Annotated in this window: 213 protein-coding genes, 3 tRNA genes and 2 pseudogenes; 101 read left to right on the top strand and 117 right to left on the bottom strand. The window is 67.0% G+C overall.

Annotation, left to right across the window (positions count from 1 at the left end; all coding sequences use genetic code 11):
* The first annotated feature begins 504 nt into the window (after positions 1-504).
* The 4 genes from CFB35_RS11545 to CFB35_RS11560 all read left to right on the top strand — a co-directional run bounded on the left by CFB35_RS11545 (position 505) and on the right by CFB35_RS11560 (position 4,316).
* Complete coding sequence (locus tag CFB35_RS11545) at positions 505-1,722, top strand: DUF2863 family protein (RefSeq protein ID WP_060010291.1); 1,218 nt, start codon at positions 505-507, stop codon at positions 1,720-1,722.
* A gap of 210 nt (positions 1,723-1,932) precedes the next feature.
* On the top strand, positions 1,933-2,769 hold the full coding sequence (locus tag CFB35_RS11550) for a response regulator transcription factor (protein WP_059583567.1): 837 nt from the start codon (positions 1,933-1,935) through the stop codon (positions 2,767-2,769).
* Positions 2,770-2,845: 76 nt separating this feature from the next.
* Positions 2,846-3,520 (top strand): energy-coupling factor ABC transporter permease, encoded by a 675-nt coding sequence (locus CFB35_RS11555; protein WP_059583569.1) that lies wholly within the window; start codon positions 2,846-2,848, stop codon positions 3,518-3,520.
* A 139-nt stretch (positions 3,521-3,659) separates the two neighbouring features.
* Positions 3,660-4,316 carry a BspC domain-containing protein gene (locus tag CFB35_RS11560; protein WP_089465007.1) on the top strand — a complete coding sequence of 219 codons (657 nt, stop codon included), beginning with the start codon at positions 3,660-3,662 and terminating at the stop codon, positions 4,314-4,316.
* Positions 4,317-4,398: 82 nt separating this feature from the next.
* Here CFB35_RS11560 and CFB35_RS11565 read toward each other — a convergent pair whose 3' ends face one another.
* Both CFB35_RS11565 and yaaA read right to left on the bottom strand, forming a co-directional pair.
* Entirely contained in the window at positions 4,399-5,553 is a 1,155-nt protein-coding gene (locus CFB35_RS11565; protein ID WP_059583573.1) for a M14-type cytosolic carboxypeptidase, read from the bottom strand.
* 139 nt (positions 5,554-5,692) lie between these two features.
* Positions 5,693-6,475 (bottom strand): peroxide stress protein YaaA, encoded by a 783-nt coding sequence (yaaA, locus tag CFB35_RS11570; RefSeq protein WP_059646637.1) that lies wholly within the window; start codon positions 6,473-6,475, stop codon positions 5,693-5,695.
* 57 nt (positions 6,476-6,532) lie between these two features.
* Here yaaA and CFB35_RS11575 point away from each other — a divergent pair, with 57 nt between their 5' ends.
* Both CFB35_RS11575 and CFB35_RS11580 read left to right on the top strand, forming a co-directional pair.
* The gene (locus CFB35_RS11575) at positions 6,533-7,030 is read left to right on the top strand and encodes a putative toxin-antitoxin system toxin component, PIN family (protein ID WP_059583577.1); all 498 of its coding nucleotides are present in this window, start codon (positions 6,533-6,535) and stop codon (positions 7,028-7,030) included.
* Positions 7,031-7,058: 28 nt separating this feature from the next.
* Positions 7,059-8,231: a pyridoxal phosphate-dependent aminotransferase gene (locus tag CFB35_RS11580; RefSeq protein WP_059646632.1), complete on the top strand. Its 1,173-nt coding sequence runs from the start codon at positions 7,059-7,061 to the stop codon at positions 8,229-8,231.
* A gap of 43 nt (positions 8,232-8,274) precedes the next feature.
* Here CFB35_RS11580 and CFB35_RS11585 read toward each other — a convergent pair whose 3' ends face one another.
* Positions 8,275-8,931 (bottom strand): glutathione S-transferase, encoded by a 657-nt coding sequence (locus CFB35_RS11585; protein ID WP_059583581.1) that lies wholly within the window; start codon positions 8,929-8,931, stop codon positions 8,275-8,277.
* Between the two features lie 199 nt (positions 8,932-9,130).
* Between CFB35_RS11585 and CFB35_RS11590 the strand changes: the two genes are divergently transcribed.
* Together CFB35_RS11590 and CFB35_RS11595 are read left to right on the top strand one after the other, a co-directional pair.
* Positions 9,131-9,922 carry an oxepin-CoA hydrolase, alternative type gene (locus tag CFB35_RS11590; RefSeq protein WP_089465008.1) on the top strand — a complete coding sequence of 264 codons (792 nt, stop codon included), beginning with the start codon at positions 9,131-9,133 and terminating at the stop codon, positions 9,920-9,922.
* Positions 9,923-10,138: 216 nt separating this feature from the next.
* Positions 10,139-10,831, top strand: a complete 693-nt coding sequence (locus CFB35_RS11595) for a glutathione binding-like protein (RefSeq protein ID WP_059583763.1) — start codon at positions 10,139-10,141, stop codon at positions 10,829-10,831.
* A gap of 45 nt (positions 10,832-10,876) precedes the next feature.
* On the opposite strand, the gene CFB35_RS11600 is transcribed toward CFB35_RS11595, so the two are convergent.
* The 28 genes from CFB35_RS11600 to CFB35_RS11740 all read right to left on the bottom strand — a co-directional run bounded on the left by CFB35_RS11600 (position 10,877) and on the right by CFB35_RS11740 (position 37,633).
* The gene (locus CFB35_RS11600) at positions 10,877-11,353 is read right to left on the bottom strand and encodes a MaoC family dehydratase (RefSeq protein WP_059583586.1); all 477 of its coding nucleotides are present in this window, start codon (positions 11,351-11,353) and stop codon (positions 10,877-10,879) included.
* Complete coding sequence (locus tag CFB35_RS11605; RefSeq protein WP_059583588.1) at positions 11,350-11,811, bottom strand: MaoC family dehydratase; 462 nt, start codon at positions 11,809-11,811, stop codon at positions 11,350-11,352. Before CFB35_RS11605 ends, CFB35_RS11600 begins: the two co-directional genes overlap by 4 nt.
* A 38-nt stretch (positions 11,812-11,849) precedes the next feature.
* Positions 11,850-12,983 carry an acyl-CoA dehydrogenase family protein gene (locus CFB35_RS11610; RefSeq protein ID WP_059583590.1) on the bottom strand — a complete coding sequence of 378 codons (1,134 nt, stop codon included), beginning with the start codon at positions 12,981-12,983 and terminating at the stop codon, positions 11,850-11,852.
* A 19-nt stretch (positions 12,984-13,002) separates the two neighbouring features.
* Positions 13,003-14,199 carry an acyl-CoA dehydrogenase family protein gene (locus CFB35_RS11615; RefSeq protein ID WP_059583591.1) on the bottom strand — a complete coding sequence of 399 codons (1,197 nt, stop codon included), beginning with the start codon at positions 14,197-14,199 and terminating at the stop codon, positions 13,003-13,005.
* Positions 14,200-14,300: 101 nt separating this feature from the next.
* Positions 14,301-14,723 (bottom strand): DUF1178 family protein, encoded by a 423-nt coding sequence (locus CFB35_RS11620; RefSeq protein WP_059583593.1) that lies wholly within the window; start codon positions 14,721-14,723, stop codon positions 14,301-14,303.
* Positions 14,724-14,859: 136 nt separating this feature from the next.
* Positions 14,860-15,450, bottom strand: a complete 591-nt coding sequence (locus tag CFB35_RS11625; protein WP_059583595.1) for an NUDIX domain-containing protein — start codon at positions 15,448-15,450, stop codon at positions 14,860-14,862.
* 39 nt (positions 15,451-15,489) lie between these two features.
* Positions 15,490-15,786 carry a DUF2818 family protein gene (locus CFB35_RS11630; RefSeq protein WP_059583597.1) on the bottom strand — a complete coding sequence of 99 codons (297 nt, stop codon included), beginning with the start codon at positions 15,784-15,786 and terminating at the stop codon, positions 15,490-15,492.
* Positions 15,786-17,240, bottom strand: a complete 1,455-nt coding sequence (gene nuoN / locus CFB35_RS11635) for an NADH-quinone oxidoreductase subunit NuoN (RefSeq protein ID WP_059583598.1) — start codon at positions 17,238-17,240, stop codon at positions 15,786-15,788. The genes CFB35_RS11630 and nuoN overlap by 1 nt, the downstream gene beginning before the upstream one ends.
* 39 nt (positions 17,241-17,279) lie before the next feature.
* Positions 17,280-18,770: an NADH-quinone oxidoreductase subunit M gene (locus tag CFB35_RS11640; protein WP_059583600.1), complete on the bottom strand. Its 1,491-nt coding sequence runs from the start codon at positions 18,768-18,770 to the stop codon at positions 17,280-17,282.
* Positions 18,771-18,788: 18 nt separating this feature from the next.
* Positions 18,789-20,843 (bottom strand): NADH-quinone oxidoreductase subunit L, encoded by a 2,055-nt coding sequence (nuoL, locus tag CFB35_RS11645; protein ID WP_059583601.1) that lies wholly within the window; start codon positions 20,841-20,843, stop codon positions 18,789-18,791.
* A 17-nt stretch (positions 20,844-20,860) separates the two neighbouring features.
* On the bottom strand, positions 20,861-21,166 hold the full coding sequence (gene nuoK, locus CFB35_RS11650; RefSeq protein WP_006478272.1) for an NADH-quinone oxidoreductase subunit NuoK: 306 nt from the start codon (positions 21,164-21,166) through the stop codon (positions 20,861-20,863).
* A gap of 18 nt (positions 21,167-21,184) precedes the next feature.
* Complete coding sequence (locus CFB35_RS11655) at positions 21,185-21,835, bottom strand: NADH-quinone oxidoreductase subunit J (protein WP_011545812.1); 651 nt, start codon at positions 21,833-21,835, stop codon at positions 21,185-21,187.
* A 112-nt stretch (positions 21,836-21,947) separates the two neighbouring features.
* Positions 21,948-22,436, bottom strand: a complete 489-nt coding sequence (gene nuoI, locus CFB35_RS11660; protein ID WP_006478270.1) for an NADH-quinone oxidoreductase subunit NuoI — start codon at positions 22,434-22,436, stop codon at positions 21,948-21,950.
* Between the two features lie 15 nt (positions 22,437-22,451).
* Positions 22,452-23,519, bottom strand: coding sequence for an NADH-quinone oxidoreductase subunit NuoH (gene nuoH, locus CFB35_RS11665; RefSeq protein ID WP_034207963.1), 1,068 nt, complete (start codon positions 23,517-23,519; stop codon positions 22,452-22,454).
* Entirely contained in the window at positions 23,520-25,850 is a 2,331-nt protein-coding gene (gene nuoG / locus CFB35_RS11670) for an NADH-quinone oxidoreductase subunit NuoG (protein ID WP_059583603.1), read from the bottom strand.
* An 81-nt stretch (positions 25,851-25,931) separates the two neighbouring features.
* Entirely contained in the window at positions 25,932-27,242 is a 1,311-nt protein-coding gene (gene nuoF / locus CFB35_RS11675; protein ID WP_006478267.1) for an NADH-quinone oxidoreductase subunit NuoF, read from the bottom strand.
* Positions 27,239-27,724: an NADH-quinone oxidoreductase subunit NuoE gene (gene nuoE / locus CFB35_RS11680; protein ID WP_006478266.1), complete on the bottom strand. Its 486-nt coding sequence runs from the start codon at positions 27,722-27,724 to the stop codon at positions 27,239-27,241. Before nuoE ends, nuoF begins: the two co-directional genes overlap by 4 nt.
* 184 nt (positions 27,725-27,908) lie before the next feature.
* Complete coding sequence (locus CFB35_RS11685; RefSeq protein WP_059583605.1) at positions 27,909-29,162, bottom strand: NADH-quinone oxidoreductase subunit D; 1,254 nt, start codon at positions 29,160-29,162, stop codon at positions 27,909-27,911.
* Between the two features lie 9 nt (positions 29,163-29,171).
* Positions 29,172-29,774, bottom strand: a complete 603-nt coding sequence (locus tag CFB35_RS11690) for an NADH-quinone oxidoreductase subunit C (protein ID WP_059583606.1) — start codon at positions 29,772-29,774, stop codon at positions 29,172-29,174.
* Positions 29,775-29,795: 21 nt separating this feature from the next.
* Positions 29,796-30,275 carry an NADH-quinone oxidoreductase subunit B family protein gene (locus CFB35_RS11695; protein ID WP_006398799.1) on the bottom strand — a complete coding sequence of 160 codons (480 nt, stop codon included), beginning with the start codon at positions 30,273-30,275 and terminating at the stop codon, positions 29,796-29,798.
* A gap of 62 nt (positions 30,276-30,337) precedes the next feature.
* On the bottom strand, positions 30,338-30,697 hold the full coding sequence (locus tag CFB35_RS11700) for an NADH-quinone oxidoreductase subunit A (protein ID WP_006398798.1): 360 nt from the start codon (positions 30,695-30,697) through the stop codon (positions 30,338-30,340).
* A gap of 153 nt (positions 30,698-30,850) precedes the next feature.
* A tRNA-Leu gene (locus CFB35_RS11705) sits at positions 30,851-30,935 on the bottom strand.
* 110 nt (positions 30,936-31,045) lie between these two features.
* Positions 31,046-31,423: a preprotein translocase subunit SecG gene (secG, locus tag CFB35_RS11710; RefSeq protein ID WP_059533209.1), complete on the bottom strand. Its 378-nt coding sequence runs from the start codon at positions 31,421-31,423 to the stop codon at positions 31,046-31,048.
* 72 nt (positions 31,424-31,495) lie between these two features.
* Positions 31,496-32,251, bottom strand: coding sequence for a triose-phosphate isomerase (tpiA, locus tag CFB35_RS11715; protein WP_059583608.1), 756 nt, complete (start codon positions 32,249-32,251; stop codon positions 31,496-31,498).
* 140 nt (positions 32,252-32,391) lie between these two features.
* Entirely contained in the window at positions 32,392-33,411 is a 1,020-nt protein-coding gene (locus CFB35_RS11720) for an NAD(P)H-quinone oxidoreductase (RefSeq protein ID WP_059583610.1), read from the bottom strand.
* Positions 33,412-33,557: 146 nt separating this feature from the next.
* Entirely contained in the window at positions 33,558-35,705 is a 2,148-nt protein-coding gene (gene pnp / locus CFB35_RS11725) for a polyribonucleotide nucleotidyltransferase (protein ID WP_059583611.1), read from the bottom strand.
* 291 nt (positions 35,706-35,996) lie between these two features.
* Positions 35,997-36,266 (bottom strand): 30S ribosomal protein S15, encoded by a 270-nt coding sequence (gene rpsO, locus CFB35_RS11735; protein ID WP_006398792.1) that lies wholly within the window; start codon positions 36,264-36,266, stop codon positions 35,997-35,999.
* 107 nt (positions 36,267-36,373) lie between these two features.
* Entirely contained in the window at positions 36,374-37,633 is a 1,260-nt protein-coding gene (locus CFB35_RS11740) for a branched-chain amino acid ABC transporter substrate-binding protein (RefSeq protein ID WP_059583613.1), read from the bottom strand.
* A gap of 164 nt (positions 37,634-37,797) precedes the next feature.
* On the opposite strand from CFB35_RS11740, the gene CFB35_RS11745 reads away from it, so the two are divergent.
* The 3 genes from CFB35_RS11745 to CFB35_RS11755 all read left to right on the top strand — a co-directional run bounded on the left by CFB35_RS11745 (position 37,798) and on the right by CFB35_RS11755 (position 40,937).
* Positions 37,798-38,310, top strand: a complete 513-nt coding sequence (locus CFB35_RS11745) for a hypothetical protein (RefSeq protein ID WP_059583614.1) — start codon at positions 37,798-37,800, stop codon at positions 38,308-38,310.
* A 382-nt stretch (positions 38,311-38,692) separates the two neighbouring features.
* Positions 38,693-39,346, top strand: a complete 654-nt coding sequence (locus tag CFB35_RS11750; RefSeq protein ID WP_089465011.1) for a carbonic anhydrase — start codon at positions 38,693-38,695, stop codon at positions 39,344-39,346.
* 40 nt (positions 39,347-39,386) lie between these two features.
* Positions 39,387-40,937, top strand: coding sequence for a SulP family inorganic anion transporter (locus tag CFB35_RS11755; RefSeq protein ID WP_059583618.1), 1,551 nt, complete (start codon positions 39,387-39,389; stop codon positions 40,935-40,937).
* A 74-nt stretch (positions 40,938-41,011) separates the two neighbouring features.
* Here the strand turns inward: CFB35_RS11755 and CFB35_RS11760 are convergent, their stop codons facing one another.
* The 6 genes from CFB35_RS11760 to CFB35_RS11790 all read right to left on the bottom strand — a co-directional run bounded on the left by CFB35_RS11760 (position 41,012) and on the right by CFB35_RS11790 (position 48,014).
* The gene (locus CFB35_RS11760) at positions 41,012-42,556 is read right to left on the bottom strand and encodes a 2-isopropylmalate synthase (RefSeq protein ID WP_059583619.1); all 1,545 of its coding nucleotides are present in this window, start codon (positions 42,554-42,556) and stop codon (positions 41,012-41,014) included.
* Between the two features lie 326 nt (positions 42,557-42,882).
* Positions 42,883-43,755, bottom strand: a complete 873-nt coding sequence (gene pssA, locus CFB35_RS11770; protein WP_059583621.1) for a CDP-diacylglycerol--serine O-phosphatidyltransferase — start codon at positions 43,753-43,755, stop codon at positions 42,883-42,885.
* 15 nt (positions 43,756-43,770) lie between these two features.
* On the bottom strand, positions 43,771-44,415 hold the full coding sequence (locus CFB35_RS11775) for a phosphatidylserine decarboxylase (protein WP_006491035.1): 645 nt from the start codon (positions 44,413-44,415) through the stop codon (positions 43,771-43,773).
* Positions 44,416-44,542: 127 nt separating this feature from the next.
* A complete protein-coding gene (gene ilvC, locus CFB35_RS11780; protein ID WP_089465012.1) occupies positions 44,543-45,559 on the bottom strand; it encodes a ketol-acid reductoisomerase in 1,017 nt (338 codons plus the stop codon).
* Positions 45,560-45,647: 88 nt separating this feature from the next.
* Positions 45,648-46,139, bottom strand: a complete 492-nt coding sequence (ilvN, locus tag CFB35_RS11785; protein ID WP_006398781.1) for an acetolactate synthase small subunit — start codon at positions 46,137-46,139, stop codon at positions 45,648-45,650.
* A gap of 111 nt (positions 46,140-46,250) precedes the next feature.
* Complete coding sequence (locus CFB35_RS11790) at positions 46,251-48,014, bottom strand: acetolactate synthase 3 catalytic subunit (RefSeq protein WP_059583623.1); 1,764 nt, start codon at positions 48,012-48,014, stop codon at positions 46,251-46,253.
* A 355-nt stretch (positions 48,015-48,369) separates the two neighbouring features.
* On the opposite strand from CFB35_RS11790, the gene CFB35_RS11795 reads away from it, so the two are divergent.
* From CFB35_RS11795 to CFB35_RS11845, 11 genes are all read left to right on the top strand, one after another.
* A complete protein-coding gene (locus tag CFB35_RS11795; RefSeq protein WP_059646583.1) occupies positions 48,370-48,933 on the top strand; it encodes an RNA polymerase sigma factor in 564 nt (187 codons plus the stop codon).
* Positions 48,930-49,364: a DUF3619 family protein gene (locus CFB35_RS11800; RefSeq protein WP_059583627.1), complete on the top strand. Its 435-nt coding sequence runs from the start codon at positions 48,930-48,932 to the stop codon at positions 49,362-49,364. Before CFB35_RS11795 ends, CFB35_RS11800 begins: the two co-directional genes overlap by 4 nt.
* A 26-nt stretch (positions 49,365-49,390) precedes the next feature.
* On the top strand, positions 49,391-50,152 hold the full coding sequence (locus CFB35_RS11805) for a DUF3106 domain-containing protein (protein WP_059646580.1): 762 nt from the start codon (positions 49,391-49,393) through the stop codon (positions 50,150-50,152).
* A gap of 6 nt (positions 50,153-50,158) precedes the next feature.
* The gene (locus CFB35_RS11810; RefSeq protein ID WP_059583631.1) at positions 50,159-50,665 is read left to right on the top strand and encodes an RDD family protein; all 507 of its coding nucleotides are present in this window, start codon (positions 50,159-50,161) and stop codon (positions 50,663-50,665) included.
* Positions 50,666-50,891: 226 nt separating this feature from the next.
* The gene (locus CFB35_RS11815; protein ID WP_060312086.1) at positions 50,892-51,830 is read left to right on the top strand and encodes a UDP-2,3-diacylglucosamine diphosphatase; all 939 of its coding nucleotides are present in this window, start codon (positions 50,892-50,894) and stop codon (positions 51,828-51,830) included.
* Positions 51,831-51,858: 28 nt separating this feature from the next.
* The gene (locus CFB35_RS11820; protein ID WP_059583634.1) at positions 51,859-52,893 is read left to right on the top strand and encodes a glycosyltransferase family 1 protein; all 1,035 of its coding nucleotides are present in this window, start codon (positions 51,859-51,861) and stop codon (positions 52,891-52,893) included.
* Positions 52,890-53,426 carry a diacylglycerol kinase gene (locus tag CFB35_RS11825; RefSeq protein ID WP_059583636.1) on the top strand — a complete coding sequence of 179 codons (537 nt, stop codon included), beginning with the start codon at positions 52,890-52,892 and terminating at the stop codon, positions 53,424-53,426. Before CFB35_RS11820 ends, CFB35_RS11825 begins: the two co-directional genes overlap by 4 nt.
* Before the next feature lie 486 nt (positions 53,427-53,912).
* A complete protein-coding gene (locus CFB35_RS11830; RefSeq protein ID WP_059583638.1) occupies positions 53,913-54,671 on the top strand; it encodes a TetR/AcrR family transcriptional regulator in 759 nt (252 codons plus the stop codon).
* Positions 54,668-55,249: a TIGR00730 family Rossman fold protein gene (locus CFB35_RS11835; protein WP_059583640.1), complete on the top strand. Its 582-nt coding sequence runs from the start codon at positions 54,668-54,670 to the stop codon at positions 55,247-55,249. Before CFB35_RS11830 ends, CFB35_RS11835 begins: the two co-directional genes overlap by 4 nt.
* Positions 55,250-55,271: 22 nt before the next feature.
* Entirely contained in the window at positions 55,272-56,033 is a 762-nt protein-coding gene (locus CFB35_RS11840) for an SDR family oxidoreductase (protein ID WP_059583641.1), read from the top strand.
* 227 nt (positions 56,034-56,260) lie between these two features.
* The gene (locus CFB35_RS11845; RefSeq protein ID WP_059583643.1) at positions 56,261-58,153 is read left to right on the top strand and encodes a glycosyltransferase family 39 protein; all 1,893 of its coding nucleotides are present in this window, start codon (positions 56,261-56,263) and stop codon (positions 58,151-58,153) included.
* Between the two features lie 171 nt (positions 58,154-58,324).
* Here CFB35_RS11845 and CFB35_RS11850 read toward each other — a convergent pair whose 3' ends face one another.
* The 14 genes from CFB35_RS11850 to CFB35_RS11915 form a co-directional block, all read right to left on the bottom strand.
* Positions 58,325-58,942, bottom strand: a complete 618-nt coding sequence (locus tag CFB35_RS11850) for a DUF924 family protein (RefSeq protein WP_059583645.1) — start codon at positions 58,940-58,942, stop codon at positions 58,325-58,327.
* Positions 58,939-59,670 (bottom strand): alanyl-tRNA editing protein, encoded by a 732-nt coding sequence (locus tag CFB35_RS11855; protein ID WP_059583647.1) that lies wholly within the window; start codon positions 59,668-59,670, stop codon positions 58,939-58,941. The genes CFB35_RS11850 and CFB35_RS11855 overlap by 4 nt, the downstream gene beginning before the upstream one ends.
* Positions 59,671-59,774: 104 nt before the next feature.
* Complete coding sequence (locus CFB35_RS11860) at positions 59,775-60,185, bottom strand: group II truncated hemoglobin (RefSeq protein ID WP_059583648.1); 411 nt, start codon at positions 60,183-60,185, stop codon at positions 59,775-59,777.
* 43 nt (positions 60,186-60,228) lie between these two features.
* Positions 60,229-62,844 carry an ABC transporter permease gene (locus CFB35_RS11865; protein ID WP_179231735.1) on the bottom strand — a complete coding sequence of 872 codons (2,616 nt, stop codon included), beginning with the start codon at positions 62,842-62,844 and terminating at the stop codon, positions 60,229-60,231.
* Positions 62,841-63,458 carry a DUF4126 domain-containing protein gene (locus tag CFB35_RS11870; RefSeq protein WP_059583651.1) on the bottom strand — a complete coding sequence of 206 codons (618 nt, stop codon included), beginning with the start codon at positions 63,456-63,458 and terminating at the stop codon, positions 62,841-62,843. The genes CFB35_RS11865 and CFB35_RS11870 overlap by 4 nt, the downstream gene beginning before the upstream one ends.
* Positions 63,459-63,675: 217 nt before the next feature.
* Positions 63,676-63,996 carry a quaternary ammonium compound efflux SMR transporter SugE gene (gene sugE, locus CFB35_RS11875; protein ID WP_034190777.1) on the bottom strand — a complete coding sequence of 107 codons (321 nt, stop codon included), beginning with the start codon at positions 63,994-63,996 and terminating at the stop codon, positions 63,676-63,678.
* A 136-nt stretch (positions 63,997-64,132) separates the two neighbouring features.
* The gene (locus CFB35_RS11880) at positions 64,133-64,414 is read right to left on the bottom strand and encodes a DUF333 domain-containing protein (RefSeq protein WP_059583653.1); all 282 of its coding nucleotides are present in this window, start codon (positions 64,412-64,414) and stop codon (positions 64,133-64,135) included.
* A 132-nt stretch (positions 64,415-64,546) separates the two neighbouring features.
* Complete coding sequence (kdpE, locus tag CFB35_RS11885) at positions 64,547-65,245, bottom strand: two-component system response regulator KdpE (protein WP_059583654.1); 699 nt, start codon at positions 65,243-65,245, stop codon at positions 64,547-64,549.
* Complete coding sequence (locus tag CFB35_RS11890; RefSeq protein WP_089465013.1) at positions 65,238-68,081, bottom strand: DUF4118 domain-containing protein; 2,844 nt, start codon at positions 68,079-68,081, stop codon at positions 65,238-65,240. Before CFB35_RS11890 ends, kdpE begins: the two co-directional genes overlap by 8 nt.
* Before the next feature lie 152 nt (positions 68,082-68,233).
* A complete protein-coding gene (gene kdpC, locus CFB35_RS11895; RefSeq protein WP_089465014.1) occupies positions 68,234-68,815 on the bottom strand; it encodes a potassium-transporting ATPase subunit KdpC in 582 nt (193 codons plus the stop codon).
* 25 nt (positions 68,816-68,840) lie between these two features.
* Entirely contained in the window at positions 68,841-70,925 is a 2,085-nt protein-coding gene (gene kdpB, locus CFB35_RS11900; RefSeq protein WP_059583659.1) for a potassium-transporting ATPase subunit KdpB, read from the bottom strand.
* Positions 70,926-70,986: 61 nt separating this feature from the next.
* Entirely contained in the window at positions 70,987-72,792 is a 1,806-nt protein-coding gene (gene kdpA, locus CFB35_RS11905) for a potassium-transporting ATPase subunit KdpA (RefSeq protein WP_059646545.1), read from the bottom strand.
* Positions 72,789-72,881: a K(+)-transporting ATPase subunit F gene (gene kdpF, locus CFB35_RS11910; RefSeq protein WP_006752209.1), complete on the bottom strand. Its 93-nt coding sequence runs from the start codon at positions 72,879-72,881 to the stop codon at positions 72,789-72,791. Before kdpF ends, kdpA begins: the two co-directional genes overlap by 4 nt.
* A 306-nt stretch (positions 72,882-73,187) precedes the next feature.
* Positions 73,188-74,162 carry a quinone oxidoreductase gene (locus CFB35_RS11915; RefSeq protein ID WP_089465015.1) on the bottom strand — a complete coding sequence of 325 codons (975 nt, stop codon included), beginning with the start codon at positions 74,160-74,162 and terminating at the stop codon, positions 73,188-73,190.
* 502 nt (positions 74,163-74,664) lie between these two features.
* On the opposite strand from CFB35_RS11915, the gene CFB35_RS11920 reads away from it, so the two are divergent.
* Positions 74,665-75,018, top strand: coding sequence for a Rap1a/Tai family immunity protein (locus tag CFB35_RS11920; protein WP_059583664.1), 354 nt, complete (start codon positions 74,665-74,667; stop codon positions 75,016-75,018).
* Between the two features lie 105 nt (positions 75,019-75,123).
* Positions 75,124-75,555 (top strand): hypothetical protein, encoded by a 432-nt coding sequence (locus tag CFB35_RS34275; protein ID WP_124658753.1) that lies wholly within the window; start codon positions 75,124-75,126, stop codon positions 75,553-75,555.
* A 287-nt stretch (positions 75,556-75,842) separates the two neighbouring features.
* On the opposite strand, the gene CFB35_RS11925 is transcribed toward CFB35_RS34275, so the two are convergent.
* Both CFB35_RS11925 and CFB35_RS11930 read right to left on the bottom strand, forming a co-directional pair.
* Positions 75,843-76,235, bottom strand: coding sequence for a methylglyoxal synthase (locus CFB35_RS11925; RefSeq protein WP_060312056.1), 393 nt, complete (start codon positions 76,233-76,235; stop codon positions 75,843-75,845).
* Between the two features lie 52 nt (positions 76,236-76,287).
* Positions 76,288-77,067, bottom strand: a complete 780-nt coding sequence (locus CFB35_RS11930) for an SDR family oxidoreductase (protein WP_060312052.1) — start codon at positions 77,065-77,067, stop codon at positions 76,288-76,290.
* 217 nt (positions 77,068-77,284) lie between these two features.
* On the opposite strand from CFB35_RS11930, the gene upp reads away from it, so the two are divergent.
* The 13 genes from upp to CFB35_RS12000 all read left to right on the top strand — a co-directional run bounded on the left by upp (position 77,285) and on the right by CFB35_RS12000 (position 88,850).
* The gene (gene upp / locus CFB35_RS11935) at positions 77,285-77,935 is read left to right on the top strand and encodes a uracil phosphoribosyltransferase (protein ID WP_006481871.1); all 651 of its coding nucleotides are present in this window, start codon (positions 77,285-77,287) and stop codon (positions 77,933-77,935) included.
* Positions 77,936-78,163: 228 nt separating this feature from the next.
* Positions 78,164-78,892, top strand: a complete 729-nt coding sequence (locus CFB35_RS11940; RefSeq protein ID WP_059583669.1) for a YebC/PmpR family DNA-binding transcriptional regulator — start codon at positions 78,164-78,166, stop codon at positions 78,890-78,892.
* Between the two features lie 104 nt (positions 78,893-78,996).
* Positions 78,997-80,277, top strand: a complete 1,281-nt coding sequence (gene purD, locus CFB35_RS11945) for a phosphoribosylamine--glycine ligase (protein ID WP_059646530.1) — start codon at positions 78,997-78,999, stop codon at positions 80,275-80,277.
* Between the two features lie 118 nt (positions 80,278-80,395).
* Positions 80,396-81,319: an oxygen-dependent coproporphyrinogen oxidase gene (hemF, locus tag CFB35_RS11950; RefSeq protein ID WP_060312048.1), complete on the top strand. Its 924-nt coding sequence runs from the start codon at positions 80,396-80,398 to the stop codon at positions 81,317-81,319.
* A complete protein-coding gene (locus CFB35_RS11955; protein WP_373453012.1) occupies positions 81,285-82,061 on the top strand; it encodes a nicotinate-nucleotide adenylyltransferase in 777 nt (258 codons plus the stop codon). The genes hemF and CFB35_RS11955 overlap by 35 nt, the downstream gene beginning before the upstream one ends.
* Before the next feature lie 4 nt (positions 82,062-82,065).
* The gene (rsfS, locus tag CFB35_RS11960; protein WP_089465016.1) at positions 82,066-82,509 is read left to right on the top strand and encodes a ribosome silencing factor; all 444 of its coding nucleotides are present in this window, start codon (positions 82,066-82,068) and stop codon (positions 82,507-82,509) included.
* Between the two features lie 19 nt (positions 82,510-82,528).
* Positions 82,529-82,999: a 23S rRNA (pseudouridine(1915)-N(3))-methyltransferase RlmH gene (gene rlmH, locus CFB35_RS11965; RefSeq protein ID WP_048249282.1), complete on the top strand. Its 471-nt coding sequence runs from the start codon at positions 82,529-82,531 to the stop codon at positions 82,997-82,999.
* 51 nt (positions 83,000-83,050) lie between these two features.
* Complete coding sequence (locus CFB35_RS11970) at positions 83,051-83,698, top strand: nucleoside triphosphate pyrophosphatase (protein ID WP_089465017.1); 648 nt, start codon at positions 83,051-83,053, stop codon at positions 83,696-83,698.
* 8 nt (positions 83,699-83,706) lie between these two features.
* Positions 83,707-85,176 carry a ribonuclease G gene (gene rng, locus CFB35_RS11975; RefSeq protein WP_059583675.1) on the top strand — a complete coding sequence of 490 codons (1,470 nt, stop codon included), beginning with the start codon at positions 83,707-83,709 and terminating at the stop codon, positions 85,174-85,176.
* A gap of 125 nt (positions 85,177-85,301) precedes the next feature.
* Complete coding sequence (locus tag CFB35_RS11980; RefSeq protein WP_059583676.1) at positions 85,302-85,637, top strand: YggL family protein; 336 nt, start codon at positions 85,302-85,304, stop codon at positions 85,635-85,637.
* A gap of 383 nt (positions 85,638-86,020) precedes the next feature.
* Positions 86,021-86,986, top strand: coding sequence for a PRC-barrel domain-containing protein (locus CFB35_RS11990; protein WP_059583680.1), 966 nt, complete (start codon positions 86,021-86,023; stop codon positions 86,984-86,986).
* Positions 86,983-88,242 (top strand): MFS transporter, encoded by a 1,260-nt coding sequence (locus CFB35_RS11995; protein ID WP_059583682.1) that lies wholly within the window; start codon positions 86,983-86,985, stop codon positions 88,240-88,242. The genes CFB35_RS11990 and CFB35_RS11995 overlap by 4 nt, the downstream gene beginning before the upstream one ends.
* Before the next feature lie 41 nt (positions 88,243-88,283).
* Positions 88,284-88,850, top strand: a complete 567-nt coding sequence (locus tag CFB35_RS12000; protein WP_059583684.1) for an aromatic acid exporter family protein — start codon at positions 88,284-88,286, stop codon at positions 88,848-88,850.
* 80 nt (positions 88,851-88,930) lie between these two features.
* On the opposite strand, the gene CFB35_RS12005 is transcribed toward CFB35_RS12000, so the two are convergent.
* Both CFB35_RS12005 and msbA read right to left on the bottom strand, forming a co-directional pair.
* On the bottom strand, positions 88,931-89,329 hold the full coding sequence (locus CFB35_RS12005; protein ID WP_089465018.1) for an RcnB family protein: 399 nt from the start codon (positions 89,327-89,329) through the stop codon (positions 88,931-88,933).
* Positions 89,330-89,423: 94 nt separating this feature from the next.
* Entirely contained in the window at positions 89,424-91,175 is a 1,752-nt protein-coding gene (gene msbA, locus CFB35_RS12010) for a lipid A export permease/ATP-binding protein MsbA (protein WP_059583687.1), read from the bottom strand.
* A gap of 223 nt (positions 91,176-91,398) precedes the next feature.
* Between msbA and CFB35_RS12015 the strand changes: the two genes are divergently transcribed.
* The 3 genes from CFB35_RS12015 to CFB35_RS12025 all read left to right on the top strand — a co-directional run bounded on the left by CFB35_RS12015 (position 91,399) and on the right by CFB35_RS12025 (position 94,528).
* Positions 91,399-92,151, top strand: a complete 753-nt coding sequence (locus CFB35_RS12015) for a glycosyltransferase family 2 protein (RefSeq protein WP_059583689.1) — start codon at positions 91,399-91,401, stop codon at positions 92,149-92,151.
* A gap of 120 nt (positions 92,152-92,271) precedes the next feature.
* Positions 92,272-93,114, top strand: coding sequence for a glycosyltransferase family 2 protein (locus CFB35_RS12020; RefSeq protein ID WP_089465020.1), 843 nt, complete (start codon positions 92,272-92,274; stop codon positions 93,112-93,114).
* A gap of 133 nt (positions 93,115-93,247) precedes the next feature.
* Positions 93,248-94,528, top strand: a complete 1,281-nt coding sequence (locus tag CFB35_RS12025) for an O-antigen ligase (RefSeq protein WP_089465021.1) — start codon at positions 93,248-93,250, stop codon at positions 94,526-94,528.
* A 127-nt stretch (positions 94,529-94,655) separates the two neighbouring features.
* On the opposite strand, the gene CFB35_RS12030 is transcribed toward CFB35_RS12025, so the two are convergent.
* The 3 genes from CFB35_RS12030 to dnaE all read right to left on the bottom strand — a co-directional run bounded on the left by CFB35_RS12030 (position 94,656) and on the right by dnaE (position 100,914).
* A complete protein-coding gene (locus CFB35_RS12030) occupies positions 94,656-95,834 on the bottom strand; it encodes a glycosyltransferase family 9 protein (RefSeq protein ID WP_059583693.1) in 1,179 nt (392 codons plus the stop codon).
* Positions 95,835-95,985: 151 nt separating this feature from the next.
* Positions 95,986-97,071 carry a glycosyltransferase family 9 protein gene (locus CFB35_RS12035; protein WP_089465022.1) on the bottom strand — a complete coding sequence of 362 codons (1,086 nt, stop codon included), beginning with the start codon at positions 97,069-97,071 and terminating at the stop codon, positions 95,986-95,988.
* 309 nt (positions 97,072-97,380) lie between these two features.
* Complete coding sequence (gene dnaE / locus CFB35_RS12040; RefSeq protein ID WP_059583697.1) at positions 97,381-100,914, bottom strand: DNA polymerase III subunit alpha; 3,534 nt, start codon at positions 100,912-100,914, stop codon at positions 97,381-97,383.
* Positions 100,915-101,129: 215 nt separating this feature from the next.
* On the opposite strand from dnaE, the gene CFB35_RS12045 reads away from it, so the two are divergent.
* Entirely contained in the window at positions 101,130-101,984 is an 855-nt protein-coding gene (locus tag CFB35_RS12045; protein ID WP_089465023.1) for a sulfurtransferase, read from the top strand.
* A 40-nt stretch (positions 101,985-102,024) separates the two neighbouring features.
* Positions 102,025-102,921 (top strand): tRNA glutamyl-Q(34) synthetase GluQRS, encoded by an 897-nt coding sequence (gluQRS, locus tag CFB35_RS12050; protein WP_059646495.1) that lies wholly within the window; start codon positions 102,025-102,027, stop codon positions 102,919-102,921.
* Between the two features lie 267 nt (positions 102,922-103,188).
* Here the strand turns inward: gluQRS and CFB35_RS12055 are convergent, their stop codons facing one another.
* The 4 genes from CFB35_RS12055 to purT all read right to left on the bottom strand — a co-directional run bounded on the left by CFB35_RS12055 (position 103,189) and on the right by purT (position 107,035).
* Positions 103,189-104,748 carry a DEAD/DEAH box helicase gene (locus CFB35_RS12055; protein WP_089465024.1) on the bottom strand — a complete coding sequence of 520 codons (1,560 nt, stop codon included), beginning with the start codon at positions 104,746-104,748 and terminating at the stop codon, positions 103,189-103,191.
* 394 nt (positions 104,749-105,142) lie between these two features.
* On the bottom strand, positions 105,143-105,523 hold the full coding sequence (locus CFB35_RS12065; protein WP_060010282.1) for an MliC family protein: 381 nt from the start codon (positions 105,521-105,523) through the stop codon (positions 105,143-105,145).
* 93 nt (positions 105,524-105,616) lie between these two features.
* Entirely contained in the window at positions 105,617-105,802 is a 186-nt protein-coding gene (locus CFB35_RS12070; RefSeq protein ID WP_006497052.1) for a DUF6726 family protein, read from the bottom strand.
* Between the two features lie 18 nt (positions 105,803-105,820).
* Positions 105,821-107,035 (bottom strand): formate-dependent phosphoribosylglycinamide formyltransferase, encoded by a 1,215-nt coding sequence (gene purT, locus CFB35_RS12075; protein ID WP_089465025.1) that lies wholly within the window; start codon positions 107,033-107,035, stop codon positions 105,821-105,823.
* Positions 107,036-107,251: 216 nt separating this feature from the next.
* Between purT and CFB35_RS12080 the strand changes: the two genes are divergently transcribed.
* Positions 107,252-107,797, top strand: coding sequence for an META domain-containing protein (locus tag CFB35_RS12080; protein ID WP_060311997.1), 546 nt, complete (start codon positions 107,252-107,254; stop codon positions 107,795-107,797).
* Between the two features lie 177 nt (positions 107,798-107,974).
* Positions 107,975-111,928 carry a DNA translocase FtsK gene (locus CFB35_RS12085; protein WP_089465026.1) on the top strand — a complete coding sequence of 1,318 codons (3,954 nt, stop codon included), beginning with the start codon at positions 107,975-107,977 and terminating at the stop codon, positions 111,926-111,928.
* A gap of 121 nt (positions 111,929-112,049) precedes the next feature.
* Here the strand turns inward: CFB35_RS12085 and CFB35_RS12090 are convergent, their stop codons facing one another.
* Entirely contained in the window at positions 112,050-113,297 is a 1,248-nt protein-coding gene (locus CFB35_RS12090; RefSeq protein WP_089465027.1) for a lactonase family protein, read from the bottom strand.
* Positions 113,298-113,463: 166 nt separating this feature from the next.
* On the opposite strand from CFB35_RS12090, the gene CFB35_RS12100 reads away from it, so the two are divergent.
* Both CFB35_RS12100 and CFB35_RS12110 read left to right on the top strand, forming a co-directional pair.
* Entirely contained in the window at positions 113,464-115,293 is a 1,830-nt protein-coding gene (locus CFB35_RS12100; protein WP_089465028.1) for a glycoside hydrolase family 15 protein, read from the top strand.
* Positions 115,294-115,505: 212 nt separating this feature from the next.
* Positions 115,506-116,999, top strand: a complete 1,494-nt coding sequence (locus CFB35_RS12110) for a polyhydroxyalkanoate depolymerase (protein ID WP_089465030.1) — start codon at positions 115,506-115,508, stop codon at positions 116,997-116,999.
* Between the two features lie 108 nt (positions 117,000-117,107).
* Here CFB35_RS12110 and CFB35_RS12115 read toward each other — a convergent pair whose 3' ends face one another.
* Complete coding sequence (locus CFB35_RS12115; protein WP_089465031.1) at positions 117,108-117,740, bottom strand: TetR family transcriptional regulator; 633 nt, start codon at positions 117,738-117,740, stop codon at positions 117,108-117,110.
* 263 nt (positions 117,741-118,003) lie between these two features.
* Here CFB35_RS12115 and rsxB point away from each other — a divergent pair, with 263 nt between their 5' ends.
* A complete protein-coding gene (gene rsxB / locus CFB35_RS12120; protein ID WP_089465032.1) occupies positions 118,004-118,906 on the top strand; it encodes an electron transport complex subunit RsxB in 903 nt (300 codons plus the stop codon).
* Positions 118,903-119,547 (top strand): endonuclease III, encoded by a 645-nt coding sequence (gene nth / locus CFB35_RS12125; RefSeq protein WP_006478196.1) that lies wholly within the window; start codon positions 118,903-118,905, stop codon positions 119,545-119,547. The genes rsxB and nth overlap by 4 nt, the downstream gene beginning before the upstream one ends.
* A gap of 103 nt (positions 119,548-119,650) precedes the next feature.
* Here nth and CFB35_RS12130 read toward each other — a convergent pair whose 3' ends face one another.
* The gene (locus CFB35_RS12130; protein WP_059583718.1) at positions 119,651-120,580 is read right to left on the bottom strand and encodes a DMT family transporter; all 930 of its coding nucleotides are present in this window, start codon (positions 120,578-120,580) and stop codon (positions 119,651-119,653) included.
* Positions 120,581-120,773: 193 nt separating this feature from the next.
* Between CFB35_RS12130 and CFB35_RS12135 the strand changes: the two genes are divergently transcribed.
* Entirely contained in the window at positions 120,774-121,241 is a 468-nt protein-coding gene (locus CFB35_RS12135) for a DUF1841 family protein (RefSeq protein ID WP_371090871.1), read from the top strand.
* A gap of 110 nt (positions 121,242-121,351) precedes the next feature.
* Here the strand turns inward: CFB35_RS12135 and CFB35_RS12140 are convergent, their stop codons facing one another.
* Positions 121,352-121,711: a cytochrome c gene (locus tag CFB35_RS12140; RefSeq protein WP_089465033.1), complete on the bottom strand. Its 360-nt coding sequence runs from the start codon at positions 121,709-121,711 to the stop codon at positions 121,352-121,354.
* 40 nt (positions 121,712-121,751) lie between these two features.
* Positions 121,752-122,111, bottom strand: coding sequence for a cytochrome c (locus CFB35_RS12145; RefSeq protein ID WP_006478192.1), 360 nt, complete (start codon positions 122,109-122,111; stop codon positions 121,752-121,754).
* 245 nt (positions 122,112-122,356) lie between these two features.
* Here CFB35_RS12145 and CFB35_RS12150 point away from each other — a divergent pair, with 245 nt between their 5' ends.
* The 5 genes from CFB35_RS12150 to CFB35_RS12170 all read left to right on the top strand — a co-directional run bounded on the left by CFB35_RS12150 (position 122,357) and on the right by CFB35_RS12170 (position 127,486).
* Positions 122,357-123,199 (top strand): MoxR family ATPase, encoded by an 843-nt coding sequence (locus CFB35_RS12150; protein ID WP_059583765.1) that lies wholly within the window; start codon positions 122,357-122,359, stop codon positions 123,197-123,199.
* Positions 123,200-123,220: 21 nt separating this feature from the next.
* Complete coding sequence (locus CFB35_RS12155; RefSeq protein ID WP_089465034.1) at positions 123,221-124,396, top strand: VWA domain-containing protein; 1,176 nt, start codon at positions 123,221-123,223, stop codon at positions 124,394-124,396.
* 55 nt (positions 124,397-124,451) lie between these two features.
* Positions 124,452-125,663 carry a benzoate/H(+) symporter BenE family transporter gene (locus CFB35_RS12160; RefSeq protein ID WP_089465035.1) on the top strand — a complete coding sequence of 404 codons (1,212 nt, stop codon included), beginning with the start codon at positions 124,452-124,454 and terminating at the stop codon, positions 125,661-125,663.
* A gap of 168 nt (positions 125,664-125,831) precedes the next feature.
* The gene (gene tal / locus CFB35_RS12165) at positions 125,832-126,785 is read left to right on the top strand and encodes a transaldolase (RefSeq protein ID WP_059583766.1); all 954 of its coding nucleotides are present in this window, start codon (positions 125,832-125,834) and stop codon (positions 126,783-126,785) included.
* A gap of 245 nt (positions 126,786-127,030) precedes the next feature.
* A complete protein-coding gene (locus CFB35_RS12170; RefSeq protein WP_059583723.1) occupies positions 127,031-127,486 on the top strand; it encodes a VOC family protein in 456 nt (151 codons plus the stop codon).
* An 89-nt stretch (positions 127,487-127,575) separates the two neighbouring features.
* On the opposite strand, the gene mctP is transcribed toward CFB35_RS12170, so the two are convergent.
* From mctP to CFB35_RS12185, 3 genes are all read right to left on the bottom strand, one after another.
* On the bottom strand, positions 127,576-129,126 hold the full coding sequence (gene mctP, locus CFB35_RS12175) for a monocarboxylate uptake permease MctP (RefSeq protein WP_059583724.1): 1,551 nt from the start codon (positions 129,124-129,126) through the stop codon (positions 127,576-127,578).
* The gene (locus tag CFB35_RS12180; RefSeq protein ID WP_006490660.1) at positions 129,123-129,365 is read right to left on the bottom strand and encodes a DUF3311 domain-containing protein; all 243 of its coding nucleotides are present in this window, start codon (positions 129,363-129,365) and stop codon (positions 129,123-129,125) included. Before CFB35_RS12180 ends, mctP begins: the two co-directional genes overlap by 4 nt.
* 198 nt (positions 129,366-129,563) lie before the next feature.
* Positions 129,564-130,481: a hypothetical protein gene (locus CFB35_RS12185; RefSeq protein ID WP_059583726.1), complete on the bottom strand. Its 918-nt coding sequence runs from the start codon at positions 130,479-130,481 to the stop codon at positions 129,564-129,566.
* Positions 130,482-130,602: 121 nt separating this feature from the next.
* Between CFB35_RS12185 and CFB35_RS12190 the strand changes: the two genes are divergently transcribed.
* The 3 genes and pseudogenes from CFB35_RS12190 (at position 130,603) to CFB35_RS12200 (ending at position 131,811) form a co-directional block, all read left to right on the top strand.
* Entirely contained in the window at positions 130,603-130,815 is a 213-nt protein-coding gene (locus CFB35_RS12190; protein ID WP_089465036.1) for a hypothetical protein, read from the top strand.
* Positions 130,816-131,130: 315 nt separating this feature from the next.
* Positions 131,131-131,491 (top strand): annotated as a pseudogene (locus CFB35_RS12195) (type II toxin-antitoxin system RelE/ParE family toxin).
* The gene (locus CFB35_RS12200) at positions 131,488-131,811 is read left to right on the top strand and encodes a helix-turn-helix domain-containing protein (protein WP_059583733.1); all 324 of its coding nucleotides are present in this window, start codon (positions 131,488-131,490) and stop codon (positions 131,809-131,811) included. The pseudogene CFB35_RS12195 and the gene CFB35_RS12200 overlap by 4 nt, the downstream one beginning before the upstream one ends.
* A 63-nt stretch (positions 131,812-131,874) precedes the next feature.
* On the opposite strand, the pseudogene CFB35_RS12205 reads toward CFB35_RS12200, so the two are convergent.
* Positions 131,875-132,240 (bottom strand): annotated as a pseudogene (locus tag CFB35_RS12205) (DNA-deoxyinosine glycosylase); the annotation flags it as partial.
* A 165-nt stretch (positions 132,241-132,405) separates the two neighbouring features.
* Between CFB35_RS12205 and CFB35_RS12210 the strand changes: the two are divergent.
* Positions 132,406-132,999 carry a nucleotidyltransferase domain-containing protein gene (locus tag CFB35_RS12210; protein WP_059583734.1) on the top strand — a complete coding sequence of 198 codons (594 nt, stop codon included), beginning with the start codon at positions 132,406-132,408 and terminating at the stop codon, positions 132,997-132,999.
* Entirely contained in the window at positions 132,983-133,411 is a 429-nt protein-coding gene (locus CFB35_RS12215; RefSeq protein WP_034174483.1) for a hypothetical protein, read from the top strand. The genes CFB35_RS12210 and CFB35_RS12215 overlap by 17 nt, the downstream gene beginning before the upstream one ends.
* A 35-nt stretch (positions 133,412-133,446) precedes the next feature.
* Here CFB35_RS12215 and CFB35_RS12220 read toward each other — a convergent pair whose 3' ends face one another.
* Genes CFB35_RS12220 through htpG form a run of 3 tightly spaced genes read right to left on the bottom strand, consistent with a single transcriptional unit; the run spans position 133,447 to position 136,428 of the window.
* Positions 133,447-133,923 (bottom strand): DNA-deoxyinosine glycosylase, encoded by a 477-nt coding sequence (locus CFB35_RS12220; protein WP_089465037.1) that lies wholly within the window; start codon positions 133,921-133,923, stop codon positions 133,447-133,449.
* 1 nt (position 133,924) lies between these two features.
* Positions 133,925-134,521 (bottom strand): chorismate lyase, encoded by a 597-nt coding sequence (locus CFB35_RS12225; RefSeq protein WP_060312136.1) that lies wholly within the window; start codon positions 134,519-134,521, stop codon positions 133,925-133,927.
* 8 nt (positions 134,522-134,529) lie between these two features.
* Positions 134,530-136,428, bottom strand: coding sequence for a molecular chaperone HtpG (gene htpG / locus CFB35_RS12230; protein ID WP_089465038.1), 1,899 nt, complete (start codon positions 136,426-136,428; stop codon positions 134,530-134,532).
* 413 nt (positions 136,429-136,841) lie between these two features.
* Between htpG and CFB35_RS12235 the strand changes: the two genes are divergently transcribed.
* Together CFB35_RS12235 and CFB35_RS12240 are read left to right on the top strand one after the other, a co-directional pair.
* A complete protein-coding gene (locus CFB35_RS12235; RefSeq protein WP_059583739.1) occupies positions 136,842-137,582 on the top strand; it encodes a LysM domain-containing protein in 741 nt (246 codons plus the stop codon).
* Positions 137,570-137,968, top strand: a complete 399-nt coding sequence (locus CFB35_RS12240) for a hypothetical protein (RefSeq protein WP_059583741.1) — start codon at positions 137,570-137,572, stop codon at positions 137,966-137,968. The genes CFB35_RS12235 and CFB35_RS12240 overlap by 13 nt, the downstream gene beginning before the upstream one ends.
* A gap of 132 nt (positions 137,969-138,100) precedes the next feature.
* On the opposite strand, the gene CFB35_RS12245 is transcribed toward CFB35_RS12240, so the two are convergent.
* A complete protein-coding gene (locus CFB35_RS12245; protein ID WP_059583742.1) occupies positions 138,101-139,561 on the bottom strand; it encodes a PLP-dependent aminotransferase family protein in 1,461 nt (486 codons plus the stop codon).
* Between the two features lie 239 nt (positions 139,562-139,800).
* Here CFB35_RS12245 and CFB35_RS12250 point away from each other — a divergent pair, with 239 nt between their 5' ends.
* From CFB35_RS12250 to CFB35_RS12285, 7 genes are all read left to right on the top strand, one after another.
* Entirely contained in the window at positions 139,801-140,493 is a 693-nt protein-coding gene (locus tag CFB35_RS12250) for a VOC family protein (RefSeq protein ID WP_059583745.1), read from the top strand.
* A 54-nt stretch (positions 140,494-140,547) separates the two neighbouring features.
* The gene (locus tag CFB35_RS12255) at positions 140,548-141,456 is read left to right on the top strand and encodes a DMT family transporter (RefSeq protein ID WP_059646429.1); all 909 of its coding nucleotides are present in this window, start codon (positions 140,548-140,550) and stop codon (positions 141,454-141,456) included.
* A 152-nt stretch (positions 141,457-141,608) separates the two neighbouring features.
* Entirely contained in the window at positions 141,609-142,790 is a 1,182-nt protein-coding gene (locus tag CFB35_RS12260) for a PLP-dependent aminotransferase family protein (protein ID WP_060010261.1), read from the top strand.
* Positions 142,791-142,834: 44 nt separating this feature from the next.
* Positions 142,835-143,293, top strand: coding sequence for a RidA family protein (locus CFB35_RS12265; RefSeq protein ID WP_006478174.1), 459 nt, complete (start codon positions 142,835-142,837; stop codon positions 143,291-143,293).
* Positions 143,294-143,306: 13 nt separating this feature from the next.
* Positions 143,307-144,191, top strand: coding sequence for a PhzF family phenazine biosynthesis protein (locus tag CFB35_RS12270; protein ID WP_059583750.1), 885 nt, complete (start codon positions 143,307-143,309; stop codon positions 144,189-144,191).
* A 216-nt stretch (positions 144,192-144,407) separates the two neighbouring features.
* Positions 144,408-146,747 (top strand): EAL domain-containing protein, encoded by a 2,340-nt coding sequence (locus CFB35_RS12280; RefSeq protein ID WP_059583751.1) that lies wholly within the window; start codon positions 144,408-144,410, stop codon positions 146,745-146,747.
* Between the two features lie 203 nt (positions 146,748-146,950).
* Positions 146,951-148,156, top strand: coding sequence for a chromate transporter (locus tag CFB35_RS12285; RefSeq protein ID WP_059583752.1), 1,206 nt, complete (start codon positions 146,951-146,953; stop codon positions 148,154-148,156).
* A gap of 45 nt (positions 148,157-148,201) precedes the next feature.
* On the opposite strand, the gene CFB35_RS12290 is transcribed toward CFB35_RS12285, so the two are convergent.
* Positions 148,202-148,648, bottom strand: coding sequence for a multidrug/biocide efflux PACE transporter (locus CFB35_RS12290; RefSeq protein WP_059583771.1), 447 nt, complete (start codon positions 148,646-148,648; stop codon positions 148,202-148,204).
* 113 nt (positions 148,649-148,761) lie between these two features.
* Between CFB35_RS12290 and CFB35_RS12295 the strand changes: the two genes are divergently transcribed.
* On the top strand, positions 148,762-149,646 hold the full coding sequence (locus CFB35_RS12295) for a LysR family transcriptional regulator (RefSeq protein WP_059583754.1): 885 nt from the start codon (positions 148,762-148,764) through the stop codon (positions 149,644-149,646).
* Between the two features lie 51 nt (positions 149,647-149,697).
* On the opposite strand, the gene CFB35_RS12300 is transcribed toward CFB35_RS12295, so the two are convergent.
* The 5 genes from CFB35_RS12300 to CFB35_RS12320 form a co-directional block, all read right to left on the bottom strand.
* Positions 149,698-150,156: a CopD family protein gene (locus CFB35_RS12300; RefSeq protein ID WP_059583755.1), complete on the bottom strand. Its 459-nt coding sequence runs from the start codon at positions 150,154-150,156 to the stop codon at positions 149,698-149,700.
* Positions 150,157-150,418: 262 nt separating this feature from the next.
* Positions 150,419-152,740, bottom strand: a complete 2,322-nt coding sequence (parC, locus tag CFB35_RS12305) for a DNA topoisomerase IV subunit A (protein WP_059583757.1) — start codon at positions 152,738-152,740, stop codon at positions 150,419-150,421.
* A gap of 224 nt (positions 152,741-152,964) precedes the next feature.
* On the bottom strand, positions 152,965-154,947 hold the full coding sequence (gene parE / locus CFB35_RS12310; protein ID WP_059583758.1) for a DNA topoisomerase IV subunit B: 1,983 nt from the start codon (positions 154,945-154,947) through the stop codon (positions 152,965-152,967).
* A gap of 220 nt (positions 154,948-155,167) precedes the next feature.
* The gene (locus CFB35_RS12315) at positions 155,168-157,153 is read right to left on the bottom strand and encodes an ATP-binding cassette domain-containing protein (RefSeq protein WP_179231736.1); all 1,986 of its coding nucleotides are present in this window, start codon (positions 157,151-157,153) and stop codon (positions 155,168-155,170) included.
* A 230-nt stretch (positions 157,154-157,383) separates the two neighbouring features.
* A complete protein-coding gene (locus CFB35_RS12320) occupies positions 157,384-157,788 on the bottom strand; it encodes a DUF4399 domain-containing protein (RefSeq protein ID WP_059583762.1) in 405 nt (134 codons plus the stop codon).
* 198 nt (positions 157,789-157,986) lie between these two features.
* On the opposite strand from CFB35_RS12320, the gene CFB35_RS12325 reads away from it, so the two are divergent.
* The 4 genes from CFB35_RS12325 to CFB35_RS12340 all read left to right on the top strand — a co-directional run bounded on the left by CFB35_RS12325 (position 157,987) and on the right by CFB35_RS12340 (position 160,737).
* On the top strand, positions 157,987-158,169 hold the full coding sequence (locus CFB35_RS12325) for a rubredoxin (protein WP_034190709.1): 183 nt from the start codon (positions 157,987-157,989) through the stop codon (positions 158,167-158,169).
* Between the two features lie 147 nt (positions 158,170-158,316).
* Positions 158,317-158,391: transfer RNA gene (locus CFB35_RS12330), tRNA-Arg, on the top strand.
* A 167-nt stretch (positions 158,392-158,558) separates the two neighbouring features.
* Complete coding sequence (locus tag CFB35_RS12335) at positions 158,559-159,788, top strand: integrase arm-type DNA-binding domain-containing protein (RefSeq protein ID WP_060010257.1); 1,230 nt, start codon at positions 158,559-158,561, stop codon at positions 159,786-159,788.
* 499 nt (positions 159,789-160,287) lie between these two features.
* Positions 160,288-160,737 carry a hypothetical protein gene (locus tag CFB35_RS12340; protein WP_006751403.1) on the top strand — a complete coding sequence of 150 codons (450 nt, stop codon included), beginning with the start codon at positions 160,288-160,290 and terminating at the stop codon, positions 160,735-160,737.
* On the opposite strand, the gene CFB35_RS12345 is transcribed toward CFB35_RS12340, so the two are convergent.
* The 10 genes from CFB35_RS12345 to CFB35_RS12385 all read right to left on the bottom strand — a co-directional run bounded on the left by CFB35_RS12345 (position 160,734) and on the right by CFB35_RS12385 (position 167,745).
* Positions 160,734-161,405 carry a hypothetical protein gene (locus CFB35_RS12345; protein ID WP_060010249.1) on the bottom strand — a complete coding sequence of 224 codons (672 nt, stop codon included), beginning with the start codon at positions 161,403-161,405 and terminating at the stop codon, positions 160,734-160,736. The two genes, CFB35_RS12340 and CFB35_RS12345, sit on opposite strands and share 4 nt — an antisense overlap.
* Before the next feature lie 63 nt (positions 161,406-161,468).
* Positions 161,469-162,203: an HNH endonuclease signature motif containing protein gene (locus tag CFB35_RS12350; protein ID WP_060010246.1), complete on the bottom strand. Its 735-nt coding sequence runs from the start codon at positions 162,201-162,203 to the stop codon at positions 161,469-161,471.
* A gap of 448 nt (positions 162,204-162,651) precedes the next feature.
* Positions 162,652-163,131: a hypothetical protein gene (locus CFB35_RS34285; protein ID WP_143328715.1), complete on the bottom strand. Its 480-nt coding sequence runs from the start codon at positions 163,129-163,131 to the stop codon at positions 162,652-162,654.
* A 59-nt stretch (positions 163,132-163,190) separates the two neighbouring features.
* Complete coding sequence (locus tag CFB35_RS12360; protein ID WP_060010244.1) at positions 163,191-163,925, bottom strand: hypothetical protein; 735 nt, start codon at positions 163,923-163,925, stop codon at positions 163,191-163,193.
* 307 nt (positions 163,926-164,232) lie between these two features.
* Positions 164,233-165,084 carry a hypothetical protein gene (locus tag CFB35_RS34290; RefSeq protein WP_143328716.1) on the bottom strand — a complete coding sequence of 284 codons (852 nt, stop codon included), beginning with the start codon at positions 165,082-165,084 and terminating at the stop codon, positions 164,233-164,235.
* Positions 165,035-165,226 (bottom strand): hypothetical protein, encoded by a 192-nt coding sequence (locus CFB35_RS34295; protein WP_143328717.1) that lies wholly within the window; start codon positions 165,224-165,226, stop codon positions 165,035-165,037. The genes CFB35_RS34290 and CFB35_RS34295 overlap by 50 nt, the downstream gene beginning before the upstream one ends.
* Before the next feature lie 493 nt (positions 165,227-165,719).
* A complete protein-coding gene (locus CFB35_RS12370; RefSeq protein WP_373453010.1) occupies positions 165,720-166,442 on the bottom strand; it encodes an O-methyltransferase in 723 nt (240 codons plus the stop codon).
* A 101-nt stretch (positions 166,443-166,543) separates the two neighbouring features.
* The gene (locus CFB35_RS12375) at positions 166,544-166,840 is read right to left on the bottom strand and encodes a 4Fe-4S dicluster domain-containing protein (protein ID WP_081066492.1); all 297 of its coding nucleotides are present in this window, start codon (positions 166,838-166,840) and stop codon (positions 166,544-166,546) included.
* Positions 166,841-166,842: 2 nt separating this feature from the next.
* Complete coding sequence (locus CFB35_RS12380) at positions 166,843-167,151, bottom strand: hypothetical protein (RefSeq protein ID WP_059576549.1); 309 nt, start codon at positions 167,149-167,151, stop codon at positions 166,843-166,845.
* Positions 167,152-167,163: 12 nt separating this feature from the next.
* On the bottom strand, positions 167,164-167,745 hold the full coding sequence (locus tag CFB35_RS12385; protein ID WP_081066493.1) for an RNA polymerase sigma factor: 582 nt from the start codon (positions 167,743-167,745) through the stop codon (positions 167,164-167,166).
* A gap of 173 nt (positions 167,746-167,918) precedes the next feature.
* Between CFB35_RS12385 and CFB35_RS12390 the strand changes: the two genes are divergently transcribed.
* A tRNA-Met gene (locus CFB35_RS12390) sits at positions 167,919-167,995 on the top strand.
* 210 nt (positions 167,996-168,205) lie between these two features.
* On the top strand, positions 168,206-168,538 hold the full coding sequence (locus CFB35_RS12395; RefSeq protein ID WP_059576556.1) for a hypothetical protein: 333 nt from the start codon (positions 168,206-168,208) through the stop codon (positions 168,536-168,538).
* Between the two features lie 54 nt (positions 168,539-168,592).
* Here CFB35_RS12395 and CFB35_RS12400 read toward each other — a convergent pair whose 3' ends face one another.
* Positions 168,593-169,333 carry an SDR family NAD(P)-dependent oxidoreductase gene (locus tag CFB35_RS12400; RefSeq protein ID WP_059576558.1) on the bottom strand — a complete coding sequence of 247 codons (741 nt, stop codon included), beginning with the start codon at positions 169,331-169,333 and terminating at the stop codon, positions 168,593-168,595.
* Positions 169,334-169,448: 115 nt separating this feature from the next.
* On the opposite strand from CFB35_RS12400, the gene CFB35_RS12405 reads away from it, so the two are divergent.
* Positions 169,449-170,072: a TetR/AcrR family transcriptional regulator gene (locus CFB35_RS12405; RefSeq protein ID WP_089465039.1), complete on the top strand. Its 624-nt coding sequence runs from the start codon at positions 169,449-169,451 to the stop codon at positions 170,070-170,072.
* A gap of 31 nt (positions 170,073-170,103) precedes the next feature.
* Here the strand turns inward: CFB35_RS12405 and eco are convergent, their stop codons facing one another.
* Positions 170,104-170,604: a serine protease inhibitor ecotin gene (gene eco / locus CFB35_RS12410; protein ID WP_089465040.1), complete on the bottom strand. Its 501-nt coding sequence runs from the start codon at positions 170,602-170,604 to the stop codon at positions 170,104-170,106.
* 142 nt (positions 170,605-170,746) lie between these two features.
* On the opposite strand from eco, the gene CFB35_RS12415 reads away from it, so the two are divergent.
* Positions 170,747-171,073, top strand: coding sequence for a hypothetical protein (locus CFB35_RS12415; RefSeq protein WP_059576567.1), 327 nt, complete (start codon positions 170,747-170,749; stop codon positions 171,071-171,073).
* A gap of 195 nt (positions 171,074-171,268) precedes the next feature.
* On the opposite strand, the gene CFB35_RS12420 is transcribed toward CFB35_RS12415, so the two are convergent.
* On the bottom strand, positions 171,269-171,670 hold the full coding sequence (locus CFB35_RS12420) for a hypothetical protein (RefSeq protein ID WP_060311945.1): 402 nt from the start codon (positions 171,668-171,670) through the stop codon (positions 171,269-171,271).
* 117 nt (positions 171,671-171,787) lie between these two features.
* Here CFB35_RS12420 and CFB35_RS12425 point away from each other — a divergent pair, with 117 nt between their 5' ends.
* Positions 171,788-172,168 (top strand): DUF5594 family protein, encoded by a 381-nt coding sequence (locus tag CFB35_RS12425; RefSeq protein ID WP_059576572.1) that lies wholly within the window; start codon positions 171,788-171,790, stop codon positions 172,166-172,168.
* Between the two features lie 182 nt (positions 172,169-172,350).
* Positions 172,351-173,718 carry an MFS transporter gene (locus tag CFB35_RS12430; RefSeq protein WP_089465041.1) on the top strand — a complete coding sequence of 456 codons (1,368 nt, stop codon included), beginning with the start codon at positions 172,351-172,353 and terminating at the stop codon, positions 173,716-173,718.
* Positions 173,719-173,748: 30 nt separating this feature from the next.
* Here CFB35_RS12430 and CFB35_RS12435 read toward each other — a convergent pair whose 3' ends face one another.
* From CFB35_RS12435 to CFB35_RS12445, 3 genes are all read right to left on the bottom strand, one after another.
* Entirely contained in the window at positions 173,749-174,342 is a 594-nt protein-coding gene (locus CFB35_RS12435) for an AAA family ATPase (RefSeq protein ID WP_089465279.1), read from the bottom strand.
* Positions 174,335-175,756, bottom strand: a complete 1,422-nt coding sequence (gene otsA / locus CFB35_RS12440) for an alpha,alpha-trehalose-phosphate synthase (UDP-forming) (protein ID WP_089465042.1) — start codon at positions 175,754-175,756, stop codon at positions 174,335-174,337. The genes CFB35_RS12435 and otsA overlap by 8 nt, the downstream gene beginning before the upstream one ends.
* A 138-nt stretch (positions 175,757-175,894) precedes the next feature.
* Positions 175,895-176,104, bottom strand: coding sequence for a hypothetical protein (locus tag CFB35_RS12445; protein ID WP_081083214.1), 210 nt, complete (start codon positions 176,102-176,104; stop codon positions 175,895-175,897).
* A 289-nt stretch (positions 176,105-176,393) separates the two neighbouring features.
* Between CFB35_RS12445 and CFB35_RS12450 the strand changes: the two genes are divergently transcribed.
* Both CFB35_RS12450 and CFB35_RS12455 read left to right on the top strand, forming a co-directional pair.
* Complete coding sequence (locus CFB35_RS12450; RefSeq protein WP_059576580.1) at positions 176,394-176,945, top strand: hypothetical protein; 552 nt, start codon at positions 176,394-176,396, stop codon at positions 176,943-176,945.
* A complete protein-coding gene (locus CFB35_RS12455; RefSeq protein WP_059576585.1) occupies positions 176,942-177,436 on the top strand; it encodes a hypothetical protein in 495 nt (164 codons plus the stop codon). The genes CFB35_RS12450 and CFB35_RS12455 overlap by 4 nt, the downstream gene beginning before the upstream one ends.
* A 66-nt stretch (positions 177,437-177,502) precedes the next feature.
* Here CFB35_RS12455 and CFB35_RS12460 read toward each other — a convergent pair whose 3' ends face one another.
* The 6 genes from CFB35_RS12460 to tssI form a co-directional block, all read right to left on the bottom strand.
* Positions 177,503-178,000, bottom strand: a complete 498-nt coding sequence (locus CFB35_RS12460; protein WP_124659348.1) for a tetratricopeptide repeat protein — start codon at positions 177,998-178,000, stop codon at positions 177,503-177,505.
* A gap of 49 nt (positions 178,001-178,049) precedes the next feature.
* Entirely contained in the window at positions 178,050-178,520 is a 471-nt protein-coding gene (locus CFB35_RS12465) for a hypothetical protein (RefSeq protein ID WP_089465043.1), read from the bottom strand.
* An 11-nt stretch (positions 178,521-178,531) separates the two neighbouring features.
* Entirely contained in the window at positions 178,532-179,872 is a 1,341-nt protein-coding gene (locus tag CFB35_RS12470; protein ID WP_196485245.1) for a PAAR domain-containing protein, read from the bottom strand.
* A 12-nt stretch (positions 179,873-179,884) separates the two neighbouring features.
* Positions 179,885-180,706, bottom strand: coding sequence for a DcrB-related protein (locus tag CFB35_RS12475; RefSeq protein ID WP_059576595.1), 822 nt, complete (start codon positions 180,704-180,706; stop codon positions 179,885-179,887).
* Between the two features lie 97 nt (positions 180,707-180,803).
* Positions 180,804-181,490 carry an ankyrin repeat domain-containing protein gene (locus CFB35_RS12480; protein WP_226094006.1) on the bottom strand — a complete coding sequence of 229 codons (687 nt, stop codon included), beginning with the start codon at positions 181,488-181,490 and terminating at the stop codon, positions 180,804-180,806.
* A 95-nt stretch (positions 181,491-181,585) separates the two neighbouring features.
* Positions 181,586-184,585: a type VI secretion system Vgr family protein gene (gene tssI, locus CFB35_RS12485; protein ID WP_059576899.1), complete on the bottom strand. Its 3,000-nt coding sequence runs from the start codon at positions 184,583-184,585 to the stop codon at positions 181,586-181,588.
* A 191-nt stretch (positions 184,586-184,776) separates the two neighbouring features.
* Between tssI and CFB35_RS12490 the strand changes: the two genes are divergently transcribed.
* Positions 184,777-184,974, top strand: coding sequence for a hypothetical protein (locus tag CFB35_RS12490; RefSeq protein ID WP_124659349.1), 198 nt, complete (start codon positions 184,777-184,779; stop codon positions 184,972-184,974).
* 112 nt (positions 184,975-185,086) lie between these two features.
* Here CFB35_RS12490 and CFB35_RS12495 read toward each other — a convergent pair whose 3' ends face one another.
* A complete protein-coding gene (locus CFB35_RS12495; RefSeq protein ID WP_059576606.1) occupies positions 185,087-186,424 on the bottom strand; it encodes an AAA-associated domain-containing protein in 1,338 nt (445 codons plus the stop codon).
* A gap of 22 nt (positions 186,425-186,446) precedes the next feature.
* Positions 186,447-188,204 carry an ABC transporter permease subunit gene (locus CFB35_RS12500; RefSeq protein ID WP_059576609.1) on the bottom strand — a complete coding sequence of 586 codons (1,758 nt, stop codon included), beginning with the start codon at positions 188,202-188,204 and terminating at the stop codon, positions 186,447-186,449.
* 500 nt (positions 188,205-188,704) lie between these two features.
* On the opposite strand from CFB35_RS12500, the gene CFB35_RS12505 reads away from it, so the two are divergent.
* On the top strand, positions 188,705-188,971 hold the full coding sequence (locus CFB35_RS12505) for a hypothetical protein (protein ID WP_011545926.1): 267 nt from the start codon (positions 188,705-188,707) through the stop codon (positions 188,969-188,971).
* A gap of 42 nt (positions 188,972-189,013) precedes the next feature.
* Here CFB35_RS12505 and CFB35_RS12510 read toward each other — a convergent pair whose 3' ends face one another.
* Both CFB35_RS12510 and CFB35_RS12515 read right to left on the bottom strand, forming a co-directional pair.
* A complete protein-coding gene (locus tag CFB35_RS12510) occupies positions 189,014-190,330 on the bottom strand; it encodes an ATP-binding protein (RefSeq protein WP_059576612.1) in 1,317 nt (438 codons plus the stop codon).
* Positions 190,314-191,039, bottom strand: a complete 726-nt coding sequence (locus CFB35_RS12515) for a response regulator (protein WP_006493394.1) — start codon at positions 191,037-191,039, stop codon at positions 190,314-190,316. The genes CFB35_RS12510 and CFB35_RS12515 overlap by 17 nt, the downstream gene beginning before the upstream one ends.
* 224 nt (positions 191,040-191,263) lie before the next feature.
* Between CFB35_RS12515 and CFB35_RS12520 the strand changes: the two genes are divergently transcribed.
* Positions 191,264-191,818, top strand: coding sequence for a periplasmic heavy metal sensor (locus CFB35_RS12520; RefSeq protein WP_059576616.1), 555 nt, complete (start codon positions 191,264-191,266; stop codon positions 191,816-191,818).
* Positions 191,819-191,887: 69 nt separating this feature from the next.
* On the opposite strand, the gene CFB35_RS12525 is transcribed toward CFB35_RS12520, so the two are convergent.
* The gene (locus CFB35_RS12525; protein ID WP_059576618.1) at positions 191,888-192,598 is read right to left on the bottom strand and encodes a pirin family protein; all 711 of its coding nucleotides are present in this window, start codon (positions 192,596-192,598) and stop codon (positions 191,888-191,890) included.
* A gap of 366 nt (positions 192,599-192,964) precedes the next feature.
* Between CFB35_RS12525 and CFB35_RS12530 the strand changes: the two genes are divergently transcribed.
* From CFB35_RS12530 to CFB35_RS12545, 4 genes are all read left to right on the top strand, one after another.
* Entirely contained in the window at positions 192,965-193,747 is a 783-nt protein-coding gene (locus tag CFB35_RS12530) for an ABC transporter substrate-binding protein (protein WP_059576902.1), read from the top strand.
* Positions 193,748-193,976: 229 nt separating this feature from the next.
* On the top strand, positions 193,977-194,666 hold the full coding sequence (locus tag CFB35_RS12535) for an ABC transporter permease (RefSeq protein ID WP_006489645.1): 690 nt from the start codon (positions 193,977-193,979) through the stop codon (positions 194,664-194,666).
* Positions 194,663-195,376, top strand: coding sequence for an ABC transporter permease (locus tag CFB35_RS12540; RefSeq protein ID WP_059576621.1), 714 nt, complete (start codon positions 194,663-194,665; stop codon positions 195,374-195,376). The genes CFB35_RS12535 and CFB35_RS12540 overlap by 4 nt, the downstream gene beginning before the upstream one ends.
* 18 nt (positions 195,377-195,394) lie before the next feature.
* Complete coding sequence (locus CFB35_RS12545; RefSeq protein ID WP_059576624.1) at positions 195,395-196,174, top strand: ABC transporter ATP-binding protein; 780 nt, start codon at positions 195,395-195,397, stop codon at positions 196,172-196,174.
* 71 nt (positions 196,175-196,245) lie between these two features.
* Here the strand turns inward: CFB35_RS12545 and CFB35_RS12550 are convergent, their stop codons facing one another.
* Positions 196,246-196,743, bottom strand: coding sequence for a GNAT family N-acetyltransferase (locus tag CFB35_RS12550; RefSeq protein WP_059576627.1), 498 nt, complete (start codon positions 196,741-196,743; stop codon positions 196,246-196,248).
* A 134-nt stretch (positions 196,744-196,877) separates the two neighbouring features.
* Here CFB35_RS12550 and CFB35_RS12555 point away from each other — a divergent pair, with 134 nt between their 5' ends.
* Positions 196,878-197,804, top strand: a complete 927-nt coding sequence (locus CFB35_RS12555; protein ID WP_179231737.1) for a LysR family transcriptional regulator — start codon at positions 196,878-196,880, stop codon at positions 197,802-197,804.
* 542 nt (positions 197,805-198,346) lie between these two features.
* On the top strand, positions 198,347-199,432 hold the full coding sequence (locus tag CFB35_RS12560) for a porin (protein WP_059576905.1): 1,086 nt from the start codon (positions 198,347-198,349) through the stop codon (positions 199,430-199,432).
* A gap of 177 nt (positions 199,433-199,609) precedes the next feature.
* Here the strand turns inward: CFB35_RS12560 and CFB35_RS12565 are convergent, their stop codons facing one another.
* Together CFB35_RS12565 and CFB35_RS12570 are read right to left on the bottom strand one after the other, a co-directional pair.
* Complete coding sequence (locus CFB35_RS12565; RefSeq protein WP_006398637.1) at positions 199,610-199,948, bottom strand: P-II family nitrogen regulator; 339 nt, start codon at positions 199,946-199,948, stop codon at positions 199,610-199,612.
* A gap of 83 nt (positions 199,949-200,031) precedes the next feature.
* On the bottom strand, positions 200,032-201,765 hold the full coding sequence (locus tag CFB35_RS12570; protein ID WP_059576632.1) for an NAD+ synthase: 1,734 nt from the start codon (positions 201,763-201,765) through the stop codon (positions 200,032-200,034).
* A 109-nt stretch (positions 201,766-201,874) separates the two neighbouring features.
* Here CFB35_RS12570 and CFB35_RS12575 point away from each other — a divergent pair, with 109 nt between their 5' ends.
* Together CFB35_RS12575 and CFB35_RS12580 are read left to right on the top strand one after the other, a co-directional pair.
* Positions 201,875-203,050, top strand: coding sequence for a GNAT family N-acetyltransferase (locus CFB35_RS12575; RefSeq protein WP_059576635.1), 1,176 nt, complete (start codon positions 201,875-201,877; stop codon positions 203,048-203,050).
* An 89-nt stretch (positions 203,051-203,139) separates the two neighbouring features.
* Entirely contained in the window at positions 203,140-203,967 is an 828-nt protein-coding gene (locus CFB35_RS12580) for a GIY-YIG nuclease family protein (RefSeq protein ID WP_089465045.1), read from the top strand.
* A gap of 62 nt (positions 203,968-204,029) precedes the next feature.
* Here the strand turns inward: CFB35_RS12580 and ppa are convergent, their stop codons facing one another.
* Positions 204,030-204,557, bottom strand: a complete 528-nt coding sequence (gene ppa / locus CFB35_RS12585) for an inorganic diphosphatase (protein WP_006489643.1) — start codon at positions 204,555-204,557, stop codon at positions 204,030-204,032.
* Between the two features lie 325 nt (positions 204,558-204,882).
* On the opposite strand from ppa, the gene CFB35_RS12590 reads away from it, so the two are divergent.
* From CFB35_RS12590 to CFB35_RS12600, 3 genes are all read left to right on the top strand, one after another.
* Entirely contained in the window at positions 204,883-206,322 is a 1,440-nt protein-coding gene (locus CFB35_RS12590) for an aldehyde dehydrogenase family protein (RefSeq protein WP_059576639.1), read from the top strand.
* A 92-nt stretch (positions 206,323-206,414) separates the two neighbouring features.
* On the top strand, positions 206,415-207,173 hold the full coding sequence (locus tag CFB35_RS12595; protein ID WP_034208109.1) for an SDR family oxidoreductase: 759 nt from the start codon (positions 206,415-206,417) through the stop codon (positions 207,171-207,173).
* 195 nt (positions 207,174-207,368) lie between these two features.
* Positions 207,369-208,673 (top strand): MFS transporter, encoded by a 1,305-nt coding sequence (locus CFB35_RS12600; protein ID WP_059576642.1) that lies wholly within the window; start codon positions 207,369-207,371, stop codon positions 208,671-208,673.
* Between the two features lie 232 nt (positions 208,674-208,905).
* On the opposite strand, the gene CFB35_RS12605 is transcribed toward CFB35_RS12600, so the two are convergent.
* Genes CFB35_RS12605 through hemC form a run of 3 tightly spaced genes read right to left on the bottom strand, consistent with a single transcriptional unit; the run spans position 208,906 to position 213,070 of the window.
* Positions 208,906-210,093, bottom strand: a complete 1,188-nt coding sequence (locus tag CFB35_RS12605; RefSeq protein ID WP_059576645.1) for a heme biosynthesis protein HemY — start codon at positions 210,091-210,093, stop codon at positions 208,906-208,908.
* A gap of 2 nt (positions 210,094-210,095) precedes the next feature.
* Entirely contained in the window at positions 210,096-212,066 is a 1,971-nt protein-coding gene (hemDX, locus tag CFB35_RS12610) for a fused uroporphyrinogen-III synthase HemD/membrane protein HemX (protein WP_059576648.1), read from the bottom strand.
* Positions 212,066-213,070, bottom strand: a complete 1,005-nt coding sequence (hemC, locus tag CFB35_RS12615; RefSeq protein WP_089465046.1) for a hydroxymethylbilane synthase — start codon at positions 213,068-213,070, stop codon at positions 212,066-212,068. Before hemC ends, hemDX begins: the two co-directional genes overlap by 1 nt.
* Before the next feature lie 208 nt (positions 213,071-213,278).
* Here hemC and ppc point away from each other — a divergent pair, with 208 nt between their 5' ends.
* Positions 213,279-216,308 (top strand): phosphoenolpyruvate carboxylase, encoded by a 3,030-nt coding sequence (gene ppc / locus CFB35_RS12620; RefSeq protein ID WP_089465047.1) that lies wholly within the window; start codon positions 213,279-213,281, stop codon positions 216,306-216,308.
* A 120-nt stretch (positions 216,309-216,428) separates the two neighbouring features.
* Here ppc and CFB35_RS12625 read toward each other — a convergent pair whose 3' ends face one another.
* Positions 216,429-217,181: a class I SAM-dependent methyltransferase gene (locus CFB35_RS12625; protein WP_059576656.1), complete on the bottom strand. Its 753-nt coding sequence runs from the start codon at positions 217,179-217,181 to the stop codon at positions 216,429-216,431.
* Positions 217,182-217,407: 226 nt separating this feature from the next.
* Here CFB35_RS12625 and CFB35_RS12630 point away from each other — a divergent pair, with 226 nt between their 5' ends.
* On the top strand, positions 217,408-218,217 hold the full coding sequence (locus tag CFB35_RS12630) for a helix-turn-helix transcriptional regulator (protein ID WP_059576659.1): 810 nt from the start codon (positions 217,408-217,410) through the stop codon (positions 218,215-218,217).
* A 7-nt stretch (positions 218,218-218,224) separates the two neighbouring features.
* On the opposite strand, the gene CFB35_RS12635 is transcribed toward CFB35_RS12630, so the two are convergent.
* Entirely contained in the window at positions 218,225-219,220 is a 996-nt protein-coding gene (locus tag CFB35_RS12635; RefSeq protein ID WP_059576663.1) for a spore coat protein U domain-containing protein, read from the bottom strand.
* A gap of 296 nt (positions 219,221-219,516) precedes the next feature.
* Here CFB35_RS12635 and CFB35_RS12640 point away from each other — a divergent pair, with 296 nt between their 5' ends.
* The 4 genes from CFB35_RS12640 to argH all read left to right on the top strand — a co-directional run bounded on the left by CFB35_RS12640 (position 219,517) and on the right by argH (position 224,682).
* Positions 219,517-220,053 carry a spore coat U domain-containing protein gene (locus CFB35_RS12640; RefSeq protein WP_059576666.1) on the top strand — a complete coding sequence of 179 codons (537 nt, stop codon included), beginning with the start codon at positions 219,517-219,519 and terminating at the stop codon, positions 220,051-220,053.
* A gap of 6 nt (positions 220,054-220,059) precedes the next feature.
* Positions 220,060-220,770 (top strand): molecular chaperone, encoded by a 711-nt coding sequence (locus tag CFB35_RS12645; RefSeq protein ID WP_059576669.1) that lies wholly within the window; start codon positions 220,060-220,062, stop codon positions 220,768-220,770.
* A gap of 169 nt (positions 220,771-220,939) precedes the next feature.
* Entirely contained in the window at positions 220,940-223,183 is a 2,244-nt protein-coding gene (locus tag CFB35_RS12650) for a fimbria/pilus outer membrane usher protein (protein ID WP_373453013.1), read from the top strand.
* An 89-nt stretch (positions 223,184-223,272) separates the two neighbouring features.
* Entirely contained in the window at positions 223,273-224,682 is a 1,410-nt protein-coding gene (gene argH / locus CFB35_RS12655) for an argininosuccinate lyase (protein WP_059576672.1), read from the top strand.
* The last annotated feature ends 12 nt before the right edge of the window (positions 224,683-224,694 follow it).

Genomic DNA, 224,694 nt, shown 5'->3' on the forward strand with positions numbered 1-224,694 from the left:
AATATGAATCACTTCATAAACCTGACTTACTTTAGTGTGAGACTCTTGATACTTTCGCTATCTGATCCGAGGATCAGCTCGCTTTCATCAAGCGCCCACACTTATCGGCTGTTAATTTTTAAAGAGCGTTTCTGCGAGGAATCTGAGACCCCTCGGCAGCGCTGCGTTTTCAGCAGCAGAGAAGCGAGATTATGAACCGTGTTTCGCAGCTCGTCAACAACTTTCTGAACGACTTCGTTGCGACTGCGGGGCCCATCTTCCTGCGCCGCCGCGGCTCGTTACCACCGAACCCCAACAGCACCGCTTCCCTTCCTCCCGCGCCGCGTTTCCGTTAGCGCGAAAGAGGCGTGATTCTAAGCAGCTCGCGGCATTCGCGCAAGGGGCTTGCAGCAACTTTTTTACGCAATTCGGCCGTCCGGCCATGCGTCGGCACCAGACCGCTTATGGTGCAAAGAACGGACTAGAATGTGAGGTTCTTCGCCTCTTTCTATATACGTCTTTAATATGCGCCAGCGAATCGCCAAACGCCTTCCCCCCGATGCCGACAAACTGGTCGGTCTGTCACTTGCGCTCTTCGCGTCGGGCAGCCGCATCGAGGATCGCTTCTGGGAAGCGAAGCTCGATGCGCTGCTCGCCAAGATTGTCCGCAACGGCAATCAGACGACGCTCGATGCCGCGCTCGACCATCTTCAACAGAATCATCCCGACGCCTACGGCGCGCTCGCCGACATGGCCGAGACGCACAGCGAGTCGATGGTGATCGAACACGACGGCCAACCGTACGATGCGCTGCTGGTCGCCGTCCCGGTTCTCGCCTGGACGCGCTACATGATTCCGTCCGGTCCGCTCAAGGGCGACGTTGCCGACGCGTTGCGAACGCACCTGCAGGCGCACGTGCTGGCGAACGGCACGCTCGTCGGGCTCGCCCCATTCCTCTACAGCATCGACCAGTTGCCGCGACACCATGTGGAAACCTACCGGCTCGCCCAGCAGCTCGCACATGCGGCGATCGGCCAGCACACCCCGAAGCTGAGCTTCGGCGACCTGCCGGAAACTTCGCCGATCCTGGCCGATCCGCGCTTCCTGCTGGCGGTCGTCGCCGCGCCTGCCGGCTCGCCGCTGTTCCGCTGGCAGGAAGAAGAAAACGGCAGCCGTATCGAGCGTGGTCAGTGCCTCGAACAATGGGCCGCACAGGGCGGCCCGAACCTGGCGATCGCGCTGCCTGGCTGCGAATTCGAATGCCTGCTTCCGGACGCGTACTACTCGGCCTGCCGCGATGCGGACGAACGCGTGCGTCCGCACACCGTCCGAACGGCCATTCGTTATCTATTCGACACACTTGGTGCAGCGCCGCAAGAGCTGCGCGCGGTGGTCGCCGGCTTCGGCGAACGTCGCATCGACGAGTATCGCGTCGGCTTCACGCGGCGTGCCAGCAACGACGTGATCTATGGTGTCGTGTGGCCGCTCTACGGCCGTGAAAACGGCGACGTATCGATCGATAGCGCGACGCTCGAGGGCGAAGCGCCGATCGAAGGACCGCTCGAGGAAATCGTGAGCCTGCTGAAAGAATGCGGCGTAACCGACGTCCGGCGGCACGCGGGCCGTTTCGAACCCGAATACTGCGACGACTGCGGCGTACCGCTTTACGCCGATCCGCTCGGTGAAATCGTCCATGCGGAAATGCCGGAAGACGCGTCGCCCGCCCAACCGCACTTTCACTGATCCACCCCGCAGGCCCCGACAGCCTGCCCCGCCCAAAGCCGCTTCCGGTGACCACCGGAGCGGCTTTTTTCTTGTCCGCTGCCCCGCCGCCCAAAATTTCGAACTTTTCCTAAGCCTTTCAGCCAAGCAGACATCGTGTAAGGTCTTTGTCATTATCGGGGCCAGCTTATACCCAACGGCAATCAATGACCCACCTTATGGAGGTTGAATATGCGGTTCTTGGTACTTAACTCAGACGCCGAACGGCGTGACGGACTGAAGACCCTGTTGCGGCAGATCGACCGGCACGCCAGCATCAACGACGCGCCTGACGGTTTCCAGGCACGCCGGCTGCTGCGCACCCAGCGTTTCGACCTCGTCGCGATCGACTGGCTGGACGTGGGCCGGCTCAGCGAGCTTCAGGCGCTCGGCAACGCATGCTCGCCGACACCGGTCGCCGTTCTGGTCGACGACATCTCGCCCGAAGCCATCCAGCGCTTCTTCAATTACGGCGTCGCGGGCGTCATCCCGCATTCCACGCGGCCGCACCTGATCGTGCGTGCGCTCGAGATCGTACTGCTGGGCGGACACTACATTCCGCCGATCGCCCTCAGCCTGCTGCCGTCAACGGCAATGGCGCGCCACGACGCCCATTTCCAGACGCTCGCCGGCTCGCTTCCACGGCGCCCGCCGAGCGGACTCCTGTCGCCGCGCCAAGCCCAGATCATGCGGTTCGTCCACATGGGCAGCACGAACAAGATGATTGCCCGTACGCTCGGCATCAGCGAAGGCACCGTGAAGATCCACCTCGCGAGCATCTTCCAGCAGCTCGGCGCCGCAAACCGCGCCGCCGCGGTCGCGATCTACAACGGCTGGCTGTCGCCCCATCTCGAGGTACTGCTGGCGAACCGCAATCGCGCCCGCAAGCTGGCCATCGGCGAACACGGCCCCGCTCCGCTGCGAACACAACGGCATGACCGTCCGTACCCGTTGCCTATCGCCAACGCCGGCACACAGGACCTGCCGCTCGCCGCCGAGCCGCCGGCACGGTTCCGGCGCGGACGCTAGGCCAACAGTCTCGATATTGCGACGGTCGGGCATGTGCAGGCTCCCACCTTTGATGCTCAACGAGTAATATGGACGCATGGGTTTTCTTTTCACACCGCTTCCGCTCTGGGTTGGCATCGGTGGCTGGATCGCCGCCGTGGCCCTGCTCGCGCTCGCGATGTGGAATCGCCCGTTCGTACGCCTGCAGGACGCCACGCTTCAGCACGTGTGGCTCGCGCTCGTCACTGCGATCACGGTCCTGTGGGCCTCGAACGCATGGCTCGAAGATGGCATCGTCATGCATCTGCTTGGCGCAACGCTGCTCGTCACGCTGTTCGACTGGACACTCGCACTGGTCGCGATGGGCGCCGTCACGGCGATGGCCGCAGTGATATTCGACGCGCCGTGGCAAGGCGTCGGCCTGACCTATCTGGTCTACGGTGCGCTGCCTGTCGGCGTGTCGGCATTGCTGCAACGCGCCGCGCTCGCCTGGCTGCCGCACAACCTCGCGTCATTCATCACCGGACAGGGCTTCCTGTCGCCCGCCATCGCGATCGTCGCGGTCGCCGCCGCGGCGGCCGGTGTTCAGCTCGCGCTCGCGGACGGCGTGCCCGTCGTGATTCCGGCCGGCTATTTGCTGAACACCGCGCTGCTCGCGCTCGGCGAAGCATGGTTCACCGGCATGGCAACGGCACTCATCGCCGTCTATCGCCCCGCGTGGGTCACGACCTTCGACGTCCGCCGCTACCGCCTCGGCGGCCCGCGCGCCTGAATTTCCTCCGGATCGGCTCCACGCATCTGCGTGCCGGGGCACTTTCCGCGGCGCGCGCCGAGTACGTCGCCTACTGCCGCACAACTTTTTTACGCTAAGATTGAACTCCTGTTCTTCATCGGGCCTCTATACGTGCCCGATGTCTCCTTCGCTCCTCACCAATAACCAGATGGACAGCTCACCTGCCTCGCTCCGGATTTTCCGGGCGCTCGGCAAGCTGGCAGCCTGTATCGCGGGCCTGTCGCTTGCGCTTCCCGCGCCGGTATTTGCCGACCTGCTCGACCAGCGCTCCGAACTGATCAACAAATTCGTCAACGAGATGCATGCCGATCCGCTCGCCGCGGATTGTGCGGCGCACGGCAGCTTCATCGCCAGCACATCGACGGCGTTCGACCGCGTGGACTTCGCGCCGAACGCATTCGACAGCGGCAACGCGACGATCACGCCGTGGAACGACTCGTTCGACCAGGGCAAGCAGCGCGTGAAAGTCGACAACATCGTCACCGTCGACGGGCTCGGCATCCACGGCAACGGCAGCGATCCGACGCCGCTGAAGTTTCGCTGCGGCTATGTCGGCCAGCAAATGCTTGCGTTCAGTTGGAACGACCCGGTTCCGCCGCTGAAGCCGCGCGTCGAGCGCTCGTCGTCCTCGACGAAGAAGTTCAAGGGCAAGTCGCACCGCGGCAAAGCCAAGGCGAAGGCATCGGGCCGCACCGGCAGCAAGAAGGCCGTCTCGACGAAGAAATCAGGCGGCCAAAAGAAAGCCGTGAAGAAGAAAACCGCGAAGAAATCCTGATACGACGGAGCGGCAACGACAGCAGCAAAAAGCCGGCGCATCTCGCGATGCACCGGCTTTTTTCATGCGACGACGGCAGCGCCTACGCGAACGTGTCGACGTGCACCAGGATCGCGGCGAGCATCGCCGCGCCGAGCGCCGCGCTGCGCTCGCCGTTCCAGCCGACGCGCTCGTCGGGGAGGTTCGCGTTGTCCTTGAACGGCATTTCGAGCGTCAACGACAGGCAGCCGAACTGGTGGCCGATGTACTTCGACGCGAGCTTCAGCGCATCTTCCTTGTACTTGCTCGCCGCGTAGCCATGCTCGGTCTGGAAGTCCGGGCTCGCGACCTTGAACGCTTCGATGAACGCGGCCTGCTCCTTGCCCTGCTGCTCGGTAAAGCTCGGCAGCATCTCCGAGCCGGCGACGAACACGTACGGCAGATCCTCGTCGCCGTGAATGTCGAAGAACATGTCGCAGCCGATCGCGTGGATCGCGTCGCGCACGGCCAGCACTTCGGGGCTGCGCTCGGCATCGGGCGCCATCCACTCGCGGTTCAGGTTCGCGCCGGCCGCATTGGTGCGCAGGTTACCGTGCACGCTGCCGTCCGGATTCATGTTCGGCACGATGTAGAACGTCACGCGATCGTAGACCTTGCGCGCAACCGGATCGCCGGCCCAGTCGCCCCATCCGGCCAGCCGTTTGACCAGCCCTTCGACGAACCACTCGGCCATCGACTCGCCCGGATGCTGGCGCGCGATGATCCACACCTTCTTCTTCGGCGCGCCGTCGAGTTCCGGCGTGCCGAGCGTCAGCAGCGACATCGGACGGCCTTCGACCGTGCGGCCGAGTTCGACGACGCTCGCCTGAGGCAACTGCTGGACCGCGCCGAGAAACGCGGCGTGACGCTCTTCCGAGTACGGTTCGAAATACGCGTAGTAGATGCTGTCGAACTCCGGCGTATGGTCGATGGTCATCGTCTTGCCGTCGAACGTCGTCGGCACGCGGAACCAGTCGACGCGGTCATAGCTCGCCACCGCGTGGTAGTTGCGCCAGCCCGACGGATACGCGCATTCGGCTGCGTTCTCGAACGTCATCACGCATCGCTCGCCGCGTGCACCCGTCAAGCGGTAGTAAAACCATTGCGCGAATTCCGAACGATTGTCGCCGCGCACGCGCAGCCGGATTGCGTCGGGGCTGTCGCACGACACGACGTCGATTGCGCCTGCGTCGAAATTACTGGTGATCGAAAGGGCCATCTGTCCATCTCCTTTGTCGACCGGCGCTGGCGCTTCAGCGCTTACGCCGGTCCCATGCAAAGCGGTCGACCGAAGCAGGCGGTATGTCGCCGGTCCGGCCTCACGCATGCGCCGACCGTCTCGCGAACGGCCGGCAGGGTCACTCGCCGATGCGCCGGCGATATACGTAAGTCGAATCGTTCGACGCAGCCGCATCGAACGCATAGCCTTCGGTGGCGAATTCCTTCAGCGCCTTCGGGTCGGCGATACGGTTCTCGACGACAAACCGCGCCATCAGGCCGCGCGCGCGTTTCGCATGAAAACTGATGATCTTGTAGCGGCCGCCCTTCCAGTCCTCGAATACCGGCGTGATGACCGGTGCTGCCAGCAGCTTCGGCTTGACCGACTTGAAGTATTCGGTCGACGCGCAGTTGACGAGCACGCGCGCCGCGCCGCTGCGCGTCTCGAGTTGCTCGTTCAGCGCCCGCGTGATGCGATCGCCCCAGAACGCATACAGATCCTTGCCGCGCGCGTTCGCGAACCGCGTGCCCATCTCGAGCCGGTACGGCTGCAGCAGGTCGAGCGGACGCAGCAGCCCGTACAGGCCCGACAGCACGCGCACGTGATGCTGTGCATAGTCGAGATCGGCGGACGACAGCGATTTCGCGTCGAAACCCTCGTAGACGTCGCCGTTGAACGCCAGCACAGCCTGCTTCGCGTTGGCCGGCGTGAAGGTCGGCGACCAGTCGGCGTAGCGCTGGAAATTCAGGCGCGCGAGCGGATCGGAGATATCCATCAGCGTCGCGATGTCCTGCGGCGACAGCTTGCGCAGGCCGTCGATCAACTCCGACGCATCGTCGACGAATGCAGGCTTCGTGTAAGACTGGACGTGCGCGGGCGTGTCGTAGTCGAGGGATTTGGCGGGAGAGAGAACGATTATCATAGAGGCTCGCTGGCACGCCGTGCCTTGCGGTCAGACGAAAACCACCGATTGTAACGAATGACCCGCTCTCTCGCCCCGCATGCCGCACACCGCGTCGTGCTCGACTCGAACGTCTGGATCGACATTCTCGTATTCGACGACCCCGCCACGCGCCCGATCCGCGCCGCGCTGGAGCACGGCACGCTGGCCGCCGTGATCGACGGCCGCTGCCTGACCGAACTCGAATACGTGCTCGACTATCCGCAGTTCCAGTCGCGCGCGATCGACAAGGCGGCCGCGCTCGCGACCGTCGCCCGGCTCGCGAGCCTCGTCGAACCGCCGCCCGTCGACGCCGGCGCGCCGCCGCTGCCGAAGTGCAAGGACCGCGACGACCAGAAGTTTCTCGAACTCGCGCGCGCCGCGCACGCCGATTGGCTCGTGTCGAAAGACCGCGCGCTGCTGAAGCTCGCGAAGCGCACCGCCCGCGACTTCGGTTTCCGCATCGCGCAACCCGCGCCATTTGCGCAAGCCTGCGCACTCGACGCCGCGCCGCCCGTCACGGCGACGCCGGCCTGACGCACCTCACCCGATTCCGACCGTATCGATGAACGCTCCTTCAGATATGCCAACGACACCCGTTTTCCCCTCGCGCCTGCCGAACGTCGGCACGACGATCTTCACGGTGATGAGCGCGCTTGCCGCCGAAAAAGGGGCGGTGAACCTCGGCCAGGGTTTCCCGGATTTCGATTGCGATCCGCGCATCGTCGATGCGGTGGCCGCCGCGATGCGCAACGGGCACAACCAGTACCCGCCGATGGCCGGCGTCGCGCCGCTGCGCGACGCGATCGCCGACAAGATCGCGCGGGTGTACGGCCGGCGCTACGATCCGGCCGCCGAAATCACCGTGACGGCCGGCGCGACGCAGGCGCTGCTGACGGCGATCCTGTGCGCGGTGCATCCGGGCGACGAAGTGATCGTCGTCGAGCCGACCTACGACAGCTACCTGCCGTCGATCGAGCTCGCCGGCGGCAAGCCCGTGTTCGTCACGCTGGAGGCGCCCGACTACGCGATCCCGTTCGACCGTCTCGCGGCCGCGATCACGCCGAAAACGCGGATGATCCTGATCAACACACCGCACAACCCGACGGGCACCGTGTGGCGCGAGGCGGACATGCGCAAGCTCGAGGACATCGTGCGCGGCACCAACGTGCTGATCCTGTCCGACGAGGTCTACGAACACATGGTCTACGACGGCGCGCGCCACGAGAGCGTCGCGCGCTATCCGGAACTCGCCGCACGCAGCTTCATCGTGTCGAGCTTCGGCAAGACCTATCACGTGACCGGCTGGAAGGTCGGGTACGTCGCGGCGCCTGCCGCGCTGACCGCTGAATTCCGCAAGGTCCACCAGTTCAACGTATTCACGGTGAACACGCCGATGCAGATCGGGCTCGCCGACTACCTGCGCGACCCGACGCCGTACCTGTCGCTCGCCGGCTTCTATCAGCAAAAGCGCGACTTCTTCCGGGCCGGCCTCGAGCGCACGCGCTTCAAGCTGCTGCCGTGCACGGGCACGTACTTCCAGTGCGTCGATTACTCGGCGATCAGCGACCTGCCCGAAGCGGAATTCTCGACGTGGCTCACGTCGGAGATCGGCGTGGCCGCCATTCCAGTGTCGGCGTTCTATCACGAGCCGCACGAATCGGGCGTCGTGCGCTTCTGCTTCGCGAAGCGGGAAAGCACGCTCGCATCCGCGCTCGAGCGGCTCGCCCGCCTGTAAGCCCGCACGGGGGCGGCCGCACGCCGCCCTTCGGGAAACGCGGTTACGAACGCGCGACGTTCGCCGCTTCGACATACGCCTTGCGCTCGGCTGCCACGCGCTGCGCGGCAGGGCGTTCGCTCACCGTCTTGGCGTGGGCCTTCCAGTCGATGCCTGCATCGAGCAGGAAGTCGCGGCCGAATATGGCCTTCGTCGCCATCCCGATCACCGGCAGATGAACCCACGCGGCAATGTCCGCGAGGCCGAACGACTCGCCGAGCACATACGGCGAAAACCGCGTCATCTGCTTGAACGCATCGATCGCGCGCGGCAGGCGCTTCTCGACGTGCGCCTTCATCCCGTCGCTGACCTTGCCGCCGAAAAACGCTTCCGTGTACACCTCGCGCGCCACCCATTCGAGATACAGCTCGAGCGTCTCGACCAGTTCGCGCACCTTCGCCGCCGCGAACGGGCTCGCGGGCAAAATGCCTTTCTCGGGATAGCGCGCCGCCAGGTATTCGATGATCACCTGGGACTCGAACAGCGCACCCTCTTCGGTCTTCAGGAACGGAATCTTGCCGAGCGGCGAATCGGCGAGCTGCACCGGATCGCTGACCGGCAAAGCGCAAACCGACTCCTCGAACGGTATATCGTGCTCGAGCAGGACGAACTTCACCTTGTTGTAGTAGTTGGACAACGGAATACCGCACAGCTGTAGCATCGGAGTCTCCTTCGTTGCTGGAGCACGGCCGCATCGACGCCGGCCGCCTCGAGGTTCATCGCGCCGAAAAGCACGTTCGTGCTAGTCTAAAGCAAGTTTTTCGTCCGTCACGACAACATTACATCCGCTGCGGCGACAGCCCTCGCTCTTCGCGGGATACACTCGGCGTCGCCGCGCCACCCGATGGAGACACGCTCGCATGAGTGCTGAACTGCTGGCCTCGCGCCCACCCGAGAGCGATTCGACGCTCGTCCTCACGCTGTCCAATCCCGGTGCGCGCAACGCACTGCATCCCGACATGTATGCGGCCGGCATCGAAGCGCTCGCCACCGCCGAGCGCGATCCGGCGATTCGCGCCGTCGTGCTGACGGGTGCCGATCGCTTCTTCTGCGCAGGCGGCAACCTGAACCGGTTGCTCGAGAATCGCTCGAAGGATCCGTCCTTCCAGGCCGACAGCATCGATCAGCTCGCGGCATGGGTCACGGCGATCCGCGCGTCGACGAAGCCGGTGATCGCGGCCGTCGAGGGCGCCGCGGCCGGCGCCGGCTTCTCGCTCGCGCTCGCGTGCGACCTGATCGTTGCCGCACACGACGCGAAATTCGTGATGTCGTATGCACGCGTCGGCCTGACACCCGACGGCGGCGGCTCGTGGTTTCTCGCCCGCGCGTTGCCGCGTGCGACCGCCGCCGAGATCCTGTTCAAAGGCAAACCCGTTGCCGCGGAACGCCTGCACGCGCTGGGCGTCGTCAATCGGCTCGCCGCGCCTGGCACGGCGCTGAGCGACGCACTGGCGTGGGCCGACACGCTCGCCGGCATCTCGCCGAACGCGCTCACGCGCATCAAGTCGCTGCTCGACGAGGCGACCGCCCAACCGCTGGACGCGCACCTCGGCACCGAGCGCGATCATTTCGTCGCGTCGCTGCATCATGCGGACGGGCTCGAAGGCATCAGCGCCTTTCTCGAGAAGCGCCAACCGCGCTACAAGCGCTGATCCACCGCGTCGGCCTTCGAACCGACGCCACGCCACCGCGTCCATCCGGTGCGGCACGTCGACGCCGCGTGCACCGCCGGCGACGCCCGCCCGGCCGCGCATGCCCGCCGGCACGGGCATTTCCGCCACCAGCAGCCCGCGTCGATCCATGCTCTAATGACCGCCTGTCGCGGCGCCGCCGGCGCCGTTTTCGCGCATGCCACACAGGAGTTGACGATGATCGACGTCTATAGCTGGGCGACCCCGAACGGCCACAAGGTGCACATCATGCTCGAGGAAACGGGCCTCGCGTATCGCGCCCATCCGGTCGATATCGGTGCGGGCGACCAGTTCGAGCCCGCGTTCCTGAAGATCAGCCCGAACAACAAGATCCCCGCGATCGTCGATCCGGATGGCCCCGGCGGCCAACCGATCTCGCTGTTCGAATCGGGCGCGATCCTGATCTACCTCGCGGAGAAGACCGGCAAGTTCCTGCCGACCGATCCGGCCGCGCGCTATGCGACGCTCGAGTGGCTGATGTTCCAGATGGGCGGTGTCGGCCCGATGCTCGGGCAGGCGCACCACTTCCGGCTGTATGCGCCGGAGAAGATCGAGTACGCGGTCAACCGCTACACGAACGAAGCGAAGCGCCTGTACAACGTGATGGAAAAGCGGCTCGGCGAATCCGAGTATCTCGCGGGCGACACGTATACGATCGCGGACATTGCGACGTTCCCGTGGACGCGTTCGTGGCGGAACCAGGGCATCGAGCTCGACGCGTTGCCGAACGTGAAGCGCTGGCACGAGGCGATCGCCGCGCGACCGGCCGTGCAGCGTGGCGTCGAGGTACTCGCGTCGATGCGCAAGGCGCTGCAGGACGACAAGGCACGCGAGGTGCTGTTCGGCGCAACGCAATACGCGAAGCACTGACACGCAGGGTGGACGCAGCGGCATCCGCGCATGCCGCTGCGTGCTTCAGAAGTAATGCAGCGTGATGAATTCCGCCGCGCATACCGGCAGCGGCGCGTCGGGACGCTCGATCTGCATCGATACCGACCACGTCACCTGAATACCGCCGCGCGCGGCGTCGGCGATTTCCTTCACCGCGAACAGCGCGCGCACGCGCGCCCCGACCGGCACCGGCTTCAAGAACCGTACGCGGTTGAGCCCGTAGTTCACGCCCATCTTCTGCTCGAAGCGCATTGCGTCGGTCATCAATGCAGGAATCAGCGACAGCGTCAGGAACCCGTGCGCGATGGGCCCACCGAACGGCGACTCGCGCCGCGCGCGTTCGGGGTCGACGTGAATCCATTGGTGATCGCCGGTCGCGTCGGCGAAACCGTCGACGCGCGGCTGGTCGATCTCGATCCAGCCGCTCGCGAGCGGCTCCGCGCCAACCCGCGCCTGCAGCGCCTGCGCGGACGCGATCAGCGGCAAGGTCACGTCGGTCATGCGTTCGCGCCTGCCGGATGGCGCAGCCCGAAAATCACCTTGGTGTGCACGCTGATCACCGTCTCGCCGGCTTCGTTCACGCCGACCCATTCCGTCGACACGATGCCGCGATCGGGCTTGCTCTCCGACACGCGCTTGTCGTGCACCTTCTGGTACATCGTGATCGTGTCGCCGGCGCGCACCGGCTTCAGCCAGCGGATCGAATCGATGCCCGGCGAGCCCATGCTGGTCGAGTCCGGCCCCAGCTTCTGGACCAGCAGGCTCATGAACACCGAACACGTATGCCAGCCGCTCGCGACGAGCCCGCCGAAGTGCGATGCCTTCCCTGCTTCCTCGTCGACATGGAACGGCTGCGGATCGTAGCGCTGCGCGAACGTCTTGATGTCGTCGGGCTCGAACGTGTAGCGGCCCACTTCGGTGGTACTGCCCACCACCAGATCTTCGTAACTGATGCCCACTGATAAGTCTCCTTGTCTGGCGCGCTCGCGCGTCGCCGTCATGCTACGTCGGTCTGCGCGAAATCGGGCAGCGCCGCGAGGCGGGCGAGGTGATGATCGGTATCGCCGAGCGTCGTCTCGATGATCGACAGCCGCTTGAACAGGTGCGCGGCGGCCACCTCGTTGGTCACGCCCATGCCGCCGTGCAACTGGATCGCCTGCTGGCCGACGAAGCGCGCGGCCGATCCGACCCGCGCCTTCGCGGCCGACACGGCCTTGCGCCGCGCATCGGCATCGCCGTTCGCATAGCGCACCGCCGCGAGATAGGTCAGCGAACGCGCCTGCTCGGCATGAATCAGCATGTCGACCATCCGGTGCTGTAGCGCCTGAAAGCGCGCGATCGGCACACCGAACTGCTCACGCGTCTTCGTGTATTCGACCGTCGCGCGATTCAGCTCGTCGAGCGCGCCAACCGCTTCCGCGCATAGCAGAAAGGTCGCGTAATCGGCAATCTGCTCGAGCGCCGCCGCGTCTCGCGCCCCACCCGTCAGGAGTCGGGCCGGCGTGTCGTCGAACGTGAGCGTCGCGGCACGCTGGCCGTCGATGGTCCGGTAGTCGACCACCTTCGCGTTGGCCGCATCGCGTTCGACGACGAAGAGGCCGATACCGCCGCCGTCGACACGCGCGGGCACGATCCAGACGTGCGCCTGGGCGCCGTGCTGAACGACCGACTTGATCCCGGTCAGCCGGTACGTGCCGTCCTGCTCGCGCGCGCGCGTGTCGAGTTCGTACAGGTCGTAGCGCGCCTGCGGCTCATGGAACGCGACCGCCACGCGCTTTTGTCCTTGTGCAATCGCCTCCAGCAGCGCGGCGTCGTCGCCCGCGCCGGAGCCGGCGATCCGCAACGCCTCGACGCCGACCGCCGTGGCCCAGTACGGCTCGATCACGAGCGCGCGGCCGAGTTCCTGCATCACGACCAGCATGTCGACCGGCCCGCCGCCGAAGCCGCCCTGGGCGTCCGGCACCGGCAACGCGGTCAATCCGAGTTCGGTGAATGCGCTCCACTGCGCGTCGGACACACCGGTATCGCTGCGCACGATCGCCTGACGCGCCTCGAAGCCGTATTGCTCGCCGAGATACCGGCGCAGCGCATCGGCGAACTGCTGCTGCTCATCGGTAAAGCTGAAATCCATGGTTGTCTCCGTTCCCTGATCACAGCCCCAGAATCATCTGCGCGATGATGTTCTTCTGGATCTCGTTCGACCCGCCGTAGATCGACGTCTTCCGGTAATTGAAGTAGTACGCGGCGAGCGGCGCCGCATCGTCGTCGCCGGCGATGCTGTGCTCGCGCTCGCCGGCGAGGAACGGCACGTCGAACGGTGCGGCCAGCGGGCCGATCGCTTCGACCATCAGCTCGGTGAGCGCCTGTTGCACCTCGGTGCCCTTGATCTTCAGCATCGACGCTTCGGGGCCCGGCCCCTTGCCGCTCGTCTCGCGGCTGACGACGCGCAGCACCGTCACTTCCAGCGCCATCAGCTCGACCTCGAGCGCCGCGACCTTCGCGGCGAACACGGGATCGGCGAGCAACGGCTTGCCGTTCTTGCGCTGGTTCGACGCGATGCGCTTCAGGAACGCGAGCTCCCGCTTCGACGCGCCGACGCGCGCGATGCCGGTGCGCTCGTGGCCGAGCAGGTATTTCGCGTAGGTCCATCCGCGGTTCTCGTCGCCGACGAGGTTCTCGACCGGCACCTTCACGTCCTCGAAGAACACCTCGTTGACCTCGTGGTCCTCGTCGAGCATCACGATCGGGCGCACCGTGATGCCGGGCGTTTTCATGTCGATCAGCAGGAACGAGATGCCTTCCTGCTTCTTCGCGGCCGGATCGGTGCGCACGAGGCAGAACATCATGTCGGCGTACTGGCCGAGCGTGGTCCAGGTCTTCTGGCCGTTGACGACGTAATGATCGCCGTGGCGCTCGGCGCGCGTGCGCAGCGATGCGAGATCGGACCCGGAACCCGGCTCCGAATAACCCTGGCACCACCAGTCCGAGCCGTCGAGAATGCGCGGCAGATAGCGGCGCTTCTGCGCTTCGCTGCCGTATTTCATCAGGACCGGCGCGACCATCGACACCCCGAAAGGCAGCACGGTCGGCGCACCGATGCGCGCGCACTCCTCGTCCCAGATGTGCCGCTGCGTCGCGTTCCAGCCCGGGCCGCCATATTCGACGGGCCAGGCGGGCGCGGACCAGCCGCGCTGGCCGAGAATCCGGTGCCAGCTCGCGAAATCCTCGCGGTCGAGTCGTTTGTGATCGAGTACCTTGGCGCGCAGTGCGTGAGGCAGGTTGGCCTCGAGCCAGGCGCGGACGTCGGCGCGGAACGCGTCGTCGGCGGGGGAATAATCCAGATCCATGCGCAGTGTCTCCTGTCGACCCGAGTTAACGCTTTAGCGCCTGCTCTGATCTCATGCAAAGCTGTCCGCGGCCGTCCCCGGCCAAGGACACACTGCGTACGTCATTGCAGCGGTTCTTTCAGCGCGGCAGGAATCGGCAGCGGCATCACGTCGATGCCTTCTTCGAGCAAGGACTGCGCATCCTCCGGCGTCGTGACGCCACGAATGCTGCGTGCCGGCGCCTCGTTGTAATGAATGCGCCGCGCTTCCTCGGCGAAGCGCTCGCCCACGTTCTCGGTCTTCTCCAGCACCTCGCGCAGCGCGCGCATCACCTGCGCCTGCAGCGCACGCGGATCGGCCGGCTGCGGCTGCGTCGCGCCCGACAGGTTCAGGCGCGGCGCCGACGGCATCCGGTTGATCTCCGTCGTTCCGCACACCGGACATTCGACCAGCTTGCGGGACAACTGCGCTTCGAATTCATCGGCGGAAGCGAACCAGCCTTCGAACCGATGACCGTGCGGACACTGTAAATCGAGGACCTTCATGCTGAATCAGGGCGTGTGACGAGTGTAGCGCAAAAAGCGGTTTTGTGAACGATCGTGCTAAATCCGGATTGCGCAGCGCGAACGCACTGCGTCGCCAGATTGTAACGCGGCGCCCCGGCCGCCGCCGACGCCGCGCTCAGGGCGTGACGACCGGGCCGAGCGGCCACGTGCCGGACAGCACCTTGTCGAGCCACATGGTGCCGATGATCGTCTTCACGTCGGAGATCTGGCCCGTGCGCACCCACTCCTGCAGGTCGTCCAGCGTCGCGGTGAAGGTTTCGAGGAATTCGCCTTCGTCGAGCTTGCGCTCGCCGGCCGTCAGCCCGCGCGCGAGGTACAGGTCGATGAATTCGGTCGAATAGGAAATGATCGGATGAATGCGGGCCAGGAACACGTACTCGCGCGCCGTGTAGCCGGTTTCCTCGCGCAGCTCGCGCGCCGCGCACGCGAGCGCGCCTTCGTTCGGATCGAGCTTGCCGGCCGGGAATTCGGCCATCACCTTGCCGATCGGATAGCGGAACTGGCTCTCCATCAGCACGCGGCCGTCGTCGAACAGCGGGATCACCATCACCGCGCCCGGATGCTGCACGTATTCGCGCGTGGCTTTCTTGCCGTCCGGCAGACGGACGGTATCGCGCTTGAGCTTGAGGAACGCGCCTTCGAAGATCGCCTCGCTCTCGAGGCAGGTTTCGGTCAGTGCGGCGTCGTGATTGGGTAGTTCGGCCATCGGCGGCTCCTGGATGAGCACGACGGACGGCCGAAGCCGTCAGCGTCGTTTGACGAGATATTGGAACGTGAAGCCGGGAAACGCGAACACGACGAAGAGACTGAACGTGATCGCGTAAAACTGCCAGCCCTGTTCGAAGCGGTTGCCGGCGCGCGACTCGAGCCAGAAGCCGAGCGCGCCGACGATGAAGTACAGCACGATCAGCTCGCCGATCCGCACCCACGCACTCTTCTTCGTCGCGCCGAACGGCACGACGGCGAAGAGGCGTTGGTTCAGGAACGGCAGGTTGGCGCATACGAGCGCCAACAGCACGATGAACCAGCCGGCTGCCGACATTACAGCGGCAGCGTGTGGCGGATTGCCTGCAGGCAGGCGGTCAGCAGCGGGCTCGGGATCAGGCCGAGCACGACGACGGCCAGGCCGTTCAGCACGAGGATCGTGCGCTTGCAGAAATCGCCCGAGATCGGCGTCGAATCCTGCGGCGCATCGAAGTACATCAGCTTCACGATGCGCAGGTAGTAGAACGCGCCGAACAGCGACGTGATCACGGCCAGCACGGCCAGCCACGTGAGGCCTGCGTTGACGGTCGCCTCGAGCACCGCGAGCTTCGCGTAGAAGCCGACGGTCGGCGGAATGCCGGCCAGCGAGAACATCATGACCATCATCACGAACGCGAACACCGGGCTGCGCTTGTTGAGGCCCTTGAAGTCGTCGATCGTTTCGGCTTCGAAATCGCGGCGCGCGAGCAGCATCACCACGCCGAACGAGCCGAGCGTCGTGATCAGATAGACGATCGCGTAGAACATCGCCGAGCTGTAGGCGTTCGCCGGCGCAGCCGCGTCGCCCTTCACGATGCCGGCGAGCAGGCCGAGCAGCACGAAGCCCATGTTCGAGATCGCCGAGTACGCGAGCATCCGCTTGATGTTGCGCTGGACGATACCGGTGATGTTGCCGACGATCAGCGACAGCGCGGCGAGGATCACGAGCGCGGTCTGCCAGTTCTGGGCGAGCGGCAGCAGGCCCATCACCAGGAAGCGCAGGCCCCACGCGAACGCGGCAACCTTCGGACCGCCGCCGACGAACAGCGTCATCGCGGTCGGCGCGCCCTGGTAGACGTCCGGCACCCACATGTGGAACGGCACGGCCCCGAGCTTGAACGCGATACCGGCGACGATGAAGATCACGCCGAACATCAGCACGGCCGCGTCGGTGTTGCCGCCGACCGCCTTGTACACTTCGCCGAGCTCGAGCGAGCCGGTCGCGCCGTAGAGCATCGAGATGCCGTACAGCACGAAGCCCGATGCGAGCGCGCCCAGCACGTAGTACTTCATCGCGGCTTCGCTCGACTGCGCGGCGTCGCGGCGCAGCGCGATGACCGCGTACAGCGACAGCGACATCAGTTCGAGACCGAGGTACAGCGTCAGGAAGTTGTTGCCCGACACCATGACCAGCTGGCCGAGCAGCGAGAACATGCCGAGCAGGAACACGTCGCCGCGGAACATGTCGCGGTCTTCGAGGTACTTGCGCGAATAGACGAGCGAGACCGCGAAACCGAACGACACGACGGCCTTCATCATGCTCGCGAACGAGTCGACGACGACCATCTTCGAGAAGAAGTAGTACTGCTGCGGGTCGAGCGCCTGGACCGCGAACCACACGCCGGCGACGACCGACGAGACGACCGCGATCAGATAGGTCAGGCGGCGGCCGGACGCACCGGTAAAGGTGTCGTTCAGCCATGCGACGACGATGGCGGCCAGCACCAGCGCGTCAGGCAACAGAACATTCATAGGGGCGTTTTGCATGATCTTGAGTTCCTCCGCTCGCGATTACTGGGCCAGCGGCAGCTTCGACTGCGCGACGTGGGAGAGGAGGTTTTCCACGGAAACGTGCATCACGTCGGTGAAAGGCTTCGGATACAGGCCCATCAGCAGCGTGAACGCGGCGAGCACGGCCAGCATCAGGAATTCACGACGGCCGATGTCCGTCAGCTTGGCGACGTGATCGTTCGCGACCGCGCCGAAATACACGCGCTTGTACATCCACAGCGTGTAGGCCGCGCCGAGAATCAGCGTGAACGCCGCGCCGAATGCGATCCAGAAGTTGTACTGGACGGCCGCGAGAATCACCATGAACTCGCCGACGAAACCGGACGTACCCGGCAGGCCGCAGTTGGCCATCGAGAACAGCATCGCGAACGCCGCGAACTTCGGCATCACGTTGACGACGCCGCCGTAGTCGGCGATCTGGCGCGAGTGCACGCGGTCGTACAGCACGCCGATGCAGAGGAACATCGCGCCCGACACGAAGCCGTGCGAGATCATCTGGACGATCGCGCCTTCGACGCCGAGCTGGTTGAAGATGAAGAAGCCGAGCGTGACGAAACCCATGTGCGCGATCGACGAATACGCGACCAGCTTCTTCATGTCGGCCTGCACCATCGCGACGAGACCGATGTAGATCACCGCGATCAGCGACAGCGTGATCACGACGGGCGCCAGGAAGTGGCTCGCGTCAGGCGTGATCGGCAGCGAGAAGCGCAGGAAACCGTATGCGCCGAGCTTGAGCATGATCGCCGCCAGCACGACCGAGCCGCCCGTCGGCGCTTCCACGTGCGCGTCCGGCAGCCACGTGTGCACCGGCCACATCGGCACCTTCACCGCGAACGCGAGGAAGAACGCAATGAACAGCAGGATCTGCGGCGTCATCGCGATCTTCGCGTTCTGCCACGTCGCGAGGTCGAACGAGTGCGTTTCCGTGTACAGGTAGATCAGCGCGACCAGCATCAGCAGCGAGCCGGCCAGCGTGTACAGGAAGAACTTGAACGCCGCATATACGCGGTTCGGGCCGCCCCACACGCCGATGATGATGTACATCGGGATCAGGGTCGCCTCGAAGAACACGTAGAACAGCAGGCCGTCGGCCGCCGAGAACACGCCGATCATGATCCCGGACAGGATCAGGAACGCCGCGAGGTACTGCGCGACGTTCTCGGTGATCACTTCCCAGGCGGCGATCACGACGATCACCGTGATCAGCGCGGTCAGCACGACGAACCACATCGAGATGCCGTCGACGCCGAGGTGATACGCGATGTCGAAGCGCTGGATCCACGTCGACTTCTCGACGAACTGCAGCGCAGCGGTGCTGGAGTCGAAGCCCGTGATCAGCGGGATCGTGACCGCGAGACCGAGCAGCGCGCCGATCAGCGCGACCCAGCGAGCCGTCCCCGGATTTTTGTCGTTACCCACCGCCAGCACGAGGAGGCCGAAAACGATCGGCAGCCAGATCGCGGTACTGAGAATCGGAAAAGCGTGCATTAGTGTTGTCTCCCCGCCTTATTTGCCGCCGAGCGTTACAAACAGGGTCAGGAGCCCCAGCATGCCGATGATCATGGCGAACGCGTAGTGATAGATGTAACCGGATTGGAGGAAGCGGATCACGCCGGCGAACCAGCCGATGAACCGGGCGCTGCCGTTCACGAGGCCGTCGATCACCACGACGTCGCCCTCCTTCCACAGGCCGCGGCCGATCGCCACCGAACCGCGGGCGAACACCACTTCGTTGATCTTGTCCATGTAGTACTTGTTGTCCAGCAGCGTGTAGATCGGGCCGAACGCGCGGCGGATCGACGCCGGCAGCTCCGGACGCTTCAGGTACAGGAACCACGCGACGACGACACCGGCAAGCGCGAGCCACACCGGCAGGCCCGACACCGAGTGCAGGCCCATGCCCACCCAGCCGTGGAACTCCTCGGCCATCTCGGCCAGCGCCGGATGGTTTTCGCCGATGAAGATCACCTTGTCGAATGCGACGCCGTGCTGGAAGAAATCGCCGAACAGCATCGGGCTGATCGCGATCGCGCCGATGATCACCGACGGGATCGCCAGCAGGACCAGCGGCACCCACACGACCCACGGGGTCTCGTGCGGCTCGTGCGCGTGGTCGTCATGACCGTGGCCATGGCCGTGATCGTCGTGGCCGTGCGCGGCTGCCATGCCCATCGGCGACTCCGGATGCTTCGGCTTGCGGAAGCGCTCTTCGCCGTGGAACACCAGGAAGTACATGCGGAACGAGTACAGCGCGGTGACGAACACGCTCGCCACGACCGCGAAGTAGGCGAAGCCCGAGCCCGGCAGGTGCGACAGCTTCACCGCGTCGATGATCGAGTCCTTCGAGTAGAAGCCCGAGAAGAACGGCGTGCCGATCAGCGCGAGCGAGCCGACGAGCGACGTGATCCACGTGATCGGCATGTACTTGCGCAGGCCGCCCATGTTGCGCATGTCCTGGTCGTGGTGCATGCCCATGATGACCGAGCCGGCGCCGAGGAACAGCAGCGCCTTGAAGAACGCGTGCGTCATCAGGTGGAACACGGCGACCGGGTAAGCGGACACGCCGAGCGCGACGGTCATGTAGCCGAGCTGCGACAGCGTCGAGTACGCGACCACGCGCTTGATGTCGTTCTGGACGATGCCGAGGAAGCCCATGAAGAGCGCCGTGATCGCGCCGATCACCGTGATGAACGACAGCGCGGTATCCGACAGCTCGAACAGCGGCGACATGCGCGACACCATGAAGATGCCGGCCGTCACCATCGTCGCCGCGTGAATCAGCGCCGAGATCGGGGTCGGGCCTTCCATCGAATCGGGCAGCCACACATGCAGCGGGAACTGGGCCGATTTACCCATCGCGCCGATGAACAGGCAGATACAGGCAACGGTCAGCAGGCCCCAGTCGGTGCCCGGGAAGTGCAGGCTCGCGAGCTCCGCGCGCTTCGCGAACACTTCGCCGTAGTTCATCGAGCCGGCGAACGCGAGCAGCAGGCCGATGCCGAGCAGGAAGCCGAAGTCGCCCACGCGGTTCACGAGGAACGCCTTCATGTTCGCGTAGATCGCGCTTTCGCGCGTGAAGTAGAAGCCGATCAGCAGGTACGACACCAGACCCACCGCTTCCCAGCCGAAGAACAGCTGCAGGAAGTTGTTGCTCATCACGAGCATCAGCATCGAGAACGTGAACAGCGAGATGTACGAGAAGAAGCGCTGGTAGCCGTCCTCTTCCGCCATGTAGCCGATCGTGTATACGTGCACCATCAGCGAGACGAAGGTCACGACGACCATCATCATCGCGGTCAGCGAATCGACGAGGAAGCCGACCTCGAGCTTCAGCGAGCCGACGTTCATCCATTCGTAGACGGTCGCGTTGAAACTCGCGCCGCCCATCACGTCGAGGAAGACTTTCGCCGACAGGAGGAACGCGATCAATACGCCGAGGATCGTGATCCGGTGTGCGCCCTTGCGCCCGACTGCGTTCCCGAACAGCCCCGCAATCAGCGAGCCGGCCAGCGGAGCGAGCGGAATCGCCAGCAGCAGGTTTTCATTGAGTGTCGTTGACATAACAGCGTTGCCTGAAATTAACCTTTGAGCTGATCGAGATCCTCGACATTGATCGTGTCGAGCTTACGGAACAGGGTCACCAGAATCGCGAGACCGATCGCGGCTTCCGCTGCGGCGACGGTCAGCACGAAGAACACGAAGATCTGGCCGTGTACGTCGCCGAGGTAATGCGAGAACGCGACGAAGTTGGTGTTCACCGCCAGCAGCATCAGTTCGATCGACATCAGGATGATGATGACATTGCGGCGGTTCAGGAAGATCCCGACGATCGCGATCGCAAAGAGGATCGCGCCGAGCACAAGGTAGTGAGCAAGAGTCAGCATGGTTTTCTTTTCCTCCGCTTAGCCGTTGGTGCCCGAGCCGGCTTCGCTCTGCGCCGTTTCCGGCTGCGGCTTGTCCGCTTCCATCTTCACGAGGCGCACGCGGTCGTTGCGGCGCACCTTGACCTGATCCGACACGCGCTGGCGCTTGCTGTCCTTGCCCTTGCGCTCGGTCAGCCCGATCGCGGCAATGATCGCGACCAGCAGCACGAGGCCGGCGATTTCGAACGCGAAGATGTAGTCGGTGTAGATCACCTTGCCGATCAGGCGCGTATTCGACCAGTTGGCCATCTCGCCCGTCGCCATCGCATGCACGGTGTGCGTGTCGCCGTAGCCGCGCCACAGGATCAGCGCGGTTTCGATCACGATGATCGCGCCGACCACGGTTGCCATCGGGACGAAGCGCTTGAAGTCGCGGCGCAGGTAGTCGATGTTGATGTCCAGCATCATCACGACGAACAGGAACAGCACCATCACCGCGCCCACGTAGACCAGAACCAGCAGGATCGCGAGGAATTCGGCCTCCAGCAGCATCCAGATCGCGGCGGCGTTGAAGAACGCCAGCACAAGGAAAAGCGCAGACGCCACCGGGTTGCGCGAAGTGATCACCTTCAGCCCTGATACCACCAGGAGCAGCGCGAAGATGTAGAACAGTACGGTCGTGAATTCCATGATTACCGGTTCATCGTTAGGCCATAGTCAGGCGCGGCTTGCGGGACGCCCGCACCCGTCGCGGCGGCTCGGCCCGTTCATCGTTCATGCCGGGCCGGCACTGCAAACACAATCAACGATACGGCGCGTCGGCAGCCTTCGCCGCGGCGATGTCCTTCTCGTAGCGGTCGCCCACCGCGAGCAGCATTTCCTTCGTGAAATACAGGTCGCCGCGCTTTTCGCCGTGGTACTCGAGAATCTGCGTCTCGACGATCGAATCGACCGGGCAGCTCTCTTCGCAGAAACCGCAGAAGATGCACTTCGTCAGGTCGATGTCGTAGCGCGTCGTGCGGCGCGTGTTGTCCGCGCGCGTTTCCGACTCGATCGTGATCGCCAGCGCGGGGCACACGGCCTCGCACAGCTTGCACGCGATGCAGCGCTCTTCACCGTTTTCATAGCGGCGCAGTGCGTGCAGCCCGCGGAAACGCGGCGAAATCGGGGTCTTCTCTTCCGGGAACTGCACGGTGAACTTGCGCTTGAACGTGTAACGACCGGTCAGCGCGAGCCCCTTCAGCAGCTCGGTCAGGAAGAAAGTCTTAAAGAAGTGTTGGATTGCCGTCATGATTTCGTCCGATCTTTACTTCACCCAGATGTTCAGCGGCGACATCATCCAGAAGCCGACCACGACCACCCAGATCACCGTGACGGGCAGGAACACCTTCCAGCCCAGACGCATGATCTGGTCGTAACGGAAGCGCGGGAACGTCGCGCGGACCCAGATGAACACCGACAGCAGCGCGAAGACCTTCAGCACCAGCCAGAAGATGCCCGGGATGAACGACAGGAATTCGAACGGGGCGTCCCAGCCGCCGAGGAACAGCGTCGCGGCCAGTGCCGAGATCACGATCATGTTGATGTACTCGGCGAGGAAGAACAGCGCGAACGCCATGCCCGAGTAATCGATCATGTGACCCGCGACGATCTCCGACTCCCCTTCCACCACGTCGAACGGGTGACGGTTCGTTTCGGCGATGCCCGAGATGAAGTAGACGACGAACGCCGGCAGCAGCGGCAGCCAGTTCCACGACAGGAAGTTCACGCCGTGGCCGGCGAAAAAGCCGTGCTGCTGCGAACCGACGATTTCCGACAGGTTCAGGCTGCCGGCCGTCATCAGCACGAGCACCAGCGCGAAGCCCATCGAGATTTCGTACGACACCATCTGTGCCGCGGCGCGCATCGCGCCGAGGAACGCGTACTTCGAGTTCGACGCCCAGCCGGCCAGAATCACCGCGTACACGCCGATCGACGAGATCGCCATCGCGTACAGCAGGCCCGCGTTCACGTTCGCGAGCACGGCTTCCGCCTGGAACGGGATCACCGCCCACACGGCGAACGCCGGCACGACGGTCATCACCGGCGCGATCAGGTACAGCCAGCGGCTGGCGGCGCTCGGCTGAATGACTTCCTTCAGCAGCAGCTTCAGCACGTCGGCGATCGGCTGCAGCAGGCCGCCGGGGCCGACGCGGTTCGGGCCGAGACGCACGTGCATCCAGCCGATCAGCTTGCGCTCCCAGAGAATCAGGTACGCGACGCACAGCAGGATGACGACGGAGACGACGAGGATGCGCACGACTGCCCACACCGTCGGCCACGCGAAGCCGAGAAGCTCGGCCCCGCCCGCGTTGATCGTATCGAACAAGCTCATTTACGCCTTCTCCACCACCAGTTCACCGGACAGGCTGCCGAGCGCTGCGCCGGCAGGCGTCGCCGCCGACACGCGAACGACCGTCTCCGCAAGATTCGCGTCGCGCACAGCCGGCAACTGCACCGCACGCTCGCCCTGGCGCACGCGCACGGCGTCGCCTTCCTTCAAGCCCAGCTTGTCGAACAGCGCGGCCGGCAGGGCTGCGGCATGCGCCGCCTTCGCGGCGGCCGTCAGATGCAGCGCACCTGCGCGGCGCACGAGCGCGTCAGCATGATAGATCGGCACGTCGGCCAGGCGCTCGAAACCGCCGCTCGCGGCATTCGCCGCGGCGCGGGCCGGCGCGACCGACGTCTGGTTCGACAGGCGGCCCGCGACGCCGGCGTCGCCGAGCGCGGCGACACGCACTTCTTCCGCGGTCTCGTATTCGAAGTTCGGCAGGCCGAGCAGGCTGCCGAGCACGCGCAGCACCTTCCAGGCGGGGCGTGTGTCGCCGAGCGGGCGCACGACGCCGTTGAAGCTCTGCACGGTGCCTTCCGCGTTGACGAACGTACCGGCCGTTTCCGTGAACGGTGCGACGGGCAGCAGCACGTCGGCGTAGTCGAGGCCGTGCTTGAACGGCGACATCACGACGACCATCTCCGCCTGGTTCAGCGCGGCCAATGCCTGTGCCGGATCGGCGGTGTCGAATTCCGGTTCGACGTTCAGCAGCACGTAGCCCTTGCGCGGCTGCGCGAATGCTTCGCGTGCATTCAGGCCGCCTTCGCCCGGCAGCGCGCCGACGACGTGCGCACCGACCGTGTTCGCCGCTTCCGTCAGGAAACCGAACGTGGCGCCGGTGTTGTCGGCGATCCACTGCGCGACGGCGTGCAGCTTCGCGAATTGCGGATGACGGACCGCGACGTTGCCGAGCAGCACCGCGCGGCGTTCGCCGTTCGCGAGCGACTGCGCGACAGCCTGGGCCGCCGGCGACGCCGTCACGCCTGCGAGCGCGTCGGGCAGCGCGACGCCGCGCAGCTGCGCGACGGCCGCGGCGATGCCGGCCAGCTCGTCGAGCCACGCGGACGGCGCGGCGACGATGCGTTGCGCGGTCGGGATCAGCGAATCGTCGGCGGTCGCGTGCAGGAAGTGCAGCTTCGCGCCGTTCTTCGCCGCCTGACGCAGGCGCGATGCGAACAGCGGGTGGTCGCGGCGCAGGAACGAACCGACGACGAACGCGGCGTCCACGTTCGACAGATCGGCGATCGGCATGCCGAGCCACGGCGCGCCCTGGACCGGCGCCGAGAAATCCTGCTGACGCAGACGGAAGTCGACGTTCGGCGTGTTCAGTTCGTTGGCGAGCTGCTTCACGAGGAACAGCTCTTCCGCGGTGCTGTGCGCGCTCGCGAGCATCGCCAGCGCGTTCGCGCCGTGATCCGCGGCGATGCCCTTCAGGCCCTTCGCGACGTATTCGAGCGCGGTCTGCCAGTCGGTTTCGATCCACTGGCCGCCCTGCTTCAGCATCGGCTTCGTCAGGCGCTCTTCGCTGTTGAGGGCTTCATACGAGAAGCGGTCCTTGTCCGAGATCCAGCATTCGTTGATCGCTTCGTTCTCGAACGGCAGCACGCGCATCACGCGGTTGTTCTTCACCTGCACGACGAGGTTCGCGCCGACGGAATCGTGCGGGCTCACCGACTTGCGGCGCGACAGTTCCCACGTACGGGCGCTGTAGCGGAACGGCTTGCTGGTCAGCGCGCCGACCGGGCACAGGTCGATCATGTTGCCCGACATTTCGGAGTCGACCGTCTTGCCGACGAACGTCGTGATTTCCGAGTGCTCGCCGCGGCCCAGCATGCCGAACTCCATCACGCCGGCGATTTCCTGGCCGAAGCGGACGCAGCGCGTGCAGTGGATGCAGCGCGACATCTCTTCCATCGAGATCAGCGGGCCCACGTTCTTGTGGAACACCACGCGCTTTTCTTCCGAGTAGCGCGACGACGACTTGCCGTAGCCGACAGCCAGATCCTGCAGCTGACATTCGCCGCCCTGATCGCAGATCGGGCAATCGAGCGGGTGATTGATGAGGAGGAATTCCATCACCGACTGCTGCGCCTTCACGGCCTTGTCGGATTGCGTGCGCACGATCATGCCGGCCGACACGGGGGTCGCGCAGGCAGGCACGGCCTTCGGCATCTTCTCGACTTCGACGAGACACATCCGGCAATTGGCCGCGACCGACAGTTTCTTGTGATAGCAGAAGTGAGGAATGTACGTATCCGCCTTGTGCGCAGCCTGGATCACCATGCTGCCTTCGGGCACCTCGACCTTCTTGCCGTCTATTTCAAGTTCAACCATGATGGTGAATGGTCCTTAACCTATTTCCGCCCGTTCGCGCGTTCGCCCGACCGTGCGCTCAAATTCCGCAACCGGGTTCGCTCAGGCTGCCGCCGCGTGCGCGTGGCCGCCGACCATGCAGTGCTTGTGCTCGACGTGGTACGCGAATTCGTCCCAGTAGTGCTTGAGCATCCCGCGTACCGGCATCGCCGCCGCATCGCCGAGTGCACAGATCGTGCGACCCATGATGTTCTCGGCCACCGAGTTCAGCAGGTCCAGATCTTCCTGGCGGCCTTCGCCGTGCTCGATACGGTTCACGACGCGATACAGCCAGCCGGTGCCTTCGCGGCACGGCGTGCACTGGCCGCACGATTCCTCGTAGTAGAAGTACGACAGGCGCAGCAGCGAGCGCACCATGCAGCGCGTCTCATCCATCACGATCACCGCGCCGGAACCGAGCATCGAGCCCGCCTTCGCGATCGAGTCGTAGTCGAGATCGGTCTGCATCATGATGTCGCCCGGGATCACCGGCGCCGACGAACCGCCCGGAATCACGGCCTTGATCTTCTTGCCGCCGCGCATCCCGCCGGCGAGCTCCATCAGCGTCGCGAACGGCGTGCCGAGCGGCACTTCGTAGTTGCCCGGGCGCTCGACGTCGCCCGACACCGAGAAAATCTTCGTGCCGCCGTTGTTCGGCTTGCCGATCTCGAGATAATTCTGCGGCCCGATGGACAGCAGGAACGGCACCGCGGCGAACGTCTCGGTGTTGTTGATCGTGGTCGGCTTGCCGTACACGCCGAAGCTCGCCGGGAACGGCGGCTTGAAGCGCGGCTGGCCCTTCTTGCCTTCGAGCGACTCGAGCAGCGCCGTTTCCTCGCCGCAGATGTACGCGCCGTAGCCGTGGTGCGCGTGCAGCTGGAACGAGAATTCCGAGCCCATGATGTTGTCGCCGAGGAACCCGGCCGCGCGCGCTTCATCGAGCGCGGCTTCGAAGCGTCGATACACTTCGAAGATTTCGCCGTGGATGTAGTTGTAGCCGACGGTGATGCCCATCGCGTACGCGCCGATGGCCATGCCTTCGATCAGCGCGTGCGGGTTCCAGCGCAGGATGTCGCGATCCTTGAACGTGCCCGGCTCGCCTTCGTCCGAGTTGCAGACGAGGTACTTCTGCCCCGGGAACTGGCGCGGCATGAAGCTCCACTTCAGGCCGGTCGGGAAGCCCGCACCGCCGCGGCCGCGCAGGCCCGACGCCTTCACGTCGGCGATCACCTGCTCGGGCGGAATCTTTTCTTCGAGAATGCGGCGCAGCTGCTTGTAGCCGCCGCGCGCAACGTAATCTTCGAGGTGCCAGTTCTCGCCGTTCAGACCAGCGAGGATCAGCGGTTTGATGTGACGGTCGTGGAGGGACGTCATTTCGAGAGCTCCTCAAGCAGCTGGTCGATCTTCTCGCGGCTCATGAAGCTGCACATTCTGTGATTGTTCACCAGCAGCACCGGCGCATCGCCGCACGAGCCCATGCATTCGCCTTCCTTCAGCGTGAACTTGCCGTCGGGCGTGGTCTCGCCGAAGCCGATGCCCAGCTTCTGTTTCAGGTAGTCGGCAGTCGCTTCCGCGCCGCCGTGCGGGCCGAGCTGGCACGGCAGGTTCGTGCAGAGCGTGATCTTGTGCTTGCCGACCGGTTTGAGCTCGTACATCGTGTAGAACGTCGCGACTTCCTGCACGGCGACGGCCGGCATGCCGAGATAGTCCGCGACGAACTGCATCAGTTCGGGCGACAGCCAGCCATGCTCTTCCTGAGCCACGGCCAACGCCGACATCACGGCGGACTGTTTCTGATCGGCGGGATACTTCGTCAACGCTCGATCGATTTCCTTCAGGCCTTCAGCTGAGATCATTTTCAGACACGACTCTTTCAATTCCTACCGAACGAACAACCTGCCGCACACTGGGGTGCATGGACGGCAGACCTGGCGCTCACTCTGTTGACAGCTTGCGAAGCCGCGCCAGTTCGGCGCATACCGCATGGTGCTTCGCGTGTGACTGACTGCTCGCCGCCCGCGCTCGCGGGCGGCGCAACCATTAGCGATCGATTTCGCCGAACACGATGTCCTGCGTACCGATGATCGTGACGGCGTCGGCGATCATGTGACCGCGCGCCATTTCGTCGAGCGACGCCAGGTGCGCGAAACCCGGCGCGCGAATCTTGAGGCGATACGGCTTGTTGGCGCCGTCCGACACGAGGTAGATGCCGAATTCACCCTTCGGATGCTCGACCGCCGCGTACGCTTCGCCTTCCGGCACATGGAAACCTTCGGTGAAGAGCTTGAAGTGGTGAATCAAGTCTTCCATGTTGGTCTTCATGCCGACGCGCGACGGCGGGGCAACCTTGTGATTGTCCGTCATCACCGGCCCCGGATTCTTGCGGAGCCACTCAATACACTGTTTCGCGATGCGGACCGACTGGCGCATTTCTTCGACGCGCACCAGATAGCGGTCGTAGCAATCGCCGTTCACGCCGACCGGCACGTCGAAATCCATCCGATCGTACACTTCGTAGGGCTGCTTCTTGCGCAGGTCCCACGCGATGCCCGAGCCGCGCAGCATCGGGCCCGTCAGGCCCATCTGCAGCGCACGTTCCGGGCTCACCACGCCGATCCCGACCAGACGCTGTTTCCAGATCCGGTTGTCGGTCAGCAGCGTTTCGTATTCGTCGACGCACTTCGGGAAGCGCGTGAAGAAATCGTCGATGAAGTCGAGCACCGAGCCGCTGCGCGCCTCGTTCATCTTCGCGAGCGCCTTCTCGTTGCGAATCTTCGACGCCTTGTATTGCGGCATTGCGTCAGGCAGATCGCGGTAGACGCCGCCCGGACGATAGTAGGCCGCGTGCATCCGGGCGCCGGACACCGCTTCGTACACGTCCATCAGGTCTTCGCGTTCACGGAATGCGTACAGGAACACGGCCATCGCGCCGACGTCGAGCGCGTGCGCGCCGATCCACATCAGGTGGTTCAGCACGCGTGTAATTTCGTCGAACAGCACGCGGATGTACTGCGCGCGCTCCGGCACGTCGATGCCGAGCAGCTTTTCGATCGCGAGCACGTAGCCGTGCTCGTTGACCATCATCGACACGTAGTCGAGACGGTCCATGTACGGCACGGACTGGATGAAGGTTTTGGATTCGGCGAGCTTTTCCGTCGCGCGATGCAGCAGGCCGATGTGCGGATCGGCACGCTGGATGACTTCGCCGTCGAGCTCGAGCACGAGGCGCAGCACGCCGTGCGCTGCCGGGTGCTGCGGGCCGAAGTTGAGCGTGTAGTTCTTGATTTCTGCCATGACGCCCCCTTAATGTTTCAGACCGCCATAGCGATCCTCGCGGATCACGCGCGGCGTGATTTCGCGCGGCTCGATCGTCACCGGCTGGTACACGACCCGCTTCTCTTCCGGGTCGTAACGCATTTCGACGTAGCCCGACACCGGGAAGTCCTTGCGGAACGGGTGACCGATGAAGCCGTAGTCGGTGAGGATGCGGCGCAGGTCGGGGTGGCCTTCGAACACGATGCCGTACAGGTCGAACGCTTCGCGCTCGTACCAGTTCGCGGAAGCCCAGATGTCGACCAGCGACGCCACGATCGGCAGATCGTCGTCCGGCGCGAACACGCGCAGGCGCAGGCGCCAGTTGTTCGTGACCGACAGCAGGTGCGACACGGCCGCGAAGCGCGGGCCGTCGTAGGCGCCGTCGCCGAAGGTCTGGTAGTCGACGCCGCAGAGGTCGATCAGTTGCTCGAAACGGAGCTTCGGATCGTCGCGCAGCGTCTTTGCGACTTCGAGGTAATCGCTCGCCTTCACGACGAGCGTCAATTCACCGATCGCTTCGGTGAGGCTCACCACGCGCGCGCCGAGCGCGGCTTCGAGGTTCGCCTTCAGGGTCTCGATTTTGCTTGCCATATTGAGGGGACGCTCGGGGCTTTATTGACGGGCGATGGTATTGGTGCGGCGGATCTTCGCCTGCAACTGGATCACGCCGTAGACCAGCGCCTCGGCCGTGGGCGGGCAGCCCGGCACGTAGACGTCGACCGGCACGATCCGGTCGCAGCCGCGGACCACCGAGTACGAGTAGTGGTAGTAACCACCGCCGTTCGCGCACGACCCCATCGAGATCACCCAGCGCGGCTCGGCCATCTGGTCGTACACGCGGCGCAGCGCGGGCGCCATCTTGTTGCACAGCGTGCCGGCGACGATCATCACGTCCGACTGACGCGGGCTCGGGCGGAACACGACGCCGAACCGGTCCAGATCGTAACGGGCCGCGCCCGCATGCATCATCTCGACGGCGCAACACGCGAGCCCGAACGTCATCGGCCACAGCGAGCCGGTACGCGTCCAGTTGATCAGCTTGTCAGCCGTCGTGGTGACAAACCCTTCCTTCAAGACCCCTTCGATACTCATTTGCTTTCCACTCCAGACGAGCGACCGAGCGCGGCCGCCCATGCAAACCGGCGATTAACCCATCACTCCCAGTCGAGCCCGCCTTTCTTCCAGATATAGGCAAAGCCCAGCAGGAATTCGAGCAGAAAAATCATCATTGCGATGAAACCCGGCCAGCCGATGTCCCGGAGCGCGACGCCCCACGGGAACAGGAATGCGGTTTCGAGATCGAAGATGATGAACAGGATGGCGACGAGGTAGTACCGGACGTCGAATTTCATCCGGGCGTCTTCAAAGGCTTCGAAGCCGCACTCGTACGGTGCGTTCTTCTCGACGTCCGGCTTGTTGGGACCAAGGAGCTTGCCGATGCTGACCAGCGCTATACCTAAACCAGTGCCCACGAGGAGGAACAACAAGACGGGGTAATAGGCTGCGAGGTTCAAGGCAATCCTCTATCGGTTGGTTCTGAGCGTCCGGAGAATACCACTTCCGGCGGAAGGAATCATTTCGGAGTACAGGCGATCGCAAGACAACCGCAAGCACACCCCAGAAATGAAAAATGCCAGCCACTAGAAGCGGCTGGCATTGAGTAACTTTGGTGCCGACGGCGAGACTCGAACTCGCACAGCTTTCGCCACTACCCCCTCAAGATAGCGTGTCTACCAATTTCACCACGTCGGCACTGCATGCAACTCGGGTTGTGCTGCTGGTTCCCGCGAATCGCTTCAAGAATTAAATTCTAACCCGAGTCCTGGATTTGTTCAACGCACAACCGCAAAAAAATTAACTTTTTATTTCGGGACATCCTGGCCCGGCGCGCTCGCGGCCGAACCGGCGGCGGCGGACGCCGCGACAGCCGGCGCCGATGCCGCAGGGGCCGATGCCGGCGCCGTCGCGGCCGTGCCGAGCACGCCCGCCGACGGCGTCGACTTGTACGAACCGAGGTAAGTCAGCGCGAGCGTCGCGACGAAGAAGATCGTCGCGAGAATGCCCGTCGTGCGCGACAGGAAGTTCGCCGAGCCCGTCGCGCCGAACAGGCTGCCCGACGCGCCGCTGCCGAAGGCGGCGCCCATGTCGGCACCCTTGCCGTGCTGCAGCAGCACGAGCCCAATCACACCGAGTGCCGACAGCACCTGCACCACAATAATCAGCGTCTTGAATAACAGCATCACACCCACCCGATTGGATCGGGCGACCGGACCGACCGGCCGCCGTCATGGTTCAATTCGATCCCGGACCGCTCAACGCGCGGCCCGGCAGATCGCCAGGAAATCTTCCGCCTTCAGCGACGCGCCGCCGATCAGGCCGCCGTCGATGTCCGGCTGCGCGAACAACTCTTCCGCGTTGTCCGGCTTCACGCTGCCGCCGTACAGCACGGACACGTCCGCCGCACCCTTTGCCGCCAGGCGCGCACGGAGGAACGCGTGTACGTCCTGCGCCTGCGCCGACGTCGCGCTCTTGCCGGTGCCGATCGCCCAGACCGGCTCGTACGCGACGACGATGTGCGCGGCCTCGTCAGCCGTCAGCACGGCCAGCACCGCGTCGAGCTGCGCACCGACGACCTGCTCGGTCGCACCCGACTCGCGCTCGTCGAGCGTCTCGCCGACGCACACGACCGGCGTGAGGCCGGCCGCGAGTGCGCGCTGCGTCTTCGCCGCGACCGTCTCGTTGCTTTCGCCGTGATACGCGCGACGCTCCGAATGACCGACGATCGCATACTGCGCGCCGAACTCCGCCACCATCGCGGCCGCCACCTCACCGGTGAACGCGCCTTGCTCGTGCGCGGACACGTCCTGCGCACCGAACGCGACACGGCCACCGCCGAGCTGGGCCTGAACCTGCGCGAGATACGGGAACGGCACGCACACGCCGATCGACGTTTCAGCCGCCACCAAGCCCGCACCCTGCACCACTTCGTTCAGCAGCGCCTGGTTGCCGGCCAGCCGGCCGTGCATCTTCCAGTTGCCGATCACTCGCTTTGTTCGTTGTTTCGACATCGTGTCTGTCTCGTCACTATCTTGTCATTAACGTGCCGGAACCCGGCCGTCAGGTTGGATCTGGCGAAGCAAACCCGCGATTTTACTGCGCGCGGCTTGAACCGGTCAAACCGCGCATGTCAAGCCCGCCGCACGGGCCGTCACGCGTTCGCGCCCCAATCAAGCACGATCTTGCCGATGTGCTCGCCGCCCTCCATCAGCGCATGCGCCTGCGCGGCCTCGCCGGCCGGCAGCACACGATAGATCACGGGCTTGATGCGACCGTCGGCCAGCAGCGGCCACACGCGCGCCTTCAACTGCGCGGCGATGCGCGCCTTGAACTCGACCGGACGCGGGCGCAGCGTCGAGCCCGTCACCGTCAGCCGGCGGCGCAGGATCTCGTTGAGGTTGACCTCGGCCTTCGCACCGCCGAGCAGCGCGATCAGCACGAGGCGGCCGCCGTCCGCGAGCGCGGACAACTCGCGCGGCACGTACGCGCCCGCCACCATGTCGAGGATCACGTCGACGCCGCGATCGTGCGTCAGCGACTTCACGACTTCGACGAAGTCTTCGGTCTTGTAGTCGATCGCGCGCTCGGCGCCGAGCGCCTCGCACGCACGGCACTTGTCGGCGGTGCCGGCCGTCGCGAACACGCGAAAGCCGAGCGCATGCGCGATCTGGATCGCCGTCACGCCGATGCCGCTCGAGCCGCCCTGCACGAGCAGCGTCTCCTGTTCGCCGCCCTCGCCCGCGCCGAGCCGCGCGCGGTCGAACACGTTGCTCCACACGGTGAAGAACGTCTCGGGCAGCGACGCGGCTTCGATATCGGTGAGACCGTCCGGCACCGGCAGACACTGCGGCAGCGGCGCGACCGCATATTCGGCATAGCCGCCGCCCGCGAGCAACGCGCACACGCGATCGCCGAGCTTCAGGCCGAACGGGTTCAGTGCCGCATCGGACACATCGCCGCCGACGATCTCGCCCGCGACCTCGAGGCCCGGCAGATCCGACGCACCCGGCGGCGGCGCATAGGCGCCCTTGCGCTGGAACACGTCGGGCCGGTTCACGCCGGAAGCCGCCACCTTGATCAGCACCTCGCCGCGCTTCGGTTCGGGGCGCGGACGCTCCGCGAGCTTCAGCACGTCGGGCGCGCCGAATTCGGTGATTTCGATGGCTTTCATGGTGAGAATCGCTCCAGGATCGGAATCGGATGGCACGCGCGCGCACGGCGCGAGCGCCTCGCCGGCGCTGCTGCGCCGCGCAACGATGCTACAGAAAAAACGGCCGGCACGCTTTCGCACTGCCGGCCGTTGATCCGCCTGTCCGCTTACTGCTGCGGCGGCGTATCCGACTGCGCTGCCGCCGCTGCTTCATTCAGCAGCGCCTTGGCCGACAGACGCACGCGACCCTTCTCGTCCGTCTGGATCACCTTGACCTTCACCTGCTGACCTTCCTTCAGGTAGTCGTTGATGTCCTTCACGCGCTCGTTGACGATTTCCGAGATGTGCAGCAGGCCGTCCTTGCCGGGCAGCAGGTTCACGATCGCACCGAAATCGAGCAGCTTGAGCACCGTGCCTTCGTACACCTGGCCGACTTCGATCTCGGCCGTGATTTGCTCGATGCGCTTCTTCGCTTCGGCCATGCCTTCGCTGCTCGTGCTCGCGATCGTCACGACGCCGTCGTCCGAGATGTCGATGGTCGTGCCCGTTTCTTCCGTCAGCGCGCGGATCACCGAACCGCCCTTGCCGATCACGTCGCGGATCTTTTCCGGGTTGATCTTGATCGTGATCATGCGCGGCGCGAATTCCGACAGTTGCGTGTTCGCACCCGACACCGCCGACGTCATCTTGCCGAGGATGTGCAGGCGGCCTTCCTTCGCCTGCGCGAGCGCGACCTGCATGATTTCCTTCGTGATGCCCTGGATCTTGATGTCCATCTGCAGCGCCGTCACGCCTTGCTCCGTGCCGGCCACCTTGAAGTCCATGTCGCCGAGGTGATCTTCGTCGCCGAGGATGTCGGTCAGCACCGCGAACTTGTTGCCTTCGAGGATCAGGCCCATCGCGATACCGGCGACGTGCGCCTTCATCGGCACGCCGGCGTCCATCAGCGCGAGGCAGCCGCCGCACACCGACGCCATCGACGACGAACCGTTCGACTCGGTGATTTCCGACACGACGCGGATCGAGTAGCCGAATTCGTCGGCGCTCGGCAGGCACTTGACCAGCGCGCGTTTCGCGAGGCGGCCGTGGCCGATTTCGCGGCGCTTCGGCGAGCCGACGCGGCCCGTTTCGCCGGTCGCGAACGGGGGCATGTTGTAGTGGAGCATGAAGCGCTCGCGGTATTCGCCTTCGAGCGCGTCGATGATCTGCTCGTCACCCTTCGTGCCGAGCGTCGCGACGACCAGCGCCTGCGTTTCGCCGCGCGTGAACAGCGCCGAGCCGTGGGTGCGCGGCAGCACGCCGGTGCGGATCTCGATCGGGCGCACGGTGCGCGTGTCGCGACCGTCGATGCGCGGCTCGCCGTTCAGGATCTGCGAACGGACGATCTTCGCTTCGATGTCGAACAGGATATTGCCGACCGTGGCCTTGTCGGCCGCGACCGTGCCGGCCGCCAGCGCGTCTTCCTCGAGCTTCGCCGAGGTCGCCGCGTAGACTTCCTTCAGCTTCGCCGAGCGCGCCTGCTTGTCGCGGAGCTGGTAAGCGGCGAGCAGATCGTTCTGCGCGAGCTCGGTCACGCGTGCGATCAGCGCCTCGTTCTTCGGCGCCGGCTGCCAGTCCCACTCGGGCTTGCCGCCATCGCGCACCAGTTCGTGGATCGCGTCGATCGCGACCTGCATCTGCTCGTGGCCGAACACCACGGCGCCCAGCATCACTTCTTCCGACAGCTGATCGGCTTCCGACTCGACCATCAGCACGGCGCGCTCCGTACCCGCGACGACGAGGTCGAGGCTCGATGCCTTGAGCTGGTCACGCGTCGGGTTCAACACGTACGCGTTGTCGATGTACGCCACGCGCGCGGCACCGACCGGGCCGTTGAACGGCAGGCCCGACACGGCGAGCGCGGCCGATGCGCCGATCAGCGCGGGGATGTCCGCCGGGATTTCCGGGTTCACGGACAGCACGTGGATCACGACCTGGACTTCGTTGTAGAAGCCTTCCGGGAACAGCGGGCGCAGCGGGCGGTCGATCAGGCGCGACGTCAGCGTCTCGTGCTCCGACGGACGGCCTTCGCGACGGAAGAAGCCGCCCGGGATCTTGCCGGCCGAGTAGGTCTTCTCGAGGTAGTCGACGGTCAGCGGGAAGAAATCCTGGCCCGGCTTCGCCGACTTCGCGCCGACGACGGTTGCCAGCACGACGGTATCCTCGACGTCGACGATCACGGCGCCGCTTGCCTGGCGAGCGACTTCACCGGTTTCGAGGCGCACCTTGTGCTGGCCCCACTGGAATTCCTTCACGACCTTGTTGAACATGGACATGGTTGCTCCTTTGTATTCATGCATTTCATTCGCCGCGCCGGCGACCCCCGCGCGGCGGCGTCCCGACCGAATCACCCGGAGCAAGGTGTGTTTTTTATGCCATTCCAGCGCGGCGCTCACGCAGCGACGCGCTGGAATGACACAAATCCTGCCCCGGTATCGGTCGTGGCGGCGGCCCCGCACGAACGTGCCGGACAGCCTGCGATGCGTGTGACGCTACGCACCGCGCAAAAACAAAATGCCTGTATCAGCGGACTGACACAGGCATCTTGCTGGCGGCAATCGCCTCGATTACTTACGCAGACCCAGCTTCTCGATCAGTGCGCGGTAACGATCGGCATCCTTGCCCTTGAGGTAGTCGAGCAGCTTGCGGCGGCGGCTCACCATGCGCAGCAGGCCGCGGCGGCTGTGGTGATCCTTCGCGTGGGTCTTGAAGTGACCCGTCAGTTCGACGATACGTGCGGTCAGCAGTGCGACCTGGACTTCGGGCGACCCCGTGTCGTTGGTACCGCGGGCGAACTGAGCAACGACTTCCGACTTCTTGATATCTGCAACAGACATGTGATTTCCTTTCTAACTGAACAGGCGGACACGGAAGAATGGCCGTGCCGTGACTTACAACCGGCGCGCATTGTAGCACAACTCGGTGCCGTTCTTGCCGCCTCCCGTCACGGGCGCGTCATCGAGCACGTCGACGGCATCTCCGTGCGCTGCGCCGGCACCGCCAGGACCGTCCGGAAGCCGTAGCCCGATCCCTCGTTGTCGAAGCGCACGCCCGGCGTGCCGACCTTGTCCATTTCCATCACGTAAAGGGGCTGGATCAGTTGGTGATCCTGCGCGCGCATCCGCGACGCGTGGAAGCCGTCGTCGAACGGCAGGCCCTCGAGCGCACGCGCGACCGCGACGGGGTCGGCCGAACCCGCGCGGGTCATCGCGGCGGCCAGCATCTCGATCATCTGGCTCATCCGCCGCACCGGATAGTCGTCCTGCGCGGCCGGGAAACGGGTGCGGAACGCGCGGTAGAACGCGTCGGATCTGGCGCCGCCGGCGTTCGGATGCCAGTCGGCCACCGCCACGACGCGGCCGACGCCCGCGTCGCCCAGGGCCGCCGGCGCGCCGAGGCTGTTGCCGTAGAACGTATAGAACTTCGCGTTCAGCCCCTGTTCGCGCGCCGCCTTCACGAGCAGCGTGAGGTCGTTGCCCCAGTTGCCGGTCACGACGGCGTCCGCGCCGCTCGCCCGGATCTTCGCGATATACGGCGAGAAATCCTTGATCCGGCCGATCGGGTGGAATTCGTCGCCGGCGATCGTCACGTCCGGGCGCCGCGCGGCCAGCGCCTGCCGCGCGAGGGTGCTGACGTCATGGCCGAAGCTGTAGTCCTGATTCAGCAGATAGACCTTGCGCAGCGCGCGATCGCGCGCCATCACGTCCGCGAGGGCGGCCATTCGCATGCCGGCGTGCGCATCGAAGCGGAAATGCCAGAAACTGCAGCGCGCGCCGGTCAGCGCCGGATCGTCCGCCGAGTAGTTCAGGAACAGCATCCGGTTGTCCGGATCGCGCGCGTTCAGCTTGTCGAGCGCCGCGACGAGCGCGGCGGCGACGGCCGAGCTGTTGCCCTGCGCGACGAAGCCGATATGCCGATCGGCCGCCGCGCGCAACTGCACGAGCGCCTCTTCCGGGCTGCCCTTGCTGTCGAGCACGACGAGTTCGAGCGGGTGCGCGCCGTCGCGCAGTTTCACGCCGCCCGCCGCATTGACCTGCTCGACGCCGAAGCGCAGGTTGCGCTCGACCGCCGCGCCCGCGTTCGCGAACGGGCCCGACATCCCTTCGATCAGCGCGATCCGCACCGGCTCGCCGCCGGCACACGCGGACGACACCAGCATCCACCCCGCGCTCCACGCGAGCGCCCACCGCTTCCATCCCTGCATCGGCCACCTGCCCTTCAATCTGCCCGAGAAGCGCGGATCATAGGCCGGTGCGCCGGCCGCCCGCAAGCGCGCGGGCCCGATCCGCATCGATTTTTTCCTGCCGATGCGCGATCGCGCGCCGTCCGTGATAAAACGGGACCTGTTTCCGTGTTCTGGAGAATCCGATGCGCATTCGCATTCCCGCGCGCCTGCCGGTGCTCGCCGCCTGCGCCGCCGCGCTGCTGGCCGGTTGCGCGCAACCGTGGCAGCAATACCAGGCCGGCCAGGACGAGTCGGCGATCGTCGCGCGCATGGGCCCGCCGCGTGAGATCTACGACCTGCCCGGCGGCGGCAAGCGCCTGATGTGGCCGACCCAGCCGATGGGCGAGATCACGATCGCGGCCGACGTCGATGCCGCCCACCGGATCGTCAACGTGCGCCAGGTGCTGCAGCCGAGCGAGTTCTATCGCGCGGAGATCGGCAAGTGGACGAAAACCGACGTCCTCGTCAATTTCGGACGCCCGGTCGAGACCTCCTACTTCCCGCTGATGAAGCGCGAGGTATGGACGTACCGGTATCTCGAGGACAACGTCTGGTACATGATGTACAGCTTCTACTTCGATCCGCAGGGCATCCTGCGCACCACGCAGAAAACGCCGGACCCGCTGCACGATCCCGATCGCCGCACCCTGTTCTGACCGATTGCGCATCGACACGCAATTGTCGCAATGGCCATTCACGAATGATTGCCGAATGGCCATTTCATTTTTTCCGCTGCCTTATTTAATTTCAGGAATAAGACGGAAAACTTTTCCGATCGTCAATATTCCGATGGCAATACGCTGAACGCCCCGTCATGCGGGCGCTTGAGCCTAAATAGGCATAGCCAGTGCATGTCATGCGTCGCACTGGTGCAGGCAATGCACTACGCCCAATCAATTTGAAACAATTTGTTTCAACCCACCCCGAGTGCTAGGGCATACCCCTAATATCAGTCGAAATCGAACCTTTCAATTTAGAAAGAATGCGACTGCGCCATTTCGCTCGATATTTATTTGCCTTGATCAAAAAGGAGTCCTCATGAATCGCCCCAAGAGCATGCTGGTTGCCAACATTGCCTGGGCCCGCGAGACGCGCGAACACACGCCCGGCTTCTTCGACGCGCTCGCACGCGGCCAGAATCCGCGCGTACTGTGGATCGGCTGCGCCGACAGCCGCGTGCCGGCCGAGACCATCACGCACTGCGCGCCCGGCGAGCTGTTCGTCCATCGCAACATCGCGAACCTGTTCCACCCCGACGACGACAATTCCGCCAGCGTGCTCGAGTACGCGGTGCGGGTGTTGAAGGTCGACCACGTGATCGTGTGCGGGCACTACGGGTGCGGCGGCGTGCGCGCATCGCTGCTGCCGCCGCCCGCCGACCTGCCGCACGTCGCGCGCCGCATCGCGCCGCTCTGCGCGCTCGCGCGGCGCCATCGCGATACGCTCGACGGGCTCGACGACATGGCTGCCGCCGATCGCCTCGCCGAGCTGAACGTGCTCGAACAGGTGCGGCTGCTGCGTGCGTCGCCGATCGTGCGCGGGCGCGAACGGCCGCCGCTCGTGCACGGCTGGATCTTCTCGCTCGCCGACGGCCACCTGAAGGAACTCGATTCCGGCTATGCGCCATCGCCGGCCGAAGCCGAAGCCGAAGCCGAAGCCGAGCCTGCCGCGACCGCCGTCGCGCTCGGTTGACCCGCGCCCCGCCCTCCATGTCAACGAAATCACCCCAATCATGAAACTGAACGAGCGCCTGTCCACCTTGCCGCGCGACATCGTCGCCGGCATCGTCGTTTTTCTCGTCGCGCTGCCGCTCTGCCTCGGCATCGCCAACGCCTCCGGCGTCGAACCGTTCGCCGGGCTCGTATCGGGCATCGTCGGCGGCATCGTCGTCGCGCTGCTGAGCGGCTCGTCCCTGTCCGTCAGCGGGCCGGCCGCCGGCCTCGTCGTGATCGTCGTCGAAGGGATCGCGCAACTGGGCAGCTTCTCCGCGTTCCTGCTCGCGGTGCTGCTGTCCGGCGTGCTGCAGTTCGGGTTCGGCATGCTGCGCGCCGGCCGCTTCGCCGCCTACGTGCCGTCGCCCGTCATCAAGGGCATGCTCGCCGCGATCGGCCTGCTGCTGATCGTGAAGCAGCTTCCGTTCGCATTTGGCATCGGCGGCCCGGCCGCGCAATCGTTTGCGAATTGGCTGCATTTGCCGACCGCATGGGCCGCCACGGCGATCGCACTCGTGTCGCTGGCGCTGCTGATCGCGTGGGACACGCCGGCGCTCAAGCGCTTCGCGTGGGTACGCTCGGTACCCGCCCCGCTCGCGGTCGTCGTGCTCGGCATCGGCGCGACGCTCGTGCTCGGCATGGTCGCTCCGGCAGCCGCACCGGGCGCCGCCCATCGCGTCACGCTGCCCGAGTTCGACTCGTTTGCGGCGCTCGCGGCATCGCTCAAGCATGCGGAACTCGGCCCGAACTTCGCGCAACTGCTCAATCCGGACGTATGGCGCGTGGCGATCACGCTTGCGGTCGTCGCGAGCCTCGAGACGCTGCTGTGTCTCGAGGCGGTCGAACAGATCGATCCGAAGCGACGTCCGACGCAGCCCGATCGCGAGCTGAAGGCACAGGGCGTCGGCAACCTTGTCGCGGGCGCCGTCGGCGGCCTGCCGATCACGTCGGTGATCGTGCGTAGTTCGGCCAACGTCAACGCCGGCGCGCAAAGCCGGATGTCCGCGATCGTGCACGGGATCCTGCTGCTCGCGAGCGTGTTCGCGCTCACCGGCCTGATCAACCTGATCCCGCTCGCGAGCCTGGCCGCGATCCTGATCCACACCGGCATGAAGCTCGCGAAACCGGCGCTGTTCCGCTCGGTCATGAAGCAAGGCCCGGCCGCGTTCGCACCGTTCGCGGCGACGATCGTCGGCGTGCTGGCGGTCGACCTGCTGTTCGGCATCGCGCTCGGCCTCGCGTGCAGCGTGCTGGCCGTGGCCGTCGCGAACCTGAAGAGCCCCGTCACGCTCGCGCAGCACGACGACCACTTCCTGCTGTCGTTCCGCAAGGACGTGTCGTTTCTGGGCAAGGTGCAGGTCAAGCACCACCTGCGACACATTCCGGACCGGGCGGCCGTGATCATCGACGCAACCCGCGCCGACTACATCGACCACGACGTGCTCGAGCTGCTCGACGCGTTCGTCGCCGATGCGCCGCGGCGCGGGATCGCGGTCGAGTTCCGCCGGCGCAACCCCGCGCCGCGCGCGGCCGCCCGCCGCTGGCTGTTCCGCGCGCCGGCCGCCGAATGAGCGGCCAATGAAAACGAACGCCCCGGCGGCGCAGGGCCGCACGGGGCGTTTCGAGGCTGCGTCCTGCGCGGCGCTTACGAGCGCTGCGGATTGACCTTGTCGTCCTTCGAGTGCAGCTTGTTCAGCGCGGAAATGTACGCCTTCGCGGACGCGGCGACGATATCCGGATCGGTGCCGACGCCGTTGACGATCCGCCCGCTCTTCGACAGCCGAACCGTCACTTCGCCCTGCGCCTGCGTGCCGGTCGTGATCGCGTTCACCGAGTACAGCAGCAGCTCGGAGCCGCTGCCGACTTCACCTTCGATCGCATTGAACGTCGCATCGACCGGGCCGTTGCCGCGCGCCTCGCCGGTCACTTCCTTGCCCTCGACCGCGAACACGACCTTCGCCTGCGGCTGCTCGCCCGTTTCCGAACGCTGCGACAGCGACACGAACTTGAAGTGCTCCTGCTCCTGCGCGAGCGCCGATTCCTCGGACACGATCGCGATGATGTCCTCATCGAAGATCTCCGCCTTGCGGTCGGCCAGATCCTTGAAGCGCATGAACGCGGCATTCAGTTCGGCTTCGCTGTCGAGCGATACGCCGAGCTCCTGCAGCCGCTGCTTGAACGCGTTGCGGCCCGACAGCTTGCCGAGCACGATCTTGTTCGCGGTCCAGCCCACGTCTTCCGCGCGCATGATCTCGTAGGTGTCGCGCGCCTTCAGCACGCCGTCCTGGTGAATGCCCGACGCGTGCGCGAACGCGTTCGCGCCGACCACCGCCTTGTTCGGCTGCACGACGAAGCCGGTGATCTGCGACACGAGCTTCGACGTCGGCACGATCTGCGTCGTGTCGATGCCGACGTCGAGACCGAAGTAGTCCTTGCGGGTCTTCACGGCCATCACGATTTCTTCGAGCGACGTGTTGCCCGCGCGCTCGCCCAGACCGTTGATCGTGCATTCGACCTGACGCGCGCCGCCGATCTTCACGCCGGCGAGCGAGTTCGCGACCGCCATCCCGAGGTCGTTATGGCAGTGCACCGAGAAGATCGCCTTGTCCGAGTTCGGAATGCGCTCGCGCAGCGTCTTCACGAGGTTGCCGTAGAGCTCCGGCACGCCGTAGCCGACCGTGTCAGCGATGTTGATCGTCGTCGCGCCTTCGGCGATCACGGCTTCCAGCACGCGGCACAGGAAATCCATGTCCGAACGGCTGCCGTCTTCCGGCGAGAACTCGACGTTGTCGGTGAACTTGCGCGCGAAACGCACGGCGAGACGCGCCTGCTCGAACACTTGATCCGGCGTCATCCGCAGCTTCTTCTCCATGTGCAGCGGCGACGTCGCGATGAACGTGTGGATCCGGAAGCTGTTGGCGGGCTTCAGCGCGTCGGCCGCGCGCTGGATGTCCTTGTCGTTGGCGCGCGCCAGCGAGCAGATCGTGCTGTCCTTCACGAGCCCGGCGATCGTGTGGATCGCGTCGAAATCGCCGTTCGAGCTCGCGGCGAAGCCGGCCTCGATCACGTCGACCTTCATCCGCTCGAGGTGCTTCGCGATGCGGATTTTCTCTTCTTTCGTCATCGACGCGCCGGGCGATTGCTCGCCGTCACGCAACGTCGTATCGAAAATGATCAGCTTGTCTGTCATGGGGGGCTCCAGGGCTCTTTTATACGGAAGTCAAACGTAACGAGATCGCGCCACCGCTGGCGACGCTCAACAACAGACGAGGCTTGACGGAGGGCGAGAACGGTCAGCGCGGCAGGCGCGCCGAAGCTGGCGCGCGTAGCGGCGCACCGGCTAGAAGGAGGGAGAGGCGGGGAAATGCAGTCATGCCAAAGACTATAGCGACATTCCGTTGGCCGCGCAATCGGACGGCACCCGGGAATCGATACGGCCCGACTAGAAAAAGGGGCAAATGGAAACGGCGGCCCCGAGGCCGCCGTTTCCGGGCAAATCGCAGATCGTGCGCGGCGTCAGTGCTCGCGCTGCGACGAGCGCGCCGGGTTCGCCCGCCCGCGCACGGCCATGTAGGCCCAGAAGACGTAGCCGGACAACCCGTACAGCACGAACAGGCAGAACAGCATCAGCGGCGGATCGGACGACACGAGCACGAACGCGACGACGACCAGCAGGATCGCCGCGAACGGCACGCGGTGGCGCACGTCGAGCGCCTTGCCGCTGTAGAACGGCGCGTTCGACACCATCGTCACGCCCGCGTAGATCGTCAGCACGAACGCGACCCACGGCAGCCAGCCGAGCTTCATCGGCACGCGGTTGTCTGTCGCGAGCCACACGAAGCCCGCGATCAGCGCGGCCGCGGCCGGGCTCGGCAGCCCCTGGAAGAAGCGCTTGTCGACCACGCCGATGTTCGTGTTGAAGCGCGCAAGGCGCAGCGCGGCGCCCGAGCAATAGACGAACGCGGCGAGCCAGCCCCAGCGGCCGAGATCCTTCAGCACCCACTCGTACATCACGAGCGCGGGCGCGACGCCGAACGACACCATGTCCGACAGGCTGTCGAACTGCTCGCCGAACGCGCTCTGCGTATGCGTCATGCGCGCGACGCGCCCGTCCATCCCGTCGAGCACCATCGCGACGAAAATCGCGATCGCGGCGATCTCGAAGCGCACGTTCATTGCCTGCACGACCGCGAAGAAGCCGCAGAACAGCGCGGCGGTCGTGAATGCATTCGGCAGCAGGTAGATACCGCGCGTCTTCAGGAACCGCTGGCGCGCGGCGCGGCGGCTCTCGATGGGCGCCGAATCCGGCGCCATCACCTTGTTGCGGCGGAACGGGCGTGGCGTCTGGCCGGCGCCGTTGCGCGGCCGACGCGGTTTGAATGCGGCCATCGTGCGCCCCGCCGCTTACTGTTCGAGCTCGGCGAGGATCGTCGACGACGCGTAGACCTTCTCGCCGATCGACACCTTCGCGCGGCTGCCGAGCGGCAGGTACACGTCGACGCGCGAACCGAAGCGGATGAACCCGTAGCGCTGGCCGCGCGACAGCGGCTCGCCGGCACGGACGTAGCAGAGAATCCGGCGGGCGATCAGGCCGGCGATCTGCACCGAGGTGACCGTCTTGCCGCTCGCCGTCTGGATCACGACCGCATTGCGCTCGTTCTCGGTCGACGCCTTGTCGATCGCCGCGTTCAGGAACGCGCCCGGGAAGTATTCGACCTTGCTGATCGCGCCATCGACCGGCGAACGCTGCGAATGAACATTGAAGACATTCATGAACACGCTGATCTTCAGCGCTTCGCGGTTCGCGTACGGATCCTGCGCGGTCTCGACCGCGACGATGCGGCCGTCCGCCGGACACAGCACCGCGTTCGGCTGCGCCGGGATCGGGCGCTGCGGATCGCGGAAGAACTGGACGACGAAGACGAGCAGCAGCCAGAACGGCCACGCGAAGCCGAAGCCCCCGACGGCATGGATCAACAGCGCGATGACGGCTGCAATCGCGATGAACGGCCAGCCTTCGCGCGCGATGATCGGATGAGGATAGTTCATGGATTCGTTCTGTGTTCGGTGAATTGCAAAGCACGTAGCATAGCAAAAGCCGCCCGGGGCACTGCTGCCTTCGGACGGCTTTTTGATGCCGACCCTCCATTCGAAGGGCCGGAACGGCACGGCGCGCTTAGTTCTTCGTCTGGTCGACGAGCTTGTTCTTCGCGATCCACGGCATCATCGCGCGCAGCTTCGCACCGACCTGCTCGATCTGGTGCTCGGCCGTCAGGCGGCGGCGCGACTGCAGCGTCGGGGCGCCCGCCTTGTTCTCGAGAATGAAGCTCTTCGCGTACTCGCCCGTCTGGATGTCGGTCAGGCACTGCTTCATCGCCCTCTTCGTCTCTTCCGTGACGACGCGCGGGCCCGTCACGTACTCGCCGTATTCGGCGTTGTTCGAGATCGAGTAGTTCATGTTCGCGATGCCGCCTTCGTAGATCAGGTCGACGATCAGCTTCAGTTCGTGCAGGCACTCGAAGTACGCCATTTCCGGCGCGTAGCCGGCTTCGACCAGCGTCTCGAAACCGGCCTTGATCAGCTCGACGGTACCGCCGCACAGCACGGCCTGCTCGCCGAACAGGTCGGTTTCGGTTTCTTCACGGAAGTTCGTCTCGATGATGCCGGCACGGCCGCCGCCGTTCGCCGCCGCATACGACAGCGCGATGTCGCGCGCCGCGCCCGACTTGTTCTGCGCCACCGCGATCAGGTGCGGCACGCCGCCACCTTGCGAGTACGTGCCGCGCACGGTGTGGCCCGGCGCCTTCGGCGCGATCATGATCACGTCGAGGTCGGCGCGCGGGATCACCTGGCCGTAGTGGACGTTGAAGCCGTGCGCGAACGCGAGCGCCGCGCCCTGCTTGATGTTCGCGTGCACTTCCTTCGCGTACACGTCGGCGATCTGCTCGTCCGGCAGCAGCATCATGACGACGTCCGCGCCCTTCACCGCTTCGGCGACTTCCTTGACCGACAGGCCGGCGTTCTCGGCCTTGCTCCACGACGCGCCGCCCTTGCGCAGGCCGACCGTCACGTTCACGCCGCTGTCCTTCAGGTTCAGCGCGTGTGCATGGCCTTGCGAGCCGTAGCCGATGATCGTGACTTGCTTGCCCTTGATGAGGGAGAGGTCGGCGTCTTTGTCGTAGAAAACGTTCATGATGGTTCCTTCGCTAATTCAAAAATTCAACAATTCGTTCGGATGGAGTACTGCGGGCCGGGACATGACGGCGCACCCGGCGTCGGCATCACACCTTCAGGATGCGCTCGCCGCGCCCGATGCCTGAGCTGCCGGTGCGCACGGTCTCGAGGATCGCGCCCGCGTCCAGCCCCTGGATGAATGCGTCGAGCTTGTCGCTCGCGCCCGTCAATTCGATCGTGTAGGTCTTCTCGGTCACGTCGATGATGCGGCCGCGGAAAATATCCGACATCCGCTTCATTTCTTCGCGCTCCTTGCCCACTGCACGTACCTTGATCAGCATCAGCTCGCGTTCGATGTGTGCACCGTCGGTCAGGTCCACCACTTTCACCACCTCGATCAGGCGGTTCAGATGCTTCGTGATCTGTTCGATCACGTCGTCGGAGCCGATGGAAACGATGGTGAGCCGCGACAGCGATTGGTCTTCGGTCGGCGCCACCGTCAAGGTTTCAATGTTGTAGCCGCGTGCGGAAAACAGGCCGACCACGCGCGACAGCGCGCCCGGTTCGTTCTCCAGCAGGACGGAAATGATGTGTCTCATGTTCGCTTCTTCCAGAATGTGCCGTGTCGATTCACTCGCGCCGCGCGCCGCCGCGTGCCGCACCGCCCTTCGTGAAGGCGGCCGCATCGGGCCCGAGCGCGCGTCGCGCCGTTACAGATCTTCCGATCCGAGCAGCATCTCGGTGATGCCCTTGCCGGCCTGTACCATCGGCCAGACGTTTTCGGTCGGATCGGTCTGGAAGTCGAGAAACACGGTGCGGTCCTTCAGGCGCAGCGCTTCCTTCAGCGCCGGCTCCACATCCGAAGTCTTTTCGATCCGCATGCCGACGTGGCCGTACGCTTCGGCGAGCTTCACGAAATCGGGCAGCGCATCCATGTACGAATGCGAATAGCGCTTGCTGTATTCGATCTGCTGCCACTGGCGGACCATGCCGAGGTAGCGGTTGTTCAGCGAAATGATCTTCACGGGCGTGTCGTACTGCAGGCAGGTCGACAGTTCCTGGATGCACATCTGGATCGAGCCTTCGCCCGTGATGCACAGCACGTCGTCGTCCGGATGGGCCATCTTCACGCCCATCGCCGCCGGCAGGCCGAAGCCCATCGTGCCGAGGCCGCCGGAGTTGATCCAGCGACGCGGCTTGTTGAAACGGTAGAACTGCGCGGCCCACATCTGGTGCTGGCCGACGTCCGAGCACACGAACGCATTGCCGTCCGTCAGCTCCCACGCCTTCTCGACCACGTACTGCGGCTTGATGATCTCGCTTTCGCGGTCGTACTTCAGGCAGTCCTTCGCGCGCCAGCCCTCGATGTCCTTCCACCATTGCGCGAGCGCCTCGGTGTCGGGGCCATGCTCGGCCGTCTGCAGTTGCTCGATCAGTTCCTTCAGCACTTCCTTCACGTCGCCGACGATCGGGATGTCGACCTTCACGCGCTTCGAGATCGACGACGGGTCGATGTCGATGTGAATGATCTTGCGCGGGCGCGACGCGAAGTGCGCCGGGTCGCCGATCACGCGGTCGTCGAAGCGGGCGCCGATCGCGATCAGCACGTCGCAGTGCTGCATCGCCATGTTCGCTTCGTAGGTGCCGTGCATGCCGAGCATGCCGAGGAATTTCCTGTCCGACGCGCGATAGCCGCCGAGGCCCATCAGCGTGTTCGTGACCGGGTAGCCGAGCAGGTCCGCGAACTGGTTCAGCTCACGCGACGCGTCGGCGAGGATGATGCCGCCACCCGTGTAGATGTACGGACGCTTGGCCGACAGCAGCAGCGACACGGCCTTGCGGATCTGGCCCGAATGGCCCTTCGTGACGGGGTTGTACGAACGCAGCGACACGCTCTTGATCGGCTCGTACTGGCACGGCGTCTTCGAGATGTCCTTCGGGATGTCGATCAGCACGGGGCCCGGACGGCCGGTGCGGGCGATATAGAACGCCTTCTTGACGGTTTCCGCGAGGTCGCGCACGTCCTTCACGAGGAAGTTGTGCTTCACGCACGGACGCGTGATGCCGACGGTGTCGCATTCCTGGAAGGCATCCTGGCCGATCGCGGCCGTCGGCACCTGGCCGCTGATCACGACCATCGGGATCGAATCCATGTAGGCCGTCGCGATGCCGGTCACCGCGTTGGTGACACCGGGGCCCGACGTCACGAGACAGACGCCGACATTGCCGGTGGAGCGCGCATACGCATCGGCTGCGTGCACGGCCGCCTGTTCATGGCGCACCAGCACGTGCTGAATCTTGTCCTGCTTGTACAGCTCGTCGTAGATATAGAGAACCGAGCCGCCGGGGTAGCCCCAGATGAATTCGACGTTTTCGTCGGCCAGTGCCTTCATGAGCACGGTGCCGCCGATGGAGTCGCTATCGGGAGGGGAAAGGGGTTCCGACGTGGAGAATTCCGCGCTGGGCATGTTCATTTCGACCTTTCGAATTTTCGGCAAAAAATTGATCGGGTGCTCTCTGCCGGGCTTGTGGCTCGGGTTCAAGCGGCGCGTCCAGTTTGAAGGGCGGGCTTCTTGGGCCAGCCTCAAATGAGACCATCACTTCATGTTGCGAATCGCTGACGATAGCGGGTCGTGATTGGCTCGTCAAGAAAAATATCCCGCAGCGCATCATGCGCGCCGCCCGGCGCCCGGCCGGCGCGGTTCGCGCGCAACGTGCGGCGCCCGATCCGGTGCCAAGCCGCATGAAAATTTGATAGCATCCGCGGGTTTTACGAAATTTTTCGACCTTTTTCACCACGCAGCGGGCCGCAGCGCATACCTTCACGGAATGGCATCAGACAAGGAACTCGCCGACTTTCTGGCGGGCGTCGAAAGGCGCGCGTTCAAGCAGGCCGCGTACGCCGTGCGTGACGACGATGCATCGCTCGACATCGTGCAGGACGCGATGATCAAGCTCGCGGAAAAGTACGGCGACCGGCCGTCGGCCGAGCTGCCGCTGCTCTTTCAGCGAATCCTGCAGAACGCGATCCACGACTGGTTCCGGCGGCAGAAGGTCCGCAACACGTGGGTCACGCTGTTCTCGTCGCTGAACAGCACCGACGACGAAGACTTCGACCCGCTCGAAACGCTCGAATCCGCGGACGACAACGCGGGCGTCGAGAGCAGCGAGCACCGCCTCGAACGAGAGCAGGTTCTGGCCCTGATCGACGAAGAAATCCAGAAGCTTCCGGCGCGTCAACGGGAAGCGTTCCTGATGCGTTATTGGGAAGATATGGATGTCGCCGAGACTGCCGCCGCAATGGGGTGCTCCGAGGGCAGCGTCAAGACGCACTGCTCGCGGGCCACTCACACGCTGGCGCAAGCGCTCAAGGCCAAAGGAATCACGCTATGAGCTCCGCAAACCGAGAACACGAATTCGCGCTGAAGGTGCGCCGCGCGCTGGACGAGCGCGCGGCCGCGCTGCCTGCCGCGACCACCGATCGGCTGGCCGTCGCCCGTCGGGCGGCGCTCGCGCGCAAGAAGCCCGAAGCCGCGAGCGCGCCGGTGTTCGTGCCGGCCTTCGCCGGCGCGGCCGGCGCCTACGGCTCGACGCCCGCGAACCGCCCGCCGGCCGGCCGCCCGTCCGCGTCGTTCGCCCGTCGCCTGCTGCGCGCATGGCCGCTCGCGCTGCTGCTGGCGGGGCTCGTCGGCATCGCGTACTGGGAAGACATGCAGCGCACCGCCGAGCTCGCCGACATCGACGCGGCGATGCTCAGCGACGACCTGCCGCTCAACGCGTATCTCGACCACGGATTCAACGCGTATCTGTCGCGCGCTCACTGACAGACAATAACGAGGGGATCGCACGGGTGAGTCAGAAGCGCGGCCTGGCCGTATTTTTCGGATGCGTGATCGCGATCGCCGTTTCCTACGTCGCCACGTATCCCCGATTCCACCCGGCCCCGGCGACGGCGCCCGTCGCGACCACCAGCCCCGCCGCGCCGGCGTCGGCCGCGACCGGGCTGACCACCGACCTCCCCCCGCTGCCCCTGCCGCTGCCGGCCGCCGCCGGCCCGCTGTCGTGGGCGCGCCTCACGCCGGCCCAGCACGCGGCCCTCGCCCCGTTCGCCGACCAGTGGGACGGCTTCAGCGACGCCCGCAAACGAAAATGGCTGAAGATCGCATCCCGTTTCGCGAAGTTGTCGCCGGATGACCAGAAGCGCCTGCAGGAACGGATGACCGAATGGGCGAAGATGACGCCCGAGCAACGCCGCGTCGCGCGCGAGAACTACCAGAGCGCGAAGGAGTTGTCGGCGCAGGCGCGCGAGCGCGCGTGGAAGGCCTACCAGCAGCTCCCCGAGGAGCAGAAGCAACGGCTGGCCGCCGCCGAGCGCCGCCGCCGGCCGAGTGTCGTCAGCGCGCCGCCGACCGTCGCCGACCGCGACGTCCGCCGCCTCGTCAATGCGCACGAACATCCGGCCAGCGGCGCGGCCGTCGCCCCGGCGCCCGCCTCGGCCAGCGCAGCCGCGCTGCCGGCGCCTGCATCGTCGACGGCAGGCGCCGCGTCCGCACCGCCTGCCGTGGCGCCGGTGTCGCCGGCCGATGCCCCGTCGCTGTTCAAGGGCTCCTGAGCGGCCGTGGCGAAGGTCCGCGCGCCCGAGCCCCCGGCCGCCGCGCCGTCCGTACGGCGGCGCCTCGCCGCGCTGCTCTACGAAGGCGTGCTGCTGTTCGGCGTCGTATTCTTCGCCGGGCTCGCGTTCAGCCTCGCGACGCAGCAACGCAACGGCCTCGTCCATCACAACCTGCTTGCCGCGTGGATCGCGCTCGTCGTCGGCGCGTATTTCGTGTGGTTCTGGACGCACGGCGGCCAGACGCTGCCGATGAAAACCTGGCGGCTGCGGCTCGAATCGTCGAGCGGCCGGCCGCTGAGCGCCGGCCACGCGCTCGTCCGCTACGTGCTCGGCTGGCTGTGGTTCCTGCCGCCGCTCGCACTGCACCCGCTCCTCGGCCTGTCGGTACCCGTCACGCTCGCGCTCACCGCCGCATGGATCGTCGTGTGGGCCGGCGCCGCGCGGCTGCACGCTGGCCGCCAGTTCCCGCACGACCGCATCGCCCGCACGCGCGTCGTCGCCCTGCCGCGCTGACGCGCCGCATTCAGCAGACGAAAGCCGTTCGTCCGGCGCCGCTTCATCCAGCCGGGCTGGCCTGACCGGACAAGCCTCAGCCGTTCAGTGCGGCAGATTACGCAACGTCCGTTCATTCACGGCTAAACACCCTTCGACGGTCGTAATAAGAACGTCTCGTGACTGTCACGGCACAGTCACGCCCGCATGGCGGAATGCCGGTAATGTCAACCGGCGCGAGTCATGCATGGGCCAGAAAACGTCCGCGACCTCACTGTTTCGCCACCCCATCGGCGCCCGCGCCGCCACTGCGTTCCTGTCCGGCACGGGGGCAACCGACGGCGTGGCGTCCCAAAAACCGCCCGTCGCGCACACCACGCAACACGAGGATCCCGAGCCGTCCGCCCACCGCTACCGCACCATCTGGCTGTCCGACATCCACCTCGGCTCGAGCGGCTGCCAGGCGCCCTACCTGCTGGATTTCCTGCGTCACAACGATTCGGAATACCTGTACCTCGTCGGCGACATCATCGACGGCTGGCAGTTGAAGAAAGGCTGGTACTGGCCGCAGGCGCACAACGACGTCGTGCAGAAGATCCTGCGCAAGGCGCGCAAGGGCACGCAGGTCGTCTACATCCCCGGCAACCACGACGAAGGCGCGCGGCAGTTCTGCGATCTCGCGTTCGGCGACATCCAGGTGCGCGGCGAGGCGTTCCACACGACGCTCGCGGGCAAACGTTTGTGGATCGTGCACGGCGACCTGTTCGACGGCGTGATCCAGCACGCGAAATGGCTGGCCTACCTCGGCGACACGCTCTACACGCTGATCCTCGTGCTGAACCGCTGGTTCAACCGGATCCGCAGCCGGCTCGGTTTCCAGTACTGGTCGCTGTCGCAGTACCTGAAGCACCAGGTCAAGAACGCGGTCAACTTCATCTCGCAGTTCGAGACCGTGATGACCGACGAGGCGCGCCGCCGCGGCTGCGACGGCGTCGTGTGCGGCCATATCCACAAGGCGGAGATCCGCGACATCGACGGCGTGCTGTACTGCAACGACGGCGACTGGGTCGAAAGCCTGTCCGCGCTCGTCGAAACGATGGAAGGCGAACTGAAGATCGTCTACTGGACGGTGATGCGCACCGCGCCGTCGGAAGCCACGTCGCGCAAGGCCAAGGCCGCTGCCTGACACAACCCAACTTACAGGACATGCCGCGATGAAGATCATGATCGTCACCGACGCGTGGGAACCGCAGGTCAACGGCGTCGTGCGCACGCTGAAGAGCACGTCGCGCGAACTCACGGCGCTCGGCCACCGCGTCGAACTGCTCACGCCGCTGGAATTCCGCACGGTGCCCTGCCCGACCTACCCCGAGATCCGCCTGTCGATCCTGCCGTACCGCAAGCTGCGCGCACGGATCGATGCGTTCGCGCCCGACGCGCTGCACATCGCGACCGAAGGCCCGCTCGGCCTCGCCGCACGGCGCTATGCGCGCGCCCGCAAGCTGCCGTATACGACCGCGTACCACACGCGCTTTCCGGAATACGTGCAGGCGCGCTTCGGCATTCCGCTCGCCGCGACCTACCGCTTCCTGCACTGGTTCCACGGCCCGTCGCTCGCGGTGATGGCGCCGACGCCGGTCGTCAAGCAGGACCTCGAGAAATTCGGCTTCACGAACGTGGTGCTGTGGACCCGCGGCGTCGATCTCGACATCTTCCGGCCGATGGAGTCGAAGGTGCTCAATACCGCGCGGCCGATCTTCCTGTACGTGGGCCGCGTCGCGATCGAGAAGAACGTCGAGGCGTTCCTCCGCCTCGACCTGCCCGGCTCGAAGTGGGTCGCGGGCGAAGGCCCCGCGCTCGCGGAGCTCAAGTCGCGCTACCCGGAAGCGAACTATCTCGGCGTGCTGTCACAGACGGAGCTCGCGAAGGTGTATGCTGCGGCCGACGTGTTCGTGTTTCCGAGTCGCACCGACACGTTCGGCCTCGTGCTGCTCGAAGCCCTCGCCTGCGGCACGCCGGTGGCCGCGTATCCCGTCACGGGCCCGATCGACGTGCTCGGCGAAGGCCATGCCGGCGCGATGCACGAGGACCTGCAGGAAGCCTGCCTCGAGGCGCTGAAGATCGAACGCACGACTGCGCGCGCGTGGGCCGAACGCTTCTCGTGGCGCGCGGCATCCGAGCAGTTCGCGTCGCATCTGAAGCCGCTGCCGAAGACCGCGTACTCGCCAGCCGAAGGTGCCGCCGTTTGAAACGAGACCTGAACGACAAGATTCCGCCCCCCGCCGCGACGCCGCCACGGCACCGCCCGTTCGACGAGGAAGAGCCGCACGCCGACGCCGACGCGCACACGCACGAGCCGCTCGGCCCCGACGATCGGCTCGCGCCGCTGCCGCCGAACCCGTACAAGCGCCACCGCGGCATCACGCGCGCGTGGTTCGCGCTCAAGCATTCGCTGAACGGCTTTCGCGTCGCGATCCGCGAGGAGAGCGCGTTTCGCCAGGAGCTCACGCTCGCCGCGCTGATGCTGCCGATCGGCGCGTTCGCGCCGGTGCCGGCCGCGTCGCGCGCGCTGCTGATCGGCTCGGTACTGCTGGTGCTGATCGTCGAGCTGCTGAACTCGAGCGTCGAAGCCGCGATCGACCGCATCTCGCTCGAGCGTCACGAACTCTCGAAGCGCGCGAAGGACCTCGGCAGCGCGGCCGTGACGGTCGCGCTGTTCGCATGCGTGACGACCTGGGGCTTCGTGCTCGGCCCGGTCGTCGCACGCTGGCTCGGCTTCTAGGGTCTGTTTACATACGGAACGCACATGCGAATGCGCGAAATCGCTCGCAGGGCAAGGAGGAAGGAGCGCCGTTTGGCCGAGCCAAACAAGTGACGCGCGACGCCGCCATGCGGGCGATTTCGCGCATTCCCCTGGAATGATTTTTTAATTTGGGGTTGCCACGAGAACGGCCGCTCGCCGCGTTGTGCTCCTTGCGAATACGTCCAGTATTCGCGGCGTCGCACGCCTCGCGAGCGGCCGTTCTCGTGGCAACGCATGTGCGTTCCGTATGTAAACAGACCCTAGCAACCGGCGGGCCTCTTTCCCGCCGCCCGCGTGCGGCGCTGCACCATGCGCCGCGCGGCGGCCGCGCTCACGAAATGCCCCGATGGGGCGAAACCCCGGTTTATAATCGTCGGCCAGACATAGAACAGCAACCCGCGCCGGACGAATCACGCAGCATCGATTGCAGCGCCCGCCAGTCCGGCATACACAGGGCCGGACGACATGGAAGCGAAACCTCCCCGCCGCACCCGCGAACGGATTCTCGAGTTGTCGTTGAAACTCTTCAACGAGATCGGCGAACCGAACGTCACCACCACGACGATCGCCGAGGAAATGGAAATCAGTCCAGGCAACCTGTACTACCATTTCCGCAACAAGGACGACATCATCAACAGCATCTTCGCGCAGTTCGAGCAGCAGATCGAACGGCGGCTGCGCTTCCCCGAAGATCACCGTCCGACGATCGACGAAACCTGGTCGTACCTGCAGTACATGGCCGATTTCATGTGGACCTACCGGTTCCTGTATCGCGACCTCAACGACCTGCTCGCCCGCAACCGCACGCTCGAGACGCACTTCAAGCAGATCATCAGCCACAAGGTGCGCTTCGCGCACGACATGTGCGAACTGCTCGTCTCCGATGCCGAAATGGTCGCGACGCCCGCCGAGATCGAAGTCATCGCCACCAACATGGCGGTGATCTCGACGTACTGGCTGTCGTACCAGTACGTGATGCATCCGCGCAAGTACAACGACCAGGACGCGATCCGCGAAGAGCTGCACCAGGTGAGCATGCACGTGATCTCGATCATGGCGCCGTACCTGCGCGGCCGTTCGCGCCAGCTGTTCGACGATCTCGTCTCCGGCAAGCTGCCCAAGCGCCAGTTCACCGACTACCTGCCCCCGCGCGACGGTTCGCCGCGCCCGGCCGGCAGCCCCGTCGCCACCGGCCCGGCCCCCGCCAAGGACGCGAAGCAATGAAGGCAGTCTGCGTTTACTGCGGCTCGTCGTCCGGCGTGCGGCCCGTCTACGCCGATGCCGCGCGCGCGTTCGGCCGCGCGCTCGTCGGCGCAGGTCTCACGCTCGTATACGGCGGCGGGCGCGTCGGCCTGATGGGTGTGATCGCCGACGAAGTGATGGCGGCCGGCGGCCGTGCGGTCGGCGTGATCCCCGAGCTGCTCGTCGACAAGGAAGTCGGCCATACGGGGCTGTCGGAGCTGCACGTCGTGCCCGACATGCATCATCGCAAGAAAATGATGGCCGACCTCTCCGACGCGTTCGTCGCGATGCCCGGCGGCGCCGGCACGCTCGAGGAGCTCTTCGAGGTCTACACGTGGGCGCAGCTCGGCTATCACCGCAAGCCCGTCGCGCTCTACAACATCGATTCGTTCTACGATCCGCTGATCGCGCTGCTGCGCCATACGGTCGACGAAGGCTTCATGCGGCCGGCCTATTTCGACGCACTGTGCGTCGAATCGGAGCCCGTCGCGCTGATCGAGCGGCTGCGCCGCTACCAGCCGCCCGCCCGCGACAAGTGGGCGCCTGACACAGCGAAGTAACCTTCACCGGAAACCGCACGCGATGACCGCACCGTCCGACCGCAAGGCCGTCCTCATCACCGGCGCGAGCCGCGGCATCGGCCGCGCGACCGCCGTGCTCGCCGCCGAGCGCGGCTGGGACGTCGGCATCAACTACGCGCGCGACGCGGCGGCCGCCGAACTGACCGCGCAGGCCGTGCGCGACGCGGGCGGCCGCGCGTGCATCGTCGCGGGCGATGTCGCGAACGAGGCGGACGTCGTCGCGATGTTCGATACCGTCGCGGAGGCGTTCGGGCGGCTCGACGCGCTCGTCAACAATGCGGGCATCGTCGCGCCGTCGATGCCGCTCGCCGACATGCCGGTCGACCGGCTGCGGCGGATGTTCGATACCAACGTGCTCGGCGCGTACCTGTGCGCCCGCGAAGCCGCGCGCCGGCTGTCCACCGACCGCGGCGGGCGCGGCGGCGCGATCGTCAACGTGTCGTCGATCGCGTCGCGGCTCGGCTCGCCGAACGAGTACGTCGACTACGCGGGCTCGAAAGGCGCGGTCGATTCGCTGACGATCGGCCTGGCCAAGGAACTGGGCCCGCACGGCGTACGCGTCAACGCGGTGCGCCCCGGCCTGATCGAGACCGACATTCACGCCAGCGGCGGCCAGCCGGGCCGTGCGGCCCGCCTCGGCGCGCAGACGCCGCTCGGCCGCGCCGGCGAAGCGCAGGAGATCGCCGAGGCGATCGTCTGGCTGCTCGGCGATGCGGCGTCCTACACGACGGGCGCGCTGCTCGACGTCGGCGGCGGCCGCTGAGCTGACGCGCGGCGCAACAATACGGCGGTCACAAACGCCCCTTCGTCACGGCGCCACAAATCTCCACAATTCCGTGACAGTTTCAGTAAACATTCGTAACAATTCCGTGCTCTACTAGCGGACATCCAGACAGGTGTCCCGAACACGCTGTCCGTTACCCGAATGTAGCCGCTAATCGGTCCAGCCCATGTCGCCGGACCGGCTCGACTCGACCCGAGATCTTTTCCATGCCTGGAACCGCAGCGCCCGGCCGGCGACGCACGCCCGTGCCCGCCTCGGCCGCGCACACCCGCTCGACCGCCGATACCGACGCCATCGCGACGCTGGACGCCGCCGGCACGCCCGTCGCCGCCTCGACCGCCGCGATCAGCCCCCCACGCGAGCGTTCGCTGCCGCTCGGCTGGCGCGCGTGGCTGTTCGTCGCCGCCCTGGTGTGCGCGTACACGCTGCCCGGCGTGCTCGGGCACGATCCGTGGAAACAGGATGAAACCTACACGTTCGGCATCATCCAGCACATGCTCGAGACCGGCGACTTCGTCGTGCCGACCAATGCCGGCCTGCCGTTCATGGAAAAGCCGCCGCTCTACGCATGGGTCGCGACCAGCCTCGCGTGGCTGCTGCAGCGCGTGATGCCGCTGCACGACGCGGCACGCCTGGCGAGCGCCCTGTTCGCCGCGCTCGCGTTCGGCTTCATCGCGCGCGCGGCGCGCGTGGCCAGCCGGTCGGACACGTGGTTCGACCTGCGCGTGCTCGGCCCGGTCGTGCTGAGCGCGAGCACGCTCGTCGTCATCAAGCACGTGCACGACATGATGACGGACGTCGCGCTGTTTGCCGGCACGGCGATGGGATTCTGCGGGCTGCTCGAACTCGTGATGCAGCACGTCGCGCGCGCGCAGCAGATGCGGCACGGGCTGCCGCCGCATCCGGCCGGCCGCTGGGCCGCGCCGCTCTTCGGCGCGGGCGTCGGCATCGCGCTGATGGCGAAAGGGCTGTTCGTCCCGCTCGTGTTCGCGGCCACGCTCGTCTGCACGCTGGCGCTCTACCCGGCCTGTCGCACCCGCGCGTTCGCGCGCGCGCTCGGCGTCGCCGCGCTCGTGTTCGCGCCGTTCGCGCTGATCTGGCCGACCGCGCTGTTCCTGCGCTCGGAAACGCTGTTCATGACGTGGTTCTGGGACAACAACGTCGGGCGCTTCTTCGGTTTCTCCGTCCCCGAACTCGGCGCGGAAAACGACAAGCCGTTGTTCATCCTGCGCGCGTTCCTGCTGGTCGGCTTCCCGGTCGCACCGCTCGCGATCGTCGCGCTCGCGCGCGGCGCATGGCGCGACTGGCGTGCGCCGCGCATCGCGCTGCCCGTGCTGTTCGCCGGCATCGGGCTCGTCGTGCTGCAAGTGTCCGCGACGTCGCGCCAGCTTTACATCCTGCCGTTCTTCGCGCCGCTCGCGCTGGTCGCCGCGCAGGCGATCGACCGCCTGCCGCGCCGCGTGCATTTCGCGTGGGACTACCTGAGCCGCATCCTGTTCGGCACGGTCGTCGCGCTGGCATGGGCGATCTGGGCGGTGATGGCCGATCCGGCCGCGTCGCGCGCCGATCTCGCGCTGCTCGGCCGCTGGCTGCCGCTCGACTGGACGATGCCGATCCAGCCCGCGCTCGTGACCGGCGCGCTCGCGCTGACGGTCGGCTGGCTGACGCTGCTGCCGAAGCTGCGCACGACGGGCCTGTGGCGCGGCGCGCTGTCGTGGGGCGCCGGCGCGCTCGTCGCGTGGGGGCTCGTCTATACGCTGCTGCTGCCGTGGCTCGACGTCGCGAAGAGCTACCGCTCGGTGTTCGACGACCTGAACGCGCATCTCGCGCTCGAATGGAACGACGGCGACTGCATGGCGAGCCTGCACGGGCTCGGCGAATCGGAAGCGCCGATGCTGTACTACTTCTCCGGCATCCAGCACACGCCGATCGACGACGCGAAGACGACGCGCTGCACGTGGATGATCGTGCAGGGCGTGCGGGCCGTCGATCCGGCGCCCGGCAATGAATGGAAGCTGTTCTGGGCCGGCGCCCGCCCGGGCGACAACGAGGAGCTGCTGCGCGTCTACGTGCGCACGCCCGAACAGCATCCGCAGTGACACAGGGCGGCGCGATGCGCCGTCCTGCCCGCCTTCACTTTCCTCTTCGGCGCGCGCCGCGCTCAGCCGTCCGGCCGGTGCGCAGCCTTTTGCGACACCGGCGCCGGCACGAACCCGCATGCGTCCCAGGGTTCGCCGCGCCCTCTCCTCATCCCGCCAACCTCCGAATCATCAAAACGACGAGCCGGGCTCCCGCAGAAACGCCGTTTCCTCGTCGGTCGACGCGCGACCGAGAATCGCGTTCCGGTGCGGAAAGCGGCCGAAGCGCTCGACGACGGCCGCATGCAGCAACGCGAAGCGGTGATAGCTCTCGCACCCGGCCTCGTCGCGGATGCCCGCGCACAGGCGCACGGCCTCGCGCTGGCTCTCGAGCGACTCGTCGTGCTCGAACGGCAGATATGCGAACGCACGGTGATGCCCGCTCGGCAACCGCGCGTCCCAGCCGGCCGCGACGACGCGGCGGGCGAGCGCGAGCGCCTTCGGATCGGCGGCAAACGCGCGCGGCGTGCCGCGATGGATGTTGCGCGAGAACTGGTCGAGCACGACGATCAACGCCAGCGCGCCCGACGGCGAATCGGCCCAGTGATCGCAGGCGCCGTCGCACGCGGCGTCGAGCAGCGCGCCGTAACGCGTGCGCAGCACGTCGTCGAACGCCGCGCCGCCGTTGAACCAGATCTTGCGGTTCTGCCCGAATTCGGCCGAGCCCGGCTCGCCGAACCAGAAATCGAGAATCTCCCGTGCCTGCGGATCGAGCGCTGCCGCGCCCGCTTTCCCGGTATCGATCGTCATGCAAACTCCAGTACGAGGCGCCGTGTGCGCGCGCTCTTCTTTTCCAGTTTCGCGACCCGCAGGCCGCCGATTTCGGACGTGTTGCGCACGTGCGTGCCGCCGCACGGCTGCAAGTCGACGTTTTCGATGCGCAGCAGCCGCACGCGGCCGAGGCCCATCGGCGGCTTCACGCTCATCGTGCGCACGAGTTCGGGCCGTTGGGCCATCTCGTCGTCGGTGATCCATTCGGTCGTGACCGGATGCGCACCGGCGACGAAGCCCGCGAGGCGCCGCTCGACGTCGTCGCGGTCGATCGACTCGGACGTCGCGAAATCGAGCCGCACGTAGTCGGCCGTCACGCTGCAGCCGTCGACCGCGTACGGCAGCACCGCGCACATCAGATGCGCGGCCGTATGCAGGCGCATGTGCCGGTAGCGGCGCAGCCAGTCGATCTGCGCGACCACGCGCGTGCCGGGAGCGAGCGTCGCGACGCTCGCCGCCTGGCCCGGTGCCGGCACATGGACGGCGTCGTCGGGCGTCGCGCCGTCGAACTTCGCCTTGCGCGTGTCGGCGATCGCGATCGTGCTGCCGTCGGGCAGCGTGAGCGTACCGGCGTCGCCGGCCTGGCCGCCGCCGAGCGGATAGAACACCGTGCGGTCGAGCCGGATGCCGTCGTCGCCGACGGCCTGGACGATCGCCTCGCATTGCGTGAGGTACGCGTCTTCGCGAAACAGCGCTTGTGTCGTCATCGGGCGAGCCTCGAATCGATGGGGGAAACGGCCAGTGTCGCGCCGGGCCGCACGGGCGCCCAGACGCAGATCGTCCCGCGCGCGGGCAGCGGCGTACCGGTCGATCAACCGGGCCGGTTGCGCATCCAGTCCGCCGTGTCGTAGAACGAGTGCATGAGCCGCTCGCGCAGCGGCTCCGCCAGCCCGACGTCCTCCATCGCCCACGCCATGCAGCGCAGCCACTGGTCGCGCTCGACCGATGCGATCGGGAACGGCAGGTGCCGCGCGCGCAGCCGCGGATGGCCGAACCGGCCGATGTAGTGGTCGGGGCCGCCGAGCCAGCCGCACAGGAACCAGAACAGCTTGTCGCGCGACCCATCGAGCGACGGCGGGTGCAGCGCGCGAATCTGCGCGAACTCGGGCTCGAGGTCCATCAGGTCGTAGAAGCGGTCCACCATTTCGCGCACGCGGGCTTCGCCGCCCACGAGCTCGAACGCCGTCGGTTGCGACGGCGCGTCGTCATTCACATCGGTCATACGGATAGTCGGAAAACGGAATCTTCGGGGCCGCGGGCGACGCTCAGGCGTCGCGCAGCGACTGCAGCGCGGGGCGCCGCAACACATTATGCAGGCTCAGCCAGCCGGCCGCAGCCGCGCAGACGACACCGGCCGCGACGCCGGCCGGCACGAGCCATGGATCGACGGCGAGCTGGAAGTCGAATACGCGCGACGCGAGCACCCAGCCGACCGCGATCGCGCCCGCCGACGCGAGTGCGCCGGCCAACGTGCCGACCACGACGAATTCGGCGCGCTGCACCGCATTGACCTGCGCGCGCGACGCGCCGAGCGCGCGCAGCAGCGCGGCCTCGCGCACGCGCTCGTCGCGCGAGCCGGCAAGCGCCGTGTACAGCACCAGCACGCCCGCCGCGAGCGTGAACGCGAACAGGAACTGCACCGCGCCGACCACCTGCAGCATCATGCGCTGCAACTGCGCGAGGATCGGCGCGACGTCGATCGCGGTCAGGTTCGGGTAACGCGCGATCAACGGATCGAGCAGCGCGGCATTCGATGCGGGCAGATGGAAGCTCGTCAGGTAGACAGCCGGGAAATCCTTCAGCACCGGCGGCGGCATCAGCACGAAGAAGTTGACGCGGAACGAGCCCCAGTCGAGCTTGCGCACGCTCGTGATCGGTGCGTCGACCGTCAGCCCCGTCACGTCGAAGCGCAGCGTGTCGCCCGGTTTCACGTTCAGCGTCTTCGCGAGGCCGGCTTCGATCGAGATCTGCGGCGTGGCCGCGGTGCCGAACCAGTCGCCTTCGACGATCCGGTTGTCGGACGGCAATTCGGTCGTGTACGACAGGTTGAATTCGCGATCGACGAGCCGGCGCGCCTCTTCGGACGGGTACGCGTCCGGATTCACCGGCTTGCCGTTGATCGCGACGAGGCGGCCGCGCACCATCGGCGCGGGCACCGCGTCGCGCACGCCGTGCGCGGCCAGATAGGCGGCGACATCGGCGCGCTGGTCGGGCTGGATGTCGATCAGGAACTGATTCGGCGCATCGGGCGGCGTCGACTGCCGCCAGCCCGCCACGAGGTCGTTGCGCGTGATCGCGATCAGCAGCAGGCACATCAGGCCGAGCGCAAGCGCGGTGATCTGCAGCGCGCTGGCCGTGCCGCGCCGGTGCAGCGACGCCAGCGCGTAACGCCAGCCGACGCCCGCGGCCACGCGCGCGTTACGCACCGCGCGCGCGGCGGCGAACAGCACGAGCCGGGCGATCAGCGCGAACCCGACCAGCGCGCCGGCAAAGCCGCCCGCGACGATCAGGCCGAGCTTCAGGTTGCCGGCGGCCACGATCAGCAGCGCCGCGAACAGCACGACGCCGACCGCATACGCGGCCCATGCGGTGCGCGACGCGTCGCCCCACTCGCGCCGCAGCACGCGCACCGGCGGCACGCGCGTGAGCGGCACGAGCGGCGGCAGCGCGAAACCGAGCAACAGCACGAGCGCCGCGCCCATGCCGATCAGCGCCGGCCACAAGGTCGGCGGCGGCAGCACGACGTCGATCAGGCTGCCGAGCGCGGCCAGCAACGCCCAGTGCCCGCCATAGCCGAGCACCGCGCCCGCGGCGCCCGACACGATGCCGACGCCCGCGAATTCGAGCGCGAACAGCGCGCCGAGCGTGCGGCGGCTCACGCCGAGGCAGCGCATCGTCGCGCATCCGTCGAGATGGCGCCGCATGTAGCGCTGCGCGGCCATCGCGATCGCGACCGCCGCGAGCAGCGCGGTCAGCAACGCGACGAGCGTCAGGAAATGACGTGCGCGATCCAGCGTCTGCCGCACCTGCGGCTGCCCTTCCCGCAACGATTCGAGCCCGACGCCGCGCAGCTTCCCGCCGTCGACGCGCGCATGCGCATACGACTCGAAGCGCGCGACGGCCGGTGCGTCGCCGGCGACCAGCAGCCGGTACGTGACGCGGCTGCCGTAGCCCGTGAGCCCGGTCGCGGCGAGTTCGTCCGCGCGCATCATCAGCCGCGGCGAAAAATTGACGAACGAAAAGCCGCGATCGAGCTCGCGGGTGATCGCCGCGGCGACCGTGAACGTGCGCAGCCCGACGCGCACCGTATCGCCCGCCTTCAGGTGCAGCGCGTCGAGCAGCGCCGGATCGGCCCAAACGGTGCCGGGCGCGGGAATCGCGGCCGCCTTGTGCGCGACGGCCGCGCCGGCCGGCAGGATCTCGACCGCGCCGCGCAGCGGATAGCCGGGCGACACGGCCTTCACGGCCGCAAGGCGCGACGGCGCCGCATCGGCGGCCTGCCCGCCCGCGGCGGACGCGATCATGCTCGGGAAGATGGCGGTCGTCGCGGTACGCAGACCGAGCGCGCGGGCCTGCCGGTCGAACGACGGATCGACGGGACGATCGGCGCGCACGACGAAATCGGCGCCGAGCATCTGGCGCGCGTCGCGCTCGAGCCCCTGGCGCAGGCGGTCGGCGAGAAAGCCGACGCTCGTCAGCGCCGCGACCGCGAGCACCAGTGCGAGGACCAGCAGCGTCAGTTCGCCCGCGCGCCAGTCGCGCGCGGTCATCCGGGCAGCCTGGTGGATCAGGTCGCGCAGGCCGAAGCGGCCGCCATGCACGCGCCCGTCATGGCCGGAGGGCCCGGCCGGCGGCTGCGCCGCGTGTTGCGGCCCCTTCAATCGCGTTTCCCTCCGATCGAATTGAGCCGCGACACCATGTGGTTCGCCATTCCGCGGAAGCCGCCGGACACGCCGCGCCACAGGCGCGGCAGCGCCCACGCCGACGCCGCGATGAACGCGGCAAGCAGCACGAGGAACGCGAGTGGAACGAAGAAGGCGAGCGCGAGCCCGCCGACCACGAGACCGTCCTCGGTCGACGACGCGAACCAGTTCGAAATCGGTTCGGGAGACAGGTTGATCAGCGCACGCGTGCCGGCCTTCGCCACGTGCGCGGCGCCGGCGAGCGAGCCGCCGGCCAGCCCCGCGACCGCCAGCATGGTCGGATCGGCATGGCCGAGCGCGCCGGCCGCGAGCACGGCGCCGGCCGGAATGCGAATGAAGGTATGCACGGCATCCCACAGCGAGTCGAACGCGGGGATCTTGTCGGCAAGGAATTCGGTCACGGCGAGCACGGCAGCGGCGCCGATGACCCACGGCGACATCAGCACGGCCAGCGTGTCGGGCAGATGGAGCCAGCCGAACCGCGCCAGCACGCCGGCGATCAGCACCGTCAGGTACAGGCGCAGGCCGCTCGCCCACGCGAGCCCCGCGCCGAGGGAAATGGCTTCGATCATGGCCCTCTCCTTGCACTTTCCGTGCGTTTTGCCGATTGACCGCATCGGGTCGGACAGACTGGCCGCGCGGCGCGTGGCGACCGGCACCGCGTGCCGCGACAGGCACGACGGTATTCAGGCCCGAATACGTTCCATTATAGACAGGCTGGCCGGGCAACCGGCGCAATTGCGCGAGGCGGCGCGGCGCCCGGGCGCACGCGCGCCCGGGATACCGTCGTCAGGCGGCCGACGACAGCTTCAGGCCGACCAGCCCCGCGACGATCAGCGCCGCGCTCGCGACGCGCGCGGCGGTCAGCGCCTCGCCCATCATCACGATGCCGAACACGAACGCGCCGACCGCGCCGATGCCCGTCCACACCGCGTACGCGGTGCCGAGCGGCAACTGGCGCATCGCGACCGCGAGCAGCCCGAAGCTGGCCAGCGCCGTCACGATCGTGAACACCGACGGACCGAGCTTCGTGAAGCCGTCCGACGATTTCAAGCCGGCCGCCCAGGCCACTTCCAGCAAACCGGCGATCAACAACCATACCCACGCCATCTCGACGTACTCCGTATCGGATGGGGCCGTCCCCGTTAAAGCGAATGACCCGGGGTCGTCCCCGGGCGGCGCCGAGTATAACAAGCGGCTTACAGGCCTGCCGGCGGCCGGTGCGGGGGCGCAGCGGGCCGCGCGGTCAGTTCGCCACGCGCTTGGGCGCGCCCCCGCCGACGCAGCGGTCGTCGCGGTACAGCGCCCACTCCTCGCACACGCGGCCGTCCTTGAACACGCACATGCCGACCTGCCCGCTCGACAGGTTACGGATCACATGGCGACCGCCGAGCTTCTCGCAGTTGACCGACGCGGGATTGGCCAGCGCCGCCCGCGCGGGCGGCTGCTGCCCGGGCGGCAGCGGCTGGGCGAACGCGCCGGGCGCAGCCAGCGCCAGCGCACAGATGACGACCAGACGGACGGACATTGCACGCTCCTCGTTTTCGTTCGGGGAACGGTCAGGATAGCGGGGATTGCGCGGCCGGTGTGCAAGGCCGGCCGCGGTCGCGAAACTGTCGCGCCGGCGCAACCCTGCCGGCGCGCGGCCCCGCACCGCCCGTCACACGGCGCCGACGAGCCGGTAGCCGACGCCCGTCTCGGTGACGATGTGCTCGGGCTGCGCGGGATCGGCCTCGAGCTTCTGGCGCAGGTGCGCCATGTAGATGCGCAGGTAGTGATGGCTCTCGACGTGCGACGGCCCCCACACGTCGCGCAGCAGCTGGCGATGCGTGAGCACGCGCCCCGCGTGGCGCACGAGCGTCGCGAGCAGCCGGTATTCGAGCGGCGTCAGGTGCACGATCGCGTCGTCGCGCCACACCTGGCGCAGCGCGAGATCGACGCTCACGGCGCCGAAGGTCACCTTCGGCGACTCGTTCGCGCCGCCCTGGTTGCGCCGGCGCAGTTGCGCGCGAATCCGCGCGCGCAGTTCGGACACGCCGAACGGCTTGGTCAGGTAATCGTCGGCGCCCGCATCGAGCGCCGCGACCTTCTCCTCTTCCTGCGTGCGGGCCGACAGCACGATCACCGGCACCTCGGACCAGCCGCGCAGCTCGCGGATCACGTCGAGGCCGTCGGTGTCCGGTAGCCCGAGGTCGACGATCACGAGGTCGGGCTTGCGCGTCGCCGCGTCGATCAACCCCTGCTTGCCCGTCTCGGCTTCGAACACCGCGATGTCCTCCTCTTCGAGCGCGGCGCGCACGAAGCGGCGGATCTGCTTTTCGTCCTCGATCAGGACGACGGTCAGGGTGGGTTCACTCATGGTCGGGCAATGACTCGGATGGGGGCGATGCGTCCGGCAGGTCGGATTCGTCGTCGGGCACGGCCGGTGCGGCCGGCGGCGTGTCGACCGGCAGCGTGAACCAGAAGCGCGCGCCCGTCACGCGGCCGTCGGGCGCGGTGCGGTTGAGTGCGCCGATTTTACCGCCGTGCGCCTCGACGATCGCACGGCAGATCGCGAGGCCGAGCCCGATGCCCGGCGTCGCCGATTCCTTCTCGCCGCGCGTGAACTTGTCGAAGATCCGCGCCTCCATGCCGGCCGGAAGGCCCGGGCCGTGATCGTCGACGTGCACGCGCACGAACGGGCTCCCGTCGTCGGTCACGCGCTCCGCGCCGATGTCGAGCGACGTATCGGGCGGCGTGTACTTCGCCGCGTTCTCGAACAGGTTGGTGAACAGCCGCTCCATCAGCACCGCGTCCATCTGCAGCAACGGCAGGTCGGCCGGCAACGCGACGCGCACGGGATGGCGCGCGAGCACGCGCCGGCAGGCGGCAAGCGCGGCGCCGACGGTTTCCTCGAGCAGCGACCACTGGCGCTTGAGCTGCAGGCTGCCGGCCTGCAGCCGCGCCATGTCGAGCAGGTTCGTGACGATGCCCGTCATGCGCAGCGCCTCGTCGTGAATCGCGTCGACGAGCTCGCCCTCGCGCTGCGCGAGGCGCGCGGCCGCCGCGCCGTCGCCGGCCTGCGCGGCCGCGCGCCCGTTCGCGAGCATCGACGAGAAGCCGACGATCGTCGTGAGCGGCGTGCGCAGGTCGTGCGAGATCGCCGACAGCAGCGAGTTGCGAAGCCGCTCGGATTCCATGTTGACGAGCGCGTCGCGCGCGATCTCGACGTAGTGCACGCGCTCCAGCGCGAGCGCGATCTGCGCGGCGAATGCGTCGAGCATCCGCTGCTGCTCGGGCACCTCGAGTTCGCGCGGCTCGCGCGATGCGACCGCAAGCACGCCGCGCGTGCGCATCGGCGCCTTCAGCGGCAGGTACAGCGCGGCCGTCGCCGGCAAGGTATCGGTGCCGCGCCCGGCCGGCTTCTGTTGGTCGTACACCCACTGGCCGACGTCGCTGTCGAGCTCCGCGCCCGTCAGCGTGACGGCCGCATCGGGCTCCTCGATCTTCTGGCGCACCTGGTCGGCACTGTCGGGCAGCAGGATCGCGACGCGCGCGCGGAACACCTCGCCGACGTGGCGGCTGCCGATTTCGACGATCTGCTCGGTCGTCAGCGCCGCGCCGAGCTCGCGCGCCATCGCGTAGATCGCGCCGGTGCGGCGCTCGCGGCGCTGCGCGACGCTCGCCTGGCGCGTGAGCGTCGACGTCAGGTGGCTGATCACGAGCGACGTCAGCAGCATCCCGAAGAAGGTCAGCAGGTATTGCGTGTCGCTGACCGAGAACGACATGCGCGGCGGCACGAAGAAGAAATCGAACGCGGCCACCGACAGGAACGACTGCAGCACGCCCGGGCCGCGCCCGAGCCGGACGGCCGAGAACACCACGCCGAGCAGGTACAGCATCACGAGGTTCGTGAGGTCGAGCCGCGCGGACACGACGCTCGCGACGACGGTGATCGCCGCGCAGATCGCGGCCGCATACGCGTAGTGGCGCGGCGGCGAGCGGTGCGTGCCGAACTGCGCGAACGCATCGCGCCAGTCGCGCGCCCGCGCGTCGAGCGGCGCGGCGCGCGCCTCGTCGCTCGCGGACGCGCGAATCAGCATCAGGTCGACGTCGCCCGCGCGTTCCGCCAGTTGCTCGCCGAACGGCCGCGCGAAGCGGCGCGCGAGCCCGACCTTCGGCGAGCCGCCCGCGACGAGCTTCGACACGTTGCGGACCTTCGCATAGCCGATCAGCGCGGCGACCGCGTCGGCGCCGGCGAGCGTGGCCGTCTCCGCGCCGAGCTCGGCCGCGAGCTTCAGCGCGTCGAGCGTGCGCTGCCGCCGCGCGTCGGGCAGCCGCTGCAGGCGCGGCGTCTCGACGTACACGGCGATCCAGTCGGCCTTCAGGCTCGCGGCGAGGCGCGCGGCCGCACGCACGAGCGTCGGCGCCTCGGCGCCCGGGCCGACGCACACGAGCAGCCGCTCGCGCGCCTGCCAGATGCGCTGGATCGAACGGTCGGCGCGGTACTCGCGCATCTGCGCGTCGACGCGATCGGCCGTGCGCCGCAGCGCCAGCTCGCGCAGCGCGATCAGGTTGCCCTTGCGGAAGAAGTTGCGCACCGCGCGCTCGGCCTGCTGCGCGAGATAGACCTTGCCGTCGCGCATCCGCTCGAGCAGTTCCTCGGCCGGCAGGTCGACGAGCGTGACTTCGTCGGCCGCGTCGAACACGCGATCGGGCACGGTCTCCCACACGCGGATGCCGGTGATCGCGCCGACCACGTCGTTCAGGCTTTCGAGGTGCTGGACGTTGACGGTCGTATATACGTCGATGCCCGCGTCGAGCAGCTCGTAGACGTCCTGCCAGCGCTTCAGGTGCCGCGCGCCCTGCACGTTCGAATGCGCGAGCTCGTCGACGAGGATCAGTTGCGGCGCCCGCGCGAGCGCGCCGTCGAGATCGAATTCGGCGAGCGTGCGGCCGCGATAGTCGATGCGGGCGGACGGCAGCACGTCGAGGCCGTCGAGCAGCGCGGCCGTCTCGGCGCGGCCGTGGGTCTCGACGATGCCGACGACGACGTCGACGCCTTCCTGCACGCGCTGACGCGCGGCCTGCAGCATCGCGTAGGTCTTGCCGACGCCGGCGGACGCGCCGAAGAAGATCTTGAGCTGGCCGCGCCGCTGCTTTTCTTCGTCTCGCTGCAGCTTGTCGAGGAGTTGGTCGGGATCGGGACGATTCATGCGTGAGGAAAGCGGAGCGCCCGGATGCGCGCGGGTACGAGCATTGTGGTTCCAAATCGCCGCAAAAGGCAAAGACGGCGCGCGCGCCGTCGGGAAAAGCGCATCCGGCACGGTTCAGGCCGCGCCGGATGCCGGTCAGCCCGCGCGACCGATCAGTGCGCGGCCTGCGCCGCGTCGAGCGCGAGGTTCAGCTTCAGCACGTTCACGCGCGGCTCGCCGAGCACGCCGAACTGGCGGCCCGTCGTGTTCGCGGCGACGAGTTGCGCGACCGCGTCCGGCGCCAGATTGCGCGCCTTCGCGACGCGCTCGACCTGGTACGCGGCGGCGGCCGGCGTGATCTCCGGATCGAGGCCGCTCGCCGACGCCGTCACGAGGTCGACCGGCACCGGCTTCGACAGGTCGGTGCCCGCATCGCGCAGCGCGGCGATGCGCGCCTTCACCTGATCGGCGAGCGACGGGTTCAGCGGGCCGAGGTTCGAGCCGCCGGAGCCGGCCGCGTTGTACGGCATCGGCGCGGTGGCCGACAGCCGGCCCCAGAAATACTTCGGCGCGTCGAACGGCTGGCCGATCAGCGCGGAGCCGACGACCTTGCCGTTCTGCTCGATCAGGCTGCCGTTGGCCTGCGACGGAAACACGGCCTGACCGAACACGGTCATCACGGCCGGGTAAGCGAGCCCCGTCACGGCGGTCAGGATGACGAACAGCACGACGAGCGGGCGAATCAACGATTTCATGATGGTTCCTTCAAGTGCGGCGGGCTCAGGCCCAGCCGAGCGCGGCGAGCGTCATGTCGATCAGCTTGATGAACGGGAACGGCAGCAGCACGCCGCCCAGGCCGTAGACCAGCAGGTTGCGCCGCAAGAGCGACGCGGCGCCGAGCGGCCGGTAGGTCACGCCCTTCAGCGCGAGCGGAATCAGCGCGACGATGATCAGCGCGTTGAAGATCACCGCGGACAGGATCGCGGACGCCGGCGACGTCAGGTGCATGATGTCGAGCACGCGCAGTTGCGGGTAGGTCGTCACGAACGCGGCCGGGATGATCGCGAAGTACTTCGCGATGTCGTTCGCGATCGAGAACGTCGTCAGCGAGCCGCGCGTCATCAGCATCTGCTTGCCGATCTCGACGATCTCGATCAGCTTCGTCGGGTTCGAGTCGAGGTCGACCATGTTGCCGGCCTCCTTCGCCGCCTGCGTACCCGTGTTCATGGCCACTGCGACGTCGGCCTGCGCGAGCGCCGGCGCGTCGTTGGTGCCGTCGCCCGTCATCGCGACGAGACGCCCGGCCGCCTGATGCTCGCGAATCGTCGCGAGCTTGGTTTCCGGCGTCGCTTCCGCGAGGAAATCGTCGACGCCCGCTTCCGCCGCGATCGCCGCGGCCGTCAGCCGGTTGTCGCCCGTCACCATCACGGTCTTGATGCCCATCTTGCGCAGCTCCGCGAAGCGCTCCTTGATGCCGCCCTTCACGATGTCCTTCAGCTCGATCACGCCGAGCACGCGCGCCACCCCGTCCTGCAGGTCGGCCACGACGAGCGGCGTGCTGCCGCGGCGCGCGACGTCGTCCACCGCGCGGCGCACTTCTTCCGGGAAGCGGCTGCCGTGCATCTCGACGTAGCGGCGGATCGCGTCGGCCGCGCCCTTGCGGATCTCGCGACCCGGCAGGTCGACGCCGCTCATCCGCGTCTGCGCGGAAAAGCCGAGGAACGTCGCGTGCAGTTGCGCCATGTCGCGCTGGCGAATGTTGAAGCGCTCCTTCGCGAGCACGACGATGCTGCGGCCTTCCGGCGTTTCGTCGGCGAGCGACGACAATTGCGCGGCATCGGCCAGCGCTTCCTCGGTCACGCCCGGCGCCGGCACGAACGCGGACGCCTGGCGGTTGCCGAGCGTGATCGTGCCGGTCTTGTCGAGCAGCAGCACGTCGACGTCGCCGGCCGCTTCCACCGCGCGGCCCGACGTCGCGATCACGTTCGCCTGCATCATCCGGCTCATCCCGGCCACGCCGATCGCGGACAGCAAGCCGCCGATCGTCGTCGGGATCAGGCACACGAGCAGCGCGACGAGCGCGGTGATCGTCACCACGTGGCCGGCCTTCATCGCTTCGACCGAGAACATCGAGAACGGCAGCAGCGTCGCGGTCGCGAGCAGCATCACGATCGTCAATGCGACGAGCAGGATCGTCAGCGCGACCTCGTTCGGCGTTTTCTTGCGCTTCGCGCCTTCGACCATCGCGATCATCCGGTCGAGGAACGCCTCGCCGGGGTTCGCGGTGACCTTGACGACGATCCAGTCGGACAGCACGCGCGTGCCGCCCGTCACCGACGAGAAGTCGCCGCCCGATTCGCGGATCACCGGCGCGGATTCGCCGGTGATCGCCGACTCGTCGACCGACGCGACGCCGTCGACGACCTCGCCGTCGGCCGGGATCACGTCGCCGGTCTCGACCAGCACGACGTCGCCTTTGCGCAGGTCGGACGCGGTCGTGATGCGGATCGGCGACTTCGGATGCGGCTCGTTCAGCTTCTTCGCCATCACGTCCTTCTTCGCGCTGCGCAGCGACGCGGCCTGCGCCTTCGAGCGCCCTTCGGCGAGCGCTTCGGCGAAGTTCGCGAACAGCACCGTGAACCACAGCCACAGCGCGATCGCGAGGATGAAGCCCGCGGGCGCCTCGGCCTGGCCGGCGAGCGCCGCGATCCACAGGATCGTGGTCAGGATGCTGCCGACGTACACGCAGAACATCACCGGGTTGCGGAACTGCGTGCGCGGCGTGAGTTTCTTGAACGAATCCACGATCGCCGGGCGCAGCAGCGCCGGATCGAACATGGACCGTGTTGCGGAATGTTGAGTCATTGCGATCTCTTCAAGCTCTTCAGTCTTTTATGTGTCGCCATGCGGGCGCGTCACGGGTGGATCACGCGCCCAGCCACATCATCAGGTGCTCGACGCCCGGGCCCAGCGCGAGCGCCGGCACGTACGTCAGCGCGCCCACCAGCATCACCGTGCCGAGCAGCAGCACGACGAACAGCGGGCCGTGGGTCGGCAGCGTGCCGCTCGTCACCGCGATGCGCTTCTTCGCGGCGAGGGAACCTGCGATCGCCAGCACCGGCACGATCGTGCCGAAACGGCCGAACCACATCGCGATCGCGGTCATCCAGTTGTAGAACGGCGTGCCGACCGTCAGGCCCGCGAACGCGCTGCCGTTGTTGTTCGCGGCGGAGCTGAACGCATAGAGGATTTCCGAGAAGCCGTGCGGGCCGGGGTTCGCGATGCCGGCCTTGCCCGCGTCGGCGAGCACGGCGATCGACGTGCCGACCAGCACGAGCAGCGGCGTGAGCAGCACGACGATCGACACCATCTTCATCTCGTACGACTCGATCTTCTTGCCGACGTATTCCGGCGTGCGGCCGATCATCAGGCCGGCGACGAACACCGCGAGCAGCGCGAACACGAGCATCCCGTAGAGGCCCGAGCCGACCCCGCCGTAGACCACCTCGCCGAGCTGCATCAGCAGCATCGGCACGAGGCCGCCGAGCGGGGTCAGCGAATCGTGCATCGCGTCGACCGCGCCGCACGACGCGGCCGTGGTCGCGACCGTGAAGATGCCGGTCTGCGCGATCCCGAAGCGCGTTTCCTTGCCTTCCATGTTGCCGCCCGGCTGCAGCGCACCGGCCGACTGGTCGACGCGCAGCGCGGCGAGCGTCGGGTTGCCGGCCTGCTCGGCGCTCACCTCGACGCCGATCGCGATGACGAACGCGACCGTCATCGCCGCGAGCACCGCGACGCCCTGCCGGCGGTCGCCGATCATGCGGCCGAACACGAGACACAGCGCGGCCGGGATGATCAGGATCGAGAAGATCTGCAGAAAGTTCGCGAACGGCGTCGGGTTCTCGAACGGGTGCGCGGAGTTGGCGTTGAAGAAGCCGCCGCCGTTGGTGCCGAGCATCTTGATCGCTTCCTGCGAGGCAACCGGGCCCATCGCGAGCGTCTGCTTCGTGAGCGGCGTCGTCACCGTGACCGGGTTGCCCTTGTCGTCCTTCACCGGGTTGCCCTGCGCGTCGAGCTTCGGCGCCGCGTAGGTGCTCGCCTGCAACACCGGCACGTCCTGGTACGCCTTCATGTTCTGCAGCACACCCTGGCTCATCAGCAGCGCGGCGACGAGCGCCGCCATCGGCACGAGCACGTACAGCGTCACGCGCGTGAGGTCGACCCAGAAGTTCCCGATCGTCTGCGCGGTGTGGCGCGCGAAGCCGCGGATCAGCGCGATCACGACGACGATGCCGGTCGCCGCCGACAGGAAGTTCTGCACGGTCAGGCCGAGCATCTGCGACAGATAGCTGACGGTCTGCTCGGGCGCGTAGTCCTGCCAGTTCGTGTTGGCGACGAAGCTGACGGCCGTGTTGAACGCACCATCGGGCGTCATCGCGCCGAACTGCTGCGGGTTGCCGGGCAGGAAGCCCTGCAGGCGCAGCAGCGCGTAAAGAAACAGCACGCCGAGCGCGTTGAACGCGATCGTCGCGATCGTGTACTGCTTCCAGTTCATTTCCGTGCCCGCATCGACGCCGGCGATGCGGTACAGCACGCGTTCGAGCGGCGCGAACACGCGCACGACCCGCGAACTGCCGTCCATCACGGCGCTCAGGTAGCGCGCGACCGGCACGGCCGCCGCCAGCAGCACGACGATGAACAGCAGCGTCTGCAACAGGTTGTTCGCGTTCATTCGATGTCCTCCGCGCGCAGCAGCGCAAAGACGAGATACGCGAACAGCAGGGCCGTCGAGGCGCCCGCCAGCCAAAGCATCCAGGTCATGCGCGCCCCCCGCGACCGTATTGCACGAGCTTGTCGCAGCCGGCAAGCAAACCGAGGATCAGCGCGGTGAAGAGCACCAGTGCGCCGATGAAAACCCCATCCATTTTTATGTTCTCCGTCGTCGAAATCGGACGACTAGAACCTTATGGGAACGCGCGTAAAGGGCGGGTCAAAGCTGTCGGGGCGGGTATAAAAAACGCGTAAACGCGCGGGGCGGGACCGGAGCGAATCGAGGCGGGACGGACGGCGCGGCGGCGCCGCCCGCGACAGGCGCGTACCGGCGCGGCGCCGGCACGCGGGAGCGGATCAGGGAACGAGGATCGTCGAACCGGTGGTCTTGCGTGCTTCCAGATCGGCATGCGCGCGGCCGACTTCGGCGAGCGGATAGCGCTGGTTGATGCTGGTCTTCACCTTGCCCGACAGGATCACGTCGAACAGCTCGGCGGCCGCGGCTTCGAGATCGGCGCGCTTCGCGATGTACGAGAACAGCGTCGGCCGCGTGAAGAACAGCGAGCCGCGCGACGAGAACTCCTTCGAGTCGATCGGCGGCAGCGGGCCCGACGCGTTGCCGAAGCTGACGAAGTAGCCGAGCGGCGCGAGGCAGTCGAGCGAACCGACGTAGGTGTCCTTGCCGATCGAATCGTAGACGACCGGTACGCCCGCGCCGCTCGTGATCTCCTTCACGCGCTGCGTGAAGTTCTCACGCGTATAGACGATCGGATGATCGCAACCGTGCGCCTTCGCGAGTTCGGCCTTCTCGTCGGAGCCGACCGTGCCGATCACGGTCGCGCCGAGCGCCTTCGCCCACTGGCACACGAGCAGGCCGACGCCGCCGGCCGCCGCGTGGATCAGGATCGTGTCGCCGGCCTTCACCGGGTACGTGCGGCGCAGCAGGTAGTGGGCGGTCAGCCCCTGCAGCATCACCGACGCCGCGTCGTCGTAGCTGATTCCGTCAGGCAGCTTCACGAGCCGCTCGGCCGGCATCGCGCGTTCTTGCGCGTATGCGCCGGGCGGCTGCCCGACATAGGCGACGCGGTCGCCCGCCTTGAACGCGGTCACGCCGTCGCCGACGGCCGTCACCTCGCCCGCCGCCTCCATCCCGAGGCCGCCGGGCAACGGCTGCGGATACAGGCCGGTGCGGAAATACACGTCGATGTAGTTGAGCCCGACCGCGTGCTGCCGGATGCGGACTTCGCCCGCCTTCGGCGCGCCGACATCGACGTCGACCCACTTCATCACGTCCGGGCCGCCCGGCTGGTCGTATCGGATTGCTTTCGGCATCGTTTCGCTCCTCGTTTGTCTGGAATCTGGAAATCCGGTTCGGCGAATGCATCGACGTCGTCCCAACGGCGATGCGTGTGAACGCGGGTCATGGCGGACGATTCTCGCGCGTCGTGCGCGGTCGTGCAGCGCGTCGTCGCAAATCCTTCATATCGGTAGGGTTTTCGCGGAAAACGGATCGCATGAGCCGCGCGTGCGGAAAACGGCGCGGTATGAGACCGGTCGCTGCCGTTCGTTTCCCCCGCTTGCGCAGTCGATGATGTTCGGCACACTTCGTAACGTTGACGTCACGTCGCTCGCGCCGCGATGGCCGGACCCGGCCGGTCGGTCATTTCTCGCCTCGCGCCCCGCGCGCAAAGGATCTGCCGCGCGGCGTCGACGCGCTTTTCCCGCACCGGCGAATGCCGACGTCGATCGGGCGGGAAACCGGTTGTCGCCAAGGTCGTTTACGAGATGACGACCGTGCTAATTTGCCTGCTGCCCAATTCGCCCAGTCCACGCCATGAAGCTCGCTCTTGCCCGGAACGTGTTTGTTTTCGCGTCGTTGTCCGCAAGTATCGGCAGCGCAACCGCGGCCCCGGTACCGCGTGCGGACGGCGTCCGTTTGCTCGACGGCCTGAGCCGTTTCGACAACACGCCGTATGGCGGCGCCGAGCGCCACGCGATGGCCGGGTATCTGGCGGGCGTCGCCGATGCGACCGAAGGCAAGGACTGGTGCGACAACGGGCGTGTCAAACCGGGGGAAATCGATTCGGAAGTGCTCCACGATCTCGGGAAACGGCCAAGAGATGCGCTGAAGGCGAATGCGGCAGTCCTGGTCACATACGTCTTGCGACAAAAATACCCGTGCCGTTAGCAGCGCCTGAAATACCGGACATTGCCTCTCACCGGAACGAAACGAACGGCTAGGTGGGCAATTGTTCATCACGTCTCGGAAGGTTGCGTTTTTAGCGTTGAACCCATGCTGATCATCGACACAAATGACTTTCGACTTCAGATGGAGCCCGTTGCTGCGCGACGCGACGAACCGGGAGGGCCGTATCTTGAATGGATCGATGTACGAATCCAATTGACGGTACCGGGTATCCAGGCGGAAGGGCAATGGAGTGTCATGCCCGACGAGTTGCGACAATTTCGGCAACAGATTCGATCTGTTCAAATGCAGCTTCAAGCCGGGCAACGAGCGGAGTTAACAGGCGTTGAGCCGGGGTTTGAGCTGACATTGCGAACACTTGATCGAGGCGCAATCGTGGGCGACTGGCGCTTTCAGCCAACTCCTCCCGACGGCGCGTGCATTACGGGGCATTGTGGACTGGATCAGTCCTTCTTGCCCGAACTGCTTCAAGGAGTTGAATCCCTTCTATCGTTCGCCGGAACGAGCAGTTCGCCATAGTCCAGGCGCTATCGCGCGAGGTCCGCGCGTTGGCCGGCGCCGTGACCTGTCCCGCGACGGCTTCGACGAACGCGCAAGCGCGCTCGTCCGCTCGATTGCCTGTCGCGTGATCGCGCCAACACGCTGTGCCGACAGGCGCGGCGCGCTGAAGCACCGAGCCGGTCGTTGCGTGACAACGCACCGACCGGCTCGCACGACAGCGAAGCACGCGGCACAACCGCCGATCGGATACGGCACCCTTTCAGACAGAACCCGACCGTTAATGCGGAGCACTCCAGAACAGCTCGTCAGCACACGTCCTGCATGCTCCTCGCCAGATCGTCGAGCAGCATCCGCGCGGTCGCGACGTTGGTCGCGACCGGCACGTCGTGCACGTCGCACGCGCGCACCAGCGCGGTGATGTCGGGGTCGTGCGGCTGCGCGGTCATCGGGTCGCGCAGGAACACGACGAGGTCGACGCGGCCGTCGGCCAGTTCCGCGCCGATCTGCAGGTCGCCGCCGAGCGGCCCCGACAGCTTGCGCTCGACCTCGAGCCCGTGCGCGGCCGCGATGCGGCCGCCCGTCGTGCCCGTCGCGACCAGCCGGCATTGCGCGAGCGTCTCGCGAAACTGACCCGCGAGCGCGACGATCTCGTCCTTCTTCGCGTCATGCGCGATCAGTGCGATACGGGGTTTGCTCATCTCCAGTTCCTTCGTCGTTCGGTTGTCGTCGTCGTGAATCGAAAAGCGCGGGTCAGAACGTGCCCGGATACGCGCCGCCGTCGAGCAGCCAGTTCTGCCCGGTGATGTAGCCCGCGTGCACGCTGCACAGGAACGCGCAGGCCGCGCCGAATTCGGCACGCGTGCCGAGGCGCCCGGCCGGGATGTCCTTCGTGCGGCGCGCGCGCATCTCGTCGACCGTCACGCCCTGCGCCTTCGCCGACGCGGCGAGCGTCGTCGCGATCCGGTCGGTATCGAACAGCCCCGGCAGCAGGTTGTTGATCGTCACGCCCTGCCCCGCGACCTTGCGCGACAGCCCCGCGACGAAGCCGGTCAGCCCCGAGCGCGCGCCGTTCGACAACGCCAGCACGTCGATCGGCGCCTTCACCGCCGAACTCGTGATGTTGACGATCCGGCCGAAGCCGCGCGCGATCATCCCGTCGATGGTCGCGCGGATCAGCTCGATCGGCGTCAGCATGTTCGCGTCGAGCGCGCGGATCCAGTCGTCGTGGGAGAAATCGCGGAAGTCGCCGGGCGGCGGGCCGCCGGCATTCGTCACGAGAATGTCCGGCTGCGGGCACGCGGCGAGCGCGGCCGCGCGGCCGTCCGGCGTCGTGATGTCGCACGCGACCGCCGTGACCGACACGTTCGCGCCGGCGCGGATCTCTTCCGCGGTTTCCTCCAGCGTGTCGCGCGTGCGCGCGACGATCACGAGGTTCACGCCCTCGGCGGCCAGCGCTTCCGCGCAGCCGCGCCCGAGGCCCTTGCTGGCCGCGCACACGAGCGCGGTCTTTCCTTCGATGCCGAGATCCATCTTCGCTTCCCTGGTGGCGCGCGTGCCGACGCGGCTCCCCGTTGCCGCCGGCCGGCAGGCAAACGGGCGAACGGGCGGGCGCGGCACGCGGATTGTCGTGAGACGTCGATAATATCCGGATCGCGCGGCGCGCCTTGGTAAAATTGCGGCCATGAGCGACGGCCGGCCCACACCCGCCGCCGCCCCCGATCCCCTTTTGCCGTCAAGGCACCCCGTCATGAAACAGGACAGCCGTTTCCCGAACCTCTTCATCACCGATCACCCGCTGATCCAGCACAAGCTCACGCACATGCGCGACAAGGACACGTCCACGCGCACGTTCCGCGAACTGCTGCGCGAGATCACGCTGCTGATGGGCTATGAGATCACCCGCAATCTGCCGATCACGACCAAGCGGGTCGAAACCCCGCTGGTGGCGGTCGACGCACCGGTGATCGCCGGCAAGAAGCTCGCGATCGTGCCCGTGCTGCGCGCGGGCATCGGGATGTCGGACGGCCTGCTTGACCTGGTGCCGTCCGCGCGCGTCGGCCACATCGGCGTGTACCGCGCCGACGACCATCGCCCGGTCGAATACCTGGTGCGCCTGCCGGACCTGGAAGACCGCATCTTCATCCTGTGCGACCCGATGGTCGCGACCGGCTATTCGGCCGTGCACGCGGTCGACGTGCTCAAGCGCCGCAACGTGCCGGCCGCGAACATCATGTTCGTCGCGCTCGTCGCCGCGCCCGAGGGCGTGCAGGTGTTCCAGGACGCGCACCCCGACGTGAAGCTGTTCGTCGCGTCGCTCGACTCGCACCTGAACGAGCACGCGTACATCGTGCCGGGCCTGGGCGACGCCGGCGACCGCCTGTTCGGCACCAAGAACTGACCGCACCAGGCGTCCGGCGCCGCCGTGCCGCGCGGCCCGGCGCGCCGCGACGGCCGCCCTGGCCGTTCGGCCATGCGCGGCGGCCCCGAACCGGCGGTCGCCGCGTGATAAAATCACGCTCCACTCGACACGCGCGGCCCCGCGGCTTCATGCCCGCCGACACGGCCGCCGATTCAACGACACACTGAAACAATCGCCCGCGCCGCGCGCCCGGGCACGGAGAAAGGTATGGCTGGTCATTCGAAATGGGCCAACATCAAGCATAAGAAGGCAGCGGCCGACGCGAAGCGCGGCAAGATCTGGACCCGCCTGATCAAGGAAATCCAGGTGGCGGCGCGCCTCGGCGGCGGCGACGTCAACTCGAACCCGCGCCTGCGTCTCGCGGTCGACAAGGCGGCCGACGCGAACATGCCGAAGGACAACGTCAAGCGCGCGATCGATCGCGGCGTCGGCGGCGCGGACGGCGCGAACTACGAAGAGATCCGTTACGAAGGCTACGGCATCGGCGGCGCGGCGATCATCGTCGACACGCTGACCGACAACCGCACGCGCACGGTCGCGGAAGTGCGCCACGCATTCTCGAAGTTCGGCGGCAACATGGGCACCGACGGCTCGGTCGCGTTCATGTTCGATCACGTCGGCCAGTTCCTGTTCGCGCCCGGCACGTCGGAAGACGCGCTGATGGAAGCCGCGCTCGAAGCCGGCGCGAACGACGTCAACACGAACGACGACGGCTCGATCGAAGTGCTGTGCGACTGGCAGGCATTCTCGGCCGTGAAGGACGCGCTCGAAGCCGCGGGCTTCAAGGCCGAACTCGCCGAAGTGACGATGAAGCCGCAGAACGAAGTCGAATTCACCGGCGACGACGCGGCGAAGATGCAGAAGCTGCTGGACGCGCTCGAGAACCTCGACGACGTGCAGGACGTGTACACGAACGCCGTCATCGTCGAGGAATGAGATGCCGGCCGCCGCGCACCTGTCGCGGCGGCGGCCCGACCGATTCCGCGGCCGGCGCGCCTGAGCGTGCCGGCCGCCCTGTTTTCTAGTCTGCGGGGAATCCCATGAAACTACTCGTCGTCGGTTCCGGCGGCCGCGAACATGCGCTGGCGTGGAAGCTCGCGCAGTCGCCGCGCGTCCAGATGGTCTACGTCGCGCCCGGCAATGGCGGCACGGCGCAGGACGAGCGTCTGAAGAACGTCGACATCACGGCGCTCGACGAACTCGCCGATTTCGCGGAACGCGAAGGCGTCGCGTTCACGCTCGTCGGGCCGGAAGCGCCGCTCGCGGCCGGCATCGTCAACCTGTTCCGCGCACGCGGCCTGAAGGTATTCGGCCCGACCCGCGAAGCCGCGCAGCTCGAAAGCTCGAAGGATTTCGCGAAGGCGTTCATGAAGCGCCACGGCATCCCGACCGCCGACTACGAAACCTTCGCCGACGCGGCCGCCGCCCATGCGTACATCGACGCGAAGGGCGCGCCGATCGTCGTGAAGGCCGACGGCCTCGCGGCCGGCAAGGGCGTCGTCGTCGCGATGACGCTGGAAGAAGCGCATGCGGCGGTCGACATGATGCTGTCGGGCAACAAGCTCGGCGATGCCGGCGCGCGCGTCGTGATCGAGGAATTCCTCGATGGCGAGGAAGCCAGCTTCATCGTGATGGTCGACGGCAAGCACGCGCTGGCGCTGGCTTCGAGCCAGGACCACAAGCGCCTGCTCGACGAGGATCGCGGCCCGAACACCGGCGGCATGGGCGCGTATTCGCCCGCGCCGATCGTCACGCCGCAGATGCACGCACGCGTGATGCGCGAGATCATCATGCCGACCGTGCGCGGGATGGAGAAGGACGGCATCCGCTTCACGGGCTTCCTGTACGCGGGCCTGATGATCGACAAGGACGGCAATCCGCGCACGCTCGAGTTCAACTGCCGGATGGGCGACCCGGAAACGCAGCCGATCATGGCGCGCCTGAAGAGCGATTTCTCGAAGGTCGTCGAGCAGGCGATCGCGGGCACGCTCGACACCGTCGAGCTCGACTGGGATCGCCGTACCGCGCTGGGCGTCGTGCTGGCCGCGCACGGCTACCCGGACGCGCCGCGCAAGGGCGACCGCATCAACGGCATCCCGGCCGAAACCGAACAGGCCGTGACGTTCCATGCGGGCACGACGCTCGCCGACGGCGACAAGCTCGTGACGTCCGGCGGCCGCGTGCTGTGCGTGGTCGGCCTCGCCGATTCGGTGCGCGAAGCGCAGCAGCATGCATACGACACGATCAACCAGATCAACTTCGAAGGCATGCAGTACCGCCGCGACATCGGCTTTCGCGCGCTCAACCGCAAGAGCGCGTGACGTCGCCGTCGCCGCCCCGCGCGCTCGCGGCGGCGGCCCCTCTGCCGGGGTTCGATAGAATGCCCGGCAGACGCTTTTTTTACGGCCCCCGCGTCAGGCGGGGGCAGCCAGTCCAGACATGACCGATTCGACCTACGACGTGGCGCGCGTGCGCACGTACCTCCAGGGCCTGCAGACACGGATCGCCGACGCGCTCGGCGCGCTCGACGGCACGCCGCTCGCGACCGACACGTGGCAGCGCGGGCCGGCCGAACGCCTGCGCGGCGGCGGCTGCACGCGGATTCTCGAAGGCGGCCGCGTGTTCGAACGCGCGGGAATCGGCTTTTCCGACGTCGCGGGCGACGCGCTGCCGCCGTCGGCGAGCGCGGCGCGCCCGCAGCTCGCGGGCCGCGGCTTCGAGGCGCTCGGCGTGTCGCTCGTGCTGCACCCGCGCAATCCGTACTGCCCGACCGTGCACATGAACGTGCGGATGCTGATCGCGACGAAACCGGGCGAGGCGCCCGTGTTCTGGTTCGGCGGCGGCATGGATCTGACACCGGTTTACGGTTTCGAGGACGATGCGCGGCATTTCCACCAGACCTGCAAGGATGCGCTCGACCCGTTCGGCCTCGAGCTCTACCCGCGCTTCAAGCAATGGTGCGACGAATATTTCTTCCTGAAGCACCGCAACGAAACGCGCGGCATCGGCGGGATCTTCTTCGACGATTTCTCGGAGCCCGGTTTCGAACGCTCGTTTGACCTGATGCAAAGCGTCGGCGATGCGTTCCTGCACGCGTACCTGCCGATCGTCGAGCGCCGCGCCGAGTTGCCGTACGGCGAGCGCGAGCGCGACTTCCAGGCCTACCGGCGCGGCCGCTACGTCGAATTCAACCTCGTGTTCGACCGCGGCACGCTGTTCGGGCTGCAAAGCGGCGGCCGGACCGAGTCGATCCTGATGTCGATGCCGCCGGTCGCGAACTGGCGCTACAACTGGCAGCCCGAGCCGGGCTCGCCGGAAGCGCGCCTGTATAGCGACTTCCTCGTGCCGCGCGACTGGGTCTGAACCCGCCCGCCCCGCTGCCCCAACGAAAGGACGCGTTTCTCTGGACACCACCACCCGCCCCGCCCCGCTGCCGCGCCGTATCGGCTTGCTGGGCGGCACCTTCGACCCGATCCACGACGGCCATCTCGCACTCGCGCGCCGGTTCGCCGAACTGCTCGACCTGACCGAGCTCGTGTTGCTGCCCGCCGGACAGCCGTACCAGAAACGCGACGTGTCGGCCGCCGAGCACCGGCTCGCGATGACGCGTGCGGCCGCCGGCACGCTGTCCGTGCCGGGCGTGACCGTGACCGTCGCCACCGACGAGATCGAGCACACCGGCCCGACCTACACCGTCGAGACGCTCGCGCGCTGGCGCGAGCGGATCGGCCCGGATGCGTCGCTGTCGCTGCTGATCGGCGCCGACCAGCTCGTGCGCCTCGATACGTGGCGCGACTGGCGCACGCTGTTCGACTACGCGCACATCGGCGTGTCGACGCGCCCGGGCTTCGAGCTCGGCGCGGCGCCGCCGGACGTCGCGCGGGAAATCGCCGCGCGGCAGGCCGGCGCCGACGTGCTGAAGGCGACGCCGGCAGGCCGCCTGCTGATCGATACGACCCTTTCGTTCGACATCGCCGCGACCGACATCCGCGCGCACCTGCGCGAATGCATCGCACGCCATGCGCAAATGCCCGACGCGTCGGCCGAACATGTGCCGGCCGCCGTATGGGCCTATATTCTTCAACATCGCCTCTACCATTCCTGAACCCATGGATATTCGCAAACTGCAGCGCGTGATCGTCGACGCCCTCGAAGACGTCAAGGCGCAAGACATCAAGGTGTTCAACACCAGCCACCTGACCGAACTGTTCGACCGCGTGGTCGTCGCCTCGGGCACTTCCAACCGCCAGACCAAGGCCCTCGCGTCGAACGTGCGTGACAAGGTCAAGGAAGCCGGCGGCGACGTCGTCAGCTCCGAAGGCGAGGACACCGGCGAATGGGTGCTGGTCGACTGCGGCGACGCGGTCGTGCACATCCTGCAACCGGCGCTGCGCCAGTACTACAACCTCGAGGAAATCTGGGGCGACAAGCCCGTGCGGATGAAGCTCGGCGGCGGCAAGGGCAACGGCTTCGCGACGGCGAGCGAAGACGACGAGGAAGAGGAAGAAGCGTCCGCCCGCCCGGCGCGCAAGACGGCCGCCCGCCGCCGCTGAGTCGCGGCGCGTCTCCCCGATGAAGCTTTTCATCCTCGCGGTCGGCCACAAGATGCCGGGCTGGATCGCATCCGGCTTCGACGAATACACGAAGCGGATGCCGCCCGAGCTGCGCATCGAGTTGCGCGAAATCAAGCCTGAACTGCGTTCGGGCGGCCGCAGCGCCGACAGCGTGATGGCGGCCGAACGGCAGAAGATCGAGGCCGCGCTGCCGAAGGGCGCGCGGCTCGTCGCGCTCGACGAGCGCGGCCGCGACTGGACCACGATGCAGCTCGCGCAGGCGCTGCCCGGCTGGCAGCAGGACGGCCGCGACGTCGCGTTCGTGATCGGCGGCGCCGACGGGCTCGATCCGGAGCTGAAAGCGCGCGCCGACGTGCTGCTGCGCATCTCGAGCATGACGCTGCCGCACGGCATGGTGCGCGTGCTGCTCGCCGAACAGCTTTACCGGGCGTGGAGCATCACGCAGAATCACCCCTACCACCGCGCATGACGTGCCGTCCTCGAGACGCGCGCCGCGCGCGCTCAACGAGATAACGACACCATGCCGTCCAGCACGCCCCCCGCACTTTCCCCGACCCCGCTTTTCCAGACGCTCTACCTCGCTTCGCAAAGCCCGCGCCGCCAGGAGCTGCTGCGGCAGATCGGCGTACGCTTCGAGCTGCTGCTGCCGCGCCCCGACGAGGACGCCGAGGCGCTCGAAGCCGAGCTTCCCGGCGAAGCCGCCGACGCTTACGTGCGGCGCGTGACCGTCGCGAAGGCCGAGGCCGCGCGGGCGCGCCTCGTCGCGAGCGGCAAGCCGGCCGCGCCGGTGCTCGTCGCCGACACCACCGTGACGATCGACGGCGCGATCCTCGGCAAGCCGGCCGACGCCGACGATGCGCTCGCGATGCTGACCCGCCTCGCGGGCCGCGAACACGAGGTGCTCACCGCGGTTGCCGTGATCGGCGCCGACGGCGAACTGCTGCAGCCCGCGCTGTCGCGCTCGTCGGTGCGCTTTGCGGCTGCCCCGCGCGACGCCTTCGCGCGCTACGTCGAAACCGGCGAGCCGTTCGGCAAGGCGGGCGCGTATGCGATCCAGGGGCGCGCCGCTGAATTCATCGAGCGAATCGACGGTTCCCATTCGGGTATCATGGGTCTGCCCCTTTTTGAGACTGCCGCGTTGCTGCGCACCGCGCGCCTCGCCTTCTGAATCCCACCATGAACGAAGAAATCCTGATCAACCTCACGCCCCAGGAAACGCGGGTCGCACTCGTCCAGCAAGGCGCGGTGCAGGAGCTTCACGTCGAGCGCACGCTGTCGCGCGGGCGGGTCGGCAACATCTATCTGGGCAAGGTCGTGCGCGTGCTGCCCGGCATGCAGTCGGCGTTCATCGACATCGGCCTCGAGCGCGCGGCGTTCCTGCACGTCGCCGACATCTGGCATCCGCGCCTCGCCGGCGAGCCGCAGTCGGGCGCGCCGCACCAGCCGATCGAGAAGATCGTGTTCGAAGGCCAGACACTGATGGTCCAGGTGATCAAGGATCCGATCGGCACGAAGGGCGCGCGGCTGTCGACGCAAGTCAGCATCGCGGGCCGCACGCTCGTGTATCTGCCACAGGAACCGCACATCGGGATCTCGCAGAAGATCGAGAGCGAGGCCGAGCGCGAGGCCGTGCGCGCGCGCCTGACGGCCGTGATCCCGCCGGACGAGAAAGGCGGCTACATCGTACGCACGATCGCCGAGGATGCGACCTCCGAGGAGCTGGCCGGCGACGTCACGTACCTGCGCAAGACGTGGGCGACGATCGTCGCGCAAGCGCAGCGGCTGCCGGCGACGAGCCTGCTGTACCAGGATCTCGATCTCGCGCAGCGCGTGCTGCGCGATTTCGCGAACGACGACACGACGCGCATCCAGGTCGATTCGCGCGAGACGTACACGCGTCTCGCGGAATTCGCGGGCGAGTTCACGCCAGCCGTGAGCCCGAAGCTGCATCACTACACGGGCGAGCGGCCGCTCTTCGATCTGTACAACATCGAGACGGAGATCCAGCGCGCGCTGTCGCGCCGCGTCGACCTGAAGTCGGGCGGTTACCTGATGATCGACCAGACGGAGGCGATGACGACGATCGACGTGAACACGGGCGGCTACGTCGGCGCGCGCAACTTCGACGACACGATCTTCAAGACCAACCTCGAGGCCGCGCACACGATCGCGCGGCAACTGCGGCTGCGCAACCTCGGCGGCATCATCATCATCGACTTCATCGACATGGAGAACGCCGAGCATCGCGACGCGGTGCTGTCCGAGCTGAAGAAGGCGCTGTCGCGCGACCGCACCCGCGTGACGGTCAACGGCTTCTCGCAGCTCGGGCTCGTCGAGATGACGCGCAAGCGCACGCGCGAATCGCTCGCGCACGTGCTGTGCGAACCGTGCCCGACCTGCCAGGGCAAGGGCCAGGTGAAGACGTCGCGCACCGTGTGCTACGACATCCTGCGCGAGATCCTGCGCGAATCGCGGCAGTTCAACCCGCGCGAGTTCCGCGTGATCGCCGCGCAGCAGGTGATCGACCTGTTCCTCGACGAGGAGTCGCAGCATCTGGCGATGCTGATCGATTTCATCGGCAAGCCGGTGTCGCTGCAAGTGGAATCGAACCTGAGCCAGGAGCAGTACGACATCGTGCTGATGTAACCTTTCGCCCATCCGCCGCCAGCATTGCCGGGCGGTGCCCCGATGCGGCGTCCGGGCTGTTCGCGCATGCCGCGCCGGCCCCGCCGCCGCCCTTTCATTGACCCTTTTCGCATTCACCACACACCATGAGCCAAGGCCACAACCGCCGCCAACGCAAGAAACTCCACATCGGCGAATTCCAGGAACTCGCGTTCAACGCCACCGCGCATTACCGCAACGACATGACCGACCTCGAGCGCGGCCAGTTGATCGATGCGTTCATCGACTTCGTCGAAGCGAACGGGCTGCTGACCGTCGCGTCCGCGGACGAAGGCATCGGCGCGTACGTGATCTCCGGCGCGCCGCGCGGCACGACGACCGACGCCGACCGCGAACGCGTGCGCGGGTGGCTGGCCGCCCGCCCGGAACTGACCGACGTCAAGGTCAGCGAATTCACCGACGCATGGTATCCGGACGCCTGATTTCGGGATTTCACGCGGCTTAAGACGGCGCTCGCGCCGTCCCGCCACGACGGCCGGCCACGCTGGCGTCGCTTTTCCGAATGGTCATGATCGCGGCGGGCGTTGCGACGCTGAAGTCGCTGTCCGCGGGCGTCGGCTCGGCTCGCCGAGCCGACGCACCGGCGGCGCCCGCGTCGTTGTCGACGATCCGGCGCCGCCGCCGGACCGCCGGCCGGCCTTCGATCCCTTCCTTTTCCCGACGGCCGGCCTGCAACCCGCCATCGAAATCGGACCTGAAAGCAAGACACGTTAAACTCTCACCTCGCGTGGTGCGCCGCCCGCACCCGCCATCCATCGCCAGCCGCGTGCCCTCGGGCCGCCCCCGACCCATGGAGTGAGTGTCAATGAGCGGCGGACTCCCGTTTCCCGCATCCCGCAAGTCGTTGCCGTCGTCGACGGTCTTCCTGATTCTCGCCGCCGCCGCGCTGCTGTCCGGCTGCGGACTGCTGCCGGTCCAGAACCCGCCCGCACCGATCAGCGAGGCGCTCGTCGAGCCGGTCGAGGAGACAGCCGGCGAGCCGCTGACGATGCCGCCCGTGCCCGCGCCGACGCAACCGGAGACGCCGGAAGCGCCGAAGAAGCCGCACCGCGAGGTCGCTCGGCCGAAGCCCGTGCAGCGCCCCGAATCGCCGACCCCGCCGCCGCCTCCGCCCCCGCCGATCGTCGCGACGCGCCCGCTCGACCGTACCCAGATCCATGCGCTGCTCGACAGCGAGGTCGCGCGCCGCAACGGCAAGGTGGTCGGCCGCGCGGTCGACATGGTGGTCGACGCGAGCGGCAAGCCGCGCGAGATGATCGTCAATCTGCAGGGCTTCATGGGCATCGGCGACCGCAAGGTCATCTTCCCGTGGAACGTGTTCCGCTTCACGCCGGGCGGCAAGCAGGAGCCGATCGTGCTCGACGTGCCGTCGGGCGACCTGCCGCCGGCCGCGCGGCCGAAGGCCGTGCCGCTGTCCGGCTCGGCCGCGGCGTCGCCGGCGACGCGCCTGCCGATGCTCGACAGCGACGTCGAGCGCCCGAACGGCACGAAGATCGGCCGGATCGTCGACGTGCTGATCGACCGCGGCGCCCAGCCGCAGGCCGTCGTGCTCGACCTCGGCGGGCTCGTCAATACCGACCGGCGTTCGATCGCCGCGAGCTGGGGCGCGCTGCGCTTCGTCACGCGCGACAAGGCGCTGCGCGCGCAACTCGACCTGAACGACGCGCAGATCAAGGCGTCGCCGCCGTACGCGGCCGACAAACCGATCGTCGCCGTCTTCCCGCCCGTTGCCCCGGCGGCGCCGGCTTCGTCTGCGAGTGCCACCCGATGACGATCAAGCATTCCGTCAGCGTTCGCAGTCTCCGGGCCCTCGACTGGCTCAACTTTTTCGTTGCAAACGTTCAAACCGGGTTCGGTCCGTTCATCGCGTCCTACCTCGCGTCGCACAAGTGGACGCAGGGCGAGATCGGCATGGTGCTGTCGATCGGCACGATCAGCGCGATGGTCAGCCAGGTGCCGGGCGGCGCCGCCGTCGATGCGCTGAAAAACAAGAAAGGCGCGGCCGCGTGGGCGATCGCGGCCATCATCCTGTCCGCGGTGCTGCTCGCGTCGAGCCCGACGATCGTGCCGGTGATCGCCGCCGAGGTGTTCCACGGTTTTGCCAGCTGCATGCTGGTGCCGGCGATGGCGGCGATCTCGTTCTCGCTCGTCGGCCGCGCCGACCTCGGCGACCGGCTCGGCCGCAACGCGCGCTGGGCGTCGATCGGCAGCGCGGTCGCGGCCGGCCTGATGGGGCTGACCGGCGAATACTTCTCCGCGCGCGCGGTGTTCTGGCTGACCGCCGTGCTGGCGCTGCCCGCGCTGTTCGCGCTCGCGATGATCCAGCCGACGCACCAGGTGATTCCGCAGTCGTCGAAGCCTGACGACGTCGACGAAGCCGGCGAGCGCGAAACGCTGCTCGAACTGCTGCGCGATCGCCGGATGCTGATCTTCGCGGCCTGCGTCGTGCTGTTCCATCTGTCGAACGCCGCGATGCTGAACCTCGCGGCCGGCGAAGTCACGGCCGGGATGGGCGAGAACGTGCAGCTCGTGATCGCCGCGTGCATCATCGTGCCGCAGGCGATCGTCGCGATGCTGTCGCCATGGGTCGGCCGCTCCGCGCAGCGCTGGGGGCGCCGGCCGATCCTGCTGCTCGGCTTCTCCGCGCTGCCGGTGCGCGCGCTGCTGTTCGCCGGCGTCAGCAGTCCGTACCTGCTCGTGCCGGTGCAGATGCTCGACGGCATCAGCGCGGCCGTGTTCGGCGTGATGCTGCCGCTGATCGCGGCCGACGTCGCGGGCGGCAAGGGCCGCTACAACCTGTGTATCGGGCTGTTCGGGCTCGCGGCCGGGATCGGCGCGACGCTCAGCACCGCGGTGGCCGGCTACGTCGCCGATCACTTCGGCAACGCGGTCAGCTTCTTCGGGCTCGCGGCCGCCGGCGCGCTCGCGGTGCTGCTGGTGTGGCTCGTGATGCCCGAAACGCGCGTCGGGAACGGCGACGCGACGGCCGACGAACCGGCGGCCGCGTCGCCCGAACAGGCGCATTGACGGCGGCGCACCGCCGCTACCCGCTTCTTGACCGACGCACGATGGATACGATCAGGACACTCAACGAAGCCCGTCAGCAGATCCAGCAGTCGATCTTCGATCTGTTCAAGGGGCTGTCATTCAGCGAGCGGCTCGCGCAAGGCGGACTGATGGCGCTGCAGGCGGTGTGCGGCGCGTGCCTTGCGTATGCGATCGGCCGCGCGATGCATACCGAGCAGGCCGTATGGGCGGCGATCACCGCGATCGCGGTCACGCAGCACAACTACTCGGACACGATGTCGCTGTCGCGCGACCAGTTCATCGGCGCGATGGTCGGCGGCGTACTCGGTTTCGCCGGTGCGGCGCTGGGCGGCGATCGCCTCGTCGCGTACGCGATCACGGTCGCGGTCGTGATCGTCTGCTGCTGGTGCCTGAACATCGGCAGCGCGGCACGGCTCGGCGGCGTGACCGCGACGATCGTGCTGCTGTTCCCGGGCAACGGCCCGCTGTGGGACGTTCCGCTGATCCGGCTCGGCGAAGTGACGCTCGGCACGGTGTGCGCGCTCGGCGTGTGCTGGGTGATGTCGAGAATCGAGCGGCGCTGGTTCGGCCGCGCGGCGGCAAGGTGATGCGGCGCCGGGCGACGCGCCCGGCAGCCGGATGAACGATCGGAACGCTGCGTGACGGTGACGGGTGACGGGCCGGGTGGTTACGGACCGACCCGCAGCACGATGCCCGAGCCGATCTGCACGAGCAGGTAGTCGCCGCCGACGCCGACCCAGTGATAGCCGCGCGGCGGCGCGCTCAGGTGGTAGCCGCGCCAGTCGTCGACCACGTACTGACGATCGCGGAATTCGTCCGGCAGCCGGTCGCCCTTGTGCCAGTCGCGGCGCGGCCCGTCGGCCCAGCGCGGCGGTACGTCGTCGCGATGCATCGCGTGGCCGGGCGGCACGTGTTTCGGACCATGCCCGCGATGCATGCCGGGGCCGCCGCGGTCATCGCGATCGCCGTGGTTGCCGTGGTTGCCGTGATCCTGCGCCATCGCCGCCGTCGCGGCGCAGCCCGCCGCGATCAGTGCGGCCAGCATCATGCCGTGCATCCTCTTCATTGCCCTTCCCTCCGTGGTGTCACGTCGAACAAGAAACGACCAGGACTGCCCGATGAAGATAGCACACGGCATCGCGTGGCCGCATGACCCTGGGTCACGCCGCCTGCTGCTGATACTGGATCCGGTGCAGATGCGCGTAGAGGCCGCCGTGGCGCAGCAGTTCGTCGTGGCTGCCCTCTTCGACGATCTTGCCGGCCTCGAGCACGAGGATGCGGTCCGCGCGCTCGATCGTCGACAGCCGGTGCGCGATCACCAGCGTCGTACGACCTTCCATCAGCCGTTCGAGCGCGGCCTGCACGTGGCGCTCCGACTCGGAATCGAGCGCCGACGTCGCTTCGTCGAGGATCAGGATCGGCGCGTCCTTGTAGATCGCGCGCGCAATCGCGAGCCGCTGGCGCTGGCCGCCGGACAGCCGCATCCCGTTGCCGCCGACCAGCGTGTCGAGCCCGTCGGGCATCGCGGCGACCGCGTCGGCGAGGTTCGCGGCCTCGAGCGCGGCCTGCACGCGCGCCCGGTCGGGCGTCTGCCCGTAGGCGACGTTCGCGGCGATCGTGTCGTTGAACAGCACTACGTCCTGGCTGACCATCGCCATCTGGCTGCGCAGTGCGTGGAGGTCGTAGTCGGATACCGACACGCCGTCGACCAGGATCGTGCCGCCCGTCGGGTCGAAGAAGCGCGGCAGCAGGTTCACGAGCGTCGTCTTGCCGCTGCCGGACGGGCCGGCCAGCGCGATCATTTCGCCCGGCGCCACCTTGAACGAGATGCGGTCGAGCGTCGGCCGCTCGGCCGCGCCGTAGTCGAACGACACGGCGCGGAACTCGATCTCGCCGCGCGCCTGCGACAGCGGCCGCCCGCCGCCCTGCGGCTCGGCCGGCTCGTCGATCAGCCCGAAAATCAGCTCGGCGGCCGTCATCCCGCGCTGCAGCGGCTGGTTGACGTCGATCAGGTGCTTGAGCGGCGAGATCACGAGCAGCATCGACGTGACGAACGCGACGAACCCGCCGACCGTCGTCTGGTCGTTCGACGACTGCACGACCGCGATCGTGATCACGACCGCGAGCGCGATCGACGCGAGAAACTGCGTGAGCGGCTGCGCAAGGCCGCCCGAGATCGTCATGCGCATCGCGTAGCCGCGCAGGCGCTTGCTCATCGTCGTGAAGCGGTCCATCTCGTACGCTTCGCCGTTGTGCACCTTGACGACCTTGTAGCCGCCGACGGTCTCCTCGACGATGTACGACAGTTCGTTGGTGAGCGTCTGGTGTTCGCGGTTCAGGCGACGCAGCCGGCGATTGATCTTGCTGACGAGCCAGCCGATGCCCGGCAGGATCACCGCGACGATCAGCGTGAGCCGCCAGTTCAGGTAGAACAGGTAGCCCAGCAGGAAGATCACCGTCAGCGAATCGCGCACGAGCGTGACCATCACGCCCGTCAGCACCGACAGGATCTGGTTGACCTCGAACACGATCGCGTTGATCACCGTGCTCGCGGTTTCGCGCTGGAAGAACGACGCGCCGGTATGGATCATCCGCTGGAACATCTCGAGCCGCAGTTGCAGCAGGATGCGGTTCGATACGTAGTTGAGCAGATAGTTGGACGTGTACTGCGACACGCCGCGCACGAGCGCGAGGCCGATCACCGCGATCGGCACGTACCATTTCGCGCGGTCGCTGCCGTGCGCGCCGAAGCCGTGGTCGAGCAGCGGCTTGAGCAGCGCCGGAATCCCGGCCTCGGTAGCCGCGACGACGCCCATCGTCATCACGGCGAGCACCACGATGCCGATGAGCGGCCGGATGTACGGCCACAGGCGTTTGAGAACCGTGATCGGCGACGTACCGGTGCCGTCCATCGGTTTGCGAAGAGTGTTCTGGGTTTCCAAGGCGATCCTTCTTGAGCCGCGACGCGGCGCCCGGAGCGTGGCTGCCCGGGATTCGCCCCGTCCGGCGGGTGCCGAAAAAGGCCCAACATTATAGCCGTACCGCCCCCGCCGGCACGGCCGTGGCCGCAGCGGCCGCCGGCCGGCGCGCGGGTATACTGCCGCTCACCGTTTTCTCCGCCTTTTCGACGATTTCATGGCAGAACCCACCCTCGGCGTCGCCCTCATCGCCCTCAACGCATCCGCGCGGCTCGCGCAGTGCCTCGATGCGCTGTCGTTCGCCGACGACGTCGTCGTGATCGACGGCGGCAGCACCGACGATACCGTCGCGATCGCGCAGGCGCACGGCGCGCGCGTGATCGTCGAACGCGACTGGCCGGGCTTCGGCCCGCAGAAGAATCGTGCGGTCGACGCGCTCGGCACCGACTGGATCCTGTCGCTCGATACCGACGAAATCGTCACGCCGGAACTCGCGCGGTCGATCCGCGACGCAATCCGCGCCCCGGCCGCGCAGGTCTATGCGCTCGACCGGCTGTCCAGCTTCTGCGGCCAGTGGATCCATCACAGCGGCTGGTATCCGGACTGGGTGCCGCGGCTGTTCCGGCGCGGCGCCGCTCGGTTCTCGGACGATCTCGTGCACGAGCGCCTCGTATTCGATACCGCCGCACAGCGCCTGGCCGGCAAGCTGATGCACTACTCGTACGAGGATTTCGAAACGGTCGTGCGCAAGCTCGACGCGTATTCGACGGCCGGCGCGCGCCAGCGCCGCGCGGCCGGCCAGCGCGGCGGCTTCGGCAAGGCGCTCGGCCGCGGCGCGTGGGCGTTCGTGCGCACCTACGTGCTGCGCCGCGGCTTCCTCGATGGCCGCGCCGGTTTCATGATCGCCGTGTTCAACGCTGAAACCGTGTATTACCGCTTCCTGAAGCTCGGCCACGAACGGGCCCGCTGAGCGCCCGCCTGGCATGCAGCCGGCCCGGCGTTACAATGCGGGCCTGCCCGCGCCGCGCGTGCCCGTCCGACCGGCGGCGCCACGCGCCGCCCGCCACGACGACTACCGAATCCGACCGCCATGTTCTCCATCATCATTCCGACCTGGAACAACCTGCCGTACCTCAAGCTCGTCGTCGACAGCCTGCGTCGCCACTCCGCGTACGACCATCAGATCATCGTGCACGTGAACGACGGCTCGGACGGCACGCTCGACTGGGTGCGCAACGAAGGGATCGAGCACACCGCGTCGCCGGCCAACATCGGCATCTGCCATGCGGTCAACCTGGCCGCCGCGCGCGCCACGCGCGACTACGTCGTCTACATGAACGACGACATGTTCTGCTGCCCGGGCTGGGATACGGCGCTCGTGCGCCGCATCGAACGGATGCCGACCGACCTGTTCATGCTGTCGGGCACGATGATCGAGCCGGTCGACACGCGCAACCCGTGCGTCGTCGTCAGCAATTTCGGCCGCGACGCCGAACAGTTCGACGCCGCCGCCCTGATCGCCGCGACGCCGAAGCTCGCGCGCGCGGACTGGCTCGGCTCGACGTGGCCGCCGACGCTCGTGCACCGCGACTGGTGGAACCGCATCGGCGGCTACAGCAGCGAGTTGTCGCCGGGCATGAGCAGCGACAACGACTTCTCGATGAAATTCTGGGATGCGGGCTGCCGGATCTTCATCGGCGTCGGCGACAGCCTCGTGTACCACTTCCAGCAAAAGAGCACCGGCAAGATCGTCAAGAACGACGGCCGTCGCCAGTTCCTGAACAAATGGGGCATGACCCAGGCGACGTTCGACCGCTATTACCTGCATCGCGGCGAGCCGGTCGGCACGCAGATCGCGCTCGATACGCCGGTCGTGGCAGGTCGCCTCAAGCGCGCGCTGTTGCGCTCGCGAATCAAGCGCGCGTTCAGCTGATCGGACCCCGAAAACCGCGCGGAAACCTGTCGTGCTTCGCGTATACTGCGCCGTTCGTCCCGGATCGCTCGCCGGGATACGCGGCGCGGGGCGCGATGTCCGCGAGCCGCATTCGTCCATACGACAGGTTCCAATGCTTTCGTTTTCCACTCCCGCCACGCGGCGCCTGACCGCCGCCCGTGCATTCGCCGTCGCCGCGCTGTGCATGGTGCCCGTTTCGACCGCGCTGACCAACGTGTTCTGCGGGCTGTTCGCCGCCGCGCTCGTGATCTCCCCCGAATTCTGGCGTGACCTGCGCTCGTTCGTCACCGATCCGGCTTCGCTCGCGGCGTTGCTGATCCTGGCCGCGCTGGCCGCGAGCGTCGCCTATACGGTCGCGCCGCACAACAAGGCGTGGAACTGGGTCGCGAAGTACGACAAGCTGCTGCTGCTGCCATTCGCCGTGCTCGCGTTCCGTCATTCGAACTGGGCGCCGATCGTGCGGCGCTGCTGGTTCGGCACGCTGTGCGTGGTCCTGCTGCTGTCGACGACCAACTATCTCGGGTTGACCTCGATCGGGCCGGCGTATGCGACCCAGTTGCCGCTTTCGCGCGCGTGGGTGTTCAAGAACCACATCGCCGCCGGCATGTTCGGCGCACTGCTCTTCTACCAGGCGGCCGATCTCGCGCTGGCGGCCCGCACGACGCTGTCGCGCGCCGCCTATGCGTTCGTCGCGGCATTGGCGCTCGTCAACGTGTTCGTGATGCTGCAGGGGCGCACCGGGCAGGTCATCGCGCTGTTGCTGATCCTCGTCGTCGCGGTGCGTTTCGTGCTGTTGCTGCGCCGGCAGTCCGCGCTGCGCGCGGGGCTCGCCGCCGGCGTGCTCGTATTGGCGGGCGTCGCGCTCGTGGTCGCTGCATGCACGGTTCACAACGGCCGTCTGACGAAGGTCGTGACGGAAGTGCAGCAATATCGGCAGAGCGATGCAGCCACGTCGACCGGGCTGCGCCTCGAGTGGTACAAGAAGGGGCTCGAACTGTATCGCCAGCGCCCGGTGATCGGCTACGGCGCGGGCGGCCTCGAATCCGAATTCGAGAAGCTCACGGCCGGCAAGACGGCCGCCGAAGGCCAGCTCACGTCGAATCCGCACAACGAATATCTGCTGATGGCCGTGCAGCTCGGCACGCTCGGCCTGCTGCTGTTCGTCAACCTGATCGTGCAGATCGCGCGCGGCAGCCGTGCGCTCGATCCGCGCTCGCGGCACCTGCTGCTCGCGTGGCTCGCGATCTTCGCGATCGGCAGTCTCGCGAATTCGCTGCTGCTGGATTTCGCCGAAGGGCACCTGATCGTGCTGCTGGCCGGCATTCTGCTCGGCTGCGGCGAACGCAGCGAAGCGCTGCCGCGCGAAACGTCGGCGATCCGACGCAGCGTGTAACGCACGCCGGCATACGTTCCGCTGCCCTGCCGACCAGCGCCGGCGGCAGCGGATATCCGCCATCGATGCGGGCGAGCCGCGTGGCGCTTCGCGAAACAACCCGTCCGCGAACGAAAAAAGGCACGCCTCAGTCGGTTCCGGTGCGGCGCAGCCGTGACGTGTCGACGACGATGTCGGCCGGGCCCGGCGGAGTCAGCCCGAGCATCTCGGCCGCCGCAGCCTTCACGCGCTGCGCGCCGAGATGGGCGAGGCAGTCGCTGCGGCTGTCGACGTGACGCTCGCAGCCTTCGTGCCGGCACGGCACGCAATCCCCGTCCCCCTGCAACAGCCACACGTTCCCATGCCGGCCGGAGCCGCGCAGCGCCCACGGATTCTCAGTCGCGGGCCAGTGCTGCGGCCACGGCCCCCAGCGCACGGGGTCGGACGGCCCGAACAGTGCGATCGTGTCGGTGCCCGTCGCGGCCGCGACGTGGGTCGCGCCGGTGTCGGGGCCGATGAAGAGCCGCGCGCGCCGCACGAGTTCCGCGCTCTCGCCGAACGTCAGGCGGCCGACCAGGTTCAGCACGTCACCGCCCGCCTCGGTCGCGACCTGCTCCGCATATTCGCGCTCGCGGTCGGCCGGGCCGCCCGACAACGCCACCGCGAAGCCCTGCTCGCGCAGCCAGCCGATCATTTCGACCCAACCGTCGAGCCGCCATTGCTTGTAACGGAACATCGGATACGGATGCAGCACGACCAGTGGCTTGCCGGCGCGGATCGCCGGCGACTCGGCGAGGCACGCGTCGAAACGCGCGCGCCGCGCGGGATCGTCGCCGATGCCGGGCGCGACGACCTCGGACACCGGCTCGATGCCGATCACCGGCGCGAGCGCCAGCGTACTGACGACCGTATGCGCGGATTCGTGGTGATTGATCGCGATTCCGTGCAGCATCATCCGCGTGAGCCACGTGACGCGATCCGGATCGACGAGACCGACCCGCTTGCGGCCGGCGAACCAGCTATAGAAACGCGGCCGGTCGGAACTCAGCGCCGCGCACGCGAGATCGTAGCGACGCCATATCGACAGTGCGTCGCGCAGCCGCTCGCCCAATCCCGCGCGCTGCGCGACGACGATCACGCGCCGCACGTCCGGATTGTGCTCGAGCACGCCCTCGGTGCCGCGAAACACCAGCATGTCGATCTGCGCGTCCGGCCAGCGGGCCTTCAGCGACCGTACGAGCGGTGTCGTCAACAGTACGTCGCCGATACGGCGAGGCGCGGCGACGAGGATGGTTCTGGGCGGACGGGCGGAAGAAAACAGGGCCACGGCAATCGTCTGGCTGGCTGAACAAGGCTGGCAATGTACAGGATTTTGCAGCAGCCGGCGCGGCGCCGCACACCGGTCGTGCAGGCTGCCGCGATACGTCCCTGCGCAGCCGGGCATGGCAGTATGTGCGGCTGGTACGGCCCGCCGGGCGCTACGAAGCGATCGTCACGGTCGCAGGCGCGCGCGCGGCCGGCCGCGCGCGCGCCGTGCCGGCCGGCGCTTCGTCGCGGTGGCTCGCCTGCGGCAGCAGGTGGCGCACCGCGCGCTCGACTGCATCGACGCCGATCGCATCGACGGTCGGGCCCGCGCGCAGGACCACGTGCGGCACACCGAGCGGATGCCAGCGCAGGTATTTCTCGGGACGGTCCTCGAACAGGGCGGCCACCGGTACGCCGAGCGCCGACGCAAGGTGGACGGGCGCGCTGTCGGCCGAGACGATCGCATCGAGCAGGCTCGCGGCCGCCACCAGCTCGGCGACCGAGGCCGGCGCGACATGCCGTGCATTCACGTCGCGCCACAGGTCGCCTTCGGCAGCATGGCCGATGGCCGGATCGCGAAACACGATGACATCCGCGACGGGGGCGAGCCGCTCGCCGAGGTCGCGCCAGCGCTCGGCGGGCCAGCGGCGCTCGACCGCCTTGTTCGACACGAACAGCCCGACGCGCGGCTTCGTGCGCGCGCCGAGCAGGCGATGCCACACTTCCTGCAGCGCGCGGTCGGGATGAACCGACAGCTCGAGACGGTCGAGATCGGCGCAGCCGAGTTCGGGCACCAGGCGAAAACCCGACAACGCCTCGTGGCACATCGGCCGCTGCGCGACATGCTCGGGCTTGCGATCGTCGAATTCGGTCTCGGCATCGTGCCAGCGGCAATCCTTCGCGCGAAGCTGGCGCGCGAACTGCATGCTGCTGCGGTGCATGCCGCCGTTCGGCACGATCACGAGGTCGAACCGCAAGCGGCGCAGACGGCGCACGAGGCGCAGCCGGTCGAAGAATGCGCGCATCCGTCCGGGACGGTCGTTGCGCTCGCACTGGCGGCTGTACACGTAGGTGTGGATGGCGTGCACGTCCGGGTTGCCGGCCAGCGCTGCCGCGTTGTAGCGGTTCGCGACCACATGCAGCTCCGCGCCCGGCCAGCGCGCCTTCAGCGCGCGGAGAAACGCCGTCGTGCATAGCATGTCGCCCAGAAAATCAATCCGGATCACGAGGATCCGCTGCATCGGGTTCCCATTGGCCATGGTCTTGTGGTGGTGACAATCAGTTTTTATCGTCGCGACGAGCCCTGCCCCGGCATCCTGCCCAGAGCGGCCCTGTCGCGCACTGCCGCACGGCGCGTGAATTCGCCCCCGTTTGCGCGCATGCTGCCGGCTTCGCCGCCGCGCAAACCTGCGCAAGCGCCGAGTTCATCCGGTCAGCGCGGGATTGTATAGCGTCCGGATGGGCAGCCCAAGACCCGCCTGCCCGCGCTCGTCAAAACGGCCCGCCGCACCGCACGATGGCGATGCGACGGGCCGTGCATAGGCGACAGCCGTCGAAGTGGAACGCGATCAGTACGTGATTTCGACGACGCTGCCGTCGAACGCCGCTCGCAACTCCGCCAGCAGCACGTCGCTCGGCTTCACGCGCCATGCGTCGCCCAGACGCATTTCGCCTTGCGCGCGCGCATTGCTGTAGTGAATCTGCACCGCCAGCCCGTTCGGCAGCGGCGCCTGCGGGCGGCGACCGCCATCGCGTCCGCCGCCGCGCGGCGCGGGCGCTTCGACCGCGTTCGCGGCAGCCGGCTCGTCCTTCGCCACATGCGGCTCGAGCACGCGGCGCAGCGCAAGCGCGTCGGCGTTGCCGTTCATCGTCAGCCGCACGGCCTGCGCATAGCGGCTGCGCGCGCGTTCGAGATCCATCACGGTATCGGCCGTGAAGCGAATGCCGCCGGTGAACGCGTCGTTGCGCGCCTGCCCCTGCACGATCAGCAGCTCGTCTTCCTTGAACAGCGCCTTGTTCGCCTCGAACTGTTCGTTGAAGATCGTGATCTCGCATTGGCCCGAGCCGTCGTCGAGCAGCGCGATCAGCATCTTGCCGCGCTGCGTCATCTGCGTGCGCAGCGACGCGATGATGCCGGCGACGAGCTTGTCACGCCCTTCCTTCAAGTCGCCGACCTTCTGCCGCACGAAGCGACGCACTTCGTCGCGATACGCGTCGAACAGGTGGCCGGACAGGTAGAAACCGAGCGCGCCCTTTTCTTCCTGCAGACGGCGCTTGTCGTCCCACGCGGGTTCGTCGACGAGCGCGTGCGCATGCGGCGACTCGGCGCCCATGTCGAACAGGCCGGCCTGCATCGCGTTCGCCTCGGCCTGGTCGGCCGCTTCCATCGCGAGCGGCACCGACGCGATCAATTGCGCTCGGTTCGGGTTCAGCGAATCGAACGCGCCGGCGCGGATCAGCGCCTCGACCGTGCGGCGGTTGACGACGCGCCGGTCGATCCGTTCGCAGAAGTCGAACAGGTCGGTAAACGCCTTTTCCTCGCGGGCCCGCAGGATTTCCTCGATCGCGTTCTGGCCGCTGCCCTTCACCGCGCCAAGGCCGTAGCGGATCGTGCGCGAGCGCTTGCCGTCGGCTTCCGCGACCGGCTCGAACCGGTAATGCGATGCGTTGATGTCCGGCGGCAGCACGACGAGGTTGTTCAACACGCAATCGTCGAACAGGATCTTCACCTTGTCGGTGTCGTCCATCGCGAGCGTCATGTTGGCCGCCATGAATTCGGCCGGATGGTGCGCCTTCAGCCACGCGGTGTAATACGCGAGCAGCGCATACGCGGCCGCGTGCGACTTGTTGAAGCCGTAGCCCGCGAACTTCTCCATCAAGTCGAAGATCTCGTCGGACTTCTCGCGCGTGAGGCCGTTCTTCGCCGCACCCTCGGCGAAGATCTCGCGATGCTTGGCCATCTCCTCGGGCTTCTTCTTGCCCATCGCGCGACGCAGCAAGTCGGCGCCGCCGAGCGAGTAGCCGCCGATGATCTGCGCCATCTGCATCACCTGCTCCTGATAGACCATGATGCCGTAGGTCTCTTTCAGGACGGGTTCGACGCGCGGATCCGGATAGTCGACCTTCTCGCGCCCGTGCTTCCGTGCGCAGAAGCTCGGGATCAGGTCCATCGGGCCCGGACGGTACAACGACACGAGCGCGATGATGTCCTCGAAGCGGTCGGGCTGCGCATCCTTCAGCATGCCCTGCATCCCGCGGCTTTCCAGCTGGAACACCGCGACCGTGTTGGCCTTCTTCAGGATCTGGAACGAGGCCGGATCGTCGAGCGGCACCTGCGCGAGCGACCAGTCGGCCTTCGACGGATCGAGGCGGCGGATGTAGCGCTCGGCCCAGTCGAGGATCGTCAGCGTCGTGAGCCCCAGAAAGTCGAACTTCACGAGGCCGACGGCTTCGACGTCGTCCTTGTCGTACTGGCTGACCACGCCGCCGTCGTCGCCCTGCGTGTACAGCGGGCAGAAATCGGTCAGCTTGCCGGGCGCGATCAGCACGCCGCCCGCATGCATCCCGACGTTACGCGTGAGGCCCTCGACGCGCTGCGCGAGATCGAGCAACTGATGGACTTCGTCCTCGTGGTCGTAGCGCTCCTGCAGTTGCGGCTCTTCCTTCATCGCGTCGGCAATCGTCACGTGCTTGCCGGGCTTGAACGGAATCAGCTTCGCGACACCGTCGGTGAACATGTAGCCGAGGTCGAGCACGCGGCCGATGTCGCGCACGGCCGCCTTCGCGGCCATCGTGCCGAACGTGGCGATCTGCGACACGGCGTCCGCGCCGTATTTCTCCTTCACGTACTGGATCACGCGATCGCGGCCGTGCTGGCAGAAGTCGATGTCGAAGTCGGGCATCGACACGCGTTCCGGGTTCAGGAAGCGCTCGAACAGCAGGTTGTAGCGCAGCGGATCGAGGTCGGTGATGCCGAGCGCGTACGCGACCAGCGAGCCGGCGCCCGAGCCGCGGCCCGGCCCTACCGGCACGCCGTTGTTCTTCGCCCAGTTGATGAAGTCCGCAACGATCAGGAAGTAGCCGGGGAAGCCCATCTTCGTGATGGTCCCGCACTCGAATTCGAGGCGCTTGTAGTACGTGTCGCGCTGCGCGTCGCGCTCGGCTTCGACCGGATACAACTGCGCGAGGCGGGTCTCGAGCCCTTCCTTCGACAGCTGGACAAGGTAGTCGTCGAGCGACATGCCGTCCGGCGTCGGGAACAGCGGCAGTTTCGGCTTGCCGAGCTCGAGCTTCAGGTTGCAGCGCTTCGCGATCTCGACCGTGTTCGCGATCGCCGACGGCAGGTCGGCGAACAGCGCGACCATGTCGTCCTGCGTGCGGAAATACTGGTCGGTCGTGAAACGCTTCTGCCGCCGCGGGTTCGCGAGGATGTCGCCTTCCGAGATGCACACGCGCGCCTCGTGCGCGGTGAAATCGTCGTCGGTCATGAACTGCGTCGGGTGCGTCGCAACGACCGGCAGCTTCAGCGACGCGGCGAGCGTCGCGGCCTGCTGGATGTACGCCTCGGCGCCCGGCTGGCCGTAACGCTGCAGCTCGATGTAGAAAGCGCCCGGGAATACGCTCGCCCAGCGCGCGGCGTGACGGCGCGCGGCTTCTTCGTTGCCGGCGGCCAGCGCGAGCCCGATGTCGCCCTGCTGCGCGCCCGACAGCGCGAGCAGCCCCTGCGCGAGCTCGCCGTCGAGCCAGCTCGCGTCGAGTTCCGCGCGGCCGCGGTACTGGTTCGTGAGCCACGCCTTCGACAGCAGCTCGCAGAGATTCAGGTAACCGACCTTGTCCTTGACCAGCAGCAGCAGCCGCGACGGCTTGTCGCGGTCGTCCGGATTGGCGATCCAGACGTCGCAGCCGGCGATCGGCTTGATGCCCTTGCCGCGGGCTTCCTGGTAGAAACGGACGAGGCCGAATGCATTGCCGAGATCGGTGAGGGCGAGCGCGCCCTGGCCGTCCGCGGCCGCCGCCTTGACGATGTCGTCAATGCGCACGATGCCGTCGGCAATCGAGAATTCGGAGTGAACGCGAAGATGGACGAAGCGAGGATCTGACATGGGCGCTATTGTAGCCGCCCCGCCGCGCGGGCTGCCCAAAAAATGCCCGCGTTGGCCGTTCGGCCGATGCACGCGGCGACGCGTCGCGCGGCTGGCCGTTCGGCCAGATACCGATGCCGGCGTCGTTTGCGGGATAATACGGTTTTTCGAATCAACGCCCCGGCTTCGCACCCTTTTTTGCGGGCCGCGTGCGGCCGTTTTCCCGTCGGACCATCATGACCATCGTCAACCTCGCCGCCTACCACTTCGTATCGCTCGACGCGAACGAGCAATGGCGCCCGCTCGTCACCGCGCGCTGCAACGAACTGGGCCTGCGCGGCACGATCCTGCTCGCGCCGGAAGGCATCAACCTGTTCATCGCCGGCACGCGCGAAGCCACCGACGCATTCATCGCATACATTCGCCACGATCCGCTGTTCGAAGGCAAGTTCGCGACGCTGCAGTTCAAGGAAAGCCTGTCCGACTCGCAGCCGTTTCGCCGCATGCTCGTGCGCCTGAAGCGCGAGATCATCACGATGAAGAAGCCCGCGATCAAGCCGGAACTCGGCCGCGCGCCGTTCGTCGACGCGCGCACGCTCAAGGCGTGGCTCGACCGCGGCCACGACGACACGGGCCGCCCGGTCGTGATGCTCGACACGCGCAACGCGTTCGAAGTCGACGTCGGCACGTTCGACAACGCGCTCGACTACCGGATCGACAAGTTCAGCGAATTCCCGGAAGTGATCGACGCGCACCGCGCCGACCTCGAAGGCAAGACGGTCGTGTCGTTCTGCACCGGCGGCATCCGCTGCGAGAAGGCCGCGATCCACATGAAGGAAATCGGCATCGAGAACGTGTACCAGCTCGAAGGCGGGATCCTGAAGTACTTCGAGGAAGTCGGCGGCGCGCACTATCACGGCGACTGCTTCGTGTTCGACTACCGCACCGCGCTGAATCCGCAGCTCCAGCCCACCGCGAACGTCACGTGCTTCGCGTGCCGCGCGGTCGTCACGCCGCAAGCGCAACAGTCGCCGAGCTACGTGCCCGGCAAGTCGTGCCCGGCCTGCGTGCAGGCAGCCAGCGCCGCGTAACGGCGCGCCTCGCCTCGCCACGTCTCGTCGCGCCCCGCCGATGAATCACGGCTATCGCGGCCGCTTCGCGCCGTCGCCCACCGGCCCGCTGCACTTCGGCTCGCTGGTCGGCGCGCTCGCGAGCTGGCTCGACGCGCGCGCGCACGGCGGCACGTGGCTCGTGCGCATCGAGGATCTCGACGGCCCGCGCACGGTGCCCGGCGCGGCCGACGACATCCTCGCGACGCTCGCCCATTTCGGCATGACGCCCGACGCGCCGCCCGTCTGGCAGAGCACGCGCGATGCGGCCTACACGGCCGCGCTCGAGCGGCTCGTCGCGGCGGGGCTCGTCTATCCGTGCGGCTGCACGCGCAAGGAGATCGCCGATTCGCTGCGCGCGGCCCACGAACGCCACACGACGCTCGCCTATCCGGGCACCTGCCGCACCGGCCTGCACGGCAAGCCCGCGCGCGCATGGCGGCTGCGCGTGCCGGACGGCAGCGACGCGCTCGTCACGTTCGACGATCGCTGGCAGCACACGCAAGCGCAGAACCTCGCGACCGAAGTCGGCGATTTCGTGCTCAAACGGGCGGACGGCCAATGGGCGTATCAACTCGCGGTCGTCGTCGACGATGCCGATGCCGGTATCACGCATGTCGTGCGCGGCGCCGACCTGCTCGATTCGACCGCGCGCCAGATCTACCTGCAGCGCTGCCTCGGCGTGCCGACTCCCGCGTATCTGCACGTGCCCGTCGTGGTCGATGCGAACGGCGAAAAGCTCAGCAAGCAAACGGGCGCGACGGCGCTCGAACGCAACGATCCGCTTCCGGCGCTGCGGGCCGCGGCCGCGCATCTCGGTTTGGCGGACGATGGCGATCTACCGGGCAATACGATGGCGTCCTTCTACGCGGCCGCGACCGATGCGTGGGCGCGTCGCTTCGGCCCGCGCGCGGGTTGAGTCGCCTGCGGGACACCGGCGCGTGCCCGACTACGCTCGTGCGTCCGTCGGCCGCTAATCCGATCGCGTGACGACGTGACGGAAGCATGACCGTCACGCCTGGCGACGACACGGCATCAAAAGATCCGCCCCGCGCGGCAAGCAATAGCCGCGCCTCGCACGCCACCCCGCCCCGATCGCGTCACCCAATGAAAAACGGGCACATGCTCGTCGCATGTGCCCGCTTGCCGGCAGCGCTCACGCGCCGCCCCCGCCGCTCCGCCCGGCTTACGCCGACGGCTTGCGCGGCATCCCGAATCCGCCGAGCAGCGCGGCGACCTGCCGCTTCGGCCCTTTCTTCTCGGGCTGCTGCGCGGGCTGCGCGTCGTCGGGCTGCTTCGCCGACGCCTGCGGCTCGTACGGCTTCAGGAAGAAGTCGTCGACCGGCGCTTCGTGGCGGCGATGATGGCCGCCGCGCTCGGCGCTGCCCGACCGGCGAGCCGATGCGCCGCGATGCTCGTCGCGGTCGCGCCGGCCGCCCCGCTCGCCACCGCGCTCGCTGGTGCGTTCACCACCGCGCTCGCCGCCACGTTCGTCATGACGATGGCGCGCCGGCTTGTCGAGCTTGAGCGTCTGCACTTCGAGCGGACGCTTGATCAGCTTCTCGATGTCGGCGAGCTGCTTGCGCTCGTTCGGGCTGCACAGCGACAGCGCGTCGCCCGTCGCACCCGCGCGGCCGGTACGGCCGATCCGGTGCACGTAGTCTTCCGCGCTGAACGGCAGGTCGAAGTTGATCACGGCCGGCAGCTCGGCGATGTCGAGGCCGCGCGCGGCCACGTCGGTCGCGACCAGCGCCTCGATCTCGCCGCGCTTGAACGCGTCCAGCGCCTGCATCCGCTCGATCTGCGTCTTGTCGCCGTGAATCGCCGACGCGACCACGCCGTCGCGCTCGAGATTGCGCGCGAGGCGGCTCGCGCCGATCTTGCTGTTGCAGAACACGATCACCTGCTTGAGGCCGCGATCGCGCAGCAACTGCACGACGGCCGCCTGCTTGTCGCCTTCGGCGACGTCGTAGACGATCTGCGTGACGTTCGCGTTCGTCGAGTTGCTGCGCGCGACCTCGATCGTTTGCGGATTGCGCAGGTAGGTCGACGCGAGCTTCTTGATTTCGCCCGAGAAGGTGGCCGAGAACAGCAGCGTCTGACGCTCCTTCGGCAGCAGGTTCAGGATGCGCTGCAGATCGGGCAGGAAGCCCATGTCGAGCATCCGGTCGGCTTCGTCGAGCACGAGGATCTGCACCTGGCCGAGGTTCGCCGTCTTCTGCTGCACGTGATCGAGCAGGCGGCCCGGCGTCGCGATCAGGATCTCGACGCCGCGACGCAGTTCGGCCGATTGCGGGTTCATGTCGACGCCGCCGAACACCACCGCGCTGCGCAGCGGCGTGTGCTTCGCATACGCGTGGACGTTCGCGGCGACCTGGTCGGCGAGTTCGCGGGTTGGCGTGAGGATCAGCGCACGCACGGGATGGCGCGCCGGCGACGCGCTCGTGTTGGCCTGCGGCAGCAGGCGCTGGATGATCGGCAGCGAGAAGCTCGCGGTCTTGCCGGTGCCCGTTTGCGCGGCGCCCATGACGTCGCGGCCGGCGAGCACGACCGGAATGGCCTGCGCCTGGATCGGCGTCGGCGTCGTATAACCCTGCTCCGCAATGGCTTTCAGGATATCGGCGGCAAGGCCGAATTGATCGAAGGTTGCGTCGACGGGCTTGGCGACAGAATCGGACATGGTGGCGTTTCGCTCAAAAGGCGCGGCGGGGACATCGTGCGTCAGGCCGGCCGGGCCTGCGCTCATCACAATTCGGAAATAGACGGAGCCGCGGCGCGCCGCGCGGCGCCGCTCTGGCGCTTGGGACCGGTTCAATGCGAACGCTGGACGCCAGGCCGTGCGGACTCCGTTCGGCGCGAATGCCGGCGGAAAGGGCCGTATTGTAGCACCGTGCGGGAATCTGTCCGCGACAACGCCGCGAACGGCCGCGGCGGCCGTTCGCGCGGCGGGACTGCCCACGCCCGTGCTGGCGAGCGGTCGCCCGCTCGGGTTATCCGTATCGGGCAGTAAACAAGAATGGGGGTTCGATGCCGAAGCCTCGTACCAGTCGGTCCGCCGCCCATCCGCGTACCGGGCCTTCAGCCTGACAGCCGTCACGACGCGCGAATACGCGAATGCGTGCCGCAACCGCGCCCGCCGCTCAGCCCTGCTTCTTTTTCTTCTCGACCTGCACGCAGTCGCCCAGCAGCGGCGGCGACTTCGGGTCGGCGATCTCGTCGCGCAGCGTCGCTTCCTTGCCCTTCGTCCACCACGTATAGCGGCCGGCCTGGTAGCGCGCGCCCGACGCCGACACCGTGTCGACGAACAGCAACCGCTTGCCGTCGACCGGCACGAGCGCGAAGCTCTGGCCGTTGCCCGCGAGCCAGTACGACACGCGCACCGGCTGCTTCTGGTTCGCGCACTGGTAGACGACCTGCTGGCGCGTGTCGGCGTCGATCTCTTCGATGGTCAATCGCGCGGCATGCGCGACGGAAACGGCACCGCCGGCAAGCGCAAGCGCGGCGAGGGTGTAGCGAATCATGCAGGTCCTCTCACGAGACGGTGGAAACGCGCCATCGCGGCGCGCGGGGTGATTGTCCATACGGTTGACGGGAAGGCACGTCGGCGGCCGAAATCAGGGATCGATCACATCCGCGCACGCATCGGTCGGCGCCGCGGCGACATGGCCGACGAGCGGCACGATCTTGAGGCCCGCCGACGCCACGCGGCACGGCGCGGCCGCCAGGCCGCAGCCGGCGAGACTCGCGACAAGCGCCAGCGCGGCGCCCAGCTTTCCGATACGCAACCACCTCGACGCCATCGTCCGCTCCTCGTTCCGTCAGCGCGCCGACACGGGCCGCACGGCCGCGGCAGCGCGCTTCGCGCGTTCGCGGGCTTCGTCGACGGTCGCGCCGGTCGCCAGCGCGACGCCCATGCGCCGCTTCGCGAAACTTTCCGGCTTGCCGAACAGGCGCAGGTCCGCGCCCGGCACCGCGAGCGCGTCGCGCACGCCTTCGAACGCGATCCCGCGCTCGTCGAGCCCGCCGTAGATCACCGCCGACGCGGCCGGCGTGCCGAGCGCCGGATCGACCGGCAGCCCGAGAATCGCCCGCGCGTGCAACTCGAATTCCGACTGGCGCTGCGAGGCCAGCGTGACGAGGCCCGTATCGTGCGGCCGCGGGCTCACCTCGGAGAACCAGACGTCGTCGCCGCGCACGAACAGCTCGACGCCGAACAGCCCGCGCCCGCCGAGCGCCTCGGTCACCTTGTGCGCGATCTCGCGCGACTTCTCGAGCGCCGCCGTGCTCATCGGCTGCGGCTGCCACGATTCGACATAGTCGCCCGCCACCTGGACGTGGCCGACCGGCTCGCAGAAATAGGTACGCGTGTCGAGCGTCGCGGGGTCGATCGCGCGCACGGTCAGCTGCGTGATCTCGTAGTCGAAATCGACGAAGCCCTCGACGATCACGCGGCCATGGTTCACGCGCCCGCCGGCCATCGCGTAGTCCCACGCCGGCTTCACGTCGGCCTCGGTCTTCACGACCGACTGCCCCTTGCCCGACGACGACATCACGGGCTTCACGACACACGGCATGCCGATCTTCGCGACGGCCGCGCTGAACGCTTCGAACGAATCCGCGAACGCATACGGGGAGGTCGGCAGGCCGAGTTCCTCGGCCGCGAGCCGGCGGATCCCTTCGCGATTCATCGTGAGCTGCGTCGCGCGCGCGGTCGGGATGACCTCGGCGAGGCCGGCCGCCTCGATCGCCGCGAGCGCGTCGGTGGCGATCGCCTCGATCTCGGGGACGATCAGGTGCGGACGCTCGGCCTCGACGACCGCCCGCAGCGCGGCCGGGTCCGTCATGTCGATCACGTGCGCGCGATGCGCGACCTGGTGGCCCGGTGCGTCCCGATAGCGATCGACCGCGACGACTTCGACGCCGAGACGCTGCAACGCGATGATGACTTCCTTGCCGAGTTCGCCCGCGCCGAGCAGCATGACGCGCGTGGCCGAGGGTGAAAGCGGCGTACCGAGCCGCTGACCGATCTGCATGTGATTTCCCGCTGGTTCTGTTGGAGGACGAAAACGGCTTCGATGTTAACACGGGCATCCGGGCCGGTTCGGGCGGTTTGGCCGCGCCGGCGCGTCGTCGTGCGAGGCCGGTGGGCGGCCCGCGAACGTTTTCACGCGCGAAGTGTCGGCTCGCCTGCCGCGGGGCGGGTGCGTTACTCTTACGCCTTGATCAGAATCCGAAGAGGAACGAGGCTCATGTCCCACCTGTCCGCGGCCGCACGCGCACGCACCGGCCTGTTTCGTCCGTTGCGCGCGCCGCTTTGCGCGTTGACGCTTGCCACGCTTCTCGCCGCCTGCGCGATGCCGACCCATCCCGATTCCGCCGCCCCCGCGCCCGACCCGTACAACCCCGCCGCCGTCCAGTTGCTCGACGACACGAGCTGGGAGCTCACCCGCTGGGTGAACGCCGACGGCACGCAACGCGCGATCCCGCACGGCGACAACGGCGAGCCGATCAAGCTCGCGCTGTCGACCGATTCGGGCATCCGGCGCGCAAGCGGGTTCTCGGGCTGCAACCGCTACATGGGCACCTATGCGATCAAGAATGGCGTGCTGAGCTTCGGCCCGCTCGCCGGCACGCGAATGGCCTGCCCGAACACGCTCGGCGGCCAGCTCGAAGCCGCGTACCTCGACGCGCTCGCCCACATCGCGAAGACCGGCGTGCAGATGCGCGCGCCGCAGCAATTGCAGATCGTGACGGAGGCCGGCGCGACGCTGACGTTCACGCACCGGAGCCCCTGACGCCCGGCGCGCGCGAAGGCCGACCGACCGCCTTCGCGTGGCGCGCCACGCGCATGTGCCACCCACGTGCGTCGCGCGGCGTGAATCGGAATCACGCCGCGTTAGAGTCTTGTTCGCCGGCCGGTTAAACTCGGCGGGTCGCGCCCCGCGCGCCCCTCCCCACTCCTGTTTCAAAGCATGCACACGGTTGTCTTCGGCTGGTTCGGCATCTCCGCCGTCTGGTTCCTCCTTCTCTTCTGGCGTCTCGTCCAGGCGATGCTGCCCGGCGGCGGGCTCGCCGGCCGCGGCTCGATTCGCCTGTGGCTCGGCTTCGCCGCGGTATTCGTCGCCAGCTGCACGCTGACGAGCCCGCTGTCCGGCCCCGACACGAACGCGCTCGGCCATGCGTTCTCGACCGGCTTCGCCCGCGTGCTCGGTCCGATCGGCACGCCGGTCGCGATGGTCGTGCTGTTGTTCGCCGGCTTGCCGTGGCTGACCGGCATCGGCTGGCGGCAGTTCGCCGCGTGGGTCGACACGTCGTTCGGCGTCAAGCTGTCGCGCGACGGCGACGACGACGCGCGCGGGATCGCCGACCTGCCGCGCAGTGCGCTGCATCGCGACGACGACGTCGTGCAGCCGACCACCGCGCACACCGTGAACTCGATGGCGCCGCGCCAGAACGGCCGGTATTCGCGCCCGACCGTGTGGAAGCCCGATCCGCAGGCGCGACCGAAGCCGCGCAGCAAGACGCCGCCACGCCCGCTCGCGGAGCCCATCGCGCCGTCGGGCTGGCTGAAGCCCGCCGCGCCGCAACGCACACCGGCGCCGCCCGCGCCGATCCCGGCCAGCGCGATGCCGCCGCCGACCACCGGCAGCACCGCCAGCCTCGCGCGCGCCGCAGCGAACGCGCAAGTGCCGCGCCCCGCGCCCGCTCCGCTTCCGGCGGGATTCGAACCCGTCCGGCCGCGTCCGACCGCCGCGCGGCCGGCCACCGCCGCGCTCACGCAGACTACGCCGCGCGCCACGGTCGCGCCGCGACCGGCCAGTACGCCACCGCAGCGTCCGCCGGTGCGTCCGGCCGCCGGCACGGCGGCAGCCGGCCTGCCGCCGGACGCGACACGCCGCCGCCCGGCCCCGCCCGCGCCGGCACGCGCGCCGCTCTATGCGTGGACGGAAAAACCGGCCGCGCCGATCACGCCTGCGCCGAGCGTTCACGACACGCTGCGCGCGATCGAAGCCAGCACCGCGCAATGGGCGGCGCTGGGCGGCGCACAGCCGGCCGACGCGACGCACGCGGCAACCGCTACCGCAGCCGCTGCTGGCGTAGCCGCGGCAGCAGGTGGCGTGGCCGCGCCGGCAGCGGCGGCTGTGTCGGACGCATTCGTCTCCGCGACGCACGACATCGCAGCGCAGGACATCCCTGTCCCGGCCGAAGACCAAGCCGCACCTGCGCATGACGACACCGCGCCGATCGTGCTCGACGCCTTCATGCCGGCTGAATCCGGCATGACACAGGCTCCGGTCGGCGATTCGCCCACCCCGTCGTTCGATGACACCACCCCGCACGCGCTGCCGGATACCCGCGTCGACGATCGCGTGTTTTCGCCTCTTGCCGACGACGAAATCCATCCCGTCGACGATGCGCCCGGCGCGCCGGCATTCGGGATCGCCGCCGCGCCTTCGTTCGACACGCCCGTCGACGTCGCGCCGTGGGAAGACGTCGCCAGCCCGCCGGCTTCTGCCTTCGATGTGTCGACCGGGAATCCGGTCGCCGAATCGCTGACGGACACCGCGGGATCGGAATCCGCCGATCCCGCCTCCGCGCAGGCAGACGATGCGGCGGTTCGCGACCCTGGCACCCGCCATCCGGCCGGATCACCGGATACCGACGACAAGGACGACACGCAACCGGCGCCTGTCATCGATCGCGCCGCACCGGCCCACGTGCCTCAACGTGCCGCCGATGCGCACGCCGACGTGAAGCCCGCCGACGGTATCGTCCCGTTCGCCGCCCTGCCCTCTTCGTCGATCGCCGGAACGTCGGCGCCCGTGCTTTCCGCAACCACGCCGATCGCGGCGCCGTCTTCCGCGCCAGCATCGACGCGTCCAGCCGACACGACGATCACCTCGACCGGTACGACGACCTCCGCTCCATCCGGCTCACCCGGCGCAGCCGCTCCGCAGCCGGCCATCGCCCTTCCCGCATCGCCGGCCGTTTCCGCCACGACGTCGCCATCCTTCAGTGCGATCGCGCCGACAGCCGCGCTCGCCGCCACGCCGGCTCACCCGGTCACGGGCTTGCCTGCCGCCGCAACCGGACCGCTGATGTCGATCGATGCGCCCGCCGCGACGCAGGCCCCGTCGATCGCGTTCGTCCCTGCCACGGTCGCAACGCGGACGTTCACGACACCGCCCGCCGCTGGCGCCACGTCGTCGGGCTGGGCCATGTCGCACGACGTGACCGAGGCGCCGATCACGGCACCGCCGGCAACGGCCCTCCCCGGCGCGAACCTCCCGCCTCCGCCGGCGGCCGTCGTTGCCGCGCCGACACCGCCCACTGTCGCACCGATCGGCGCACCGGCCACCCAGGCGATCGAGGCCACCGAACCGGCCCCGGCCCCCGCCCGTCAGCCGCGCCCGAACGCGTTCGAATTCCACGCACCTGCGTCGTTCAACGTCGAACTGCCGACGCTCGACCTGCTCGAGCCTGCGTCCGACGACGTCGAAACGATCACCGAGGAACACCTCGCGCAAACCGCGCAGGTGATCGAACAGCGGCTGCAGGAATTCAAGGTGCCGGTGACGGTGGTCGGCGCATCGGCCGGCCCCGTGATCACGCGCTTCGAGATCGAACCCGCGCTCGGCGTGCGCGGCAGCCAGATCGTCGGGCTGATGAAGGACCTGTCGCGCGGCCTCGGCCTCACGTCGATCCGCGTCGTCGAGACGATCCCCGGCAAGACCTGCATGGGCCTCGAACTGCCGAACGCGAAGCGCCAGATGATCCGCCTGTCGGAGATTCTCGAATCGCGCCAGTACCAGCATTCGCCGTCGCAACTGACGATCGCGATGGGCAAGGACATAACCGGCCACCCGGTCGTCACCGATCTCGCGAAGGCGCCGCACATGCTGGTGGCCGGCACGACGGGTTCGGGCAAGTCGGTCGCGATCAACGCGATGATCCTGTCGCTGCTGTACAAGGCGACGCCGGAAGACGTGCGGCTCATCATGATCGACCCGAAGATGCTCGAACTGTCGGTCTACGAAGGCATCCCGCACCTGCTCGCGCCGGTCGTCACCGACATGAAGCTCGCGGCGAACGCGCTGAACTGGTGCGTCGGCGAAATGGAGAAACGCTACCGGCTGATGTCGGCCGTCGGCGTGCGCAACCTCGCGGGCTTCAACCAGAAGATCCGCGACGCGCAAGCGAAGGAAAAGAAGATCGGCAACCCGTTCTCGCTGACGCCCGACGATCCGGAGCCGCTGTCGACGCTGCCGCTGATCGTCGTCGTGATCGACGAACTGGCCGACCTGATGATGGTCGCCGGCAAGAAGATCGAGGAACTGATCGCCCGCCTCGCGCAGAAGGCGCGCGCGGCCGGCATCCACCTGATCCTCGCGACGCAGCGTCCGTCGGTCGACGTGATCACCGGCCTCATCAAGGCGAACATCCCGACGCGCGTCGCGTTCCAGGTATCGTCGAAGATCGATTCGCGCACGATCCTCGACCAGATGGGCGCGGAGTCGCTGCTGGGGATGGGCGACATGCTGTTCCTGCCGCCGGGCACCGGTTATCCGCAGCGCGTGCACGGCGCGTTCGTCGCCGACGAGGAAGTGCACCGGATCGTCGAGTATCTGAAGCAGTTCGGCGAGCCGCAGTACGAGGAAGGCATCCTCGACGGCCCGGCCGCCGACGGCGCGACGCAGGACCTGTTCGGCGACGCGCCGGATGCGGAAGCCGATCCGCTGTACGACGAAGCCGTCGCGTTCGTCGTGCGCACGCGGCGCGCGTCGATCTCGTCGGTGCAGCGGCAATTGCGCATCGGCTACAACCGCGCGGCGCGCCTCGTCGAGCAGATGGAAACGGCGGGCCTCGTGTCGGCGATGGGCATCAACGGCAGCCGCGAGGTGCTCGTGCCGGCCGCGGCCGACTGAGGCCGGCGGCCCGCCGGCCGCGATTCATCGACACGGGCACGCCGCTCGACCGGTTGCCTGAAATACGGAGGGCGCTGCATCGGCAGCGCCCTTCCTGCATCGACCGGGAATCGGCCGCGCTTTACTGCTCGACCGGCACCAGCTTGAAGTCGACCGGCTTGCCGACCGCGACCTTCTGCGGATTCGCGCCGAGCTGCCCCGTTTCGACATCGCGGCTGAACACGTAGAACGTGTCGCTGTCCTGGTTGCCGACGATCAGCCACTTGCCGGTCGGATCGATCAGGAACTCGCGCGGCGTCTTGCCGAGGCTCGACTGGCGGCCGACGTGCTTGAGCCGGCCGTCGGCCTTGTTCACCGCGTAGATCACGAGGTCGTTCGCGTCGCCGCGGTTGCTCGCGTACAGGAAGCGCCCGTCCGGCGACAGGTGGATCGCGCCGCCGCCGACCTTGCCCTTGAAGCCCGGCGCCGTCATGGGCACCGTCTGGACCGGCGTCAGCTTGCCGTCGTGATAGCCGAACACCTCGACCGACGCGTTGAGCTCGCTCGTCACGTACGCGAAGCGGCCGTCGGCGCCGAACACCATGTGACGCGGGCCCGAGCCGGCCTTCACCGGCGTGTAGCGCGTGTCGGTCGGGCTGATCAGCCCGCGGCTGCCGTCCACCGTGTAGCGGTAGCCGTAGATCTTGTCCGCGCCGAGATCCTGCACGAACAGGTAGCGGCCGTCCGGCGAAAACACCGTCGAATGCACGTGCGCGCCGTCCTGGCGGCCCTTCACGGGCCCGGTGCCTTCGTGGTGGACGGTCAGCACGGCCTGGCCGGCCCCGCCGTCGTCGCGCAGCGGAAACACCGCGAAGCTGCCGCCCGGGTCGGCCGCGACCGAGTAGTTGGCGGTGACGAGGTACTTGCCGTCCGGCGACAGCGCGAGATAGCAAGGATCGTTCCCTTCAGACGATACGCGGTCGATGAAGCTGAGCGCACCCGTCTTCGCGTCGAAGCGGAACGCGCTGACGCCGCCGCGCTGCGTCGCGGGCCCGTCGTCGCCGGGCAGCTCGTTGACCGCGTAGACGGTGCGACCGTCGCGGCTCGGCAACAGATACGACGGATTCACGGTCTTCGCCGACGACACCGGCGCGACGCTGCCCGTCCTGGTGTCGAAGCGGTAAACGTAGATCCCGTCGCTGCCGCCGCCCGTATAGGTGCCGACGAGCAGGTTGTAGACGCCGTCGGCCGGGGCGGACGATTGCTGCGCGAATGCATGGGTCGCGGACAGGGAAAGCACGATCGCGAAACCTTTCATCCAGTGAGCGAACCTAAGCGGGAACCCTCGTGTCGAAGCGCGTGCGTCACGCTCCCGTAAACGGTTGGGCATTGAATCCTCCTTGCATCGAGTCGCTTCAAGTGTTGAGATAGGACGAAACGCCGGCCGTTCATGCGCTCCGCCGCCCGGCCGAGTATACGGGGCGCGGCGCCCGGGCGTGAAGTCCGGGCCGCCGACGTCCGCATTGTGAATTCGAATACCCAAGGATCGCCTGCCCATGCCCGCCCTGATCGAAGACTACGCCCTCGTCGGCGACGGCCACACGGCCGCGCTGATCGCAAAAGACGGCTCCGTCGACTGGCTGTGCTGGCCCCGCTTCGATTCGGGCGCCTGCTTCGCGGCGCTGCTCGGCACGCCCGAGCACGGCCGCTGGCTGCTTGCTCCGGCCGCCGACGCCGCGATCACGCACACGACGCGCCGCTACCGCGGCGACACGCTGATTCTCGAAACCGATTACGAAAGCGCCGACGGCGCCGTCACCGTGATCGACTTCATGCCGCCCGGCAACGGCTGGTCCGAACTGGTGCGGATCGTCGTCGGCCGCCACGGCACGATGAAGATGCGCATGGAGCTCGTGTTGCGCTTCGACTACGGTTTCTCGATTCCGTGGGTCACGCAACTGACCCGCGAGGACGGCATGAAGGCCATCGCCGGCCCCGATACCGTCGTGCTGCGCACGCCGGTGCCGCTCACCGGCAAGAACCTCCATACGCTCGCGGAATTCACGGTCCGCGCCGACGAGCGCGTGCCGTTCTCGCTCGGCTACGCGGCGTCGCACATGCGGCTGCCGCCCGCGCGCGACCCGCTGTCGATGCTCGCGCGCACGGAGAACTACTGGCTCGAATGGTCGGGCCGCTGCCAGGTGCAGGGCCGCTACGCGGCCGCCGTGCGCCGCTCGCTGATCACGCTGAAGGCGCTCGCGTACGAGCCGACCGGCGGCATCGTCGCCGCGCCGACCACGTCGCTGCCCGAGAAGATCGGCGGCAACCGCAACTGGGACTACCGCTACTGCTGGCTGCGCGACGCGACGATCACGCTGCTCGCGCTGATGCGCGGCGGCTACTACGACGAGGCGCGCGCGTGGCGCACGTGGCTCGGCCGCGTGATGGCCGGCTCGCCCGAGCAGATCCAGATCATGTACGGGATCGCCGGCGAGCGCCGGCTGCCGGAAATGGAGCTCGACTGGCTGCCCGGCTACCAGGATTCGCTGCCGGTACGCGTCGGCAACGGCGCCGCGAACCAGCTCCAGCTCGACGTGTTCGGCGAGGTGATGGCCGCGCTGCACCTCGCGCGCGTGGGCGGCCTGCAGGCCGACGACACGGTCTGGTCCGTGCAGTGCGCGCTGCTCGACCATCTCGAGAAGATCTGGCAGGAGCCCGACGAAGGAATCTGGGAAACGCGCGGCGGCCGCCGCCATTTCACGTTCTCGAAGGTGATGGCGTGGGTCGCGTTCGACCGCGCGATCAAGTCGGCGGAAATGTTCCGGCTGCCCGGCTCGCTCGACCGCTGGCGCGCGCTGCGCGAGCGCATCCACGCGGACGTCTGCGCGAACGCCTGGCACGAAGGCAAGCAGGCGTTCGCGCAGAGCTACGGCAGCGACGAGCTCGACGCGAGCGTGCTGCTGCTGCCGCAGCTCGGCTTCCTGCCGCCGGAAGATCCGCGCATCGTCGGCACGGTCGATGCGATCGAACGGGAATTGCTGCACGACGGGCTCGTGATGCGCTACCGCACCACCGAATACGACGACGGCCTGCCGCCCGGCGAAGGCACGTTTCTCGCGTGCAGCTTCTGGCTGGTCGACAGCTACGCGCTGCTCGGCCGGATCGACGACGCGCATCGGCTGTTCAGCCGGCTGCTCGCGCTGTCGAACGACCTCGGGCTGCTCGCGGAGGAATACGACCCGGTGGCCGGCCGGCTCGTCGGCAACTTCCCGCAGGCGTTCTCGCACGTGGCGCTCGTGCATACCGCGATGAACCTGATGCACCACGAAGACGCGATGGCGCGCGCGGCCGGCCAGCCCGCGCCGGCCGTGGCCACCGGCCGCTGAGCGGCGGCCGGGAAGCCTTGTTCAGAGATCGTCAATTCGCAAAACTTTGATGAAAACCCGAGGAAATGTTGCATTGCAACACCGATCGTTGTCCGATATGATCGACACGATTGTCCGGCTGCATTGCAACATGGCCGGTCGCTGACCCACACGGCACGCCGCGACGCCCCACGCCGCCCTTGCGCACCGTCCCCCACGCGGGAGTAGTCTGCATGCTTTACCAATTGCACGAATTCCAGCGGGCCATGCTGAGCCCGCTCACGGCCTGGGCCCAGGCCGCGTCGAAGTCGTTCGCGAATCCGTCGAGCCCGTTCTCGCTGATGCCCGGCGCACCGCGGATGGCGGCCGCCTATGAGCTGATGTATCGGCTCGGCAAGGACTACGAAAAGCCGGAATTCAACATTCACCAGATCGTCAAGGACGGCCACAACATCCCGATCGTCGAGCAGACGATCATCGAGAAGCCGTTCTGCCGGTTGTTGCGCTTCAAGCGCTATTCGGACGACGCCGACGCCGTCACGCAACTGAAGGACGAACCGGTCGTGCTGGTCTGCGCGCCGCTGTCGGGCCACCACTCGACGCTGCTGCGCGACACGGTGCGCACGCTGCTGCAGGATCACAAGGTCTACATCACCGACTGGATCGACGCGCGGATGGTGCCGGTCGAGGTCGGCCCGTTCCACCTGCACGACTACATCGCGTACATCCAGGAATTCATCCGTCACATCGGCGCGCGCAACCTGCACGTGATCTCGGTATGCCAGCCGACGGTGCCCGTGCTCGCGGCGATTTCGCTGATGGCGAGCCGCGGCGAGGACACGCCGCTCACGATGACGATGATGGGCGGCCCGATCGACGCGCGCCGCAGCCCCACTTCCGTGAACTCGCTCGCGACGCAGCACTCGACCTCGTGGTTCGAGAACAACGTGATCCACACGGTGCCCGCGAACTATCCGGGCGAAGGCCGCCAGGTCTATCCGGGCTTCCTTCAGCACACGGGCTTCGTCGCGATGAACCCGGAGCGGCACGCGCAATCGCATTGGGATTTCTACCAGAGCCTGCTGCGCGGCGACGAGGACGACGCCGAAGCGCACCGCCGCTTCTACGACGAGTACAACGCGGTGCTCGACATGGCCGCCGAGTATTACCTCGAGACGATCCGCGTCGTGTTCCAGGAATTCCGGCTCGCGGAAGGCACGTGGGACGTCGAAGGCGAGCGCGTGCGGCCGCAGGACATCAAGCACACCGCACTGATGACGATCGAGGGCGAACTCGACGACATCTCGGGTAGCGGCCAGACGCACGTCGCGCACGAGCTGTGCACGGGCATCCCGCAAGACGATCGCCGCAGCCTGACCGCCGAGAAGTGCGGCCACTACGGGATCTTCTCGGGCCGCCGCTGGCGCACGATCATCTACCCGCAATTGCGCGACTTCATTCGCGAGCATGCGCCGGAGCCGAAGAACGGCGCGGCGAAGTTGCCCGTCGATGCGCAGGATGCGACCGCGATCGGCGTCGTGCCGGCCGCCAAGCCGGAGCCGGAACCGGAACCGGCGGTGCGCGCCACCGCCGCCAAACGCACGCGCGGCACGCGCGCGAAGGCGCCGGCCGTGACGGTCGCGCCCGCCGCCAAGGCCGCGCCGGCCGCGAAACGCGCGGCAGGCAGCCCGCGCACCAAAGCCATGCGAGCCCGCAAGGCCGCCTGACACACCGCGCTCCGACGCAAAAACGCCGCCGTAGCTTGCGCACGGCGGCGTTTTCTTATCCGGGCGCGACCGCGAACCAGCGGCGCACCGGCTCCTCCATGCGTCGCGTCAGCGCCGCAGCAGATACGCGAGCAGCACCTCGGTGTTCATCCGGACCATCTCCGCGCGCTCGTCGGTATCGGTGAAGTCGCGGCCGAGCGTCGCGGCGAGCGTGAAGCGGTTCGACACGATGTAGTAGCCGAGCCCCGACAGCGTCACGTAGAAGCGCAGCGGATCGACGTCGCTGCGGAACAGCCCGGCCTTCTGGCCGCGCATCAGCACGTTGCCGAGCTTCGCGACGATCGGCGACATCATCTCGCGGATCCGCGTCGACTTGTGCAGATAGCGCGCTTCGTGCAGGTTCTCGTTGTTGATGAGCCTCAGCAGCTCCGGATGGTCGCGGTAGTAATCCCACACGAAATGCGCGAGCCGCGTGACGGCTTCGATCGGCGCGACGCCATCGAGATCCAGCACGCGCTCGGCCTCCGTCAGCGCGGAGAACGCGTGTTCGAGCACGGCGGTGAAGAGCTGCTCCTTGCTGCCGAAGTAGTAATAGAGCATGCGCTCGTTCGTTTCGGCCCGGCGCGCGATCTGATCGACGCGCGCGCCGAACAGCCCTCCATTCGCGAACTCTTCGGCAGCCGCCATCAGGATGCGGCGGCGCGTACCTTCAGGATCTCTTTTGATTTTTGGCTGATTCATGGTGGCGTTTTGCTATGTGAGCCGCTTGATCCGGACCGGCACCCCCACCGCCTCGGCGCCGGCCGCCCTGGAACGGGCGCGCCGCGGGCGGCCACCCTCCTGCTGAGCCCCTGCAAAAAAGCGGTTCGATTATGCGCATAGACGGCGTCCAGCGCAATGCGGGAAATCGGCGATAATCGAGCTTTGGCAAACCTTTCCGGCCGCGCCCGACGCGGCCGAGAGCCATTCGGCGCCGCGGCGCCCGTTGTCAGCCTGTTGTCACCGTGACCGATTCCAAAACACTCGCGGATCGCATCGAAGATCTGCTTCCCCAGACGCAATGCACGAAGTGCGGCTATAACGGCTGCCGTCCGTACGCCGAGGCGATCGCCGCCGGCAACGCGAACTACAACCAGTGCCCACCCGGCGGCGCCGAAGGCATCGCGCGCCTCGCGCGCCTGCTCGGCAAGCCGGTGATTCCGCTGAACCCCGTGAACGGCAGCGAACATCCGCGCGCGGTCGCGTTCATCGACGAAAACCTGTGCATCGGCTGCACGCTGTGCATGCAGGCGTGCCCGGTCGACGCGATCGTCGGCGCGCCGAAGCAGATGCACACGATCGTCGCGTCGCTGTGCACGGGTTGCGACCTGTGCGTGCCGCCGTGTCCGGTCGACTGCATCGCGATGCTGCCCGTGACCGGCGATCGCACGGGCTGGGATGCGTGGTCGCAGGAGCAGGCCGACGCCGCGCGCGAGCGCCACGATCTGCGGCTCACGCGCCAGCGTCGCGAGCGCGAGGCCGCCGAAGCGCGCGCCGCGGCTCGCCGCGCCGCGAGTACCGCGAAGCCGGCCGCGGAACCCTCCGCCGTGCAGCCAGGCGCGCCGGCCGCCGCACCGGCCGACGACGCCGAAGCGAAGAAACGCGCGATCATCGCCGCCGCGCTCGAACGCGCGCGCAAAAAGAAGGAAGAACTGTCCGGGCAAGGCGCCGGGCCGAAGAACACCGAAGGCGTGAGCGCGGCCGTCCAGGCGCAGATCGACGCGGCCGAGGCCCGCCGCAAGCGGCTCGCCGAACAGCAGGCGCAGCGCGACGCCGATGCGGCGTCGGGCGGCGGCGACCACGACAACGACGCAGGCAACGACGATCCGGACGGCCCGTCCACGCCGCCCGACCAGAACGCTCCATGAACGCCAGCAAACGACGCGCGATCTACGAAACGCTGCAGAGCCTCAATCCGCATCCGACCACCGAGCTCGAATACTCGACGCCGTTCGAACTGCTGATCGCCGTGATGCTGTCCGCGCAGGCGACCGACGTGTCGGTCAACAAGGCGATGCGGAAAATGTTTCCGGTCGCGAATACCCCGCGACAAATCGTCGCGCTTGGCGAGGAAGGCGTCACCGAGTACATCAAGACGATCGGCCTCTATCGCACCAAGGCGAAGAACGTCGTCGCGACGTGCCGGATCCTGCTCGAGCGCTACGACGGCGAGGTGCCGGCCGATCGCGAAGCGCTCGAAGGCTTGCCGGGCGTCGGCCGCAAGACCGCGAACGTCGTGCTGAACACCGCGTTCGGCCAGCCGACGATCGCGGTCGACACGCATATCTTCCGCGTCGCGAATCGCACCGGGCTCGCGCCGGGCAAGGACGTGCGGGCCGTCGAGGCCGCGCTCGAGAAATTCACGCCGAAGGAATTCCTGCAGGACGCGCATCACTGGCTGATCCTGCACGGGCGCTACGTGTGCAAGGCCCGCCGGCCCGAATGCTGGCACTGCGCGATCGAACCGCTGTGCGAATTCCGGCCGAAGACGCCACCGCCCAACGAGTGAGCATCAGCCGCGGCTGACGTATCGACGCGCCGCGCCGGCCGCCCGGGCCACGCGCGACAACCGGCCGGCCCCGCCGCGGCGTTGGCGGCGCCCCCCTTCCCGACTACGCGTTGGACGTCGCCGTCGCGTCGTCGGCGGCCGCGCCGCCCGCGCGCACGAGCGCCAGCACGGCCGCCAGGATCGCGACACCGCCGGCCCACTGCAGCGGCGACAACGCTTCCCCGAACAGCAGCGCCGCGAGCGCGACCGTCACGACCGGTTCGAGCGTCGACAGCATCGACGTGCGCGCGGCCCCGAGCCGCTCGAGCCCGGCGAAGAACGCGAGCATGGCCGCCACCGTCGACACCAGCGCGATCGCGAGCATCGATGCCCAGCCGCCGGCCGTCGCGGGCCACCGCGGCGGCGCGCCGAACGCCGCCGTTCGCACGACGGCGATCGCGACTAGCGTCGCGGTGGCCGACAGGCAGATGATCGCGGTGGTCGCGAGCGGTTCGACGCCGCGCGTCGCCTTGGTGCCGCCGACGATGTACAGCGAGTAGATCACCGCGGCGGCCAGCGCAAGCGCGATCCCGAGCGGCTCGCCGTGCCCGCCGCCGACCATCAGCGCCGAACCCGCGACGCACAGCACCAGCGCGACGGCCTTCGCGCGCGTCAGCCGCTCGCCGAGCCACCACGCGGCCAGCAGCGTGACGAACGCCGGATACAGGTACAGCAGTAGCGCGACGAGGCTCGCCTGCGCGTGCTGCAGCGCGCTGAAATAGCAGAACGACTGCCCGACGTAGCCAAGCGCGCCCATCGCGACGAGCGGCACGAGCGCACGGCCGCGCGGCCATGCGACGCCGCGCTGCCGCGCGATGGCGGCGAGCACCGCGCCGCCGATCGCGAAGCGCACGATCAGCAGCCCGAGCACGTCGACGCCCGCCGCGTACGCATAGCGGCCGAAAATCGCCATCGCGCCGAACGCGGCGGCGGACAACGCGACGTAGAGCGCGCCCTGCAGGGCGGCGGACGATGAGCGGACGGTGGCGGTCATGGTGAAAGCGGGCCAGCAAGGCGCCGTGACGGGAATCGTCGGAGTGTAGCGGCGCGGCGGCGGCGAGCCTAGCCCGCGCTTACCCGTTGCGCGACGGGCGGCCGCACCGACCCGCGCCGTGTCGCCCGCCTCCAGCCGCCCGAGGCCACCGCCAGCGCCGTCCGCCGCGCCGGCGTACAATGCCCGACGCGGCATGACGCCGCCCGAATCACGACGTTTCCCCACCATGTTCAATCCAAGCCGCGACGACGTGCGTCGCTTTTTCACCGAGACCTGGCGCAAACAGCGCGCGGGCGAGATCCTGACGCCGCTGGAAGCGATCGCAGCCGACTGGATCGTCGAGCATCCCGAATACCACGACGAACTGGCCGACGCCGACGGCGCGGCGGCGCGCAACTACACGCCCGAGGAAGGCCGCACGAACCCGTTCCTGCACCTGTCGATGCACCTCGCGATCAGCGAGCAGTTGTCGATCGACCAGCCGCCCGGCATCCGCGCCGCGCACGACAAGCTGGCCGCGAAGCTCGACTCGACCCACGATGCGCAGCACGCGATCATGGAATGCCTCGGCGAGACGATCTGGGAGGCGCAGCGGACGAACACACCGCCCGATACCGACGCGTACCTGCAGCGCATCCTGCGCCGCGCGTCGCGCGACTGAGTGCGCCGGCCGGCACCCCGGCCTGCGCCGGCGGCCCCGTGGAGCGGGCAAAAAAATACCCCGCCGAGGCGGGGCATGCTTGCTGCGCGAGCCCGTGAGGCCCGTCGCGCTTACTTCTTGAATACGAGGTCGGTTTCCTTCAGCGACTCGATGTAGGCCGCGATGTCCTTCATGTCGCTGACCGACAGGTTCTGGACCTGCGCCTGCATGATCGCGTTGTTGCGACCGAGCAGCGGGTTCGTCAGCCCCATCTGGTACTGGCGCATCGCCCACACGAGATAGTCGGCGTGCTGGCCGGCCAGACGCGGGTACTCCGCGTTGATCGGCTTGTTCAGCTGCGCGCCGTGGCAGGCCGCGCAGTTGTGCGATTCGACCAGTTCCTTGCCCTTCGAGATGTCCGCGGCGTGGGCGGTACCGATCGCGAGGCCGGCCGCCAGTGCAACCGCCGCCGTCTTGAATGCGTTGTTCATGAATGCTCCTGTCCCGCCGGAGAGATCGGCGGCGCGCGCTTTACTTGTAGGGGTTGTCCTTCGTGTCGGCCTTCTGGGCGGCGTAGTACGCCGACAGATCCGCGATGTCCTGGTCGGTCAGCGAGCCGGCGATCGCATTCATCGACGGGAAGTGACGATCCTTCTTGCGGTAGGCCTTCAGCGCGTTCTCGAGGTATTGCTGGTTCTGGCCGCCGAGGACAGGCACCCGGTAGACCTCCGGGTACGCCGCGCGGTAGTCCTGGATGCCGTGGCAACCGATGCACATGGCGGCCTTGCTCGCCCCGTCCTTCGGGTTGCCGACCACACCGGCCGCCTGCGCGCTGCCCGCGAGCGCCACGAGCGCTGCGACAACGACGTGTTTGCCGACGAATTTGTTCATAGCTCTTGTAACCTAGCTTGAGGGGAAACTGGCGCCGAAGCGGCAACGGCCCGCGCCGTTTTGCTTGTCGGTCGCCACGCAGGCCAAAAAAAACGGCCAGATTGTACCGCGTCGGCGGGGAACGCGTCCATACGGCGCCCCCGGCTCGCCCCGCCGCAGCCCCGCAACGATACGCGGGCGCGGCCCGCCCGCACAGCCCTTCTGACTTATACTGGGTTTTTTTCCCGATGAAGAAGAGCGCCGCCATGCGTTTCGAAGGGTCCTCGCACTACGTCGCCACCGACGATCTGAAGCTCGCGGTCAATGCCGCGTTGACGCTGCAACGCCCGCTGCTGATCAAGGGCGAGCCCGGCACCGGCAAGACGATGCTCGCCGAGGAAGTGGCCGCCGCGCTCGACATGCCGCTGTTGCAGTGGCACATCAAGTCGACCACCAAGGCACAGCAGGGCCTGTACGAATACGACGCCGTATCGCGGCTGCGCGATTCGCAGCTCGGCGACGCGCGCGTGAAGGACATCGCGAACTACATCGTCAAGGGCGTGCTGTGGCAGGCGTTCGACGCCGAGCGCCCGAGCGTGCTGCTGATCGACGAGATCGACAAGGCCGACATCGAATTCCCGAACGACCTGCTGCGCGAGCTCGACCGGATGGAATTCCACGTGTACGAGACGCGCGAGACGGTCCGCGCGAAGCACCGCCCGCTCGTCATCATCACGTCGAACAACGAGAAGGAGCTGCCCGACGCGTTCCTGCGCCGCTGCTTCTTCCACTACATCCAGTTTCCGGACCCGTCGACGATGCAGAAGATCGTCGCGGTGCACTTCCCCGACATCCGCGAGGAACTGCTGCGCGCGGCGCTCGAGAGCTTCTTCGAGTTGCGCGGCGTGTCGGGCCTGAAGAAGAAACCGTCGACGTCCGAGCTGCTCGACTGGCTGAAGCTGCTGCTCGCCGAGAACATCCCGGCCGACGCGCTGCGCGGCGCGGACGCGAAGCAGATCGTGCCGCCACTTGCCGGCGCGCTGCTGAAGAACGAGCAGGATCTGAGCCTGCTCGAACGGCTCGTCTACATGAACCGGCACAACCGGTAACCCACCCGCGAAGGCCCGGCCATGCTGCTCAATTTCTTCTACGCGCTGCGCGCAGCCAAGCTGCCCGTCTCGGTGAAGGAATACCTGACGCTGCTCGAATCGCTGAAGGCCGGGCTGATCTCGCCGTCGATCGACGCGTTCTACTTCCTCGCGCGGATGACGCTCGTCAAGGACGAGCAATATTTCGACAAGTTCGACCAGGCGTTCGGCGCGTATTTCCACGGCGTGTCCGCGTTGCCGTCCGAGGCGTTCGACATCCCGCTCGACTGGCTCGAGAAGCGCCTCGAGCGCGAGCTGTCGGCCGAGGAGAAGGCGCAGATCGACGCGATGGGCGGCCTCGACAAGCTGATGGAGCGCTTGAAGGCGCTGCTCGACGAGCAGAAGGAACGCCACGAAGGCGGCAACAAATGGATCGGCACGGGCGGCACGTCGCCGTTCGGGCACGGCGGCTACAACCCGGAAGGCGTGCGCATCGGCGGCCCGTCGAACGGCAACCGCACCGCGGTGAAGGTGTGGGAGGCGCGCGCCTACCGCGACTACGACGATTCGGTCGAGATCGGCACGCGCAACATCAAGGTCGCGCTGCGGCGGCTGCGCCGCTTCGCGCGCGAAGGCGCGGCCGAGGAGCTCGACCTGCCCGGCACGATCCGCAGCACGGCCGCGAACGCCGGCTGGCTCGACCTGCGGATGGTGCCCGAGCGCCACAACAACGTGAAGGTGCTGATGCTGCTCGACGTCGGCGGCTCGATGGACGACCACATCAAGCGCACCGAAGAGCTGTTCTCGGCCGCGAAGGCCGAATTCAAGCACCTCGAATTCTTCTACTTCCACAACTGCGTGTACGACCATCTGTGGAAGAACAATCGCCGCCGTCACTCGGAGCGCACCGCGACGTGGGACGTGCTGCACAAGTTCACGCCCGACTACAAGCTGATCTTCGTCGGCGACGCGACGATGAGCCCGTACGAGGTGCTGCAGCCCGGCGGCTCGGTCGAATACAACAACCCGGAAGCCGGCGCCGTGTGGCTGCGCCGTCTCGCCGACCAGTTCCCCCACCATGCATGGCTGAACCCGGAGCCCGAGCGGCTATGGGAATACCGGCAATCGATCGCGATCATTCGCGACGTGCTCGGCCAGCGCATGTATCCGCTCACGCTCGCGGGCCTCGAAACCGCGATGCGCGCACTCAGCAAGTAACGACACCCACCCGCAGATACCCAGGCCGCATCCGAGCGGCCGCCCCGGAGAGAGCATGAACCTTTCGCCCACCGCGAGCGCCAGCCGCGCCGGCGGCCGCCGCTTTTTCGCCGATACGTCCGTGTCCGCGCTCGTCGCCGGCTTCGTCGCGATGATGACCGGCTACACGAGCTCGCTCGTGCTGATGTTCCAGGCCGGCCGCGCCGCCCACCTCACCGACGCGCAGATCTCGTCGTGGATCTGGGCGCTGTCGATCGGCATGGCGCTGACGACCATCGGCCTGTCGCTGCGCTTTCGCGCGCCCGTCGTCGTCGCGTGGTCGACGCCCGGCGCCGCGCTGCTGATCGCGTCGCTGCCCGGCGTGCCCTACCGCGAGGCGATCGGCGCGTTCGTCGTGTGCGCGTTGCTGCTGACGGCCGTCGGCGTGAGCGGGCTGTTCGACACGCTGATGAAGCGGATTCCGGCCGGCATCGCGGCCGCGCTGCTCGCGGGCATCCTGTTCGAGATCGGCATCGAGATCTTCCGCGCCGCGCAGTTCCAGACCGCGCTCGTGCTCGCGATGTTCTTCACCTACCTGATCGTCAAGCGGCTCGCGCCGCGCTATGCGATTCCGACGACGCTGATCGTCGGCACGGCGGTGGCCGGCGGCCTCGGGCTGCTCGACTTCAGCCGCTTCCACATCGCGCTCGCGCATCCCGTGTTCACGATGCCCGCGTTCTCGATCGCGTCGATCGTCAGCATCGGCATTCCGCTGTTCGTCGTCGCGATGGCGTCGCAGAACGTGCCGGGCATCGCGGTGCTGCGCGCGGACGGCTATTCGACGCCGTCGTCGCCGCTGATCGCGACGACCGGCCTCGCGTCGCTGCTGCTCGCGCCGTTCGGCTCGCACGGCGTGAACCTCGCGGCGATCACGGCCGCCATCTGCACGGGCCCCGAAGCGCACGAGGATCACGCGAAGCGCTACACGGCCGCCGTGTGGTGCGGCACGTTCTACCTGATCGCCGGCGTCTTCGGCGCGACGATCGCCGCGCTGTTCGCGGCGCTGCCGAAGGCGCTCGTCGTGTCGGTCGCGGCGCTCGCGCTGTTCGGCTCGATCATGAGCGGGCTCGCGAACGCGATGCAGGACGTGAAGCAGCGCGAAGCGGCGCTCGTCACGTTCATGGTCACGGCTTCGGGCCTCACGCTGCTGTCGATCGGCTCCGCGTTCTGGGGGCTCGTCGCGGGCGTCGTCACGCAGGTGATCCTGAACGCGCGGCGCCCCGCGTGACGCGGCTCGCAGCCTGCCGCGGCGCGCGCCCGGCACGCCAAAACGTGCCCGACACGAATCGGGCCTAAAATGATGGATCGGAAGCGGCGCCCGGCGCCGCTTCGCTTCGCCGCCGCGCTCGCGCGGCCCGTGAGAACCCGGCGCCCCGCGCGCTTCTTCCGAATCGCCATGACTACCGCACTCGACCAGCTGAAGCAGTACACGACCGTCGTCGCCGACACGGGCGACTTCCAGCAGCTCGCGCAATACAAGCCGCAGGACGCGACCACGAACCCGTCGCTGATCCTGAAGGCCGTCCAGAAGGATGCGTACAAGCCGATCCTCGAGAAAACCGTCCGCGATCACCGCAACGAAAGCACCGATTTCATCATCGACCGCCTGCTGATCGCATTCGGCACCGAAATCCTGAAGCTGATCCCGGGCCGCGTGTCGACCGAGGTCGACGCACGCCTGTCGTTCGACACGCAGCGCTCGATCGACAAGGGTCGCGAGCTCATCAAGCTGTACGAAGCGGCCGGCGTCGGCCGCGAGCGCATCCTGATCAAGCTCGCGTCGACGTGGGAAGGCATTCGCGCGGCCGAGGTGCTGCAGAAGGAAGGGATCAAGTGCAACATGACCCTGCTTTTCTCGCTGGTGCAGGCCGCCGCGTGCGCGGAAGCCGGCGCGCAACTGATCTCGCCGTTCGTCGGCCGCATCTACGACTGGTACAAGAAGCAGGCCGGCGCGGAATGGAATGAAGCGAAGGACGGCGGCGCGAACGATCCGGGCGTGCAATCGGTGCGCCGCATCTACACGTACTACAAGACGTTCGGCTACAAGACCGAAGTGATGGGCGCGAGCTTCCGCACGACGAGCCAGATCACCGAGCTCGCCGGCTGCGATCTGCTGACGATCAGTCCCGATTTGCTGCAGAAGCTGCAGGAGAGCAACGAGACGGTCGCCCGCAAGCTGTCGCCGGACACGCTGCAGGACAAGCCGTCCGAGCGCGTCGCGATCGACGAGGCATCGTTCCGCTTCCAGTTGAACGACGAAGCGATGGCGACCGAAAAACTCGCCGAAGGCATCCGCGTGTTCGCCGCCGACGCGGTGAAGCTCGAGAAGCTGATCGACGCGCTGCGCTGAATCGCGCGTGCGTGACGGGTGTCGGTTGATCTGTCAGCAAGACTGACAACAGCCGTCAACAGGCACGACGAACGGCCGCGAACTGCCTGTTCGCGGCCGTTTTTATTTTTCATTCCATCGTCGAGCACGCGCACTACAATCCACGTCACGAGTGCGGCGGCCGCATCCCGTCGCGCCCGTCCCGGTCAATCCCCGCAGTACCCGAGCCGGCGCCGATCCGCCTGCCCGACCCACAGGAGACAACGATGCAAGTTCAACCGTACCTGACGTTCTACGGTCGTGCCGACGAAGCCCTTCAGTTCTACGAAAAGGCGCTCGGCGCGAAGACGGTGTTCAAGATGCACTTCAAGGACGCACCGCCGAATCCCGATTACCCGATGTCGCCGGAGATGGCCGACAAGGTGATGCACGCGAGCTTCACGATCGGCGACTCGATGATCATGTGCTCGGACGGGGACTGCAGCCAGCCGGCCGGCGCCGCGCACGCCGGCTATTCGCTGTCGCTGAACCCGGCAACGGTCGACGAAGGCCAGAAGCTGTTCAATGCGCTCGCGGACGGCGGCGAAGTGACGATGCCGTTCGGCAAGACGTTCTGGGCGCTCGGCTTCGGGATGGCGAAGGATCGTTTCGGCGTGCACTGGATGGTCAACGTCGAGGACCTGTCGCAGCGCGAGGAACTCGCGAAACGCGCACAGGGCTGACGCAGGAACGAACGCCCGCCACCTCGCGGTGGCGGGCGTTTTCGTTGCCGCGCGGCGCGTGCGCGGCACGCCGCCGCGCTCGGCCCGCATCAACCCTCGACGACGTCGAGATAATCCTCCGGCCGCGTGCGATCCTCCGCATGCGCCATGCCGATCGCGCGCACCAGCACGCTCACGACCACCGACACCACCAGGTTCACGACCAGCGACCACACGGCCGCATAGCCGGGAATCGCGAGGCCGAACAGGTGGATCGTGAAGATCGAACTCGCCAGCTTCAGCGAGATCGCCATCCACGTGCCGCAGACGATGCCGGCCGCCCAGCCGGCGAGCAGCCCGCGATGGTCGAGCACGCGCGTGTACAGGCCGAGCACGATCGCCGGCAGCGTCTGGATGATCCAGATCCCGCCGAGCAGTTGCAGCTGGATCGCGTAGGTCAGCGGCAGCCCGAGGATGAACGCCACCGCGCCCACCTTCACGATCAGCGACACGAGCTTCGCGACGTGCGTTTCCTGGTCGTGCGACATGTTGCGGTTCACGAACTCGCGGTGGATGTTGCGCGTGTACAGGTTCGCGGCCGCGATCGACATGATCGCCGCCGGCACCAGCGCGCCGATGCCGATCGCCGCGAACGCGACGCCGACGAACCACGACGGGAAGTACTCGAGGAACAGCGCGGGCACCGCGAAGTTCGGGCCGAACGCCTTGAAGTACGGCGCGTATTGCGGCATGTCCTTCACGCCGGAGGCGAGCGCCATGTAGCCGAGCAGCGCGAGCAGGCCGAGCACGAACGAGTATGCGGGCAGCATCGCCATGTTGCGGCGGATCGAGTTGCCCGACGACGACGACAGGATCGCCGTGACCGAGTGCGGATACAGGAACAGCGCGAGCGCCGAGCCGACCGCGAGCGTCGCGTACGCGCTGTAGCCGTTCAGGCTCGCCGCGTCGGGCGCCTTCAGCAGCAGCTTCGCGGGCGGCACCGCGGAAAAGATGTGCCCGAAGCCGCCGAGCTTCGCGGGAATCACGATGACAGCGGCCGCGATCGTGATGTAGATCAGTACGTCCTTCACGATCGCGATCATCGCGGGCGCGCGCAGCCCCGACGTGTACGTGTACGCGGCGAGGATCGCGAACGCGATGATCAGCGGCAGGTCGCCGACGAAGCCGGTCGTGTCGAAACCGAGCGCGCCGATCACCACCTCGATGCCGACGAGCTGCAGCGCGATGTACGGCATCGTCGCGACGATGCCCGTCACCGCGATCGCGAGCGCGAGCATCCGGCTGCCGTAGCGCGCGTTGACGAAGTCGGCGGCCGTCACGTAGCCGTGCCGCTTCGCGATGCTCCACAGCTTCGGGAACACGACGAACGCGAACGGATAGATCAGGATCGTGTACGGCAGCGCGAAGAAGCCCATCGCGCCGGCGCCGAACACGAGCGCGGGCACCGCGACGAACGTGTAGGCCGTGTAGAGATCGCCGCCGAGCAGGAACCACGTGACGATCGTGCCGAAGCGGCGTCCGCCGAGGCCCCATTCGTCGAGATGGGCGAGATCGCCGCGCCGCCAGTTCGCGGCCAGGAAACCGATGATCGTGACGCCGATGAACAGCAGGACGAAGACGAAGGTCGCGCCGAGATTCATTGCGCACCTCCTTGCGTGCCGCTCGCCTTCCACGCGTTCTTGGTCTTGAAGTACACGAACGCGGTGATCACCGCGCTGATGAAGACCCAAAGCAACTGGTACCAGTAGAAAAACGGAAAACCGAGCCATTGCGGTTCGATCTTGCTGTACGACGGCACCCAGACCATCGCGATCAGCGGCAGCACCAGCAGCCAGAGCCAGCGCTTGGCGGCCCGGTTGGCGTCGGCATCGTGAGCCATGACGTCTCCTCTTCTATCCCGGTTATCGATCTTGTTGAGCGGGTACGGCGCCGAGAGGAGCGGCAATACGGGTAGGCTGCGGCTCCCCTGGCTTCGCGCCAGTATAGGAGCCGCGAGCACGCGGTCAAGCGGGGGCGAACCCGAGGTGATCCGCCCCTTGTCGCGTGGAGGCACCGGCCCGCGCCGGTGCCTCCGGCGTCAGATCGCGAACGACGTGTCGCGTGCGCCGGTCGTTGCTTTCAAAGCTTTCACCCACTTGCGCGCGGGCAGCTTCAGCGTGTCCTCGATCAGCTTCGCGCGGGCGTCGAGCTGCGCGAACGGCACGTCGAGCGCCGGGCCCGAGAACGCGATCGCGATCCGGTTGCCGTCGTGCACTTCCGGCAGCGCGATCACGCGGTGATCGAACGCCGCGTTCAGGTGCTTCATGTTGCGCACGAAGCTCGGGTGATCGCCGAACAGGTTGATCGTCGCGATGCCGGCATCGGCCAGACAGCCGCGCACCGCGCGGTAGAACGCGACGCTGTCGAGCACGGGGCCGCGCGCGGTCGCGTCGTACAGGTCGATCTGGATCGCGCCGGTCGTGCCGCGGTTGGCCGCATCGTTGACGAAATCCCATGCGTCGGCTTCGTGCACGACGAGGCGTGCGTCGTCGGGCGGCAGCGCGAACATCGTGCGCGCGGCGACGATCACGGCCGGGTTCAGCTCGACGGCCTCGACCTTCGCGTGCGGCAGGAAACGATGCGCGAACTTCGTCAGCGCGCCGGTGCCGAGCCCGAGCTGGACGATCCGCTCGGGCGTTTCGAGGAACAGCAGCCACGCCATCATCTGCTGCGCGTATTCGAGCTCGATATGCAGCGGCTTCGAGATCCGCATCGCGCCCTGCACCCACTCGGTGCCGAAGTGCAGGAAGCGCACGCCGCCTTCTTCGGAGAACGTAACGGGCGCGAAGCGCGGCTTGCGCGGCGCTTCGAGCACCGGCACGTCGTCGTGTTCGTCGATGTCCGGGCGGCGCTTCACGCGCGGCGGCTGGAGTTTTTCGGAGCCGTTGTACGCGGACGGCTGGCGTTGCTTGAACGCGCGCGCCTCGGCGGACGCACGCTTGATCAGTCGGGTCATGATGGTTGAATCTCGCTGGGTGATGCTGGGTGACGCTGGATGAGCGGACGAGAGGATAGCATTGGTGGGGGCCAGGGCCGCCGGTGGCGAGAGCGGTCGGTCGACCGGCCATTCGGGCGACTTGCAGGCGACATGGGCGTACGGGATAAGGTATCGCAATTGCGATGCAAAAGAGACCATCGCGATCGGCGTCATCGCGAGTGCCTGGCTCGTGCCGCCGCATCGGTCGCCGGTGGTGTACGCCGCCTGCCTCGTGGTGCTGGTCGCGCTGCTGACTGCGGTGTGCTGGCTCAAGGGCGAGCAGCCCCGCTGGCGATGGGGCAACGACGACTGAGCGTCGACGCGACACGCAAGCCCATGCGTCGCGGTTCGTCAGCCACGCCCTTCCTTCCGTCATCGATGCGCCGCGACGGCGCTCTGTCGAACGGCTGAATTGTTTCGACTCTCCCCGCGACGCAACAATGTGAAGCAACGGCTGCCCGGCCGGGAGTTCACATCGCATTTCCCGTCGGCAGCATCCGATCGCTGAACCGCCACCGCCCGTCGGTGGCCACTTCTCGCCTGTCCGCCCCTGACACCGCATTCGAACGGCCGCGCCGAATGCCTGCGCGGCCCTTGAAAATATACCCAAATAGGGATAAATTTGTCGATGGATCCATACATCAAACCGCTGTACTGGCTCGGTTCGGCGCGCAAGGATTGAAGGTCATGCCCGAAACCGTGCAGCACACGTTCGGCTATGCGCTGTATCTGGCGCAGACAGGGCGCAAGCACGATCAGGCCAAGCCCTTGGCGGGATTCGGCTCGGCCGGCGTGCTGGAGATCGTGGAATCGGAAGACAACGGCACGTACCGCGCGGTCTACACGGTGAAGCTGGAAACAGCGTCTACGTGCTGCACTGTTTCCAGAAGAAATCGCCGAGCGGCATCGCGACACCGAAGCCGGACAACGATCTGATCCGCGCGCGTCTGAAAGCAGCCGACGCACACGCAACAGGAGAAAGGCGATGATCGAAATCGAACAGGGCAGTGGGAATGTCTACGCGGACCTGGGCATGCGCGATGCCGATGAAATGCGGGTGAAGGCCCAACTCGCCGCGAAGATCGCGGAAATCATCAAGGCGCGCCAATGGACGCAGCAGCACGCGGCACGCTTGCTCGGCGTCCCTCAGCCGAAGCTGTCGAACATGCTGCGCGGGCAGTTTCGCGGCGTGAGCGAAATGAAGATGCTCGAATGCCTGGCGAAGCTCGGACGCGACGTGCGGATCGTCGTCGGGCCCGACCGTCGGTCGGAAGCCGAAGGGCACATCGAAGTCGTATTCGCCACCTGACGACAGCGTCGTTTCGATCGCTCCGATGCGCGGGCCGTCCAGGCTACCGGCAGCGCCGGCCGATCAAAGCACGATTCGGCGCCAGTGTTCGAGCTTCTGCTCGAACGACAGCATCGCATTCGCCGGGCTCGACGAAGGCAGCACGAGGGTCTCGTACCCGGCCCGGCCGATCACGTCGGCGAACCGCCCGGCCGTCTTGCCGTTGAAGCACACGCGCTTGAGCAACGGCGCATGCTCGCGCAGCGAATCGAAGTCGTTCGGCTTCGCGTTCCTGATCGCGGAATCCAGACTGCCCTGGCGATGGCATGCATCGAGGACGTCCCAGATGCCGATGCCGTGCGACAGCACGCGCTCGAGCCGCGCGTCGTACGGCAGTTCATGCAGCGTCGGTTCGCCGAGCACCGCGCCGAGCAGCCGCCAGAACTGGTTGGTATTTTGGTCAATTTGACATCTGGCCCATCACGGCTCGCCATGGCCATCACCAACGTCTCGCGATATCCCTGCTATCTAGATCCGCCGAAACGGTCGCTCATCGAGCTAAAATTTGGCTCGATCGTGCTAAATTCTGGCTCGATCGTGCTATTCTCACGGCTTATGACAAAGCTCGGCGACGCCCTCTTTTCCAGTGCACAGCAACCCATTCTGGCCTGCCTGTTTGGGCAGCCCGAACAGTGGTTTCACGTCAAAGAGTTGATCCGGCTGACCAGTCTCGGTAGTGCCAGCGTCCAGCGTGAACTGAATCGTCTCGAAAAAGGTGGCCTCATCGAAACCAGACGCATCGCCAATCTCAAACAGGTGCGAGCGTTCGCCGGCAGCCCCATTTTCAGCGAGCTGCGTCTCATCATCCTCAAAACCTTCGGGGTCGTCGAGGTGCTCCGCGAAGCGCTGTCACCGCTGACCTCAGAGATACAACTCGCCTTTGTATACGGTTCGGTTGCCCAAGGCAGCGACCACGCCGGTAGCGACGTCGATGTTATGTTGGTCAGTGAGACGCTCAGCTATGGACAAATCATGGCCGCACTCGAATCGGCTGAAAGACAGCTCGGCCGCTCGGTCCAGATCACACAATACACTCACGAGGAATTTCTCGAACGGAAACGCAAAAGTCATCCGTTCCTCGCGGAAGTGCTGCGCCAACCGAAGCTGATGATTATAGGAACCGAGGACGACATTGACCGCATTGGATAACCTCGTACGCATCGGAAAACTCAAACCCCTTCCGGCGAACCGCGGCGAATTCGAGCATCTGCTCGGCCTCGCTCGAACCTTGCTCGATACCGTCACAAGCAGTAACGGAATGGCAACGGAGAGCCAGTTCATCCTCGCCTACGATGCCGCTCACGCCGCGTCACGCGCCGCGTTACGGGCTCACGGATACCGGAGCGACGACCGATATCTGGTCTTTCAGTGTCTCGAACACACGATCGGCTGGCCGACCGAAAAATGGCGCGTGCTCGATACCTGCCATCGCAGGCGCAATGCGGCCGAATACGAGGGCAACATAGATCTTCCAGCGAGTCTGACCGCCGAGTTGGTTCGGCTCACTGCTGAACTCATTGAAACCGTATCTCTACTCGACCACCTGCTGCCGTCCACCTGATACTGCTTCGCGGGATACTCTGAATCCAACGAGCTTCAGGGACGAATCCCGCGCCACTGCTCCAGCTTCTGCTCGAACGACAGCATCGCATTCGCCGGGCTCGACGAAGGCAGCACCAGCGTTTCATACCCGGCCCGCCCGATCACGTCGGCAAAGCGCCCCGCCGTCTTCCCGTTGAAACACACCTTCTTCAGCAACGGCGCATGCTCGCGCAACGACGCAAAGTCGTTCGGCTTCGCATTCCGGATCGCAGAATCGAGACTGCCTTGCCGATGGCATGCATCGAGGACGTCCCAGATGCCGATGCCGTGCGACAGCACGCGCTCGAGCCGCGCGCCGTACGGCAGTTCATGCAGCGTCGGTTCGCCGAGCACCGCGCCGAGCAGCCGCCAGAACTGGTTGCGCGGATGCGCGTAGTACTGCGCGGCGTCGAGCGACGCCTCGCCCGGAAAACTGCCGAGGATCATCGTGTGCGTATTCGGCGCGACGACCGGCGGAAAGCCTTGCAGCATCTCACGCGTCTCCGTACGGCCCGACGGATCGCGGCCCGTCGCCGTGCGCGGCGAGATGGCGCCACAGCGCCGGCAACATGCACTCGGTCACCATCAGCGGCTTACCGTGACGCTGGAACACCGAGCGCCGCGCGACAAACGCATGCGGCGCGCGCGCACCCTGCAATGCATGGCTCGCGAGCGCATACAACGGATGACCGGCGATCACGCGCCGGCTGACGAGCGCCGAGCGCTCGACCTGCGGATCGCTGTACAGCAGCTCCGCGAGCGGCCGCGTGCGCAGCCGCCGCATGGCCTGCCACACACCCTTGCTGGCCGCGAGCGGCGCGATGCTGTGCGCGGCGACGTACGGCGTGCCGTCGACCGACAGGATCACCTCGCGCACCCACATCGGCGCGCGCGGCGAACTGGCGAGCGCGTCCGGCTCGTCGAACCACGGACGGTCGACGGCCTCGCGCGTCACGCGCACGTTCACGCGGCCGAGCCGCGCGAGATGCGCGGTCAGCGATCCGCCGCGCGTCAGCCAGTCGCGCTGGTCGAGCGTGCAGCCAGGCCGCGGCGTCTCGCGCCAGCCGGCCTGCGCGCCGTCGAATCGCATGCGCGCGTTCACGCGGCGCGCGACAGCAGCAGCGCGTTGGTCCGCTTCACGAAGCTCGCCGGATCGTCGAGCATGCCGCCTTCGGCCAGCAGCGCCTGATCGAACAGCAGATGGCACCAGTCGCCGAAATCGGCGCTGTCGGCATTCAACTGCTTCACGAGCGCGTGCTCGGGATTGATCTCGAGGATCGGCTGCATCGCCGGCGCGTTCTGGCCGGCCGCCTTCAGCATCCGCTGCAGGTAGCCGCTCATGTCGTTGTCGTCCGCGACGAGGCACGACGGCGAATCGGTCAGGCGGAACGTGACGCGCACTTCCTTCACCTTGTCGCCGAGCGCTTCCTTCATCTTCTCGACGACCGGCTTGATCGCCTCGCCGGCCTGCTCCTGCGCCTTCTTCTCCTCGTCGTTCAGCTCGCCGAGATCGAGATCGCCGCGGGCCACGCTCGCGAGCGGCTTGCCGTCGAACTCGTGCAGGAACGACAGCATCCATTCGTCGACGCGGTCGGTCAACAACAGCACCTCGACGCCCTTCTTGCGGAACACTTCCAGATGCGGGCTGTTCTTCGCGGCCTGCCACGTATCGGCGGTCACGTAGTAGATCTTGCTCTGCTCGGGCTTCATGCGCGACACGTAGTCGGCGAGCGATACGTCCTGCGCGTCGGTGTCGCCGTGCGTCGACGCGAAGCGCAGCAGCTTCGCGATGCGCTCGCGGTTCGCGTGATCCTCGCCGACGCCTTCCTTCAGCACCTGGCCGAATGCGCGCCAGAACGTCTTGTACTTCTCCTTGCCGGCGTCGTCTTCCGCGTTCGCGAGTTCCTCGAGCATCGACAGCGCGCGCTTGGTCACGCCTTCGCGGATCGCCTTCACGTCGCGGCTTTCCTGCAGGATCTCGCGCGACACGTTCAGCGGCAGGTCGGCCGAATCGACGACGCCCTTCACGAATCGCAGGTATTGCGGCAGCAGCTGCTCGGCGTCGTCCATGATGAACACGCGCTTCACGTACAGCTTCAGGCCGCCGCGATAATCGCGGTTCCACAGGTCGAACGGCGCGTGCGCCGGCACGAACAGCAGTTGCGTGTATTCGCTGCGGCCCTCGACGCGGTTGTGCGTCCACGTGAGCGGATCCTGGTGATCGTGCGCGATGTGCTGGTAGAACTGCGTGTACTGCTCGTCGGTGATGTCGCTCTTCGAACGCGTCCACAGCGCGCTCGCCTGGTTGACGGTTTCGTCCTCGTCCTTCAGGACCATCTCGCCCTTTTCCTGATCCCACTCTTCCTTGCGCATCAGGATCGGCAGCGCGATGTGGTCGGAGTACTTCTGGATGATCGACTTCAGGCGGTGCGACGACAGCAGGTCGTCCTCGCCTTCGCGCAGGTGCAGCGTGATCGTCGTGCCGCGCTGCGCGCGCTCGATCGCGTCGATCGTGAAATCGCCCTCGCCGGCGCTTTCCCAGCGCACGGCCTCGTTCGCCGGCAGGCCGGCGCGGCGCGTCTCGACGGTAATCTTGTCCGCGACGATGAAGCCCGAGTAGAAGCCGACGCCGAACTGGCCGATGAGCGCCGCGTCCTTCTGCTGGTCGCCCGACAGCTTCGTGAAGAATTCCTTGGTGCCCGAACGCGCGATCGTGCCGAGGTTCGCGATCGCCTCGTCGCGGCTCATGCCGATGCCGTTGTCGTCGATCGTGATCGTGCGCGCGGCCTTGTCGAAGCCGATGCGGATGCGCAGGTTAGGATCGTTCTCGTACAGCGCGTTGTCCGCGAGCGCTTCGAAACGCAGCTTGTCGGCCGCGTCGGACGCGTTCGACACCAGTTCGCGCAGGAAGATTTCCTTGTTGCTGTAGAGCGAATGAATCATCAGGTGGAGGAGTTGCTTGACCTCTGCCTGAAAGCTCATCGTTTCATGTGCCATGGATGCTGTTTCCTCTTACTTGAACTTGATAGGCGCCCCCGCCATGCCATGCCGAGCGGGTTTGCGCGCTCATCTGGGGACGAACGACTCGATTTCAAGGGCCTCGGGTGATCGCGGCAAGCGGATCGCGCATGCCGGCTGCGCGGCCGACCGAACCGGTTACCGATCCGGTTACCGATCCGGTTACCGATCCGGTTACCGATCCGCATAGATTCGAACGTGTCCGATGTTGCCGCGGACGGAAATTTGTTCAAATGTCGCACGCGCCCCGGATCCTGGCCGAGCGACTGCATCGGCGCCTGGCGGTGGTGGGGCGAAAACGCCGGCAGCGCCGGATCGTCACGGCCCCCGCGTCCGAGCGGACGCCGAATCGGCGCCATGACCTATGACATTAAATATTGAGACAACCCGATATGACCATAGCCTCACCAGCGAAAACCGGTTACGAGAAATGGCAAGATGGCATTAAGTCGGCGGCTGACGATCCAAAATGGCAGATCTACGATTGCGAGCTTCGGGCAGCAGTAGGCGAATACAATCGGCACCTTGCCGGTGTGGCGGGTTACCGTCCGTTGGACTGGCGGCTCATCAAGGCGATGGCGTGGGTCGAGACCGGCGCCGGAGATCCATTATGGGCATCGAACCCCATGCAGATCGGCATGTACGACGATCCAGGGCTGGACGGTTTGTTGTCAGGCAAGGAAGGGGGCGATCTTATCTTGCCGGCGTCGACCCAATCGCGGCTGACCCGCGCGAATGCACGCGCCGTGCCCGCTTACAACATCCGCGCCGCTATCGGTTATCTGCTCATGCGCTTGGCGAATTTCTCCATGCAAAGCGTTCCGGACCCGGATCGACGCACGTACGAAATTTCCGTCAGACCTGGCGATAGCCTCGACAAAATTGCCCGACAACAGGGCTCGACAATCGACACGCTACGCGCACTCAATCCGGGTGTTGGCACTTTGCGCCCAGGACAACTCCTGAAATATCAGAAGGCGGCGATACGCAAAGTCATCATAGGCTGGAAGCCGATGACTACGGCAAACGTCGGTCGGCTTTACAACACGAAAGCACCCGGCACTTACGCAAAAAAGCTCGATTACGCGCTGGCAACCATTCAGCAGGGCAAGGAACCCGTATGCTCGCCGTGAGAATCGCCCAGGCGTTGGGCCTTATTACCGCGCTGCTGGCAGGTGTGGCGCAGGCCGGCAATCAGCCGCTTGCCGGGACGTTCGTCGGTCACGGCCGGCAATGCGACGGCCAACTTCGTGTGACCGAAAAAACGATCGAATGGCGCACGCCTTTCGCGCATTGCGCGAAGCGCCCCTATCGAGTGATCGAAAGCGATCCGACCGCGGCCCAACCGAAAATCGCCTTCTTGCTGAAGGGACAGCCCTGTGGTTTCGGCGTGATATCGCTTGATTTCGACCCGGCTTACCCGGATTACTGGATCGCGAAGGGCTACAGGAACCTGGACGGGTACAACAGCGATAGCGCGGACGTATTGCGTTGCAGCATGAAGCGCGTTAAGCAGTAACCCGCAAAACGTGCCGCGCAGCGGCAAAGCGGCCCGAGTCCATGCGACGCGGCCTCCAGTCAGGGAACGCACCGTTTGAAGGACCGCCGCCCTCCGCGGCGGCTCGCGAAGCGGGCCTCCCCCCATTCCGCGTCACGACGCGCGCCGCACCGCCGAGTCGATATAGCCCGCCAGCAGCCCCGGCAGCGCCGGATCGCCGCAATTCGCGACGTTGAAGCGCATCCACGTGGACGGCGACTGCTGCGGCGAGAACAGGCTGCCCGGCGTCAGCAGGAAGCCGGCTTCGTGCGCGACCGCCGCGAGCGCGTCCGAATCGACGCCCGTATCGGCCCACAGGAACATCCCGGCCGCCGGCATCGTGAAGAGCCCGAGCCCCGTGCGCTCGAGCATCCGCGCGGTCTTGTCGCGCACGCCATCGAGCCGCGCGCGCAGCCGCTCGACGTGGCGCCGGTAATGCCCTTCGGTCAGGATCTTGTACAGCACGCGCTCGTTGAGCTCGGGCGTGGTCATCCCGACCAGCATCTTCTGGTCGGTCACCGCCTTCGCGATTTCCGGCGCGCACGCCACGTAGCCGACCCGCAGGTTCGCCGCGAGCGTCTTCGAATAGCTGCCGAGATAGATCACGCGCTTCAACTGGTCGAGGCTCGCGAGGCGCGTGGCCGGATAGCTTGGCGGGCACAGGTCGCCGTACACGTCGTCCTCGACGACGAGGAAATCGTAGGCCTCCGCGAGCTTCAGGATCCGGAACGCCTGCGCGGCCGACAGCGACGTGCCGGTCGGGTTCTGCAGCACCGAGTTGATCACGAGCATCTTCGGCCGCCACATCTGCACCAGGGTTTCGAGCGCGTCGAGGTCGGGGCCGTCGGGCGTATACGGCATCCCGACGAGCTGCGCGCCCTGCGCCGCGAAACGGCCGAACATCTGGAACCACGCGGGATCGCCGACGATCACCGCGTCGCCCGGCCGCATGTAGATCCGCGAGATCAGGTCGATCGCCTGCGTGATGCCTGACACCAGCACGATCTGTTCGGGCTTCGCGCCGATCTCGACTTCGGCCAGACGCGTCTGCAGTTGCTGGCGCAGCGGCAGGAAGCCCTGCGCGGTGCCGAAGCCGAGCATCTGTGCGCCCGACTGACGCCCGAGCGCGCGCAGCGCGCCGGTGATCAGCTCGCCGTCGAGCCAGCGGCCCGGCAGGTAGCCGAGGCCCGGGCCCTTCTCCGGGCTGACGGTGTGCAGCATGTTGCGCAGCAGCCAGACGACGTCGATCGTGTTGTGCACGGGCGCGGCCTCGGCCACGCGCGCGACGCCGTCGGCCGGCTGCGGGCCGGCGCCCGTGCGCTCGCGCACGTAGAAGCCGGAGCCGCGCCGCGAGTCGAGGTAGCCCTGCGCGACGAGGCGCTCGTAGGCCTCGACGACGGTGAAGCGCGACACGCCCTTGTCGAGCGCGAGCTTGCGGATCGACGGCATGCGCATGCCGGGACGGAACACGCGTTCGTCGATCCGCCGCCGCGCCCACTGGACCAGCTGGTCGACGAGCGTGAGCGTGGCGGTGTCGTGCGGCGCGGGAATCTGGGCGAGTGGGACGGTGGACATGGTGGACATGGGCGGCGGCTCCAACTGTACCGAAGGCTATCGCGCCGATTGTACCGTTACTGTGCCGGTAGCGACGATTACAGTTGACCGGAATGGCGATCGTGCGGCCGCCGTTCCGGCCGCGCCATACCAGGCGCCGCGCCCGCCGGCCCGCATCGCGGCCGGTGCGCCGGCCGGCCCGGCCCCCGCCCGGTACGTCGTCCGCCTACCATGACACTTTCGCTTCCCGACCGACGCTCATGCCAGCCCGCTCCCTGACACTCGACCATCTCGTGATTGCCGCGCGCACCCTCGACGAAGGCGTGCGCCATGTCGCCGACGCGCTCGGCATCGAACCGGCCGGCGGCGGCCGCCACCCGCTGATGCGGACCCACAATGCGCTGTTCGGCGCGTGGGGCGGGCTCTACCTCGAAGTGATCGCGATCGACCCCGATGCGCCCGCGCCGGGCGACGATGCGAAGCTGCCGCGCGCGCGGCTGTTCGGGCTCGACGATCCGGCGATTCAGGCTCGGCTCGCGCAGGGCCCGTTTCTCGCGCACTGGGTCGCCCGCGTCGACCGCCCGCGCCAGCTTGCGCTGTGGCAGCGCCAGTACCCGGCCCGCATCGCGCCCGTCGTCGCGATGCGGCGCGGCGACCTGAGCTGGGGCCTCACGGTGCCCGACGACGGCAGCTTCCCCGCATGGCAAGGGGCGGGCGACGGCCTCGTGCCGTCGCTGATCCAGTGGGACAGCCCGCGCCATCCGGCCGACTCGCTGCCGAACGACGGCGTCGCGCTGAAGGCGCTCAAGGGCGCCCATCCGCGTGCGGATACGATCCGCGAGCAACTCGACTGGCTCGGCGCCGCGCACCTGCTCGACGTCGAATCCACCGACGGCCCGCCCGCGCTCGTCGCCGAATTCGACACGCCGCAGGGCACGCGCACGCTGCGCTGAGCTCGCTGACGCCCGTTCCATTACACACACCCAGCAAGACGGAGACACCCACGAATGAATTCGCGCGAAACCCGCGGCATGCTGCTCGGCCTCATCGGCGTGATGATCTTCAGCCTGACGCTGCCGATGACGCGGATCGTCGTATCCGAACTCAATCCGCTGCTCAACGGCCTCGGCCGCGCGCTCGCCGCCGCCGTGCCGGCCGGCCTGCTGCTGTGGTGGCGCCGCGAGCCGCTGCCGACCCGCGCGCAACTGAAGAGCCTCGCGATCACGTCGGCCGGCGTGATCATCGCGTATCCGGTGTTCTCCGCCTGGGCGATGAAATCGGTGCCGGCCTCGCACGGCGCGGTGGTCAACGGGTTGCAACCGTTGTTCGTCGCGCTGTACGCGGCGTGGCTGTCGCACGAACGGCCGTCGAAGGCGTTCTGGGCCAGCGCGGTGGCCGGCAGCGCGCTCGTGATCGCGTTCGCGCTGCGCGACGGCGGCGGCACCGTGCAGGCCGGCGACGCGCTGATGCTCGTCGCAGTCGGCATCGGCGCGCTCGGCTATGCGGAAGGCGCGCGCCTCGCGCGCCAGATCGGCGGCTGGCAGGTGATCTGCTGGGCGCTCGTCGTGTCGGCGCCATTCCTCGTGCTGCCGGTCGGCTGGCTCGCGTGGACGCAGCACGCCGCGCATCCGGGCCCGCTCGCCCTGCGCACCTGGCTCGCGTTCGGGTACGTGACCCTCTTTTCGCAATTCATCGGCTTTTTCGCGTGGTACGCGGGGCTCGCGATGGGCGGCACCGCGCGCGTCGGCCAGGTGCAACTGCTGCAGATTTTCTTCACGATCGCCTTTTCCGCGCTGCTGTTCGGCGAAACGGTCACGCCGTCCACGTGGCTGTTCGCGGCGGCCGTGATCGCGACCGTGGTGCTCGGGCGCCGCTCGGCGGTGGCCACGGCACCGCGCCCCGCTCGCGCCGGCTGATGAGGTGCGCCATAATGGACGCTTTGCCTGATCGGTATTGCCTACCCAGCCGCGAAGGCTTCATCGTGCTCGCGCTCGCCCACCCGGCGGCGTCGAAGCGATCCGCCCGAACGACCTTTCTTGACTGACCACGATATCCGAACGAGGAGACTATGAATCCGAGCGACCTGCATCCGCCGCACTGGCAGCTTTCCGAACGCGCCCGCAAGCTGACGAGCTCTGCGATCCGCGAGATCCTGAAGGTCACGGAACGCCCCGAGGTCATCTCGTTCGCCGGCGGCCTGCCCGCTCCCGCGACGTTCCCGGCGGAACGCATGCGCGCCGCCGCCGACCGCGTGCTGCGCGACGCGCCGGCCGCGGCACTCCAGTACAGCGCGACCGAAGGCTACCTGCCGCTGCGCGAGTGGATCGCCGAGCGCTACAGCGTGCGCGTGTCGCAGGTGCTGATCACGACCGGTTCGCAGCAGGCGCTCGACCTGCTCGGCAAGGCGCTGATCGACCCGAACAGCCCGATCCTCGTCGAAACCCCGACCTACCTCGGCGCGCTGCAGTCGTTCTCGCTGTATGAGCCGCGCTACGTGCAGGTGCCCACCGACGAGCAGGGCCTGCTGCCGGCAGGTCTTACCCCCGAACTCACGCAAGGCGCGCGCCTGCTGTACGCGCAGCCGAACTTCCAGAACCCGACCGGCCGCCGCCTGCCCGTCGAGCGCCGCCGCGCGCTCGCCGCGTTCGCGCAGTCGAGCCCGTTCCCGGTGCTGGAGGACGATCCGTACGGCGCGCTGAACTACCAGGGCGAGCCGCTGCCGACGATGCTGTCGATGGCGCCCGACCACGTCGTGCACCTCGGCACGTTCTCGAAGGTGCTCGCGCCGGGCCTGCGGATCGGCTACATCATCGCGCCCGAGGAACTCCACTTCAAGCTCGTGCAGGCCAAGCAGGCCACCGACCTGCACACGCCGACGCTCACGCAGCGCATCGCGCACGAAGTGATCAAGGACGGCTTCCTCGACGAGCACATCCCGACGATCCGCGAGCTGTACAGCGCGCAGTGCGACGCGATGCTCGGCGCGCTCGCGCGCCACATGCCGGAAGGCGTCACGTGGAACCGCCCGGAAGGCGGGATGTTCATCTGGGTGAACCTGCCCGCGCAGATCGACAGCATGAAGCTGCTCGCCGCGGCCGTCGACAACCACGTCGCCTTCGTGCCGGGCGCGCCGTTCTTCGCGGAGAACGCGCAGCAGAACACGCTGCGCCTGTCGTTCGTGACGGTGCCGCCCGAGAAGATCGAGGAAGGCGTCGCGCGTCTCGGCAAGCTGCTGCGCGAGCGCCTCTGATCCCCCTTTTTCCCTGTCACGACTCTCTACGAGGAATCGAACGCATGGCTAACGTCTACGACAAACTGAAGTCGCTCGGCATCGAGCTCCCGACCGCCGGCGCGCCGGCCGCCGCCTACGTGATGAGCGCGCAAAGCGGCAACACGGTGTACCTGTCGGGCCACATCGCGAAGAAGGACGGCAAGGTCTGGGCCGGCAAGCTCGGCGCGGATCTGCAAACGGAAGACGGCAAGGCGGCCGCCCGCTCGATCGCGATCGACCTGCTCGCGACGCTGCACGCGCACACCGGCGACCTGAACAAGGTCACGCGCATCGTCAAGCTGATGAGCCTCGTCAACTCGACGCTCGACTTCACCGAACAGCACGTCGTGACGAACGGCGCATCGGAGCTGATCGCCGAAGTGTTCGGCGACGCGGGCAAGCATGCGCGCTCGGCGTTCGGCGTCGCGCAGATCCCGCTCGGCGCGTGCGTCGAGATCGAACTGATCGCCGAAGTCGCGTAACGCGCGCGTCGCGATGGCCGGCCGTCCGGTTCGCTTCAAGCAGGTCGACGTGTTCACGTCGGCGCCGTTCAAGGGCAATCCGCTCGCCGTGGTGTTCGACGCCGATTCGCTCGGCGACGACACCATGCTCGAGATCGCCCGCTGGACGAACCTGTCGGAAACGACGTTCCTCTGCACGCCGACCGATCCGGAAGCCGACTATCGCGTGCGGATCTTCACGACGGGCGGCGAACTGCCGTTCGCCGGCCACCCGACGCTCGGCACCGCGCACGCGTTCCTCGAAAGCGGCGCGCGGCCGCGCACGCCGGGCCGGCTGATCCAGCAGTGCGGGGTCGGCCGGGTCGCGCTGCGCGAGCAGGCCGGCGGCTGGGCGTTCGCCGCGCCGCCGGCGCGCGTCACGCCGCTCGACCGTTCGGACTACGCGGCACTGGCCGCCGCGCTGCGCAGCGACGCGCTCGACCTCGATGCCGAGCCGTGCGCGGTCGACAACGGCGCGCCGTGGCTGGTCGTGCGGCTGAAGTCGGCCGACGCGTGCATCGGCCTGTCGCCCGACCCGGCCGCACTGGCGGCACTGACCCGCCGCTACGGCGTGGATGGCCTCGCCGCCTATGCACCGCACGCCGAAGGCGGCCCCGCGACGTTCGAGATCCGCTGCCTGATGACGGGCGGCACGTTCGGCACGCCCGGCGAGGATCCCGTCACCGGGAGCGCGAACGCCGCGCTGGCCGGGCTGCTGACGCGGCAGGAACGCCGCCCCGGCCCGTCGTATACGGCCCGCCAGGGCACGGCGATCGGCCGCGACGGCCGCGTCTTCGTCCGCTACGACGAAGACGGCACGACCTGGATCGGCGGCCAAGTCGTCACGGTCGTCGACGGCACGTTCCGTTCACCCCACTGACATTTCGCGATGTGCGATGGTACGGGCGCGTCCGGCGCCCCGCGCTTTGCCCAACTATCGCAAAAACGTTCCAACCAGTAATATCGGGCCTAATCCGTTGTTTCGGAGGTCTGTCCATGGTTGCGCGTCCCGCGAACGAACAGACGTCGGGACAATCCGAACCATAGCCGGCCATCCAGACGGATGGCGCACGCGAGCAGGACGCCACCCTCTTCGATGAGCTCCGCCCGGTCCAATCACACGCCGCCGAACCGGCCGCTGCGCGCGCCGCGCAAGTCGCGCCGGCGTGCGCTGTTTGCCATCCCGCTGCTCGGGATGCTGGCGCTTGCGCTGCTGTGGGCCGTGATCATCGCGCGCCTGTCCGTTGAAAAGGACAGTGCATACAAGGAAGCGGCGGCTTCCGCGGCGATCCTGTCGTCCGCGCTCGAGCAGCATACGGTCAAGGCGATCCACCAGGTCGACCAGATCACCCGCTTCGTCAAGTTCGAATTCGAGAAATCGCCGGCGCGCTTCAATCTCGCGAGCGCCGTCGAGAAAGGCGTCGTGCCGAGCGATACGCTGATCCAGGTGTCGCTCGTCAACGCGAAAGGCATCCTGTTCGCGAACACCGCCGAACTCCATCCGCAGCCGATCAACCTGTCCGACCGCGAGCACTTCAAGGTCCACCTCGCGCACAACGACGATCGCCTCTTCATCAGCAAGCCCGTGCTCGGCCGCGTGTCGAGCCACTGGACGCTGCAGATGACGCGGCGCCTGAACAATCCGGACGGCAGCTTCGCCGGCATCGTCGTCGTATCGGAAGACCCGAGCTACTTCACGAACGATTTCTACAACAACGCGGCCATCGGCAAGGAAGGCGTGATCGCGGTCGTGTCCGACACGGGCGCCGTGCTCGCGCGGCGCACGGGCTCGGTGAACAACGCGCCGGGCGCGTTCTCCGCGTCGGGCGTCTACCCGATCGCGGAGCGCGTGACCGGCACGATCATCGATCCGATCGACGGCGTGACGCGCATCGTGTCGTACCGCCACCTCGACGGCTACCCGCTCGCGGTGATGGTCGGGCTGTCGCAGACCGAAGAGTTCGCGGACTACACCCACACGCGCAACGTCTACCTGCTGATGACGAGCTTCATCACGCTCGCGATGCTCGCGTTCTTCGGCGTCGCGACCGGCCTGATCGGCAAGCTGCTCGGCCGCGAGCGCGAAATGACCCAGCTTGCCGAATACGACCTGCTCACCGGCCTCGCGAACCGCTATGCGACGCTGCGCGGGCTGCGCAACGACGTGTCGATGCCCGCGAGCCTGTCGCGGCTCGGGCTGCTGTTCATCGATCTCGACAACTTCAAGACCGTCAACGACACGCTCGGCCACAACGCCGGCGACATCGTGCTGCAGATGACCGCGTCGCGCCTGGCCGATGCGGTCGGCGACGAAGGCTCGCTCGCGCGCATCGGCGGCGACGAGTTCGTCGTCGTGATGAAGGGCGACGACGTCGAGCGGCGCGCGGTGCGGCTCGCGGAAGCGATCATCCGGATGTTCAGCGAGCCGTTCGACGTACGCGGCAGCTCGTTCGTGCTGCATGCGAGCATCGGCATCGCGCTGCACACCGTCGCGAACGAAAGCGAGATCGACCTGCTGAAAAAGGCCGACCTCGCGATGTACAGCGCGAAGGACGCCGGCAAGAACTGCTACCAGTTCTATGCGCCGCACCTGTCGCATCGCGCCGACCACCTGATGCGCTGGGAACAGCAATTGCGCGTCGCGCTCGCCGAGGGACAGCTGTTCCTCGCGTACCAGCCGAAGATCGACCTCACGCACCGCACGATCACCGGCTTCGAGGCGCTCGCGCGCTGGGACCATCCCGAGCACGGCGTGATCTCCGCGAACGAATTCATTTCGATCGCCGAATCGACCGGCCTCATCGTGCCGATCGGCGACTTCGTGATCCGCACCGCGTGCGAGCAGATCGCGCGCTGGCGCGACGAAGGCCACGACACGCTGACGCTCGCGGTCAACATCTCGCCCGTGCAGTTCTGGCGCGGCGACCTGATCGAGACGATCTCGCAGGCGCTGCACGACACCGGCATCGACGCGAACCGGCTCGAGATCGAGATCACCGAAACCGCGATGATGGAATATCCGGAACTCGTGTCCGAGAAGATCGTCGCGCTGAAGAAGCTCGGCATCCGGATCGCGCTCGACGATTTCGGCACCGGCTATTCGTCGCTGTCGTACCTGCACCGCTTCTCCGTCGACACGCTGAAGGTCGACCGCTCGTTCGTGCAGGCGATTCCGAACGATCGCAGCGTGTGCGTGATGGTGTCGTCAATCGTGCATCTCGCGCGCTCGCTCGGGCTGACCGTCGTCGTCGAGGGCACGGAGACCGAGGAGCAGATCACGTGGCTGTCCGCGCTCGGCGAAATCGAGGCGCAGGGCTTCCTGTTCTCGCGCCCGGTGCCGGCCGACGCGATTCCCGCGCTGATCGCACGCTTCGGCGTGCGCGGCGAGCGCCTGAACGTCGTCGCGCAACGCGCGACCGGCAGCACGGGCGGCTGAACACCACACCGCTGCCGCCGCGACGCGGGTTGCGCGCCGCCGCAATTGTTACGTTTTCCGATCCGATCGTTTAGTTCATTAACTAGCGTTTTCGCGCATGGTAGTGTCACGATGCGCGGCGGACAATCGGGAGGGCCGACGTGTCGGCGGGCCGCCGGCGCGGCCCTACGCGAGAGATCCGGCCCTGCGCCAACCACACAATCATGACAACCGTCGAAGTCGAAGCGACCGCGCGTGTCGAAGAGGCACCCGCATCCCTATGGGCCTTGTTCAAGGTCGTCGCCGGCATTTCGGCCGTCTCGTGGGGCGGACTTTCGATGATGGCGCAACTCGAACGCCACTACGTGGAGCGGCTGCAGCGCATCGAGCCGCACGTCTTCGGCGATCTCGTCGCGCTCGCATGGCTCGTACCGGGCCCCGTCGGCTGCAACGTCGCCGTGCAGGTCGGCCAGACGCTGCACGGTCGCGCCGGCGCATGGGTCGCCGGCATCGCGAGCGTGCTGCCGTTCTCGATCCTGATGACGCTGTTCGCGATCTTCTATCAGACGCCGCTCGTGCGCTCGCTCGCCGCGCCGATGCTGATCAATCACTTCGGGATGGTGCTCGCCGCGCTGATCGGCGTCACGTGGGTCAAGCAGGTGCGTGCGCTCGCGCGCACGCGGCTCGAACAGACGATCGCCGCGCTATCGACGATTCTGCTCGCTTTCGCGCATAGTCCGGCCGCTTTCGTCGGGATTCTGTTCGCCGCGTTTGCGGCAGGCTGGCTGACGGGCCCGTCGCAACGCGACGCGGTCGATTTCACGTTGTCGAAACGCGACCGCGGCCTGCTCGTGCTGCTCGGCGTGCTCGTCGTGCTGTTCGCGGTGCCGCTGCCGGGCGATTACCAGGCAGACCTGCTGTGGCCGCGCCTCGCGGGCGCCGGCATGACGCTGTTCGGCGGCGGCTTCTCCGCGCTGCCGGTGCTCAAGACGCTGTTCGTGTCGCCGGCGACGGGCATCTCCGATCACGACTTCACGCTCGCCTTCGCGCTGTCGCCGGTCGCGCCGGGGCCGCTGCTGAACGTCGTGCCGTTTCTCGGCTACCTGACCGACGGCTGGATCGGTGCGCTGCTCGCCACGGCCGCGCTGTTCATTCCGTCGGGATGCCTCGTCGTATTTGCGCAGAACCACCTGCTCCGGCTCAAGCGCCATTCGCGCTTCGAGCACGGGATGCGCCTGCTGCGCGCGGCGACGACGGGCTTTCTCGTCGTCGCCGTCGTGAAGATCCTGCATCGCGAGCCGGCCGACCCCGTTTACTGGCTGACGGGCGCTTTCGCGACGCTGTGCTTCACGCGCTTCAAGGTGCCCGTCTATGCCGTGTACGGCGCGGTCGCCGTCGCATGCAGCGTGTGGCTGTGGGCCGCGCACTGACGGGCGGCGGCCGTCGCCCTGCCCGGCGCGGCCCGCGTTGCCACCTCAACCGGCCTGCACGGCGACCCGGCGTGCCATCCAGCGGGCGCGCAGCGCGTCGTACGCGAGGTTGAAGCAGAACGTGTAGGGCAGGAAGAACAGCACGATGCCGAGGTCGAGCAGCAGCGCCTCGACGAGGCTCACGTTCAGCCACCACGCGGCAACCGGCACCACCATCGCGACGAGGCCGAGCTCGAACGTCACCGCGTGCGCGATCCGCATGCCGAGCGTGCGCGACAACCCGGCGCGCCGCTCGAAGCGGTCGAACAGCGCGTTGAAGGTCATGTTCCACGCCATCGCGATCAGCGACACCATCACCGTCAGCACGCCGACGTGCGACACCGGCATGTCGAGCAGCCACGCGCCGATCGGCGCGCACAGCGCGATCGCCACCAGTTCGAACGTCAGCGCGTGCAGCAGGCGCTCCGTCACCGTTTTGTTGATCTGTTTCATGAATGTGCTCCCATGCATTGGCTAATCCATGCCGGCCATTCTGATCGGCGATACCGTGTCAATCCAGTTTGATATCATCGATTTTACCGATATAACGCTGCCCGGAGCACCGCATGCACCACGCCCCCGAAGCCCTGCTCGCCTTCGTCGAAGCGGCGCTGCTCGGCTCGTTTACGGCCGCCGCCCGCAAGCTCGGCAAGCGCCAGTCGACCGTGTCGGAAGCGATCGCGAATCTCGAAATCGATCTCGGCGTGCAGTTGTTCGATCGCTCGACGCGCGCGCCGACGCTCACCGAGGCCGGCCGCGCGCTACTGCCGCAGGTGCAGCGCGCGCTCGAGGCCAGCGCGGCGATCGATCGCACGGCCGCCCGCCTCGCGCGCGGCGAGGAAGCGCGGCTCACGCTCGTCGTGTCCGATACGTACCAGTCGAAGCGCTACGAGGAAACGTTGATGGCGCTCGAACGGCGCTTTCCGGCGCTCGAACTCGAATGCCAGATCGCCGAGCACGACGACGTGCTCGACCTGATCCAGCAAGGCCGCGCGCAACTCGGGCTGATGGCCGCCCGCGCGGCCTACCCGGCCGATATCGGCGCGGCGACGGTGGCGGAGGAATCGGAGATCGGGCTGTTCGTCGGCCGCACGCATGCGCTCGCCGAATACGGCGACGCCGAAGTGCCGCATGCGGCGCTGCGCGACGTGCGCGAACTGCGCCTCAATACCTACGTGACGACCGAAGGCCGCGGCACCGACGACCGGATCGTCGTCGGCACGCAGCACTGGCTGGCGCCGAGCTACCTGATGCTGCTGGAGATGGCGGTACTGGGGTTCGGCTGGGCGGAGCTGCCGCGCTGGATGGTCGAACACTTCGCGCGCGACCGCCTGTGCGAGCTGCGTGCACGCGGGTGGCCGCGCCGCGTGCGGGTGGATGCGGTCTGGTCGCGCAACCGGCCGCTCGGCCCGGCCGGTTCATGGCTGCTCGATGCGATGCTGGCCGCGTAGCGGTGCGTGCCGTCGGCCCGCGACGAAGGGCAGCGGCCTGACGCCGGCCGGTCAGAAACCGCGCGACAGCACGGCCGCGCCGATCGTGACGACGCCGAGCACGAGGTTCACGACGACGAGCAGGCGCATCGCGTTCACCGCGCGCGCGCCGTCCGGCCAGTTTTGCGCCTGCACCGCACGGCGGATGCGCGGAAACAGCGCGAAGCGGATGTGCCCGAAGATCAGCATCATCACGACGCCGAGCCCCGCCATCGCATGCAGCGACCACGTCGCATGCGCGCCGCCGAAGCTCATCAGCAGGAAGCCGCCGGACAGCAGGATCACGATCACGGCCCCTGAAACCCAGTTGAAGAAGCGGCCGAACACGCCCTCGATCAGCGGCAAGCGCAGCTGCGGCGACAGGTCGGACAGCGCCGGGCGCAAGCAGAAGTGTGCGAAGACCATCCCGCCCACCCACACGGCGACGGCCAGCAGATGAAGAAACAGCGCGACGGCAACGGCGTGGGACATGAGGACGATCCTGTGATGAGTGGGGTGCAGCGAACGGCCGCGTCGCACGCGGCATCGAGCGACGTTCGACCCGCCAGCCGCGTCGCGGTTCAGGCCCGCGGCGCGATTTCACATTATTTTGCAAGTTGCGCGTGACAGCGCCACGCTTGCTTACCCGAATCCCGACGCGAAAGTAAAAAGCCGCACACCCGCCGAAGCGGACGTGCGGCCTGCGACCGCGGCCGAACGGGATGTTCCGGACGAACCGGACGACCGCGCGGCGTCAGCCGAGCAGCGGACGCAGCTCGGTGACGACCTTGAGCTTCGTGTCCGGCGCGCGGCCCTTGCGTGCGCGCTTGCCGATGTGCGGCGCGAGCCCCGCGTACGACAGCGTCTCGTCCTGCACCTTGCCGCCGCGCCCCGTGCCGATCAGCACGACGCCGGCCGGATCGATCGCCAGCGCCTGCACGAGCGTTTCCTTGTCGTCGAGCGCCATCAGGATCACGCCGCGCCCGCCGCCGGACAGCGTCTTCATCTCGTCCATCCCGAACACGAGCAGGCGCCCGCCGCTCGACAGGCACGCGACCTGCGTCGCGTTCGGCAGCACCGGCATCGGCGCGAGCGGCACCGCACCCGCATCGATGGTCATGAACGACTTGCCGGCCTTCACGCGGCTCACCATGTCGCCGACCTTCGCGAGGAAGCCGAAGCCGTTGCTCGACGCGAGCAGCAATTGCTGGTCGGCCGGCGCCGCGTAGTAGTGCATCAGGTGCGAGCCCGATTCGAGCTCGATCAGCGACGTGACCGGCACGCCGTCGCCGCGCCCGCCCGGCAGCACCGCCACGTCGACCGAGTACACGCGCCCGCTGCTGCCCCACGCGATCAGGCGATCCGGCGTGCGGCACTGGAACGCCGCGTACAGGTGATCGCCCGCCTTGAACGTGAAGCCGGCCGGATCGAGCCCGTGGCCCTTCAGCGCGCGCACCCAGCCCTTCTGCGACACGACGACCGTCACCGGCTCGTCGACCACCTTCGCCTCGAACGTCGCGCGCTTTTCCTGCTGGATCAGCGTGCGGCGATCGTCGCCGTACTGCTTCGCATCGGCCTCGATCTCCTTGATCATCAGCCGCTTCATCGCGCTTTCGTTCGCCAGCAGCTCCTCGAGCTTCGCCTTCTCGTCGCGCAGCCCTTCGAGTTCCTTCTCGATCTTGATCTTCTCGAGCCGCGCGAGCTGGCGCAACCGGATTTCGAGGATGTCCTCGGCCTGCCGCTCGCTGAGGCCGAACGCACTCATCAGCGCGGCCTTCGGCTCGTCCGACTCGCGGATGATGCGGATCACCTCGTCGATGTTCAGGAAGACGATCATCCGCCCTTCGAGGATGTGAATGCGATCGTCGACCTTCGCGAGACGATGGCGGCAACGGCGCGTCATCGTCAGCTGGCGGAACTTCACCCATTCGTCGAGGATCGTCAGCAGGCCCTTCTGGCCCGGCCGGCCGTCGGCGCCGATCATCACGAGGTTCAGCGTCGCGTTCGATTCGAGGCTCGTGTACGCGAGCAGCGTGTTCACGAATTCCGTCTGGTCGATCGTGCGCGACTTCGGCTCGAACACGAGCCGCACGGCTGCTTCCTTGCCCGACTCGTCGCGCACCGCGTCGAGCAGGTCGAGCATCGCCTTCTTCGTGTTCAGCTGCTCGGGCGTCAGCGTCTTCTTGCCGAGCTTGAGCTTCGGATTGGTCAGCTCCTCGATTTCCTCGAGCACCTTCTGGCCCGACGTGTTCGGCGGCAGCTCGGTCACGACGAGCTGCCACTGGCCGCGCGCGAGATCCTCGATCTTCCACTTCGCACGCACCTTCAGGCTGCCGCGGCCCGTTTCGTACGCCGCCGAGATTTCGGTGTCGCTCGAGATGATCTGGCCGCCGCCGGGGAAATCCGGGCCGGGAATCAGGTTCATCAGCTCCGCGTGCGTAAGCTTCGGATTGCGGATCAGCGCGACCGCCGCGGCCGCGACTTCGCGCAGGTTGTGCGACGGGATTTCGGTGGCGAGGCCGACCGCGATGCCCGATGCGCCGTTCAGCAGCACGAACGGCATGCGGCTCGGCAGCGTCTTCGGCTCCTCGAACGAACCGTCGTAGTTCGGCATGAAGTCGACCGTACCCTGGTCGATTTCGTCGAGCAGCAGCTTCGAGATCGGCGTGAGCCGCGCTTCGGTGTAACGCATCGCCGCCGCGCCGTCGCCGTCGCGCGAGCCGAAGTTGCCCTGCCCGTCGATCAGCGGATAGCGCAGCGAGAAATCCTGCGCGAGCCGCACGAGCGCGTCGTACGCCGACTGGTCGCCATGCGGGTGGTATTTACCGAGCACGTCGCCGACCACGCGCGCCGACTTCACCGGCTTCGCGTCGGGCCCCAGGCCCATTTCGTTCATCGCGAACAGGATCCGGCGCTGCACCGGCTTCTGGCCGTCGCACACGTCGGGCAGCGCGCGGCTTTTCACGACGCTGACCGCGTAGCTGAGATATGCCTGCTCCGCGTAGTTGCCGAGCGTCAGCGCGTCGCTCTCGGGCGCGTCGGGGCTGGCGAAGAGATCGGAAGTGTTGTCGTCCATCTGAATTCCGTATTCGTAAGTGGCGTGAGGCCGGGCCGGGCGTCATGCCCGGCCGCGCGGAAGCGGCGGTGCAGTGTTCGATGTCAAGCGGTGCTGATGCGCCAGCGGATTCGCGTTCGTGGCAAGAAGCAAACCGCAGCGATGCCGGACGCATCGCGAGGATTTGCGACGCCGCCGGGCGCGAAGCCGCAGCGCATCAGTGCCGATTGGCGTCGAACACTGCACTAAATGTCCGCTTCGACTTCGTTGCCCTTTTCCTCGAGCCAGCCGCGCCGCGCGGCTGCCTCGCCCTTGCCCATCAGCATCGTCATCCGCGCGACGGTCGCCTCGTAGTCGAGCTCGCCGAGCTTCACCGGCATCAGGCGGCGCGTGTCGGGATTCATCGTCGTGTCCCACAGCTGCTCGGCGCTCATTTCCCCGAGCCCCTTGAAGCGGCTGATGCTCCACTGCGTGTCGCGCACGCCGTCCTTGCGCAGCTTGTCGAGGATCGCTTCGAGCTCGCCGTCGTCGAGCGCATAGAGCTTCTGCGCGGGCTTCTTGCCGCGCGCGGGCGCATCGACGCGAAACAGCGGCGGGCGCGCGACGTACACGTGGCCGCGCTCGATCAGTTGCGGGAAATGCTTGAAGAACAGCGTGAGCAGCAGCACCTGGATGTGCGAGCCGTCGACGTCCGCGTCCGACAGGATGCAGATCTTGCCGTAGCGCAGGTTCGACAGGTCGACGGTGTCGTCCGGGCTGTGCGGATCGACGCCGATCGCGACCGAGATGTCGTGCACCTCGTTGTTCGCGAACAGGCGGTCGCGCTCGGTTTCCCACGTGTTCAGCACCTTGCCGCGCAGCGGCAGGATCGCCTGGTATTCCTTGTCGCGGCCCATTTTCGCGGAGCCGCCCGCCGAGTCGCCCTCGACGAGAAACAGTTCGTTGCGCGCGATATCTTCGGTCTCGCAATCGGTCAGCTTGCCGGGCAGCACCGCGACGCCCGAGCTCTTGCGCTTCTCGACCTTCTGGCCCGCGCGCGTGCGCGCCTGCGCCTGCTTGATCACGAGTTCGGCGAGCTTCTTGCCGTGCTCGACGTGCTGGTTCAGCCACAGTTCGAGTGCCGGACGCGAGAACGACGACACGAGCTTCACCGCGTCGCGGCTGTTCAGCCGCTCCTTGATCTGCCCCTGGAACTGCGGATCGAGCACCTTCGCGGACAGCACGAACGACACGCGCGCGAACACGTCTTCCGCGAGCAGCTTCACGCCCTTCGGCTGCAGGTTGTGCAGTTCGACGAAGCTCTTCACCGCCTGGTACAGGCCGTCGCGCAGCCCCGACTCGTGCGTGCCGCCGGCCGGCGTCGGGATCAGGTTCACGTACGACTCGCGCACGAGCGAGCCTTCCTCGCTCCATGCGACGACCCACGACGCGCCCTCGCCCTCGGCGAAGGTTTCGTCGGTCGAACGCGAGTCGGCGAAGCGCTCGCCTTCGAACAGCGGGATCAGTAGCTCGCTGCCGTTCATTTCGTCGAGCAGGTAGCCGCGCAGGCCGTCTTCATACTTCCAGGTCTGGCGCTCGCCCGTCTTTTCGTTGACGAGCACGACCTCGACGCCCGGCAGCAGCACGGCCTTCGAGCGCAGCAGGCGCTGCAGCTCGCCGAGCGGCAGGTTCGGCGAATCGAAGTACTTCGGATTCGGCCACACCTGCACGCGCGTGCCGGATTTCTTCTCGCCGCGGCCCGCCGCCTGCGTGGCGAGCGGCTTCACGACGTCGCCGTCGGCGAAGCCGAGCTCGGCGATCTTGCCGTCGCGCCAGACCGTCACGTCCAGACGCGTCGCGAGGGCGTTCGTCACCGACACGCCGACGCCGTGCAAGCCGCCCGAGAACGTATAGGCGCCGCCCGCGGCCTTGTCGAACTTGCCGCCCGCGTGCAGGCGCGTGAACACGATCTCGACGACCGGCACGCCCTCTTCGGGATGCATGCCGAACGGAATGCCGCGGCCGTCGTCTTCGACCGAGACCGACTGGTCCGCATGCAGCGTGACCGTGATCTGCTTGCCGTAGCCGCCGAGCGCCTCGTCGGACGCGTTGTCGATGACTTCCTGGATGATGTGCAGCGGATTCTCGGTACGGGTGTACATGCCGGGCCGCTGCTTGACCGGCTCGAGACCCTTGAGCACCTTGATCGATGCTTCGCTATAGGCCGCGCTGGGTTTCTTCGTTGACATAGGCGCTGAATTTCGTCATTCATCGGGACGTTGTCCACACCTCGTGTGGATAACGTCGTGGACAAAACGTTGAGTTCCGTAAAAAAGCGAATCGAAACAACGGTGTGCTTGAACTGCTCCGAAAGCGGGCGCGCGGCGTGCGCGGCGCGACCCTGGACGCGCGGTATTTTACTGGTTCCGCGTGGCGCGCCAATCTCGGGATCGGCGCGCGCCGTGCGCGTCACGCCGGCTTGCGCTTCGCCTCGAGCGTTTCCCACCGTTCGAGCGCGGCGAGCAATTCGTCGTCGATCGCCGCGAACCGCTCGGTCAGGCGCGTGCCTTCCTGCGGATCCTTCGCGAAAATCGCGCCGTCCTCGAGCTGCGCATTGATCGTCTTCTGCTCCGCTTCGAGCGCGGCGATCTTCTCCGGCAGCGAATCGAGTTCGCGCTGCTCGTTGAACGACAGCTTCACCGTGCGCTGCGCGTTGCGGCCGGCCGCGCTCTTCGCCGGTTCGTCCTTCGCGGGCGCCGCCTCCTTGACCGCGCGCTTCGCCGCTTCCTGCTGCGCGAGCTGCTCCGAGCGCTCGCTCTGGATCTGCCAGTCGGTGAAGCCGCCGACGTATTCGCGCCACTTGCCGTCGCCCTCCGCCGCGATCACCGAGGTCACGACGTTGTCGAGGAACGCGCGATCGTGGCTGACCAGCAGCACCGTGCCGTCGTAGTCGGCCAGCAGCTCTTCGAGCAGTTCGAGCGTCGGGATGTCGAGGTCGTTGGTCGGTTCGTCGAGCACCAGCACGTTGGCCGGACGCGCGAACAGGCGCGCGAGCAGCAGCCGGTTGCGCTCGCCGCCCGACAGCGACTTCACCGGCGAACGCGCGCGTTCCGGCGCGAACAGGAAATCGCCGAGATAGCTCATCACGTGCTTGCGCACGCCGCCGATCTCGACCCATTCGCTGCCGGGGCTGATCGTATCGGCCAGGCTCTTTTCCTGGTCGAGCTGCGCGCGCATCTGGTCGAAATACGCGACCTGCAGGTTCGTGCCGGTGCGCACCGTGCCTTCGTCGGGCTTCAGCTCGCCGAGGATCAGCTTCAGCAGCGTGGTCTTGCCGGCGCCGTTCGGGCCGACGAAGCCGATCTTGTCGCCGCGCATCACCGTCGTCGAGAAGCGGTCGACCACCGTGCGGCCGCCGTAGCGCTTCGTCACGTCGGTCAGCTCCGCGACGATCTTGCCGGACTTCTCGCCCTGCGCGACGTCGAGCTTCACGTTGCCCTGCGCATTGCGGCGCTCCGCGCGTTCGTTGCGCATCTGCACGAGCCGCGCGATGCGCCCGACGCTGCGCGTTCGGCGCGCTTCGACGCCCTTGCGGATCCACACTTCTTCCTGCGCGAGCAACTTGTCGAACTTCTCGTTTTCCACGCGCTCGACTTCGAGCTGCTGCGCCTTGCGCGTCTGGTATGCCGAGAAATTGCCCGGATACGACAGCAGCCGGCCGCGATCGAGCTCGACGATGCGCGTCGCGACGCGATCGAGAAACGCGCGATCGTGGGTGATGAACAGCAGGCCCGCGCGCTGCGCGACGAGCAACTCCTCGAGCCAGCGGATGCCGTCGAAATCGAGGTGGTTGGTCGGTTCGTCGAGCAGCAGCACGTCCGGCTGCAGCACAAGCGCACGCGCCAGCGCGACACGCTTCTGCATCCCGCCCGACAGCGCGTCGACGCTGGCGTCGCCGTCCTGCAGGCCGATCTGCGCGAGCGTCATCGATACGCGCGTGCGCCAGTTCCATGCGTCGTGCGCATCAAGCGACGACTGCAGCGCGTTCATCCGCGCGAGCAGCGCATCGTGCTCGGCGCCTTCCGGTATCTCCGCGAGGCGGTGCGCGATCGAATCGTATTCTTCGAGCAGTTCGCGCGTATGCGCGAGCCCCGACGCGACCGCGTCGAACACCGTCGCGCCCGGCTCGAACTCGGGCTCTTGCGGCACGTAGACGGTCACGAGCTCCTGCTGGCGCGTGATCAGCCCGTCGTCGGGCTTGGCAAGACCGGCGACGATCTTCAGCAGCGACGACTTGCCCGCGCCGTTACGGCCGATCAGGCCGACCCGCTCGCCGGCTTCCAGCGAGAAATCCGCGTGATCGAGCAACGCGACGTGACCGAACGCGAGCTGCGCGCCGGTAATGGAATAGAGCGACATGGGGAAACGGCGAAGAGAGAAATCGGAAGCGCCCATTGTACCGGGCGCGGAGGGCGGCATCGGCTCGGCTGGATGGACGAGGGCCGCAGGGCGCGCTCGAAGCGTGTCGGCGCGGTGCCGTGAGCAAGGCGCGGCCGGCTTCCGGTGCGGAGGCGGGCCGCGGTTTGCATGCCCGCGGAAACGGGCGAATGCCGGCCGGATGCCCGCGGCCGGCCGATCGGCGGACCCCGCACGCGGCGCCGTGGGCGCCAGCGCGGAATCCGCGATTATTTCACGTTGACCGTGATCGTCGAGCTCAATTCGGGACCGTAGGAACGGTGCGCGCCGTCACCGAGCTGGAGCGTCAGCGTGTGCTGGCCGGGCGGCAGCTTCACGTCGGTTTCGGTCTGGGCCTTGCCGAAATGCAGCGAATGGTCGGTCGCCGGAATCACGTCGCCCTTCGGCACCGGCTTGCCGTCGATCAGCAAGTGATGATGACCGGTATCCGGCGTCATGTCGCCGGCCGGCTTGAGCGCCATGCCTTCGAGACCGAACTTCACGTGCACGGGGCTCGACACCGTCGCGCCGTCCTTCGGCTCGACGAAGAACACACGCGCTTCGGCGCGTGCGAGCGTCGATACGGCCATCGCCGCGACACAGACTGCACCCGCGATCCACTTTCTGTTGAGCATCGTTTCCTCCTTCAGATTGACAGGCCCACGAAGCATACACCGCATGCCCGGCCGACGCGATGGCGCCGGTTGTTCGCGATGCGTACGTTTAAAACGACGTTACGCTGGCGTTCGGCGAAATTCCGGTACCATGGCGCGTTTCGTCCGCTGGCGAGGGCTGCGGACGGCATCGCCGAATTCCATTATCCCGAGCGCAACATGAGTGAAGTAACCGAATACCAGAGCTGGGTCTGCCTGATTTGCGGGTGGGTCTATAACGAAGCAGAAGGGCTGCCCGACGAAGGCATCGCGGCCGGCACCCGTTTCGCCGACATTCCCGCCGACTGGCGCTGCCCGCTGTGCGACGTGGGCAAGGAAGATTTCGTCGTCGTCGATTTCTGATTTCCCGTTCCGATCGCGGGTGATTACGCGATACGCGCGTCGCGGGTGCATTCCGCCCCGCCGACGCGCCGCGCGTTTGCTATACTCTGCGCGCTGTCCACTCCGCCGTCCGGTTCGCGTTTTTCGCGCGATTGTCCGGACTTGGCTCTCCCCGTAGTTCAATGGATAGAACAAGCGCCTCCTAAGCGCTAGATACAGGTTCGATTCCTGTCGGGGGGACCAGCCCAGTTCCCAATCCTTCCCAAGTCTGCCAAATAAATCGCGCACTGCCTTGTCTCTTCTAGGCTTTTGCTGCGATCATTGCCCACGGTTGCCCAGAACAAGCAACCAAACTTGGGGGCATTTTTTGGGACATGCTTCCGTGCCCCCAAACTCGATGCCCCCACGCCATGCCAAAGCGCGCTACGCCGCTGACCGAGATGCAGATCCGCAAGGCCAAGCCGGCGGACAAGCCCTATCGCCTGGCAGACGGCAAGGGGCTATATCTGGAGGTGATGCCGAACGGGTCACGCTACTGGCGCATGAAGTACCGCTTCGACGGCAAGGAGAAGCGCGCCGCCTTTGGCGTCTATCCGGAGGTGGCACTGGCCGAGGCTCGGCAAGCCTGCCTCAATGCACGGAAGCTCTTGGCCGCCGGCACCGATCCAACCGAGCAGAAACGGGAAGTCAAACGCACCCGAGCGATCGAAGCCACATCGACATTTGAAGCCGTCGCGCGCGAGTGGTTTGCGACCCAGAAGGATGGCTGGACCGAGGTATATGCGGCCAAGGTGATCAGTTCGCTCGAGGTCGATGTCTTTCCTAAAATCGGCCATCGTCCGATCCGAGACATCGAGGCGCCCGACATGCTCGAGATCCTAAGGGCTGTCGAATCCCGCGGCGTGCGAGAGACAGCAAAGCGCATCCTCCAGCGCTCACGGGCAGTGTTCCAATACGGAATCATGACCGGACGATGCTCCCGCAATCCGGCCGCCGACATCGACGCCGAGACCGTTCTCAAGAAGGGAACCGGCGTTCAACACATGGCGCGGGTCAAACCCATCGAAATTCCCCAGCTCATGCGGGACATCGCCGCCTACCAAGGCGACCTCGTCACGCGGCTGGCGCTTCGCTTCATGGCCCTGACGTTCACTCGGACAACCGAGATGATCAACGCGGAGTGGGACGAGTTCGACGAGCGCGCCGCCGAGTGGCGGATTCCGCCCGAGCGAATGAAGATGCGCGACCCGCACATCGTCCCGTTGTCGCGTCAGGCGCTCGACACATTGGCCGCCTTGCGTGAGCTGAACGGCGGCCACCGGCATGTCTTCTATAGCATCCAAGGCCGAAGCCACATCTCGAACAACACGATGCTCTATGCGCTCTACCGAATGGGCTACAAGTCGCGAATGACCGGCCACGGGTTCCGCGGCTTGGCCGCGACCGTTCTTCGCGAGCTCGGCTATAGCCGCGATGTCGTCGATCGACAGCTGGCCCATGCCGAACGCAATCAAGTCACTGCAGCGTACGTGCACGCCGAGTTCCTGCCCGAGCGCCGGAAGATGATGCAGCACTGGGCGGATCATCTGGATGCACTGGAGGCTGGTGCTGCAGTCATTCCGATCAACGCCGGACGCTAGGCGATCGCATCATCAGCGCTGCACTCAATCGAGACACTCATCCATCGAGCCATCCGACAGCGTCACGGAGTATTCAATGACAACAGCAACAGAATTTTGGCGCGAACACGAGCAAAAGGTTGAGGCAACATGGCGCTCCATCGCGTGCTTGCTTGCGTTGGCCGCCCTCCTGCTGATTGCACTACCGTGTGCTAATGCTCTACGGCCGGCGAGTGACTCGATGGCCCAATGGTTCCAACGGGCTGGCGCGCCGGTCACGGTATTTGCGTTCCTAGCTCAGAATAAAGCAAGCCATCTAGGTGAACTGCTCACCCCTGGATCATTCGGTAGCCCGGAGATTATGGCGCTGAGATTGCGGTATCTTCCCAAACAAAAGCGCGGCCTATGGTTTGCCACCTGCCTCACAATCATAGGAACGATTGTGTGGGCCTACGGCGATATCCTATTCAACAACGTTGCACGCATAGCCTCCGCAGCCGCATAAATTCGCCAGGCTCCCATGATCCAGATCATCCTTGACACAAACATCTATGATTGCATCGAACAGGATGCGGAAAGCGCCGAGCTGTTGCTCAACCTAATAGAACAGCAAGCGGTCGCGATTCTGATGCCGCGCCAAGTTGCTGAAGAGCTACATCGGCGCGAGGCTGGCTTCCCGGATCAATTCCCAGTCGAAATCATCGGCCACGCCGTCGCACGGGTCGGCATCATGCGCGCCGGTGACCACTTGGGCTCAGGCGAAATCTATGACGCTCACCGCGGCACATCCAACAGCGAAGCAGATGCCTTTATCGTTGATGTTGCGGCTATGGTTGCTGATTGGTTCATCTCCGAGGACCGTCGCAGTCTACGGCGCTTTCCTGCCGGGACGCGCTGCATCCCTATGCGTTACGGAGACTTTTGCGAAAAACTTCGTAGCCTCGTCGAGGAAGACGATCTTGCGCGTTAACGATTCTGCTCAAGCCTTGCATTTGCCATGCAGATTGCCTCACCGAGCCATGTATAGAACTGCTCGAACGTAGTCAGGATAATTGCGAGATGCACTTCTACCGGGGGAATACCTCTCGCGGGCGTTCCAAACACTACGCGATGCGCGTGTTCATGCTCGCCGAAAGAGCCTAGCACCCCGCTCCAGTTTGGATGCGTGAACTCACAAAGCGACTCGTAAACCGCCATCAAACCCGGAACACCGATGCGCCGTTCCGTCTCCTCGATCGCCTTCAACATATGAACTGCAGGAGGCGCCTCGTCCTGCATGTTTCTGGCGCCCACAACCGCCTTTGCTATCCGGTCGAACAGGACCTTCTCGTCCCCAGTGGCTTCAAATTTCTCAAATATGCCTCGGAGGTACCCGAGTACCGACATCGTCTCTAACATCGAACGTGCGATGATGGCGGCACCTAGCGAACGTGAGGCGTCATGGAGTGCAAAAGCATCCTCCGCAAGCGCAACGATTCGATGCAACAACGCCTCTCGGACTACCAAGGCGTAAAACAACGACTTGAACATGATGCCCTGCTGCGCGGCATCGACTGATGAGGGCAACGACGCCTTCAATCGAGACGCCACTTCCTTTGCCTCTTGCAACGCGGCATCCGTCTCGGTCCGATTAGTCATTCAGCCACCTCGCCAGACCTCAGCTCCATGTGCTCAACCCGAACATGTTTGCACATCTTGCCCTCAATCCAATTTTCCATAGTGCATCTCTCGATGGCAGTTCGGACAGAGAGCAATTGCGTTCTCGACCGTGTCCTCACCTCCGTCGGCCAACCTCGAGCGGTGATGTACCTCGAGATACGGTGTGCAATCGGTGCGTCGGATGAACGGTGCTGGCTTCGCGCACCGCTCACAACTGCCCTTCGCTCGCTCCAACACCTCTGCAGCAACGTCAGGATTCCGGACGTAAGCCTCGGTCACGACCTGCACCTTATTGGGCACCTTAGCAGCAGCGAGAAGCCGGCTCCGGCGTACAGCAGGCGCGTCCGCTCGAGCCTGCTGTACCGCCTCCGCAAATTCCGACTGCATCACGCCGAGATCGCTAGGCAACAGGCGCTTCGCCGCCCACGCATCGACTATCCGGCGCTTTGCATGTTGAGGTCCGCCCTTCGAAAGCTTCGCGTAGTAGTCTAGATGCGCGTAGTTCGCGGCGATCGCTTTTTCCAGTTCGGCGCCGCCCCGTTCAATCGCAATTTGGCAGAGAAAATAGTTGGTTGCCTCGACGCTCAGTGTGCGATGGAACTCTTGTCCCATCAGCATCAAGCGGAGATCATCGATGAAATGGGTTGCCGTCGTGTCGTTGAGCCGGTACTCGCGGTAAAGCTTGTCTATACCCTCCAGCTTCGATAGCTTGCCATCATAGACGGCACTTGCCACTTCGTAAGCGGCTTTGATCTGGTCAGTCGTAATTTTGGTCATGGCGGCTCAGCACGTGGGTCGTTGAGAGGCTAGCACGACGGCCGTATAGCCGGCGCGCCGCGCACCTCATTCGCCCTGTACCCCAACGGATCAGCCAGATACGCGTGCACCTGGTCGTTCCGCCAGACTGTACAGCGCTGCGAGAGTTGGATCGGTCGCGGCGCCCGCCCCGCAAGGCACAGCTTTCGCCAAGTCTCCCTTGAGACACCGACGAATGGCTCGATCTGCTTCCACCTCGAGTGGCCGACGAGCGGCAATGCGCCACCGTGCTTATGCATGGTGAGCCCCCTCTTCGGTCAACACCTCACGCCCGTAGACCCGCGTCACCCATGTTCCGCGTCCGTCCCCGTGGCCAAGCCATGTCGACACCCCAGCAGCCGCCTCACGGCGCGATATGCCGGCTGCCTTCTGCCGCTCCAGATGTTCGGTCGCATACGCGTACCGGAGGCTACCGCTTACCGGGATGGGCTTCTATCCACTCAAAGCGCTTCTTCGCAACCATTGCATCTGCTGCCCTCGCGTCGAGATCTTCCTTGATAGATTGCACCGATCTATGCCACTTGTACCCATGCGGCAGTAAAACGACCTGATCTTCCGGTTTCGGTTGCTTTGCACCAAATAGCCTTTCGACTAACGAAGGCCTGTGCATAGATTGACCGCGCCTCCGACTACGCGGCGCGTCTTTCTCGATCAAAGCTGCAACGCTCAGAGTGGTAACTTTATTGGCCTGCAGTGGTGGCAACGCCGGGCGTTCCATAACCTTTCCCGCCGCCAGTGCGCCCCAGTACCCTTGAGGTGGCAAAGGTACGTTCAGTTGTAGGCACGCCCATCGGATCGCGTCTCGGGACACTCCGTACTTCTTCCCCAGTTCGATCATCGGAACCTGCCACACGAGGTTGTAAAGCTCGACACGTTCAAGCGTCTGCATTGGACACTCCCAACGTCACCTTGACGCACGCAGGCATCGAACTAGCGCGTCGTATTCGTCTACGCTTGCGACTGCTCTCTCCGTCGCCGACTGAAAAATAGCTTGCACGAGCGCATGAACAACTGCAGTTGGACCGGCCACGCGATGGCGCAAGCACCTCGATATCGTTGAATGCCAGGCCTCACTTTCCATCGCCCGGGCTGTGGCATGAAGTCCGCCGGGATATGCTCGACCCCATCGAACATCGATGGCTGGGTTAATTCGACACGCGATGCTCGTGCCACGCGACGATCGAGCGCCCGCGGGCCAATTGCTAGATACTGCGCCACACCAACCCTGTCGCCATCAAATCGCTCGAATGTCCGCAGGTATGCGACTGCTTCGGAAAAGCGCTCCCCGATCCTGCGTGCCGCCGCAGCCGCTTCTTCGCGCATCTCGATCGATGCCAACGGTTCGTATTTCTCGGGCGCCGAGAGTCGGGCAGCAACAGCATTTGGCATGAAGTCGCCGTCGTCATCGATATCATCTCGGTCGATACGGGTGGCGAAGCGCTCCTGACGATTGACGAACCTGCCGAACTCTCGCTGCAGACGCGTGACGATCAGCTCACGCACACTTTCGTCTTCAGGGTCCGGGTTCGCATCCGGCTCGACGTGCAGTTCGTCAACGATCAGCCAAGCCTCGTTCGTCAGATCCTCCACGGAATGATCGCCCTGGGACGATCCAGCGATCCGCTCGAGCTGCTTGCGAATTAGGCCGATGACTCGCTGGAAGAATGCGAAGGCCCGGTTCAACGGCCCTCCCAGTCAGTCAGGGACGCATTACCCGCTACCGCATCGGAAGCGCAGCAATTCCTCGGCAACGATAGCCGGGCACCGCGCCCGGTACTCGATCTGGAGTGCATCGTGCGATGCTAGATCATTCGTGTGACAGATCAAAGCATCGCGACAACTATCGTAGGAGCAGTGCTTCTGAAATCGTCGGGCGACAGAATGAGAAAAAGCCCGCAACTGGGCGGGCTTTCATCATGTCCGGGTTACGCTCATTACCGCTTATCACCGAGGCCGAGGAGAGGACGAATGCGATCGCCGGACAGTGGCACTACACTAAGGACGCTTGCGGTGAGACAGAGCGAAAAACGGCAACAGGTGTGACGCCATAATCTCGCGACTGGCGCCCAAAAAATACTCGAAGGCCGATCAGCATCTGTAGCATCCCGCTCTCGATGTCACTCAACGCATCAGGAACCGCAAAATTGTCGTCATCTGCGGGCCTTGCGTCAAGCAAAGCTAAAGTCCACCATTCGCCCGGCATGCTCGCGCCATGCTTAAACGCAAGGTCTTCCGCATTGATCGTTAGCGATGAAGGGCTCAGTGTAGACCAAGCTTGGTATTCGTCATTGAAGAGCCGCATTTGCATCGTATGCGGAAGCTTGGAAATGACCTTGATCATCTGCTTATTGGTTGCCGCCTCGGTCGCCGCTGTTTTTCGTTCAAGAGCCGTCTTCGCAGATGACTTTGCCTCTTCAGTCTGCGCAGCAATAATCGGCTCCCAGAGTTCCTGCACCATTCGGAGATCGATGATTTGAAGACGACCGCGAAGCAATACTAGCTGCCCCAATTGAGCAGTCGAAATGTTCTTCGCAATGAACCCTCTCGAATCAAGCTCATTGATTACTTCAATGGGGATTGTCCACGAGGCATCAAACTGAGTCTCGATTCCGTTCGATGCAGTTTCGGAACTCCTTGCTTCGCCGCCCAGAAGAAGTTTGGGGGCACCAACACCGAGCGATCTTGCCGATAGATCTTGAGTCGAAGCCGTGCGCTTAACGGACGAAAGCACCCCGTCATCAAACAGTTGCGCGTAATACGATCCTAGTTTGTTTCGATCGAGGTAGATGAAGTCAAAGAGGTAGTTTGTGGTTGGTGCGTTTTGCTCCGCGCCGGATTTCATTCTCAATTTCCTTTTTTTTGTCTTCAAATTCCGCGCGGGCCTTCAACATGCCATCAAGCATCTGTTGCGCCCCTTTTTGCATACGCTCGTTCCCTTGCTTTGCGGAAAGCAAGGCTCGCGCACCTTTCAAAAAGTTGCCCATCACGATCTCCAACGGATGTGTGAATACCCAACGACCATAGTAGCACGCCTGGCCGGAATGAACCCACGTAGGGCCTACCTACCTAATGCCTACCTAATGCCGCGCACTGACGTCGCTTGCAGGGCTCGTCGGCGCGAGTGCTCTTGCACTTTAGTGCGCCAAGATCCGTGACCAGCAGCGTAACGACCGCCTCATGTGAGCACGACCGTTGGGTCGCCACGGAGGTACCAAGCAGAGTCTCGACGAGACTTTTCATATAGTGGAATCGCACCGAGGCCGAGGCTCTTGGTCTTGAACCGTCCAGAAGGCGTACAGGCTTGCCGACCATCTGAATACTCGGAACATCGCTCCCCGATTTAGCACTGCACCATTCGGGGCATTTTTGGGGGCACAAATCCAAAAGACACCCACAAAATCCAATGTCATATTGGAAGCATGAATTCTGTCGGGACCAGCCAAGCCGATACTGCCCCGGCTTCGCAAGAAACTTCCCTCAAGCCACAACGACCGTAAACTCCACCCCCGACTCAAAATCCAGCGTCGTGGTCGAAAACCGCGGATCCTCGTCGAGGTAGTGCTTGTACGGTCGAACGGCTTCCTCGGCCGTGTACATGTTGTCGGCCAGCACGACCGTTCCGGGCCGCAGCAAGCGCTCGATCTGTCTGAACAGCGTCAAGTACGCGTCTGCCCATACGTCGATAAACACCATGTCGACGCCCCCTTCCAGCTCGGCAACCGTCTCGAATACATCGCCCTCCCGCACGTCGACATAGGCATCCAGGCCCGCCGCTTCGACATGAGCCCGCAAACGCGCACACTTGAGCGCATCGCATTCGGTTGCAATGACCACGCCACGGCCCAGCGTGCGCAGCGCATCGGCGAAATACAGCGTCGACACGCCGCAGGAACTGCCCAGCTCGAGGATTCTGCTCGGCCGTTGCGACAGCACCATGTTGCGCAAAAACCTTCCCGTTTCCGCCGACACGGCCAACGATAGCGCACTGCCTCCCGATGATTCGAAATCCTCGGTGAACAGGCCGAACGTTTCGAGAAACCGTCCTCGCAACCTCGGGGCGAGCGCTTCGTATTCGTCGACGAGCGTCGGAAACGCCTCGTTCGGCCCCTGGAACTGCGCGCGTGCGCGGGCGATGATTTCGCTCCGGCTTTCTTCATGAAGCCGTTGCAAAAGAGCGTTGGTGGTCGAAGCCAAGTCCATTCCTTCACGAAGTTGATGACGTAGACGGCGTATCCATCGACTGCCAGTCCGCCGTCAGGCTCCCTGCGCTGCCGTTCGATCGTCGGCAAGCACGAGCGATGCTATGCCCGTCGGGCAAGCGTGATCGCCCGTTCAGGGCACGCCGTCACACAAAGCCCGCATGATCTGCACGCGTCCGCATTCGGCGTGTACGCGACTTTCATTCCGTGCACGCGCAGCTTCAAGCGATGCATCAGGCCAAGATCGAGATAATCGGCCTGATCGATGCGCCGGACCTCGAACACGTTTTCAGGGCAGACGGCGACGCAATCGCCCTTGCCTTCACAACGTTTCAGATCGACGACAGGCGCAATCACGCCCGCCTTCTGCTTGCAGTCGGCCGTTGATTTCTCGCGCATGTTCACTCCTCGGTAGGCCGCTTGCCACGCGACCGCCATGCGGCCCGGAATTGCTCGCGTTCTTCGGGCGTCATGGCTTCCCACTTGCGCCAGTGGCGCCGGCCGTGCCAGCCGCGGTGTCCGCGGAATCCGCCGAACAGGATGCGGCTCAACACGAGCAGGCCCAGCGCATGGGCGAAGTCGATCGTCCGGGCGCCGACGAATAACCCCGGCATCACCCAGTTCCACAGCATCATGACGACCCATCCGAGCACGCCGATGGCGACCACCACGAGCAGCGCCTTGCCCGCACATCTGATTCGAAAATTCATCCGTCGACTCCTCTAGATATCCAGTTCGTCATAAATGGGTTGCAGTCGAGCACGCAGATGCAGGACCGCGTAGCGTTTGCGCGCGAGCAGCGTATTGAGCGTGACGCCGCTCTGCGCGGCCAGCTCCTTGAAGGACAGCCCTTCCAGTTCGTGTGCGATGAAAACCTCGCGCTGATTCGCCGGCAACTCGTCGAGCGCATCCTGCAACGCCTTGAGCAGCAGCGTGCGAGCGTAGAGCGCTTCAGGGCCGGCATCGTGTGCCGGTAGCGCGAGATCCAGGCGATACTCGCTATCCGCTTCGTCGTCGGCATCGAGTAGATCGGTCAGCGGCTGCTCCTTCTTCTTGCGGAAACGATCAATGATGCGGTTGCGCGCGGTACGGAACAGCCACGCGCTCGCCTGTTCGATCGGCGCCGGAAGCCGATAAGCCTGCACGAATTCGTGAAGCACATCCTGCAGAACGTCCTCGGCGTCGTCCGGGTCGCGGATCCGGCGCCGAATGAAGTTCCCTAGCCTCGTTCGTTCACGCATCACTGTCGCAGTGATGTCGCGGTCTGGGTCGGTCATCGATTGCGAAGTGGGTGGCGGTTCCATGCGTCTGAAGACGTTTCAGGCGCGCGAATATTGTGGCGAACGTAAAAAATTTGCGGCTGCACGCATCGGCTTCCCTGCGTGGCAGGGGTTTCAAGGAACAGGCCCGATATGACATCAGCCCGTCTTTGCACGAATCGTTTGACTCCGCGCACCGACCCAAGTACACTTCGCGCCGCGGGGTGGAGCAGTCTGGCAGCTCGTCGGGCTCATAACCCGAAGGTCGTAGGTTCAAATCCTACCCCCGCAACCAAATACCGAAGCCCGCTTTGCGAAAGCAAGCGGGCTTTTTGCTGTCTGGGGAATATTGCTTGCGCGCGCGGCGCGGTACACGAAGATGGTGCAATCGAGCGCTCGCCACGACGTGCGACACACGATCGCACCTCGCCCGTTCGCCGCGGACATGCACCGAACGTTGCGTAGAATTCCGAACCTTCTTCGGTTCAACACAAGGAATTCTCGAATGATTCGAACGATCGCGGCGCTCGCCGCGCTTTCAGCGATGACCGCCGCGGCAAACGCCGCCGACACCGGCTCGGCTCCCGCCAAACAGCGCTACGTCAGCCCCGGCATCGCCAACGTCACGGCTTCGGCAGCCCCGCACCCGGAAAGCACCTCCCCCGACGCCCGCTGCCGGGAACTCGCCGCCGGCATCGACGCGGTCACGCATTCGCCCGACCGCGGCCAGAAGGTCGTGCGAGGAACAGGCCCGGACGGCAAGCCGCGCAACGAACTGCGCGCCTACGACAAACGAGCCGACCTGGAAGCCGAGCACCAGCGCCTCGGCTGCCAGTAACGGGCACACGAACACACGCCTCCCACCCGGCCAACTCACGCCGGGCATCGGCCTTTACGCGTTCGCGCCGCCGTCGATCGTCAGCCCCGTCCCGTTGATCGACCGCCCTTCCGGCCCGACGACGAACGCCACGAGCGCGGCCACGTCGTCGGCCTTGCCGTACTGCTGAATCGCCATCCGCGCACGCTGCGCATCGGCATGCTCGCCGTCGGCCGGGTTCATGTCGGTATCGGTCGACCCCGGATGCACGACGTTGACCGTGATGCCGCGCGAGCCGAGATCACGCGCGAGCCCCTGCGTCCAGCCGATCAACGCGGCCTTGCTCGCCGCATAAAGGCTCATCCCGGCATCGGGCACGCGCGTCGCGAGGCAACTGCCGGTCGACACGATGCGCCCGCCTTCCCCGAGATGCCGCGCCGCCGCCTGCGACGCGACGATCACAGCGCGCACGTTCACGTTCAGCGTCGCGTCGATATCGTCGAGCGTGAGGTCGTCCAGCGCGCCGGCCCGGAAAATCCCCGCGTTGTTGACGAGAATGTCGAGGCCGCCCAGCGCCTGCGCCGCACGATCGACCGCGTCGCGCACGGCAACCGGATCGGCGCTGTCGGCCTGGATCGCAATGGCCTTGCGGCCCAGCGCCTCGATGCCGGCGACCACGGCCTGCGCCCGTTCGGCGGATTTTTCATACGTGATCGCCACGTCCGCGCCATCGGCCGCCAGCCGTTTCGCGATCGCCGCGCCGATGCCGCGGCTGCCGCCCGTGATGAGTGCACGCTTGCCTTGAAGTCGATTCATGTCGGTTCCTTTCCCAATTTATGTAACGACCGACACAGAATGTGGCACGTTGCACCGCGCAGTCAATTGATTTATTTTATCGATCGATACAGATATCGACGAAGGAACGGACGCAATGGCTGAACGAGGCCGACCGAGAAGCTTCGACAAGGAAGCGGCGCTGGATCGCGCGATGGAGGTGTTCTGGCGTCTCGGCTACGAAGGGGCGTCGATGACGGACCTGACGGCCGCGATGGGCATCGCGTCGCCGAGCCTGTATGCGGCCTTCGGCAGCAAGGAAGCGTTGTTCCGGCAAGCGCTCGAGCATTACCGCGCAACCGAGGGGCGGGAAATCTGGGGCGGCGTCGAACGGGCGGCCAGCGCGTACGAGGCCGTGCGCAGCTACCTGATGGATACCGCACGCGTGTTCACGCGGCGCTCGAAGCCGGCCGGCTGCCTGATCGTGCTGTCGGCGCTGCATCCGGCCGAACGTTCCGATATGGTCCGGCAAACGCTGATCGCGATGCGCGAGGGCACGGTGGACGCGCTGCGGGAACGCCTCGTGCAAGGCGTCGCGGCAGGCGAAATATCAACGCACGCGAACCTCGACGCGATCGCCCGCTACTACGTGACGGTTCAGCAAGGCATGTCGATCCAGGCGCGCGACGGCGCGAGCCGCCGCGATCTGGAGGCCGTCGCGCAGGCCGCGCTGGCCGCATGGCCGGCGCTCGTCGGCACGAGCAGCGCGGCCGGTGTATAGATAGCGGCAGGACACCGCCGAAAAAAACGGGTTACTGCTTCGCAGCCTGCTGCACGTCCTTCGACGCATGCCACACGCGATAGCGCACGTCGAAGCCGTCCGGCACATAGACGACGAGCGGCAGGCGGCTGTTGTAGCGCAGCAGCTGACCGTCGCCGCGCACCTGTACGAACCGTTGCTGCGGCGCCTGGCCCGGGCACGCCATCAACGTCGATGCCGGCCCCTTCACGTCGGTGAGCCGGTAATACGTGTAGCCCCACCCCTTCACATCCTCGGCGGTCAGCTCGCCGCCGAACCAATGCTGGTTGCAGTCGGTCTGCAACGTCTTGCCGATCATCAGCTCGACGCGCGCATCGCCTTCGTTCTCGAGCGCGGGCAGCGCGATCACGGCGCGCTGCTGGCCGGCCGCTGCCTGCGGAAACATCTTGATCGACTCGGCGGATACGGCAGGCGCGGAGGCAGGCGCGGCCACGCAGGCGGCGGCGGTCGTTACGCAGAAGGCGGCCAGCGCGGCCCGGATCGCGAATTTCATCGATGTGCTCCTGAAAACCAATGAGCCCCGGATGCTAACACTTTCGTCGCAAGACCTTACGGAGCTGTAATTTGGCGACACAATTGCAAACAGCCGGCAATCCCCGAGCGCGGTACTTATAGCGGAATCAACGGAGAACATCATGCTCAAGCTCATTGCTGCCGCCGGCGTCGCTACCCTGCTGGCCGGCTGCGTCGTCGCCCCGGACGCCGGATACGGCTACGGGCAGCCCTACTATTCCGATCCCGGCTATGCGTACGCCCCGTCCCCCGTGTACGGCACGGTCAACATCTGGGGCGGTGGCGGCGGACGCGACTGGGATCGCGGCCGGCGCGACTACCATCGCTGGGACGGCGACCGCGGCAACCGCGGCAACGGCTGGTGGCGCGGCGGCGGACGCCGTGGCGACTGGAACGAAGGCGGTGGCGGCGGACACGGTCGCGGCGACGGCGGCGGTCATCGCCACTGACGTTCAATTGCAACCGTTTGTATCCACGCACGGCCCGCCGATGGCCGGCGGCGCATTACTCCGGCCACGGAATGGCCACGCAAACGACGAAAGGCCCTCGCATGAAACGAGGGCCTTTCGTCGTCCGGCCCGGCAAAGCCAACGCCGGCGGGCGCCGGCCCGACCGGCCCGGAACCGCGCTCGCGCGCGGCCCGCTTACCAGCCGGCCGGCCGCGCGTAGCCGCCGGACACGGGCGCACCGCACACGTACGCGCGCTGGTAGCGGTCGTAGCAATAGTTCGGGCCGTCGTCCTGGTACTGCGCCTGCTGGTAGGTCGGATAGGCCGGCTGCTGGTATGCGGGCGCCGGGTAGTACGTCGGCGGCTGATAGGCCGGCGCCTGGTACACGGGCGCCTGATACGCGACGGGCGGATTCATCGCGGACGTCACGATCGCGCCGAGCACCGCGCCGCCGATCAATGCGCCGATGACGGCGCCGCCGTCGCGGCCATGCGCGGACGCCGGCCCCGCCACCGCGAGCGAACCGGCGAGGACACACACTGCGGCAATCTTTTTCATGATGGACTCCCACGCGAAGTGGTACTGGATGCGATGCATTGTGGCGGGACGCGGCCGTAATAGATGCAGCAAGTGGTAACGCGCGATTACCGGTATTGCCCACGCCGAAACGCGTCGTCGCCGTGCTACGATTTTCGGCACACAGGAGACGCCTTCATGCAGCCCGAAACCGCCCGCCGTTTCGATACCGAATTCGCGCCGCGCATCGCGCAGGCGATCGCCGCGTTCTTCGCCGACCACGTGCGGGCCGACGTCGTCCCCTATGGCGGGCACGGGCACCCGACGCGCGTGCAGATCCGCAGCGCGCCGCACGAGCACGTGAGCGGCTTCGTGCATCCGCTGAATCTCGAACTGACGTGGGACACCGACGAGATCGAGCGGCTGATGGAACCCGACGGCCCGCAACGCTTCGAGCACTACCTCGCCGCGCTGCCGAGAAAGCTCGGCGCATGGCAAAGCGCGCGCGACATCGATCTCGCGTCGCGCACGCAGGCCGAGCCGCTCGTGCGGCTCGGCGGTCTCGACTTCGAAGGCTGAATGCGCGCGCCAGCCGGCCACCTCGCGGCTTGGCGTCGCACGATGCGGCCCGGTGATACACTCGACCGGCCCCGCCCCGGTGCAGCCGCGCCGGCCGGGCCGTTCATCGCCGCCCCCCGCGTACATGGTTGCGCACGCAACCGGCAAGCGGGTGCGCGGACAACCCTGCTCTCGCTCCCGCCATGAACGCCGATACCGGCCTGCCGCTTCCGCAACGCTACTGGGCGATCGTCTGCGTCGCCCTGGGCATCACGCTCGCCGTGCTCGACGGCGCCATCGCGAACGTCGCATTGCCGACCATCGCGCGCGACCTGCACGCGTCCGACGCCGCGTCGATCTGGATCGTCAACGCGTACCAGCTCGCGGTCACGATCACGCTGCTGCCGCTCGCGTCGCTCGGCGAGCGCATCGGCTATCGCCGCATCTACATCGCCGGGCTCGCGCTGTTCACCGCGGCGTCGCTCGGCTGCGCGCTGGCCGGCTCGCTGCCGATGCTGGCGGTGATGCGCGTGATCCAGGGGTTCGGCGCGGCCGGCATCATGAGCGTCAACGCGGCGCTCGTGAGGATGATCTACCCGTCGTCGATGCTCGGGCGCGGGCTGTCGATCAACGCGATGGTGGTCGCGCTGTCGTCGGCGATCGGGCCGACGGTCGCGTCCGCGATCCTGTCGTTCGCGTCATGGCCGTGGCTCTTCGCGGTCAACGTGCCGATCGGCATCGCGGCCGTGCTCGGCAGCCTGCGCGCGCTGCCGGCCAACCCGCTGCACGACGCGCCGTACGACTTCCCGAGCGCGCTGATGAACGCGTGCGTGTTCGGCCTCCTGATCACGGCCGTCGACGGGCTCGGTCACGGCGAAGGTCATGCGTACGTCGCGGCGGAACTGGCCATCGCGGGCGTGGTCGGCTACTTCTTCGTGAAGCGTCAGTTGTCGCAGCCGGCGCCGCTGCTACCCGTCGACCTGATGCGCATCCCGATGTTCGCGCTGTCGATCTACACGTCGATGGCGTCGTTCACGTCGCAGATGCTCGCGTTCGTCGCGCTGCCGTTCTGGCTGCAGCATTCGCTCGGCTTCTCGCAGGTCGAGACGGGCCTCTACATGACGCCGTGGCCGCTTGTGATCGTGTTCGCCGCGCCGCTCGCGGGCGTGCTGTCGGACCGCTATTCGGCCGGCATGCTCGGCGGGATCGGGCTTGCGCTGTTTGCAGCCGGGCTGCTGTCGCTCGCGACGATCGGCGCGCACCCGGGCACGGTCGACATCGTGTGGCGGATGGCGCTGTGCGGCGCGGGCTTCGGGCTGTTTCAGTCGCCGAACAACCGCGCGATGCTGTCGTCGGCACCGCGCGAGCGCAGCGGCGGCGCCGGCGGCATGCTGAGCACCGCGCGCCTGACGGGCCAGACGTTCGGCGCCGCGCTCGTCGCGCTGATTTTCGGGCTCGCGCCCGATCGCGGGCCGACGATCGTACTCTTTGTCGCCACGGTGTTCGCGGCGGTGGCCGCGGTCGTCAGCCTGCTGCGCATCGCGTCGCCGCCGCCGGACCCGGCGGCCTGACACCGTCGCGCGCCGCACCCGCGGCGGGTGTCAAGCGGCGTCGAGCGTGTCCATCACGAAGCGCACGCGCGCCTTCACGCTCGCGCGCGGCAATTCGATCAGCCGATAGCCGTACGACGTATAGCAATCGACCATCGCGTCATGGGTCCGCACCGCTTCCGCGAAATCCTGCCGGCGCTCGGTGTCCTGCGCATAGATATCGGGCCACGGCGGCGCGATGAACACGCGCCGGTGATAACGAAAACGCCGCGCCGCCGCTTCCGTGTGCGCGGGTACCGCCAAGCCGGTCAGCTTCAGATAGCCGATCACGTCCGGCACGCCGCGGTCGAAGAACACCGGCCCGCGCGCGTGCCGCGCGAGATGGTAAGACCGCATCTCCCAGCTCAGCATCAACTCGGCGAACGCAGCCGGGTCGCGCCACGGCAGCGCCGGACCGTCGACGGCCATCTGGTCGCGGATCACGCCGCGCCCGGCTTCCTGCGAACGTGCGAACCCGGCGCGCTCGAGCGCATCGAGCAACGTGCTCTTGCCCGAACCCGGGCCGCCCGTCACGACGAAGAAGCGGCCGGTTGCGTCGTCGGCTTCTTCGTCGTCACTCGCCGCACGCTGCGCGAACTCACGCATGCGCGGCCCGCTGGCCCGCGCGCCGCGTGACCGACGCCGCCGCCGCGACACTGCGCAGGTCGGCGACGAACGTGTCGCGCCAGACCGACAGGTCGTTCTCGCGCAGCCGCGCGAGGTTCTCCTCGTGACGCGCCTGCCGCTCCGTGAGCGGCATCGACAGCGCGCGTTCGAGCGCCTCGGCCATCTGCGACAGATCGTACGGATTGACGAGCAGCGCGCCGGTCAACTCGGCCGCCGCGCCCGCGAACTCGGACAGCACGAGCACGCCCGGATCGGCCGGATCCTGCGACGCGACGTATTCCTTCGCGACGAGATTCATCCCGTCGCGCAGCGGCGTCACGTAGCCGACCTGCGACATCCGGAAGAACGCCATCAGCAGGTTGCGCTCGTACTTGCGGTTCAGATACTGGATCGGCGTCCAGTCGAGCTGCGAGAAGCGGCCGTTGATGCGGCCGGCCTCGCCTTCCAGCGTCTCGCGGATCTGCTGGTAGGTCTGCACGTCGGAACGCGTCGGCGGCGCGATCTGCAGCAGCGACACGCGCCCTTGCCAACCCGGCGCATTCGCGAGCATCCGCTCGAACGACTGGAAGCGTTCGACGAGCCCCTTCGAATAATCGAGGCGATCGACGCTCATCACCAGCTTGCGGTCGCCCAGCGCCTCGCGCAGCATCTTCACCGGCTTGCGAGCGCCGTACTGGATAGCCGCCTGCGCGATCGCGTCCGGATGCACGCCGATCGGATAGGCCGCGACCTTCACGACGCGGCCGTGCGCATGCAGCATCCCGTCGTCGCTCGCCGCGCCGATGCCGCGCCGCTCGATGTAGTCGGTGAAGGCCTGCTTGTCGGCCTCGGTCTGGAAGCCCGCGACATCGTACGCGCACATGAACTTGACGAGTTCCTCGTGCGGCGGCACGAGGCGCAGCACGTCGGGCGACGGAAACGGGATATGCAGGAAGAAGCCGATCGGGTTCTTCACGCCGAGCTCGCGCAGGCAGTGCGCGAACGGCAGCAGGTGGTAGTCGTGCACCCAGATCAGGTCATCCGGGCGCAACAGCGCGGCGAGCTGCTTCGCGAGCATCGCGTTCACGCGCAGGTAGCCGGCGTACTCCTGCCGGTCGAAGCGCGCGAGATCGCCGCGGTAATGAAACACCGGCCACAGCGTCGCGTTCGAGAAGCCGCGGTAGTACTGGTCGTAGTCGCGCCGGGTCAGGCCGACCGTCGCGAAGGTCACGTTGCCGTCCCGCTGGATCGCGGGCTCGGCGTCCGGCGCACCGACGATCTCGCCGTTCCAGCCGAACCAGACGCCGCCCGTTTCCCGCAGCGCGTCCATCACGCCGACGGCCAGGCCGCCCGCGCTCGGGCGCGTGTCCTCGCCGGCGGCGACACGATTCGATACCACGATCAATCTGCTCATGCGATTTCCCCTCCTCGATTCGATTGGCTGACGCGCGACGCGCGCCAAAGCAGGCGCGGCGGCCCGAAGGCGGCCGCGCGGCGACTCAGTTCCGAGAATTGCAATGAAATACGGCGCTGGAATGCGGCGACGACCGTATCAAGCGTCCTGCTCCTGACCGAGGTCGCGTTGATAGTCGAGCCCTTCCGGGCGAGCACCACCCTGGTTGTGATCGCCGTCCGACGGCGCCTCGTCCGGCGCGCCCGCGGGCGGGGCCGATGGCGCGTCGGTCCGCGGACGCGGGCGGTCTTCCGGATGGCCGGCCGCCGCGTCGGGCGGCCGGTGTGACAACCGTTTCGAACGGCGCATGGCTGGGTGTCTCATATGCGGCGCGGCTCGAGGCCGTCGTAGAAACATTCCATAACAAAACAGTCTAGGTCGCGCGATCGCATCCGAAGGTAACAATTACCTTCAATTTGTAACGTTTCGACCCCTCGTCGTTCATCTATTCGACAATAACGCCGCCCGCGCGCACGCGGCCCGCCGCACGGCGATTTGTCAAAGCTTTGCAGTTTTCCCATGACAATTGCGAAACAATGACGCGGCATCAGGAGCGTGCATGCGTCGCCGCTCACCCAGACAGGACTTGCACTCAGGGATGAACATTCGCTTCGAATCGCCGCGCCGGGCCACGCCGGCGCGCGTCGTGCTGGCCGTGATCGCCGCGGCCGCACTGCTGTCCGGCTGCAATTCGCTGTACAGCGAAGGCGCGACGGCCGGTGCCGGTATCGCGGGCGCCGCGATCGCCTCCAAGGTCACCAACAACGCCGCCGTCGCCACCGGCATCGGCCTCGGCGCCGTCGCCGGCGCACGGGCGGGCGTCCAGTACACGCAACGCGTCGCGCACCGCTACACGCAAGACCAGATCGCGAAGGCGGCCGGCCCGCTCGACGTCGGCGGCGTCGCGCCGTGGTCGACGCACCATTCGTTCCCGATCGAGGACGACGAGCAGGGCCGCGTGACGGTCAGCCGGATGATCAGCGTCGGCCCGCTCGACTGCAAGGAAATCGTGTTCGCGGTCGATACGCCGGCGAAGGCCGACAAGCCCGCGCAATCGGCGTTCTACGTCGCCACCATCTGCCGCGACGGCCCCGTGTGGAAATGGGCGTCGGCGGAACCGGCGACCGAGCGCTGGGGCGCGCTGCAATGAGCGTGGCGATCCGTATCGCGGCGATCGGCGCGCTGTGCGCGGCGACGCTCGCGCTGTCGGGCTGCGGCTCGGTCGGCGCGGCGAGCGGTGCGCTGGCCGGCGCGGCGACGGGCCTCGTCACCGCGAATCCGGCGGTCGGCGTGGGCGTCGGGATTGCCGTGCAGGCCGCGACCGACGAAGCCGTCAACCGCACGATGAAGCAGCTTCATCAGAACCAGCAGGACGCGATCGCGAAGACGGCCGGCAGCCTGGCCGTCGGCGAAGTGAAGCCGTGGAAGGTGAAGAACACGCTGCCGCTGGAAAACGGCGAAGGCGAAGTGCGCGTCACGCGCGCGTACTCGTCGGCGCTCGCGCTGTGCAAGGAATTCGCGTTCTCGGTGAAGGACGGCGACAAGGCCGACTGGTATTTCGCGAATGCGTGCCAGCAAGGCACGCACTGGAAGTGGGCGTCGGCGGAACCGGCAGTCGATCGGTGGGGGAATTTGCAGTAACGACGCGATGCGCCGCGCATCGTGCGTGGCGCCCCTGCCGTTTTGCGTACTCGCGAGCTACGGTGATTATAGACGCGTGCGAAGCTGCGCCACCCTTTCCTTGATCTTCGCGGACAGCGCATCGTCCGGGTTGTAGGTCAGGCACCGCTCCAGATCGGCGATCGACGCTTTGATATCACCCAGCGTCTCGTATGCCCTGGCGCGATTGAAATAGACGAAAGGCTGGTCGGGATTGAGCTTCAGCGCCCGGTCGAAGTAATCGAGCGACTTCTGGTAGGCGCCGCCTTCGAGATAAATCGTCGCGAGCGTGCAATACGCCGACGGATCCGTATAGCCCAGTTCGATGGCCCGGTTCAGATCGTTCAGCGCGAGATCGGTCTTCTTGATCATCGCGAAGGTCGTGCCACGATCGGCATACGTCGCCGCGTCTTCCGGCGCTAGTTTCAGGATGTCGCCGTACAACCCGAGCGCGTCCTCGATACGGCCCTGCGACACGAATCCGCGTGCCCGCATGCGCATCGGTGAAAAATCGGGATTCTTATCGGTCATTCGATTCAGCTCCAAAAACTTCGCACTTGCATTATCCGCTTCGCTGTCCGGAAACCGCCCCGGCTCAACGCCCGGCCCTCGCGATCAAGCCGTTCAGATAAGTTTCCAGCACACTGAACTTGACGATCGACGCATTCCGCCATGTTGGATGCTGACTCGCCGCAGCCTTCACCGCCTCCGGCACATCCTCACGCAGCCACAGCTCCGGAACATGCAATCTGGCGCCCAATTCACCGTCCATGTCTTCCAGGACCATGTGCCCGCGCGACGGATACTCGTTCAACGCACCGGCCTGCGCTCTCACGAACAGAAGAGCACGCTCGCCGGCTTGAAGTGCCACGTTGCCCCAAGTCGGCGGACCGCCGTTGAACACGATTTCCGCCCCGAGATTATCCGGCGTGATGCCCTTTCCGCTGGAATAGATGCGCTCTACCTTCGCCCGAAAAACATGCGGACTCGGAGAATCGATGACGGATACGAGCACCAGATCGTACGATTCCACTGCTACGGTATAGAGACCCTTTTTCTCACTCATAGAATCTGATGTCACGGCTTCCACGGTGTCCCGACTTTCTCGAGTTCGGGCATGTAGTACTGCAATTTTCCGGTCGTTTCCGGAATCGGGATACCCAGGCGGCCGGGGAACGTCGCACAGTTATAGTTGTTTTCCGGCCATGCGCCGCCAGACTTGGGCGGCCATTGATACCGGATGTCGTCCATGGGCCCGCGCGCCACCAGTTCCTCGTGTGCCGCCAGAATTGATTCGTACTGCTCCTGCGTGACAGGTATCTTCTGCTCATACACGGTCTGTAGCGTGCCGGCCCCGCCACGGGCAGGCAGTGGATTTTCCGCAATCAGCGAGAATGCTGCCTGGTCCTGGGTCAGTTGCCCCGGATAACTGCCGGATGACTTCAGATTGGCGAATACATCCGCCGCGGTCGCATCCCCGACTGCCGGTCCAAAACCCCAAATCGTCTTGCCGCCGTCGAATGAATACCCGACGTGGCCAGTGTACTGATACTCGTGCAGAACGCCTTCTGCGTCGGGCGTCCGGCCGCCGCCACGCACACCGAACAGCGAAATCGTCGGCTGCTCCGTCGCCCCTGCCGCACCTTCGGCCGCTTCCAGCGCCGACAGTTCGCCAGCCGCGGAGCCCGCTCCTCTCGCGCCGCCGACGAGCCTGGCGCCCTTCCCCGCGCCGAATCCGCCCAGCAAGCTTCCTCCAAGCATCGACCACTTCTGCCCGTCCGAACCCTCGCCGAAGATCTTCCCGCCCAGCCATCCGCCGACTTCGCCGCCGAGAAAGCCGCCGGCCGCACCGAGCAGCGCCAGCGCGGGCCCCGCAAGAACGGCCGCAGCAGCAATGCCCACCGCGGCCATCGTCCAGTTCACCCACGCCGGGATCTCGGGATTGAACTCGCCGACCGCCGGGCCACCGATGAACACGTTGGGCGATCCGTCGTTGATCAACGCGCCGCACATCATCCGGTCTTCCTTGCGGCTCGCCGGCTGGCTGTTGATGAACACCGTCGACGAACCCTGCGCGACCACCTGCGGCGGCCCCGCATGGTCGCTGCACAGGCCCTGGCTCAGGATGGCCCGCATCGCCGCGCGACTGTTGATGAACACGTTGGGCGAACCCTTTATGAGACTTCCGGTGACATGTCGCGGCGCCCACGACATCGTGCCCAGCACTTCGCCGAGACCGCCGCCCGCGGCAGCGCCCGCCGCGATTGCAGCGACGACCGTCAACGCAGCACCTCCCGTCGCGACCACCGCGACGGCGCCGATCACCGCACCCGCGATCAGCCCGGCGATCATCCATCCCTTGGATGCCGTATGCGCGATCGGATCGCCCAACCGCGCAGCCGCCAGTAATGTATCCACGCCCGCTCCCCGTCAGCCCGCATTCGTAACCGCGGTCAGATAAGCACGCACGGCCTCGACGCTCTGCATGCCGGTCATGCCCTTCACCGCCGTCACACCGTCAAGTCGATCGCTCAGCGATGCGTGCTCGCGCACATCCGCCGTCCACAGCGCGAATTGACGGCCGTCCATCGCGCGCCACGCCGCTTGCCCGTCCGGGGCGGGCTGCAGCGCCAGCGGCTCACCGCCCGGGCCGAAGAACGCGGTGTCGTCGAACATTTCGGTGACGTCGTGCCGGTACAGTTCGGCCATGCCCGTGAGCGCGTACAGCGTCGCGCTCGGCTCGTGCAGCACGAACACGATGCCGGCCTCGTCCTGGCCGAGCGCCCTCGGCGCGAAGGCCGCCCGATCGGGCCGGGCCAGCACGACACTCGCGAGCAGGCGCTTGTATTCCTTGCTCTTGTCCTCCGTGAACGACTTCGGACAGGTGCCGATGAAACTGATCGCCACGCGTTCGCGCCCGCCCTTCGGCGACATCACGACCGTCTGGCGCTGATGCAGCGGCGCGCCTTCCGACACCCAGCGATAATCGATTTCGCGCGCGGTTTCGCCGTCGATTTCCCGGTTTTCCAGATGCTTCAATTCGAAACGCGGCAGCGACTTGCGCATCTCCGAGACCAGCCGCGTCACGAACGTGTCGACCGTATCGTCCGGCTCCATCGGCGCGCGGGACACCACGAAAGTGAATCCGCTACTACCGCTCCCCGTTTCATCGACCGTAAACAGGTGAATCGTCTTGTCTTTGAAGTGCGCCGGCAACTGAATGACGGCATCGTTCATCTGATATTCGGACATGCTCTTCTCGGTTCGGCGTGCCCGCCGCGGCAGGCGCCGGATTGAAACTGTGCGCCGGCTGCACGGTCGCAGCCGACGCAACCGTCACGGGGCAACGTTACTGCACGCCGGCCGCGACCAGACGCTTGTGGATGGCTTCGATGCGACCCAGCTGCGGCGAGCCTTTCGGCGTCTGTTGCAACTCGTCGCCGAGGACCTTCGCGTACGCGAGACCGTTGTCGTTCTTCACCGACGGATCGGCGCCGTGCGCGAGCAGATAATCGACGACGTCCCATTGCCGCAGGCGCGTCGCTTCGTAGAGCGCGGTTTCCTTCATCGAATCCCGCACATTGACGTTCGCCTTGTGCTCGACCAGCAGGCGCATTTGCGGCAACAGTGTGTCCTTGCAGGTGGCGAAGAGCAGCGGCGTATCGCCGTCGTACTTGAGATCGGGATTCATGCCGCCGGCCAGCAACGCCTTGAGCAGGTTCGGCGTGTCGGCCCGCGCGGCCAGATACGCGACGTTCGCGCCATTCTCGCCGAACGGCTGTTCGGGCTTCGCGCCGTCCCGGACCAGTTCGCTGACGATCTGAAGGCGCACGTTGGCGGCATCCGCCTTCACCGGCACGGCTTCCTGCACCGCGAACGACAGCAGGCTGGCCTTCTTGTTGCCCAGCGCAGCGAGATCGGCATGCGGCGCGAGCGCCTTGACCTGCGCCAGATTCCCGTCGCGAATGGCACGCGCCAGCTCGAGTTGCTGTCCCGTGAAAAAGTCTTCGGGCGGGTAACGTTTGAAGTCTGCCATTTTTGTTTCCTGTGCTTGAGTCGGCCACCAGAACGGCGACGACAAACCGATGACCGCGACAACCGCGCCTGCGGCGATGACCTTGCTGTATTTCATCAATGTCCCTGAAGTTGACTCAGCAGCGACGATTGCTGCTCGGCGACGGTCGTATTCAGCCCGCTCGTCACCTGGCCCATCATGTGCCGCTGGACCGTCGTCACGCTGGTGCCCGGAATGGTGATCTGCTCGCCGACCGCCTTGGGCATCAGGTGGGACGTCACCTCGCTGATCGGGCCGAGCCCGCCCTCCTGCGAGCCCGTCAGGATGTCGCCGTCGACGCGATAGTTCGTGATCGACGACGCCCGCGGCGTGGCGCCGTACAGCGGCAACGTTTCAGGATTGAGGCCTGCCGCGTTGAAAGTGGTCGCGCCCGCGCCGCTCGCCTGCGATGCAGCCGACGCCAACCCGCCGCCGAGCGAATGGCCTGTGAGGTCGAGGCCGCCCGCATTGCCGGAACCATGGATCTTCTTGCCGAGGGTCACGGCGCGATCGTAGTACGGCGAATTGTCGCCCAGCCCCTGGCTGAGGTTGTTCGACCAGTCCTCCTTGACCGTCGGCTGCGTGCCCTTGAAGGCCAGCGTCGGCTTCATGCTGTCGCCGAACACCGCAGGATCGGGCGCATAGACCTGCGCGCCGAAATTGCTGCCGGGAATCTTCAGATCCTGCGGCCGCATGCCGAACTTCTTCAGCGCTTCGGGGTCGTTCGACACGTTCTTCCATCCCGGCGGCGCCGTCCCGGGCGTGTACACCGCTTCCGCGAGCTTCGCCAGTTGTTGCGCCTTGACCGTCGCCTGAAGCTTGCGTGCCGCGGCCTGCACCTTCGGATCGGCTGACGCGAGACCCGCCGCGATGACCGCCTGCTGATTGGCCCACTCGATCGCCATCGCCTGCTCGGGCGTGACGAACAGCCCCTGGTTCAGATGGATCACCGGGCCATCGAGGAAAATGCCGCTCTGATTGATCAGGATGCTCGAGGCGCCGTGGGACAGCTTGATGCTGTCCGGCTTCAGCGTCACGATGCTCGCGCCGACCCGATGCTCGATCTCGTCCGTCGCCTGATAGCTCTGCTTGCCCGGCCCGGCATCGCCCGCGAGCGCCTGCACGCCGACGGTGTTGGCCGTCGTGAAGCGCGCCTTCGCGATCTTTTCCGACAGGCTGCCTTCCGCGATGTGCTTGCTCTCGTCGCCTTTGAGCACCGACACGTTCCGCGCGCCGGATTCGACCGTATGCGATTCGCTATCCTTGACGATGGTCTTCATGTCCTTCTGCGCATGCAGAAAAACTTCCTGGGCGCCGTTCACATCCGAGAACCGCAGTTCGTTGAAACCCTCGCCCTTGTGCGTCTGGCTGCGCATCCCCATCGTCTGGCCGCCGCTGCCGTGATACGGGTTGCCCGATTCGCCGTTGAACACGCGGCCGACGACGATGGGGTTGTCCGGATCGCCCTGATTGAACGAGACGAGCACCTCCTGGCCGATCCGCGGAATCGCCGAACCGCCCCAGCCCTTGCCTGCCCACGGTTGCGATACGCGCACCCACATCGAATCGGAACCGTCGAGCTTGCCGCGGCGGTCCCACATGAAATGCAGCTTGACCCGGCTGCCGTCGGTGTGGATTTCCTCGCCCTTCGGCCCGACCACGATCGCGGACTGGGTGCCCTGCATGTGCGGCTTGGGCGTACGCCGCTCCGGCCTGAACGGAATGTCGATCGGCAGGCACGTAAACGTGTTGTGGTACGGCAGTTTCGAGGTCTGCTGGGTATAGTCGTTCGCCACCTGGTGACGAACGCGCAGGATCACGAAGTCCTTGTTGTTGTAGGCGGACGTGCCGTGATTGACCAGCGTGAAGCGGCCGCTCGTCGTCATCCCGTGCGCGTGACCGGCGCCGTTGAAACGGTGCGCGAGCGCTTCTTCCGCTTCCATCGCGTAGCACGCGTAACGCTGCCCGTCATCGCCGTGGTCATACAACGAATGGAACTGGTAACGCTCGGTCGTCTGGATGTTCGGGTGCTTCAGATTGACGGTCGGCACCTCGACATGCATTAGTTGCGACGACGGCTGGTTGTAGTTGAAATCCCGGTACGTGATCTTGCCGACCCGGAAACTGAACGCCTCATCCCATCGATCGATGCCGTTCTGCTCGCTGGCGGCACTGTTGGCTTCGTACGGAATCGTCTTCAGGTTCGGAATCGGCTGGAACACCGCGTTGGTGTCGCCGATCACGAGGATGTGCTTGTCCTGTTCGTAGCGAATCGTCCAGATCAGCCCTTCCTGCTCCATCAGGCGCGAGCAGAAACTGTAGTAGGACTCGTCGTACATGACGATGTACTCGAGTTTCGGACGTTCGCCCTGCATCGCGAACTCGAAATCCGAGAAACCCATCTCGCGGAAAATGTCGCTCAGGATGTCCTGCGGCGTCTGGTTCTGGAAAATCCGGCAATCGGTCGAGCGCGTGAGAAACCAGAACCACGGAACGACGGACATTTCATAGCGGGTGACCGAACCCGACTTTCCGACGCGGCCGAACGATGCGACGTAACCGTCGAAATATCGCTTCGTCTCGATATCGGCCGCCGACGTCACGACACGCGTCAGACTGAAGTTGCGGCTCTGCGGCTCGAGCGTGATCTTGACCCGCTGCCCGACGATTTCCTGCGGTTCGATATTGTTGCGATGGGAAAGCAGGTCGAGATGTGTTTCGGTCAGTTGATTGACGTGTTCATCGATGACCGCCGCGCTGACCAGCAGCACGTCCGGGCCGAGCGGCGTTTCGATCGTGATGAAGCGATTGTCCTGGGTCAGGCGCGGGAGCGCGCCCGTCAGGCTGTTGATGGCCTCGGCGATCGACTCCGGAGCCTTGCCCATCAGCGACAAGCCTGTTTGCGCCAGTTGCACCGCGCTCGCGGCACCGCCCAGCAGCCCCGCGCCCGGCATGCCGGTCAGCGCCCCCAGTTGGCCCGCCATGCCGGCAAGCGAACCCAGGTTCGTCAAACCGCCGGCCAAGGCCGCGCCGCCCCCGCTCATCCCGGCGGGGTTTCCGTTTCCTGCGAAACTCATCATTGACCTCGTTCTTTTTGTCGGGCGAACCCGCCGCGATCTGGACGCTATCGCACCAACAAGGCGCTCTCAGCCGCCTTGAAGGCGCCAAATATATCAAACCGTAGGGAAATTCATAACCACTTGTCAGTATTTAGTATTCCGCGCCGAAATCCCCTCCGGTCGATCGGTTGATCGATCCCTGATATTTATTGCCGATGGACGCGCGTGATCGCGCGGCGATCGAGGCACTCCGCACCAATGCGGCAGGCATTCAACGCGTGGTGAAGGGGAAAAAGGCGGCGGAAGTGAACGAAGCGTTGCGGCCGAAGAGCGAAGCCGGCCGCGGCATCCTCGGCGAATGCCATCCGCGGCGCTTCCAGCAGGAGCGCGATCCGACAATTGGGTGATCCCTCGTCCGGCGCTCGTTGCGAATGCCGAGGGCGGTCGCGGCAGCCGAATCACGCTGCCGGGAGCATCGGGGCGATTCCAGCGGGACGCGTCGGAATCACCCCGATCGCATCAGGACTCGACGTCCTCGAGGCTGAAGATCTCGGTCTGGTCGTTGTACGAGAAGATCTCGCCGTAACGCCCCCAGTCGATCACCGCGTCGAGCGTTTCCTCGGCCGCGCCGTCCGACAGGAAATCCTCGAGCTCCTGCTCGAAGCGCACGCGCGGCGCGCGATGGCCCGGGCGCTCGTTCAGCACCTTCTTGATCCGCGCGGCGAGCGGCACGTGCTTCAGCAAGTGATCGGCGAACATCAGCTTGCGTTCCTGCGTACCGAACTCCGCGAACACGCGCCCCGGCGGCGTCAGGAACACGTCGCCTTCGCGCACGTCCGCGAAGCCGAGGTACTGCAGTACTTCCGCGATCGGGAACAGGTCGTCGACCTCGAGGTGCAGCGTGCGCGCGATTTCCGGCATGTCCGCGCGGCCGTGGTACGGCGCCATCGCGAGCGTCTCGATCAGGCCGGCCATCAGGTTGGTCGACACCTGCGGCAGCCAGCTGCCGAGCTCGAGCCCCTTCTTCGTCGCCTCGCCGGTCTGGCGGGCCGTCATCTTCGCGTAGATGTCGTCGACGAGCTTGCGGAACGCCGGATCCAGACGATTGCGCGGGTGCTTGAACGGCACCTTGATCTCCGCGATCACGCGGCCCGGGTTCGACGACAGCACGAGAATGCGGTCGCACATGAACACCGCTTCCTCGATGTTGTGCGTGACGATCAGCACCGACTTGATCGGCATGCGGCCTTGCGTCCACAGATCGAGCAAATCGGTACGCAGCGTCTCGGCGGTCAGCACGTCGAGCGCGGAGAACGGCTCGTCCATCAGCAGGATCGTCGGGTCGACGACGAGCGCGCGCGCGAAGCCCACGCGCTGACGCATGCCGCCCGACAACTCGCGCGGGTACGCGTTCTCGAAGCCGTCGAGACCGATCAGGTCGATCGCCGCGAGCGCGCGCTCGCGCCGCTCGCGCGCGCCGACGCCGAGCGCTTCGAGCCCGGCTTCCACGTTCTGCAGCACGGTCAACCACGGGAACAGCGCGAAGGTCTGGAACACCATCGCGACACCCTCGGCCGGCCCGCGCAGCGGCTTGCCGAGGTACGTCACTTCGCCGCCGGTCGGCTCGATCAGCCCGGCGATGATGCGCAGCAGTGTCGACTTGCCCGAACCCGACCGGCCGAGCAGCCCGACGATCTCGCCTTCGCGCAGCGACAGGTTCGCGTCGTCGAGCACGAGCAGCTCGCCCTGCGTCTTGTTGAAGCCGCGGCAGACGTGCTCGACGCGCAGGATTTCTTCACCGGGGCGCGGCGGCTGGGACGTCTGGACGGGGGCGTTTACAGCATTCGGATTGTGCATCGCGTTTCGCTCTCAATCGGTCTCAGTCGAGCCGCAGCTTCGCTTCGGCGAAGGCATACAGCGGGCGCCACAGCAGGCGGTTGAACAGGGTGACGAACAGGGACATCACGGCGATGCCCAGGATGATCTTCGGAAAATCGCCGGCGGCGGTGGTCTGCGCGATGTAGGCGCCGAGGCCGTGCGCCTCGATCCGGGTGCTGCCCCACTGCACGGCTTCGGACACGATGCTCGCGTTCCACGCGCCGCCCGATGCGGTGATCGCGCCCGTCACGTAGTACGGGAAGATGCCGGGCAGGATCGCCTGGCGCCACCACTGCCAGCCGCGGATGCGGAAGTTGGTCGCCGCTTCGCGATAGTCGTTCGGGTAGGACGTCGCACCGGCGATCACGTTGAACAGGATATACCACTGCGTGCCGAGCACGATCAGCGGCGACAGCCAGATGTCCGCGTTCAGGTGGAAGCGCGCGATCACGATCACGAACACCGGGAACAGCAGGTTCGCCGGGAACGCGGCGAGGAACTGCGCGAGCGGCTGCAGCTTCTCGGCCAGCTTCGGGCGCAGCCCGACCCACACGCCGATCGGCACCCAGATCACCGACGCGATCGAGATCAGCACGACCACGCGCAGCAGCGTGATGAGCCCGAGCACGACCACGTGGCCGACTTCGGCCATCGTCACGCCGGTGGCGACGAAGCTGACGACGCGCCACACGATATAGGCGGTGCCGATCAGCACGAGCCCGGCCCACGCGATGTCGACCGTGCGCGACGCCTTCTTCTCGACTTTCGGCAGCGTGAAGCGCATCGCGCCCGACAGCGGCAGGCGCAGCGGAATCCGCGCGGCCTTCGCGAAGAACCAGCCGGCCGGCACGAGCAGCTGATGAATCAGCCGCGTGCGGCGCACGAGGTCCAGCAGCCACGATTGCGGCGCATCGCCCGACGCGGTGTTCTCCATCCGGAACTTGTCGGCCCACGCGATGAGCGGGCGGAACAGGAACTGGTCGTACGCGAGGATCACGACCGTCATCGTCAGGATCACCCAGCCGATCGCGCCGAAGTTCTTGTCCGAGATCGCCTGCGCGAGATACGCGCCGATGCCCGGCAGCGTGATCGTCTGGTTGCCGACGGTGATCGCCTCGGACGCGACGACGAAGAACCAGCCGCCCGACATCGACATCATCATGTTCCAGATCAGGCCCGGCATCGAGAACGGCACCTCGAGCTTCCAGAAGCGCTGCCAGGACGTCAGGTGGAAGCCGCGCGACACTTCGTCCAGATCGCGCGGCACCGTGCGCAGCGACTGGTAGAAGCTGAACGTCATGTTCCACGCCTGGCTCGTGAAGATCGCGAAGATCGCGGCCAGCTCGGCGCCGAGCACGCGGCTCGGGAACAGCGCGAGGAAGAACGTGACCGTAAACGAAATGAAGCCGAGCACCGGCACCGACTGCAGGATGTCGAGGATCGGGATCAGCACCATGCCCGCGCGGCGGCTCTTGGCCGCGAGCGTGCCGTAGACGAGCGTGAACGCGAGCGACGCGACCATCGCGGCGAGCATCCGCAGCGTGGTGCGCAGCGCGTATTCGGGCAGGTTCGACGGATCGAGCGAGATCTTCTGCGTCTGCAGCACGCCGATCGGCGCCATCGTTTCGTGGAAGCCGACCACCGCCATCGCGATCAGGCAGATGATCAGCGGAAAGGCGATGAAGTCCCACCGATTCGGCAGCACACGCCACGCGGATGCGTTGGCGGTCCGGTTCGGATTGAAGAATCCGACGTTCATCAGGCGCCCTCCCCGGTAAGGCCGAACGAAGCCGGCAGTCGATGTTGATTCATGGCAAAGCGCACGGGCGCGGTAATTCGATTGACTGGCGATTTCGCGCGCGCGGCGCGCCGTGCGCGCACACGCGGCCGCGGCCGGTCGAGCCGGGCCGCGACGGCACGACACTACACCAACCTGTATTTCAGGCACAACCGTCCGGGACGGCGCGGGCAGCGCAGGGATCGTGCCCGGCGCATGGGCGGATGGCGGGCGCGCGGTACGGAACGGCCCGGCCGCGATCCTGCGGCCGGCACGCAGGCCCGAATTATGCCGTGATCCGGCCCGGCCGTGAACCCGCCACCCGCATGCGGCCGCAAACCCTGTGCGGCATCAGCAGCCGGATACGGCGAAGCAGGTATGATCGGGGCTAGCCCCCGGGTCCGGTTCGGCCGTGTCGCGGCAATGCGCACGGCCCTCTGTCAACAGGCCACGGGGATCGACCGACGAGCGGGAGGAAGGGAATGGCAGGAAACTTGGTGATCGTCTGTCGCGATCAGGATGCCGACGCGTTCTATGAACTGATGCAGGAGTACGGGTCGTTCCAGACGCGGCTGTCGTCCACGGCATGGTACCTGAACATGAACGTCGTGCCGGAATCGCTGCAGGAGGAAATCCTGGAGCGCCTCGGCCGGTATACGACCGTCTATATCTTCGAGGCCACCACGGTGACCTACAACACGATCGACAGCAATGCGGCCGAGACGCTCGGCACGCTGTTCGGCGAATGAGGCCGCGCGGCGCCTGCCCGGCCGGGCAGGCGCCGCAGCCGCTCATGCGGCTTGTTCGTGAGGTTCGTCCTTCGGCACGGCCTCGAACGGGAACGTCATCGACACACGCAGGCCGCCTTCGGGGCGATTGCCGATGTCGCATGCGCCACCGAGCCTGAGCACGAGCCGCTCGACGATCGCGAGCCCGAGCCCGCTGTGGCCGTTGCCGCCGCGCGCGGGATCGAGCCGCACGAACGGCCGCGTGGCGGCCGCGAGGTCGCGCGGCGCGATGCCGCCGCCGCTGTCGCTGACCGACAGCACGTAGCCGGCCGGCGTGCGCGCCGTCTCGACGAATACGGGCGGTGCACCGTACGCATGCGCGTTGTCCAGCAGGTTCGACAGGATTCGGTCGAGCGTCGCCGTCGGCAGCCGGAAGCCGGGATCGGCTTCCAGCCGCGTCTGGACCGTCGGCGCGTTCGGCGCGACCGCACGATAGCTGCGCGCGATCCGCTCGCAGGCCTGATCGACCGGCACCGGCTCGCTGCGGTCGGCCCCGCCGTGTGCGAATACCAGGAACTGGTCGACGATGTGCGACATCGAGTCGACGTCGCGCACGACGCCGTCGCGCAGCCGCGCGTCGTCCATCATTTCGGCCCGCAGGCGCATCCGGGCGAGCGGCGTGCGCAGGTCGTGCGCGACGCCGGCCAGCATCACCGCGCGATCGCTCTCGGCCTGCGACACCTGCTCCACCATTTGATTGAAGCCGCGCGTGAGCTGGCGCAGCTCGCGCGGGCCGCGTTCGCGCAGCGGCGGCACCGGCTGCCCGCGGCCGAAACGCGCGACCGCGCGCGCGAGCGAGCGCAGCGGCTGCTGCAACTGCCAGGCGGCGAACAGCGCGGCGATCACGCCGGCCGAGAAGATCGTGCCGAGCCACAGCAGCATCCGGTCGAGCGAGCGCGGCGGCCGCAGCGGCTGCACGGGCACCACGATCCAGTTGCGGTCGGCCGGCTCCTTCACCCACAGCACCGGCGGATGGCCGGGCGCGCCGATCTCGACCTGCGTGCCGGGCGGCATGCGCTCGCTCACGTCGTCGCGAAACCGCTTCAGCGGCGGCGGCAGCCCCGAATCGCCGCCCTTCGGCACGTCGGCGCTGTCAGGCGACACGAGCCTCACGCGCGACGGCAGCGGCTGGTCGGGCGTGCGCGCGACGTGCTGGCGCACCGCATCGACGAGGAACGCGGCCTCCTCGACCGCATAACGCGTCTGCATCTGGTTGCGCTCGAGCCGCATCGCGAAGAACCATGCGAAGTGCGACAGCAGCAGGACGCCGACGACGAGCAGCGCCAGCCGCCCGAACAGTGAATCAATGGGTTTGCGCATGGGCCTCGCCGTCGGGCACGAACACGTAGCCGCGCCCGCGGACCGTCTGGATGAAGCGCGGCGTCGACGGATCCGTTTCGAGGATGCGGCGCAGGCGCCATACCTGGACGTCGATGCCGCGGTCGGTGCCGTCGTACTCGGGCCCATGCAGCAGCTCGAGCAGCCGCTCGCGCGTGAGCGTGCGCAGCGCATGGTTCACGAAGATCTTCAGCAGCGCGAATTCGCTGCTCGACAGCGTGGCCGGCTTGCCGTCGACCGACAGCGTGCGCGCCTGGAAATCGAGCAGGAAGCGGCCGAACGCGAACGGCTCGCGCTGCTCGGGGGCGGCGGCCGACGGCGTCGCGCGGCGGCGGCGCAGCACGGCCTGCACGCGCGCGAGCAGCTCGCGCGGGTTGAACGGCTTGCCGAGGTAGTCGTCCGCGCCGAGCTCGAGCCCGACGATGCGGTCGACGTCGTCCGCCCGCGCGGTCAGCATGATCACGGGGATGTCGTCGCCGGCCGCGCGCAACTGGCGCAGCGCGGTCAGGCCGTCCACGCCCGGCATCATCAGGTCCAGCACGATCAGGTCGGGCCGCTCGCGCTCGAGGCGCTTCTCGAGCGTCGCCGCGTCGTGCAGCACGGACACTTCCATCCCCTGGCGCACGAGATAGTCGCGCAGCAGGTCTCGGAGTTCTTGGTCGTCGTCGACGATGAGGATCTGGGTAGTCATGGCTCGAAGTTTACCGCGCGAGGGTGGAGTCGAAGAACGAAACAAAGGGACGAAAGGGTTACTGCGGGTTACCGCGCAAGGGAACTGTAATGCACGGTAACCGGGCCGCCACCCCGCGTAACACCCGCCGGGGCCTGCATCGCTAACCTGCGTCTTACCGGATGCGGTACCCGGCTTTCCCGGCACCGCATCGTCGGACCCTTTGGATTCAAGGAGTTTCTGAAATGTATAAGAAGACTTCCCGCGTGGCCATCGCGGCCGCCGCCTTGCTCGCTCTCGCATTCGGCACCGCGCATGCCGCGCAGCCCAACGACATGCCGCCGCCGGGCGGCCCCGGCATGCACCGGATGCACGGCGAGCATGAAGGCGGCCCGTTCGGCGCGATCATGAAACTGCACGACCAGCTGAAGCTCAATGCGTCGCAAGAGCAGCAATGGCAGGCGGCCGTCAACACGATGAAGCAGAACCGTGACGCGATGCGCAAGAGCCACGAGCAGATGCGCGAGCAGTTCAAGGCGCAGCAGAACCAGCCGATCCTCGACCTGAGCGCGATGCATTCGGCGCGCCAGCAGGCGGAGGCGCAGAACGCGCAACTGCGCGAGCAGACGTCCGCCGCGTGGCTCACGTTCTACAACGGGCTGAACGACCAGCAGAAGACGATGGTCAGCACGGCGCTCAAGCAGCAGTTCGCGAACATGGAGCAGCGCCACGAGAAGATGAAGGCGCGCTGGGAGCAGCATCGCGCGGCCGCCAAGGGCGCGTCGGCGCCGGCGCAGTAAGCGGGCGGGCCGCGTTGCGCAGCGGCGCCGAAGGGGACGCAGGCATCGGCCTGCGTCCCCTTTTTCGTTTCAGGCGACGTCGAACAGCAGCACCTCGGCCAGCCGGCCGCGCGCGAACGCCACCGCGTCCGCCCCGCCGATCCGCGCGCCGTCGCCGGCCGCCAGCGCGCGGCCGTTGACCTCGACCTCGCCGCGCGCCACGTGCACGTAGATGCTGCGCCCGGCCGGCACGTCGAACGCCGTCGTCTCGTCGCCGTCGATCAGCCCCGCGAAGATGCGCGCGTCCGCCCGTATCGACAGCGCGCCGTCGCCGCCGTCGGGCGCCGCGACGAGCCTCAACCGGCCGCGCTTCTCGTCGTCGGCGAAACGCCGCGCCTCGTAATCGGGCCGCCCGCCCCGCCCGGCCGGCTGCAGCCAGATCTGCAACAGGTGCAGCGGCCGGTCGCGCGACGCGTTGGTTTCGCTGTGCACAAGCCCCGTGCCGGCGCTCATCCGCTGGATTCCGCCGGTTCGAACGATCGCGCCGCAGCCGAGGCTGTCGCGGTGCGCAAGCACGCCATCCAGTACGTAAGTGACGATCTCCACGTCGCGGCGCGGCTGCATCCCGAAACCGCGCGTCGGCGCGATCATGTCCTCGCTCAGCACGCACAACGCGCCGACGGGCGGACGCACCGGCGCGGGCTCATGCCCGGTGCGGCAGGCGGATGAAAAGCTGTGACTCGATTCGAGCCAGCCGTGGCGCGTGTGCCAGCGGTCTTCGGCGCGCAGGATCTGGAACATGGAGGTGGACGCTCGGGGGCGCAGGTGTTCTGTTCGGGTTTACCTCCACTGTAGGGGGACGCCGAACGCGCCACAATCCGCCGCCAATGCACCTCATTGTTGCAAGCACGCCACCAATTGCCCGAATATTCGTTGCGAATGCCACGACTGCCGCAACAGCCGAATCGAGGAATCGGTCGATCGCGCCGGATTGCCGTTTTCCGGGTATCGCGTTCGGGTAAAATACCGCCCTTTTGGCGTTCGCCCTCGAGGCGGCCGCCCACGCCAGAGCGCCTATCGGCGATTTTTGGCCGTCTAGAATACGCCGCGGCGCCCGGTCCGACCGGCCGCGAGCGCCCCCGGAAAGTCAGCAACAGAAGGATGGAAATGAAGAAGGCCGCCCTGTGCGCCGCCCTCGCCCTCGTGGCGGGCAGCGCCTTCGCGAAGGAGTGGAAGACCGTGCGGATCGGCGTCGACGCCAGCTACCCGCCGTTCGAGTCGACCGCGCCGAGCGGCGAGATCGTCGGTTTCGACGTCGATCTCACCAAGGAAATCTGCAAGCGGATCAACGTGAAATGCGTGTGGGTGGCGCAGGATCTCGACGGAATCATCCCGGCGCTGAAAGCGAAGAAGTACGACGTCATCGTGTCGTCGCTGACGGTCACGGACAAGCGCCGCGAGCAGATCGACTTCTCCGACAAGGTGTATGACGCGCCCGCACGGATGATCGCGAAGGCCGGCTCGCCGCTGCGGCCGACGGTCGCGTCGCTGAAAGGCAAGCGCGTCGGCGTCGAGCAGGGTTCGACGCAGGAATCGTACGCGAAGGCGTACTGGGAACCGCAGGGCGTGACGATCGTTCCTTACCAGAACCAGGACCAGGTCTATGCCGATCTCGGCACGGGCCGCCTCGACGCGACGCTGCAGGACGAGCTGCAGGCCGACTACGGCTTCCTGCGCACGCCGCGCGGCAAGGGCTTCGCGTTCGCCGGGCCGGAAGTGAAGGATCCGAAGACGATCGGCGACGGCACCGCGATCGGCCTGCGCAAGGAAGATACCGACCTGAAGCTCAGGATCAACCAGGCGCTGGCCGACATGCACAAGGACGGCACGTACGACCGGCTGTCGCACAAGTACTTCTCGTTCAGCGTCTATTCGGCGCCGGCCCGCTGAACGCGGACAAGAAGAAGCAGCGGATGCGGGGGCGGCCCCGCGTCCGGGCAGTACAGGCAGTCAACCACGCGCCGCCCGCCCCCTTGCCCGCCGCTCGCGCGACGGGCGAGCCCGGCACCGTTGCCGGGGCGGACGGTCATGATACGCACGGGGCGTTCCGCGCAGCTTGGCGGGCGCGTCTTTCGCGGCGCACGGCGTGCGCCCCCAGGGACCACACCAGGGACCCCATATGTTTCTACAAGGCTACGGCCCGCTGATCCTCGCCGGCACCTGGCAAACCGTCAAGCTGGCGGTGCTTTCGCTTGCGCTGTCGTTCCTGCTGGGGCTGCTCGGCGCCGGCGCGAAGCTGTCGCGCAACCGCGTCACGAACGGCGTCGGCACCGTCTACACGACGCTGATCCGCGGCGTTCCCGATCTCGTGCTGATGCTGCTGCTGTTCTACAGCCTGCAGATCTGGCTGAACATGGCGACCGACGCGCTCGGCTGGGACCAGATCGACATCGACCCGTTCCTCGCCGGCGTGCTCGTGCTCGGCTTCATCTACGGCGCGTACTTCACCGAGACGTTCCGCGGCGCGTTCCTGTCCGTGCCGCGCGGCCAGCTCGAGGCCGGCAGCGCCTACGGGATGACGAACTGGCAGGTATTCACGCGGATCATGTTCCCGCAGATGATGCGCTTCGCGCTGCCGGGCATCGGCAACAACTGGCAGGTGCTCGTGAAGTCGACCGCGCTCGTGTCGATCATCGGCCTGGCCGACGTCGTGAAGGCGTCGCAGGACGCCGGCAAGGGCACGCTGCGGTTCTTCTTCTTCACGCTGATCGCGGGAGCGGTCTACCTCGCCATCACGACGATCTCGAACTTCGTGCTGATGTGGCTCGAAAAGCGCTACTCGACCGGTGTCCGCAAGGCTGACCTATGATCGAACTCATCCAAGAATACTGGCGCAACTATCTGTACACCGACGGCTATCGCATCACCGGTGTCGCGATCACGCTGTGGCTGCTGGTCGTGTCGATCGGCCTCGGCTTCTGCCTGTCGGTGCCGCTCGCGGTCGCGCGCGTGTCGAAGAAGAAATGGCTGTCGGGCGCCGTGTGGCTGTACACGTACGTGTTCCGCGGCACGCCGCTTTACGTGCAGTTGCTGCTCTGCTACACGGGCCTCTACAGCCTGCAGGCCGTGCGCGGCACGCCGATGCTCGATGCGTTCTTCCGCGACGGGATGCACTGCACGCTGCTCGCGTTCACGCTGAACACCTGCGCGTACACCACCGAAATCTTCGCGGGCGCGATCAAGGCGACGTCGTACGGCGAGATCGAAGCCGCGCGCGCATACGGGATGTCCCCGTTCACGATGTATCGCCGCGTGATCCTGCCGTCGGCGCTGCGCCGCGCGCTGCCGCTGTACAGCAACGAAGTGATCCTGATGCTGCACGCGACGACGGTGGCCTTCACCGCGACCGTGCCGGACATCCTGAAGATCGCGCGCGACGTGAACTCGGCGACCTACATGTCGTTCCACGCGTTCGGCATCGCCGCCCTGCTCTACCTCGTGATCTCGTTCACGCTCGTGTGGCTGTTCCGCCAGGCCGAGCGCCGCTGGCTCGCGTATCTGCGCCCGCAAGGCAAGTAAGTTTTCGCAGGATTACTGATGAACTCCCAGACCCAGAAGCTTTTCGTCGACGATCTCCACAAGCGGTACGGCGACAACGAGGTGCTCAAAGGCGTGTCGCTGAAGGCGAACTCGGGCGACGTGATCAGCGTGATCGGCTCGTCCGGCTCCGGCAAGAGCACGATGCTGCGCTGTATCAACTTCCTCGAGCAGCCGAACGCGGGCCGCATCTTCGTCGATCGCGAGGAAGTGCGCACCGCGCTCGACAAGACGGGCGCGCTGCGCGCGGCCGATCCGAAGCAGCTGCAGCGCGTGCGCACCAAGCTGTCGATGGTGTTCCAGCACTTCAACCTGTGGTCGCACATGAACGTGATCGAGAACGTGATGGAAGCGCCGGTGAACGTGCTCGGCATCCCGAAGAAGGAAGCCGAGGAGCGTGCGCGCGAGTATCTCGAGAAGGTCGGCCTCGCGCCGCGCGTCGAGAAGCAGTATCCGTCGCATTTGTCGGGCGGCCAGCAGCAGCGCGTGGCGATCGCGCGGGCGCTCGCGATGCATCCGGACGTGATGCTGTTCGACGAGCCGACCTCCGCGCTCGATCCGGAGCTGGTGGGTGAAGTGCTGAAGGTGATGCAGAAGCTCGCCGAGGAAGGCCGCACGATGATCGTCGTCACGCACGAGATGGGCTTCGCGCGCAACGTGTCGAATCACGTGATGTTCCTGCACCAGGGCCGCGTCGAGGAGGAAGGCGTGCCGGCCGAGGTGCTCGCGAATCCGAAGAGCGAGCGCCTGCGCGCGTTCCTGTCGGGCAGCCTCAAGTAACGCCCGTCACCCGCCACGCCCGAACGGGCGCCCTGCGGTTCGCCGCGCGGCGCCCGTTTTGCGTTTACCCGTCACGCGGCGCTCACCGGCGCGCCGTCGGCGAACGCGCGCAGCTCGTCGCCCGCCAGCCGGTAGCGCACCCATTCGCTCTGCGGCGCCGCGCCGACGCGCTCGTAGAAGCGGATCGCCGGCTCGTTCCAGTCGAGCACGCTCCATTCGAAACGCCCGCAGCCCGACTCGACCGCGACCCGCGCGAGCGCCTTCAGCAATTGCAGCCCCGCACCGGCGCCGCGAAAACGCGGCGACACGTACAGATCCTCCAGATACAGCCCCTGCCGCGCGAGCCACGTCGAATACGAGAAGAAATACACGGCGAACCCGGCCGGCTCGCCGTCGACCTCGCAGATCAGCGCACGCGCCGGCGAGCCTTCGCTGAACAGGCTGCGTTCGAGCGATTCGGGCGTGGCGACAACTTCGTGCTCGGCCTTCTCGTAGACGGCGAGTTCGGTGATGAAGCGCAGGATCAGCGGCACGTCGGCGACGGTCGCGGAGCGAATATCGATTTGCACGGGTTGAGCCCTCCTCCGGCCCGGATGTGAAACGGACAAGCGGCGCCGCGCAACCGCACTGGCGCCGTTCAAACCGTCATGCTACGTTCGCGACGTGCCTGCAGGAAGTGCAGTTTCTTCATCCGAACCTGAACATGATGCATCCCGATCTGCGCCGCCTCGACCTGAACCTGCTGCTCGTGTTCGACGCGTTGTACCGCCACCGGTCGGTCGCGGCGGCCGCGCACGAACTCGCGCTGAGCCCGTCGGCGTTGAGCCACGCGCTCGCGCGGCTGCGCGACGCGATCGGCGATGCGCTGTTCGTGCGCCTCGGCAACGAGATGCAGCCGACCGTGCGCGCCGACGACATCGCCACATGGGCCGGCGACGCGCTCGATGCGATGTCGAAGGGGCTCGCCCGCGCGCGACGCTTCGATCCGGCGCACAGCGACCGCACGTTCGTGTTCGCCGCGACCGACTACACGGCGTTCGCGGTACTGCCGGCGTTCCTGGCCCGCATCCAGCACGTGGCGCCGCATCTGCGGATTCGCGTCGTCCATTCGGACCGCAAGATTTCCGTCGACGAACTCGCGGCCGGCCGTATCGACTTCGCGCTCGGCTACCACGAGGAATCGGCGGCCGACGCGCCGGGCATCGAGGACTTCGACTGGTTCTCCGACGACTACGTTGTGATCGCGAGCGCCGCGCATCCGGACATCCGCCGGCGGCTGACGCTCGACCAGTATCTGGCGGCTCGCCACGTCGTCGTCACGCCGTGGAACGAGTCGCGCGGCGTCGTCGACTACGTGCTCGATCGCCTCGGCCTCGCGCGGCACGTGGCCGTGCAGTTGCCGACCGTGCTGGCCGCGCCGTTCGTGATCGCGGAGTCGGCACTCCTGATGACCGTGCCGAATCGCGCCGCGCAGGCGCTGCGGCACGCGGCGCCGATCCGCATCTTCCCCGCGCCGTTCGAGATCCCCCGCTACACGGTGAAGGTCTACTCGCACGCGAAGCATGCGCGCACCGATGCGCACCGCTGGATTCGCGCGCAGTTGCTCGACGCGCGACCGAGCCCGAACTGAGCGCGGCACGCGGCAGCACGGGCGTTCCCGGCGTCGACCGGCGATGGCGGCAATCGCCCGAATCATTACGAAATACTTACCAATTTCGCGACTTTCGCGCTTACGCCGGCGCCCTGGCAACGTCAATAGTGGCAATCCTTGACCCACGCCCGCGGAAACCACGTTTCCCTTGTGGCACAAGGGTTTTCCGGTAATCGAGCACCCTTGGGACACCTGTCGCGCACCGTGTTGCATGGCAATTTGGCGACAGCGGTTAGTCAAACAACGATTTCCGTCGCCACAAAATTGTATTTTTGCTAAATTAGTAACCAAAGTAGCAAAACGAAGTTCGTGAAATGTAGTTTAGCTTCACGACACAACAAGGAGACCCCGCAGGCCGACCCGGCTGCGCGGGACCGCTCAACGGTTTTCCGTCTGCTTGCCCGCGTGCCGCGCTTACCGGCCCTGCACGAGGTCTCCCTGGTTATCCCGCTTTTGCCCGGCGCTCGCGCTCCGGGCATCTCGTGCAGTCTGGGTTGACTTTTTGACAGGGTATGGAGGAGATGATGAAGAAAGCTTTGGTCGCGGCCGCGCTGATGGCTGCTGGGGTGGTGACGGCGCACGCGCAGAGCAGCGTCACGCTGTATGGCCGCCTGGATGCCGGCCTCGAGTACATGAACGGCCTGCAGGACGGCCATCGCTACCGTGCGGAGAGCGGCGACTGGGGCACGAGCCTGTGGGGCTTGAAGGGTAGCGAGGACATCGGCGGCGGCAACAAGATCCTGTTCCACCTCGAAGGCGCGTTCAACACGATGAACGGCGGCCTCGGCACGAGCGGCTCGATCTGGGATCGTTTCGCGACCGTCGGTATCTCGAACGACCGCTACGGTACGCTGCTGCTGGGTCGCGAACTCGCGATCGCCAACGGCGTGTGGGACTTCGACCCGTTCGGCCAGTCGGCCTGGTCGACGGCCTCGCTGGTGCGCGGCCGCAACTGGAACAAGACCAGCAACAACGTGTCGTACCAGTCGCCGTCGGTCTACGGCCTCGACTTCTACGGCCAGTTCTCGTTCTCGAACTCGACCAGCTTCAACGGCAACACGACGGCCGGCGCGCCGGGCCGTGCCATGGGCGGTCAGGTCACCTATACGAACTCGCTGTTCCAGTTGCGCGGCATCTATGACGAAACGCGCGACAGCAACGGTCGCTTCTCGGACGTGTTCAACTACTCGCGTGAATACTTCGCGGGCGTGAACGTGTTCCTCGGCCAGTTCAAGGTTCAGGCGGCTTACCAGGCATCGCGCGCCGACGGCAGCGGCGGCCCGGCAGCGAACGCCGGCGTGACGGGTACGCAACAGGTGTGGGGCGGCGTAACGTGGCAAGCCACGCCGGCAGCGGCGCTGATCGCGGCCGTGTATCACGTGAACGCGAACCACGGCGGCGGCAACGCGAACATCTACACGGTCGGCGGCTCGTACAACATCTCGAAGCGCACGCTGTTCGACGTCCAGGTCGCCACGGTGCGCAACAGCTCGACGGCCAACTTCGGCCTGAACGCGAACAATGCAGGCACCGCCGTGTCGACCGGCAACCCGCATCCGGGCGGCAGCCAGACCGGCGTCTACGCCGGTATCCAGCACCTGTTCTGATCAGGCGCCGTCAAAGAACGATTCGACAACGTTTTCCACGCTGCTGCGAGAGGCGCGTATCGGTGCGGTACCCAACCGGGTATCCGCACCGTTTTTTCTTGGGCGGCGGATGCGTGCGACCCGCGGCCCGATCGGCCGAAGCGGCCGGGAAGTGATCGAACGGCGCGGACGCGGCGCTCAGACGGCCGCTTCGTTCTCTTCGCCGGTGCGGATGCGGATCACGCGCTCGACGTCCGACACGAAGATCTTGCCGTCGCCGATCTTGCCGGTGCGCGCCGCGCCGATCACCGCGTCGATCACCTGATCGACCTGCGCTTCCGCGACGACCACCTCGATCTTCATCTTCGGCAGGAAATCGACGACGTATTCCGCGCCGCGATACAGCTCGGTATGGCCCTTCTGGCGGCCGAAGCCTTTCACTTCCGTCACGGTCAGACCCGTGAGACCCACTTCGGCGAGCGCTTCGCGGACTTCGTCCAGCTTGAACGGCTTGATGATGGCGGTGATGCGTTTCATGATGGTTGTCCCTCAATGCTCGTTTGGGTGAAAAATCGCGATCCCGATTGTAAGCCGGCGGGCCGCATCCGGCCCAGCACCGCTCAATCGAGCCGTTCGGTGAAGCGCGAGGTGATCGGGTAGCGCCAGTCGCGCCCGAATGCGCGGTGCGTGACGCGGATGCCGATCGGCGCCTGGCGGCGCTTGTATTCGTTGATCTTGATGAGCCGCGTCACGCGCTCGACGTCGGCCTGCGCGTAGCCGGCCGCGACGATCTCGGCGAGCGGCCGGTCTTCTTCCATGTACATCCGCATGATCGCGTCGAGCACGTCGTACGGCGGCAAGCTGTCCTGGTCGGTCTGGTTCTCGCGCAGTTCGGCCGACGGCGCGCGTGTCAGGATCCGCTCGGGGATCACGTCGCGCCGCCCGTAGTCGGTCGTTTCGTTGCGATAGCGGCAGAGCCGGTACACGAGCGTCTTCGCGATGTCCTTGATCACCGCGAAGCCGCCGGCCATGTCGCCGTACAGCGTGCAGTAGCCGACCGCCATCTCGCTCTTGTTGCCGGTCGTCAGCACGATCGAGCCGAACTTGTTCGACAGCGCCATCAACAGCGTGCCGCGGATGCGCGCCTGGATGTTCTCCTCCGTCGCGTCCTCGGGGCGGCCCGCGAATTCATCGGCAAGCGCGGCGCGGAAGGCATCGAACATCGGCGCGATCGCGATCTCGTCGTAACGCACGCCGACGCGCCGCGCCATCTCCGCCGCATCGGTGGTCGAGATGTCGGCCGTGAAGCGCGACGGCATCATCACCGCGCGCACGCGCTCGGGCCCGAGCGCATCGCACGCGACGGCCAGCACCAGCGCCGAATCGACGCCGCCCGACAGCCCGATCAGCACGCCGGGAAAGCCGTTCTTGCCGATGTAGTCGCGCACGCCCGTCACGAGCGCGCGATACACCTGCGCATGCGTCGACAGCTCGGGCGCGATCGCGCCGGGCAGCGGCCGCGCGCCGTCGAATTCGACGATCGCGTGCCCTTCGTCGAACTGCGGCATCTTCGCGACGAGCGCGCCCTCGCCGTCGAGCACGAACGAACCGCCGTCGAACACGAGCTCGTCCTGGCCGCCGACGAGATTCACGTAGACCATCGGCAGCCCGGTCTCGCGAATCCGCGCGCGCAGGATGTCGATGCGCACCGCTTCCTTGTTCATGTGGTACGGCGAGCCGTTCGGGATCAGCAGCACCTGCGCACCGGCCGCCTTCGCGATCTGCGCGGCCGACGCATGCCATGCGTCCTCGCAGATGATCACGCCGTATTTCACGCCGTTCAGCTCGAACACGAGCGGCTCGGTGTCGGTCGCGAAGTAGCGCTTCTCGTCGAACACCTCGGCGTTCGGCAGATCCTGCTTGCGGTAGGTGCCGACGATCTCGCCGCCGACGATCAGCGACACCGCGTTGAAGGTATCGGTGGGCGGCACGCCGCGCTCGATCGGGCGGTTTGCATTACCATCGACGGCTGACGCGCTGCCCGCCCCCTTGCCCGGTCCGCTGCCCGCCCCCCTGCCCGGTCCGCGCAACGGATGCCCGACCAGCACCGCGAGCCCGTCGAACGCCTTCAGCGCGTCGGCGAGCGCATCGAGTGCGGCGGCCGCCGCCGCGTAGAACGCGGGCCGCAGCAGCAGGTCTTCCGGCGGATAGCCGGACAGCGCGAGTTCGGGAGCGACCATCAGTTGCGCACCATCGTTGTGCGCGGCGCGCGCGGCCGCGACGATGCGGGCGACGTTGCCGGCGAAATCGCCGACGGTGACGTTGATCTGGGCGAGAGCGAGTCGGGTCTTCATGGCGGGAGCGGCGCAGCCCGGCGGCGCGCCTTGAACGGCTGACGAAATCGATCCGGGCGCGGGCCGCGACGGCCCGCAACCGGCAACATCCAACGGTACGGATTCACGCTTGAAACACGAACGCATCGATTATCGCACGGGCATCCTGTCGTCCCCCGCCGAGGTGCCGGCCGACGAATGGAACGCGCTGCTCGCGCGCGACGCGCAGCCCACGCCGTTCCTGCGCCACGAATTCCTCGACGCGCTGCACGTCGCGCGCTGCGCGGTGGACGACACCGGCTGGTCGCCGCACTTCGTCACGCTGACCGACACGCACACGGGCCGGCTCGCGGCCGCCGCGCCCGTCTACGCGAAACAGCATTCGTACGGCGAATACGTGTTCGACTGGGCATGGGCCGACGCGTACCAGCGCAACAACCTGCCCTATTACCCGAAGCTGCTGTGCGCGGTGCCGTTCACGCCGGTGCAGGGCACGCGGCTGCTCGCGGCCAGCGACGACGCGCGCCGCCGGCTCGCGGCCACGCTGCTCGCGTTCGCCGAGCAGAGCGACGTGTCGTCGCTGCACGTGCTGTTCCCGACCGGCGATGAAGCGCGGCTGCTCGAATCGATGGGCATGATGCTGCGCGAGGGCGTGCAGTTTCACTGGCTCAACGACGGGTACCGCCACTTCGACGATTTCCTCGGCACGCTCGAGCAGAAGAAGCGCAAGAATATCCGCGCGGAACGGCGCAAGGTGCACGACGCGGGCGTGACGTTCCGGCGGCTCGCCGGCGATCAAATCACCGACGCCGACTGGCGCTTCTTCTCGCGCTGCTATCGGCAGACCTACCGCGAGCACTATTCGAGCCCGTACCTGAACCTCGACTTCTTTCGCACGATCGGCGCGACGATGCCCGAGAACCTGCTGCTCGTGATCGCGGAAGCCGACGGCCAGCCGATCGCGAGCGCGCTCGCGGTGTACCGGCGCGGCGAGCACGGCGGCGGCACGCTGTATGGCCGCTACTGGGGCGCGATCGAGCACGTGCCCTGCCTGCATTTCGAAACGGCCTACTACCAGTTGCTCGAATTCTGCATCGAGGCCGGGCTCGACACGTTCGAAGGCGGCGCGCAGGGTGAGCACAAGCTCGCGCGCGGCTTCCTTCCCACCGTCACGCATTCCGCGCACTGGCTCGCGCATCCGGCGTTTTCCGATGCGGTCGCGCGCTTTCTCGAACGCGAGACCGAGCATATCCACGCGTACGTCGACGAACTGCGCGAACACGATCCGTTCCGGCGCGGTACCTGACGGCGAGCCGCATCACGTCGCCCCACGTCGCGCACCGGAGCACGCGCAAATTCTGAGACACTGGCGGCTTCGCATCCCGCCGCCCCGCCATGTCCTGGTTTCTGTATCTGATCGAATGCGCCGACGACAGCGTCTACACGGGCATCACGACCGATGTCGCCGCGCGCTTCGACGAACACGCGTCCGGCAAGGGCGCGCGCTACACGCGCTCGCGCAAGCCGCGCGCGGTGCTCGCGTCGTTTCCGCTGCCCGACCGGTCGAGCGCGTCGCGCGCCGAATACTGGGTGAAGCGGCTCACGCCCGCGAAAAAGCGCGAGCTGGCGGCTGGCTTGCGGACGCTCGAATCGGTGGTGCCGGTGGTGATCACGCTCGACGAGAGCGGCGACACGAAGGCGACGGCGCGCGGGCGGAAGAAGGGGCAGGCGGAAAACGTCGACGATGCGGCGAAGACGGCTGCCACGGAACAGGTGGCCGGGAAAAAGGTGAAGACCGGGAAAGTTGTGGGGTCTGCAACGGCCGCGAGCACGGCGAAGCCTGCGAAGGGCAAACAAGCGTCGAAGTCGACGAAGGCAAATCGAGCCGCGCCGGACGCGAAATACGCAAGAACCGACGGCGCAGCCGCTGAAAAGACCTCGGCGCGTGGCACACCGGTCAAGAAAACCGGCCGGCCGCCTTCTGCGTCGTCAAACAGGAAGGCGCCAGCCGCCGCCGGCAAATCCGCCGCGAAGACACGCGAAGACGCCGCCGCACCGGCCCGCCGCCGTTCCTCGGCCACGAAAACCGCCGAAGCGATCGCTCCGTCCGTTGCCCCGCCCCGCGCGAAACGCGCGAAGAAAGCACCGGCCACGCCCTCGCCTGTCTCCGCGTCCGCCGGCCCGAAAACCGCCCGCGCAAAACAAAACCGCGCGGCCTCCTGACGAGACACGCGCGGTTTGCGCTCCGTACGCACCGGCCAGCGGCCGGCACGCCGCTAACTCGCTTACTTCTTGTAGTTCGCGGCGCCGTCGGTGATTTCCTTGTGCGCGGCTTCGATGCCGGCCCAGCCCTCGACCTTCACCCACTTGCCCTTCTCGAGCGCCTTGTATTGCTCGAAGAAGTGCTTGATCTGGTCTTTCAGGTACTCGGGCACGTCGTCGATCGTCTTCAGGTTCGCCGTCATCGGGCAGATCTTGTCGTGCGGCACCGCGACCAGCTTCGCGTCGACGCCCGACTCGTCGGTCATCTGCAGCATGCCGAGCACGCGCGAACGCACGATCGAGCCGGCCAGCAGCGGGAACGGCGTGATCACCAGCACGTCGACCGGATCGCCGTCGCCCGACAGCGTCTGCGGGATGTAGCCGTAGTTCACCGGGTAGCGCATGCCCGTGCCGATGAAGCGGTCGACGACGAGGAGGCCCAGTTCCTTGTCCGCCTCGTACTTCACCGGATCGCTTTGCGCGGGAATCTCGATGATCACGTTGAAATCTTGCGGCAGGTCCTTGCCGGCCGGAACATGATTGAAGCTCATGAGCACTCTCTGTAGGTCGATGGGAATTCGGGACAGGGCGCCGCGGCCGATGCACCGCCGCGGCGCCCCCCAAAAGGAATGCGCCATTATAGCCAATCGACCGGTGGCGTCCGGATGACGATCGGCGCGATAATCGTTCCGGATGTCCGGCCGTCGAGCCGGCGGCGGTGTGCGTGGACCACACGGCACGGAAGCCGGGTAAAGTGCCGAAGCGCAAACGGCTTTGCATGGGATCCACGTAGGCGCTGAAGCGCTAACTCCACCCAACCACGCCATGGGACCCGAGTAAGCGCTAAAGCGCTAACTTGGGTCGACCGGAGGAGACATGGAAGAAGCGAAGCACTTCATCGCGGGCGAATGGACGTTGCCCGCGCAACTGGAAACCATCGCGGTCGTCGATCCGTCCGACGGCCAGCCATTCGCGACGATCGCGCGCGGCACGGCGCCCGACATCGAACGCGCAGTCGCCGCGGCCCGCGACGCGTTCGCAGGCCCGTGGGGCGCGGCAAGCGCCGCCGAACGCGGCCGCGTGCTGATGCGGCTGTCGGCACGCGTGGCCGACCATCTCGAGGAACTCGCCGCGATCGAGGCGCGCGACACCGGCAAGCCGCTGAAGCAGGCGCGCGCCGATGCAGCCGCGCTCGCGCGCTACTTCGAGTTCTACGCGGGCGCCGCCGACAAGCTGCACGGCGAAACCCTCCCCTACCAGGCCGGCTACACGGTGCTGACGGTGCGCGAGCCGCACGGCGTCACGGGCCATATCGTGCCGTGGAACTACCCGATGCAGATCTTCGGGCGCAGCGTCGGCGCGGCGCTCGCGGCCGGCAACGCATGCGTGGTCAAGCCGGCCGAGGACGCGTGCCTGTCCGTGCTGCGCGTCGCCGAGCTGGCCGCCGAGGCCGGGCTGCCGGCCGGCGCGCTCAACATCGTCACCGGCTACGGCCACGAAGCGGGCGCCGCGCTCGCGCGCCATCCGGGCATCGACCATATCTCGTTTACGGGTTCGCCGGCCACCGGCAAGCTGGTCGCGCAGATGGCGGCCGAGAACCACGTGCCGGTCACGCTCGAACTCGGCGGCAAGTCGCCGCAACTCGTGTTCGCCGATGCCGATCTCGACGCGGCGCTGCCCGTGCTCGTGTCCGCGATCGTGCAGAACGGCGGGCAAACCTGCTCGGCCGGCAGCCGCGTGCTGATCGAGCGCGCGGTGTACGAGCCGCTCGTCGAGCGCCTCGCCACCGCGTTCAACGGGCTGCGCGTCGGCCCGAGCCGCGCCGATCTCGACTGCGGCCCGCTGATCAACGCGAAGCAGCAGCAACGCGTGTGGGATTTCCTGTCCGACGCACAGCACGACGGCATTCCGATGGCCGCGCACGGGCAGGTCGTCGCCGACGCGCCCGAAACCGGCTTCTACCAGGCGCCCGCGCTGTTGCGCGACGTGCCGCCGTCGCACCGGCTCGCGCAGGAAGAAGTGTTCGGTCCCGTGCTCGCGGCGATGCGTTTCGTCGACGAGGACGAAGCCGTCGCGCTCGCCAACGGCACGCCGTACGGCCTCGTCGCGGGCATCTGGACACGCGACGGCGCACGCCAGATGCGGCTGGCGCGGCGTCTGCGCGCGGGGCAGGTGTTCATCAACAACTATGGCGCGGGCGGCGGCGTCGAGCTGCCGTTCGGCGGCGTCGGCCATTCGGGCCATGGCCGCGAGAAAGGTTTCGAGGCGCTGTACGGTTTCACCGCGCTGAAGACGATCGCGATCCGGCACGGCTGAACGCGCGGCACGCGGCACACGACCGGCGGCCGGCAGCACACGGCAGCCGGTCGACACACGACGACTCTCATGACAAACACAGGAGACACACCATGCGGTTGAGCGGCAAGACGGCCATCGTCACGGGCGGCGGCTCGGGGTTCGGCGAAGGCATCGCGAAGACCTATGCGCGCGAAGGCGCGAACGTCGTCGTCAACGATCTCAACGGCGCGGCGGCCGAGCGCGTCGCGAGCGAGATCGCGCTCGCAGGCGGCAAGGCGATCGCGGTGGCCGGCGACGTGTCGAAGGAGGACGACTGGCGCGCGCTGCTGCAGGCCGCGCTCGACGATTTCCATGCGGTGCAGATCGTCGTGAACAACGCGGGCACCACGCATCGCAACAAGCCCGTGCTCGACGTGACGGAAGCCGAATTCGACCGCGTGTACGCGGTCAACATGAAGAGCCTGTTCTGGTGCGTGCAGACCTTCGTCCCGTATTTCCGCGCACAGGGCGGCGGCGTGTTCGTGAACGTCGCGTCGACGGCCGGCGTGCGGCCGCGCCCGGGCCTCGTCTGGTACAACAGCACGAAGGGCGCGATGATCACCGCGAGCAAATCGCTCGCGGCCGAGCTCGGCGCCGATCGCATCCGCGTGAACTGCATCAACCCGGTGCTCGGCGAAACCGCGCTGATGACCGAGTTCATGGGCTGCGAGGACACCCCGGAAAATCGCCGCCGCTTTCTCGCGACGATTCCGCTCGGCCGTTTCTCGACGCCGCAGGACATCGCGAATGCCGCGCTGTACCTTGCGTCCGACGAAGCCGAATTCATCACCGGCGTGTGCCTCGAAGTCGACGGCGGGCGCTGCATCTAGTCGCACCGGGCCATACGGTTAGCCCGTATTGCTTCGCACGAAACCGGATCGGGCACCACCGCGCCTGCTCCGGCCCACTACAAGGACAGCGGTGCATCGGATCCAGGCACGCGCCCGAGCGCGGCCTTCGATCGACCGCACAGCATGGGATCCAGGTAACCGCTCAAGCGTCCGCCCGGGTCGACAGGAGACAACATGGCAACATCGACGCAATCGCTGCCGGGCTCGTCCGGCGCATTCGAGGAAGCAACCTACCGCAAGGTGTCGTGGCGGCTCGTGCCGCTCCTGCTGCTGTGCTACGTGGTTGCGTATCTCGACCGCGTGAACGTCGGGTTCGCGAAGCTGCAGATGGCGAGCGACCTGAACCTCAGCGATACCGTGTACGGGCTCGGCGCCGGCATCTTCTTCTTCGGCTATTTCCTGTTCGAGGTGCCGAGCAACATCATCCTGCACCGGGTGGGCGCCCGCGTGTGGATCGCCCGCATCATGGCGACGTGGGGCGTGATCTCGATCCTGACGATGTTCGTCACGACGCCCGCGATGTTCTACGTGATGCGCTTCCTGCTCGGCGTCGCCGAAGCGGGCTTCTTCCCCGGCGTGATCCTCTACCTCACCTACTGGTATCCCGCGCACCGGCGCGGCCGGATGACCACGTTCTTCATGACGGCAGTCGCGCTGTCCGGCGTGATCGGCGGGCCGATCTCGGGCTTCATCCTGAAGGCGTTCGACGGCGTGAGCGGCTGGCACGGCTGGCAATGGCTGTTCCTGCTCGAAGGCATTCCGTCGGTGCTCGCCGGCGTGCTCGTGTTCTTCACGCTCGACGAGCGGATCGCGAAGGCGACGTGGCTGACCGACGAAGAAAAGGCGCTGCTCGCCCGCAACGTCGACGCGGAGGAAGCCACCAAGGAGGACCTGCCGCTCGGCGCCGTGATGTCGAGCCCGCGTGTCTGGCTGATGGCGCTGATCTATTTCTCGTTCGTGATGGGGCTCTACGGCGTCGGCTTCTGGCTGCCGACGATCATCAAGGCGACCGGCGTGACCGACACGGTCATGATCGGCCTGCTGTCGGCGGTGCCGTATGCGGCCGCGGTGGTCGCGATGATCCTGATCGCGCGCAGCGCGGACAAGCGCCGCGAACGCCGCTGGCACCTCGCGATTCCGGCCGCGATCGGCGCGCTCGGCCTCGTGCTGTCGGTGATCTGGGCGCACCAGACCGCGCTCGCGATGCTCGGCCTCACGCTCGCGACGATCGGCATCCTGACGACGCTGCCGCTGTTCTGGAGCCTGCCGACCGCGTTCCTCGGCGGCACGGCCGCCGCCGCCGGCATCGCGATGATCAACTCGATCGGCAACCTCGCGGGCTTCCTGAGCCCGTACCTGATGGGCTGGCTCAAGCAGGCGACGAGCACCAACGATGCGGGCATGTACATGCTGGCCGGGTTCCTCGTGCTCGGCGGGCTGCTTGCGCTGTCGGTGCCGAAGCGGCTCGTCGACAAGTGATGCGCGGCGTGTAACGGCGCACCGCGAACGACCGAATACGCCGGTCGATGGCCGGTGCTCGCGAGATCGCCCCGACGGCCGGCATCGTCCGGCCGCCGGGGCGTTTTCGATTCCGGGCAGGCCAGGCCCGCACCGGCCGGATGACGGCACCGTGCGTCCCGGCGGCCGCCCGGCGGACGAAAAAAAGCCCCGGAGGCCGATCGGCATTCGGGGCGTGCACCGCAGCGCCGCATCAGACCACGGTGATCGCCAGCGCGCTTTCGCGGTAGTGCTTCGCGGCCTTGTCGGTTTCGCCGAGCTGCTCGAACAGGCGGGCGAGCGCACGATGCGCACGCACTTTCAGCGCTTCGTTGTCGGCCAGCTTCAATGCCGATTCGAGGAACGACTGCGCCTTGCCCCACAGCTGCTGCTGCTGGCAGAGCCTGCCGAGCGCGAACAGCAGGTCGGCATCTTCCGGATGATCCTTCTTCCAGCCCTCGGCCTTCTGGATCAGCGGCAGCGCATCGGCGCCGGCCGTGTCCGGGTAACGGCGCAGCAGGCGCGCATCCCAGTTGTGCGCGAGCGCGTCCTCGACGATGCGGCGCGCTTCGTTGCGGCGTTCGAGCGGCACGAGCAACTCGGCCGCGAGATCGGCCAGGCGCGGCGACTGGCGCTCGACCGTCGACAGCGACTGCCATACCTCGAGCAGCGCGTCCGCGTCGTGCCGGCGTTCGCGCAGCAGGTTTTCCGCCGCCTGCTGGCGCAGCCGCACGGCCGCGGCCGGATGCAGCGCCTCGCGCTTTTCGAGCGCCTTCGCGAGCTTCAGCACCTCGGCCCAGTTCTTCAGTTGCTGCTGCGCCCGCAGCGCGACCTGCTGCGCATGAATGCGCTTGCCGCCGGCCTGCATGTCGGCCAGCGCGGCAAGCGCGCCGTCCGCGTCGCGGGCGTCCGCGCGCATGTCGGCCGCGGCGAGCAGCCGTGCATCCTGCCATTCGGGCGCGTCGACCTTCGACAGCCACTCGTCGCGGCGCGTGTACTCGTGCATGCGGTGCGCGGCCGTGGCCCCGACGAGACTCGCGGCGCCCAGGTTCGCGTCGACCGCCAGCGCTTCGCGCGCGGCCTTCTCCGCACGCGAGAAGCGGCCCGCGTACAGGTTCGAGATTGCATCGCGCAGCGACGCCTGCGCCTTCTCGTTGCGCGAACGCGCCCGATACGCGGCGACCCGCTGCGGCATGCGCCAGATGTTGCGCACGATGCGCAGCAGCGCGTACACGACGATGAACAGCACGACGATGGCGATCACGAACAGGTTCAGCGACACGTCGACCCGGTACGGCGGATAGACGAGCAGCACCTGCCCCGCGTCGAAACGGCCGACGGTGGCGAGCGCCGCGGCGATCGCGAACAGGATCGCGAGCCAGACGATTCCTCGAAGCGTCATCGTTACCCCCGGCTCTTGAACTGCTGAACGGCGTTCAGGCTCGTGTTCAGGTTCGGCACCGCGACCGTCAGCGCTGCGCCGTCAACCTGCTTGAGCAGATCCTCGACGGTCTGCGTGTCCTTCGACGCCTGATCGAAATACTTCGCGAGCGACGCCTGCGCGGCGTGCAGGTCGGCCTTCATCGCGCCGTCGTTGCGCGCGAGCAGCGACAGCCGCGCGGTGAGCAGGCGCAGCTTCACGTTCTCGCGCACGAAGTAGCCCTGGTCGGGCGACGCGAGCATCGCGTCCGCGTTGTCGATCCGGCGCACCTGCACGAGGCCCTTCAATTGCTGGCCGAGGCTGGCCGAGAAGCCGTGCCACCACACCTTCCAGCGCGGCTCGCCGGCGGCGGCCGACGACGCGGCGTCGGCCGGCGCGGCCTTCGGCGCCGCGTGCGGCACGATCGCCTCGCCGGACAGCGGCAGCGCGTCGATCCTGGCGATCGCATCGTCGAGCTTGATCGCGAGCCCGGTGAGATCGGCCGCCGGCGCGGCCTTCAGCTTCTCGATGTCCTGCGCGAGCGCCTTGCGCACCGTGACGGCCTGCGCGCTCTGCGACGTCGCGAGACGCGCGTCGGCGTTCTGCAGCGCGATCAGCGCGAGCTGCGTGTTGCCGGTCAGTTGAAGCTGCTGGCTCGCGCTCGACAGCATCTGGTCGACTTCCTCGAGCATCCACGCATCGCGGTTGCGCGACAGGTCCTGGTATTGCTGCTGCAGCGCCTGCTGCGCGCTCTGCGCATCGGCGAGCTTGCCGTCGAGCTGCGCGAGCTGCGTGTCGACCTGGTGCGTGCTGGCGAGCGCCTGCTCGGTCTTCGTCCGCGTTTCGGCCGCTTGCGCGTCGAGCGCCTTCTGACGGGCGACGAACGTGCCGTCGAGCCGGTCGATCTTGCGGTTCAGCGCGTAGCCGCCGACACCCGCCGCGCAGCCGAGCACGACGACGACGAGCCACAGCACCGCGCTGCCGCCGCGGCGCGCACGCGGCTCGGACGCGAGATAAGGAGGGCTGGACGGCGGTGCGGATGCAGCGGCCGGCTGGGAAGCGACGCTTTTGGAATCGTTGGTATCTGTCATGCGTTTAGTCACCGGTACGGCTGTCGCCGGTTGGACGGCCTCGTCGGCCATCGTTCGAAACGCGCGGACGATGCGCTCATCGCCCGCGCCGGTCAGCGTAATCCTATCAAAACCCAATGCGCGCGCGGTCTGCTCGATCCGCGGGTGCGGCGTCACGAGCGGCGCATGCTTCAGCGCGTCGATCTCGGCATCGTTCAGATGGGCCCGCGCGAGCTCGTGCAGGTTGCGCACGCCTTCCGAGCTCGTGACGAGCCATGCGTGCGGCTGGCCGTCGAGCAGCGCGTGCACGCGCTCCCACGCGCCGACGCGCGGCTCCGGCACGACGCGCCGGTAGGCCGCGACGAGCGTGACGTCCGCACCGGCCTCGCGCAGGCGCTCGGCGAGCCATTCGCGCCCGCCGTCGCCGCGCACGATCAGCACGCGCTTGCCCGCCAGCGCCTGCGCGCCGCCGAACGCGGCCTCGATGCTCGCGAACAGGCTCTCCGAATCGTAATGGGGCACGCCGCCGTCGGCCGGCGCTTGCGGCGCGATCACGCGATGCGCGGGCGCCGCGATGCCGTGACGCGCGAGCGCCGCGACGCTGCCGGGCCCGACCACGCCGACCGGCAGCGCGTTCGGCCAGATCGTGTCGTACCGCGCGAGCGCGCGGTCGATCGCGTTCGGCGACACGAAAATCACCAGCGCGTAGTCGGCCAGCGCCGCGAATGCGGCGTCGAGCGGCGCCGGATCGTCGACCGGCGCGATATCGATCAGCGGGAATTCGAGCACGTCGCAGCCGGCGTCGGCCAGTTGCGACGCCAGCGCATCGGACTGCCCGTCCGGACGCGTCAGGACAGCGGTGAACGCGCGCGCGCCGCCCGCCATCAGGCGTCGCCCTTGCCCGCGGCCGGCGAGTTCGCGAGCAGCGCCTGCACGATGTCGAGCGCGCCTTGCGCCTCGAGTTCGTCGGACACCGCGCGGCCGAGCGCGAGCGCATCGGCGACGGTCACGACCGCGCCGCACTCCTCGGCCGTCAGCACGCGCTTGCCGTCGGTGGTCGACACGCGGCCCGTCAGGTACAGCTCGCCCGCGCGCCACACCGCGTGCGCGGCGAGCGGCACCTCGCAACTGCCGCCGAGCGCGCGCGACACCATCCGCTCGGCCTCGACCGCGAGCGCGGTCTGCGTGTCGTGCAGCGGCGCGAGCCACGCGGCGACGTCGTCGCGATGCGCGGCGATCTCGATGCCGAGCGCGCCCTGGCCGGCCGCGGGCGGGCTCGCCTCGACGTCGAGCAGCGCGCGGATCCGCGCTTCGAGGCCGAGGCGCTTCAGGCCGGCGGCCGCGAGGATGATCGCCGCGTAGTCGCCGCGGTCGAGCTTCGCGAGGCGCGTGTCGAGGTTGCCGCGCAGCGGCAGGACCTCGAGATGCGGATAGCGCGAACGCAGCATCGCTTCGCGGCGCAGGCTCGACGTGCCGACGACCGCGCCGGCCGGCAGCGCGTCGAGCGACGCGTAGTCGTTCGACACGAAGGCGTCGCGCGGGTCTTCGCGCGCCATGATCGCGGCGAGCGAGAAGCCGTCGGGCAGCGCCATCGGCACGTCCTTCAGCGAATGCACGGCGAGATCGGCGCGACCGTCGGCCAGCGCGGCTTCCAGTTCCTTCACGAACAGGCCCTTGCCGCCGACCTTCGACAGCGTGCGATCGAGAATCTGATCGCCGCGCGTCGTCATCCCGAGGATTTTCACGTCACAAGCTGGATATAATTTGCGCAGCGCATCACGCACATGTTCGGCTTGCCACATCGCCAGGCGGCTCTCGCGCGAAGCAATCGTCAACGTCGCGGGCGGTCGTGCCTGTTGCGGCCCGGCCGCGGGGGTCTCGGAATTCATTGCTGGAACATCGAAGGACGGGATTGAAGATCGAACAATGGTAGCACGCACGCTCCGGCCCGCCCGGGCCCGGAGCCTGCGCCCGGCCTGCTTCCGTGCGGGTCGCGGTGCCGTTGTGCGGATGTGCCGCACGTAGCTGGTTGCTTGACCGCAGTTCCCGCAGTTTCCGCAGTTCCTTTTGACTCGAGCTTTCCCAAGGAAACCCATCGTGAAGTCTTCCGGATCGGCGCGTACGGCGCGCCGCAATGCTGCCCTGTCCTCCTCCGACGCCTCGACGGACACCGTCGCCACCGCCGCGAACGGCCGTGCGAAAGCGGCAACGAAACCAACGGCAACGAAACCGAAAGACGCGATACGTCAGACAAAACGCACGACGAAAGCCGCCGGCCCCGCGGCCCGCGACGCCGTCGCGCCGAAGGCCGGCACCCGCGCGCGCGACGACAAGGACCGCCCGCTGTTCGAGGACATCCGCTTCCTCGGCCGCCTGCTCGGCGACGTCGTGCGCGAACAGGAAGGCGATACGGTGTTCGACGTCGTCGAGACGATCCGCCAGACCGCAGTCAAGTTCCGCCGCGAGGACGACAGCGAAGCCGCGCAGACGCTCGAGAAGAAGCTGCGCAAGCTGACGCCGGAGCAGACGGTGAGCGTCGTACGCGCGTTCAGCTATTTCTCGCACCTCGCGAACATCGCGGAAGACCGCCACCACAACCGCCGCCGCCGCATCCACGCGCTGGCCGGCTCCGCGCCGCAGCCCGGCACGGTCGCATACGCGCTCGACCAGCTGAAAACCACCGGCAACGCGTCGAAGCGCCTGCTGCAGCGCTTCTTCGACGATGCGCTGATCGTGCCGGTGCTGACCGCGCATCCGACCGAAGTGCAGCGCAAGAGCATCCTCGACGCGCAGCACGACATCGCGCGCCTGCTCGCCGAGCGCGACCAGGAGCTGACCGCGCGCGAGCGCCAGTACAACGAAGCGATGCTGCGCGCGCGCGTGACCGCGCTGTGGCAGACGCGCATGCTGCGCGACGCGCGCCTGACGGTCGGCGACGAGATCGAGAACGCGCTGTCGTACTACCGCGCGACGTTCCTCGACGAACTGCCCGCGCTGTACGGCGACATCGAGGCCGCGCTCGCCGAGCACGGCCTGTCGGCCCGCGTGCCCGCGTTCTTCCAGATGGGCAGCTGGATCGGCGGCGACCGCGACGGCAACCCGAACGTGACCGCCGCGACGCTCGACGAGGCGATCAACCGTCAGGCCGCGGTGATCCTCGAACACTATCTGGAACAGGTGCACAAGCTGGGCGCCGAGCTGTCGGTGTCGAACCTGCTGGTCGGCGCGAACGACGCGGTGAAGGCGCTCGCGGCCGCGTCGCCCGACCAGTCGCCGCACCGCGTCGACGAACCGTATCGCCGCGCGCTGATCGGCATCTATACGCGGCTCGCCGCGAGCGCGCGCGTGCGTCTCGGCGAAGGTACGGTGCCGGTGCGCAGCGCCGGCCGCGGCGCGCCGCCCGTGCGTGCGGTCCCGTATGAAGATTCGGAAGCGTTCGTCGCCGACCTGAAGGTGCTGACCGCGTCGCTCGAGGAACACCACGGCGCGTCGCTCGCCGCGCCGCGCCTCGCGCCGCTCGTGCGCGCGGCCGAAGTGTTCGGCTTCCATCTCGCGAGCATCGACCTGCGCCAAAGTTCCGACATCCACGAGGCGGTGGTCGCCGAGCTGTTCGCGCGCGCGGGCGTCGAGGCCGACTATGCGGCGCTCGCCGAGGAAGACAAGCTGCGCGTGCTGCTCGCCGCGCTCGCCGATCCGCGCCCGCTGCGCTCGCCGTACATCGAATACTCGGCGCTCGCGCAAAGCGAGCTCGGCGTGTTCGAGAAGGCGCGCGAGGTCCGCGCGCAATTCGGCGCGCGTGCGGTGCGCAACTACATCATTTCGCATACGGAAACCGTCAGCGACCTCGTCGAAGTCCTGCTGCTGCAGAAGGAGACAGGCCTGCTCGAAGGCACGCTCGGCGTGCCGGGCAGCGACGCGAAGAACAGCCTGATGGTGATCCCGCTGTTCGAGACGATCCCCGACCTGCGCGACGCGTCGCGCATCATGCGCGACTACTTTGCACTGCCGGGCATCGACGCGCTGATCGCGCACCAGGGCGCCGAGCAGGAAGTGATGCTCGGCTACTCGGACAGCAACAAGGACGGCGGCTTCCTCACGTCGAACTGGGAGCTGTATCGCGCGGAACTCGCGCTCGTCGACCTGTTCCGCGAGCGCAAGATCACGCTGCGGCTGTTCCACGGGCGCGGCGGTACGGTCGGCCGCGGAGGCGGCCCGACCTACCAGGCGATCCTGTCGCAGCCGCCGGGCACCGTCAACGGCCAGATCCGCCTGACCGAACAGGGCGAGGTGATCGCGAGCAAGTTCTCGAACCCGTCGATCGGCCGGCGCAACCTCGAGACGGTCGTCGCCGCGACGCTCGAGGCGTCGCTGCTGCCGCAGTCGAACGCACCGGCGCAACTGCCGGCGTTCGAGGCCGCGATGCAGACGCTGTCCGACTCGGCGATGGCCGCGTACCGCGCGCTCGTCTATGAAACGCCGGGCTTCACCGATTACTTCTTCGCGTCGACGCCGATCACCGAGATCGCCGAGCTGAATATCGGCAGCCGCCCGGCGTCGCGCAAGCTGCAGGACCCGAAGCAGCGCAAGATCGAGGATCTGCGCGCGATTCCGTGGGGCTTCTCGTGGGGCCAGTGCCGGCTGCTGCTGACCGGCTGGTACGGCTTCGGCAGCGCGGTGAGCGCGTATCTCGACGGCGCCGGGGACGACGCCGAACGCGCGAAACGCGTCACGCTGCTGAAGAAGATGAACAAGACCTGGCCGTTCTTCTCGAACCTGCTGTCGAACATGGACATGGTGCTCGCGAAGACGGATCTCGCGGTCGCGTCGCGCTATGCGCAGCTCGTGCCCGATCGCAAGCTGCGCAAGCACGTGTTCGAGCGGATCGTCGCGGAATGGGAGCGCACGTCGCGGGCGCTCGCTGAGATCACCGGGCACGAAGGCCGCCTCGCGACCAACCCGCTGCTCGCGCGCTCGATCAAGAACCGCTTCCCGTATCTCGATCCGCTGAACCACCTGCAGGTCGAGCTGATCAAGCGTCACCGCGCGGGCGACACGAACGCGCGGCTGCGCCGCGGGATTCACCTGACGATCAACGGGATCGCGGCCGGCCTGCGCAACACCGGCTGATCCGCGGGCGGCGCGGGCGCGGTTTCGCGCCGGCCGGGATAACGAAAGCCGCGATACGCGTTCGTGCGTATCGCGGCTTTTTTCATGCGATCGCGAAACGGCGCGGCGCGCGCCGCCCGCTCAGTGCGCGTCGATCAGCAACGCGTCGTGCTCGAACGACCCGTCGGCCTGCACCGCGTAGTAGCCGCGCACCTCGTCCGGCGCATGCGCCCACAGCGCGCGAATGCCGGCAACGCTGTCGGCCGGCGTGCGGATGCGCGCGACCCACGTGTCGAAATCGATCGGCAGACGCCAGCGGCTGTGCACCCGCACGTCGAAACCGGCGGCGCGGAACATCGCGAGCCATTCGTCCGCGCGGTAGTCGCGCACGTGCGACGCGTCGCGCAGCACTTCCGCGGCCTGCAGGTACGTATCGAGGAGCGGATGGTCGTTGCCCGCGATGTCGATCATCAGCACGCGGCCGCCCGGCTTCAGCACGCGGCGCACCTCGGCGAGCGCCGCGCGCAGGTCGTGCCAGTGGTGCGCGCTCATCCGGCTCACGACCCAGTCGAACGTCGCGGTGTCGAACGGCAGCCGCTCGGCCGGGCCCTGCTGCGTGCGGATGTTCGCGAGCCCGCGCTCGCGCGCGGCCGCATTGACGGTCGCAAGCATCGGCGCGGCGAGATCGTACGCGACCACCTCGCGCACGTGCGGCGCGACCGCGAAGCTCGCGTGGCCGGCACCGCAACCGAGGTCGAGCACCGCGGCGTCGGGCGTCGCGCTCACCGCGTCGGCGAGCGCCCGCAGGTCGGCGCCCGTCGCATGGACCGTGCTCGTCAGATAGGCGGCGGCCGTCGTGCCGAACGCGTCGGCGACCTGCTCGTGGTGTTTCATCGTTCGCTCCTTTCCTTGATGCCGTCGGCCGAACCCCACGCTTGCGCGCGCGATCCGGCCCCGTGCAACGTATTGTGGGGGACGCCCGCTGCCCTGCCAGCGCGCGAGCCGCTACAATAGGCCTGCATTTGTACCAGTACAAGTTAAGCAGTTATTCTGGTATTCGATCCACCTGTCTGATCGTTCGATCGTTGCCGCGTCTTCGCTTCCACTTCGCCGTTTCCGCATGAACCAGCCGTCCTCCGCCCTCGTCCCGCCGCTCGACGCCACGCCCGCCCGCGCGCTCGGCGAATTCATCCGCGCCCATCGCGAGCGGCTGTCGCCACAGGCCGTCGGCCTGCCGCCCGGCCCGCGCCGCCGCACGCCGGGGCTGCGGCGCGAGGAAGTCGCGCAACTGTGCGGCGTAAGCCCGACCTGGTACACGTGGATCGAACAGGGCCGGCCCGTGTCGGCCTCCGCCGACGCGCTCGCCCGGATCGCCGTCGCGCTGCAGTTGTCGAAGGCGGAACGCGCGTACCTGTTCGAGCTGGCCGCGCAGCGCGACCCGGCCGAGCCCGACGTCGCGGGCGGCGACCTGCCGCCGACGCTCGCCGCGACCGTCGCCGCGATCGCGACGCCCGCCTACGTGCTCGACCGCCAATGGAACGCGCTCGCGTGGAACCCGCCGGCCGCCGCGCTCTTTTCCGGCTGGCTCGATGGCGAGCACGACCGCAACCTGCTGCGCTTCACGTTCATGTCGCCGGCTGCACGCACGCTGATCGTCGACTGGGAAACCCGCGCGCGGCGGCTCGCGGCCGAATTCCGCGCCGACGCGATCCGCCACCTGACCGACGCGCCGACGCGCGCGCTGATCGACGCGCTGACGGCCGGCAGCGACGCGTTCGCGCAGTACTGGGCGTCGCAGGACGTGTTCGAGCGCGAAGGCGGGCGGCGCGAATTCGACCATCCGGCCGACGGCCGCCTCGTGTACCAGCAGATCACGCTGAAACCCGCGCACCGCGAGGACCTGAAGCTCGTCGTGCTGGTGCGCGACTGAGCGCGGCTCAGAAGCTGATCGTCGCGGTAATCGTGTCGCTGTAGTTGCCGGGCGCCGGCGTCGCTTGCGCGGGCACGCGGCCGTACACGGTGATCGCCTGCGCGAACCCGCTGCCGGTGCCGGTCGCCATCGACGTGCCGGCGGTGCCGTCGCCCCATGGTTGCGTGAAGCCGCTGTCCTGATAGAGCTGGTAGCTGACCGACCCGCCGCCCGCGCGCTGCATCGTGCGTGCGGCGACGTTGCCGCTGCCGCCGCCGTTCAACGCGATCCGGAATGCGTCGCCGTTCGTGCAGCGCGCGCTGATCGAGCCGCTGGCGGTCAGCGCGGACGCCAGCACGCCTGCGGGCGGAAACGCGACGCCGGTCGCGCTGATGATGCAGTTGTTGATGACGGTGGCGGTCGTGGTAACCGTCATCGTGCCGGCCGTCGACTGCGACACACACGGTGTCGGCAGCACGCCAAGCAGCGAAAAACTGTAGCTGTATGCGGCCTGGTTGCCGCTGAAACTCTGTGTATAGACGGTGCTGCCGTTGTTCACGGTCGGCACGGTTGGCTGGTTCGGCGCGATGCGGCCATAGATGGTCACGTTCGCACTCGCGGACGTGCCGAGCGCCGGTTTCGTCAACGTCAGCGATATCGGCGTCGTGCCGCTGCTCACGGCGCCCCAGGCCTGCGAATAGCCGGCGTCCTGATACAGGTCGTACTGCATCTGGTTCGCCCCGTTGCTCAGGTAGCGCGGGCTGGTGCCGCCGAGGTTCACGCACACGAGCACGCCGGTGTTCAGGCTCAGCGCGTCCCACGTGCAGTTCACGGTCATCGTGGCGGTCGTCGTGTAGGCCTGTTGCGTGATCGGACTGACCGAGCCGAAGCTCGGCACCGGCGGCGTCACCGTGCACGTATCCGCACGCGCCGGCATCCAGGGCATGCCGAGCAGCGCCGCCAGCAGCAGGGACGCGAGCGCGCGCATCCAGCGGCGCGCCAGATCGAAGCCGTCAGCCTCCATGCATCTCCCCCGAAAAAAACGTCCGGACGATCGGGTTCGCGGATCCGGCCGCGCCCTCATCGTATCCATCCGCGCATCGATCGTTCGCACTGTTACTTGATCCGTGTCAAATAGGCCGATGGAATCCGTCCGCCCCCCGGGCAATGCATGCCAGGTCGGCGTTTTCTCCATTGCGCGCGACCAAAGCCGTGGAGTAGTCTTCCACCAACGACAGAGCGGTAACGGCGACCGGCAACAGACCACGCGGCAGGCACTCCGCGGCCGGGCGACCCCTTGAACGGCAGGAGACAATCATAATGATAGATTCCCGACGTCGTGTTTTTTCAGCCATGCTCGCAGCCACGTTCGCATTCGCGCCGGTGCTGCAGCCCGTCACCGTTGCCGCAGTCTATTCGAACGGCACGGCCACCGCGCAATTCAACGTCACGCTCACGATCCAGGCGAACTGCACGATCGCCGCGAACCCGCTTGCATTCGGCACCACCGGCGTGCTCGCGTCGACGGTCAACCAGCAGACGACGGTCTCCGTCACCTGCACGAACTCGACACCCTACAACATCGGACTCGACGCCGGCGCGGTAACCGGCTCGACCGTCGCCAGCCGGCTGATGGGCGGCACCACGACGGGCAATACCGGCACGACGGTCGGCTACCAGCTCTACCAGGACTCCGGCCACTCGACGATCTGGGGCAACACGCAAGGCACCGACACGGTCGGCGGCACCGGCACCGGTTCCGCGCAGGTGCTGAACGTGTACGGCCAGGTACCCGCGCAAGCGACGCCGAAGCCCGACACCTACCAGGCCTCGGTCACCGCCACCGTCTATTTCTGACGGGCCGTGCGATTGTTCCCGCGCGCCTTTGCCGCGCTGTGCGTCGGGTGGGCGGCGGCGGTTTCGCATGCCGCCACGCTGCAGATCACGCCCGTGACGATCGAGCTGCCGCCTTCGGCGGCAGCCGCGAGCATGACGCTCAGCAACCCGGGCGGGCGGCCGATCTACGGCCAGGTCCGCACCTATCGCTGGACGCAGGAAAACGGCACCGACGTGATGACGCCGACCGACGCGCTCGCCGCGTCGCCGCCGCTGCTGCAGATCGACGCGAACGCCGAGCAGTTGATCCGGCTCGTGCGCACGAGCCGCGGCACGCCGGCCGCAGAAGAGAGCTATCGCGTGCTGATCGACGAACTGCCCGCGCCGGGCGCGCCGGTCGACAACGGCGTGACGATCCGGCTGCGCTATTCCGTGCCCGTATTCGTCGAGCCCGACGCCGCGCAAGCGTCCCCGCGCCTCGACTGGCGCATCGAATCCGACGGGACCGGCATGCGGCTCGCGGTCGACAATCGCGGCGGACGGCGGGCGCAGATTTCCGCGGTCCGGCTGGTCGATGCGCGAGGCGGCGTCCACGAGATCACGCGCGGGCTACTCGGCTATGCGCTCGCGGGCAGCACGCGACGCTGGCCGCTCAAGCTCGACGCCGGCGCGCCCTTCGTCAAGATCCAGGCGACCGTCAACGCGCAGCCGGTCGAAGCCCGGCTGCCGGTGCCCTGAGCCACCCGGGCAGGATCGCACGACGTTGCCCGTGCCGACGCCGAGCAAGATCCTCCGGGCCGACTGCCCCGCGCGACACGCCGGGCCGGCCCGACCCACCGCCGCGCTGCTCGCGCTGGCGCTGATACTCGCGCTGCGCGCGCCCGCCGTATGCGCGCAGCCGGCGCCGATGCCGGCCGCCGCCGTGTCCGAAGCCGCGGCGCAAGCCGACGGGCTGTATCTCGACGTGTCGCTCAACGGCGAACCGACGCACCGGATCGCCCGGTTCCGGCAGATCGACGGGCGGCTGTACGCGGGCTCCGCCGACCTGAACGATCTGGGCATCGCGACCGGCGGCCCCGCGAACGCACCGTCGAACACGCTCGTCGCGCTCGATACGCTCGCGGGGCTGCACTACGATTACGACGCCGGGCGGCAGACGCTCGACCTGCGCGTGCCCGATGCACTGCGCATTCCGCACACGTTCGATACGCGCGCGCTCGCCGCCGCGCCGCCGGCGACGTCCGGCCGCGGCTTCGTGCTGAACTACGATGCCTACGCGCAAACCGTCGCACGCGCGCCGCTCGCGGTCTGGAGCGAGGCGCGCTATTTCGATCCGGCCGGCGTACTCAGCAGCACCGGCATCGCGTACCTGTACGACGACCGCCGGCGCTACGTGCGCTACGACACGTCCTGGACCCGCTCGAATCCCCGCACGCTCACGACGACCCAGGTCGGCGACACGATTTCGTCGTCGCTGTCCTGGACGCGCTCGCTGCGCCTGGGCGGCGTGCAGTGGCGCAGCAATTTCGGCCTGCGCCCCGACCTCGTCACGTTTCCGGTGCCCGCGCTGTCCGGCAGCGCGGTCGTGCCGACGTCGGTCGACCTGTACGTCAACAACGTGCGCCAGTTCAGCGGCGACGTGCCGAGCGGGCCATTCGTGATCAACAGCGTGCCGGGCATCACCGGCGCGGGCAACGCGACGGTCGTCACGCGCGACGCGCTCGGCCGCTCGATCGCGACGTCGATTCCGCTGTACGTCGATACGCGCCTGCTGGCCCCCGGCCTCGCCAGCTATTCGGTCGAAGCCGGTTTCCTGCGCCGCGCGTACGGCACCGATTCGTTCGACTACGCGCGCACGCCGGCGGCGAGCGGCTCGCTGCGCTACGGGATCAGCGAGCGGCTGACCGTCGAAGCGCACGGGGAAGCGACGGCCGGCGTCTACAACGCCGGCGCCGGCGTGCTCGCACGCCTCGGCGAGCGCGGCGTGGCGAACGCGTCGCTGGCGCTCAGCGCGCCGGGCAGCACCGGCGTGCAGGCGGGCGTCGGCTACCAGTACGTGACGCCGCGCTTCTCGATCGACGCGCAGACCCTGCGCGCATTCGGCGACTACATCGACCTGGGCAGCCGCGAAGGCGTGCCGGTCTCGCGCGCCACCGATCGCGTGACGGTGTCGTTCCCGTTCCTGCGCGCGCAAACGCTGTCGTTCAGCTATCTGGCCCTCGAGTATCCGGGCGTCGCCGCGTCGCGGATCGGCTCGATCGCTTACCTCGTCAATCTGGGCGGGCTGACCTCGATCACGTTCAGCGGCTTCCAGGACTTCCGGCAACGCGATGCGCGCGGCTTCTTCGTGAGCCTGAGCATCGGGCTGGGCGGCAACACGTCTGTCTCCGCGAACGCCGGGCGGCAGAACGGCGAATCGACCTACACGCTCAATGCATCGCGGCCGCCCGACTACGGCGGCGGCTTCGGCTGGAACGTGCAGGCCGGCACCCAAGCGGGCACGCGCTACGGGCAGGGCCAGCTGCAGTATCTCGGCCGCGCCGGCCAGCTCACGCTGCTCGCGCAATCGTTCGACGGGCGCGCCAACGCGGCGGTCGACGTCACCGGCGCGTTCGTGCTGATGGATGGCCGGGTGATGACGGCGCGCCGCGTCGACGACGGCTTCGCGCTCGTCTCGACCGACACGGGGCGCGTGCCCGTGCTACACCAGAACCGGCTGATCGGCGCGACGGACCACGCCGGCTACCTGCTGGTGCCCGACCTGAATGCGTACCAGAACAATCGCATCGCGATCGACGGCAGCGCGCTGCCGGCCGACGCGCGGATCGCCGACACGACGCTCGACGTCGTGCCGCAGGCCCGCTCCGGCGTGCTCGCGCACTTCGCCATCACGCGCTACAGCGCCGCGTCGATCGCGCTGCGCGCGTCGGACGGCACGCCGCTTCCGCCGGGGCTCGAGGTCCGCCACGTCGAAAGCGGCCAGCGCACGATCGTCGGCTACGACGGCCTGACCTTCGTCGACGGCCTCGTCGCGAACAACCACCTGGAGATCTCCGGCGGCGGCCGCGACTGCACCGTCGAATTCGCGTACCGGCGGCCGGACGACGGCACGCTGCCGCGCATCGGCCCGCTGACCTGCAGCCCGCGCTAGCGCGCGCCGGCCGCCCGCTTCGCGAATGTTAGAATCGCGGGATTCCCTCGGCGGCGCACGGCCGCCCAACTCCCCTTCGAAGAATCGCCATGACGTCCCAACTGCACAAAAAGGGCGAGGCCTGGTCGGCCCGCTTCTCGGAACCGATGTCGGAGCTGGTCAAGCGCTACACGTCGTCGGTGTTTTTCGACAAGCGCCTCGCGCTCGTCGACATCGCCGGCTCGCTCGCGCACGCGAACATGCTCGCCGCGCAGAAGATCATCAGCGCCGACGACCTGGCCGCGATCGAACGCGGGATGGCGCAGATCAAGGGCGAGATCGAGCGTGGCGAATTCGAATGGCAGCTCGACCTGGAAGACGTCCACCTGAACATCGAGGCGCGCCTGACCGCGCTGATCGGCGATGCCGGCAAGCGCCTGCATACGGGCCGCTCGCGCAACGACCAGGTCGCGACCGACATCCGCCTGTGGCTGCGCGGCGAGATCGACCGCATCGGCGGCCTGCTGAACGACCTGCGCGGCGCGCTGATCGACCTCGCGGAACAGAACGCCGACACGATCATGCCGGGCTTCACGCACCTGCAGGTCGCGCAGCCGGTCACGTTCGGCCACCATCTCCTCGCATACGTCGAGATGTTCACGCGCGACGCGGAACGCATGCGCGACTGCCGCACCCGCGTGAACCGCCTGCCGCTCGGCGCGGCCGCGCTCGCCGGCACCAGCTATCCGATCGATCGCCACGCGGTCGCGAAGACGCTCGGCTTCGACGGCATCTGCGCGAACTCGCTCGACGCGGTGTCCGATCGCGACTTCGCGATCGAATTCACGGCGGCGTCGGCGCTCGTGATGACGCACGTGTCGCGTTTCTCCGAAGAGCTCGTGCTGTGGATGAGCCCGCGCGTCGGCTTCATCGACATCGCCGACCGCTTCTGCACCGGCAGCTCGATCATGCCGCAGAAGAAGAACCCCGACGTGCCCGAGCTCGCGCGCGGCAAGACCGGCCGCGTGAACGGCCACCTGATGGCGCTCCTCACGCTGATGAAGGGCCAGCCGCTCGCGTACAACAAGGACAACCAGGAAGACAAGGAACCGCTGTTCGACACGGTCGACACCGTCGCCGACACGCTGCGGATCTTCGCCGAGATGGTCGCCGGCATCACCGTGAAGCCGGATGCGATGCGCGCGGCCGCGCTGCAGGGCTTCTCGACCGCCACCGACCTCGCCGACTACCTGGTCAAGCGCGGCCTGCCGTTCCGCGACGCGCACGAAGCCGTCGCGCACGCGGTGAAGATCTGCGACGATCGCGGCATCGACCTCGCCGATCTGACGCTCGACGAAATGAAGCAGGAACTGCCGAACGTCGCGCACCTGATCGGCGACGACGTGTTCGGCTACCTGACGCTCGAAGGGTCGGTCGCGAGCCGCAACCACCCGGGCGGCACCGCGCCCGACCAGGTGCGTGCGGCCGCCAAGGCTGCCCGCGCCGCGCTGGGCCAGTAACGGCCCGCGGTT

This window comes from Burkholderia sp. AU16482 (assembly GCF_002223285.1).
Lineage (GTDB): Bacteria > Pseudomonadota > Gammaproteobacteria > Burkholderiales > Burkholderiaceae > Burkholderia > Burkholderia semiarida.

Excerpts from the sequence above, each read along its gene's own strand:
- parE (WP_059583758.1), bottom strand. The coding sequence starts at position 154,947 with ATGTCAACGAAGAAACCCAGCGCGGCCTATAGCGAAGCATCGATCAAG.
- CFB35_RS12140 (WP_089465033.1), bottom strand. The coding sequence starts at position 121,711 with ATGAACAACGCATTCAAGACGGCGGCGGTTGCACTGGCGGCCGGCCTC.
- CFB35_RS11775 (WP_006491035.1), bottom strand. The coding sequence starts at position 44,415 with ATGAACTATCCTCATCCGATCATCGCGCGCGAAGGCTGGCCGTTCATC.
- CFB35_RS12535 (WP_006489645.1), top strand. The coding sequence starts at position 193,977 with ATGTTTCTACAAGGCTACGGCCCGCTGATCCTCGCCGGCACCTGGCAA.
- CFB35_RS34275 (WP_124658753.1), top strand. The coding sequence starts at position 75,124 with ATGCTGATCATCGACACAAATGACTTTCGACTTCAGATGGAGCCCGTT.
- CFB35_RS11555 (WP_059583569.1), top strand. The coding sequence starts at position 2,846 with ATGGGTTTTCTTTTCACACCGCTTCCGCTCTGGGTTGGCATCGGTGGC.
- eco (WP_089465040.1), bottom strand. The coding sequence starts at position 170,604 with ATGAAATTCGCGATCCGGGCCGCGCTGGCCGCCTTCTGCGTAACGACC.
- CFB35_RS11630 (WP_059583597.1), bottom strand. The coding sequence starts at position 15,786 with ATGTCGGCAGCCGGCTGGTTCATCGTGCTGTTGGCGCTCGTATGCGCC.
- CFB35_RS11560 (WP_089465007.1), top strand. The coding sequence starts at position 3,660 with ATGTCTCCTTCGCTCCTCACCAATAACCAGATGGACAGCTCACCTGCC.
- CFB35_RS12380 (WP_059576549.1), bottom strand. The coding sequence starts at position 167,151 with ATGAATTTTCGAATCAGATGTGCGGGCAAGGCGCTGCTCGTGGTGGTC.
- CFB35_RS12495 (WP_059576606.1), bottom strand. The coding sequence starts at position 186,424 with ATGCACAATCCGAATGCTGTAAACGCCCCCGTCCAGACGTCCCAGCCG.
- CFB35_RS12425 (WP_059576572.1), top strand. The coding sequence starts at position 171,788 with ATGCAGCCCGAAACCGCCCGCCGTTTCGATACCGAATTCGCGCCGCGC.
- CFB35_RS12340 (WP_006751403.1), top strand. The coding sequence starts at position 160,288 with ATGATCCAGATCATCCTTGACACAAACATCTATGATTGCATCGAACAG.
- CFB35_RS11820 (WP_059583634.1), top strand. The coding sequence starts at position 51,859 with ATGAAGATCATGATCGTCACCGACGCGTGGGAACCGCAGGTCAACGGC.
- CFB35_RS12185 (WP_059583726.1), bottom strand. The coding sequence starts at position 130,481 with ATGACCCGACTGATCAAGCGTGCGTCCGCCGAGGCGCGCGCGTTCAAG.
- CFB35_RS12435 (WP_089465279.1), bottom strand. The coding sequence starts at position 174,342 with ATGCGTGAGTTCGCGCAGCGTGCGGCGAGTGACGACGAAGAAGCCGAC.
- nuoN (WP_059583598.1), bottom strand. The coding sequence starts at position 17,240 with ATGAATGTTCTGTTGCCTGACGCGCTGGTGCTGGCCGCCATCGTCGTC.
- CFB35_RS12605 (WP_059576645.1), bottom strand. The coding sequence starts at position 210,093 with ATGACGCTTCGAGGAATCGTCTGGCTCGCGATCCTGTTCGCGATCGCC.
- tal (WP_059583766.1), top strand. The coding sequence starts at position 125,832 with ATGACTACCGCACTCGACCAGCTGAAGCAGTACACGACCGTCGTCGCC.
- CFB35_RS12325 (WP_034190709.1), top strand. The coding sequence starts at position 157,987 with ATGAGTGAAGTAACCGAATACCAGAGCTGGGTCTGCCTGATTTGCGGG.
- CFB35_RS11640 (WP_059583600.1), bottom strand. The coding sequence starts at position 18,770 with ATGCACGCTTTTCCGATTCTCAGTACCGCGATCTGGCTGCCGATCGTT.
- nuoK (WP_006478272.1), bottom strand. The coding sequence starts at position 21,166 with ATGCTGACTCTTGCTCACTACCTTGTGCTCGGCGCGATCCTCTTTGCG.
- CFB35_RS12025 (WP_089465021.1), top strand. The coding sequence starts at position 93,248 with ATGCTTTCGTTTTCCACTCCCGCCACGCGGCGCCTGACCGCCGCCCGT.
- CFB35_RS12210 (WP_059583734.1), top strand. The coding sequence starts at position 132,406 with ATGACAAAGCTCGGCGACGCCCTCTTTTCCAGTGCACAGCAACCCATT.
- CFB35_RS12200 (WP_059583733.1), top strand. The coding sequence starts at position 131,488 with ATGATCGAAATCGAACAGGGCAGTGGGAATGTCTACGCGGACCTGGGC.
- CFB35_RS11890 (WP_089465013.1), bottom strand. The coding sequence starts at position 68,081 with ATGAATCGTCCCGATCCCGACCAACTCCTCGACAAGCTGCAGCGAGAC.
- CFB35_RS12375 (WP_081066492.1), bottom strand. The coding sequence starts at position 166,840 with ATGCGCGAGAAATCAACGGCCGACTGCAAGCAGAAGGCGGGCGTGATT.
- nth (WP_006478196.1), top strand. The coding sequence starts at position 118,903 with ATGAACGCCAGCAAACGACGCGCGATCTACGAAACGCTGCAGAGCCTC.
- CFB35_RS11690 (WP_059583606.1), bottom strand. The coding sequence starts at position 29,774 with ATGGCAAGCAAAATCGAGACCCTGAAGGCGAACCTCGAAGCCGCGCTC.
- argH (WP_059576672.1), top strand. The coding sequence starts at position 223,273 with ATGACGTCCCAACTGCACAAAAAGGGCGAGGCCTGGTCGGCCCGCTTC.
- CFB35_RS11995 (WP_059583682.1), top strand. The coding sequence starts at position 86,983 with ATGACGATCAAGCATTCCGTCAGCGTTCGCAGTCTCCGGGCCCTCGAC.
- CFB35_RS11845 (WP_059583643.1), top strand. The coding sequence starts at position 56,261 with ATGCCTGGAACCGCAGCGCCCGGCCGGCGACGCACGCCCGTGCCCGCC.
- CFB35_RS12530 (WP_059576902.1), top strand. The coding sequence starts at position 192,965 with ATGAAGAAGGCCGCCCTGTGCGCCGCCCTCGCCCTCGTGGCGGGCAGC.
- CFB35_RS12225 (WP_060312136.1), bottom strand. The coding sequence starts at position 134,521 with ATGCGATTCGACGGCGCGCAGGCCGGCTGGCGCGAGACGCCGCGGCCT.
- CFB35_RS11745 (WP_059583614.1), top strand. The coding sequence starts at position 37,798 with ATGCGCATTCGCATTCCCGCGCGCCTGCCGGTGCTCGCCGCCTGCGCC.
- CFB35_RS12510 (WP_059576612.1), bottom strand. The coding sequence starts at position 190,330 with ATGCGCAAACCCATTGATTCACTGTTCGGGCGGCTGGCGCTGCTCGTC.
- CFB35_RS11685 (WP_059583605.1), bottom strand. The coding sequence starts at position 29,162 with ATGGCAGAAATCAAGAACTACACGCTCAACTTCGGCCCGCAGCACCCG.
- CFB35_RS12045 (WP_089465023.1), top strand. The coding sequence starts at position 101,130 with ATGACCATCGTCAACCTCGCCGCCTACCACTTCGTATCGCTCGACGCG.
- pnp (WP_059583611.1), bottom strand. The coding sequence starts at position 35,705 with ATGTCCATGTTCAACAAGGTCGTGAAGGAATTCCAGTGGGGCCAGCAC.
- CFB35_RS11860 (WP_059583648.1), bottom strand. The coding sequence starts at position 60,185 with ATGACCGATGTGAATGACGACGCGCCGTCGCAACCGACGGCGTTCGAG.
- CFB35_RS11585 (WP_059583581.1), bottom strand. The coding sequence starts at position 8,931 with ATGCTACAGCTGTGCGGTATTCCGTTGTCCAACTACTACAACAAGGTG.
- CFB35_RS34285 (WP_143328715.1), bottom strand. The coding sequence starts at position 163,131 with ATGCAGACGCTTGAACGTGTCGAGCTTTACAACCTCGTGTGGCAGGTT.
- CFB35_RS12580 (WP_089465045.1), top strand. The coding sequence starts at position 203,140 with ATGTCCTGGTTTCTGTATCTGATCGAATGCGCCGACGACAGCGTCTAC.
- tssI (WP_059576899.1), bottom strand. The coding sequence starts at position 184,585 with ATGAGTTTCGCAGGAAACGGAAACCCCGCCGGGATGAGCGGGGGCGGC.
- kdpE (WP_059583654.1), bottom strand. The coding sequence starts at position 65,245 with ATGAGTGAACCCACCCTGACCGTCGTCCTGATCGAGGACGAAAAGCAG.
- CFB35_RS12515 (WP_006493394.1), bottom strand. The coding sequence starts at position 191,039 with ATGACTACCCAGATCCTCATCGTCGACGACGACCAAGAACTCCGAGAC.
- CFB35_RS12070 (WP_006497052.1), bottom strand. The coding sequence starts at position 105,802 with ATGGCGTCGAGGTGGTTGCGTATCGGAAAGCTGGGCGCCGCGCTGGCG.
- CFB35_RS11850 (WP_059583645.1), bottom strand. The coding sequence starts at position 58,942 with ATGACGATCGATACCGGGAAAGCGGGCGCGGCAGCGCTCGATCCGCAG.
- CFB35_RS12115 (WP_089465031.1), bottom strand. The coding sequence starts at position 117,740 with ATGAATCAGCCAAAAATCAAAAGAGATCCTGAAGGTACGCGCCGCCGC.
- CFB35_RS12570 (WP_059576632.1), bottom strand. The coding sequence starts at position 201,765 with ATGAAGACCCGACTCGCTCTCGCCCAGATCAACGTCACCGTCGGCGAT.
- CFB35_RS11755 (WP_059583618.1), top strand. The coding sequence starts at position 39,387 with ATGAAACTGAACGAGCGCCTGTCCACCTTGCCGCGCGACATCGTCGCC.
- CFB35_RS11915 (WP_089465015.1), bottom strand. The coding sequence starts at position 74,162 with ATGCCGAAAGCAATCCGATACGACCAGCCGGGCGGCCCGGACGTGATG.
- CFB35_RS11920 (WP_059583664.1), top strand. The coding sequence starts at position 74,665 with ATGAAGCTCGCTCTTGCCCGGAACGTGTTTGTTTTCGCGTCGTTGTCC.
- CFB35_RS34295 (WP_143328717.1), bottom strand. The coding sequence starts at position 165,226 with ATGGGCAACTTTTTGAAAGGTGCGCGAGCCTTGCTTTCCGCAAAGCAA.
- CFB35_RS12415 (WP_059576567.1), top strand. The coding sequence starts at position 170,747 with ATGCTCAAGCTCATTGCTGCCGCCGGCGTCGCTACCCTGCTGGCCGGC.
- kdpC (WP_089465014.1), bottom strand. The coding sequence starts at position 68,815 with ATGAAATCGTTGATTCGCCCGCTCGTCGTGCTGTTCGTCATCCTGACC.
- CFB35_RS12350 (WP_060010246.1), bottom strand. The coding sequence starts at position 162,203 with ATGACCAAAATTACGACTGACCAGATCAAAGCCGCTTACGAAGTGGCA.
- CFB35_RS12180 (WP_006490660.1), bottom strand. The coding sequence starts at position 129,365 with ATGGCTCACGATGCCGACGCCAACCGGGCCGCCAAGCGCTGGCTCTGG.
- CFB35_RS12295 (WP_059583754.1), top strand. The coding sequence starts at position 148,762 with ATGCACCACGCCCCCGAAGCCCTGCTCGCCTTCGTCGAAGCGGCGCTG.
- CFB35_RS11695 (WP_006398799.1), bottom strand. The coding sequence starts at position 30,275 with ATGAGTATCGAAGGGGTCTTGAAGGAAGGGTTTGTCACCACGACGGCT.
- CFB35_RS12590 (WP_059576639.1), top strand. The coding sequence starts at position 204,883 with ATGGAAGAAGCGAAGCACTTCATCGCGGGCGAATGGACGTTGCCCGCG.
- CFB35_RS12265 (WP_006478174.1), top strand. The coding sequence starts at position 142,835 with ATGGCTAACGTCTACGACAAACTGAAGTCGCTCGGCATCGAGCTCCCG.
- CFB35_RS11925 (WP_060312056.1), bottom strand. The coding sequence starts at position 76,235 with ATGAGCAAACCCCGTATCGCACTGATCGCGCATGACGCGAAGAAGGAC.
- mctP (WP_059583724.1), bottom strand. The coding sequence starts at position 129,126 with ATGAATCTCGGCGCGACCTTCGTCTTCGTCCTGCTGTTCATCGGCGTC.
- CFB35_RS12555 (WP_179231737.1), top strand. The coding sequence starts at position 196,878 with ATGATGCATCCCGATCTGCGCCGCCTCGACCTGAACCTGCTGCTCGTG.
- CFB35_RS12280 (WP_059583751.1), top strand. The coding sequence starts at position 144,408 with ATGAGCTCCGCCCGGTCCAATCACACGCCGCCGAACCGGCCGCTGCGC.
- CFB35_RS12560 (WP_059576905.1), top strand. The coding sequence starts at position 198,347 with ATGATGAAGAAAGCTTTGGTCGCGGCCGCGCTGATGGCTGCTGGGGTG.
- pssA (WP_059583621.1), bottom strand. The coding sequence starts at position 43,755 with ATGGCCGCATTCAAACCGCGTCGGCCGCGCAACGGCGCCGGCCAGACG.
- CFB35_RS12595 (WP_034208109.1), top strand. The coding sequence starts at position 206,415 with ATGCGGTTGAGCGGCAAGACGGCCATCGTCACGGGCGGCGGCTCGGGG.
- CFB35_RS11940 (WP_059583669.1), top strand. The coding sequence starts at position 78,164 with ATGGCTGGTCATTCGAAATGGGCCAACATCAAGCATAAGAAGGCAGCG.
- CFB35_RS11760 (WP_059583619.1), bottom strand. The coding sequence starts at position 42,556 with ATGACAGACAAGCTGATCATTTTCGATACGACGTTGCGTGACGGCGAG.
- CFB35_RS12450 (WP_059576580.1), top strand. The coding sequence starts at position 176,394 with ATGAACATTCGCTTCGAATCGCCGCGCCGGGCCACGCCGGCGCGCGTC.
- CFB35_RS12145 (WP_006478192.1), bottom strand. The coding sequence starts at position 122,111 with ATGAACAAATTCGTCGGCAAACACGTCGTTGTCGCAGCGCTCGTGGCG.
- CFB35_RS12085 (WP_089465026.1), top strand. The coding sequence starts at position 107,975 with ATGCACACGGTTGTCTTCGGCTGGTTCGGCATCTCCGCCGTCTGGTTC.
- CFB35_RS12155 (WP_089465034.1), top strand. The coding sequence starts at position 123,221 with ATGCTGCTCAATTTCTTCTACGCGCTGCGCGCAGCCAAGCTGCCCGTC.
- CFB35_RS12300 (WP_059583755.1), bottom strand. The coding sequence starts at position 150,156 with ATGTCCCACGCCGTTGCCGTCGCGCTGTTTCTTCATCTGCTGGCCGTC.
- nuoG (WP_059583603.1), bottom strand. The coding sequence starts at position 25,850 with ATGGTTGAACTTGAAATAGACGGCAAGAAGGTCGAGGTGCCCGAAGGC.
- CFB35_RS12430 (WP_089465041.1), top strand. The coding sequence starts at position 172,351 with ATGAACGCCGATACCGGCCTGCCGCTTCCGCAACGCTACTGGGCGATC.
- CFB35_RS11840 (WP_059583641.1), top strand. The coding sequence starts at position 55,272 with ATGACCGCACCGTCCGACCGCAAGGCCGTCCTCATCACCGGCGCGAGC.
- CFB35_RS12475 (WP_059576595.1), bottom strand. The coding sequence starts at position 180,706 with ATGTCCGAATATCAGATGAACGATGCCGTCATTCAGTTGCCGGCGCAC.
- nuoE (WP_006478266.1), bottom strand. The coding sequence starts at position 27,724 with ATGATCTCAGCTGAAGGCCTGAAGGAAATCGATCGAGCGTTGACGAAG.
- CFB35_RS12170 (WP_059583723.1), top strand. The coding sequence starts at position 127,031 with ATGCAAGTTCAACCGTACCTGACGTTCTACGGTCGTGCCGACGAAGCC.
- tpiA (WP_059583608.1), bottom strand. The coding sequence starts at position 32,251 with ATGTCGAAACAACGAACAAAGCGAGTGATCGGCAACTGGAAGATGCAC.
- nuoL (WP_059583601.1), bottom strand. The coding sequence starts at position 20,843 with ATGTCAACGACACTCAATGAAAACCTGCTGCTGGCGATTCCGCTCGCT.
- CFB35_RS12055 (WP_089465024.1), bottom strand. The coding sequence starts at position 104,748 with ATGAGCGCAGGCCCGGCCGGCCTGACGCACGATGTCCCCGCCGCGCCT.
- CFB35_RS12260 (WP_060010261.1), top strand. The coding sequence starts at position 141,609 with ATGAATCCGAGCGACCTGCATCCGCCGCACTGGCAGCTTTCCGAACGC.
- CFB35_RS34290 (WP_143328716.1), bottom strand. The coding sequence starts at position 165,084 with ATGAAATCCGGCGCGGAGCAAAACGCACCAACCACAAACTACCTCTTT.
- nuoF (WP_006478267.1), bottom strand. The coding sequence starts at position 27,242 with ATGACGTCCCTCCACGACCGTCACATCAAACCGCTGATCCTCGCTGGT.
- CFB35_RS11980 (WP_059583676.1), top strand. The coding sequence starts at position 85,302 with ATGAGCCAAGGCCACAACCGCCGCCAACGCAAGAAACTCCACATCGGC.
- rsfS (WP_089465016.1), top strand. The coding sequence starts at position 82,066 with ATGGATATTCGCAAACTGCAGCGCGTGATCGTCGACGCCCTCGAAGAC.
- CFB35_RS12100 (WP_089465028.1), top strand. The coding sequence starts at position 113,464 with ATGCCCGCCCTGATCGAAGACTACGCCCTCGTCGGCGACGGCCACACG.
- CFB35_RS12285 (WP_059583752.1), top strand. The coding sequence starts at position 146,951 with ATGACAACCGTCGAAGTCGAAGCGACCGCGCGTGTCGAAGAGGCACCC.
- CFB35_RS12640 (WP_059576666.1), top strand. The coding sequence starts at position 219,517 with ATGATAGATTCCCGACGTCGTGTTTTTTCAGCCATGCTCGCAGCCACG.
- CFB35_RS11575 (WP_059583577.1), top strand. The coding sequence starts at position 6,533 with ATGACCCGCTCTCTCGCCCCGCATGCCGCACACCGCGTCGTGCTCGAC.
- CFB35_RS12565 (WP_006398637.1), bottom strand. The coding sequence starts at position 199,948 with ATGAAACGCATCACCGCCATCATCAAGCCGTTCAAGCTGGACGAAGTC.
- CFB35_RS11545 (WP_060010291.1), top strand. The coding sequence starts at position 505 with ATGCGCCAGCGAATCGCCAAACGCCTTCCCCCCGATGCCGACAAACTG.
- CFB35_RS11610 (WP_059583590.1), bottom strand. The coding sequence starts at position 12,983 with ATGGATTTCAGCTTTACCGATGAGCAGCAGCAGTTCGCCGATGCGCTG.
- CFB35_RS12130 (WP_059583718.1), bottom strand. The coding sequence starts at position 120,580 with ATGACCGCCACCGTCCGCTCATCGTCCGCCGCCCTGCAGGGCGCGCTC.
- CFB35_RS11620 (WP_059583593.1), bottom strand. The coding sequence starts at position 14,723 with ATGAAGGTCCTCGATTTACAGTGTCCGCACGGTCATCGGTTCGAAGGC.
- CFB35_RS12525 (WP_059576618.1), bottom strand. The coding sequence starts at position 192,598 with ATGTTCCAGATCCTGCGCGCCGAAGACCGCTGGCACACGCGCCACGGC.
- CFB35_RS12345 (WP_060010249.1), bottom strand. The coding sequence starts at position 161,405 with ATGACTAATCGGACCGAGACGGATGCCGCGTTGCAAGAGGCAAAGGAA.
- CFB35_RS12015 (WP_059583689.1), top strand. The coding sequence starts at position 91,399 with ATGGCAGAACCCACCCTCGGCGTCGCCCTCATCGCCCTCAACGCATCC.
- CFB35_RS12505 (WP_011545926.1), top strand. The coding sequence starts at position 188,705 with ATGGCAGGAAACTTGGTGATCGTCTGTCGCGATCAGGATGCCGACGCG.
- CFB35_RS12500 (WP_059576609.1), bottom strand. The coding sequence starts at position 188,204 with ATGAACGTCGGATTCTTCAATCCGAACCGGACCGCCAACGCATCCGCG.
- hemC (WP_089465046.1), bottom strand. The coding sequence starts at position 213,070 with ATGAATTCCGAGACCCCCGCGGCCGGGCCGCAACAGGCACGACCGCCC.
- secG (WP_059533209.1), bottom strand. The coding sequence starts at position 31,423 with ATGCTGTTATTCAAGACGCTGATTATTGTGGTGCAGGTGCTGTCGGCA.
- CFB35_RS11750 (WP_089465011.1), top strand. The coding sequence starts at position 38,693 with ATGAATCGCCCCAAGAGCATGCTGGTTGCCAACATTGCCTGGGCCCGC.
- CFB35_RS12290 (WP_059583771.1), bottom strand. The coding sequence starts at position 148,648 with ATGAAACAGATCAACAAAACGGTGACGGAGCGCCTGCTGCACGCGCTG.
- gluQRS (WP_059646495.1), top strand. The coding sequence starts at position 102,025 with ATGAATCACGGCTATCGCGGCCGCTTCGCGCCGTCGCCCACCGGCCCG.
- CFB35_RS12400 (WP_059576558.1), bottom strand. The coding sequence starts at position 169,333 with ATGAATCGACTTCAAGGCAAGCGTGCACTCATCACGGGCGGCAGCCGC.
- CFB35_RS11790 (WP_059583623.1), bottom strand. The coding sequence starts at position 48,014 with ATGAACATGCCCAGCGCGGAATTCTCCACGTCGGAACCCCTTTCCCCT.
- CFB35_RS11600 (WP_059583586.1), bottom strand. The coding sequence starts at position 11,353 with ATGACCGACGTGACCTTGCCGCTGATCGCGTCCGCGCAGGCGCTGCAG.
- ilvN (WP_006398781.1), bottom strand. The coding sequence starts at position 46,139 with ATGAGACACATCATTTCCGTCCTGCTGGAGAACGAACCGGGCGCGCTG.
- CFB35_RS12520 (WP_059576616.1), top strand. The coding sequence starts at position 191,264 with ATGTATAAGAAGACTTCCCGCGTGGCCATCGCGGCCGCCGCCTTGCTC.
- CFB35_RS12445 (WP_081083214.1), bottom strand. The coding sequence starts at position 176,104 with ATGCGCCGTTCGAAACGGTTGTCACACCGGCCGCCCGACGCGGCGGCC.
- htpG (WP_089465038.1), bottom strand. The coding sequence starts at position 136,428 with ATGGCACATGAAACGATGAGCTTTCAGGCAGAGGTCAAGCAACTCCTC.
- CFB35_RS11800 (WP_059583627.1), top strand. The coding sequence starts at position 48,930 with ATGAGCTCCGCAAACCGAGAACACGAATTCGCGCTGAAGGTGCGCCGC.
- CFB35_RS12315 (WP_179231736.1), bottom strand. The coding sequence starts at position 157,153 with ATGGGCGCTTCCGATTTCTCTCTTCGCCGTTTCCCCATGTCGCTCTAT.
- CFB35_RS12465 (WP_089465043.1), bottom strand. The coding sequence starts at position 178,520 with ATGAGTGAGAAAAAGGGTCTCTATACCGTAGCAGTGGAATCGTACGAT.
- CFB35_RS11990 (WP_059583680.1), top strand. The coding sequence starts at position 86,021 with ATGAGCGGCGGACTCCCGTTTCCCGCATCCCGCAAGTCGTTGCCGTCG.
- kdpA (WP_059646545.1), bottom strand. The coding sequence starts at position 72,792 with ATGAACGCGAACAACCTGTTGCAGACGCTGCTGTTCATCGTCGTGCTG.
- CFB35_RS12370 (WP_373453010.1), bottom strand. The coding sequence starts at position 166,442 with ATGGACTTGGCTTCGACCACCAACGCTCTTTTGCAACGGCTTCATGAA.
- CFB35_RS12090 (WP_089465027.1), bottom strand. The coding sequence starts at position 113,297 with ATGCCCAACCGTTTACGGGAGCGTGACGCACGCGCTTCGACACGAGGG.
- purT (WP_089465025.1), bottom strand. The coding sequence starts at position 107,035 with ATGCAGATCGGTCAGCGGCTCGGTACGCCGCTTTCACCCTCGGCCACG.
- CFB35_RS12545 (WP_059576624.1), top strand. The coding sequence starts at position 195,395 with ATGAACTCCCAGACCCAGAAGCTTTTCGTCGACGATCTCCACAAGCGG.
- nuoI (WP_006478270.1), bottom strand. The coding sequence starts at position 22,436 with ATGACGGCAATCCAACACTTCTTTAAGACTTTCTTCCTGACCGAGCTG.
- hemDX (WP_059576648.1), bottom strand. The coding sequence starts at position 212,066 with ATGGCGGGCGGCGCGCGCGCGTTCACCGCTGTCCTGACGCGTCCGGAC.
- otsA (WP_089465042.1), bottom strand. The coding sequence starts at position 175,756 with ATGAGCAGATTGATCGTGGTATCGAATCGTGTCGCCGCCGGCGAGGAC.
- CFB35_RS12020 (WP_089465020.1), top strand. The coding sequence starts at position 92,272 with ATGTTCTCCATCATCATTCCGACCTGGAACAACCTGCCGTACCTCAAG.
- CFB35_RS11795 (WP_059646583.1), top strand. The coding sequence starts at position 48,370 with ATGGCATCAGACAAGGAACTCGCCGACTTTCTGGCGGGCGTCGAAAGG.
- CFB35_RS12240 (WP_059583741.1), top strand. The coding sequence starts at position 137,570 with ATGCTCGCCGTGAGAATCGCCCAGGCGTTGGGCCTTATTACCGCGCTG.
- CFB35_RS12255 (WP_059646429.1), top strand. The coding sequence starts at position 140,548 with ATGAATTCGCGCGAAACCCGCGGCATGCTGCTCGGCCTCATCGGCGTG.
- CFB35_RS12250 (WP_059583745.1), top strand. The coding sequence starts at position 139,801 with ATGCCAGCCCGCTCCCTGACACTCGACCATCTCGTGATTGCCGCGCGC.
- kdpB (WP_059583659.1), bottom strand. The coding sequence starts at position 70,925 with ATGACTCAACATTCCGCAACACGGTCCATGTTCGATCCGGCGCTGCTG.
- yaaA (WP_059646637.1), bottom strand. The coding sequence starts at position 6,475 with ATGATAATCGTTCTCTCTCCCGCCAAATCCCTCGACTACGACACGCCC.
- CFB35_RS12540 (WP_059576621.1), top strand. The coding sequence starts at position 194,663 with ATGATCGAACTCATCCAAGAATACTGGCGCAACTATCTGTACACCGAC.
- CFB35_RS11590 (WP_089465008.1), top strand. The coding sequence starts at position 9,131 with ATGAGTGCTGAACTGCTGGCCTCGCGCCCACCCGAGAGCGATTCGACG.
- CFB35_RS12065 (WP_060010282.1), bottom strand. The coding sequence starts at position 105,523 with ATGATTCGCTACACCCTCGCCGCGCTTGCGCTTGCCGGCGGTGCCGTT.
- CFB35_RS11595 (WP_059583763.1), top strand. The coding sequence starts at position 10,139 with ATGATCGACGTCTATAGCTGGGCGACCCCGAACGGCCACAAGGTGCAC.
- nuoH (WP_034207963.1), bottom strand. The coding sequence starts at position 23,519 with ATGAGCTTGTTCGATACGATCAACGCGGGCGGGGCCGAGCTTCTCGGC.
- CFB35_RS11870 (WP_059583651.1), bottom strand. The coding sequence starts at position 63,458 with ATGATCGAAGCCATTTCCCTCGGCGCGGGGCTCGCGTGGGCGAGCGGC.
- CFB35_RS11720 (WP_059583610.1), bottom strand. The coding sequence starts at position 33,411 with ATGAAAGCCATCGAAATCACCGAATTCGGCGCGCCCGACGTGCTGAAG.
- CFB35_RS12625 (WP_059576656.1), bottom strand. The coding sequence starts at position 217,181 with ATGAAACACCACGAGCAGGTCGCCGACGCGTTCGGCACGACGGCCGCC.
- CFB35_RS12160 (WP_089465035.1), top strand. The coding sequence starts at position 124,452 with ATGAACCTTTCGCCCACCGCGAGCGCCAGCCGCGCCGGCGGCCGCCGC.
- CFB35_RS11930 (WP_060312052.1), bottom strand. The coding sequence starts at position 77,067 with ATGGATCTCGGCATCGAAGGAAAGACCGCGCTCGTGTGCGCGGCCAGC.
- CFB35_RS11880 (WP_059583653.1), bottom strand. The coding sequence starts at position 64,414 with ATGTCCGTCCGTCTGGTCGTCATCTGTGCGCTGGCGCTGGCTGCGCCC.
- rpsO (WP_006398792.1), bottom strand. The coding sequence starts at position 36,266 with ATGTCTGTTGCAGATATCAAGAAGTCGGAAGTCGTTGCTCAGTTCGCC.
- hemF (WP_060312048.1), top strand. The coding sequence starts at position 80,396 with ATGACCGATTCGACCTACGACGTGGCGCGCGTGCGCACGTACCTCCAG.
- CFB35_RS11815 (WP_060312086.1), top strand. The coding sequence starts at position 50,892 with ATGGGCCAGAAAACGTCCGCGACCTCACTGTTTCGCCACCCCATCGGC.
- CFB35_RS11855 (WP_059583647.1), bottom strand. The coding sequence starts at position 59,670 with ATGACGACACAAGCGCTGTTTCGCGAAGACGCGTACCTCACGCAATGC.
- CFB35_RS11740 (WP_059583613.1), bottom strand. The coding sequence starts at position 37,633 with ATGCAGGGATGGAAGCGGTGGGCGCTCGCGTGGAGCGCGGGGTGGATG.
- CFB35_RS12220 (WP_089465037.1), bottom strand. The coding sequence starts at position 133,923 with ATGCTGCAAGGCTTTCCGCCGGTCGTCGCGCCGAATACGCACACGATG.
- purD (WP_059646530.1), top strand. The coding sequence starts at position 78,997 with ATGAAACTACTCGTCGTCGGTTCCGGCGGCCGCGAACATGCGCTGGCG.
- CFB35_RS12405 (WP_089465039.1), top strand. The coding sequence starts at position 169,449 with ATGGCTGAACGAGGCCGACCGAGAAGCTTCGACAAGGAAGCGGCGCTG.
- parC (WP_059583757.1), bottom strand. The coding sequence starts at position 152,740 with ATGGACGACAACACTTCCGATCTCTTCGCCAGCCCCGACGCGCCCGAG.
- CFB35_RS12455 (WP_059576585.1), top strand. The coding sequence starts at position 176,942 with ATGAGCGTGGCGATCCGTATCGCGGCGATCGGCGCGCTGTGCGCGGCG.
- ppa (WP_006489643.1), bottom strand. The coding sequence starts at position 204,557 with ATGAGCTTCAATCATGTTCCGGCCGGCAAGGACCTGCCGCAAGATTTC.
- rlmH (WP_048249282.1), top strand. The coding sequence starts at position 82,529 with ATGAAGCTTTTCATCCTCGCGGTCGGCCACAAGATGCCGGGCTGGATC.
- CFB35_RS12235 (WP_059583739.1), top strand. The coding sequence starts at position 136,842 with ATGACCATAGCCTCACCAGCGAAAACCGGTTACGAGAAATGGCAAGAT.
- CFB35_RS12245 (WP_059583742.1), bottom strand. The coding sequence starts at position 139,561 with ATGTCCACCGTCCCACTCGCCCAGATTCCCGCGCCGCACGACACCGCC.
- sugE (WP_034190777.1), bottom strand. The coding sequence starts at position 63,996 with ATGGCGTGGGTATGGTTGTTGATCGCCGGTTTGCTGGAAGTGGCCTGG.
- CFB35_RS12320 (WP_059583762.1), bottom strand. The coding sequence starts at position 157,788 with ATGCTCAACAGAAAGTGGATCGCGGGTGCAGTCTGTGTCGCGGCGATG.
- CFB35_RS11550 (WP_059583567.1), top strand. The coding sequence starts at position 1,933 with ATGCGGTTCTTGGTACTTAACTCAGACGCCGAACGGCGTGACGGACTG.
- kdpF (WP_006752209.1), bottom strand. The coding sequence starts at position 72,881 with ATGACCTGGATGCTTTGGCTGGCGGGCGCCTCGACGGCCCTGCTGTTC.
- CFB35_RS12480 (WP_226094006.1), bottom strand. The coding sequence starts at position 181,490 with ATGGCAGACTTCAAACGTTACCCGCCCGAAGACTTTTTCACGGGACAG.
- CFB35_RS11565 (WP_059583573.1), bottom strand. The coding sequence starts at position 5,553 with ATGGCCCTTTCGATCACCAGTAATTTCGACGCAGGCGCAATCGACGTC.
- msbA (WP_059583687.1), bottom strand. The coding sequence starts at position 91,175 with ATGGACGGCACCGGTACGTCGCCGATCACGGTTCTCAAACGCCTGTGG.
- CFB35_RS12650 (WP_373453013.1), top strand. The coding sequence starts at position 220,940 with ATGCCGGCCGCCGCCGTGTCCGAAGCCGCGGCGCAAGCCGACGGGCTG.
- ilvC (WP_089465012.1), bottom strand. The coding sequence starts at position 45,559 with ATGAACGTTTTCTACGACAAAGACGCCGACCTCTCCCTCATCAAGGGC.
- CFB35_RS11625 (WP_059583595.1), bottom strand. The coding sequence starts at position 15,450 with ATGGCCGAACTACCCAATCACGACGCCGCACTGACCGAAACCTGCCTC.
- CFB35_RS12395 (WP_059576556.1), top strand. The coding sequence starts at position 168,206 with ATGATTCGAACGATCGCGGCGCTCGCCGCGCTTTCAGCGATGACCGCC.
- CFB35_RS11655 (WP_011545812.1), bottom strand. The coding sequence starts at position 21,835 with ATGGAATTCACGACCGTACTGTTCTACATCTTCGCGCTGCTCCTGGTG.
- CFB35_RS12420 (WP_060311945.1), bottom strand. The coding sequence starts at position 171,670 with ATGCATCGCATCCAGTACCACTTCGCGTGGGAGTCCATCATGAAAAAG.
- CFB35_RS12110 (WP_089465030.1), top strand. The coding sequence starts at position 115,506 with ATGCTTTACCAATTGCACGAATTCCAGCGGGCCATGCTGAGCCCGCTC.
- CFB35_RS12630 (WP_059576659.1), top strand. The coding sequence starts at position 217,408 with ATGAACCAGCCGTCCTCCGCCCTCGTCCCGCCGCTCGACGCCACGCCC.
- CFB35_RS12270 (WP_059583750.1), top strand. The coding sequence starts at position 143,307 with ATGGCCGGCCGTCCGGTTCGCTTCAAGCAGGTCGACGTGTTCACGTCG.
- CFB35_RS12635 (WP_059576663.1), bottom strand. The coding sequence starts at position 219,220 with ATGGAGGCTGACGGCTTCGATCTGGCGCGCCGCTGGATGCGCGCGCTC.
- CFB35_RS11970 (WP_089465017.1), top strand. The coding sequence starts at position 83,051 with ATGCCGTCCAGCACGCCCCCCGCACTTTCCCCGACCCCGCTTTTCCAG.
- CFB35_RS12000 (WP_059583684.1), top strand. The coding sequence starts at position 88,284 with ATGGATACGATCAGGACACTCAACGAAGCCCGTCAGCAGATCCAGCAG.
- CFB35_RS12385 (WP_081066493.1), bottom strand. The coding sequence starts at position 167,745 with ATGGAACCGCCACCCACTTCGCAATCGATGACCGACCCAGACCGCGAC.
- CFB35_RS12135 (WP_371090871.1), top strand. The coding sequence starts at position 120,774 with ATGACGCCGCCCGAATCACGACGTTTCCCCACCATGTTCAATCCAAGC.
- CFB35_RS11615 (WP_059583591.1), bottom strand. The coding sequence starts at position 14,199 with ATGGATCTGGATTATTCCCCCGCCGACGACGCGTTCCGCGCCGACGTC.
- CFB35_RS12005 (WP_089465018.1), bottom strand. The coding sequence starts at position 89,329 with ATGAAGAGGATGCACGGCATGATGCTGGCCGCACTGATCGCGGCGGGC.
- CFB35_RS11580 (WP_059646632.1), top strand. The coding sequence starts at position 7,059 with ATGAACGCTCCTTCAGATATGCCAACGACACCCGTTTTCCCCTCGCGC.
- dnaE (WP_059583697.1), bottom strand. The coding sequence starts at position 100,914 with ATGTCAGATCCTCGCTTCGTCCATCTTCGCGTTCACTCCGAATTCTCG.
- CFB35_RS12335 (WP_060010257.1), top strand. The coding sequence starts at position 158,559 with ATGCCAAAGCGCGCTACGCCGCTGACCGAGATGCAGATCCGCAAGGCC.
- CFB35_RS12600 (WP_059576642.1), top strand. The coding sequence starts at position 207,369 with ATGGCAACATCGACGCAATCGCTGCCGGGCTCGTCCGGCGCATTCGAG.
- CFB35_RS11830 (WP_059583638.1), top strand. The coding sequence starts at position 53,913 with ATGGAAGCGAAACCTCCCCGCCGCACCCGCGAACGGATTCTCGAGTTG.
- CFB35_RS11835 (WP_059583640.1), top strand. The coding sequence starts at position 54,668 with ATGAAGGCAGTCTGCGTTTACTGCGGCTCGTCGTCCGGCGTGCGGCCC.
- CFB35_RS12035 (WP_089465022.1), bottom strand. The coding sequence starts at position 97,071 with ATGGCCAATGGGAACCCGATGCAGCGGATCCTCGTGATCCGGATTGAT.
- upp (WP_006481871.1), top strand. The coding sequence starts at position 77,285 with ATGAAACAGGACAGCCGTTTCCCGAACCTCTTCATCACCGATCACCCG.
- rng (WP_059583675.1), top strand. The coding sequence starts at position 83,707 with ATGAACGAAGAAATCCTGATCAACCTCACGCCCCAGGAAACGCGGGTC.
- CFB35_RS12150 (WP_059583765.1), top strand. The coding sequence starts at position 122,357 with ATGCGTTTCGAAGGGTCCTCGCACTACGTCGCCACCGACGATCTGAAG.
- CFB35_RS12080 (WP_060311997.1), top strand. The coding sequence starts at position 107,252 with ATGTCCCACCTGTCCGCGGCCGCACGCGCACGCACCGGCCTGTTTCGT.